The sequence below is a fragment of the Plantactinospora sp. BB1 genome (assembly GCF_003030385.1).
Lineage (GTDB): Bacteria > Actinomycetota > Actinomycetes > Mycobacteriales > Micromonosporaceae > Plantactinospora.
The window spans coordinates 3,153,095-3,382,708 of record NZ_CP028159.1 but is presented as its reverse complement, the minus strand read 5'-3'; the positions used below and the strand labels follow the sequence as shown (position 1 = coordinate 3,382,708).

The following is a 229,614-nucleotide window of genomic DNA, read 5'->3' as shown; positions in this document are numbered from 1 at the left end:
CCGCTGCGCGATCGGCCGGCGGGCCAGCACCAGGGTCAGCGCGGCGCCGAGCAGCGGTACGACCACCGGCAGCGGTACCAGGTGGGTCATGCCCGGTCCGCCCCGTCGTCGAGCCGGCGCGGCGGCGGCTCGGGATCGACCTGCTCCGGATCGGTACCCGTCGTCCCGCCGGCCGGGTGCCACGGTCCCTCGCCGACGTTGTCGTCCGGGCCGGCGAGTTCGCCTCGCTCGGCACGGCGCACGATCCGGCGGTCCTCCGGGTCGTCGCGTACCTCGTCGTGCCCGGTCAACTGCCAGCTCCGGTACGCCATCGCCATCAGGAACGCGGTCAGGCCCAGCGTGATCACGATGGCGGTCAGCACCATCGCCTGGGCCAGCGGGTCGCTCATCTCCGCCTCCGGCGTGACCCCCAGGATCGGCGCCTCACCGGACCGGCCGCCGAGCAGGAGCAGCAGGTTGGTGCCGTTGGTGAGCAGGATGGCGCCGATCAGCACCTGGCTGAGGCTCCGCTCCAGGAGCAGGACGACCCCGCTGCCGAAGAGCACCCCGACGACCAGCGCCAGTACCAGGTTCGAGGTCATCGCGGGCCGTCCGTACCCGTCGCCCGCCGCCCCGCGCCCGCCGGCCGGTCCGTACCCGCCGGCCGGTCCGGTCCCGCCGGCCGGTCCGGTCCCGCCGGCCGGTCCGGTCCCGCCGGCCGGTCCGTACGCAGCCCGGTGCCCGACTCGTCCTCCACCTCGATCTGCCGGTCCACCTCGGCGCCGAGGCTGCGCAGGATGTCCAGCACCAGGCCGACCACGACCAGGTAGACGCCGATGTCGAAGAAGATCGAGGTGACCAGGTGCAGGTCGCCGACGAGCGGCAACTCCGGCTCCAGCAGCGTGCTGCGCAGCACCTCCCCACCCGTGGTCATCGCGAGCAGGCCCGTGCCGACCGAGACGAAGAGGCCGACCCCGAGGACGACTCCGGCGTCGACCGGGGCCGCCTGGTCGAGCTCGTGCCGGCCCCCGGCGAGGTAGCGGACCGCGAGAGCCAGCCCGGCCACCAGGCCACCGGCGAAGCCGCCGCCGGGGGCGTTGTGGCCGGAGAAGAGGAGGAAGAGCGAGAAGAGCACCACCGTGTGGAAGATCAGCCGGACGACCACCTCGAAGACGATCGAGCGGCGCCGGGTCCGCAGCGTCGGCCCGGCCCGCAGCCAGACCCGCTCGGCTCCGGACGGCGGCGCGATGTCGTCCCGCCGGGGCCGGTCCGGGCCGCGTCGCCGCTGGAAGATCAGGCTCGCCACCCCGGTCGCCGCCACCACGAGTACGGCGATCTCGCCCATGGTGTCCCAGGCGCGGATGTCGACCAGGGTCACGTTGACGACGTTGCGGCCGTACCCGAAGGAGAGGGCCGGCCCGGGATACTCGGCCGCGATCGGCGGCGCCCGCCGCGCCCCGGTCGCGGCCACCGCCATCGCGGTGACCACGGCCCCGACCGCCGCCCCGAGGGCGAGCCGGGTCCACCGACTGCGGCGCAGCGGTCGCACCGAGAACCGGGCCGGCAGCCGGCGCAGCACCAACACGAAGATCACGATGGTGACGGTCTCCGCCAGGAACTGCGCCAGCCCCAGGTCGGGGGCACCGTGCAGGACGAAGAGCATCGCGGTGCAGTAGCCGGTGACGCCGGACAGGATCACCGCGGTGAGCCGGCGGCGGGCCCGGACGGTGAGCACCGCGGCGACCCCGAGCACCACCCCGACGACGGCCTGGAGCGGGTTGGCCGAGGCCCCGATCCGGTCCGGCCACGGACCGCGCAGCAGCGCGCCGCCCAGCACGATGACCAGGGCGAGCAGGATCACCCCGAGGTACTGCGGCAGCGAACCCCGCTGCGTCGCACCGGTGAGCAGCACGGCGAACCGGTCCAGGCCCCGGCTCAGCACCTGGTAGGCGGTGTCCCCGTCGAACGGGGACCGCAGCCGGGCCTGCACCGCAGCCACCCGGGCACCCAGCACGAAGAGCAGCACGCCGCTGACCAGCACCAGCAGCGACAGGCCCATGGCGAGCCCCGGCGGCGGTACGAAGGTGAGCGGATGCTTGATCGCCCCGAACAGCCGGGGATAACCGGCGAGCATCTCGCCGACCGGCCCGGCCAGCAGCCCCAGCACCAGCCCGGCGACCGCGAGCAGTGCCGCCGGGGCGAGCATGACGGTCTCGACCGGTCGGGTCGGCGTCGCCTCCCCGGCGGAGCGGCCGGCGAACGCCCCCCAGACGAACCGGGCGCTGTACGCGGTGGTCAGGACGCTGCCGAGCATCAGCGCGGCGAGCGGTACCGGGTCGCCGGTGAACGCCACCAGCACCGTCTCCTTGGCGACGAACCCCATCAGCGGCGGTATCCCGGCCATCGAGGCGGCACCGAGTACGGCGGTCGCGCAGACCAGCGGCATCCGCCGCCACAGCCCGGAGAGCACGGTCAGGTCCCGGGTTCCGGCCCGCCGGTCGACGATCCCGACCACCAGGAACAGGGCCGCCTTGAACAGGGCGTGCCCGAGCAGCATCGCGACGGCGGCGAGCGCGGCGTCCGGGGTGCCGGCACCGGCGAGTACGACCATCAGCCCGAGCTGGCTGACCGTGCCGTACGCCAGCAGCAGTTTCAGGTCCACCTGCCGCAGCGCGGCCCAGCCGCCGGCCAGCATGGTGACGATCCCGGCCACGTAGATCACCGGACGCCACGGGCCGACCTGCGCGTACGCGGGGGCGAGCAGCGCCACCAGGTAGACGCCGGCCTTCACCATCGCGGCGGCGTGCAGGTAGGCGCTGACCGGGGTCGGTGCGGCCATCGCGGCCGGCAGCCAGAAGCTGGCCGGGAAGATCGCCGACTTGCTCAGCGCACCGACCAGGATCAGCACCACCGCGATCCCGAGGTACCCGCCGGGCGGCGGCGGCCGGGCGGCGATCTCCGACCACCGGTACGTCCCGGCGTGCTGGCCGAGCATCACGAAGCCGACCAGCATGACCAGGCCACCCAGGGTGGTCACCAGCAGCGCCTGGTTCGCCGCCCGCCGGCTGGCCTGCTGCTCGGGGTGGTGCGCGATCAGCAGGTAGGAGAAGACGCTGGTCAGTTCCCAGCAGACGTAGAGCAGCAGCAGGTCGTCGGCGACCACCACCCCGAGCATGGCTCCGGCGAAGCCGACGAAGACGGCGGCGAACCGGCCGAGCCCGGGCTCGTCGGCGTCGAAGTAGCGGACGCAGTAGACCAGTACCAGCGCGCCGATCCCGCCGACCAGCAGCATCAGCAGCCAGGACAGGGTGGTGACCCGCAGCGCCAGCTGGAGACCGAGTTCCGGCACCCACGGGTACGCCTCGACGACGGCCCCGCCGTCCCGGACCGTGTCGGCGTACCCGAGCGCCCAGCCGAACGCGCTGGCCGGGGCGATCGCCAGCGGCAGGAAGGCCCACCGCCCCCACCGGCGTACCAACGCGGGCGCCAGCGCCGCAGCCACCAGGTGCAGCGCCAGCAGCATCAGCATGCGTACTCCAGGTGGGTGTCGGCACGGTCCTGCGGCGAGGACGCGGACTCAGACAGATCACACGCCAGAGTCCGGCTCGACGCGCGGAATTGCCCGAAACCACCCGAGTGAGGCGGGGTTCGGCGATCATGCGGCGCGGCCGGCCGACGCGTGGCCGGAACGGGCGGGCGGGGCTGCCGGGCGGGCGGCGGGGCCGGGCGAGTCGCGGCTACCGCTGGGTTGCCGTTACCGGGCGGGTGGGGTCGGTGGGATCCGGGGTGTCAGCCGACGGTGCACGGCGAGTCGACGCCCTGCGCCGGGGCCGGATCGAGCAGGGTCGGTCCGGTGTTCCGGGCGAGCAGGGCGCGGGCGGCGGTCTCGTCCGGCGCGTCCGGTGTGGAGGGCACCACCAGGTCGGGCCGGCCGAGTTGCCGGACCACCTGGTTGATCACCTGCTGGGCGGCGGCGAGGGAGCGCCGGGGCAGCACCCGGCCGTGTGCCTCGCGGCGCAGCACCAGGGCGTGCACCGCGGCCCGGACCCGGGCCCGGTCCGCCGCGCTGGCGGTGGCGGTGGCGGCGACCAACTGGCGCAGGCAGTCCACCAGCCGCTCGGCGAGTTCGAGGTCGGCGCCGCGCAGACCGGACCGCGCCACGGTCAGGTAGGTCTCGACCCGGCGGGTCAACACGTCCGTGGCGGCGGGGACGTCGCGCGGATCGCCGGTCATCCGTACCCCCTTGGCGCCGAGCTTGGGTTTCGGAGAAGTTACTGTAGGTCGCACATCATTCGCAAGCAGTTAAGTGAGACTTAGCCCTCATCTCAGGCGAAAACAACGATCAACCGGGCATGCGGACAACCGTTCCGGTGAACCTGTCGGACCGACCGGGCACGATGGGTCGGTGAGCGATGTGCTGGCGACCTTCGGCGCGGCGACCCGGGAGTGGTTCGACGCCGCCTTCGCCGCACCCACCGACGCCCAGGCCGGGGCGTGGCGGGCGGTCGGCGCCGGCCACAACGCCCTGGTGGTCGCCCCCACCGGCTCCGGCAAGACCCTGGCCGCGTTCCTCTGGTCGCTGGACCGGCTGACCCGCGAGCCGGCTCCGGACGATCCCCGGCAGCGCTGCCGGGTGCTCTACGTCAGCCCGCTCAAGGCACTCGCCGTCGACGTCGAACGCAACCTGCGCACCCCGCTCACCGGCATCCGGCAGGCGGCGTCCCGGTTGGGCCTGCCGCCACCCGAGATCACCGTCGGGATGCGGACCGGCGACACCCCGGCCGACGAGCGGCGGGCTTTCGCGCGTACCCCGCCGGACATCCTGATCACCACGCCGGAGTCGCTCTTCCTGCTGCTCACCTCCGCCGCCCGGGACTCGCTGCGCGGCGTGCAGACCGTGATCGTGGACGAGGTGCACGCCGTCGCCGGCACCAAGCGCGGTGCCCACCTGGCGCTCTCCCTGGAGCGGCTCGACGCGCTGCTGCCCGCCCCCGCGCAGCGGATCGGGCTCTCCGCGACCGTACGCCCGATCGACGCCACCGCGCGGTTCCTCGGCGGCGCCCGGCCGGTGACCGTGGTGCAGCCGGAGACCGCCAAGACCATCGAGGTCAGCGTGCAGGTGCCGGTCGAGGACATGACCCGGCTGGACGAGCAGGAGGCGCCGGAGGACGAGTTCGGCACCCCGCGCCGGGCGTCGATCTGGCCGGCGGTCGAGGAACGGGTCTACGACCTGGTCCGGTCGCACCGGTCGACCATCGTCTTCACCAACTCGCGGCGCGGCGCCGAGCGGCTCTGCGCCCGCCTCAACGAACTCGCCGCCGACGAGGCCGAACTGGCCGCCGACGGAGCCAAGCTCACCGGGAACGGGGCCGGGTCGGCCGTCGATCGGGCCGGGCGGGCTTTCGAGCCGACCGGTGTCGACGGGGGCGCGGCCGGCCGCCGAGCCTCCGCCGGGCGGGTCGGTGCCGACCGGCCGGGGACGCCGCCCCGGCTGCCGGCCGAGATCATGGCCCAGTCCGGTGCGGCGACCGGGGCGGCGCCGGTGATCGCCCGGGCGCACCACGGCAGCGTCTCCCGGGAGGAGCGCCGGCACATCGAGGAGGCGCTCAAGTCCGGCCAGTTGCCGGCGGTGGTCGCCACCTCCAGCCTGGAACTCGGCATCGACATGGGCGCCGTCGACCTGGTGGTGCAGATCGAGGCCCCGCCGAGCGTCGCCGCCGGCCTGCAACGGGTCGGCCGGGCCGGGCACCAGGTCGGCGCGGTCTCCCGGGGCGTGGTCTTCCCCAAGCACCGGGGCGACCTGCTCTCCTGCGCGGTGGTGGCGGAACGGATGACCGACGGCGCCATCGAGGAGCTGCACTACCCGCGCAACCCGCTGGACGTGCTCGCCCAGCAGATCGTCGCGATGGTCGCCCTCGACGAGTGGCGGGTCGCCGACCTCACCGCCCTGATCCGCCGCGCCGCACCCTTCGCCGAGCTGCCCGACTCGGCCCTGCACGCCGTACTCGACATGCTCTCCGGGCGCTATCCGTCCACCGCCTTCGCCGAACTGCGCCCCCGGCTGGTCTGGGACCGCGCCGCCGACCTGCTCACCGGCCGTCCCGGGGCGCAGCGGCTCGCGGTGACCAGCGGCGGCACCATCCCCGACCGGGGGCTCTTCGGCGTCTTCCTGGCCGGCGCCGAGCGGGCCGCCCGAGTGGGTGAGCTGGACGAGGAGATGGTCTACGAGTCCCGGGTCGGCGACGTCTTCCTGCTCGGCTCGTCGTCCTGGCGGATCGAGGACATCACCCCGGACCGGGTGCTGGTCTCGCCCGCCCCGGGACAGGCGGCCCGGATGCCGTTCTGGAAGGGCGACCAGCTCGGCCGCCCGGTCGAGCTGGGCCGGGCGCTCGGCAACCGGCTGCGCAGCCTGGTCCGGGCCGACGACGAGGCGGCCCGCACCGCGCTGCGCTCCGGCGGGCTGGACGACTGGGCCGCCGGCAACCTGGTGGCGTACCTGCGCGAGCAGCAGGCCGCCACCCGTTCCGTACCGGACGACCGGACGGTTCTCGTGGAGCGCTTCCGCGACGAGCTGGGCGACTGGCGGCTGGCCGTGCACTGTGTGCTCGGCGCCCGGGTCAACGGCCCGTGGGCGCTGGCCATCGCCCGCCGGCTCACCGAACGCTACGGCGTCGACGCCCAGGTGGTTCCCTCCGACGACGGGATCGTCGTCCGGCTGCCCGACACCGCCGACGACCCGCCCGGTGCCGAGCTGGTCGCCTTCGACCCGGACGAGATCGCCGCCCTGGTGGAGGAGTCGGTCGGCGGGTCCGCCCTCTTCGCCGCCCGGTTCCGGGAGTGTGCCGCCCGCGCCCTGCTGCTGCCCCGCCGCGATCCGCGCCGTCGCCAGCCGCTCTGGCAGCAGCGCCAGCGCGCCGCCCAGCTGCTCGACGTCGCCCGGGAGTACGCCGACTTCCCGATCACCCTGGAGGCGGCCCGGGAGTGCCTCCAGGACGTCTTCGACCTGCCCGGCCTGGTGGCGCTGATGCGGGAGGTGGCCACCCGCAAGGTACGGCTGGTCGAGGTGGAGACGCCCCGGCCGTCGCCGTTCGCCCGCTCGCTGCTCTTCGGCTATGTCGGCGCCTTCCTCTACGAGGGCGACGCCCCGCTGGCCGAACGGCGGGCCGCCGCGCTGGCGCTCGACTCGGCGCTGCTCGGCGAACTGCTCGGCAGAGTCGACCTGCGGGAGCTGCTCGACCCGACGGTGGTGGCGGAGACCGAACGGCAGTTGCGCTGGCTGACCGAGCAGCGCCGGCCCCGGGACGCCGAGGACGCGGTCGAGCTGCTCCGGCTGCTCGGTGACCTCTCCGACGCCGAGCTGGCCGAGCGCGGGGTCGCGCCGGAGTGGCTGACCGGGTTGGCGCAGGCGCGGCGGATCCTCCAGGTCCGGGTCGCCGGGCAGGAACGCTGGATCGGCGTCGAGGACGCCGGTCGCTACCGGGACGCGCTCGGGGTGGCGCTGCCGGTCGGGGTGGCGCAGGCGTACCTCGAACCGGTGGCCGACCCGCTCGGCGATCTCGTCGCGCGCTACGCCCGGACGCACGGACCCTTCGCCGCGGGCACCTGCGCGGCCCGGTTCGGGCTCGGGGTCTTCGTGGTCGAGCAGACGCTGCGCCGGCTCGGTGCCGACGGGCGGGTCGTCTCCGGCGAGTTCTCGCCGACCGGCGCCGGGCCGGAGTGGTGCGACGCCGAGGTGCTGCGCCTGCTGCGCCGCCGTTCCCTGGCCGCGTTGCGCCGGGAGATCGAACCGGTGCCGGCCCGGGCGCTGGCCACCTTCCTGCCGCGCTGGCAGCAGGTCGGCGCCGCGGCCCGGGGTGTCGAGGCGGTCGCCGCCGTGGTGGAACAGTTGCAGGGGACGGCCGTGCCGGCGTCCGCGCTGGAGAGCCTGGTCCTGCCCGCCCGGGTCGCCGACTACGCCCCCGCCTATCTCGACGAGCTCTGCGCCAGCGGCGAGGTGCTCTGGGCCGGCTCCGGAGCGATCGGCCGGGGCGACGGCTGGGTGACCCTGGCGTACGCGGACAGCGCGGCCCTGCTGCTGCCACCGCCGGACGAGGCGCTGGCGCTGACCCCGCTGCACGAGGCGGTGCTGAGCGCGCTCGGCGAGGGGCAGGCGCTGTTCTTCCGCTCGCTGGCCGAGCGGGTTGCCGTCGACGAGCGGGTCACCGGATCCGCTGCCGGGCCGGTCGACGACGCGACGCTGGTCGGGGTGGTGTGGGAGCTGGTCTGGGCCGGCTGGCTGACCAACGACACCCTCGCACCGCTGCGCGCCGTGGTCGGTGGCGGGGGTGCGCACCGGCCGCGTACCGGTGCGCCCCGGACCCGCTACCGGCGGCCGGGCCGCCCGGCGCTGCCGGCCCGGGGCGGGCCGCCGACGGCCGCCGGGCGCTGGTCCCGGCTCCCCGGGCGGGACGTCGACCCGACCCGTCGCGCCGCCGCCCTCGCCGACGTGCTGCTGGAGCGGCACGGGGTGGTGACCCGGGGAGCGGTGGTCGCCGAGGGGGTGGCCGGCGGCTTCGCCGCGGTCTATCCGGTGCTCTCCGCGCTGGAGGAGCGCGGGGCGGCCCGCCGTGGCTACTTCGTCGAGGGGCTGGGCGCGGCACAGTTCGCGGTCCCCGGTGCGGTGGACCGGCTGCGGGCGCTCGCCGAGCCGGAGGAGTTGCGCCATCGGGCCGGCGGGGCCCGGGTGCTGGCCGCCACCGACCCGGCGAACCCGTACGGGGCGGCGCTGCCCTGGCCGGCCCGGGTGGTCGACTCCGGCGACGGCACGGTCGAACCCGACCGCGGTTCCGGCGGCCCGGCGAGCGGCGGTTCGGCGACCGGCGGTTCGGTGACCAGCGGCCCGGCAGGCGGCGGTTCGGCGACCGGGCATCGGGCCGGGCGTAAGGCGGGTGCCCTGGTGGTGCTGGTCGACGGCGCGCTGGTGCTCTACGTCGAGCGCGGCGGCCGGACGCTGCTCTCGTTCAGCGACGACTCCGAGGCACTGGCCGCCGCCGCCCAGGCGCTCGGCGCGGCGGTCGGCTCCGGCGCGCTCGGCGCCCTGGCGGTGGAACGCGCGGACGGTGCCTCGGTGCACGCCTCGCCACTGCGTGACGCGCTCACCGCCGCCGGCTTCCGGACCACACCGCGCGGGCTGCGGCTGCGCGGCTGACCAGCCGTTGCCGACCAAACGTAGTCGCCCCACCCCCGCTGACAATCTCCGGAGGTTAGGCTAACCTAACGGCACGCCGCTCGCCGTACCTGTCGGCGTCGTGTACCGAGAGGTTGGCCAGATGACCGAGCTTTCCACCGCCCCGTCGCTCGTCGCCCCGTGGCGGCTCTTTCCGGCCGAGGTCGTCCGGCTGCACCGGCTGAGCCCGTCCTTCCTCCGGGTGACCTTCACCGGCGACGACTTCGACACCTTCGCCGACCCCGGCTACGACCAGCGAATCAAACTCGTCTTCCCGGTACCCGAGCACGGCTTCCGCCACCTGCCGCAGGGCACCGACTGGTACCAGCGCTGGCGGGCCCTCCCCACCGAACTGCGCAACCCGTTCCGCACCTACACCACCCGGGCCGTACGCCGGGAGGCCCGCGAGGTCGACGTCGACATCGTGCTGCACCCCGACGGCGGCCCGTACGGCGCACACGGGCCGGCGGCCCGCTGGGCGTTCGGCGCCGCGCCGGGCGACCGGATCGTCATCATGGGGCCGGACCACGGCTATCTCGGCGACCACGGTGGTCGGGAGTTCCAGCCCGCGCTCGCCTCCCGCACCCTGCTGCTGGTCGGGGACGAGACGGCGGTACCGGCGATCGCCGCGATCGTCGAACGGCTGCCCGCGCACAGCCGGGGCGAGGTACTCCTGGAGGTGCCGGAGCCGGCGGACGTGCTCGACCTGCCGGCCCCGCCGCTGGTGACGGTGAGCTGGCTGCCCCGCTCGGGCGCGGCGCACGGCAGCCTGCTGGTCCCGGCGGTCCGGGCCGCCGCCGAACGGCTCCTCCCGACGGACCGGCCGGCCCCGCGCGACGCGTCGGACGAGGCCGTCGACGACGAACTCTGGGAGGTACCGGTCGGCCTGTCGGACGGCGGGCACTACGCCTGGCTGGCCGGCGAGTCGGGGGTGATCCGGACGCTGCGCCGGTACCTCGTCTCGGAGCGCGGTCTCGACCGCGAGTCGGTGGCCTTCATGGGCTACTGGCGACTCGGCAAGGCCGACGACGCCGCCTGACCACGGTCCCTCGGGTCCCCGGCCCGGCGCCGGGCGCCGGCTCAGAGCCGGGGCGCCACCTCGGCGGCGATCAGGTCGAGGTGGTCCAGGTCGGCGATGTCGAGCACCTGGAGGAAGATCCGGCTGGCGCCGTGCTCGGCGTACGCCCGGATCTGCTCGACGACCTGCTCCGGTGTGCCGGCGACGCCGTACGAGGTGCGCATCTCGTCCGGGTCGCGGCCGATCGCCTCGGCCCGGCGGCGCACCTCGGCGTCCGACCGGCCACAGAGCACGGCGAGCGCGGCGGAGAGCACCAGCGGGGCCCGCCCGGACTCCGTCCGGCCGCTCCGCTCGGCGGCCCCGGCCACCGCCGCGTAGCTGCGGGCCACCTGGTCGGCCGAGCTGAACGGCACGTTGAACTCGTCGGCGAACCGGGCGGCCAGCATCGGGGTACGCCGCAGCCCCTTGCCACCGACGATCACCGGTACCGCCGGCGACTGCACCGGCTTCGGCAGCGCGGGCGAGCCCACCAGCCGGTAGTACTTCCCGGAGTAGTCGAAGGTGTCGCCGACCGGGGTGCCCCAGAGCCCGGTGACCACCTCCAGTTGCTCGGTGAGCCGGTCGAACCGCTCGGCGGGCGAGGGGAACGGGATGCCGTACGCCTGGTGTTCCTCCTCGAACCAGCCGGTGCCGAGACCCAGCTCGACCCGGCCACCGCTCATCTCGTCCACCTGCGCGACGCCGATCGCCAGCGGCCCCGGCAGCCGGAACGTCGCCGAGGTGACCAGCGTGCCGAGCCGGATCCGCGAGGTCTGCACCGCCAGGGCGGCCAGGGTCAGCCAGGCGTCGGTCGGCCCGGGCAGCCCGCTGCCGCCCATCGTCACGTAGTGGTCGGAGCGGAAGAAGCCGTCGAATCCACACTCCTCGGTGTGCCGGGCGATCCGGAGCAGATCCCGGTATTTCGCCCCCTGCTGGGGTTCGGTGAAGATACACAGGCGCATACAGTCACCTTGCCAGGTGCCCGGGGAGGAGCGGACAGGTGTCGCAACTGCGGGTACGCCCAGCCGGGCCGGCCGACCGGGCCACCATCGACGCGCTGCACGACCGGGAGTGGGGCGGGCCGTACGTGATCGGCCACGACGTCCGCTACGACCTGCGCGAGCTGCCCACCCTGGTCGCGGTCGACGGCGCGGGCGGGGTCTGCGGAGCCCTGGCCTGGCACCTGGACGACGCCGGGCTGGAGGTGGTCAGCGTCGTGGCCGACAAGCCCGGCAGCGGGGTCGGCACCGCGCTGCTGGCTGGGGCGGCGGAGACCGCCCGGGCGCAGGGGGCGGACCGGCTCTGGCTGATCACCAGCAACGACAACCTCCGGGCGCTCCGCTTCTATCAGCGGCGCGGCCTGCGGATCGTCGCCGTCGACCCGGGCGCGGTCGACCGGGCCCGGCTGCGCAAGCCGAGCATCCCGACGATCGGCGCCGACGGCATCCCGCTGCACGACGAGCTGCGCCTCGAACTCCGGCTGCTCCCGGCCGGATCCGACGCACCGGCCTGAGTTCCGCCTCGGCCGTCGGGGCCGGCCGGGCTAGTCTTCCGGCTGTGCCCGGTTACGCATGGCTCAGCCTGACCACCGACTACGGCCTCTCCGACGGGTTCGTGGCGGCCTGTCACGGGGTGGTCGCCCGGATCGCGCCGACGGTCCGGGTGATCGACGTCAGCCATCTGATCCCGGCCGGCGACGTCGCCCGCGGCGCCACCGTACTGGCCCAGACCGTGGGGCACCTGCCGCCGGCCGTACACGTGGCGGTGGTCGATCCGGGCGTCGGGACCGCGCGGCGCGGCGTCGCACTGGGTACCCCCGGCGGTCTGCTGGTCGGCCCGGACAACGGGCTGCTCCCCCGGGCCGCGGCCGTGCTCGGCGGGATCACCGAGGCGGTGGAGCTGACCAGCGCGGAGTGGTTCCCCGACCCGTCCCGCACCTTCCACGGCCGGGACATCTTCGCCCCGGCCGCCGCCCGGTTCGCGCTCGGCGCACCGCTGACCGACGCCGGCCCCGCCGTCGACCCGGCGACTCTGGTGCGGTTGGCCGAACCGGTGCTGGTGGAGGGGGACGGCTGGCTGGAGGCCGAGGTGCTCGCCGTCGACCACTTCGGCAACGTCCAGCTCGCCGCCCCCGGCTCGGCACTGCGCCGGTTCGGTCCGGTGGTCCGGATCGGCGCGCGGCGGGCGGTCCGGGGTGCCACCTTCGGCGACGCCCCGGCCGGCGAACCCGTCGTCTATCCGGACTCGGCCGGCCACCTCGCGGTCGCGGTCAACGGCGGCCGCGCCGACGACCTCCTCGGCGTCGCCCCGGGTGACGTGCTGCGGCTCGGCTGAAGGGGCGCGCGGACCGGCGTACCGGGCTCCGATCCGCGCCGGGACGGACCCGTGGGGTCGGCAAAACTGTCTACTGTGCCCGTGCCGGGCGGCTGTGAAATGCTTACCCGTGTGGGGAAACACACGATCGATGTCGCCGCCTGCCCATGCTGCGCGCACCGGACCGGCGGCGGCACCTGCCCGGTCTGCTTCTGGACCGACGACGGTTCCACCGACCAGAATGCCGGCACCGCCCGGGGCGGCCCCAACGGTGACCTGAGCCTGTCAGACGCCCGGCTCAACTACGCCATCTACGGCGCGAGCCACCCGCGTTACCAGGACGCGGTCCGCCAGCCCCGCCCCGAGGAGTTGCCCTGACCCCGGGTGGGCGGCGGTAGCACCCGGGCCACGCCCCGCGCCGCCGTCCACCCGAGGGCGACCCGCGACCATCGACCCCGCAGAGCCACCTCCAGCGCAGGCGCCGCCGCCCAGCCTCGGCGGTCGGACGACCCCGCGACGGCACGACCGGCGGCGACCCGGGCGTGACCGACCAGCCCACACCCGGCGGCGGCTCGGCCGTAACGCGTCCGCGCAGGTCACGACCGCCTGCCGGACCGGCGCCCACCCGACGGCGGGCGTACGGCTGAGGGAGGATGGAAGGGTGCCCGAAGGCGACACCGTGTGGAACACCGCCCGTGCGCTGCACCGTGCCCTGGCCGGCGACCGGCTGACCGCCACCGACTTCCGGGTGCCCCGACTGGCCACCACCGACCTGACCGGCGCGACCGTGCTGGAGTCCGCCGCCCGGGGCAAGCACCTGCTGCTGCGCCTGCGTACCCCGGACGACGAGGCGCAGCTCACCCTCCACTCGCACCTGCGGATGGACGGAGCCTGGCGGACGTACGCCCCGGGGGAGCGCTGGGCGGCCCGCCCCGCGCACACCATCCGGGTGGTGCTGCGTACCGCCGCCTCGGTGGCGGTCGGCTACCACCTGCACGATCTCGCCCTGGTTCCCACCGCCGAGGAGCGGTCGCTGGTCGGGCACCTCGGGCCCGACCTGCTCGGCCCGGACTGGGACCCGGCCGAGGCGGTACGCCGGCTCGCCGCCCAGCCCGGCCGGAGCATCGCCGAGGCGCTGCTCGACCAGACCAACCTGGCCGGGATCGGCAACCTCTACAAGTCCGAGCTGCTCTTCCTGCGCGGCGTGTCGCCGTGGACGCCGGTCCGGGAGGTTCCGGACCTGCCCGGCATGGTGGCCCTGGCGCACCGGCTGCTGATGGCGAACCGGGGACGGTGGACGCAGAGCACGACCGGGTCGCTGCACCGGGGCCGGACCAGTTACGTCTACGGCCGCCGGGCCGAACCGTGCCGCCGCTGCGGCTCGACGATCCGGAAGCGGGACCAGGACGACCGGGTCACCTACTGGTGCCCGGCCTGCCAACCGGAGCCGGGGCGCCGCCCCGGGCGCCCCGCGCACTGAGGACCGCCGGCACACCGGCCACCGCAGCCGGCCACGGCAACCGGGCGCCGCAGGAGGAGCCTGTCGCCCGGCCCGCCGACCGGCGGCTCGACCGCCCGCCACGTACCGAGGGTCACCCCAGAACCCGGCGCGGTCGGATGTGCCAATCCGAAGTCGAGACGCTTTCACCAGCCTGGCGACCGTATCCAACACTGGTGGTAAGCGGTTGACTGCTTACGGATCGTCAGCAGCTCACCGGGCGGGTCAGCGCGGACCGGCGCCGGATCTTCGGGCACTGGCGGACGGAGCGGTCCTGAGCTGATCTTCCCGGGGAAGGGGTGCGGTCATGTTCAAGAGGTTCGCGGCAAGCCGGGCGGCCCGGGCGGAGCAGGCCAGGCGACAGGGCGGGGAGAGCGGAGCGGCCGGCACCGGCCGGGCGGCGGGTACGGTGGTGCCGGCCGCCCGGACCAGCACCGATCCGCTGCCGGCGGTCACCCCGGACCCGACCGCCGCGCCGGGCTACTTCGGCTTCGTACCCAACTTCGCGTACAGTCCGCTGCCGGTCTGCGACCCCGGCGGGCGGGTGGTCCCCGGCACCGGGATCCGGAAGTTCGTCACCGCGCTGCCCCGGACCGGCGACACCCCCAACGAGCTGGGCAACCTGATCCCGGTCGCGGTGCCGGACACCACCACCTATCCAGGCTGCGACTACTACGAGATCGGTGTGCAGGAGTTCCACCAGCGGCTGCATCCCGACCTGCCGCCGACCCGGCTGCGCGGGTACCGGCAGCTCAACAACGGGACCGACGCCACCGGGCACAACACGGTCAGCCCGCCGGTCCGGCCGTACCATCTCGGCCCGCTGATCCTGGCCCAGCGGGACCGTCCGGTCCGGGTCAAGTACGTCAACCGGCTGCCGGTCGGCGAGGCCGGCGCGCTCTTCCTGCCGGTGGACCCGACCCTGCCCGGCGCCGGTACGGGTCCGCTCGGCGGCACCGAGCACTACCCGCAGAACCGCTCCGCCGTCCACCTGCACGGCGGGCGTACCCCGTGGATCAGCAACGGCGGCCCGACCCAGTGGACGACCCCGGCCGGCGAGCCGACCTCCTACCCGCACGGCGCCGGCCACGCCAGCGTGCCGGACATGCCCGCCCCGGGCGCCGGGGCGAGCACCGCCTACTACCCCAACCAGCAGAGCGGCCGGCTGCTCTGGTTCCACGACCAGGCGGAGGGGATCGCCCGGCTCACCGTCTATTCCGGACAGCTCGGCCTCTACCGGCTGGACGATCCGGTGCAGCGGCAACTCGTCGACGACGGCGTGCTGCCGGCCGAGGAGATCGTGCTGGTGCTCCAGGACAAGACCTTCGTACCGGACGAGGCACAGCTCGCCGCCCAGGACCCGACCTGGGACGTGGCCCGCTGGGGCGGCACCGGCAGCCTCTGGTTCCCGCACGTCTACATGCCGAGCCAGAACCCCTACAACGAGTCCGGGACGAACCCGATGGGGCGGTGGGACTACGGGCCCTGGTTCTGGCCGCCGTTCACCGGCATCACGCACGGGGCGGCGCCGAACCCGTACCACGACCCGGTCGCCCGGCCGTGGGAGCCGCCGGTCCAGCCGGGCACCCCGACACCGTCGGCGGTGCCGGACGCCTTTCTGGACACCCCGCTGGTCAACGGCGCCGCCTACCCGTACCTGCGGCTGCGCCCGGCCGCGTACCGGTTCCGGATCCTCAACGCCTGCAACGACCGCAGCCTCAACCTCCAGCTCTACTACGCGGCCTCGGACGCGCCGATGTGGCATCCGGACGGCACCCTGGCCGACGGCGACGCCGGGGAGGTGCCGATGGTGGCGGCCCGGCCGAACCCGGACTTTCCGCCCGGCTGGCCGACCGACGGCCGGTGCGGCGGGGTCCCGGACCCGAACGCGGCCGGGCCGGACTGGATCCAGGTCGGCTCCGAGGGCGGGCTGCTGCCGGCGGTGGCGGTGCTGCCGAACCAGCCGATCGACTACCAGTACAACCGGCGGGACGTGACGGTGCTCAACGTCACCGGGCACGCCCTGCTGCTCGCCCCCGGCGAGCGCGCCGACGTGGTAGTCGACTTCTCGTCGGTGCCGCCGGGGTCGAACCTGATCCTCTACAACGACGCTCCGGCGCCGATGCCGGGCTTCGACCCGCGCAACGACCACTACACCGGCGCCCCGGACCGGACCTCGTCCGGCGGGCCGCCGACCACCCGCCCCGGTTACGGCCCGAACACCCGGACGCTGATGCAGATCCAGGTGGTCGGCACCCCGGCTCCGCCGTTCGACACCGACCGGCTCCGGGTCGCGCTCCCCCGGGCGTACGGGCGGAGCCAGCCGCCGCCGATCGTGCCGCAGCAGGCGTACGACGCGGCGTTCGGCACCGCCACGCCCCGGAACACGTACGCCCCGATCGAGGACACCTCGCTCACCTTCACCCCGTACGGCGGCGACTCGCCGGTGACCCTGCCGCTGCGCCCCAAGGCGATCGTGGCCGAGTTCGACCCCGAGTACGGCCGGCTGAGCTACCTGCTCGGCACCGAGCTGCCGAAGACCAGTTCGCTGATCCAGACCACCATCCCGCTGACCCGGATCGACCCGCCGACCGAGGTGCTGCTCCCCTCCGACCCGGCCGCCCCGGTCGGCTCGCCCGGCGACAACACCCAGCTCTGGAAGATCACCCACAACGGGATGGACACCCAGTCCATCCACTTCCACCACGTCAACGTCCAGCTCGTCAACCGGGTCGGCCGGGACGGGGCGATCAAGCCGCCCGAGCCGAACGAGGTCGGCTGGAAGGAAACCCTCCGGATGAACCCGTTCGAGGCGACGGTCGTGGCGGTCCGGCCGACACTGCCCGAACCGCTGCCGTTCACCGTCCCGGACAGCGTCCGGCTGCACGACCCGACCCGACCGGCCGGTACGGCCGAGGGCTACACCCAGGTCGACCCGGAGACCGGCGAGCCGGCGGCGGTGACCAACCGGCCGCAGAACTTCGGCTGGGAGTACGTCTGGCACTGCCAACTGCTCGGCCACGCCGACGCCCAGATGACCCGGCCGATGGTGTTGCGGTTCTCCCCGGCCGCGCCGACCGGGCTCGCCGCCCGGCCGGAACCCGGCTCGGCGACCGTGCTCCCGGCGATCGTGCTGGCCTGGACGGACAACTCCCGGGGTACGGGTACGCCGGGACCGCTGGCGACCGGCTGCCTGGTGCAGCGGGCCACCGACGCAGGTTTCACCCGGGATCCGCGCAGCTTCACCGTCCCGACCGGCGACAACCGGTACGTCGACTCGACCGTCACCCCCGGACTCACCTACTACTACCGGGTCCGGGCCGAGAACGGCGTCGCCCACTCGGCGTACTCGAACACCGCCAGTGCGCTGGTGCAGTTGCGGCCACCGACCGGGCTGGTCGCCACGGTGGCGAGCGGGCCGCCGCTGCGGGTCAACCGCGGCTGGGTGAACCGTTCCTTCGCCACCACGGTGGACCTGCAACGGGCCACCAACCCGACCTTCACCAGCGGGCTGGTCACCGTCACCGTCCCGGTCACCGGGAGCTGTCCGGACCCTCGGGTCGCCCCGGACACCACCTACTACTACCGGGTGCGGACCGGCTATCTGGGCGCCTCGTCGCCGTGGTCGAACGTCTCCACAGTGGTCACCCCGGCGGTGCCGGCGACTCCGACCGAGCTGGCGGCGAGACTCGACGGCGTGCCCGGATCCGACGCTGCCACGGTGGTGCTGACCTGGGCGGTCCCGCTGACCAGCGTGGTCGGCGGCTTCAGGCTGCACCGGGCCACCAGCCCCGGCTTCACCACCGGGGTGACGACGCTCCGCGTGCCGGGCAGCGCCCGCTCGTTCGCCGACACCGGGCTGGCCCGGGACACCGTCTACCACTACCGGATCCAGGCCGGCAACGCCGCCGGCACCTCCGTGGTCAGCCGCGCGGTCTCGATCCGTACGCCGGCCTGACGACGGGCTAGGACATCGCCTGGGGGGTCGGGCCGGTACGGGAGCGCAGGTCGGCCAGGCCACCCGCCACGCCCCGGAGCAGGTCGGTCGCCTCGGTGAGCCGGATGACCGAGGAGTTGTCGTCGTACTCCCGACCCTCCTCGGCCACGAAGCCCGCCGCCGCCGCGACCAGCCGCTCGTACGCGCCGACGCCGTCGTCGAGCTGCGCCGCCAGGTGCCGCCGGGCGGCATCGAGTTCCGGGCGGGTGTCGGCGGGCGCCACCCGTACCGCCCGGTCCACACTGGCCAGTCGCTCGGCGAGATCCCGAAGGGACTGCTCCGCCACCGCTGCCTCCAGCGCCGCCGGGCCGGCGGGACCGGTCAGCCGGCCGGCGAGCCCGGCCATCGTGGTGGCGGCCCGGTCCAGCCGGGCCCACGGCTCGGCCGCCAGCGAGCCGCGCAACGCGATCCGGGCGCGCTGTCGACGTACCTCGGTGAGGGCCTGACGCCCGGCGGGCAGCCGCTCGACCGCAGCGACCAGCCGGGCACGGACCTGGTCGGTGTTCACCGGCTCGGGCGCCGGTGGCACCGGCTGCGCGGCCAACTCGCGGAGGTCCGCCCAGCGCCAGACCGCGAGCATGACCGAACCGCCGGCCGCCGCCGCCCAGGCCGCGTCCGGCAGCCCCAGCCCCTGATAGGGGGTGAGGACCGCCGCCGCGCCACCGAGGCCGCCGGCCAGCACGCTCCACCGCCGCACCGACCGACGCAGGCTGCGCAGCCGGCGCAGGTGACGGGTTCGCAGATCCGCCATCTCGACCTCACTCCCCGACGGCCGCCGGTCCGACCGGCGGCTCCGCTCCCCCTATGGTCGCCGGCCCGAGCCGGCGGCACCCCGCGTTCGCCGGATCACGCCGGCTCAGCCGGCGGCGCTGCCGCCGCCGGTCTGCTTGTCCCGACCCAGGCTCGCCCGGATCTCGTCCAGCCGGGCCACCCCGGCCGGGTCGGCGGCCGGAGCCGCCGGCTCGACCGCCGGCTTCGCCGCCCCGCCGGCCAGCTGCTCGCCGGCCATGCTGGACCGGATCTGCTCCAGCCGGGACGCGCCGGCCAGGTCGAGGGTGGACTTCTGGATCTCCAACATCCGGCCCTCGACGGAGTTGCCGGCCAGCTCGGCCCGGCCCATCGCGTTGGCGTAGCGCCGCTCGATCCGGTCCCGCACCTCGTCCAGCGAGGGGGTGTTGCCCGGGGCGGCGAGCGCGGACATCGACTCCAGCGACCTGGCCACGCTCTCCTGCATCTTGGCCTGTTCGAGCTGGCTGAGCAGCTTGGCCCGCTCGGCAAGCTTCTGCTGGAGGATCATCGAGTTGTTCTCGACCGCCCGACGCGCCTGGGCGGCGGCACCGATCGCCTGGTCGTGCAGGGACTTGAGATCCTCGGTCGACTGCTCGGCGGCGACGAGCTGGGTGGCGACCGTCTGCGCACTCTGCTCGTATTTCGTCGCCTCGGTCTCGTCACCGGCGGCCCTGGCCCGGTCGGCGAGCACCAGGGCCTGGCGGGCCATCCCCTGCAACCGCTCGACCTCGGACATCTGCCGGGACAGCCGCATCTCGAGCTGACGCTGGTTGCCGATCACCGCCGCGGCCTGCTGGACGAGCGCCTGGTGCTGGCGCTGCGCCTCCTCGATGGCCTGCTGGATCTGCACCTTGGGATCGGCATGCTCATCGATCTTCGCGCCGAACAGCGCCATCATGTAGCGCCAGCCCTTGACGAACGGGTTCGCCATCTCCCGGTATCCCCTCAGTGTCATCAGTCCGGTGGCCGTGTCGGCCGGCCCAGGAAAGGCGCCCGCGCGACAGGATCTCCATCGTCCCAGGATCGCGCCACCCCGGCGTACGACCTCAGGGGGATATCCACCGGATATGCCGCCAGGGGCCCACCGTAACGCGGTAAACCCCGGCGAGCCACACCTTCACCGGCGCCGGGATCCGGACAGCCCGGTCAGCCGGGACGACGACAGCCGGCAGGGCGCCGCCGGAGGGGGCGGAATCAGCCGACGCAGACGACGTCGCGCTCGGAACCCGCGCTCGGACGGATCCGGCGGGTGGTCCGCAGGGTCGCCTTGAGCGGCGATTCCTGCCGTACCGTCACCGAAACGGTGCCATCGGTCGCGATCTGCCGTACCGGCTCGGCACCGAGCTGGTGCACGCCGCCCTCGGCGAGGCTCCGCAGCGCCCGGTCGGCCAGCCCCGGCCCGACCAGGGACGCCTCGACCAGCGCCGACTGTGCGGCGGGCTCGGTACGGCCCGGCTCGGCCGCGGCGGCCTGCCGGGCCGGCTCGGCGGTGCCGGACTGCCGTACGGGCTCGGCGCCGACCGGCTGGCGGGCCGGCTCGGCCGCGCCGGGCTGCCGAACCGGTTCCGGGTACGTCGGAGCGGCCCGGCCGGCCTCCTCGGCCGGTCCCCCGGACTCCGGGCGCCTCGCCCCGTCCCGCCCGGAGACCGGGCTCTCCTGGACCGGCACCAGCACCGCGGGCACCCCCTCGGCCACCTCGACGGTGTCGCTGACGTCGCGGAGCAGTTCGGAGAGGCGGGCGCCGAGCGCGTCGCAGATGGCGGCCAGCAGTTCGCTCGACGCCTCCTTCTGGCCGCGCTCTATCTCGGAGAGGTAGCCGAGGCTGACGTTGGCGGCGGAGGAGACCTCGCGCAGGGTTCGGTGCTGCCCCTGCCGACGGGCCCGTAGGGCGTCACCGATCACCCGGCGTAGCAGGACCATCGCACCTCCCGTGTCGCGGGCCCGAACCCTCCCGGACGTCGGACCGGCGCCGTCATCCCGCACCTCGCCGCGATGCGGCGACACCGACCCCGCCGTGTCGCGGCGGTGTCGATCCGGCCGCGATGCGGTGGAACCGGTCCTGCCGCGATGGTGGAACCGATCTGCCGCGAGGTGGCGGTTGACCGCGACGTCGACTGCCGAGCCTTCCCGCAACCGTACCCGGTACGGCCGCCGACGACATCCCGCCCCGCCAGTGCGATCTTCCCGCCCTCCGTGGCTCCGCCGTCGGAGAGGTCAGGCCGTGCCGTCGCCGGTGCCCCCCTCGGCCTCGGCGTGCAGCCGCTCGGCGAGCAGGTGCAGGGCACCGCTGACCGCGGCGATCCGGATCCGCAGCCGGTTGCCGTCGAGGTCGAGTCGGCGTACGTCGGTGCCGGTGGGGCCGGCCGCCGCCACGTAGACGAGGCCGACCGGCTTGCCGTCCTGCGGCTCGGGGCCGGCGACCCCGGTGGTGGCGAGGCACCAGTCGGCCTCGCAGCGTTCCCGGCCTCCCTCGGCGAGCGCCACCGCCACGTCCGGGTCGACCGGGCCCCGCTCGTCCAGCAGCTTGGCCGGTACGCCCACCAGCGAGGATTTCAACTCGGTCGCGTACGCCACCAGGCCGCCCCGGAACACGCTGCTGACCCCGGCGATGTCGACGATCGTCGCGGCCAGCAGGCCACCGGTGAGCGACTCCACCACCGCCAGGGTGGCGCCCCGGTCGACGAGCGCGTGTACGACCGCCGCGGCCCCGTTGTCCGCCGCCCGTGCGGGGTCGTCCATCCCGATCCTCCTCCGGTTTCCGGCGGGGCGCTCCGTGGCGCCCGCCGATCTGTTGCTGCCCCGACCGTCCGCTCAGGGTGCCGGGCGGCGCAGTCGCAGCGCCCGGACCACGTAGTCGAGCCCCGTCACCACGGTCACCACCACGGCGACGCCGAGGATCCACGGCCCGACCCAGGTCACGCTCTCCGGCACCGGCCAGAGATACCAGACGATGGCCAGGATCTGGACGGCGGTCTTGACCTTGCCTCCCCGGCTGGCCGCGATGACGCCGTACCTGATCACCCAGAACCGCATCAGCGTGATGCCGAACTCGCGGACCAGGATGAGTACGGTGATCCACCAGGGGATTCGCTCATACCAGGACAATAAGACCAGAGCGGTGCCGGTCAGCGCCTTGTCGGCGATCGGATCGGCCACCTTGCCGAACGAGGTGACCAGCGCCCAGCGCCGGGCGATCCACCCGTCGACGAGATCCGTTGCCGAGGCGACCACGAAGGTCAGGCAGGCTGCCACCCGCCAGCCGGAATGCAGCATCTCGGAGCTGATCACCAGCCCGACGAAGACCGGTACCAGCGCCAGCCGGAGCGCGGTGAGTCCGTTCGCCGCGTTGACCACCGGAACCGGACCGACCCGCCCCGGAAGCACCGGCTCGACCGCCGCCGCGGCCCGCCCCGGCTCGGCACCCGCGCCCACCCCGGATCCGACCGCGCCGGCCGGCACCGCCGAGCCCGCCGCGGCCGGTACCGAATCCGCCGCCTCGGTCACGACGGGATCCCGCCGCCGAGGTCGGCGCAGCGCCGGTACGCCCCCGGCGTGACCGTCGTCGCCACCCCGGTCACCCGGCCCCACGCGGCGCCGCCGAGACCATCTCCTCCGGTACGGCCATCAGGTCCACGCCCTCGGTCCCGGTGACCCTGGCCCGGACCAGGTCACCGGGGCGTAACGCGGCCAGGTCGACCCCGCCGCCGACCGGGGCGACCAGGGTGGTCGAGCCGTCCACCTCCGGCGCCTGGTGGGCCGCCCGGCCCTCCACCACGCCGTCGTCCACCGAGTCGACCAGCACCTCGACGACCGCGCCGAGCCGCTCCTCCGCACGCTGTGAGCAGAGTTCGTCGGCGAGCGCGGAGAGCCGGTCGTACCGCCGCTTCACCGTGGCCGGCGAGACCTTGCCGGACAGGCCGGCGGCCTCGGTGCCGTCCTCGTCGCTGTAGTCGAAGACGCCGATCGCGTCCAGCCGGGCGGCGGTGAGGAAGCGCTCCAGCTCCGCCACGTCCGCCCGGGTCTCGCCGGGGAAGCCGACGATCACGTTGCTCCGGGCACCGGCCTCGGGGGCGAACCGGCGCACCGACGCGAGCAGTTCGAGGAACCGGTCGGTCGAGCCGAACCGGCGCATCCGGCGCAACACCGCCTCGCTGGAGTGCTGGAACGAGAGGTCGAAGTAGGGTGCCACCCCCGGCGTGGTGGCGATCACCTCGACCAGCCCGGGGCGGGTCTCGGCCGGCTGGAGGTAGCTGGCCCGGACCCGGACGATGCCGTCCACCGCGGCGAGCTGCGGCAGCAGCTTCTCCAGCAGCCGGGGGTCGCCGAGATCCTTGCCGTACGAGGTGGAGTTCTCGCTGACCAGCACCAGCTCCCGGACGCCCGAACGGGCCAGCCACTCCGCCTCGGCGAGCAGCTCGTCCGGGGTACGCGAGACGAAGGCGCCCCGGAAGGTCGGGATGGCGCAGAACGCACAGCGCCGGTCGCAGCCGCTGGCCAGCTTCAGCGAGGCGACCGGGCCGGAGTCGAGCCGGTGCCGCAGCACCGGGCGCAGGTGCGCGGGAGTGTGCGCGTCGGCCACCAGGGTGCCGCCGGCCGGGCGGGTGCCGGTCTCGCCGTGTCCGGGCAGCGAGACCGCGCCGCCGTGCCGGGCGACCGGGGTCAGCGGCAGCAGCTCGCGTCGGTCCCGGGGAGTGTGCGCGGGCAACTGCTTGCCGGCCAGCACCTCGTCGAGCCGGGCCGAGATGTCGGGATAGTCGTCGAAGCTGAGCACCGCGCCGGCCTCGGGCATGCCGTCGGCCAGCTCCCGACCGTAGCGCTCGGCCATGCAGCCCGCCGCCACGACCTTGGCCCCGGTGTCGGCGGCGGCCAGCAGCGTCTGGATCGAGTCCTGCTTGGCCTTCTCCACGAAGCCGCAGGTGTTGACCAGCACCACGTCGGCGCCCTCGCCGTCGGTGGTCACCTGCCAGCCGTCGGCGTGCAGCCGGGCGGCCAACTCCTCCGAGTCGACCTCGTTACGGGCACAGCCGAGGGTGAGCAGCGCGACCCGACGGCCGGCGGTCGAGGAGGAAGAGGAAGCGGCAGACACCATCCGAGCCTACCGGGAGGGCCGAACCGCTCCGGCACGGCGGCTGCCCGCCGCCGGGCGCGTCACCCCGGCCCGGCACCCCGACCCGGCCGCGCCGGACCGGCCGGCTCGGCCTCCGGCCGGGTCAGCCGGTCGAGCAGGAACGCCTCGCTGCCGGCCAGACCGACCGAGCAGAAGACCGTCACCTGGTCCGGCGTGGTCCGGCCAGGCTGCTCGCCGGCCAGCACCGCGCCCAGCGCCCGCAACCGCCCGGCGTACGCGCCGACGGTGCCGAGCATCGGCGGGTCGTACGCCCCGGCCTGGGCCAGCGAGTCGGTGACCAGCAGATCCGCCCGGTCCAGCAGGTCGGGGCCGAACTCCGACCGGCCCAGCTGCTTGTGGCCGATGGTGTTGAGGTGACTGCCGGGGCTCAGGTCGGCGGCCGAGATCACCGGAGTGGGGCTGGTGGTGGCGAGCACCACGACGTCACGGTCGCGTACCGCCGCCGCTGCGGTGTCGACCGCCCGGGCCGGGATGCCGAGTTCGGCCCGGACCCGGGCGGCGAACTTCTCCCGCCCGGCCGGGGTACGGCAGTGGACCGTCACCTCGCGCAGCCGGCGTACCGCCGCGACGGCCCAGACCTGCGCCCACGCCTGGCCACCGGCGCCGACCACCCCGAGCGTGGCCGCGTCCGGCCGGGCGAGCGCCCGCACCGCCACCCCGCCGAGCGCCCCGGTGCGCCGGGACCCGATCTCCGCGCCGACCGCGACCGCCCGGAGCCGCCCGTTCGCGGCGTCGTGCAGGGCCACCACCTGCTCGCCCTCGGCATGCCCGAAGGTGTCGTAGGAGCCGAATCCGTACCACTCGTCGACGAGCTGCCCGGCGGTGAGGACCAGCCGGCCACCGGCCAGCGGTGCGGCCACCCGGGGCGGGGCGACGAGCCGACCCCGGTACGCCGCCAGCAGCGCGTCCCGGATCGCCTCTACCGCCGTCGCGGCGTCCAGCCGGGCCGCCACCTCGGCGTCGGTGATGAAGTGGGTCATCAGCCGATTCTGATACTTCAACCATGGTTCAGGTCAACCGCCGGTGCCCGGCGGGTGGCCCGGATCGGGAGCCGGGATACCGGCGCCGGAGCCCGGTCACTCGTCCGGGCGGAGCGCCGCCAGCGCCTCCTCCAACTCGTCCGGCTTGACCAGCACGTCCCGCGCCTTCGAACCCTCCGACGGCCCGACGATGCCCCTGGTCTCCATCAGGTCCATCAGCCGGCCCGCCTTGGCGAAGCCGACCCGCAACTTGCGCTGGAGCATCGAGGTCGAGCCGAACTGCGAGGTGACCACCAGCTCGATCGCCTGCACCAGCAGGTCGAGGTCGTCGCCGATGTCCTCGTCGACCTTCTTCTTTGTCTCCTGCGCCGGGGTGAGCACGTCCGGCCGGAACTCCGGCTCCCGCTGGTCCTTGCAGAACTTGACGATGTCGTTGATCTCGTTTTCGGTGACCCAGGCGCCCTGGATGCGTACCGGCTTGGAGGCGCCCATCGGCAGGAAGAGGCCGTCGCCCCGGCCGATCAGCTTCTCCGCACCCGGCTGGTCGAGGATGACCCGCGAGTCGGCCAGCGACGAGGTGGCGAAGGCGAGCCGGGACGGCACGTTCGCCTTGATCAGGCCGGTCACCACGTCGACCGAGGGGCGCTGGGTGGCCAGCACGAGGTGGATGCCGGCGGCCCGGGCGAGCTGGGTGATCCGGACGACCGAATCCTCCACGTCGCGCGGCGCCACCATCATCAGGTCGGCCAACTCGTCCACGATCACCAACAGGTACGGGTACGGCCGGATCTCCCGCTCGCTGCCCGGCGGCGGCTTGATCTGACCGGCCCGTACCTTGCGGTTGTAGTCGTCGATGTGGCGTACCCCGGCGGCGGCCAGGTCGTCGTAGCGCATGTCCATCTCGCGGACCACCCAGTCCAGCGAGTCCGCCGCCTTCTTCGGGTTGGTCACGATCGGGGTGACCAGGTGCGGGATTCCCTCGTAGTTCGTCATCTCGACCCGCTTCGGGTCGATCAGCAGCAGCCGCACCTCGTCCGGAGTCGCCCGGGTCAAAATGGAGACGAGCAGGCTGTTCAGGCAGCTCGACTTGCCAGCGCCGGTGGCACCGGCGATCAGGATGTGCGGCATCTTGGCGAGGTTGGCCACCACGAAGCCGCCCTCGATGTCCTTGCCGAGCGCCACCAGCATCGGGTGGTGGTCGCTGGCCGCCGCCCGGGACCGGAGTACGTCGCCGAGCGCCACGTCCTCCCGGTCGCTGTTCGGGATCTCCACCCCGACCGCGCTCTTGCCCGGGATCGGGCTGAGGATCCGCACGTCCGGGGACTTGACCGCGTACGCGATGTTGCGGGAGAGCTGGGTGATCCGCTCGACCTTCACGCCGTGCCCGAGTTCGACCTCGTACCGGGTGACGGTCGGCCCCCGGGTGAAGCCGGTCACCGCCGCGTCCACGTCGAACTGGTCGAAGACGCCGGTCAGCGCGGCTATCACCTCGTCGTTGGCCCGGCTGCGGGTCTTCGGGGCACCGCCGGGGCGCAGCAGGTTGGCCGGCGGCAGCGTGTAGTCGCCGGCCAGCCCGGTGATCGCCAACTGCTCCGCCCGGGTCGGTGCCGGCGAGTGCTCGGGCGGCTCCGGCGCCTTCCGGGCGGCCGGTACCTTGCCCTTCGCCTTGCGCGGCAGCGGCACGTTCTCGTGCACCGGGGTGTCGATCTCATAGCCGGGCTCGTCCTCGTCGACCGGCTCCGGCAGCGGCGACGGGCGGCGGCGCGGCCGGCGGCCCTCGGTGTCGCGCGCCGGTCCGGCCTCGGCCTCCTCGTCGGACTCCGGCCGACCCAGCACCGCACCGGCCAGCAGCCCGAGCCGCTCCGGCACCTTGTTGATCGGTGTCGCCGTCACCACCAGCAGGCCGAAGAGGAGCAGCAGCACCAGCAGCGGTACGGCGACCCAGGCGCTGACCGCGCTCTCCAGCGGCCCGCCGACCCCGGCCCCGATCAGGCCACCGGCGTAGTCGCGCTCCCTGTTGTCCGCCGGACGCTGTCCGATGTGCAGCAGCGCCGCGGTGCCGACGATCAGCGCGGTCCAGCCGACCAGCCCCCGGCCGCGGTGCTCCGGCTCGGCCGGCTCCCGCATCAGCCGGACCGACCCGATCAGGAGCAGGACCGGCAGCACGATCGAGATCGCGCCGAAGAAGAGCCGGATGGTGTCGGCGAGTCGACCGCCCAGTGGACCGGCCGAGGAGAACCAGACCGCCACGGCGCTGAGGATCGCCAGGCCGAGCAGGAGCAGGCCGGCGCCGTCCCGGCGGTGCTCCGGGTCCAGGTCGCGGGCGGTCGCCGCCTGCCGACCTGCCGCCCGCATGGCCCAGCCGACGCCGTGCGCCAGCCCCATCCAGGTCGCGCCGATCGCCCGGCCGACGTACACCGCCGGGCTGGTCCGGGTCGGCCGGCGTGCCGCCGCCGCCCGCCCCCGGGCCGGCTGCCGGGCCCGGCTGTTGCCCGCGCGACTACCGCCGGAACGGGTCGTCGACCCACTCCGGCGCCGGTTCGCCTGAGAGGAGGCACGGCCCGCCATAAGTTCACACGTTAGCCGCGCGCGCTGAGGATTCCCCGCTTTTGCGCGCCGTGTCTGACCAGCTACCTCGCGGATCACACCCGGCCCGCACCGCCAGCCCCCGCCGTCGGCGGCCCGGCTGTCCCGGTACCGGTGGCCGTGGTCCTACCATCACGGGCGGAGCCGGAGCCGTCCAGGAGGGAGCGCGGATGCCCGTACCGGACTTCGTCGACGCCTCGGCCCGACCCGGCGGCGGCCGGCCGGAGCGGCTGCGACCGCTGACCGACGAGCTTCTCGGCAGCGTGCTCGGCGGCCGGGGCTACACCTGCTACACCGATCCGGACGGTGACCTGGTCGGCAGTTGGGACGGCAACCTGGTCTACTTCCTCCGGCTCGGCGAGGCCGGCGAGATACTCCAGATCCGCACGATGGCCGCGAGCCGGTTCTCCGTCGACGACGTGCCGACGCTCTACGCGTTCTGCAACGCCTGGAACCGCGACCGGCTCTGGCCGAAGGCGTTCGTGCAGGTCAACGACGACGGCAGTGTACGGGTCTGCGGCGAGGTGGTCACCGACCTGGAGCGCGGCGTCACGGTACGCCAGCTCGACCAGTTACTCGGGTGCGGCATCTCGACCGGCCGCCAGATGTGCGCAGCCGTAGCGGAGCTGCGACGCTGAGTAAACTCACCGGCGGCCGACACAGATTCCCGGACAGCCGGTTGGAACCCCTGGAAAGTGAGACCCCGCCGATGAACGCGCAATCGCCCCGCCCCCGCGCGGCGGCCGGGTGACCCGCGACGAGTTGCTCGCCGCCCTGGCCGACGCCCGGGACCGGCCGGACGACGCCGCCAAGGTCGCCGAACTGGACCGGATCGTCGCGTACGCCGACGCCGGCGGGGACGAACGGCTCGGCTTCGCGGCCCGGTTCGCGCTGGTCGAGGCGTACCAGCGGATCGAACCGTGGCGGATGCTCTCGCCGGTACGGTGGTGCCTCGGCGTCGTCGACCGCGCGCCGGAGACCGTCGATGCCACCGACAGCGCGCGGCTGCCCGACTACCACCGGCAGGCGGTGGCGGCCTTCTGCGGTACCTCCCGGGCCGGGCTGGCCCGGGTCGGGGCCGCCCTCGACGACCTGGAGCGCCGGCTCGACGCGGCCGGGCGGAGCCGGCGGCCGGCGTACGCGCTGCGCTGCCGGATCGCCGACCACGTCGGTGCCGAGTCGACGGCACGACGGTGGCTGCTGCGGTGGCGGGCGGCGCCGCAGGACGAGTGGAGCGGCTGCGCCGCCTGCGAGCCGGCCGACCAGGCGAGGCTGCTGGCCGGCTGGGGCCGGTGGACCGAGGCGGTCGAACTGGTCGAGCCGGTGCTCGCCGGCACGCTGCGCTGCCCCGACCAGCCGGAGCGGGCGCTCGGCGCGATCCAGTTGGCGTACCTGCGGCTCGGCCGCTACGACGAGGCCGCCGAGGCGCACGTACGCGCCTACCGGCGGCACCGGCGGGAGCGGGCCGGGTTTCCGCTGCTCGCCGACCACCTGCGGTTCTGTGCGCTGGCCGGTCGGCACGAGCGCGGCCTGGAGATCCTCGCCCGGCACCTGTCCGGGCTGGACCGCCCCTACGACGAGGCGTCCGCGCTGGAGTTCGCCGCCGCCGGGGCGCTGCTCTGCCGGCTGGCCGGGCGGGCCGGGTTCGCCCGCCACCCGATCCACCGCCCCGGGTACGCCGGGCGGCACGCCGCCGAGTTGACCGTCGCCGCGCTCGGCACCGAACTCACGGCCACCGCCGAGGACCTGGCGGGCCGGTTCGACGCCCGCAACGGGACCAGTCACCAGTCCGGCCGGGTCGCCTCCTGGCTGGCCGAACGCCCGCTGCCCGACCCGGTCCCCCTACCGGCGGAGTCGACGGCCGAGCCGGAGCGGTCGGTCGAGCAGGTGCGGACGGGGTGCGGGGACCGGGCGGACGGGCTCGTGCTGGTCGGGCCGCTGACGGTGGCGGCGATCGTCGACGTACTCCGGGACCGGGCGGAGCAGTTCGTGCCCGGTCCGGCGGGCCGGGTCGGTGGGCGGTGGGGCGATGCGCTGATCGAGTTCGAGCGGCTGGGTGAGCGGGGCGAGATCCTGCACGCCCGGGTGACCGCCGAGCGCCGGCTGCCGGCGGACCGCCTCGGGCAGGCGTACGAGTTCTGCAACGCCTGGAACCAGGACCGGCTGCTGCCCAAGGCGTACGTGCAGGATCCCGGCGCGGGGGAGCTGGTGCTGGCCGGCGACGTCAGTACCGACCTGGAGCACGGCGTCGCCGCCGGTCAGCTCGCCGTACTGGTCGACGCGGCCCTGGTCAGCGGAGCCGCCTTCGCGGCCGCGGTGAGCGCGCTGCCCTGACCCGCCCCCCGAAGAGACCGAACCGCCCGAAGAGACCGAACCGCCCGAAGACGCCGAGTCGTCCGAGCAGGCCGAGCCAGGAGGCCAGGATCAGCACCGCGACCAGCGCCTGGGCGAGCAGGGCGTACCGCTCGGGATAGAAGACACCCTCGACGTAGCGGTCGATGAAGCCCCGCCCGACGTCCGACTCGCCGGCCCGGCGCCGGGCCCAGTGTTCGAGGTAGGTCAGCGGGCAGACCAGTTGGGCGACGGTCACCAGCACGCCCCAGGCGGCGGCGCCGAAATGCAGCCAGATCGTCCTCGGCCAGCGCCAGGCGAGGAACCCGCCGAGCACGAGATAGCCCAGGAAGCCGAAGTGCAGCGCCAGGACCAAAACGATCAATAACCGGTAACCCATTGCCGCCTCCCGGGCAAAGGCTACCCAACCGGGCGGCCGGCGGACCGGGTACGGATACTCAGCCCGCCGGCCGGCACTCTCGACTCGCCGCGGCGCCCGGCTACCTCAGTGCAGATCGACCATTCGTCCCCTAACGCACCGAAAAGCCGAGGGTGTAGTCGCCGGAGCCGCGCCGGGACTCCACCCGGTAGCGGTAGAAGCCGGCGCTGCCGCTGTAGGTGATCTGCTCGTCCGCGGTCGGCCCGGCGGAGACGGCGACGGTACGCCAGCCGCCCCGGCTCCACTTCTGGAGTACCAGGTCGAAGTTGGCCCCGGAGGGTCCGTCCAGGCAGCCGACCTGCCGGCCGTGCCCGGCCCGGAAGTAGCGGCCGGCGGGCTGCACCTGGCGACGCCCGGCGCCCAGGGTGGCGGCCTTGCGCGCCTTGTGCCCGGTGCACTCCGCACCCGGCGGCGGGCTCGGCGGCTCGGTCGCGGCCGGCGGCTCGGTCGCGGCCGGCGGCTCCGTGGCGGCCGGCGGGTCCGTCGCGGCGGGCGGGTCGGCCGGGCCGTTCGCGGTGGTGACCAGGGTGAGCTGGTTCACCTCCAGGATCTCGGTCAGCGGCTGGAAGAACGTGATGCCGCCCACCGTGCAGTCGCCGGAGCCACCCGAGGTGACCCCCTGGGCCTGGTCGCCGGACATCCAGGAGCCGCCGGAGTCACCGGGCTCGGCACAGACGTCCGTCCGGGTCAGCCCGGTGACCGTGCCCTCCGGGTAGACGACCGTGGCGTTCAGCGCCTCGACGACCCCGCACCGGGCGCCCGTGGTGGCCCCGAAGCGGCAGATCGAGCTGCCCACCGGCGCCTCCTGGCCACCCGCCACGGCGATCGTGCCGCCGTCGAAGTCGTTGACCACCGGCTGCGGGACCCAGTCGTCGTTCGTCTCCACCACGCCCCAGTCGTCGCCGGGGAACGAGGAGGCCGACACGACGCCCTGGGCGACCCCGTCCGGGCTGCTGGTGGTGGCGCCCGGCGCTCCACAGTGCCCGGCGGTGACGAATCCGCCGACGACGGAGAAGCCGATCGAGCAGCGCGCCCGGTCGTCGATCACGTACGGGTCACCGCCGCGTACGTCGATCAGCGGCACCGGCGCCTCCGCCGAGGCGACCACCTCGACCGCGCCCGCCGGGGCGCCACTGCCCTGGACGAACCGCCGCACGGCGGACTCCGTACCGGGCTGGGCGCGTACCACGACGCGGTTGTTCGACACGTCGACGTACCAGCCGGCGACGTCCGGGGTGGCCTGGTCGGCGATCCGGTCGAGACCCGCCTTGACCGTGTCGAGCTGCCGGGCGTTCCGGGTGACCAGCTTCGGTTCGGCTCCGGCGGCGCGGGCCCGGGCGGCAGCCGCCTCGTCGGTCACCGCCACCATCAGCCGGTTGCCGTCGGCGGCCAGCCAGGTGCCGCCGTACCCGGTGCCGAGTTCGGTACGCAGCCGCTGCGTGGTACCGCGGGCCCACCGCTCCCGGTCCAGCCGGGCGCGCGCCTGCGCCTCGGTCAACGACAGGTCCCGGCGCAGCGCGTCGACGATCTGGCGGGCCGGACCGGCGGGTGTCGGCTCCGAGCGCGGCGGGTCCTCTCCGGCCAGCGCCGGCCAGGTCACCGCCGCCAGACCGGCGACGGTGGCCACCGTCACGCCGATCGCGATTCCCCGCCGCTGTGCCGTACTCCGCCGACTGACCGTGCCTCGCCGGCTCCGCGTCGCGCGTCCGCGATCCATCGATCGCCTCCTTCACCATCGGGCAGCCCGCGGGAAGGTACGGCCGACGACCGGCCGACGATGAACGGATCGGCGATGGGCAATCTCACAGCCGATCGGCTGAACCGGACGCGGCTGGCGTCCGTATCACCCCGAACGGCGGCGACTGCGCGGAAGGGCCCTTCCGCGCGTTTCCGCACGGAAGGGCCCGGCACGACGTCGGCGCTACCGCCTCGAACGGGTCAGACCTCGACCACGGTGGGGACGATCATCGGGCGGCGCCGGTACGCGTCGTTCACCCAGCGGCCGACCGTACGCCGGACGATCTGCTGCAACTGGTGCGGATCGGTGATCCCCTCGGTGGCCGCCCGGCCGAGCGCCTCGGTGATCAACGGAATGACCGGGTTGAACGCGTCCGGGTCGTCCGAGAAGCCCTTGGCGGAGACGGTGGGACCGCCGACCACCTTGCCGGTGACCGAGTCGACCACCACGGTCGCCGAGATGAAGCCGCCGTCGCCGAGGATCCGCCGCTCGGTGAGGAGCGACTCGCCGACGTCACCGACGGCGAGACCGTCGACGTAGACGTACCGGCTCTTGACGTGCCCGACCACCCGGGCGTGCCCCTCGACCAGGTCCACGACGTCGCCGTCCTCGCAGAGCACCACCCGGTCGGCGGCGACCCCGGACTCGATGCCGAGCCGGGCGTGCGCGCGCAGGTGCCGCCACTCGCCGTGCACCGGCATCAGGTTGCTCGGCCGGACCACGTTGAGCAGGTAGAGCAGTTCGCCGGCCGGGGCGTGCCCGGAGACGTGCACCTTCGCCACGTCCTTGTGGATCACGGTGGCACCGGCCCGGCAGAGCCTGTTGATCACCCGGTAGACCGAGGTCTCGTTCCCCGGCACCAGCGAGCTGGCCAGCACCACCGTGTCGCCGGGAGCGACCGTGATGTGCCGGTGGTCGCCGGTGGCCATCCGGCCCAGCGCGCTCATCGGCTCGCCCTGCGACCCGGTCGACATCAGCACGATCTGGTCCGGCGGCAGCGCGGCCGCCTCGTCCAGCCCGACGACCAGGCCGGGCTCGATGCGCAGCAGCCCCAGGTCGCGGGCGATGCCCATGTTGCGGACCATCGACCGGCCGATGAAGGCGACCTTGCGGCCGTGCTCGGCGGCGGAGTCCAGCACCTGCTGCACCCGGTGCACGTGCGAGGCGAACGAGGCCACGATGATCCGGCCGCGCGCCTTGGCGAAGATCGAGTCGAGTACCGGCCCGATCTCCCGCTCCGAGCTGACGAAGCCAGGGATCTCGGCGTTGGTCGAGTCGGAGAGGAGCAGGTCGACGCCTTCCGCACCGAGCCGGGCGAAGCCGGCCAGGTCGGTGATCCGGCCGTCCAGCGGGAGCTGGTCCATCTTGAAGTCGCCGGTGTGCAGCACCAGCCCGGCCGGGGTCCGGATCGCCACCGCGAGGGCGTCCGGGATCGAGTGGTTGACCGCGAAGAACTCGCACTCGAACGGGCCGAGCCGCTCCCGACCCCCCTCCCGGACCGTCAGCGTGTACGGCTCGATCCGCCGCTCGGCCAGCTTCGCCTCGACCAGCGCGAGGGTGAACTGCGAACCGACCAGCGGGATGTCCGGCTTGTGCGCGAGCAGGTAGGGCACGGCGCCGATGTGGTCCTCGTGCCCGTGCGTGAGCACGATCGCCTGTACGTCCGCGAGCCGGTCCAGGATCGGCGCGAAGTCAGGCAGGATCAGGTCGACACCAGGCTGTTCGACGTCGGGGAAGAGCACCCCGCAGTCGACGATCAGCAGCTTGCCGTCGTACTCGAAGACGGTCATGTTCCGCCCGATGGCGCCGAGGCCGCCCAGCGGCACGATCCGCAGCCCGCCCTCGGGCAGCGGCGGCGGCAGTTCCAGCTCAATCCCCGGCTGGCTCATGCCCGCACTCCGCATCCCCGTCCGTCGCCCCGAACCCGCTTCCCACCGCTGTTCCCGACTCCCGTCATGGCAGCTCCAGCCCGGCCGCCGCGCAGTCCGCCCGCAACTGTGCCATCTCGTCGGAGGTGACCTCGACCAGCGGTGGACGTACCGGCCCGGCGGGCAGGCCCCGGGCGGCCAGCGCCGCCTTGACCAGGATGGTGCCCTGGGTGCGGAAGATCCCGGTGAACAGCGGCAGCAGCCGCCGGTGCAGGGCCAGCGCCTCCGCAGTGTCCCCCCGGTCGTACGCCTCGATCATCTGCTTGGCGAGCGCCCCGGTCAGGTGGGTCGAGGTGCCGACCAGGCCGACCGCGCCGGTCGCCAGGGCGGGCAGCGTCAACGCGTCCTCGCCGGAGTAGTAGGCCAGATCGGTCCGGGTGGTCACCGCCGAGCTGGCGACCAGGTCGCCCTTGGCGTCCTTCACCGCGACGATCCGCTCGTGCTCGGCGAGTCGCAGCAGGGTCTCGGTGGCGATCGCCACCCCGCTGCGGTGCGGGATGTCGTAGAGCATCACCGGCAGCGTGGCGGCGTCGGCCACCTCGGTGAAGTGCCGGACCAGCCCGGCCTGCGGCGGCTTGTTGTAGTAGGGAGTGACCACCAGCAACCCGTGCGCCCCGGCCTTCTCGGCGGCACCGGCCAGCTCGATGGTGTGCCGGGTGTCGTTGGTGCCGACCCCGGCGACGACCTGTGCCCGGTCGCCCACCGCCTCGACCACCGCGCGGACCAGCCGCTCCTTCTCCGCGTCCGTGGTGGTCGGCGACTCACCCGTGGTCCCGTTCACGACCAGCGCGTCGTTGCCCTGCTCGTCCACCAGGTAGGCCGCGAGTCGGGCCGCACCGTCGAGATCCAGCGAACCGTCCGCGGTGAACGGGCTCACCATCGCGGTGAGCAGGCGCCCGAACGGGCGGGGTGCCGCCCGTTCGGCGTTGGCAGGGTGGTGGTGGGTCATGCGAACAACCTATCGGAATGCCGCCGCCCGGTCGGCGGGGAAGGGTTCAGGACAGCTGGGCGTACGGGCTGGTGGCGATCTCGGTACCGTCCGGCAGCGCGGTGATGGTGAAGTCGCCGAAGACGTTCGGCGCGACGCGCTGGAGCTGCCGCAGGCATTCGACCGCCAGCTCACGGATCTCGACGTCGGCGCCCTCGGTGGCCCGCATCGCCACGAAGTGCCGCCAGGCGCGGTAGTTGCCGGTGACCACGATCCGGGTCTCGGTGGCGTTCGGCAGGATCGCCCGGGCGGCCTGTCGGGCCTGCTTGCGGCGCAGGGTGGGGTTCTCCACGTCGGCGAAGCGCCGCTCCAGCCCCTCCAGCAGGTCGTTGTAGGCGCGCAGGCTCGCCTCGCTCGCCTCCACGAACCGCTTGTGCAGCTCCGCGTCCTCGGCGATCACCGAGGGCTCCACCATCGCGGCCTCGCGCTCGGGCACGTACCGCTGGGAGAGCTGGGAGTAGGAGAAGTGCCGGTGCCGCACCAGCTCGTGGGTGAAGGAGCGGGAGACGCCGGTGAAGTAGAAGGTGACGGTGCCGTGTTCGAGCACCGAGAGGTGCTGGCTCTCCAGGATGTGCGCCAGGTAGCCCGCGTTGGTCGCGGTGGCCGGGTTGGGCTTGCGCCACGACTGGTAGCAGGCCCGGCCGGCGAACTCGGCCAGCGCCTGGCCGCCGTCCGCGTCGGTCGACCACGGTACGTCCTCCGGTGGCTCGAAATGCGTCCACGCGATGACCTTGACCTGGGGGACCACCATCTCCGGCATTCCTCGGACTCTAGTCGCCTCCGGCGTGGTCCCGACGACCCCCCGCCCGGCTCGATGTCCGCGCCGGGTTGCCGGTCCGGCAACCCTCGAACCTCGTCTCGGAAACCCGGCGCTCCCGGTGGCGGGCTCACCGCCGACGGCACCCCGTCGGCAAGATGACGTCACAGTGCGGCTTGTATGTGACGTCAGATGGTGTCATAGTGACGTCATGGATCTGGCTCCCTATCTGGCGGCGCTCCGCCGCGATCTCACCGCCGCCGCCGCGCCCGGCGGCCCGGAGATCAGCCGGGCGGCCGAGTTGCTCGCCGGCTCGCTCGACATCTCGGCCCGGCTCTGCCTGCTGGAGGTGCTCGCCGACGCGACCGCCGAGATCACCGCCAAGCTCGACGGACCGACGGTCGAGGTGCGGCTGCGCGCCCGGGAGGCGGATCTGGTGGTGCACCGGGAGGCACCGGAGCAGCAGCCGGTGACCGCCCCGCCCGGCCCCCCTCCCCCGCCGACCGAAGCCGCCGGTGACGTCAGCCGGATCACGCTCCGGCTGCCGGAGACCCTGAAGGACGCCGTGGAACGGGCGGCCACCGCCGAGGGCATCTCGGTGAACGCCTGGCTGGTGCGGGCGGTCACCGCCGCCGTACCGGGAGCCGCCCCGCCCCCGACCGGCCGGACCGGTCGGGCGTCCAGCCGCCGGATCACCGGCTGGGCCCAGGCCTGACCAGTACCGGCGCTACCCGCCTCGCCGACCGCCAACCCGGCCCGGATCAGCCACCCGAGACCCACCCTGGAGGAGTCATGCCCGAGTTTCCCCGTACCGCACCGGTCACCGTCGTCGTCGACCTTCCGTCCGGCGCCTTCGAGATGGTCGCCGAGGAGCGCGAGTCGGCCGTCGTCGAGGTACACCCGTACGACGGCAGCGCCGAATCCCGCGAACAGGCCGCGCGCACCCAGGTCGGGCTGGACGGCGACGTGCTGTCGGTGGTCGTACCCGACCGGGCCGGCGGGCTGTTCCGGCTCCGCGCCGGCAGCGTACGTGCGCTGGTCCGGGTACCGCTGGACAGCTCCGGCCGGATCAAGGTCGCCTCCGCCGACGTACGCTGCCGGGGCCGCTACGCCGACCTGAGCGTCGGCTCGGCCTCCGGTGACGTCGAGATCGAGCACGTCACCGGCGACGCCGACGTCGACACGGCGAGCGGCGACATCGAGGTGTCCCGGGTGGACGGCCGGCTGGAGGTCAAGGGAGCCTCCGGGGCGCTCGTCGCCCGACAGGTCGGCGGAGCGCTGCGGGCCCGGCTCGCCTCCGGGGACGTCGACGTCGCCGAGGCCGGTGACGCCGTCGAGATCAAGACCGCCTCCGGCGCCGTACGCGTCGGAGCGACCCGGCAGGGACGGATCCGGATCGGGACCGCCTCCGGTGACGTGGGTGTCGGGGTACGTCCGGGCACCGGGGTCTGGCTCGACCTCAGCACCGTCTCCGGCACCACCCGCAACCGGCTCGACCCGGGCACCGCGCCCACCTCGACGGGCGGCCCCGGCCTGAGCCTGGAGGTCCGGACGGTGAGCGGCGACATCGAGGTACGCCGGGCGGCCTGACCGGCCAGCCGCAGCACCTCCGGCCCGGCGACCGGCTCACCGGTCACCGGGCCGAGGCACGCCGTGCCTGGGCACGCCGGGCCTGGGCACGCCGGGCCTGGGCACGCCGAGCCTGGGCACGCCGAGCCTCGGCACGAGCCGGGGCACGCCGAGCCGGGGCACGCCGAGCCGGAGCACGCGGGGCCGGGGATCGCCGAGCCGGGGCACGCGGGGCCGGCGGCGGTGTCGGGGCAGTGGCCGGCCGGACCGCCCGTGCCGGGTCGGACCGCCCGGCCGGGATGGTTGGCCGGCTCGCGGACGGCGTCGGCGGAGCCAGGCCCGGGCGGTCGCGGTCAGCAGGGCGGTGCCGAGGACCAGCAACCCGGTCCCCCACAGTCGGGCTCGATGAGGCATTCTGTCATCGACCTTCCACGATCAGTGATCTTCCTGACTGGTGGTCCTCCGCACCGAACCGGGCTTGCCGACCGGCCGGTACGGAGGACCACGGCCCACCCGCCAGCCGGGCTGGCCGGCGAGGAACCGCAGGTACTCTCGCCGGCCCGTCGACTGTCGGAAAAGAGCACCGCCGCCCTACCCCCGTGTTTCCGACAGGCACCGCCGCTGTCGGGTAACGCCCATCCGGCAAGGACGACCGACATGCCCCCCGGACCTCCCGGCATCCACGACGACACGATCCGCGCCCGCTGCGCCAGTCCCGAGGCGGCGGCGTACACGCTCTACGTCCGGCGCCTGGTCGGCGGGGCGAGGCTGGCCGGTGGGCAGGCGGAAGTCCTGCGTACCGCCGCCGCCCGTGGATTCCTGCCGGTCGGTTTCGGCAGGCAGACGCTCTCCGAGCACCTCTCCGGCCGGTACCGGCACGGGCCACCGTGGAGCACCACCGAGATGATCATCCGGTGCCTGCCGGAGCACGCGCCCCGGGACCGCATCCGGGCCGAGGCCGCCACCCTGCACCGGGCCGCCGCCAGAGCGGCCACCGTCCGACAGGCTGCTGTCCGACAGGCCGCCCGCAGGTCTGTTCCGGGTCCGAGCCATTCCGACAACCCGAGTCCGGACAGCCGCACCGGTCCGGACAATTCCGCCGACCGTCGCCCGGTCCGCGATCCGGCGAGCGTTCGGCCGGTACGCCGACCGAACGCCCCGGGACCCGTTCGACGCAACACACCCCGGCCCGGGCGTACCCCGAACAGCGCACCGATCGCCGAGGCCCGGCCGGACGGCAACCAGCCCCGGGGGCAGTACGGGCGCGGTGCCGGCCGGGGCTGGCCCGGGCCGGACATCGCGGTCGACATCGCGGACCTGCGGGCCGACTGTGCCCGGCTGACGGTGCAGGTGCTGCTGCTCGGGGAGCACGGCTCGTATCCGGAATGGACCGTCGACCTGTCGGCGGCCCTGGAACGGCGGCAACGCAGCCCGCTGGGGCAACTCTCCCGGCACATCGATCCGAACGCGGCACTGGCGCACCGCGCGCTCGCCGGATATCTCTGCGCGTACGCCGAACTCGGTCGCACCGGCGTCACCGAGTTGGCCATCCGGACCGGGCTGACCGCCGCCGTCGTCGCCGAGATCCTCACCGCCCGGCGGATGCCCACCGAGGCCGAGTTGCGCACCCTGGGTGCCGTGCTCGGCGTGGACGGCGTGGTCCTGCGGCAACTCGCCGCGCACGCCCGGGGCCTGCACGGTGCGGTACCGGAGAACCGCTGAACCACTGCCGTCCTCAGCCGTCGCCCTTCTCAGCCGCTGCCGTTCTCAGCCGCTGTCGCCCTCAGCGGCTGCCGTCCTCAGCCGCTGTCGTCCTCAACGGCTGCCGTCCTCAGCCGCTGCCGTCCTCAGCGGCTGCCGTTCTCGGCCGGCATCGTCGGACGGCGGGGTCCGCCGCCGCCGGGAGGGGCTGACCGCTGCCCGGTGCGCGCGAGCACGGCCACGGCACCCGCGAGCGCGACGAACGCGCCGAGCAACAGACCGCGCCGGTAACCCGCCACCAGCGCCGGGGCACCCGCCGGTTCCGGTTCACCGGCGGTCACCGCGACGGCCACGGCGACCAGCACGGCCACCCCGACCGCCAGCCCGACCTGCTGCGAGGTGTTGACCAACCCGGCGACGAGTCCCCGGTCCGCCGCCGGCACACCGGTGGTGGCCAGCACCGTCGCCGCGACGAACGCGCTGCCCAGCCCCAGTCCGAAGAGGAGCAGCCCGGCGAACAGGTCCCGCAGGTAGGAGCCGTCGACCGGAATCCGGGACAGCGACACCTGCCCGGCCGCCACCAGCGCCAGCCCGGCGGCCGCCAGTACGCGGGGCGGCCACCGCCCGGCCAGCCGGGCGACCAGGGCACTGCCGACGAACGCGGCCAGCGCCGCCGGAGCCATCGCCAGCCCGGTCCGGACCGGGTCGTGCCCGAGTACCCGTTGCAGATAGAGCACCAGGAAGAACCCCTGGCTGCCGACCACCGCCATCAGGCAGAGGATCGCCACGTTCGCGGCGGCGACCGGGCCGACCCGGAGGAACCGCGGTGGCACCAGCGGCGCGGCGGCCCGGCGCTCGACCAGTGGGAAGGCGCTGAGCAGCGCCACTGCGCCGGCCAGGGTGCCGAGCGTGCCCGGCGCGCCGAAGCCGGAGCGCTGGCCGAGTGTCACGCCGTGGATCAGCAGCCCCGGGCCGACCGTCACCGCGACGGCCCCGGGCAGGTCGAGCCCGACCGACCGGCCCCGGTGGTTCGTCGCCGGCTCCGCCGAGCGGCCCCGGCGGTTCGTCGCCGGCCCGGCCGACGAACCGGCGGTTTCCGGATCCCGGTCGCGACGCACACCCGGGCGGTCGTCGGGCAGCAGCCGGCCGGCCAGCGGCAGCGCCAGGGCGCAGACCGGCACGTTGACCAGGAAGACCAGTTGCCAACCGGCCAGTTCGGTCAGCACGCCGCCGAGGACCAGCCCGACGGCGGCGCCGGACGCGCCGAGGGCGCTCCAGACCCCGAGCGCCCGGTTCCGGGCGGGACCGTCCGGGAAGAGTCCGAGCAGCAGCGCGAAGCCGGTCGCGGAGACCAGGGCCGCCCCGACCCCCTGCACCGCCCGCGCGCCGAGCAGCGGCGCCGCCGACCCGGCCAGCCCGCAGGCCAGCGAGGCCACTCCTAACAGGCCGGTGCCGGCGACGAAGACCCGTCGCCGGCCGAGCCGGTCACCGGTACGCCCGCCGAGCACGAGCAGCCCGCCGAAGGTGACCGCGTAGAGCGAGACGACGTACTGGAGGGTACTCTCGGTGAGCACCAGGTCCAGCCGGATCGCGTCGAGCGCGACGGTGGTGACGGTGCTGTCCAGCACGACCATGAACTGCACCGCGCAGAGCAGCCCGAGCGCGCCCCCGTGCCGCGCCGAACCGCCCGCCGGCACACCGCCGACCGCCGGCACACCACCGCCACTCCGCACACCGCTGCCGCTCGGCGCACCACCGCCGCTCGGCACGCCACCGCCGGTCGTCATGCCGTGAGTCCGCCGTCGAGCGCGATGGTCACCCCGTTGAGATAGTCGGCGCCGGGACCGGCCAGGAAGAGCGTCGCCGCCGCCACGTCGGCCGCGGTGCCGAGCCGCCGGGCCGGGATCGTCGGCAGGATGTGCGCCTCGACGTCCACCGCCGCCTGCACCGGAAACGACATCGGGCCGTCCCGCACGATCCCCGGGTTGACGCCGTTGACCCGCAGTCCCTGCGGGCCGTACTCGATCGCCCAGGTACGGGTGAGGTTGTCCAGGGCCGCCTTCGAGGAGTTGTAGATCGAGGAACCGGCCCAACTCCTCGTCGTACCGATGGAACTGATGTTGACGATCCGGCCGCCCCCTCCGCGCAGCAGGTGCGGCAGCGCGGCCTGGGTCAGGAAGTACGTCGACCTGTAGTTGAGCCCGACCACCCGGTCGAACTCCTCCTCGGTGCTCTCGTGGGTCGGGCCGGCCGTGTACGCGGCGGCGTTGTTCACCAGGATGTCCAGCCCGCCGAACCGTTCGACGGTGGCCCGGAGCACCTCGCCGTGGCTCTGCCGTCGACTCAGGTCGGCCGGTACGAAGAGTCCGTCGTCCAGTTCCGCCGCCACCGCCGTACCCAGGTCGGTGCGGCGGCCGACCACCGTGACGGCGGCACCCGCTCCGGCGAGTACCCGGGCGATGGCCGCACCGATCCCACCGGTGCCGCCGGTCACCAGCGCCACCCTGCCGCTCAGTTCGCGATCACTCATGCCTCGACGCTAGGAGCCGCCCTTCATAACGGTCAAAGACTCAGTTCGCATGAGTTGATAACGTCAGTGCATGAACTTCGAGCTGCGCCAGTTGGCGGCGTTCGTCGCGGTCGCCGAGGAGCTGCACTTCGGCCGGGCCGCCGCCCGGCTGCACATCGCGCAGCCCGCGCTCTCCCAGCAGATCCTCCGGCTGGAGGCCGCGCTCGGGGCGGACCTGCTGGTCCGGCAGCGCCGCCGGACGACACTCAGCGAGGCCGGCCGGCTCTTCCTGGTCGAGGCCCGCCGGACCCTGCACCAGGCCCGGGTGGCGCAGACGGTGGCCGAGCGCGCCCAGCGCGGCGAGTTGGGCCGGCTGCGGATCGGCTACACCCCCACCGCCTCGTCCCAGCAGTTCCTCCGAATCCTCGGCGGTTTCCAGCGGGACGCCCCCGAGATCGACCTGAGCCTCACCGAGCTGCCGATCGGCTCGATCGCCGAGCCGCTGCGCGAGGACGTCGTCGACGTCGCCTTCGTGGTGACCCTCGGCGAGTTCGACTGCGCCTGGCTGGGCGAGGACATCACGCTGCGGCAGCTCTCCCGGGAGGCGTTCCTGGCGGCGGTACCGGCCGATCACCGGCTGGCCGGCAAGCCGGAGATCGATCTCACCGACCTGGCGGCGGAGTCCTTCGCCTTCCTGGCCCGCGACCTCTGTCCGCACTGGTACGACATGGTGCTGGAGGTCTGCCGGCAGGGCGGCTTCACCCCCCGGCCGGTGCACGAGGCCGGTGGCGTCGGCACCCAGTTGACCCTGGTGGCCGCCGGGGTCGGCGTCGCCCTGGTGCAGGAGTCCGCCCGGCTGCTGCGTGACGACGGGATCGCCTACCTGCCGATCCGCCAGTCGGTGCCGCAGGTCAGCTCCGGAGTCGCCTGGCGGGCCGACGACCCGTCTCCGGTGCTCCGCCGGTTCCGCACGGCGCTCGCCGCCGACTGACCATCCGCCCGTCGCGCGGGTGGTCGTCGGGGCGGCGACGGCCGATCCGTCCACCCTGGACGACCCTGTTCGCTCGGCGGGCATCTCAATCTATGGACGTCTATGTTGCCGCCTCTCCGGTGATGTGCTTCGGTCGGTGTACAGGAGTGCCGGTATGACCGGTATCCAGGGGAGGCACACGATGAATCCAGTTAAAAGGCTTACGTGGGGAGTAACGGGTCTCGCCCTGCTGCTCACGTTCGCCGTACCGGGACCGCCGGCGGGGACGGCTGCCGCGATGGCGGGACCGCCGGGCCTCGCCGGATATGCCGTACCGGCCGAATCGTCCACCCCGCCCGGTGCGCCCGGGCCCGACCCGGCGGCGGGTACCGGTGCCCGGACGGTCAGCCTGGTCACCGGTGACCAGGTCACCGTCACCACCGACTTCAAGGCGAGCGTCGAGCCGGGACCCGGCCGGATCGGCATCGAGTTCCTGACCCGCAGGGTCGCCGACCGGCTGCACGTGATTCCGACCGACGCCCTCGCCCTGGTCCGCAGCGGCCGGCTGGACGAACGGCTCTTCGACGTCACCGCCCTGCTGGAGTTCGGCTACGACCGTCGCGGGGACCTCCCGCTGCTGGTGACGTACGCCGGAGCCGACGCCCGGGTGCAGGGACAGCGGGCGCTGATCGGGGCCGGCGCGCGACTGGTCCGCGACCTGCCGCCGGTCGCCGGGCAGGCCGTCGCGGTCGACCGGGCCGGGCTGGCCCGCTTCTGGACCGACCTGACCGGGGCGGACCCGACCCGGCGCAGCATCGCCGCGACCGTGCGCACCGTCTGGCTCGACGGCCTGCGCCGACCGGCCCTCGCCGAGAGCGTCCCGCAGGTCGGCGCGCCGGCCGCCTGGGCCGCCGGCTTCGACGGCAGCGGGGTGACCGTCGCGGTGCTGGACACCGGGATCGACGAGACCCACCCGGACCTCGCCGGACAGGTGACCGGGCAGCGCAACTTCACCGACGGCGCCGAGGACGACCGGGACGTCGCCGGACACGGCACGCACGTCGCCTCCACCGTGGCCGGTACCGGTGCGGCCCGGTTCAAGGGCGTCGCGCCCGGCGCCCAACTACTGGACGGCAAGGTCTGCGCGCTCGGCGGCTGCCCCGAGTCGGCGATCATCGCCGGGATGGAGTGGGCGGCCGAGTCGGGCGCCCGGGTGGTCAACATGAGCCTGACCGGCATGGACAGCCCGGTGGTGGACCCGATCGAGCAGGCCCTCGGTGAGTTGACCGAGGAGCACGACACCCTCTTCGTCGTCGCGGCCGGCAACATCCCGGGTACCAGTACCATCGGCTCGCCGGCCACCGCCGACGCGGCGCTGGCGGTCGGCGCGGTCAGCAAGTCCGACGAGCTGGCCGGTTTCTCCAGTCAGGGCCCCCGGCTCGGCGACGGCGCGATCAAGCCCGACCTGACCGCGCCCGGCCTGGACATCGTCGCCGCCCGCAGCCGCGACTCGGCGCCGGACGTGCCCGAGGGGAGCGGGATCAGCATGTCCGGCACCTCGATGGCGGCCCCGCACGTCGCCGGCGCCGCCGCGATCCTGGTGCAGCGCCAGCCGAACCTGCCGGCCGGCAACCTGAAGGCCGCGCTGATGGCCACCGCCCGACCCAACCCCGAACTCAGCGTCTTCGCCCAGGGCGCCGGCCGGCTGGACGTCGCCCGGGCGCTCGACCAGCGGATCACCGCCGACCCGCCGAGCCTGAGCTTCGGCCGGCAGGCCTGGCCGCACGACGACGACACCCCGGTCCGGCGTACGGTCAGCTACCACAACGCGGGCACCGCGGCGGTGACGCTGCAACTCGGGGTACGGGCGGTCGCGCCGGACGGCACCGCCGTGCCGACCGGGATGTTCGCGGTGACCCCGACCAGCGTCACCGTGCCGGCCGGCGGCACCGCCCAGGCGACCGTCACCGCCGACACGTCCGGCAGCGGCGGCCCACTCGGGCAGCTCACCGGCCACCTCACCGCGACCGTGAGCGGCGGCGGGAGCGTACCCACCCCGCTGGCGGTCGACCGCGAGGTGGAGAGCTACGAGGTCAAGGTCTCGCACCTCGGCCAGGCCGGCGAACCGACCACCGGCTACCTGACCATGCTGGCCGGGCTGGACAACGCCCACGCGATCTCGGTACCGGCCACCGACGACGGCACCGCCACCCTCCGGGTGCCGAAGGGGCGTTACTCGGCGCTCAGCGCGATCACCAGCCCGCTCGACGGCGTCTATCTGACCAGCGTCCTCGGCCAGCCCGAACTGGTCGTTGACGGCGACCGGAGCATCATGCTGGACGCCCGGCTCGGTCGACCGCTCTCGGTCACCGTGCCGAACACGGGCGCCCGGCAGGTCTTCGCCGAACTGGCCACCAGCGTGCTGGCCGCCGGACGCACCGTCGAGGTCGGCACCCTCGGCGCCACCTTCGACCGGCTGCGCAGCGGCCGGGTCGGGCCGGACCAGGCGGTCGACGGCTTCGTCTCCCGGACCACCGCCACCTTCGCCCCGGCGGACGCGGCGGACCACTCGTACGCGTACCTGCTCTGCTGGCTCGACGAGGGGCGGATGGGCAGCGGCTTCACCCGACAGGTGACCGCCGCCGACCTGGCCACCGTCCGGGCCGACCACGGGCACGAGTCCTCGGACAGCAGCGGCCGGAAACTGGCCTGGGCGGTGCTGCCGGAGTCGGTGATGGGCGGGTTCGCGCACGCGATGACGTTCCCGCTGCCGTCGACCCGGATCGAGTACTACAACACCGACGGGCGGACCCAGTGGTTCCGGTCGGTCGACGAGACGACCGGCTCCGGGCCGGAGCAGGCGTACCTGACCAGCCTGGTGGCGCCGCCGATGAGCTACCGGGCCGGGCAGTCGTACCAGGAACAGTGGAGTCGCGGTGTCTTCGGGCCGACGGTGGCCGCACCACCGTACGAACACCAGTGGGTGACCCGGCTCGGCGACACCCTCACCGTGCAGGCCCCGCTCTACGGCGACGGCGTCGGCCGGGCCGGCTTCTCCTCGATCGCCACCGGCCGGATCACGCTGGAGCGCGACGGCAAGGTACTGGCCGGGTTCGACGGTCTGAACGGGACGCTCGAACTGCCGCCCGAGACCGGGGACTACCGGCTGACGATGACGGCGGAACGGGGCGGGCCGGCGACCCTCTCGACCCGGGTCAGCGTCACCTGGACCTTCCGCTCCGGACACGTCGACGGGGAGACGCCGGCCCGGCTGCCGATCTCCACGGTGCGCTTCTCGCCCCGGGTCGACAACGACAACAGCACGCCGGCCGGGCAGACCGGCACCATCCCGGTGACCGTGACGGCGCAGCCCGAGTCGGGAGCCGGCGCCAACGAGAGCCTGACCGTGGAGGTGTCGTACGACGACGGGGTCAGCTGGGCTCCGGCGGAGGTGACGGCGGGGCAGGCGGTGCTGCGGCACCCGGCCGAGCCGGGGTACGTCTCGCTGCGGGCCAGCGCCACCGACACCGCCGGGAACACGGTGACCCAGACGGTGATCCGGGCGTACAAGATCGGCTAGCCGGCGTACGGGTGCGGTGACCGGCGGGAGCCTGCCGGCCAGCGGAGATGTCAGCCGGGCGCGGTACGGTCCGAGACGTCACACCTGTCCGCGCGGCACGGACAGCGAGGCGACGACGTGGAGGATCGGATGGCCGAGGAAGTCACGTTCGACCGGGTCGCCCCGGTGCTGCCGGTACGCGACCTGGACACCGCGCTGGACCGCTACCGACGGCTGGGCTTCGCCGTGCGGGCGTACGACGGCGCTGAGCGGTACGGCTTCGTCGAACGCGGGCCCGTCTCCCTGCACCTCACGGAGTGGGCCGAGCACGACCCGGCCCGGACGGCGTCGACCGTCTACCTCTACGTCTCCGACGCCGACGCGCTGCGGGCGAGCTGGGCCGGGTCGGGGGTCGAGGGGCGGCTGGGCGAGGTGCGGGAGACCCCCTACGGCCTGCGCGAGTTCGCCTTCGTCGACCCGGACGGCACGCTGCACCGGGTCGGCTCCCCGAGCCGGGTCCGTGTCCCGCAGGCGTAGCCGGCCGGCGCCTCAGACATAGAAGATCCGGCGCCTCAGACATAGAAGATGTCGAAGGGTGCCCACGGCAGGTTGCGCAGCACCGAGAAGACTCCCCAGGCGGCGAGGAAGATGCCGATCATCTTCGGGGTGACCTCCAACTGCGGCAGTCGCCAGCCGAAGATCTGCCGCCCGGCCCAGGCGACGTAGAGGTAGAGCAGGAACGGCAGGGCGAAGACGAAGAGCAGGTGGTGCCGGGCCGCCGCCGGCAGGTCGCCGTGCAGGACGTACCAGAGGGCGCGGGTGCCGCCGCAGCCCGGGCAGTCCAGCCCGGTGATGAGCTTGGAGATGCAGGACGGTGCGGCGTCGGGGGCGCTGCGGGTCGGATCGGTGATCAGCGTGTAGCCGACCGCGCCGGCCAGGCAGCCGAGCGCTGCCACCGGGGCGAGCCAGCGGGGCGCCCGCGCCTGGATCCGGTTGACGAACCGGGTCAGCCGGTCGGGCTCGGGAGCAAGGTAGGGCGGCGCCGGATAACCCGGGTAGTCCGGGTAGTCCGGGTAGCCGGTCGGGGCGTCGGCCGGGTTCGGGCCGGACCCGCCGGACCGGTTCTCGTCAACGCTCGTCATTCCGTCCTACCCGTCGCCGATCGCGTCCGCCAGGGCGTCGCGTCGCCCGCCAGCACGCACGGCGCGTCGCCCGGCCGGTCCGGCGGTCGCCGGCCGGCTCGTCTCACCGTACCGCGAGCATGCCGGCGAGGGCGGCGCGCAGCGGCCCGGCGAGGTCTCCCCCGGCGGGGGCCGCCACCGCGGCCAGGCCGAGCCAGCCGGCCAGCCGGTGCAGCTCGGCGGCGAGCGCCCCGGCGGTCTCGACCGGATCGGTGCCGGGCTCGGCCCAGGCCGCCGGCACCAGCAGCGTGCCGGCCCTGCGGTCGGCCTTCAGGTCGACCCGGGCGACGAACCGGTCGCCGAGCAGGAACGGCAGCACGTAGTAGCCGTGCACCCGCTGCGCCGCGGGGACGTAGATCTCGATCCGGTAGCTGAACCCGAAGAGGCGCTCGGTGCGGGACCGTTCCCAGATCAGCGGGTCGAAGGGGCTGACCAGGGTGCTGGCCCGGATCCACCGGGGCAGCCGGGCCTCCCGGTGCAGATAGGCGGGGAGCCGCCAGCCCTGCACCGTGACCGGCCGCAGCTCGCCCGCCTCGACCAGCTCGGCGAGGGCGGTGCGGGCGCCCGCGACCGGCAGCCGGAAATAGTCCCGCAGCTCCGGCTCGGCCGCCACCCCGAGCGCCCGGGCGGCGACCCCGACCAGCCGGCGGTGCGCCTCCGCCGGCTCCGGGGTCGGCGCGGCCAGCACCTCCGGCGGCAGCACCCGTTCGGGTACGTCGTAGACCCGGGCGAAGGAGCTGTTCCGGGAGGCGGCGGTCAGCTCACCGGCCCAGAACAGGAACTCGCAGGCCCGCTTGACCGCCGACCAGTTCCAGCCCCAGTTGCCGGTCTCCCGGGGCGCGTCGTGCTCGATCTCGGCGGCGGTCATCGGGCCGCCGGCCCGCACCTCGTCGAGGACCCGGGCGACCAGCGCCGGCTGCTCGACGGCGATCCGGCGCATCCCGCCCCAGGCGTCGGTGTGCGCGGCGGCCATCCGCCAGCGCAGCGCCGGTTGCAGGTCGACCCGGACCAGCGACGCCTCGTGGCCCCAGTATTCGAAGAGGTCCCGCGGGCGCCGGTAGGCGGACCGGTCGAGCAGCTCGGTCGGATAGGGCCCGAGCCGGCTGTAGAGCGGCAGGTAGTGCGCCCGTTGCAGAACGTTGACCGAGTCCATCTGGAGCAGGCCGAGCCGGTCGAGCACCCGGCGCAGGTGCCGACGGGTCGGCACGGCTCCGGGCGCGGGGTCGGCGAAACCCTGGGCGGCCAGCGCGATCCGCCGGGCCTGGGCGAGCGACAACGATTCAGGTACGGCCATCGCACCGGACCCTAGCCGACCGGTCCGACACGACGCGCCGGACCTGGACCTGGCCCGCAAAACGGGATAAAACAGTGCTGATGCTAGCCGTCAGCCCCGAGTGCCCCGAGGACGCCCCGGCCATCGCCGAGGTGCACGTCCGGAGCTGGCAGACGGGGTACGCCGAGATCATGCCGCCCGAGGTGCTGGCCCGGCTGAACGTCGCCGCCTGGGCGCAGCGCCGCCGCGACCTCGGTACCGCCGAACCCGACCACCCGTTCCGGACTCTGGTGGCCCGGGCCGACGACGAGACCGTACTCGGCTTCGCCACCGTCGGGCCGTACCGCACCGACCAGGACCCGGACCGCCTCGACCACCGGTACGCCGAGATTCTCGGCCTCTACGTCCGGCCCGGGTACTGGGGCACCGGGGTGGGCCGGCGCCTGCTCGCCGCCTCGGTCGGCGAGCTGACCGCACTCGGCTGGACCGAGCTGCGGCTCTGGATCCTCGCCGACAACCGGCGGGCCCGCCGCTTCTACGAGCGGGCCGGGCTAGTCGCGGATGGTGAGCGGGCGACCTACGAACTGCAACGGTCGGGGGGACGGCCGCCGCTTGGGCTGGTCGAACTCCGCTACGCCGCCCGTCTCGGCGAGCTGGCTGGGCCCCCGGACCGGTAGCGCGAAGAGCAGCGCGACGCTGATCCAGACATAGAAGTTGCTGCCCAGGAAGCCGAGCAGGCCGTCGAAGCGGCGCTCCCAGATCCAGACCAGCCGGCTGATCAGCACCAGGTACGCGAAGACCGCGAACCGCAGCAGCCAGCGTCGGCGGGTACTGCCGGCCGGCGCGGCGTACGCGTTGTCGACCAGCAGGATCAGCGCCGGGATCAGCCAGACCAGGTGGTGCACCCAGGTGACCGGGCTGACCAGGCTCTGCACCACACCGGTCAGGGCCAGCCCGGTCGCCTCGTCGCCGACCGCCGCCGAGGTCCGGACCCGCCAGACCCAGACCCCCACGGTCACCGCGACCAGCACCAGCCAGAGCAGCGTGTTCGGATGGTCCGGGTCGAGCCGGGCGACCACGCCCTGCCACGACTGGTTCGAGATGAACGACAGCGACCCGACCCGGTCGGTGTCCCAGAGCGCCGTGGTCCAGAACTCCCGGGACGCGTCCGGGGCCACCCCGGCGGCGACGAGGGTGACCGCGGCGGCGGTGCCGCTGGCCACCAGCGCCGCCCGCCACCTCCCGGTGACCAGCAGATAGACGATGAAGATGCCCGGGGTCAGCTTGATCGCGGTGGCCAGCCCGATCCCCACCCCGGCGAAGCGGCGGTAGCGCTGCGGCAGCCGGCGCCCGAACGGGGTCACCGGGGCGACCAGCCAGAGCAGGTCGGCGCCGACCAGGAAGAGCAGCAGCATGTTCACCTGGCCGAAGTTGACCGTCTCGCGCATCGGCTCGAAGGCCGCCGCCAGGCAGAGCGCCACGGCCAGGGTGAACCACCGGGTCCAGCCCGTCCGGCGGGCGATCGGGTCGACCAGCCACCAGATCAGCAACGCGCTGGCCAGCACGGTCAGGGTGACGCTGATCACCATCGCCGCCGGCCAGCTCAGGTACGCCAGCGGCAGCATCACCAGCGCGGCGAAGGGCGGGTAGGTGAAGCCGTACTTGCTGTCCGGCTTGAGCCAGTCGTAGATCTCGCCGTCGGCGCGTACCCAGTGGTGCAGCGCGCCGTAGTACACCCGCAGGTCGAAGAAACCGTGTCGGGCCGCCGCCACCGAGAGGAACCCGGCGACCAGCACCGCCAACGCGATCACGAATAGCACCTGGTACCGGGTACGCCAACCGGCACCCTGCGCCATTGCCGCCCCCCTTGCCCTGCGTAGGCTTCCCACTCATGGCTCTCGGGTACGTCCGCCCGGCGCGTCCGTCAGACGCCGGCGAGATCGCACGCATCCAACTCGCGACCTGGCGGGTCGCCTACCGGAGGATGCTGCCCAAGCACGTGCTCGACAACCTGGACGAGGAGTGGCTCGGTCGCCGGTGGAGTGCGGCGGTCGAGGCGCCACCCTCCGAACGGCACCGCGTCCTGGTCGCCGTCGAGCAGGCCGAACAATCGTATCTGGTCGGATTTGCCGCATCCGGGCCCCCCGACGAGCAGGCACTGGCCCCGGAGGAACTGGCCGAGACGCTCGGTCCCGGCGTCGTCGCCGTGACGGACCTGCTGGTCGAGCCGAGGTGGGGCCGGCGCGGGCACGGCAGCCGGCTGCTCGCCGCCAGCGTCGACCTGTGGCGCACCGACGGCTTCGACACGGCGGTGGCCTGGGCCTTCGACGGGGACGCCGCGACCCGGAAGTTCCTCGGCGCCGCCGGCTGGGAGCCGGACGGGGCGGCCCGGGCGCTGGACGTCGACGACCTGCTCGTGCCACAGCTCCGGTTGCACGTCTCGCTCGCCGCCGAGCCCGAGCAGGGCTGACCTGCGCCGCTCCGTCCCCTCGTCACCGCCCCGGCGGCAGGGCACCCCGCGCCGCCCCGGCGGCTGACCGACCGGGGCTGACGGGCTTACCCGACTCGATCGGCCGGCGGTGCGGCTGGCCGGGTACTGGTCCCGACGAGACTGTCGAGCTGCCCCGCACACGCGCCCACCCCGCCGCGCCCCACCCGACCGACCGACCCTCCGCCGCTGCCACGCCCGCCCGCCGGACGCTGCGCCAACGGCCCGTTCGCCACACCGCAGCGCCCACGCCGTCCGCTGCGCCAACGGCCACCCCCCGCACCGCGAGCCCACGCCCGCCGTCCGGTGCCCCGCTTGTGCACCCAGCTCGACAGTGTGCGCGGGAGACTCTGCCCGCCCGGCCGCCTCGGGGCTACCGGCACCGGCCGGTGCCGCGCCGGCCTCGGTCCAACACGACCTCAGTCCAGCAGCGCGTCGATGCCGACGGTCAGCCCGGGGCGGTGCGGCACCGCCCGCACGGCCAGCAGCACGCCGGGCATGAAGGAGGCCCGGTCGTACGAGTCGTGCCGGATCGTCAACGTCTCACCGGCGGTACCGAACAGCACCTCCTGGTGCGCGACCAGGCCGGCGGCCCGGACCGCGTGCACGCGTACCCCGTCGACGTCGGCACCGCGCGCACCCGGCACCTCGTCCCTGGTGGCGTCCGGCACGGCGCCGAGACCGGCCTCGGCCCGGGCCTGCGCGACCAGCCGTGCGGTGTGCGTGGCGGTGCCGCTGGGCGCGTCGAGCTTCTTCGGATGGTGCTGCTCGATGATCTCCACCGACTCGAAGTAGCGGGCCGCCCGGGCCGCGAACTGCATCATCAGCACCGCCCCGATGCCGAAGTTCGGCGCGATCAGCACGCCCACCCCGGGCCTGTCGGACAACCAGCCACGCACCTGGTCGAGGCGCTGCTCCGTGAAGCCGCTGGTGCCGACGACCACGTGGATGCCCTGCTCGACGCACCAGCGCAGGTTGTCCATCACCACGCCGGGGTGGGTGAAGTCGACCATCACCTCGGCACCCGCGCCGGAGGCCGTGGCGAGCGTGTCGCCCTCGTCGATCGTCGCCACCAGTTCGAGGCCCTCGGCGGCGTCCACCGCCCGGCACACCTCGACACCCATCCGGCCGCGGCCGCCCAGTACGCCGACCCGCAGCGGCTCGGTCGACAGGTTCTTCCCGGGTTCACGCTCGTCGCTCACGGGCCACAACCTATCCCATGCGCATCCTGCGGACCTTCGGGTCAGAGTGCGCCGCGGTCGACCAGGCTGAAGGTCGAGCTGGGGGTGGCGTCGCCGACCCACTCGACGATCACCGCCTTGCGTTGGGTGCTCCACTGCACGAAACCGTGCGTCTCGTTGTGGAGGTAGTAGGTCGGCCTGTTCTTGTCGTCCCTGGCGCCGGTGCGGTCGAGGGAGAAGAGCGTCGCCTGCGTCGGGTTACAGGCGGCGGCGACCAGTGACGACGGCCCATCCAAGGTGATTTTCACGCCGAGGCAGGTCTCCGAGTCGTCGGCGCGACCCTCGCCGCGCAGCGACTTGATCAGATACTCCACGCCCATCGGCACCAGGGCGAACTGCGACTTCGTCCCGGTACCGTCGGACGCCTCCACCTCGTAGGAGTGGAGGTCCAGCGCCAGATCGCGGTCGATCTCCGCGATGTGGATCAGGGTGCGCCGGGTGCCCTGGAGGATCGGGGTGTCCGGGTCCGGCGCCGCCGGCACAGCCCGGCCATTCGTCGGGCTCGGGCCGGTCGGCGCGGACGTCGCCGGAGAGCCACCGGTGTCATCGCCCCGGGGACCGAGCGCCTGGAGCGCGGCGACGCCCACACCGAGCAGCACGACGAGGGTTGCGGCGGCCGCCCCGACACCCAGGAGCCGGCTGCGGCGCCTCTTCTCGGGTCGGGCCGCGCCCTGCGCCTCCCCGGGATCGCCGCCCGGCACCGGGAGGCTGTCGCGGGCGGCCAGCGCCGCCGAGGCGAGCACGGCGGTGGTACCTGCCGGCGGGGTGTTGCCGTCGAGCAACGCGTCGAGCAACGCCCGCGCCGTCGGGCGCTCGTCGGGATCCTTCACGAGGGCCCGATCCACGAGATCCCGGAGGGGGCCGGTCAGTCCGGACAGGTCGGGCGGCTGGGTCAGGATGCGCATGGCGGTGCCGGGCGCGGAGTCGGCGGCGAACGGGGTACGCCCGGTCGCCGCGTACGCCACGACCACGCCCCAGGCGAAGATGTCCGCGGCGGAGGTCACCTGCCGACCGTTGCCCGGCTCGAAGCGTTCCGGTGCCATGTAGCCGACCGTGCCGACTATCTGGTCGGTACGGGTGTGCTGGCTGGTCGCCTCGAAGGCGCGGGCGATACCAAAGTCGATCACTTTGATGCCGCCCATCGCGAACAGTACGTTGGCCGGCTTGAGATCGCGGTGGATCACCCCGGCTCCGTGGATGGCGGAGAGCGCGGTGGCGATGCCGACGGCCACGCCGTGCAGCGCGGACGGGGACAACGGCCCCTGCTCCCTGACGACGGCGGCGAGGCTGGGTCCGTCGACGTACTCGACGACGAGGTAGGGCGGGTCGTGGTCCGGGTCGGCGTCGAGGACCTCGGCGGTGGAGAACGGCGGCACCTGGCGTGCCCGGTTGACCTCGCTGCGGAACCGGCCACGGAACTCGGCGTCGTACGAGAACTCGGGCCGGACCATCTTGATGGCCACCTTGCGGCCGTCCCGGTCCCGTCCGAGGTAGACGGTGCCCATCCCGCCCTCGCCCAGACGTCCCAGCAGCTCATACCTGCCGAGCCGGGTCCGCTCCCCCGGCAGCAGCGGCACGCTCATATCGATCTCCCCCTCGCTGCGGCCCCGCCTCCGGTCGCCAGACCCTAGCCGGACGAGCTCGGCGGGACGAACCCCCCGGTGGGTCCTACTGCGGATCGATGGAGAAATCGTCGGCGTCGAACGGGCCCACCACGGCCAGCGACATAGGCCGGGCCAGCAGGTCGGCGGCGAGCGCGTTCACCTCGTCCGCGCTGACCGCGTCGACCCGGGCCAGCAGCTCGTCGACCGGCAGCAGGTCGCCGAAGAGCAGCTCGCCCTTTGCCAGCCGGCTCATCCGGGACCCGGTGTCCTCCAGGTTGAGCACGTAGGAGCCCTTCGCCATGCCCTTGCCCCGGGCCAGCTCGGCCTCGGTGACGCCGTGCGCGGCGACCTCGGCCAGCTCGGCCCGGACCAGCTCCAGCACCTCGTCGACCTTGCCCGGCGCACAGCCGGCGTAGACGGCGAAGAGGCCGGTGTCGGCGTACTGGCTGGAGTAGGAGTAGACCGAGTAGGCCAGGCCGCGCCGTTCGCGGATCTCCTGGAAGAGCCGGCTGGACATGCCGCCGCCGAGCACGTTGTTGAGTACCCCGAGCGCGAACCGCCGGTCGTCGAGCCGGCCGATGCCGGGACAGCCGAGTACGACGTGCGCCTGCTCGGTCTCCTTGTGCTCGACCACGCTGCCCGGCCGGCTGGTGCGTACCCGGGTCTCGGCCGGCCGCAGCGGGGCCGGCGGGGCCGGCTCGCCGTCCAGTACGGTGCCGTCCAGCGCCTGCCGGACCAGCTTGACCACCTCGGCGTGTTCGAGATTGCCGGCGGCGGCGATCACGATCGACGGCGCCGTGTAGCGGCGCCGGTAGAAGCTCTGGATCTGCCGCCGCGACATCGGGGAGATGGTCTCCTCGGTGCCGGAGATCAGCCGGCCCAGCGGATGGTCACCGTAGATCGCCTTGGCCAGCAGGTCGTGCACCTCGTCGCCGGGCTCGTCGTCGTGCATGGCGATCTCTTCGAGGATCACCCCGCGCTCGGTCTCCACGTCGGCGGCGGCCAGCACCGAGTCGGCGACCAGGTCGCACATCACGTCGATGGCCAGCGGCAGGTCCTGGTCGAGCACCCGGGCGTAGTAGCAGGTGTATTCCTTGGTGGTGAAGGCGTTCGTCTCGCCGCCCACCGCCTCGATCGCCGCCGAGATGTCCAGCGCGCTGCGCTTGCGGGTGCCCTTGAAGAGCAGGTGCTCCAGGAAGTGCGAGACCCCGGACTGCGGCCCGGTCTCGTCCCGGGAGCCGACCGCCACCCAGATGCCGAACGAGACACTCCGCATCGTCGGGATCGCCTCGGTGAGCACCCGCAGTCCGCTGGGGAGCACGGTGCGGCGTACGGTGCCGCCGAGCGGGTCGCTGTCCACCACCCGGGTCACCGCCCGGGCCGCCGTACCCGCCGTACCCCGAACGCCACCGGCACCCGACACTCGTTTCGCCCGACTCAAGGTACCTGGCTCCTGCCTGTACGCCGACGACGCGGCGGACGCCGCCGGTGGAAACCCCGACAGCGGACGCCGCCCCTTGAACAGTGCGGCACCCGCACCTCGTCGGGTACGGCGGTACCGCACGCGCCGCGCCGGCCCGGTGCACCCGTCAGGTGCGGCCGGGCCAGCGCGGCGCGATCGATCAGCTGTGCCGGTTGCGCCGGCGGCGCGGCTCGCCGCCACCGCCCTCGCCGCCGCCACCTTCGCCACCCTCGCGGTCGCCCCGGCTCGGGCCGCGGTCGCCGCGGTCCCGGTCGCTGCGGTCGCGCGGGCCACGGTCGCCCCGGTCCCGACCGGCCGGACGCTCGCCGCCGGCCGGCTGGGCCGGCGCCTCCTCGCCCTCGGGCCGCACCTTGTCCAGGTAGATCTTGCCCCGGGCGTCGATGTCGGCGATCGACACCTCGACCTTGTCGCCGACGTTGAGGAAGTCCTCGACCCGCTCGACCCGCTTGCCGTCGCCCACCTTGGAGATGTGCAGCAGGCCGTCCCGGCCGGGCAGCAGCGAGATGAACGCCCCGAACGCGGCGGTCTTGACCACCGTGCCGAGGAACTTGTCGCCGACCTTCGGCAGCGTCGGGTTCGCGATCGCGTTGATCCGCTCGACCGCGGCCTCGGCCGACGGGCCGTTGGTCGCGCCGACGTAGATGGTGCCGTCGTCCTCGATCGAGATCTCGGCGCCGGTCTCGTCCTGGATGGCGTTGATGGTCTGGCCCTTCGGCCCGATCACCATGCCGATCTTGTCGACCGGGATCTTCACCGTGGTCACCCGGGGCGCGTAGTCCGACATCGTGGCCGGACCCTCGATCGCCTCCTGCATCACGCCGAGGATGACCTGCCGCGCCTCGTACGCCTGCGCGAGCGCCGCCGCGAGCACGTCGGACGGGATGCCGTCGAGCTTGGTGTCGAGCTGGAGCGCGGTGACGAACTCCCTGGTGCCGGCGACCTTGAAGTCCATGTCGCCGAAGGCGTCCTCGGCACCGAGGATGTCGGTCAGCGTCACGTACTGCGTCTTGCCGTCGACCTCGTCGGAGATCAGGCCCATCGCGATGCCGGCGACCGGGGCCTTCAGCGGCACACCGGCGCTGAGCAGGGCCAGCGTGGAGGCGCAGACCGAACCCATCGAGGTGGAGCCGTTCGAGCCGAGCGCCTCGGAGACCTGGCGGATCGCGTACGGGAACTCCTCGCGGCTGGGCAGCACCGGGATCAGTGCCCGCTCGGCCAGCGCGCCGTGCCCGATCTCGCGCCGCTTCGGCGCACCGACCCGGCCGGTCTCACCGGTCGAGTACGGCGGGAAGTTGTAGTTGTGCATGTAGCGCTTGGACTTCTCCGGGGAGAGGGTGTCCAACGCCTGCTCCATCCGGAGCATGTTCAGCGTGGTGACGCCGAGGATCTGCGTCTCGCCGCGCTCGAAGAGCGCCGAGCCGTGCACCCGGGGCAGCACCGCGATCTCGGCGCTCAGCGGCCGGATGTCGCGCGGCCCACGGCCGTCCATCCGGACCTGCTCGCGGAGCACCCTGGCGCGTACCTCGGACTTGTTCAGCGAGCGGAAGGCCGCGCCGAGCTCCTTCTCCCGGCCCTCGAAGCTGCCGGCGAGCTGCTCGACGACCCGCTCCTTGATCCGGTCCAGGGCCTCTTCGCGGTCCGCCTTGCCGGCGATCTTCAGCGCCTCGGCGACCTCGCCGCGCGCCGCACCGGCGACCGCCTCGTAGACGTCGTCGGAGTAGTCGAGGAAGACCGGGAAGTCGGCGACCGGCTTGGCGGAGACCTCGGCCAGCTCGCTCTGCGCCCGGCACAGCTCCCGGATGGCCGGCTTGGCGGCCTCCAGGCCGCTCGCCACGACCTCCTCGGTCGGCGCCGGGGCGCCACCGGCGACCAGCGCCACGGTGTGCTCGGTCGCCTCGGCCTCGACCATCATGATCGCGACGTCGCCGTCCGGCAGGGTACGGCCGGCGACCACCATGTCGAAGGTGGCCCGGCCCAGTTCCTCGATGGTCGGGAAGGCGACCCACTGGCCGTCCACGTGCGCCATCCGGGTCGCCCCGATCGGGCCGGAGAACGGCAGGCCGGAGAGCTTGGTGGAGAGCGAGGCGGCGTTGATCGCCACGACGTCGTACGGGTGCTGCGGGTCGAGCGCCAGCACGGTCTCGACGACCTGTACCTCGTTGCGCAGCCCCTTGACGAAGGAGGGGCGCAGCGGCCGGTCGATCAGCCGGCAGGTGAGGATCGCGTCCTCGCTGGGCCGACCCTCACGCCGGAAGAACGAGCCGGGGATCCGACCCGCCGCGTACATCCGCTCCTCGACGTCGACGGTGAGCGGGAAGAAGTCGAACTGCTCCTTCGGCTGCCTGCTCGCGGTGGTCGCGGAGAGGACCACGGTCTCGCCGAGCTGGGCGAGGACGGAGCCGGCGGCCTGCCGGGCGAGCCGCCCGGTGGAGAAGGTGATCTCACGGGTACCGAAGGACCCGTTGTCGATCACGGCGGTGCGGTGCTGGGTGCCCAGCGTGCTGTTCGTGGGGTTGGACGTTTCGGTCATAGTGCGGTAGCACTCCTTCGATCGGGGGCCCGCGACTGCCCTCCGTGCCGGTATCCACCGGTACGAGACCGTGGCCAGAGGAGCTGCCCAGACAACCGGTCTTCGATCGAAGCGCCCGGGGCGCCGGGTGTGCCGGCCGGCCCGGGGGCCACTACCGAGGACCGGTGCGTCGACCGGCTCCCCATCGGGTGGTCGCGCTGGCCCCTGGTTACGGGTGTGGCGAGGTGGGCGGGTGGAGCGGCTGCCCGTCGGTGTCGTCGGCGATCTCGTGTCGCCGGACCGGCACCGGAGCGGCCGCTCCCCCGCTCAGCTCAGCGCCGCAGGCCGAGTCGCTCGATGAGCGACCGGTAGCGGCTGATGTCCTTCTTCTGCATGTAGTTGAGTAGCCGCCGACGGCGACCCACCAGCAGCAGCAGACCACGACGGCTGTGGTGGTCGTGCTTGTGCACCTTGAGGTGCTCGGTGAGGTCGGCGATCCGCTTGGTCAGCACCGCCACCTGCACCTCGGGCGAACCGGTGTCACCCTCGGCGGTCGCGTACTCCTGGCGGATCTTGGCCTTGCTTTCCTGGTCGAGCGCCATATCTCCCTGTTCCTGGATTGTCGTGTCCGCCCTCGGCCGGTCGGTGGACCGGGTCGGGGCGACCTCGCACCCGCGGCGTCGTGCAGGCACGCGAGGCCACGCCGGTAACCCGACGTCCCCGTCAGATTACCAGCCTGCTTCGGTACGGCCGAGTCAAGGGCACGCCCGACCTGGTCGGATCGCTCCGGTTGCACGGGTTTTGCCTGCTCAGCGCGCGCCTGACCGCAGCGGCGTCAGCGGAGCACCCGGCGGGTCTGCTCGACGTCGGCCTCGATCTGCGCGATCAGCGGCTCGATGCCGTCGTAGCTGCGCATCTCCCGCAGGTACGCCACGAAGTCCAGGGCGAGCCGCTCCCCGTAGAGATCGCCGGAGAAGTCCAGCACGTACGCCTCGACCCGGCGCTCCCGGCCGGAGAACGTCGGATTTGTGCCGATCGACACGGCGGCGGGGAGCCGCTCGGCGCCCTGGCCCGCCCGGCCGCCCCGCCGGATCAGCCAGGCCGCGTAGATCCCGTCCGCCGGCACCGCCGCATAGCGGTGGCAGAGCAGGTTGGCGGTCGGAAAGCCGATCTCCCGCCCCCGCTGGTCGCCCCGGACCACCACACCCTCCAGCCGGTGCGGGCGGCCCAGCGCCGCCGCCGCCGCGCTCACGTCACCGGCGGCGACACAGGCCCGGATGTAGGTGGACGAGAAGACCGTGTCGGCGTCGGCGACCAGCGGCGCCCCCTCCACGCCGAAGCCGAAGGTACGACCCAGCCGCTCCAGCAGGGCCACGTCACCGGCCGCCCGGTGGCCGAACCGGAAGTTCTCCCCCACCACCACGAGCGCGGCGTGCAGCTGCTCGACCAGTACGTCGTGCACGAACGCCTCCGGCGAGAGCCGGGAGAAGTCGGGGGTGAACGGCACCACGCAGAGTACGTCCACCCCGAGCGCCTCGATCAGCTCCGCCTTGCGGGCCGGCTCGGTCAGTACCGCCGGATGGGAACCGGCCCGGACCACCTCGGCCGGGTGTGGGTCGAAGGTGACCACCACCGACTGCACGCCCATGTCCCGGGCGCGCTTCACCGCGTGCCCGATGATCGCCTGGTGCCCCTGGTGTATCCCGTCGAAGACCCCGATGGTGACCACCGACCGGCCCCAGCCGACCGGCGCCCCGTGGTACCCCCGCCACCGCTGCATCCCTGATCCCTTCTCCTTCCCTGCGCCTGCCCCGCCGACTTCCCGGCGCCTGCCCGCCGACGGCCGCTCGCTCAGGCCGGGGCGAGCACGATCTCCGCCCGGGCCCGACCGTCCCGGTCGCTGACGATAGCGATCAGGCCACCCGCCGGATCGAAGACCGCGTACGGCCCGGTGATGCCGCCCGGGTCGAGTGGACCGCCGTGCGAGAGCACCTTCGCCTCGTCGGCGCTGGCCTGGCGCTGCGGGAAGAACCGCCGGGCCGCCGCCTCGACGGTCAGCCCGACCACGTCCGGCGCGCGTTGTTCCAGCTCCGGCAGGGTCGCCGCTTCGGCCAGGGTGAAGCCGCCCACGGCGGTACGCCGCAGCGCGGTCAGGTGCCCGCCGACCCCGAGCGCGGCGCCGAGGTCCCGGGCGAGTGCCCGGATGTACGTCCCCGACGAGCAGTCCACCGCCACGTCCACGTCCAGCACGGCCACCCCGTCGACCGTGTCGCGACGAAGGCCGAGCACGTCGAAGCGGGAGACGGTGACCCGACGCGCGGCCAACTCGACCGCCTCGCCGTCGCGTACCCGCTTGTAGGCCCGCTGTCCATCGATCTTGATCGCGCTGACCGCGCTCGGCACCTGGTCGATCTCGCCGGTCAGCGGCAGCACGGCGGCGCGTACCGCCTCCTCGGTGACCCCGGCGGCGTCGGCGGTGCCGACCACCTCGCCCTCGGCGTCGTCGGTCACCGTCGACTGGCCGAGCCGGATCGTCGCGGTGTAGCTCTTGCCGGCCCCGATCACGTACGTCAGCAGCCGGGTGGCCCGACCGACCCCGATGATCAGCACTCCGGTGGCCATCGGGTCCAGGGTGCCGCCGTGCCCGACCCGGCGGGTCCGGGCCAGCCGGCGGATCCGGGCCACCACGTCGTGCGATGTCATGCCGGCGGGCTTGTCGACCACGATCAGACCGTCACTGCTCACGGGATACCAGCGTGCCAGAGAGCGGCGGCACACCGGCAGGTGGCCGTACCCACCACCGTCCGGCGGGCGTCAGCGGGTGGCGCCGAGTACGGCCCAGCGGCCGGAGCGCATCCGGAGCAGCAGTCCGACCAGCCGGGCCACGATGAAGAGGGTGAGTCCGGCCCAGATGCCGCCGAGACCGAGGTCGAGGGCGAAGGTGAGCCAGATCGCCGGCAGGAAGACGCCGAAGCCGCTGACCACGGTCAGGTTGCGCAGGAAGCGGACGTCACCGGCACCGATCAGCACCCCGTCGAGGGCGAAGACCACGCCGGCCAGCGGCTGCATCCCGACGAACCACGGCCAGGCGATCATGGCCTGCTCGCGTACCTGGGGATCGTCGCTGAACCAGCTCGGCACCACCGGAGCACCGGCGCCGATGATCAGCGCGAAGGCGATGCCGCAGATGCCGCCGTAGATCGCGATCCGCCGGCCCAGCAGCCGGGCGCTGGCCGCGTCGCCGGCCCCGAGCGCCGCCCCGACCAGCGCCTGGGCCGCGATGGCGAGCGCGTCCAGCAGCAGCGCGGTGAAGAACCAGAGTTGCAGGGCGATCTGGTGCGCGCCGACGGCGGCCACCCCGAACCGGGCCGCCACGGTGGTCGCGGAGAGGAAGCTGGCCTGGAAGGCGGCGCCCCGGATCAGCAGGTCGCGGCTGAGCACGAGTTGCCGGCCGATCACCCGGGGCCGGGGCGCCAGCGGCACCCGCTCGGCGACCAGCGCGGCCGCGAAGAGCAGCCCGGAGAGGGTCTGCGCGACCGCGTTCGCGATCGCCGAGCCGGGCAGGCCGAGGCCGGCCGGATAGACCAGCAGCGGGCAGAGCAGCGCCGAGAGCAGGTTGGGCCCGAGCACGAACCAGAGCGGCCGCCGGGTGTCCTGGACGCCGCGCATCCAGCCGTTGCCGGCCGCCGCCAGCAGCAGGCCGGGGGCGCCGATCGCCGCGATCCGCAGCCAGAGTGCCGCGCCGTCGGCCACCTCGGGGGATCCGCCTCCGGCGACGGTACGCGCCAGCGGGCCGGCCGCGAACTGCATGGCGACCGCCAGCAGCAGTCCGGCGCCGAGGGCGAGCCAGGACGACTGGACTCCCTCGGCCACGGCGGCGGCCCGGTCGCCGTACCCGAACCGGCGGGCCGCCCGCCCGGTGGTGCCGTACGCGGTGACGGTGCCGATCCAGACGACCAGGGTCATCACCGGTCCGCCGACGGCGAGCGCGGCCAGCGGCACCGACCCGAGGTGCCCGAGTACGGCGGTGTCGACCAGCACGTAGAGCGGCTCGGCGGCCAGCACCAGCAGGGCGGGCAGGGCGAGTCCGAGGATCCGCCGCGCGGACGCGTCGACCGCCCTCGGCGCCGGGCCGGCGGCTTCCGGCGATGGTGGGGCGACTTCCGGGATCGGGACGCTGGGCTGGCTCATCGGGAACGATCCTGGCACGACGGTTGTAAGGAACGCAAGGCATAGCATCGCTTACCTATCCAGTCCGGGGAAGCCTCGACGGCGTACTGTCGAGCTGCCCCGGCTGTGCGTCCACCACGTGGACCCGGACGCGCCGCGACTGGCTTGCACAGCGACCAGTGCCTATGCTCCGGAACCGTGTCGAACCACGGCGGGGGGCCGGGAGCGGGCCGATCGGGGCTGGGCGCCCGACTGTTGGCGGTGCCACTGCGCTGGCTGGGGCTCGGCACCGGCGTGGCCGGGCTCGCCGCGTCCGGCCTCTTCGGCGGCCTGGACACGGTGACGAAGCCCGAGGTGCCGACGGTCGCGGTCGGCGAGGTCGTCGACGGCGGGCCGTGGAACGTCACGGTGACCGGCAGCAGGCTGGTCGGCAAGCTGCCGACGCTCTACCTGCGGGACGGCAGGCGCTGGTTCACCGTACTGGCGACGGTCGAGAACACCGCCGACGAGAGCCGTACCGACTTCCGGGACGCCGTCCGGCTGACCGGTGTCGCCGGGGTCACGGAGGAGCGGGCGAGCCAGGTCCTGCTGGTACGCGACGGCAGCAGGCCGGACTATCTCAATCCCGGCCTGCCCGAAAAGCTCGCGTTTCTCTGGCAGCAGGACGACAGCACCCCGGTGCCGAAGAGCGCGACGGTGCAGGTCTGGGGTACGACGCGGCGCCTCGACACCGTCAGCGACACCTGGGAGTGGCGCGACCCCGAGCGGCGGGCCGAGGTCGAGGTGCCGGTGCAGGACCGGAGGGCCGGATGACCGTACCCGCCGAGCACCCGGACCCCGACTCCGTCACCAGTCACCGGGCGCCGCCCGGCCCGGTGGGGCGGCTGGGCCTGCGGGCCGGCGCCGGCACCCTGATCGTCGCGGCGCTGGCCGTCGGCGGGGCCATCGCCAACTGGCGCCCGGTCAACGGCGGGGGCGCGGAGGCCCGGGAGCGGCCCTTCGTCCAGGCGGGCCGATTCGGCGAGACGGTCTCGACCCGGGTCTTCGACGCGGCGGTGCTGGACGTCCGGGGCGCCGCCAAGGTGGCGACCGGCGGCGAGGCGTACGACACCGCCGGGGTCTGGATCGTGCTGCGGGTCCGCCTCACGACCCGGGACCGGGCGACCAGCATCGGGTACGCGGCCCTGCGCGACCAGCGGGACCGGACGTTCCGGGCCACCACCCGGTTCACCCAGTCGCTGGTCGGCGCGGGCCGGGTCCTCCAGCCGGGAATACCCGTCGAGGGTGACCTGGCCTTCGAGGTGCCCCGGGACGCGGCGACCGGACTCACGGCATACCTGGGGCAGCAGCAGGTCGACATCCGGATGGACGACCTGGCCGAGGTGCCGCTGCCCACGCTCGACCGGGCGCGCGTCGACGAGTGGGCGAGCGCCCCGGCACCGGTACCGCTGGCCGGCGCACGGGCGGTGGCGCCGTGACCCAGCCACCACCGTCGATCCCGGCCGGCCGGGGCCTGGACGCGCTCGCCCCGCCGCCGCCCGCGCCGCCCCGCCGGGACCCGCTGGCTCCGCCACCGCCGTGGACCGGCCCGCCGACGGTGATCCTGCGGTACGCCGAGGTCGACACCGCCGTGCTTCCCGTGGTCGAATCCGGCCCGCCGCCGCCCGCCGCCCCGGCCGCGCCGGTCGCTTCCGGCGGCGCGGGCACCGGGCAGGTCGGCTGGTGGCGGCGTAACCGGTGGGGGCTGCTGGCCCTGCTCCCGGCCCTCGTCCTGGCGCTCGGCCCGGGGGTGAAGGACGGCTACCAGCGGTACTCCCAGGCGGAGTATCTCGAACCGGTCGGTGTCGGAGCCGACGGGTGGGCGACCTTCGCCGGTGCCCGGATCCGTCTGGTCGAACTGGTCGAGGCGCCGTCCGTACCGGGCCGGGACGACCGACCGCTCCCACTGCCGGCCGGCGTACGCCTCTGGCGGGCGAAGCTGGCGTTCGAGCTTTCCGCGCCGGAGACGCTGATCGGCTGCCTGCACTATCTGGAGGACCGGGAGGGTCGGCTGTTCAGCGCGAACCCGCCGGAGTTGAGCGGGGCCGGGCTGTCGAGCCCGGGCTGCGTCGCGGACGACCCCGCAGAGCGGACGTTGCAGGTGGAGGCGTACTTCCTGTTGCCTCGCCCGGCGACCCCGGTGGCGCTGCGGATCGTCAAGGCGACCCAGCGACCGCGCTACGCCCGGCTGCCGGTCGGCTGATCCCCCGGCCCGCCCGCTGGCTGGCCGCTCCCGGCCGGGGCGCCGGTCGCCGACGTCCCGGCGGCGAATGCCTCGGTGCCGAATGTCTCGGCGCCGAATAGCTCGCCGGCGGATGGCTCGGTAACGGACTCCTCGGTAACGGATTCCTCGGTCGCGGAGGTCGGGGGCGGTTGGATCCGCAGGACCCGGTCGACGGCGGCACCGAGCAGGCAGGCCAGCAGCACGGTGCCTACCGCGTCGTTGAGCATGGTCAGCCGCCCGGAGAGCGGCATCCAGACCGACTCCAGGTCCTGCCCGCCGATGATCAGCCGCTCCGCCTCCCACAGCCATTCTCGGGCGCTCTGGGCCAGCAGGAAGGCCAGGCAGAAGAAGAGCATCGGGGCCAGGCCGGCCCGTACCATCAGCCGCAGGCTGTGCACCATCGGCGCGAACCGCTCGCGGAGGTCGGCACCGAGGTTCGCGCCGACGACGCGTATCGGTCGGGGCAGTGCCCGCCACCGTCGGGCGGCCCGTTCCACCAGGTCGGCCTCGGACGGCGGCGGCGGGGTGAGCCGGTGGCCGTAGACGACCGCGCCGACCGCCAGCCACGCCAGCGGTACGACGACGGCCACCTGCACCGAGCCGGCCGCGTTGAGCAGGAACTCGCTCGTGGCCCGCACCGGCCCGGACAGCGGCCCGAGTCGGTCGACCAGCCCGTGCCAGGAGTCCAGCAGCCAGGCGACGACCCGGCGCTCCTGGAGCCATTGCAGCAGCGGATCCTGTGCCTGCGCGACCGTGGCGGCGACGACGGAGATCCAGATGACCTCGACGTAGGCGCCGGGAATGCCGAGCCAACCCATCCGGGACCGCTCCTGCCACCTGCCCAACAGCCAGCGCAGCACCACCGCGACGGCCACCACCGCCACGATGGTGCCGGTGATGTCGAGCGGCATACGGCGCTCCGCGTTCTCGGCGACCTGTCCGGGATCGGTGAAGATGGCGGCGTCGGAGAGGTAGATGTCGACGAAGAGTTGGTAGAAGTAGTCGGTGAAATCCTCCTGGAGATATCCCCAGGAGGCGTAGACGGCGAGGAACGGCACCAGCGCGCTGCCCAGGTGGTCGAGAAGCGTCCTGCGGCGCGGCGGCCGATGTCCCCCGTCCCCCGCCGGCTCGGCCGTGGCGGGATCCGTCGGCTCGGTCGCACCGGAAGCTTCCGGCTCGGTCGTGGCGGCCGCGAGCCAGGGCAGGGAGGGGCGGAGGGCGCGCAGCATGAGTACCAGTGCGGTCAGGGTGGCGATCGGTCCCAGGACGACGACCAGCAGACCCAGTACGCCGTTGATCTTGCTGACCTGCACCGCGCCGAGTACGACGAACTCCCGGGCCGCCGCCCCGGCGAAGTAGAGCGCGAACAGCACCGGCCAGTGCCGGAGCAGTAGGCGCAGCGAGGTGCCGAGCACGGCGAGGGCCTCCAGCAGCGCCGCGCCGCGCGTACGGCGACGGCGCGGCGCCCCGGTCCCCGTCCGTGGCGCCACCGCCGTCACGTCCGGGACGCCGATCACGGGCCACAGGGTACCGTCGAGCGGTGCGCGGCGAGGGCGACTCGACGGGTGCTGCACCTGCCCGACCATCTGAAGGGCGCGATCGTGCAGGGCTGCACACACTGTCTACCTCGGATAGTGTTCGGTCGACCACGCGGGCGTGATGGCGGGCGCTGCTTCCGCTACGCCGAGCCGGCCCTACGCCATCCCGCCCAGCCGGTAGTCGGGTGTCGGGTAGTCGGGTAGTCGGGTAGTCGGGAGGATCGCATGGCCAGCATCGAGGAAGTCAAAGCCGCGCTTGCTCAGGCTGCTGACCAGGGCAACAGCACCCTCAACCAGATTCGGTCGGCCATCGAGAACACCGAACAGGTCCTCACCCGGCTCCGGGCGGTCGCCGCCGGCACCGGCCACCCGAAGATCGCCGAAGCCATCAACCGGGCCGAGCAGACGAAGCAGCGCCTCACCGAGGCTGCGACCATGATCCAGGGCAGCGCCGTCGCAGCCCGCGAGTACGCGAACGTCCTCGGCTGACCCACATTGCCCGGCGCGACAGTTCGTCGGCTACTCCGGGCCGCTGCACGCGCCGCGCAGCCACTCGTCCGGATCGGTGCCGGCGCGCAACTGTTCGAGGTTTCCCAACAGCGCATCGAGCCGCTCCGGGTCCTGTAGGTATACCAGTACCGCGTGCTGGAAGGCGTTCGCCATCTCCGCCGGCATCACGTCCGAGGCGTCCAGACAGAGTGGGCTCGGGCTTGCCGTCAGCGTCTCCGCGATCCTCCGGGTCACCTCCGGCCGCCTGTCGACGCCGCCCGGCGCGCCCCCGTCGCCGGGCCGGACGTCCCGGTTGACCGAGAAGAAGCTGCCGGCGCTGCTCTGCTGCCAGATCCGCTGCGCCTCGTCGGTGGCCAGGAACTCGATCAGGCGGCGGGCGGCCGGCTTGTCGCTGAACAGCCCGGCGAAGTCGGCCGACGCCATCGAGCCGTCCCGCCGTCCGGCACCGTCCGGACCGGCACCGTCAGGAGCGGCACCGCCAGGAGCGGCACCGCCAGGAGCGGCACCGCCGTCGAAGGTCGGGAAGGGGAAGTAGTCCGCGCCGAGGACGTCCGCCGCCCGGATGGCGCCACTCGACTCGTCTTCGAGATAGCCGGCCCGCATGCCGATCACGAACGACGCCTGGTGTTCGAAGAGACAGCCGGGCTGGCTGGTAAACATCGGCTTGCCGGCGTCGGTGAACTCGGTCAGCAGGGCGGCGGGGCTGCCGCCCCGGACCATCCCCGGAGAGCCGACCAGCCTGCCCCAGGCGTCCCAGGCCGCCCGTACCTCCGGCGAGGTCCAACCGAGACGGCCGGCCGACCAGGCGTCGTAGGCGGCCACCCCGGAACGGTGCAGCAGGATGTCCTCTATCCAGTCCGTTCCCGGCCAGCCGGAGCCCGGGGTGGCGCTCATGCCGAGGCACCACGGCGTCCTGCCGGCCTGCGCCAGCGACTCGCTGGTCTCGACCAGCGCCTCCCAGCTTCGCGGCGGTCCCGCCGCGCCGAACGGCACCCGTCCCGGTACGTACCAGACGAGACTCTTCAGGTCGGCCTTGATCGGCACCACGTCCAGTCCGTCGCCCTCGTTGAGTTGGGCCAGCCGGCGCCACTGCGGACTCATCGACGACCTGGGGTCGCCATCCAGCGGTCGGAGTACGTCCCGTCGCAGGTAGGCCGCCATCTCGCTCAGGGTCGGCAGCACCGCGACGTCCGGCGCGGCGCCCTTCTGCACCTCGGCGAGGAGGATCTGCCGTACGGCCCGGGTGCCCCGGTAGTCGACCTCGACGTCGTACTGCTCCTCGAAGGTGTCCAGCACCTGCCGGAAGCTCGCCTCCTCGGCGCCGGTCCAGGAGGCGAGCACCGTCACCGTCTCCGCGTCACGCTGACCCAGGCAGCCGCCCAGGCCCACCCCGAGGGCGAGCACCGGCAGCAGGGCCAGGTGGGCAAGCCTGTGTCGCATGGAAAGCCTCATCTCGACCCGTACCGGTATTCCTCGATGCGCGGGCGCAGCCCCAGCCAGACCAGGAGCGCGATCGGCGAGGTCAGCAGCAGCACGACGAACGCGCCGGACGTCGCCCCGGTGGCCAGCGCCGCCTGCTCGTCGACCTCCGCCGCGTGCCGGAGTACGTCGCGGTCGGCGACCGGCGTCGCGGACGGGGACGGGGCAGCGGCCGGGGCCCCGGCGTCGGAACTGCTGCGGAACACGTCGCTGCTCACCTGGCAGCCGTCCTGCCGGGGGCAGAATTCCGCGAGGAGTGCGTCGAGCGCGACGATGCCCTCGCGGTCGGCGCCGGCGGACTGTCCCGCCGACAGCCGGCGTACCTCCGACAGTTCCGCGTGGGCGTCGGCCGACTGCTCCTTCGCGACCAGCACGAACGACGTACCGGCGGCGAGCACGACGAGCAGCAGGGTGCTGGCGGCGAGGCCCCAGTTGACCGCCCGGCGGAACCGTCGGCGCAGGAAGAGTTGCGCGCCGACGAGCAGGAGGAGCAGGAGGAGTACCGGCACCGCCCAGACCAGCGTCACCCAGGGATTGAGCCACCCGGACGAGAGCCGCGCCTCCAGCGTCGCGGTCTCCGCCGCCAGCATCGCGTCGATCTGGGCGAGGATTCCGCCGTCGGAGTGCAGCAGCCGGGAGGCGTACCAGGCGTAGGCGGTGGTGAGACCACCGGGCCCGCTCTGCCCGTAGTGCGCGTGCGCCTGCCCCATCAGGTTGATGTACGTGACCAGCAGCCCTTCGACGACCTGGATCTGCCGGCTGCTGCTGTCACCCGATCCGATGTCCTCGGCGGCCTGCGCCAGGCTCTGGCTGGCGGCGGCGATCTGGTTCTGGTACTCCTCGCCGGGTCCGACCAGTTCGGCCTGCCGGGTCTGGAAACTGGTGATCGCTGCCGTGTCGGCCCGGACCAGGGCGGTACGCACCGCCGCCAGCTCCATCACCGAGGGGAGGCTCCGGGTGCGTACCGTCTCGGCGGTGCGATGGGTGCCCCAGATCACGGCGAGCGAGCTGGTCAGCACCAGCACCGTCGCGCCGAGCAGGCAGCCGAGCAGGCGCAGCAGCGTACGCCGGGTGGTGCTCGGCCGCACCGCACCGCCGGCCGCCGTCGGTTCCACCATCAGGCCCCCTCGCCAACTGCCGCCGCCTCGCCGAACGGGCGGCGGCAGGCCTCGCACGCCGTCGCGTCGGGCGGCGAGATCCGCCCGCACGGACAGACCTGGTCGACGGCGGCCGTCCCCGGCTCCGGCGACGGCGGCCCCGGCGATCGGGGCGTGCGCGGCTGGGGAGCCTCCCACGGCGACTCGGCGCCGCCGGCCATCACCGAGCTGACCCCGAACCGCAGCAGCGCGCTGCGGGTCCAGCCCTCCTTGAGCCGTACCGGCCGGTCGGGGTCGCCGGTGACCTCCACCAGCCCGGCCAGCCGGTGCAGGACCTCGGTGTTGCCGAGCCGCTCCGCCAGCCTGAGGGCGATGCCGAGCTGCGCCTCGGCGGTTCTGCGGTCCCCCGCCTCCAGGGCGTCGCAGCCGGCGGTGACGGCGTCGCCCAACTCCTCCTGGCCGAGGTGCCGGGCGATCAACGGCTCGATCCGGGTCGGCGCCACCGGGTCGTCGGTCCAGCAGAGCACGATCGGCCGAGGGTCGGCGCACCGCTCGCCCGCCATCAGCAGGTCCACCCGGGCGGCCCGGAGTTCCTCCTCCAGCGGCGGGCGGTCATCGTTCGACCCGTAGCCGATCGCCAGTTCCACCAGGAAGTCGCGGCTCTCGTCGTCGGTCCAGGAACCGGTGTAGAACTCGGTGGTCCGGTCGTCGAGTACGGTCGCGTGCTCGGTGAGGTCGGAGAGCGTCGGCGTCTCCTGGCGTACCGACCGGACCCGTACGCCGGGGGCGGTGGTGAGCCGGATCCGCAGGTCGGGCACCTGCTTTCCCATCGTTCTGTCCATGATGGACTCGAAGTCGGCGACCAGCTCGTCGACGTTCCCGATCGCCTCGGCGGTGCCGCGCAGCACGGAGGTGATCCGCAACAGCTGGCGGTGGTCCCAGTCCTCGCCGATGCCCCGGGCGTCGCAGACGAAGTTGCCCGCGCAGCCGGTCAGCACCTCTTCGAGCTGTTCCGGTGTCTCGTGCTCGTTGCGGCCGTCGGTCAGCAGGATCACGTGTCGCACCAGGTCGGGGTGTGGTCGCAGCAGGTGGTCCGCCAGCCGCAGCCAGCCACCCATCGCGGTGCCACCGCCGGCGTAGAGGTGTCCGGTGGCCCGCCTCGCCTCCGCCCGGGTGCTGTCGCTGGCCACCGCCGTGGTCGCCCGTTCGGGATAGACCATCCGGGCGGTATCGGTGCCGGCGACGATGGCGAAGCTGCTGCCGTCCCGGATGGCGTCGATCGCGGCCCGGGTGGCCTGCTTCGCCGCCGTTATCTTGGCCTGTGGATAGCCCATCGAGCTGGAGCAGTCGATCAGCACCACCACGCCGGCCGCGGTCGGCGCCGGCATCACCGCCTGGGCCGGGGACCGCGCCGTGACCCTGAGCACGACCGCCATCCCGGTGTCCGAGGTCGACCGGTACGGGTTCTGCACGATCTCCAGCCCGAAGGCGTGTGGCGGGCCACTTCCGCCCGGTCCTGGTGTCACGCCGGCATCTCCCATCGGATCGTCACCGCCTCCCGTCCGGCCCTCGACACGGGCCGTCGGGCCGTCACCACGGGGTCCTCGGCCGCACCGCGTTGGCGAGGTCCACCAGTGCGCCGTGGTCGTCGGGCGTCCGAGCCTGCGCGGCGAGCACCCGCATCGAGCGTTCCAGCCGCCGCCGGAGGTCCTCCTCGGTCGGCTCCGGCCCGAGCACCTCACCGCCGTCGCCGAGCCCGTCCCCGGTGCCGTCGCCGTCACCGAGCCCGTCCGCGCTGCGGGTGCCGTCGCCGTCGCCGAACCCGTTCTCCGCGCGGGTGCTGCCGGTGCGGAAGAGGCCGAGCGCCGCCGCCTGGACCAGCGCGGTCAGCCGGTCCCTGGCCTCCCCGGTCTGGTTGCCGCCATCGAGGTGCAGCGCCGGCAGCCGGCGTACCGCCTCGGCGACATCGGCCCGGGTCGGGCCGCCGGTCGGCAGCCGGCCGCAGAGGATGCGGACCGCCGCGACCCGGGCCCGCTCGTAGTGCAGGGTCTCCCTCGGTACCTCGTCCAGGATCCGCACCGCCCCGGCCCGGTCGCCGTCGCGCAGCCGCAGCCGGGCCAGCCCGAACGCGGCGCTGCCCTCACTCCGGTCGCGCCGCCAGATCGCCTGGTAGCAGCGAGCCGCCCAGTCGTGTTCGGCGAGATGCTCGGCGCAGAAGCCGAGGGCGAGCTTCGGGGCGATCTCGCCGGGGCAGTCGGCGTAGACGGCGTTGAACTCGGCCTCGGCGGCCGGAACGTCGGCACGGGCCAGCCCGAGCAGGCCCCGGTGCCAGCGGATCCGCCAGTCGTGCCGGGCCCGGGCGCCGAGGTCGGAGACCGCCGCGTCCAGGGTGCCGGCCGCGCTGCCCGGATCGCCCGCTTCCAGGTACGCCCGGCAGAGGGCGAGCCGGACCTCGACCGAGCGCAGACCGGAGTTGGCCAGCTTCTCGATCAGGCCGCGCGGGTCCGCCGCCCCGGCGGTGGCGAGCAGCTCCACCGCCTCGTCGTCCGGGTCCACGATCGGCAGCGGCAGCCCGCCGGCCGCCCAGGAGGGCGAGGGCGGCGCGATGTCGAGCACGTTCGTCGCGCCCCTGATCCAGACGTCCAGCCCGGGTACGGCGCCGAGCCCGCCGTCCAGCAACACCGGGGTCGGGGCGAAGACCGTGGACCGCACCGGGTGTGGGCGGCCGGTGCGCAGCGCCAGCAGCTCCCGGAGTACCCCCTTGAGCTGCTGGGACATCTCCGCGGCGGTGGCGAACCGGCGGTCGTGCCCGGCAACGGCCCGGTTGACCAGCCGGACGAACGACTCCACGCCGAAGGCGATCCCGTCGGCGCCGGCCGGGGCCGCCCGGCGTCCCTCGTCGCTGACCTCGAAGAGCACCTGGAGGGTCCGGCCGACGGTGTGGATGTCGGACCGGACGGTCAGGCCGTGCCGGCCGATCTCGTCCGGCGGTACCTGGAAGAAGTCGGTACCGACCCTCGGGCTCCTGTCGTCGTCGATCCGGCGTACGCCGCCGATGTCGATCACCTTGATCCGGTCGGCGCAGCGGATCACGTTCGCCGGCTTCATGTCGCAGTAGAGCAGGCCCCGGCCGTGCAGGTACTCCATCGCCGCAAGGATCTCGTGCCCGTACGCGAGCACGTGCTCGATCGGCAGCGCCCCGGTACGCCGGGCGGCGGCCACCTGCACGTCCTGCAACGACTGCCCGTTGAGGTACTCCATCACGATGTAACCGGCCTGCTCGCCGGTACGCGGATCGCGGTGGGTGACGGAGTTGAAGATGCGGACGATGTTCGGGTGGTCGAGGGTGGTCAGGAAGCGGCGTTCGGCGACCGCCAGCCGGAGCGCCGCCTCGTCGTTGCTGATCAGTCCCTTGAGGACGACCGGGTTGCCGTCCAGGTGGGTGTCCCGGGCCAGGTAGACCCAGCCGAGCCCGCCCCGGGCCAGGCAGCCGTCCACCTCGTACTGGTCGGCCACCAGATCGCCCCGACGCAGCTCGGGCACGAACGAGTACGGGCTGCGGCAGTGGCCGCAGTATCCCTTCGGCAGTGCGGGCTGGCCACGGAAGCTCCGGCCGACCTGGGCCCCGCAGTTGCCGCAGAACCGGCTCGACTCCGGCACCTCGGTGTCGCCGCGCAGCCGGCTGACCGGGTCGGCGGGCTCCAGCTCCGGCAGCGGCACCAGGCCGCCGACCAGCCAGGACGAGCCGCTGGAGACCGTCGAGCCGGGGACGACGGGCGGCGGCCCGGCGTCCGGGCTCGGCAGCGGCCGGCGACCGCAGGTGTCGCAGAATCCGGTCTCGTCCACCGTCCCGGCGCAGTCCGGACGGTTGCAGTCGATCGTCACCGCGCCGCCCCCGGCCGATCGCCCCGACCACCGAGCGGTCTCCGATCGTCCCGCTCGGCGGCCCGCCGCCGGATCGTCGTGGCGTACCGGTCGACCAGCACCGCGCAGGCCGCCAGGTCGGCCGGGCCGCGCCAGAGTGCCTCGTGGGCCTCGCGGTACAGCGCGGTCAGCTCCGGGTCCTCCCGCAGCGGCGCCGGTACTCCGGCCCGGTAGCCGTCGAGCCGGTCCCGCATCCGGTCGCGTTGGTCGAGGAGTTCCCCCAGTTCCCGGCGCGCCTGCCTGGCGGCGTCGAGCGCCCGGTCGGCCTTCCGCCGGCAGGACTCGATGGCGGGCAGCAGCGGGGTGTCGCCGGGTTGCGCGGCGGCGGCCCGCAGCGCGGTCAGCCGGAGCCGCAGCCCCGGCTCGTGCGGCGTCGGGGCCCGCACCGGCCTGACCCGGGCGGCGACGTGGGCGTACCGTTCCCGGGCGGCCTGTTCCGCGACCCGCACCTCGGCGATCCGGGCGGCCAGCAGTTCGAGCGCGGCGTAGCCGAGGCTCGGCGCGCGGTCGTCGTGGAAGGCGAGCAGCAGCCGGAGGTCGCGTCCGGCCACCCGGTCGGCGATGGGTCGCACCACCTCGGCGACCAGCGCCGCCGGGTCGGCGGCCCGGTCCACGCCGTCGAGCACCAGGTTCATCGGCGGCGGCTCGCCGGCCATGCTGTCGGCCAGCGACTTCTCCGGGTCGGCCCCGACGCTCATCCAGTTGACGATCCGGCTGGCCACCTCCGCCACCGTCCGGCCCGACACGTCCAGCGCCAGGTCGATCCGGCCCGGCGGCGACTCCCCGGCGGTGGCCGGCGCCGGGACGCCCCGGTCGGTGCCGTCGGGCCGGAACTCGCGGCTGGTCCGCAGGACGACGTCGCGCAGGGCGGCGTGTGCGGCCGAACCCGGTACGGTGACGATGATCCGGGAGTCCGGCGGGGCGCCGGGGGCGAGAAAGTCGGTGAGCTGCCGGACCACGGTCTCGTCGGTGGCGACCGGCCCGATCGGCGCGGCGAAACTCGCGTCGACCGCCGAGTCGCCGCTGACCCAGTCCCGCACCCGGGGCAGGTATCTGATGATCGTCTCGACCGGGATCATCCAGGAGAGTGCCGAACCCCGGCCGGCGAGATAGCTGACCACGATCCCGAGTACCTGGTCGGTCTCCTCGTCGAAGACCGCCGTGCCGCTGAAGCCGGGCTCCACGGCGGGGCCGGCCGGCTCGGAGTCGAGTTGGATCCACTCGCCGCCGGGTCCACCGTCCCCGGCGAGCCGGGCCCGGGCCCAGACGCCGGTCGGGACCATCGACGGGAATCCGAACATCCGTACCGTGCGACGCGCCCCCGACGGCAGCCGGCGCAGTACCGGACCGGTGCCGTACGGCAGCGGCTCGGCGAGCCCGAGCAGGGCCAGGTCGGCCCGTTGGTCGTCCTGCGGCGGTTTCCAGCAGCCGTCGACCACGCGGCCCCGGGCCGGCGGGCCGGCGGGACGCCGTCCGACCAGGTCCACCTGGAAGTCCTGATCCGGCCGCCCGACCTCCGCGCCGGGGATCTGCGGCAGCAGGATGTGCGCGCAGGTGAGCACGTGGCGGTCACCGAGGACGATGCCGGCGCCACGGATCGCGGCGCGATCGTCCCGGATGCACGCCCGCCACTGTGCGCTGCCCGAATGGGACACACGGCAACGTTATTCGCATGTGTCGGATCGATGCCACCCATAACAAGGTCGGAAATCAGTCCGCACCCTCGGCCCCACGACACAGGTTGACCGTTGTCCCGGTGGGTCGACGGACGGCTGAGCCGCGCACCGCCCGGGCCGAGGGCGGCGGTCCGCCCCGGTCCGCGGAGACGGCTCGCCACGCGGAGACTGTCGAGCTGCCCCGTTCGTGAGTCCGGAGCCGAGGCGAAGCAATGTCCTGATTGTCGTGCCCCGTCCCTGCACCCAGCTCGACAGTGTGCGCGGGAGGTTATCCCTCGTCCGACGGCGTCGGTCGCGAACCAAGCGGAACCAGGGTCGACCGTCGGGTCGGTCCGCTCGCGTCAGCGGCCGGGCCGGCGACCGCCGGGGCGGTCGGCACCACCCGGTCGAGCCGGGGCGGCCGCTGCCACCGGTCGACGACCACCTCGTCACCGACACCCAGCACACCCGGCTCCGGCACGGCGTACTTGACGCCGAACGCGATCCCGCCGTCGATCCGGCGGTAGTCGGCGAGGGTACGCAGCGGCTCCGGGCCGGTCTTCCGCCCGCTGCGCTGCTCGACCGTGGTCACCACGCAGCGGCTGGCGAGCTTGGCGAAGGCCAGACCGACACTGCCCACGGAGATCCGCCCAGCCAGGTCCTCGGTGTGCGGGACGTCCCAGCCGTCGACCACGATGTTCGGCCGGAACCGGCTCATCGGCACCGGTACGGCGCCCCGGCCGAGCAGCCGTTCGTTGAGCAGATCCAACGTGGACCGGGAGAGCAGGTGCACGGCGGAACCGTCGGCGTACCCGGAGGTGCCGGCGATCTCGCCGTCGGTGACCCGGTCGTGCTCGGGCGGTACCCGCACCAGCCGGCTCGGCGCGCCGAGCACCTCCGACAGCCATCCGGCGGCCGTCTCCCCCTGGTCGATGCCCTGGTAGCGGACGCCGAAGAGCAGCACGTCGCGGCGGGCCGCGTCGAGGTCGACCGCCAGCTCCACGGAATCGGCGCCGGGGGCGCGCAGCGTCAGCCGGGTACCGTCCGGGGTGATCACCGGTCGGACCAGCGCCAGCCCGGGGTCCCGGCGCTGGCTGCGGAAGACGCCCTCCGGGTCGACGACCATGAAGCTGCGGTCGTGGGCGAGGCCGGCCGGGGTCACCTGGCTGCGGGCGACCGGCATGGCGGCGCAGCCCTTGATCGGGTACGTGATCAGTTCTCGGACGACGCCGTGCGGGGCGCGGGACGCGACACGGTCGGACATCGGCGGCTCCTCCTCGCGGAGGCGCCCTTGTCCCGATGGGATGTGGGGGCCGAGCGTGGCGGACACCGGTCCGTCGCAGCGCCTCTCGACCCGACGTCGACCAGTCTGCGCAGCACCGCCGCCCGCCGTCAAGGCCGATCCGGCCCCGGCCCCCCGGTCAGCAGCGGGGTACGCCCGGGACGAATCCGCTGTGCCCGGTGTTGACGTACGTGTCGGAGACCCAGCGAGCGGTGCCGATCCGGTTCCAGACGCTGCTCGTACCGTAGTAGCCGGTCACCGTCGTGCCGTTCGTCTGGCAGTAGACGGTGACGGCGGCGCCGCTGGCCAGCGAGCCGACGACGGCGTGGCCGGAGCCGGGGCCGGAGCGGACGTTGAGCGAGCCGCTGGAGGTGCGGACGGTGCCCGGGGCGGTCCCGGTCACCCCGTTGACCAGTTGCATGTAGTAGGTCCAGTTCCAGTTCACCCCGGGGTCGGTGTGGGTGGCGCCGGGCACCTCGGAGTGCGCGATGATGTGCGCCCGGTCCCTCGGGATGCCGTACTTGCTGGTCAGGTTCCGGGTCAGCGCCGCCGATGCCCGGTACATGCTGTCGGTGAACCAGCTCGGGTTGTCGACGTACCCCTCGTGCTCGATGCCGATCGACTCGGTGTTGTAGGTCCAGTTGCCGGCGTGCCAGCCGACGTCCTTCTCCCGGACCGACTGCGTGACGGCGCCGTCGGAGGACCGGAACGTGTAGTGGGCGCTCACCCGGGAGGCCGGGTTCTGGTACCAGCTGATCGAGCCGGCGTAGGAGCCCTGGGTGACGTGGATGACCACGTAGTTGATCCGGTACTGGGTGGGGCGGTTGGCCACCGTGTAGTTGCCGGAGTAGGCCGGCACCCAGGCGGCCGGCCCGTAGTCGGTGCTCATCGTGCCGACGTCACCGCTGGCCCGGTCGGCCGAGCCGAGCGCCGGCACCCCGGCCAGCGGCCCGCGTCGCGGTGCCACCGGTCGGCCGGCGACGACGACCCCGGCGGGTGAGTTGAAACCGGCGCCGAGCAGGTCGTAGACGGCGTCGCCGTAGAGTCGGGCGACGCGCGGGTCGGTGGCACCGCCGTACCGGACCACCGGGGCGTACCAGGAGGCGAGGTCGGCGCGCTGGGTCGCGGTCAGGCCGGCGTCGTCGGCGTACGACCGCAGCACCGCCGCCGCGCCGACGACGTTGGCGGCGGAGTCGGTACGCAGTACGGCCCGGTCGAGCCCGGTGAGCCGGGCCGCCTCGTCCAGGCTGCGTACGGTCGGGTTGCTGGTCAGGTGCATGACGCCGTAGCCGCCGGAGGCGCTGGGCGCTCCGGCGTGCCCGTCGAGACGGGTCTCGGCCTGGCCGAGGGCGGCGAGCAGGTCCCGTGGGACGTCGTAGCGGGCCGCCGCGGTGGCGAGGGCGGCGGCGAGCGGGCTGGGCTGGCCGATGGCGCTGGTCGAGGGGGCGGTGTCCGGGGCGGCGTAGCCGGGCTGGCCGGTCAGGCCGACCGCGAGTGCGAGGCTGGCGGCACCGAGCAGCGGGGCGAGTCGGCCTCGACGGATCCGAGCAGTCACGGTCACTCCTTTCCAGAGTGAGCGAAATGTCCCGGGGCGGGGTTGGTGGCCGTACGGTATCCGCCGACGATCGTCTATGTCGAGACCTTGCAAGTTAACAACGCGGATTGAAGGAAATTTTTACGCCGGGCATGGATCGGCCCTGCCGACCAGTGCCGGCGGACTCCTAGATCACTGCGGGTCGGGGGTGCCGTGCTCCCAGACACACGGCGAACTGCCGATCAGATAGATGTCGACCGAGCCCGGCGCGCGGTTGTAGACGGTGACGCTGACCCGGTAGCCGTCGGCCGGGTCCTCGACGCTCAGCCGGGGATCGCTGCGGTCCCGCAGGTCGTTGAGCACCTTGTAGTCGCGCTGCTGCCAGTAGTCGGCCAGTTTGGGCAGCGCCTGGTCGGCCGGCCAGTTCGCCGGGAAGACCACCTCGTACTGCTGCTCCACGAAGATCCGGCCGGCCGGGCCGCCGTCGGTCGGGTCGTCGCACGGCAGCGTGCCACGCTCGCCGAACGGCTTCAGCTCGGCGCCGGGCGGGAGCTGCGCATGCGCCTCCCGCAGGATCTCCTCGACCCGCTGGCCCGCCTGTACGGCGGTGACGGTGGGCTGCACGTCCTCGTCTCCTCCACATGCCGATGTCGCCAGGCCGGCCGCCAACAGGACCGCCGCGAGTATCCCGCCGCGCCAACCCCGGACGCCCATCAGCTGACCTTGCCGTTCTGCCCGGTCACGATGTACGCGATGTTCTCCCGGGCCAGGTTCCCGTCGTCCCAGTACGCCGAGTGTGTCGCGCCCTCGTCGTCCGGGTTGCCGGGATCGCTGGTGAAGACCCGCCCGCCGAAGTCCTCCCGGGTCGGGTCGTTGCCGTGCGCGAGGTCCCAGTCGGGCACCCGCCGGATGATGTCGTGTTCGGCCCGGCTCGCCCACACCTCGTTCGCGGGGACGCCCTTCAGCTCCGTCGCCGAGTTGGTGTCCACCCCGGGCGAGCCGACGAAGACCACGGCGTCGGCGTTGATCCCGGGGCCGGTGGCGGCATGACCGATCACCGTCGAACCGTAGCTGTGCCCGAGGACGACGTTGCGGGACGGCTCGCCGTCGTGGGTGGCCCGCAGGCCGTTCTGGAACTGGTTGAGTTCCGGCCCACCGCTCTCGGCGGAGCCGTCGAAGGGCGCGTTCCAGGCGATCGAGTCCGGCGCGTCGTAGCCGAGCCAGAGCAGCGAGGCCGTCTCCTGGCTCGGGTCGACCCGCTTGGCGTCCAGGGCCATCCGGTCGGCCCGGTCGATGTCACCGCCCACCTTGGACAGTTCGGCGCCGGTGCCGGGAACGTAGGTCAGGACGTTGTCGGCGGCGTCCGGGTTGCCGACCGAGACGATCGCCCGGCCGTCGTCGGCGGTGGAGAGCCCGATCAGGTACGCCCGCGGCTTGCCCGGATCCTCCAGCCGGTCGTCGATCTTGTTGAGCCCACGCAGGTTGCCGTCGATCCGCTCCCGCTCTTCCTTGATCTTCTCCAGCTCCGCCAGCGCCGCCCCGGCCGGGTTGCCGGCGTCGGGATAGAGTTCCGCGCCGCGCCCCTGCTCGACCATGGCCCGGATGTGCGCCTCCCGGGCGTCCAGGTCGGCCCGGCGCTGGGTGAGCCCGTCCAGTTCGCGGTCCAGCACGATCCGGTTGGCGATGTCCCGGCTCGCCACCGGCACCCCGTCGAGGGAGCCGATCAGCTCTGGGTACTCCGACATGACGTACCGGCGCTGGGCCGGGGAGAGCGAGTCCCACCACTTCTTCACGTCGGCCGGATCGGTGCCCTTGGCCGGCACGCTCGCCCTGTCCACCTTGGCCGACGGGGTGCCGGAGGCGGTCGCGGTGTTCTCCGCGATCGCCTTCGCGGTCCGCGCGTCCAGCTCGGCGGCCTCTTTGAGCAGCGCGTCCCGCTGCCACACCAGGCTGGACATGGAGCGCGCGGTCGACTCGTTGGCGTGTGCCGGGTCCATCGTCATCGACCCGTCCGGGTTGATGGTGACGTGCGCGGCCCGGCCCTGCTCGACCAGCTCCTCGGCCCGGACGCGCAGCTCGGCGACGTCGGTACCGTGCTGGGCGAGGGCCTGGGCGATCAGCAGGATCGGCGGGAAGGCGGAGTCGAGCTCCTTACGCAGCGCGTCGCAGTGCGCACCCGCCGCCTGGGACGCCGAGCCGGACTCCCAGACGTCCGGCAGCCGCCGCGTCGAGAGCGCCAGCGCGTCCGCGCGTTCGTCGGCCGACCTGCCGAGCCGGTCCCAGCCGGCGGCGGCCTTCCGCCACGCCTCCGGGTCGGCCTTCAGCACCATCTCGAACGTCAGCCCCGGCACGACGTCTCCTCGCCGCACCCGGCCGGAGCCGCGCGCCAGTCGGTTCGCCGGCTCATTCCGCGCGCAGCCCGCCGTGCCGCTGCCCGGCGCGCTGGTCGGAGCCCTGGTAGTTGTTGGCGGAGTCGATCAAGGACTGTCCGGCCGCCTCGGTCCGGCCGCCGAGGCCGTTGAGATAGCCCTCCCAGCCGTCCGAGGCTCTGGTCGTCGCGTCCAGAGTGGCCCAGCCGTTGACCCCGGGCCCGCCCGGGGGCACGAGCTGCCCCTCGACCGCCGTGACGTTGCGTTTGAGCTCGGCGCCGTGGCCGACGATCTCGCCACCCAACGTCCGCAACCCGGGCACGTTCACCCGAACCGGCTGCGCCATCACGCCTCCCCGTCACACCTAGGGGGCTACCACCCGGCCGACCGGGCCCCGTTGGGGAAGCAATATACCAACGTCGAGCCCTCCCGGCGGACCTTCCCGAGCGCACGCCCGGCCCCCGGCGGCGCCGCGTCAGCGGGCCTGTCCGGTGCCCAATCACGGTGTGCGGGATGTTCTCCCGGGCCCGGTTTCCCGGGTCCGAATACGCCGAGTGGGTCGCCCGTCGGTCGTCCGGGTCGCGTGGGTCGCTGCCGAACAGCCGCCCGCCGAATCCCGGCTCGATCAGCCCTTGTCGACGGTCCGCACCCGACATGCGACCGCACCGGCTGTCCCGGGCGGATCGAGGCCGTCCGGCAGACCGGTGCGGGCGGAACGGGCCGGCTCGTCGGCCGGCAGGAGGGACGATCGGAAACGGTACGCGCGGTTCCGGCCGGTGGCCGGGAGCTGGCCGCTCACGCGGCTCCGCGCTGAGTCACTGGCGGGTGTCCATCGACGTCTGGAGCGCGCGGCGAACCTGCTCGCGGGCCTCGTCGGTGCTCTCCGGCTTGGGCTTGGTCGGCTTGGCTGCCATGGCGTGGCTCCTTCCAGGGCGGGTGGCACCGCACGGCGCGGGTCCACCCCGACAGGGGTCCTGCTGATCGGCCGGGACGGCGGGTCCGGGATCTTCCGGACGAGGCGGCCGGGACGGCGTGACGCCCCGGGTCGGTTGACCCTGGGAGGCAGGCGATCTGCGACGGGTTGCCACACCCGGTCACGGGTGGGACGGGTGCGACCACAACCCTAGGTATCGTTCAGTTCCGTTACCCAAGCTATCGTTCAGGTCCACATCCTGCGCAGCATTCCCGTCATTCGGGACAGCGGGAACCGTCAGATCTCGGGTGCTCCCCTGGTCGGCACGGCTCCGGCCAGCTCGGCCGGTGCGGTGCTCGGTGGGGTCGGTGAGGGTCGGACGGCGGCGGCCGCTCAGCGGGCGGCGGCACTCGGCGGGCGGTGGTGCTCAGCGGGCGAAGAAGTGCCAGCCCATCCACCACCAGAAGCCGAACAGGGCGATCCGGCCGACCGGTACCGGACCGACCTCGTAGCGCATCACGTAGGCGCAGACGTCGCCGAAGGTGGGAATCCGGGACCCCTCCCGGCGGGCGGCCCACTCGACCACCACGAAGAGCAGCAGCGCCACGGTGAACCCGGCGATCGCGACGTACCTCATCGACGCACCAACCCCCAGAACGCGGAGAGCCACGCGAAGTAGCCGACCGAGCGGACCAGCGAGTCGTCCAGCAGCGGGTCGGCGATCTTGGAAAAGGTCGGGAAGTCGTCCCGGGAACCGAGCATGAAGGTGCTCGCCTCGAAGACCCCGAAGACGAGTACGGGGAGCAGCCACCACGCCGCACCGGAGCGCAGCCGGTGCGGTACGGGTCGCCGGGGCACCCGGTTGGAGAGCCCCAGCCACACCAGCGCACCGCCGGTGCCGATGGCGTAGATGTTCGCCTGCGTCGAGAACGACGGGAACTGACCGCCGATCAGGGACAGAACGGTGAGGGTCGGAACCGTGACGACCGGTCGGTCCCAGGCCCGGGGCACATCCGCAGAGAGCTCCGGCTGCTGTTCCATGAACCGATTGTCCCCGGGCCACCGCCCGGCGGAAAGCACGACGCCGTTCCCGTTACTCCAGATCTGGCTGCCCGGCCGGGGGTTGCGCGCCCTCGGCCGCGTCCCGGGCCAACTCGGCCCGGATCGCGTCGACCACCTCGGGCGCCGACCCGTAGCCGGTGAACCCGGCCGCCAGCCGGTGCCCGCCCCCGCCCAGCGCCACCGCCACCCGGCTCACGTCGCTGGCGCCCTTGCTGCGCATGGAGACCGCCCACTCCGCCTCGGCGACCTGCTTGAGCACGCAGCTCACGTCCGCCTCGGCGGTGCAGCGCACCGAGTCGATCAGCGGCTCCAGGGTGTACGGGCGCTGCCCGTGCCGCTCCAGGTCGTCGAGGGTCGCGTACGTCCAGACCAGCCCCAGCCCACCGGCGGCCAACGGCTCCAACCGGGTACGCCCGAGCACGTCACCGTAGAGCCGGACCGCGCCGAACGGCCGGGTGTCGAAGATCCGCCGGGAGATCTCCCCGGGGCGGATGCCGGTGGCCAGCAGCCGGGCGGCCATCTCGTGCACCGCCGGGGTGGTCATGTCGAACCGGAACGAGCCGGTGTCGGTGGCGAGCGCGATGTAGAGGCACTCGGCGATCCCGGCGTCCAGCGGCACACCGAGCCGGACCAGCAGCTTCTCCACCACCACGGAGGTGGCGGCGGCGTCCGGGTCGACCAGGTGGATCCCGCCGAACCGGGTGTTCGAGGCGTGGTGGTCCAGCACGACGGCGGTCTCGGCCCGGTCCAGCCGGTCGGCCAGGTCGCCGAGCCGGGAGACGGCGGCGACGTCGAAGCAGATCACCAGGTCCGGATCCGGGTCGGCCTCGGTCGCCGGGACGAGCAGATCGAGGCCGGGCATCGCCTGGAGCGGCTCCGGCACCTCCGGGCGCCCGGGAAAGGTGGCCTGGAGCTGCCGTACGCCGAGCCGGCGCAGCCCGAGCCCGAAGCCGAGCATGCTGCCGAGCGCGTCCCCGTCGGGGTTGACGTGGCAGATCAGCAGTATCCGGCCGTCGGCGGGGAGCCGGGTGATGGCGGAGACCGCCGCCGCCCACTCCGCCTCGGTCGGCCCTCCGGCGGCCGGCTGGGAAACGTCGGTGAGCAGTGCCCCGCTCACCGACGGTCTCCGCCGTCTCCGGCCGGCGGCCGGTCCTCGTCCTGCTCGTCGTCGTCGGAGTCGACCTCGTCGTCGTCGGAGTCGAGCTTGTACGGCTGCGGCTCGCCCGCGTACTCGGCCTGGGCGGCAAGCCGCTGCACCTCGGCGTCGGCGGTACGCGCCGCCGCCAGCAGTTCGTCGATCTGCTTGACCTGGTCCTGTACGTCGTCGAGCACGAAGGTCAGGCTCGGCGAGTGACGCAGCCCGAGGGCCTTGCCGACGGTGCTCCGCAGCAGTCCCTTGGCGCTCTCCAGCGCGGCGGCGGTGGCCGCCTGGTCGGAGGCGTCGCCGAGCACCGTGTAGAAGACCGTGGCGTCTCGCAGGTCCGGGGTGATCCGGGCGTCGGTAATGGTGATCATGCCGAGCCGGGGGTCCTTGATCTGGGTACGCACCACCGACGCCACCAGTTCCCGCACCCGCTCCGCATGCCGACGCACCTTGGCCTGGTCCGTCATCTCCGCACCTCCACGCCCATCTGCTTCCGGGCCGGACCGGCGGCGCTGGGCGCCGCGGCCGGACCGGCCGACCTGGGAAACACTACCCGCGCATCCTGCGGCCTCGCCGCCGCCGTCGCCATTGGCCGTACCGGCTGATTACCCCCTGGCCAGCGGCCAATTCAGTCGTCCGCGCCGTGCAATCGGCGCCGTACGGAGAGCAACTCGACCTCCGGTCGGCCGGCGACCAGACGCTCGCAGGCGTCCAGCACGGTGCCGACGTGCTCGGGTTCGGAGGCGACCAGGGCGACCGCGATCTGGGCCCGCCCGTGCAGGTCGAGCGCGCCGACCTCGGCGGCCGAGACCTCGAACTTGCGGAGCGCGGCGACGATGGGGCGGACATAGGACCGCTTTGCCTTCAGGGAGCGCGAGTCTCCGGGCAGCAGCAGGTCGAACAGGGCGGTTCCGGTATACACGGCGGGAAGGGTACGCCATCGCACCCCCGCCGCTCACCGCCTTTCCCGGCCGGCCCCGGACAGGCCGGTGGCCGGAACCCCACGGGTTCCGGCCACCGGTATCGAACTCGCTCAGGCGCGCGGCTTCTCGCGCATCTCGAACGTCTCGATGATGTCCCCGACCTGCACGTTGTTGAAGTTGCTCAACGTCAGACCGCACTCGAAGCCCTCGCGGACCTCGGTGGCGTCGTCCTTGAACCGCTTCAGCGAGCTGATCGAGACGTTGTCGGCCACGACCGTCCCGTCCCGCAGCAGCCGCGCCTTGGCGTTACGGCGGATGACACCGGACCGGACGATACAACCGGCGATGTTGCCGATCTTGGACGAGCGGAAGACGTCGCGGATCTCCGCGCTGCCCAGCTCGACCTCTTCGAACTCCGGCTTGAGCAGGCCCTTGAGCGCGGCGTCGATCTCCTCGATGGCCTGGTAGATCACGGTGTAGTACCGGATCTCCACGCCCTCGCGGTCGGCGATCTCCCGGACCTTGTTCGAGGCCCGGACGTTGAAGCCGATGATCGTGACCGCCTCGGACGAGGCGCTGGCCAGCATGACGTCGCTCTCCGTGATGGCACCGACGCCCCGGTGGATGATCCGCAGTTGGACCTCCGCCGGAATGTCGAGCTTGAAGAGCGCGTCCTCCAGGGCTTCCACCGAACCGGAACCGTCGCCCTTGAGCACCAGGTTGAGCGAGGTCTTCTCGCCCTCCTTGAGCTGCTCCATGATCGTTTCGAGACTCGGCCGCCGCTGCGAGTTGGCGAAGCTCGCCGCCCGCCGCCGCGCCTGCCGCTGCTCGGCGATCTGCCGGACCGTACGGTCGTCCTCGGCTGCCAGGAAGGTGTCACCCGCTCCCGGTACCGCGGTCAGACCGAGCACCATGACCGGACGCGCGGGACCGGCCTCGGTGACCGGCTTGCCGTTCTCGTCCAGCATGGCCCGGACCCGGCCGTGCGCCCCACCGGCGACGATCGAGTCGCCGGCCCGCAGGGTGCCCTTCTGCACCAGCACCGTGGCCACCGCACCGCGCCCCTTGTCCAGGTGCGCCTCGATCGCCACACCCTGGGCCGGCCCGTCGATCGGAGCGGTCAGCTCCAGCGACGCGTCGGCGGTGAGCAGGACCGCCTCGAGCAGTTCCTCGATGCCGATGCCCGGCTTGGCGGCCACGTTGACGAACATGGTGTCGCCGCCGTACTCCTCGGCGACCAGACCGTATTCGGTCAACTGCTGCCGTACCTTGTCCGGGTTCGCCTCCGGCTTGTCGATCTTGTTGACCGCCACCACGATCGGCACGTCCGCCGCCTTGGCGTGGTTGAGCGCCTCGATCGTCTGCGGCATGACGCCGTCGTCGGCGGCGACCACCAGCACCACGATGTCGGTGACCTGGGCACCACGGGCACGCATGGCGGTGAACGCCTCGTGACCCGGGGTGTCGATGACGGTCAGCGCCCGGTCCTCACCCTCGTGCGGCACGTGCACCTGGTAGGCGCCGATGTGCTGGGTGATGCCGCCGGCCTCGCCCTCGACCACGTTCGCCTTGCGGATCGCGTCGAGCAGCTTGGTCTTACCGTGGTCGACGTGACCCATGACGGTCACCACCGGCGGCCGGCTGACCAGCCGGTCCGTGGCGACCTCGGCGTCCAGGTCGATGTTGAACTGGGCGAGCAGCTCGCGGTCCTCGTCCTCCGGGCTGACGATCGAGACCTCGAAGCCGAGGTGCTCGCCGAGCAGCAGGAGCGTGTCGTCGGAGACGGACTGGGTCGCGGTGACCATCTCGCCCAGGTTGAACATCTCCTGGACCAGCGAACCGGGGTTCGCGTTGATCTTGTCCGCGAAGTCCGACAGCGACGCACCGCGAGGCAGCCGAATGACCTGACCCTGGCCGCGCGGGGCGCCCGAGCTCATGGTCGGCGCCGACAGGTTGTCGAACTCCTGTCTGCGCTGCTTCTTCGACTTGCGACCACGGGTCGGCTTGCCGCCCGGACGCCCGAAGGCACCCGCGGCACCGCCGCCACGGCCGCGACCGCCACCACCGGGGCGACCCGCACCACCGGCCGGCGCACCGCCACCGGGGCCACCGCGGTAGCCGCCACCGGCACCGCCGCCACCACCGGGACCGCCGCGGTAGCCGCCACCGGCACCGCCGCCACCGCCACCGGGGCCGCCACGGAACCCGCCGCCGCCACCGCCACCGGGGCCGCCACGGAATCCGCCGCCACCGCCACCGGGACGACCGGCACCGCCACCGCCACCGGGACGGCCGGGGCCGCCACCGGGACGACCCGGCCGCTGCGTCGGCATCGACGCCGGGCTCGGCCGGGGCGGCATCGAGGCCGGGCTCGGCCTCGGCGGCATGTTGGCCGGGTTGGGCCGGGGCCCACCCGCCGCAGCCGGACGCTGTCCGCCCGGAGTGATGCCGAACGGGTTGTTACCGCCGCTGCGCGCCGGCGGACGGCCACCGGGCCGGCCGGGGCCGGGCGTCGGAGCACCGGGCGGCGCGGGACGGGCACCCGACGGGGCACCCGGACGCGGCGGTACGGCATTCGGACCCGGCTTCGGCCTGTTCGTCGGGCCGCCGTCGGCCGGCGGTTCCCGCCGGACGGTCTCGTTGCGCTGCTGCCGAGCCGCCTGGGCGGCCTTGACGGTCGCCTCCTGCTCGGCCTTGAGCGCGGCCGCGCGCGCCTCGGCGGCGGCCAACTCGATGTCGTGCGCGCTCGCCGGCTTGGCGACCGGAGCCGCCGGCTGCGGCGGACCGGGCACCGGGCCCTTGGGCTTCGCCGGCGGCGTCGGCCGACGCGGCGGTCCGGGCTTCGCGGCGATCCTGGGTTCTCCCGGACCCGCCGCCGGAGCCGCCTTCGGAGCCGGCGGTGGCGTCGGGGCGGCGGCGGGTGCCGCCGGTTCCGGGGACGCGACGAAGGCGCCGCGCAGCCGACGGGCCACCGGGGCCTCGACGGTGCTCGACGCTGATTTGACGAACTCGCCCATTTCCTTCAACTTGGCGAGAACGGTCTTGCTTTCGACCCCGAGCTCCTTAGCCAGCTCGTGTACGCGGGCCTTGCCTGCCACTGCACTCCTCACTCCGAGGTCGTGCGGGCAGCACCCGCAGCGACCTCACTCGTGCACTTGAAGCCTGGTCATTTCTGGGACTTCATCGTGTGCTCATGTCGGTCGTCCTACCTTGCTCGGGTTCCGTCGCGTCGATCCCGCCCGGCCGGATGGCCGGTCATGGTCGTCGACGCCTTGGACGTGCTCGGCCAACTCACTCGCGTCAGGTACGCCAGCGATACGCAGCGCCCGCCCGAAGGCGCGTCGCCGCACTGCCAGCGTGAAGCAGGCCGGATCGGGATGCAGGTGTGCTCCCCTTCCCGGCAGCTTACGGGTCGGATCGGGTCGGAGGCTGTGACCAGTCTCATTGCCGACCGCGACAATCCGCAGCAGCTGGCCGGCCGGCGCCCGTTGCCGACAGCCCACACAGGTGCGCTCCGGCTCCGCGCGTCGTACCACTGGGAAAGTCTACCCCTACCCGGCCGAGATCGCTCCGTCCGCCTCGGCTGCGTGATCAGGACCGCCCTGCCGACCGGCCGACGCCTGGGTCGGCATCTGCTCCGTATCGGGCCGGATGTCGATCCGCCAACCGGTCAACCGGGCCGCCAGTCGGGCATTCTGCCCCTCTCGGCCGATCGCCAGCGAGAGCTGGAAGTCCGGCACGGTCACCCGGGCCGTCCGGGTCGCCGCGTCGACCACCTCGACCCGGAGCGCCTTGGCCGGCGAGAGGGCGTTGCCGACGAACTGGGCCGGATCGTCCGACCAGTCGATGATGTCGATCTTCTCACCGTGCAGCTCGCTCATCACCGCCCGGACCCGCTGCCCCATCGGGCCGATGCAGGCGCCCTTGGCGTTCACCCCGGGCACGGTGGACCGGACCGCGATCTTGGTCCGGTGGCCGGCCTCGCGGGCGATCGCGGCGATCTCCACGGTGCCGTCGGCGATCTCCGGGACCTCCAGGGCGAAGAGCTTCTTCACCAGGTTCGGGTGCGACCGGGAGAGGGTGATCTGCGGGCCACGGAAGCCCTTGACCACGTGTACGACGACGCAGCGGATCCGCTGACCGTGCTCGTACAGCTCGCCGGGGACCTGCTCGGCCTGCGGCAGTACCGCCTCGACCTTGCCGAGGTCGACCGAGACGATGCCCTTCTCACTGCGCGCCTCGTGCGCCTGCACCACCCCGGTGACCAGGTCGCCGTCCCGGCCCGCGTACTCGCCGAAGTGCACCTCGTCGGTGGCCTCGCGGAGCCGTTGCAGGATGACCTGCTTGGCGGTCATCGCGGCGATCCGGCCGAAGTCGTGCGGAGTGTCGTCGAACTCCCGGATCACCGTACCGTCGGCGTCCTGCTCCTGGGCGTAGACCAGGGCGGCGCCGGTCTTGCGGTCGATCTCGACCCGGGCGTGCGCCTGGGCCCCCTCGGTGTGCCGGTACGCCGTCAGCAACGCGGTCTCGATCGCCGCGAGAATCGTGTCGAACGGGATCTCCCGCTCGCGCTCCAGGGCGCGCAACGCCGCGAGGTCGATGTTCACCTCTCCTCGCCCTCCACATCTTCGTCGTCGCCGTTGTCGACGTCGTCATAGTCATCATCGCCGGCAGCGGTCAGATCGTCGTCGGCGATCTCGTCCAGCCGGCTGAACTCCACCTGGACCCGCCCCGGCCCGAGGTCGGGGTACGCCCAGCCGACCGGTCCGGCGTCGGTCTCCAGCACCACCCGCTCGTCGTCGGCGGCGACCACCCGGGCGGTCAGCTGCCGGTCCGCGGGTGCCGCCGGACGCTCCCCGGCGCCGCCGCCCCGCTCGGTGCGCTCCCCGGGGCCGCGTACGGTCACCTTCACCAGCCGGCCCACGTTGCGCCGCCAGTGCCGGGGCTGGGTCAGCGGCCGGTCCACGCCGGGCGAACTCACCTCGAGCTGGTATTCCCCGGCGACCAGGTCGCCACCGGTCTCCTCCGCCTGGTCGAGCGCCTTGGAGAGGAGCCGGGAGACGTCGGCCACGGCGTCGAGGCTGACCCCGCCGTCGCCGTCCACGATCACCCGGACGACGTACCGGCGGCCGGCCCGGGACACCGAGAGGTCCTCCAGGTCGTAGCCGGCGGTGTTCACCACGGGCTCGATCACGGCACGGAGCCGGAGCCGACGCGCGGACTGGTCCTCGCGGGGACGGTCCGGAGCCCGGTGGCCCGCCCTGGGCCGACCGGTGTTCCGGCCACGCTGCGTCATCTCCGCCCCTCTCTCGTGATCGCCGGCTGGCGCCCGGCAGCCACACCGGCGTGCCACCGGACTGAAGCGTCCGGCGGCTGCGCAGAGCGTAACGCGCTGGCCGCCCGAGAGCCCGATCGGCGCACCGACGACCGGCCGTGCTGACCGTGCCGACCCCGTCGGCCGCACCGATGGTGTTGACTTGCCGGGTGCGGACCGGCAACACGAACCAGACGATCGGCGCGGCGGGGCGGTCCCGACGCGAGATGATCCGGGCGGTCGGCCTGGCGGCACTGGTCGGTGCCGCCGGCCCCCTCACCGGCTGCGGTCTCTTCGGCGGCGAGCCCGACCCGCCGCCCGAGCCGGACCCGCTGACACCGTTGATCGGCGGCGCCCTCGACCTCGCCGCCCGGCACGAGGCCGCGTTCGCCGCCTTTCCGGAGTTGGCCGACCGGCTCCGGCCGATCGCCGAGGCGCACCGGGCGCACGCCGCCGAGCTGTCCCGGGTGACCGGCGCCGCGCTGCCGACCGCCACCGCCACCGCCCCGACCGCCGGCGCCGACCCCGGCGCCGCCAGCGCCTCGGCGGCCCTGGCCGGGCTGCGGGAGGCCGAACAGCAGGGCCGGGACGCCGCCGCGAAAGCCTGCACCGAGGCGCCCGCCGGCCGGGCCGCGCTGGTCGGTTCGATCGCCGCAGCCCGGGCGACCCATCTGGAGGTACTGCGGTGAGCGGACGCGACGGGGCGCGGGAAGGGGTGGCGTGATGTCCGAGGCACTGGCGGCGGCGCTGGCCGCCGAGCACGCGGCGGTCTACGCGTACGGGCTGATCGGGGTACGCCTCTCCGGTGCCGCCGCTGAACAGGCCCGCTCCGCCGAGGCGGCACATCGCGGCCGGCGGGACGCGCTGGTGCTGCTCCTCACCGAGCGGGGCGGCCCGGTGCCGGCGCCCGAGCCGGCGTACGCGCTGCCGTTCGCCGTCACCGACGAGGCCGGGGCGCTGCGGCTGGCGGTCGAGGTCGAGGAGCGGACCGCGGCGGTCTGGCGGGCCGCGCTGCCGGCGACCGAGGGCGCCGAGCGGAGCCGGGCGCTGGACGGGCTCACCGACGCGGCGGTCCGGGCCACCCGGTGGCGCGGGACGGCCGGGGTCAGCCCGGCCACCGTGCCGTTCCCGGGCCGCCCGGCCTGACCCGCGGGCCCGGGCCCGCCCCGGATCGCGGTGTCGGCGGACGGTGGCGACGCCACAGCCGGCACACTGTACCGATGTCCGCTCTGGGAAGACCGGTCTCCGCCCTCGGCCGGGCCGTACGCCGGCTCGGCCACGCGCGCTGGTTCGCCGCCTGCACCCCGTTGCTGGTCCCGGCCGACCGGCTGGTCGCCAGGCTGACCCGGGGCCGGGTGGTGGCGCTCGGGCTGGTGCCGTCACTGCTGATCACCACCACCGGGCGGCGGTCCGGGCGGCCACGCAGCAATCCGCTGCTCTACGTGCCGGACGGCGACGCCTTCGTGGTGACCGGCTCGAACTGGGGTCGCCCCGAGCAGCCCGCCTGGGCGCTCAACCTGCTCGCCGACCCGGCCGCCACGGTCACCGTCGACGGCACCCGGATACCGGTCCGGGCCCGGCTGGCCCAGGGCGCCGAGCGGGAGCGGCTCTGGGCGCTGTTGGTGGCCGAGTGGCCGGCGTACCGGACCTACGTTCGCCGGGCCGGCGGCCGGGACATCCGGGTCTTCCGACTCGAACGGACCTCCACCGAGGGGTAGCTCGGCTCCGGGGCGGCCGTCAGCTCACGCCGACGCCGATGAGCCGGCCGACAAGGTACGTCGCGGCGGTGGCCGCCGCGCCGAGCAGCAGTTGCCGGCCACCGCTGACCCACCACCGCCGCTTGGTGAACCGGGCGACGACCGCACCCGCGACGAAGAGGCCGAGACCGCCCACGCCGAGCGCCAGCCAGAGGCTGGAGAAGCCGAGCAGATAGGTGATCAACGGCACCACGGCACCGACGGAGAAGCAGAGGAAGGAGGAGAAGGCGGCGGTCCACGGGCTGGGCCGCTCGTCGGCGTCGACGCCCAACTCCTCCTGGACGTGCACCCGGAGCGCCTCGTCCGGGTTGTGCCGCAGCACCTCGGCGACCTGCTCGGCCAGGTGCCGGGGCAGCCCCCGCTGCACCCACGTCTCGACGAGTTCCCGGGCCTCGCCGGCCGGGTTCCGCTCCAGCTCGCGGCGCTCCTTGGCGACCTCGGCGGCCACCTGCTCGTTCTGCGACTGCACGCTGGTGTATTCGCCGAGCCCCATCGAGATCGCCCCGGCGACCAGCCCGGCGAAGCCGGTCAGCACGATGTTGCGCGGCGCGACCCCGCCACCGCCGACGCCCGCGATCAGCGCGATGTTGGTGACCAGGCCGTCCATCGCGCCGAAGACGGCGGGGCGCAGCCAGCCGCCGGAGACGTCCGCGTGGTGGTGCTCGCTGACCGGGGTGGCCGCGTCCGTCACCGGTGCCCGTCCGTCACGGCAGGGTGAGGATCTCGTGGCCGTCCTCGGTGACCACGATGGTGTGCTCGAACTGCGCCGTCCAGCGCCGGTCCTTGGTCACCACGGTCCAGCCGTCCTCCCACACGTCGTACTCGTGGGTGCCGAGGGTGATCATCGGCTCGATCGTGAACGTCATCCCCGGCTCCATCACGTCGGTCGGCCGGGGGCTGTCGTAGTGCGGCACGTAGAGCCCGCTGTGGAACGCCTCGCCGATGCCGTGCCCGGTGAAGTCCCGGACCACCCCGTAGCCGAACCGCTTGGCGTACGACTCGATCACCCGGCCGATCACGTTGATCTGCCGGCCCGGGGCGACCGCCCGGATGCCCCGCATCATCGCCTCGTGGGTCCGCTCCACCAGCAGCCGGGCCGGCTCGGCCACCTCGCCGACGCAGAAGGTGGCGTCGGTGTCCCCGTGCACCCCGTCGAGGTACGCCGTCACGTCGACGTTGATGATGTCGCCGTCCATCAGCACGGTCGAGTCCGGGATGCCGTGGCAGATCACCTCGTTGAGGCTCGTGCAGCACGACTTCGGGAAGCCCTTGTAGCCGAGGGTGGAGGGGTAGGCGTTGTGGTCGATCAGGAACTCGTGCACCACCCGGTCGATCTCGTCGGTGGTGACGCCGGGCTTGCAGTGCTCACCGGCGAGCTGGGTGGCCTGGGCGGCGATCCGGCCGGCGACCCGCATCTTCTCGATCGTCTCGGCGGACTGCACGTGTGAACCGCGCCACTCCTTCGGCCGCTTCTTGCCGACGTACTCGGGGCGGACGATGTGGGGCGGCACCTGGCGCCACGGGGAGAGCGTGCCGGGGGTCAACGGCGCACGGACGGTCATGACTTCCACCCTAACGTCGGCGCCGGCACGCACTCACGCTTCGGTGACCCGGACGACAGCCGCCCGTCGCCGCGCTCACAGCGGGGTGACGTAGGCGCCGGTGATCCCCCCGTCCACGACGAACTGGGCGGCGGTCATGAACGAGGCGTCGTCGCTGGCCAGGAAGGCGACCGCGGCGGCGATCTCCTCGGGTTCGCCGAACCGCCCCATCGGTACGTGCACCAGCCGCCGGGCGGCCCGCTCCGGGTCCTTGGCGAAGAGTTCCCGCAGCAGCGGGGTGCCGATCGGCCCGGGGCAGAGCGCGTTGACCCGGATCCCCTGCCGGGCGAACTGCACGCCGAGTTCCCGGGTCAGCGCCAGCACCCCGCCCTTGCTCGCCGTGTAGGCGATCTGTGAGGTGGCCGCCCCCATCAGCGCGACGAAGGAGGCGGTGTTGACGATCGAGCCCTTGCCCTGGCGGAGCATGTGCGGCAGCACGTACTTGCAGCAGAGGTAGACGCTGGTGGTGTTGACCCGGATCACCCGCTCCCAGGCGTCCAGGCCGGTGGTCAGGATCGAGTCGTCCTCCGGCGGGGAGATGCCGGCGTTGTTGAACGCGATGTCGATCCGGCCGCGCCGGGCCGCGACCTGGTCGAAGAGATCGCGTACCTGTGCCTCGTCGGCCACGTCGCAGGCCACGAACTCGCCGTGCACCTCGTCGGCGGCGGCCTCTCCGGCCTCGGCGGCGACGTCGACGCAGACCACGTACGCGCCCTCGGCGGCGAACCGCCGTGCCGTGGCCAGCCCGATCCCGCTGCCCGCACCGGTCACCACCGCCACCCGCCCGGCCAGTCGGTCACTCGTCACCATCGCGGCCCGTCCTTCCGTCGCTGGCCCGTTCCGGCATCCTCGCCGAACGGCGGCCCCTGGTCGAGTACCGTTCGGCCGCTAGGCTGCCCGGCAGGGGCACGGAAGCGGGGTGGTCCGGATGGACGAGGATCGGGGCGAGGTCGTCCTCTACTGGCGACCGGGGTGCCCGTACTGCATGAAGCTGCGGTTCCGGCTGCTCTTCACCCGGCTGCCGGTCAGGAAGGTGAACATCTGGCGGGATCCGGACGCGGCGGCCTTCGTCCGCTCGGTGGCGGACGGCAACGAGACCGTGCCGACGGTGACGGTTGCCGGCCACCCGATGGTCAACCCGTCCCACCGCCAGCTCCTCGCGGCGGTACGCGAGCACGCCCCGCATCTCCGCAACGACCAGGGCTGAGGTTCTGCCGGTTCCGCCGCCACTTCTGCCGGTGACACGCCGCTGCGACAGGGTTACTCTCGGCGCGGTCATTTCCGGCGGTACCCGGAGCACTGTGGAGCAAGCATGGCGAACAAGCTCATCCTCACCGCGGACCTCATCCGGACCCAGTTGCGGCTGATGCGCACCAACGCCGAACTGAGCCAGGACGAGTACGGCAAGCTGGCGCACTTCTCCGGCTCGATGGTGTCGGCGGTCGAACTCGGCCAACGTCCACTGGACGCCGACTACCTGGCGCGAGCGGACAAGATCTTCAAGACCGGAAACCTGTTCGTGTCGCTGCTGTCGCTCGCCGAGCGGGACGGCGAGCCGATCTGGTTCCGCCCCTGGCTCGACGCGGAGCGGGTGGCGAAGCAACTCCGCTGCTTCGAGCCCAACCTGATTCCCGGCCTCCTCCAGACCCCCGCCTACGCCCGCGCGATCCTTCGCGGCGCGGACGACACCCGCACCGAGGAGGAGGTGGAGACCCTCGTCAATGCCCGGATATCCCGGCAAGCGATCCTGACTCAGGAACACCCACCGCAGTTCGTCGCCGTGATCGAGGAGACGGCGTTGCGCCGGTTCGTCAATGGCTACGAGAAGGTGATGGCCGAGCAGCTCCTTCACCTGCTCAACATGGCCGAACGCCCACACATCCATGTGCACGTGCTTCCTTCCAACGCCGGCTTGCATGCGGGATTGAGCGGTCCATTCGTGCTTTCCCGGTCCGAGGAGGGCGGCTGGGTCGGGCATCTGGAGAACCAACTCGGCGGGTCCGTGGTCGACCGGACCGAGGACGTGGAAGCTCTGCTGGGAAGGTGGGAGAGTGTCCGGAACGTAGCGCTGCCGGCCGGGCAGTCGCTCGGCCTGATCAAGGAGATCGTGCGGCCATGGATCTGACGAAGGCGAACTGGCGGAAGTCCACCCGCAGCGGCGGCAGCGGCGGGAACTGCGTCGAGGTGGCCGACAACCTGCCGGGGGTCGTACTCGTGCGGGACAGCAAGGACCGGGACGCCGGCACGCTCGCCTTCGACGCCGACGCGTGGCGAGCGTTCGTCGGGTCGGCGAAGGGCCGTTGAGCACGACGACGCCGCCGTGACCGTCCGGCCCGGCGACGCCGTCGGCGTACTCCTGATCAGTCCCGTATCCGGACCGTGACGTTCGCGGTGTCGCTGCGGCCGTTCTGGCTGAGCCGGTAGCTGAAGGTGTCGGCCAGGCCGTGCGCGGCGGTGCGCTCGTAGACCAGTTCCCGGCCGGAGGCGGACCGGGTCACCCGGCCGTACCGGGGCTGCCCGGTCACCGACAGCGCCGCGTTCCAACTCGCGTAGTCGTTGGCCCGCACCGCGAGCACGTTCGGCCGGCCCCGCCACGCGTCCACCCGCTCGCCGTTGGCCAACGGTGCCTCGACGAAGGTCTGGTCCCCCCGGTTGATCCGCACCGACACGACGCTCGGGGTGCGGAGTTCCACGTCGGGTCGACCGTCCCGGTCCGCGTCGACGACCCGGAACGTCTCGTACTCGTCCTCGCCGGCCAACTGCACCTTGGTGCCGTCGCCGAAGGCCGCGACGAAGCCCTCGTAGGGCCGCTCCGCGCCCTCGATGTAGTGCAGCACCACGTCCATCCCGCCGTCGCCGTCGAAGTCGGCGATGTGGTAGCCGCGATTGTTGCCCCAGTGGCTCGGCGCTCCGGGGACCAGCCGACCGGCAGGGGTGTTCCGGTAGGTCTGGAAGCCGTCCGGATCGTCGGTGACGACGTAGATGTCGCGCAGCCCGTCGCCGTCGAAGTCGGCCGAGTGGATGCCGCCGGGACGGCACACGAACCGGTGTGTGGCGATCGGACGGTACTCCCGGAGTACCAGCGTGCAGTAGCCGAGGCTGTTCGACGGCCCGTTGAACCAGGCGAGTACGAGTTCCGGCGTGCCGTCGCCGCCGAGGTCGACGTACTCCCCGGTGTCGGGGCAGTCGATGATCCGGCCGGTGAAGCCCGGCAGCCGGTAGTAGTGGTCGGTCACCGGGCCGTACCCGCCCTGCGGCAGCCCGTGTGCCACGGAGATCCGGCACCGGTCGCCGGAGCCACCGGAGGTCACCCGGTCGACGCGGCCGTCGCCGTTCATGTCGCCGTGGATCGGCTGGAACGCGCCGGCGGCCCCGGCCGGGGCCGGGATCGCGGCGGCCAGCGTACCGGCGCAGAGCAGCACGGCGAGCCAGCCGTGCGGACGTCTTCCAGCGGTCCGCGTGCGGCGCTCCCCGAGCACCGCACCGACCGGTCTTCTCCTGCGGTCCATCCCCACCGACCCTCCCCTGTTCGCCGAGGTCAGCGACGCTGTCCACGGCTGACAGTGCTGTGTGAGCAGCAGGCTAGGAGCGGGCGACCCGGGACGGCAGGCAACTAACCGCATTCCGACAGTCACACAGCGTTGTCGACGCCTCTCGCTGACGACTACCCGTCAGTGGCCAGGAAGACGTTCTTGACGTCGGTGAACGCGTGCAGGGCGTCCGGGCCCAACTCCCGGCCCAGGCCGGAGCGTTTCATCCCGCCGAACGGCGTCCAGTAGCGCACCGACGAGTGCGAGTTGACGCTGAGGTTGCCGGACTCGACGCCCCGGGCCACCCGGATCGCCCGGCCCAGGTCGCGGGTCCAGATCGAGCCGGAGAGGCCGTACTCGGTGTCGTTGGCCAGCGCCACCGCCTCGGCCTCGTCGTCGAAGGGGAGCACCGAGACGACCGGCCCGAAGATCTCCTCCCGCCAGTGCCGCTCGGCCGGCGAGCGGGCCAGCAGGACCGTCGGGGCGTACCAGAAGCCGGGCCCCTCGGGGCAGCCACCGGTGAAGGCGACCTCGGCACCGTCGACATGGGAGGAGACGGATCGGCGCTGTCCGGCCGAGATGAGCGGGCCCATCTCCGCCGTCTCCAGCGCCGGATCCTCGACCCGGAACGCCTTGACCGCCGGCTCCAGCAACTCCAGGAAGCGGTCGTACACCTGGCGCTGCACCAGGATCCGGGACCGCGCGCAGCAGTCCTGGCCGGCGTTGTCGAAGACCGCGTACGGCGCGGTCGCCGCCGCCCGCTCCAGGTCCGCGTCGGCGAAGACCAGGTTGGCGCTCTTGCCGCCGAGTTCCAGGGTCAGCCGCTTCACCTGGGCGGCACAGCCGGCCATGATCCGGGTACCCACCTCGGTCGAGCCGGTGAAGCAGATCTTCCGGACCGCCGGATGCGCCACGAACGTCTCGCCCACCACACTCCCCCGGCCCGGCAGCACGGTGAGCACGTCCGGCGGCAGCCCGGCGTCGAGCGCCAGCTCGCCGAGGCGGAGCGCGGTCAGCGGGGTCAGCTCGGCCGGCTTGAGCAGTACCGTGTTGCCGGCGGCGAGCGCCGGGGCGAACCCCCAGCCGGCGATCGGCATCGGGAAGTTCCACGGCACGATCACCCCGACCACGCCGAGCGGCTCGTGGAAGGTGACGTCCAGCCCGCCCGGCACCGGGATCTGCGCCCCGGTCAGCCGCTCCGGCGCCCCGGCGTAGTAGTCGAGCACGTCCCGGACGTTGCCGGCCTCCCAGCGGGCGTTGCCGACGGTGTGCCCGGCGTTGCGCACCTCCAGTTCGGCCAGCTCCTCGACGTGCGCGTCGACGACGGCGGCGAACCGGCGCAGCAGCCGGGCCCGGTCGCCCGGCGACACCCGACGCCACGAATCGAACGCCCGGGCCGCCCGGTCGACCGCCGCCGCCGTCTCGGCCGCGCTCGTCTGCGGCACCGTCGCCACCACCAGCCCGGTCGCCGGGTTGACCACCTCGGTGACGTCGGAGTCCCCGGTGCCGGAACCGGTGGCGTCAGAGTCGTTCGAAGCCACGCCGCAGCTCCCAGTCCGTCACCGCCGCGTCGAAGGCGGCCAACTCCACCCGCGCCTGGTTGGCGTAGTGCGCCACCACCTCGGCCCCGAACGCGTCGGCGGCCAGCGGCGAGGCCGTCCAGCGGTCGAGGGCGTCCCGCAGCGTGCCCGGCACCCGGGGCGCGGACTCGTCGGCGTACGCGTTGCCGGCGAACTCCGGCTCCAGCTCCAACTCCGCCTCGATCCCGTGTACCGCCCCGGCGACCAGCGCCGCGATCGCCAGGTACGGGTTGACGTCCGCCCCGGGCAGCCGGTTCTCCACCCGCATCCCCTGGCCGTGCCCGACCAGCCGCAGCGCGCAGGTGCGGTTGTCGGTGCCCCAGCGCAGCGCGGTCGGGGCGAACGAGCCGGGCTGGTAGCGCTTGTACGAGTTCACGTTCGGCGCCATCAGCAGGCTGAAGTCGGGGATCGTCGCCAGCAGCCCGGCCAGCGTCCGGGTGCCGGTCGGCGACAGCCGGGCCGGGCCGTCGCCGAGCATCGCCGACCGCCCGTCGGTGCCGCGCAGCGAGAAGTGGATGTGGCAGGAGTTGCCCTCCCGTTCGTTCGGCTTCGCCATGAAGGTGATCGACATACCCTCCTGGGCGGCGATCTCCTTCGCCCCGTTCTTGTAGACGACGTGGTTGTCGGCGCAGGTCAACGCGTCGGCGTACCGGAAGGCGATCTCGTGCTGGCCGAGGTTGCACTCGCCCTTGGCGCTCTCCGGGGTCAGCCCGGCGCCGGCCATCTCGACCCGGATCCGCCGCAGCAGCGGCTCGACCCGGGCGGTACCGAGCAGCGAGTAGTCCACGTTGTAGAGGTTCGCCGGGGTCAGCTCGCGGTAGCCCCGGCGCCAGGCGTCCTCGTAGGAGTCGCGGTAGAGCACGAACTCCAGCTCGGTCCCGGCGTACGCGGTCAGCCCGTGCGCGGCGAGCCGGTCGAGCTGGCGGCGCAGGATCTGCCGGGGCGAGGCGGGGACCTCCCCGCTGCCGTCCGGCCAGCGCAGGTCGGCCAGCAGCATCGCGGTGCCGGGCTGCCAGGGGACCCGGCGCAGCGTGCCGAGGTCGGGGACCATCGCCAGGTCGCCGTAGCCGCGTTCCCAGCTCGACATCGCGTACCCGTCGACGGTGTTCATCTCCACGTCCACGGCGAGCAGGTAGTCGCAGCCCTCGCTGCCGTGCCGGAGCACCTCGGCGAGGAAGTACGGCGCGTGGAACCGCTTGCCCTGGAGCCGCCCCTGCATGTCGACCAGGGCCAGGACCACCGTGTCGATGTCGCCGCTGTCGACCGCCACCCGGAGCGCCTCCAGGCTCAGCGACGGAACCCTGGCTCTCATGCCCGGTCCCCGTCCGCCGCGCCCGCCCGGTCCGCAGCCGGGGTGCCGGGGGCCGGACCGTCCGGGGCCGGGTCGTGGATGTCCGGGTCGGGGATGTCCGGGTCGGGCTGGGCGACGGTCGGCACCACGTTCTGCCGGGGGCCGGTGAACCAGTGCCGGGCGCCGAGCAGCCACCAGAGCCCGGCCGCGCCGAGCACCACCGCGACCGCCACGATCGTGTAGTTGAAGGTCGTCGCGGTGATCGGCGCGGTGGTGGGGAGCACGAAGAGTACGCAGATCACCGCCACCCAGCCGATCGCCAGCCAGCCGACCAGCGGGCTCCACCGGCCCAGGTTCCACGGGCCGGGGCGGAAGTCCGGGCTGCGGCGGCGCAGGAAGACCGGCCCGACGTACGCGATGTAGAGGCCGATCACCGCGATCGAGGTGGCCGCCAGGTAGGCGGTGGTGTTCCAGAGCGACGGCAGCACCAGCAGGCTGGAGCAGGCCACGCAGAGCCAGATGGAGTTGGTCGGGGTGCCGGTGCGCGGGTTGACCCGGCGCCAGATCGCCGAGCCGGGCAGCGCGCCGTCCCGGCTGAAGGCGTACGCCATCCGGGAGTTGGCGGTGACCGAGGCCATCCCGCAGAAGAACTGCGCCACCACGCAGATGAAGAGCAGGAAGGTGCCCGTGGTCTGGCCGGTGGCGTCGATGAAGATCTGGGCCGGCGGGAGCCCGAGTTCGGTCTGCCGCTGGGCGTCGTAGTCCCGGATCGACCAGGTGATCGCGACCAGCAGGAAGAAGCCGGCGATCACCGAGACCACCACCGACATCACGATGCCCCGGGGTGCCGCCCGGGCGGCGTCGTGGGTCTCCTCGGCCACGTGCGCGCTCGCGTCGTAGCCGGTGTACGTGTACTGCGCCATCAGCAGCCCGATCAGTACGGCGTAGACCGCCGCGCCGGTGAAGTCGAAGCCGGTGGCGTTGCGTACCTCGAAGAAGACCTCGGAGATCGGCTTGTGCTGGTCCGGCACGATCGCCAGTACCCCGACGATGACCGCCACCCCGACCAGGTGCCACCAGGCGCTCACGTCGGAGAGCAGCCGGACCAGGTTGACGCCGAAGGTGTTCAGCAGGCCGTGCGCGACGATGATCACCAGGAAGACCACGAAGGTGCGTTCCGGGGTGACCGCCAGGTCGAAGGTGAGGCTGAGGAAGGCCGAGGTGGTGATCGCCGCGCCGAAGTCGATCGCGGCGGTGACCGCCACCTCGCCGAGGAAGTTGAACCAGCCGATGAACCAGGCCCAGGCCGCCTTGTTCCGTTTGGCCAGCGCCGCCGCCCACCAGTAGAGCGCCCCGGCGGTCGGGTAGACCGAGCAGATCTCCGCCATCGCGAGCGCGACCAGGGTCACCATGCCGCCGACGAAGAGCCAGCCGAGGGTGATCGCCAGCGGGCCGCCGGAGTTCATCGCGATGCCGTAGGACGTGATCGCGCCGGCCAGGATCGAGATGATCGAGAACGAGACCGCGAAGTTGGAGAAGCCGGAGAGTTTCCGGCGCAGTTCCTGCTGGTAGCCGAGTTCGGCGAGGCGCTGCTCGTCGAGGTCGACCCCGGGGTCCACCGGCGTACGCGGCGGCGGGACGGCTGTGCTCATCGGCGTCTCCTTGGTCCGGCTCCGGGGTGGGACGCGAAGTGTGACCGGCGTCACGCCTCTGTTCGAGATCGTGCGCCTCCCGAAGATCCACGTCAACCGATGCCGACCGAGTGACCGAGATCACGCTTCCGCCCAGGGCGTCGAGCCGACCATTTGAAGAAGTCTTCAATTGCTCATATGCCGGTTCCGCTGTACCAGGCCAAGGCCGAGTTCTTCCGGATGCTCGGGCATCCGATCCGAATCCGCGTACTCGAACTCCTCGGCGACGGTCCCCGACCGGTCCGCGAACTGCTCGCCGAGACCCAGGTGGAGGCGTCCAACCTCTCCCAGCAGCTCGCGGTGCTGCGCCGGGCCGGGATCGTGGTCTCCAGCCGGGACGGCGCGACCGTCGTCTACGCCCTCGCCGGCCCGGACGTGGCGGACCTGATGCGAGCCGCCCGGCGGATCCTCACCGAGATGTTGCAGGGCCAGGCCGAACTGCTGGCCTCCCTGACGGTGGAACCCGAGTGAGCGTCGACCGTGCGGGCCGGGAAAGGCTCCTCGGCCTGCTGCCCGGCCGGGCCGACCTGGCCGCCGTACGCCGGAATCCCCGCGCCGACCTGCTGGCCGGGCTCACCGTCGCGGTGGTCGCCCTCCCGCTGGCGCTCGGCTTCGGCGTCGCCTCCGGGCTCGGCGCCGCCGCCGGACTGGCGACCGCCATCGTGGCCGGCTCGCTCGCCGCCGTCTTCGGCGGCTCCAACCTCCAGGTCTCCGGGCCGACCGGGGCGATGACCGTCGTACTCGTGCCGATCGTCGCGCAGTACGGGCCCGGCGGGGTACTCACCGTCGGGCTGCTCGCCGGCCTGATCCTGGTCGGCCTCGCCGTCGCCCGGGCCGGGCGGTACGCCCGGTTCGTGCCCGCCCCGGTGGTGGAGGGCTTCACCGCCGGCATTGCGGTGATCATCTTCCTCCAGCAGGTTCCGTCCGCGCTCGGCGTGCCGGCACACGGTGAGCAGGTCCTCGCGGTCGCGGTACGCGCGGCGGCGGCCTTCGCCGCGCAGCCGCACTGGCCCTCGGTGGCCTTCTCGGCCGGCGTCGCGGCCCTGGTGCTGGTCGTGCTGAGGTGGCGACCCCAGGTGCCGGCCGCCCTGCTCGCCGTCGGGGCGGCGACCGTCGGCGCCCAGGTGTGGCACGTCGACGTCGCCCGGATCGGCGCGCTGCCGGCCACCCTGCCCCAGCCCTCGCTGGCCTTCCTCCGGCTCGACGCCGTCGGCCCGCTGCTCACCTCGGCGGTCGCCGTCGCGGCGCTGGCGGCCCTGGAGTCGCTGCTCTCCGCCACCGTCGCCGACGGGATGCGGCGCGGCGAGCGGCACCACCCGGACCGGGAACTCTTCGGGCAGGGCATCGCCAACATCGTCACGCCGCTCTTCGGCGGGGTACCGGCGACCGCCGCCATCGCCCGCACCGCCGTCAACGTACGGGCCGGAGCGGTCTCCCGGCTCGCCGCGCTGTCGCACGCGCTCGTCCTCGCGGTGATCATGCTCGCGGCCGCCCCGCTGGTCGCCGGCATCCCGATCGCGGCGCTCGCCGGGGTGCTGCTGGCGACCGCCGTCCGGATGGTGCACCTGGGCACCTTGCGCGCGCTGGCCAGGGCCGGCCGCTCCGACGCGCTCGTCCTGGTGCTCACCGCCGGCGCCACGGTGCTGCTCGACCTGGTGGCCGCCGTACTCCTCGGCCTGGTCGTCGCCGGGGGCCTGGCCCTGCGCAAGGTCGCCGGCTCCCTGCGGGTCGACCGGGTACCGCACGACGAACACCTGCCGCACTTCGCCGTGTACCGGCCGACCGGACCGCTCTTCTTCGCCGCCGCCCATCACCTGCGACAGGCGCTCTCCCACATCGACGGGGTCGACGTGGTGCTGTTGCGGCTCTCCCGGGTCACCGCCATCGACGCCTCCGGCGCGCTGGCGCTGCGCGAGGCGGTCGAGGACCTGCACGACCGGAACATCACCGTGCACGTCTCCGGAATCCGGCCCGAGCACCGGCGGGCCCTGGCCGCGCTGGGCGTACTGGCCCTGCTCCGGGAGCGGGTGCACGCCGACGCCCCGGCCGCGATCGCCGCCGTACGGTCGGGCTGACCCGCCGTCCGAGGCGGCCCCGCCGCCCGACACGGCCCGGCCCGGCAGCGTCCTGGCGTGTCGGTACTTGATTTCGGCAATATCATCCGGGGTTTCGGCTAGGTTTTCCCGCATGAGCTTGCTGGGTGACGCGGTGGCGGTGCTGGACGAGCGGGGCGTGCTGGACCGGCTGGGACGACTGATCCAGCAGGTCTACCGGCGCGCGGCCGACCGGCACGAGCCGGAACTCGGCGACGACGCGATGAGCTTCGGCACCACCGTGTGGCGCAACCTGACCAACCTCGGCAAGGCCGAGTTCGAGGGGCTGGACGGCATCCGGGTCCGGCTGGAGGACAACTCGCTGGAGATCCTCTGCGCCGGCTACGTCGTCCGGCTCTACTCGTTGCAGGGCGGGATCGAGTCGATCCGCTGGGAGGGCAGCGAGGCCCGGCTCGGCGGCGCGGTGGAGAACAGCCGCGACGGGCAGCTCGCCTTCGACGACGAGGGGCAGTTCCCCGAGGTCTTCGCCGAGGTGGTGCCGCCGAAACGGCACATCCGGATCGCGCACACCGGCGACATCGTCACCGGCGAGGCGGTCGCCTACATCGGGCTGCCCCGGGACAACCGGGACAGCGGCTCCCCCTGGTTCGAGGTACGCCTCTGGTTCGGTGAGCCGGCCACCACCGGGGCGCCGCTGCCGGTGGTCGAGGGGACGGTGCCGCAGCCCCGCACCGACGAGCTGCCGATCCCCGAACTCGACCTGCTCGCCCTCCAGCCCGGCGACCCGGGCAGCGGGTTCGGCGCCGCGTTCGGCCGTCCGGCCGAGCGGTCGGCGTGACGGGCCGGCTCCGACCGCCGGTACCCGCCGCCGCAGCCGCCGCAGCGTTCGCGCCGCACGCCCTCGCCCTGGCCCGCCGGTGGCGGCGGATGCGCAAGAACGAGCTGGCCCGGCAGGTCGGGGTCACCGCGGCGGCGGTCAGCCAGTACGAGCTGGGCCAGGCCCGCCCGTCGGCGGCGACGCTGGCCCGGCTGGCCCTGGCGCTCTCCATGCCGGTCGAGTTCTTCGCCGCCGGCTTCGGCGTGCCGGTCACCTCGGGACAGGCGCACTTCCGCAGCCTGCGCACCACCAGCCAGGCCGAACGGGACCAGGCGGAGGCGTTCGGCGAACTCGCCTGGCGGGTGGTGGAGGTGGTCGAGCGGCAGCTCCGGCTGCCCCGGCTCCGGTTGCCGCACCTGGAGCTGGCCGAGCCGACCGGCCCGGACGACGTACGCGCCGCCGCCGTCACCGCCCGGGACGCGTTCGGTCTGGGGGCCGCCCCGGTGCCGCACATGGTGCGGCTGCTGGAGTCGGCCGGGGTGATCGTGCTCGCCCTGCCGGACGTCTCCGAGCGGGTCGACGCCTTCTCGCACTGGTACGGCCAGCGTCCGTTCGTCTTCCTCAACCCGGGCAAGGACGACAAGGCCCGGTCCCGGATGGACGCCGCGCACGAGCTGGGCCACCTGCTGATGCACCACGACGCCGAGCCGGGCAGCCAGCTGCTGGAACGCCAGGCCACCGCCTTCGCCTCGGAGTTCCTGGCCCCGAGCACGGCACTGCGCGACGAACTGCCGCCCCGGCTCGACTTCGACCGGCTGCACGAACTCAAGCGCCGCTGGGGGATCAGCCTGAAGGCGCTGGTCTACCGGGGCCACGACCTCGGCGTCTACCGGGAGCACACCTACCGGCGCGGGATGGCGCTACTCGCCCAGTGGGGCTTTCCGGAGCCGGGCGACCTCGGCCCCCGCGAGCAGCCGTCACTGCTCGGCAAGGCCGTCGAACTCCTCGGCCGGCAGCAGGTCACCGTCGGCCGGTTGGCGACCCTGGCCGGACTGCCGGCCGGGCTCACCACGGCGGTGCTGGCCGCCGGCACCGAGCACGTCCCCGAGCTGGAGATCGCCGTCACCTGAGCTGCTCGGACCCGCCCGCACCGGGCGCGTCGACGCCGGTAATTGCCTTGCCGAGCTGCCCTTCCGGTCGCATGATTCAAGGCGTGACATGGCAGGAACCGCACACCGCACGCCGCCGCTGTCGGCGTGCCGGGTCCCTGGCCTGACCGGACGACATCGCGCGCGATCTCGGCGCGCCGGTCCGGCGACCGCCGGACCCGAGGGCCCCGCCCGGGGCCCGACGCCGGGTTCTCGGACAACCCGGCCTCCCGCGGCGGCGCGGGGCGCGGTCACCTCTCTCATCGGGTACGACGCAGGTCGTGCCAGCGCCCGCCCCGCGCCGCCGCACCGCACCCGCGCCGACCGGCCGTGACCATCCCGACCCGTCCGGCCGTCCTCAGGTGAGGACGAGGCCGACCAGCCAGACGCCGGTGATGCCGAGCGCCGCCGCCAACTCGACCAGCAGGGCGAGCCCGACCGCCGAGAGCGCGTGCCGGGTGGACGGCCACGCCTGCTTCGCGTCCCCGAGCCGGGCCAGTTCGGCGAGCCAGAGCCCGAGTACGAAGCCGAGCACCAGCCCGACCACCGGCACCACGAAGAACCCGACCAGCCCGAGTACGCCCCCGGCGAGCAGCGACATCGTCGGTACCCCGCTGCGCTTGAGGTTCCGCCCCGGCCAGAGGTACTTGATCGTGGTGCCGAGTACGGCGATCACGGTGGCAAGGCCGAGCACCACCCAGCGGCCGAACCCCTCGCCGTCGCCGAAGAACGACCAGACCACCACGCCCAGCCAGCACAGGATCAGCCCGGGGATGATCGGCACGATCACCCCGCAGACGCCGATCACGATCGTCACGCCACACAGGAGGGTCACCACGGACTCGGTGTCGGTCATGTCCACGTCCTCCAGGGTGCCCTACCGGCTCGACCCGCACCGCATCCGCCACCCCGGGTCGGACGGGCACGCTCCGTCACCGGACGGCACCCTGGCGGCGACAGACGGCACCTTCGCGGCGTCAGACGGCACCCTCGCGGCGGCGCTGTGCGCGGGCGGCCAACCACCGGGTGATCTCGTCCTCCGGGGCCGGCGCGGCGAAGTACCGGCCCTGGGCGGCGTCGCAGCCCAGCGCCCGGAGCTGGTCCGCCTGGCCGAGCGTCTCCACCGCCTCGGCGGTGACGGTCAACCCGAGCGCGTGGGCCAGCCGCACCAGCGCGTCGACGATCCGCCCGTCCACCAGGCCCTGCCGGTCGCTGGACCGGATCCCCTCGACGAACGGGCCGGCGAGCTTGAGGTTGTGGATCGGCAGCCGGCGCAGGTACGCCAGGTTGGAGTAGCCGGTGCCGAAGTCGTCGATCGCCAGCCGTACCCCCAGGGCGGCCAGCCGGCGCAGTGCCGGCAGCGGCTCCCCCGCCGTGGCCATCACGGCGCTCTCGGTCAGTTCGAGTTGCAGCAGGTCGGCCGGGAGTTCCGTCTGGCGCAGCACCTCCGAGACCGTGCCGACGATCTCCGGGTCGCGGGCCTGCCGGGCGGCCAGGTTGACGCTGACCACCAGCCGGGCGTCGGTGAACTCCCGGTGCCACCGGCTGGCCGCCTCGCAGGCCCGGGTCAGCACCCAGCGGCCGAGGTCGACGATCAGCCCGGTCTCCTCGGCCAGGCCGATGAACTCGTCCGGGCCGAGCAGCCCCAGCTCCGGATGCCGCCACCGGACCAGCGCCTCCACCGCGCAGATCGTCTCGTCGGCCAGGGTCACGATCGGCTGGTAGTCGACAGTGAACTCGCCCCGGGCCAACCCCGCCGACATGCCGGCGACCAGGGCCGACCGGGTCTGCTCCCGGGCCCGCCGCGCCGGGTCGTAGCTCACCCACCGGCTCCGGCCCTCGGCCTTGGCCCAGTAGAGCGTGACGTCCGCGGCCTTCATCAGCTCGCCGACCGAGGTGGTGGCGAGCGGCCCGGAGACCACGCCGATGCTGGCCGAGACCGACAGCCGGTGCTCGCCGATCTGCACCGGCTCGGCGACCGCCGCCAGCGCGAGGTCGGCCACCGCCTTGACCGCCCGGCAGCCGGCGTTGTGGTCGATCAGGATCACGAACTCGTCGCCGCCCATCCGGGCGACCAGGTGCCCCTGCCCGGCCACGCAGTCGGCGAGCCGCCGGGCGACGGTGACCAGCAGGTTGTCGCCGAGGTCGTGCCCGAGACTGTCGTTGACCGCCTTGAAGCCGTCGAGGTCGAGGAAGCAGATCCCGACCCGGTCGTCCGGCCCGCCGGTGGCGAAGACCTCGCCGAGCCGCTCGAAGAAGAGGGTACGGTTCGGCAGCCCGGTCAGCGGGTCGTGCGACGCCTGGTAGCGCAGCCGCTGCGCGAGCTCGTGCCGTTCGGTGATGTCCTCCACCATCGCCACGGTGAACCGGGGCCGCCCGTCGTCGTGCCGGATCAGCGACACCGCGAGATCGGTCCAGACCGCGCTGCCGTCCTTGCGGTAGTAGCGCTTCTCGACCCGTACGGCGTCCTGCTTGCCCTCGATCAGTTCCTGGTACAGCTCCCACATCCCGGCCGCGTCGTCGGGGTGGAACAGCGCGGCCACGTTGATCTCGCGCAGTTCGGCCACGGAATAGCCGAGCAGTTCGGCGAAGGCCCGGTTGACGTCGATGATCTGCCCGTCGAGGTCGGCGATGCCGATCCCGATCGCGGCGTCGACGAAGACCGCCCGGAACCGCGCCTCGCTGTCCCGCAGCGCCTGCTCGACCCTGTCCCGGGCCTCCCAGGCGGCCTGGCCGATCCGCTCCTGCTCGCGCAGTGTCCGCTGACGCAGCGCGGCGGCGAACCCGGCCGACAGGGCACCCTGGAGGGCGGCGACCCGGGGTGCGGCCGTCGACTCGGGCAGGCCGGGCAGGACGACGGAGCGGAACTGCTCGCCGAGGGCGCGTACCGACCAGTCCAGTACGCCCGGCTCGGTGAGGTGGGCGTCGACCAGGGTCCGGCCGACGTCGTACCCCGGCTGGGCGGTGAACGGTTCGGCCAGGGTCGCCTCGGCGAGTCGTACGCTCTGCGCCAGCAGCAGCCGCTCGTTCTCTGGGGTGCTCGTCGCCACGAAGCCGCAGTGGGCCACCTCCCGGGCCCAGCGTCGCGCGTACAGCCGCGCACCGGACCCGTCGTACCCCGGCTCGGCGACGGAGGCGGACACCACTAGCCCGCGCCGCGGTCGTGCCGGCCCACGCCGCCGAACGCGCCGAGCCGCTCCGGATGCTCCCCCGGGTCGGTCGGTTCGTCGGGTCGCCAGAGCGGCATGTGCACGACGCCCGGTTCGACGATGGTGAAGTCGCCGAAGAAGGCGGTGATCTCGGCCCGGGAGCGGAGGGTGATCTCGGTCGACGTCCGGGCGGAGAGCCGCTGCGCGTCGAGCATCTCCCTGGGCTGGTCCTCGTGGGTCGAGTGGGAGAGCAGCAGGTAGCTGCCGGGGACCGTGGCGGCGCGCAGGGTCGCCAGGATCTCCTGCGGATGGTCCGAGTCCGGGACGAAGTGCACCACCCCGGCCAGGAGTACGGCGACCGGGCGGCTGAAGTCGATCACCCCGAGCTTCTCGGCCTCGGCGAGGATCCGCTCCGGCTCCCGCAGGTCGGCGTGGATCACCCCGGTGTACTCGTTGCCGGCCAGGATCGACCGGCTGTGCGCCACCGCCACCGGGTCGATGTCGACGTACGCGATCCGGGCGGTCGGGTTGAGCGCCTGGGCGACCTCGTGCACGTTGCCGACGGTGGGGATGCCCGAACCGATGTCGAGGAACTGGTCGATGCCCTCGCCGACCAGCATCCGTACGCCCCGGCGCAGGAACGCCCGACCGGCCCGCATCGTCTCGGCCAGGTTCGGTGTCATCCCGGCGATCTGCTCGGCGAGCTGCCGGTCGATCTCGAAGTTGTGCGCGCCGCCGAGGAAGTAGTCGTAGACCCGGGCGGCGCTGGGCCTGGTCAGATCGATGTCCGCGGGTAGCCCGTCCGGAAGTCGCATGTCCGCCTCAGCTCGTCACTCCGGCCCGTGCAGGGGCTGGTCGGCCACGACCTGCACCCGGCAGGAAGCGCCGACGAACCCGGCGGGGTCGTGGTGATCGACCCACACTTTAGGGCCTGCCCAGCGGATCTTCTACCGGCCGTACGGTGGCGGGATAGGTTTGGCCGCATGGCGCAGGCGGCGGTCGTCCGGGAGATCGGCATCGATGGTCCGGTCGTCCGACCGGCCGGCCGGTGCGGCGACCGGATCGGCGCTCCGGCCCGGCCCCGGCCCGTCCGGAGGTGACGCGCCCCGAGGTGACCCGCCCGGAGCTGGTGGGCGCCGCTGTCACCGCGGCCCGGCGGCCCGCCGTCGCGTTCGCCTCGGCGGCCTGCACGCTGCTCGGTACGGTCGCGGTGGCTCTCGCCGTGCTCGTCGGCCCGGCCCCGGAACTCGCCGCGTACGTCAGCGAGACCGGCGCCTCGGGCGGTGCCACCGTCTGGGCGTACCGGATCGGCCTGCTGGCCGCCGCCGCCGGGCAGATACTGCTCGGCGCGGCCCTGCCCACCGTGTCGCGGCTGGCGACCGGGCTGCTGGTGGCGAGCGCGGCCGCCACGGTGCTCTCGGCCGGGGTGAGCTGTCGCGCCGCCTGCCCGCTGCCGCCCTTCGACCGGGTGACCCTGGCCGACCTGGTGCACGGCGGGGCCAGCATCGCGGCGGTGGCCGGCACCGTCTTCGCGATGCTGGCGGTGGCCGGGACGACCGGCGCGCCCCGGACGCTGCGCGGGATCTCGGCGGCCGCCGCCGCGGTCGCGCTGCCGCTGTCGGCGGTTGCCGGGCTCGCCCTGCTGCTGGTCGGCCGGAGCGTCCTGATGGGCGCGGTCGAGCGGCTCCTCCTGCTCGACCTGGCCGCCTGGGTGATCGCCACCGCGCTCACCCTCGGGCTGCCCCGGGCCGCCGCCGGGGCGGTGCCAGCGGGCGAACCTGCGGGTGCGCCGGCCCGAGGCCGGCGTGCCGGGCCGGCGGGCCGGGGAGGCACGGGCCGCCTGTAAGGCGCCTCACGACGGTCCGTCCTTTCATTACCGGCCCGGGCGTCGTATCGTCTCTTGACGATGACCAATGTCTGGTTCCTGACCGTGCGCCTGTATGTCGACCTTCGACTACAGGCCAGCGGCTGTTGTCGCGGCTGACGCGTTCTCCGCCGACCACAGACCGCCAATCCGGCGTACCCCCCGGTCACCAACCGCCCGCCGGATCCAGACCCTGGGACTTCCCTATGATTTCGGCTCTTCGCAAGATCCCCTTCTCGGCACAGATCCTCGCCGGCCTGGTCCTCGGCGTCGCGCTGGGCTACCTCGCCCGGGCCGCCGACCTCTCCTGGCTCGGCACCACCCTCGACCAGATCGGCAGCATCTTCGTCCAACTGCTGCGGCTCGCCGTACCCCCGCTGGTCTTCACCGCCCTGGTGGTCAGCGTGGTCAGCCTGCGCGGAGTGGCGAACGCCGCCCGGCTGGCGCTGAAGACCCTGCTCTGGTTCGGCATCACCGCGCTGATCGCGGTCGGCGTCGGCATCGGGCTCGGTCTGCTGGTCGACCCCGGCCGGGGCGTCACCCTGGACATCGCCGGGGCCAAGGCGCCCGAGCGGACCGGCTCGTGGACCGACTTCCTCACCGGCATCATCCCGGAGAACCCGGTCGGCGCCTTCGTCGAGAACAACGTGCTCCAGATCGTCTTCCTGGCCGTGGTCGCCGGGATCGCGTCGCTGCTGGTCGGCGCCGCCGCCGAGCCGTTCGTCAACTTCAACCGGGCACTGCTGGCGATCACCCAGAAGGCGCTCTGGTGGCTGATCCGGCTCGCCCCGATCGGCACGCTGGGCCTGATCGGCCACGCCGTCGAGGCGTACGGGTGGGACCTGCTGGCGCCGCTGGCCAAGTTCACCACCGCGGTCTACGTCGGCTGCGCGATCGTGCTGCTGGTGGTCTACCCGCTGGTGCTGATCGTCGGCGGCAAGCTGAACCCGCTGCGTTTCTACGCCGGCACCTGGCCGGCGATCGAGCTGGCCTTCGTCTCCCGCTCGTCGGTCGGCACCATGCCGGTGACCCAGCGCTCGGTGGAGCAGATCGGCGTGCCCCGCGAGTACGCCTCGTTCGCGGTGCCGTTCGGCGCGACCACGAAGATGGACGGTTGCGCGGCGATCTACCCGGCGCTCGCCGCGATCTTCGTCGCCCAGGTCTTCGGGGTCAGCCTGAGCCCGCTGGACTACCTGCTGATCGCCTTCGTCTCGGTGGTCGGTTCGGCCGCCACCGCCGGGCTGACCGGTGCGCTGGTGATGCTGACGCTGACCCTGAGCACGCTGGGGCTGCCGCTGGCCGGGGCGGGTCTGCTGCTCGCCATCGACCCGATCCTGGACATGATCCGCACCGCCACCAACGTCGCCGGGCAGGCGCTGGTGCCTACCGTGGTCGCCGCCCGGGAGGGCGTACTCGACCGGGCCGCGTACGACTCGGCCGGCCGGCGCGAGATCATCGACGAGGAGCCTCCGGCCGAACAGCCGGCCCGGGACCGCGAGCCGGCCCCGCAACCGGCCTGACGTTACCGTGACCGTGGTCTCCCGCCAGCTCCGGTAGAGCGGTGGGAGGCCACGATCCGTTTCCGGCGCCCCGGCCGGGGCAGCGAGGGAAGAGGCGAGGATGAGTGAGCTGTTCAGCCCGTTGACGCTGCGCGACGTGACGCTGCCGAACCGGATCGTGATGTCCCCGATGTGCCAGTACTCGGCGGGTCCGGACGGGCTGCCCACCGACTGGCACCGGATCCACCTCGGCTCCCGGGCGGTCGGCGGGGTCGGGCTGGTGATCAGCGAGGCGACCGCGGTCGTACCCGAGGGCCGGATCAGCCCCCGGGACACCGGGCTCTGGTCGGACGCCCATGTCGACGCCTGGCGGCCGATCACCGCGTTCGTCGCCGGGGCCGGTGCGGTGCCGGCGGTGCAGCTCGCGCACGCCGGCCGCAAGGCGTCGACCTACTGGCCCTGGTCGGAGCGGAAGGGCGGGGTGCCGGACGGGGAGGGCGGCTGGACCCCGGTCGGTCCGGGCACCGAGCCGTTCGTGCCGGCGTACCGGACACCGGCCGCCCTGGACCTCGCCGGCATCGACCGGGTGGTCGAGGCGTTCGGGCGGGCCGCCACGCGGGCCCTGGACGCCGGTTTCCGGGCGGTCGAGATCCACGCCGCGCACGGCTACCTGCTGCACGAGTTCCTCTCCCCGCTGGTCAACACCCGCGCCGACCCGTACGGCGGTGACCTGGCCGGGCGCAGCCGGTTCGCCCTGGAGGTGACCCGTACGGTCCGGGCGGCGGTCGGCGACGACGTACCGGTGCTGGTCCGGATCTCGGCCACCGACTGGGTGCCGGGCGGCTGGACCCCGGCCGACAGCGTGCTGCTGGCCAAGCTGCTCGCCGAGGCCGGCGCCGACCTGGTGGACTGCTCCTCCGGCGGCAACGTGCCCGACGCCGAGATCCCGCTCGGCCCCGGCTATCAGGTGCCGCTCGCCGCCCAGCTGCGCCGGGAGGCCGGGGTGCGGACCGGCGCGGTCGGGCTGATCAGCGAGCCGGAGCACGCCGAGGCGATCGTCGCGACCGGCGACGCCGATCTGGTGCTGCTCGGCCGGGAGCTGCTGCGCGACCCGTACTGGCCGCGCCGGGCGGCGGACCGGCTCGGCGCCGCCGTGCACACCCCGGAGCAGTACCTGCGGGCCTGGTGAGCCGGCGGCCGGCCTTCGCCGCCGCTCAGAAGAGCACGGTGGCGAAGGTGCCGACCGAACGGAACCCGCACCGCTCGTAGACCCGGCGGGCCGGGGCGTTGTAGTCGTTGACGTAGAGGCTCACCGTGGGCGCCACCCGGGCCAGCGCGTCCCGGACCACCGCCGCCATGGCGGCGACGCCGATCCCCCGCCCCCGCCAGGCCGGGTCGACCCAGACCCCCTGGATCTGCGCGGTGCGCCGGGTGACGACCGCGAGCTCGGCCTTGAAGATCACCTGGCCGTCGACGATCCGGGCGTACGCCCGGCGGGCCCGGACCAGTTCGGCCACCCGCTGCCGGTACGCCCGGCCGCCATCCTCGGCCAGCGGCGACACCCCCACCTCCTCGGTGTACATCGCCACCGCCGCCGGGAAGAGCGCGTCGATCTCGCCCGCGCGTACCGGATGCACGTCCGGGTCGGGCGCCACCGGCGGCGCCGCCCCGGTCGCCAGCAGCGGCTGGTTCGGGCGTACGTCCCGGGCCGGTCCCCACCGGCCGGAGAGCCGCTCCCAGAGCCCGAGCACCCCGTCCGCCCGGCCGACGATCGACGAGCAGGTGCGTTCCTCGGCGCCGAGCGCCTCGGCGAAGGCGGCGATCGCCGGCCGGCCGGCGCAGACCGGGGTGACCTGGCCGCCCAGCCAGCAGAGCGATTCGAGGTTGTCCCGGGTGCCGTAGCCGAGCACCCGCCCGTCCGCCCGCCACCAGGACAGGCCGTTCGCGGCGATCCGCTCGGCCACCTGCGCGGCGGCGTACGGGTCGAGGTCGAGGATCCGCTCCACCGCGCCGCGTTCGGCCTCTCCGAGCTGGCGTACCGGCACCATCAGCACGCCTACCAGCGTGCCAGATCATCGGCCGGGGGACGGGCCGGATCACCGCGCCGGCTCCGGGCGGGTCCGGACATCCCGACCGTTACGCGGACTCCCGGACGACCAGCTCGGTGGGGAGGATGACCGCCGCGTGCGAGTCGCCGGCCAGGTGTCCGAGGAGCAGCCGGACCATCTCGGCGCTGATCCGCTCCCACGGCTGCCGGATGGTGGTCAGTCGCGGTACGGAGGTGCTGGCCACCTTCGAGTCGTCGAAGCCGCCGACCGCGACGTCGTCGGGGATCCGCTTGCCGGCCTTGCGCAGCGCGGCCATCGCGCCGGTGGCCATCAGGTCGGAGCTGACGAAGACGGCGTCCAGCTCGGGCACCTGGCGCAGCAGCCGCTCCATCGCCGCCTCGCCGCTGTCGAAGGTGTAGTCGCCGGTCACCACCAGCCGGGGATCGGCCTCGCCGAGCACGTCGTGGTAGCCGGCGAGCCGGTCCACCCCGCCGGAGGTGTCCAGCGGGCCGGTGATGGTGCCGATCCTGCGGTGCCCCCGGGAGCGCAGGTAACTGACCATCTGCCGGGCGCCGCCCCGGTCGTCGGCGGCGACGTAGCTGACGTCGCGGTCCCGGCCGAGCGGGCGGCCGACGGCGACGAAGGGCAGGCCCCGCTCGTCCAGCTCGTCCAGGAGCGGGCTGCCGGCGTGGGAGGAGATCACCAGTGCGCCGTCCACGTGCCCGGCGGTGACGTACCGGCCGACCCGCTTGCGGTCCTCCTGGGTACCGGCGATGGTCAGCAGCAGCGTGATGTCGTGCTCGGCCAGCTCCTGGGTGCAGCCCCGGAGCAGGATGTTGAAGTTCGGGTCCTCGAAGAGCCGGTCCTGTGGCTCGGAGAGGATGAACGCCACCGAGTCCGAGCGCTGGGTGACCAGGCTCCGGGCGTGCTGGTTGAGCACGTACCCGGTCTTGCGGATCGCCCGCCGGACGGCCTCCAGCGCCGGGCCGCTGACGTTGTGCCCGCCGTTGAGCACCCGGGAGACGGTGCCCCGGGAGACGCCGGCCACCGCCGCCACGTCGTCCATGGTCGGGCGGGGTCTCGTCCGGCGGGTACGGCTACGGCTGCGGTCGGGCGCGGTCACGCTGTCATTGTCCCCGGGTCGGCTGCCAGCGGCGGCATCGGAGCTTGTGACACACCTCGCCTACGCCTTGACCGAGCCGGAGATCAGGTCCACCCGCCAGTACCGCTGGAGGGAGAGGAAGAGGGCCACCAGCGGAATGATCGACAGGAGTGAGCCGATGATCACCAGCCGGTAGAGCGCGGGTTCGGTCGAGCCCCGGTTGAGCAGCGTGTAGAGCCCGAGCGTGACCGGGAACCGGTCGTCGTCGGCGAGCATGATGAACGGCAGCAGGAAGTTGTTCCAGATGGCCACGAACTGGAACAGGAACACGGTGATCAGTCCGGGGACCATCATCGGCATCGCCACCCGGCGGAAGATCCCCAACTCGCTCGCGCCGTCCACCCGGGCCGCCTCGATCACCGAGTCCGGCACCGCCGAGGCGGCGTAGATCCGGGCCAGGTAGATGCCGTACGGGCTGACGATGCTGGGCAGCAGCACCGACCAGTACGTGTCGGTGAGCCCGACCTTCGCCAGCAGCAGGTACTGCGGGACGGCCAGGATGATCCCCGGCACCAGCACCCCGGCGAGCAGGACGTTGAACACCGCCGACCGGCCGGCGAACCGGTATTTGGCCAGGGTGTAGCCGGTCAGCCCGGAGACCAGCGCGGAGAGCACCCCGCCGACCCCGGCGTAGAACGCGGTGTTGAGCATCCACCGCCAGAAGATCCCGTCCGCGTACGTCGACAGGTCGGTCAGGTTCTCCAGCATCGAGGTGCTCGGGGCGAAGGTGAAGCTGGTGAAGAGCGTCGACCCGCTCTTCGTCGACGCCACCAGCACCCAGACCACCGGCAGCAGGCAGTACACCGCCCCGATCAGCAGTACGGCGGTGGGCACCACCTGTGACCAGCGGGACCGGTCCGGCCCGCCGGCCGCTCCGCTCGCGGTGCCCGGCGCCCGGTCCGGGGTGCGGATCTCGGCGGTTCTGGTCGCCATCTCAGCGCTCCTCCTGTCCGAATGCCCGGTTCTGCACCAGCCGCAGGAAGCCGAAGGAGAGCACCAGGGTGACGGCCGCGATCAGCACCGAGGTGGCCGCGGCGGCGTACGGGTCGTCGGTGGCGAAGGCGTCCCGGTAGACCTTCATCAGCGGCGTCCAGGCCGACGAGATCGAGTTGGTCAGCGGTCGGAGCGCCATCGGTTCGATGAAGACCTGAAGGGTGGCGATCATGCTGAACACCGTGGTCATCACGAGCGCCGGTACCAGCAGCGGGATCTTGATCCGCAGCGCGATCTGCACCTCGGAACAGCCGTCGAGCCGGGCCGACTCGTACAGCTCGGCGGGGATCGCCCGGAGCGCGGTGTACAGCACGATCATGTTGAAGCCGACGCCGCCCCAGAGCGCGATGTTGACCACCGCGAAGAAGACGGAGTCCCGGCCGAGCAGGTCCGGTTCGGGCAGTCCGACCCAGGCCAGCAGGTCGTTGACCGGGCTGGTCGCCGGCAGGTAGAGGAACCCCCAGAGCAGGCTGGCGATGATCGCCGGCACCGCGTACGGGAGGAAGATGGCGGTCCGGGCGAACCTGCCGTAGCGGACCCGGGGCCGGTCCAGCAGCAGGGCGAGGAGCAGGGCCAGACCCAGCATGGTCGGCACCAGCAGTGCCCCGTAGCCGAGCACCCGCAACCCGCCGGACCAGAGTTCCGGGTCACCGATCGCGTCGCGGTAGTTCTCCAGGCCGGCGAAGATCTCCCGCCGGGCGGCCCGGCCGAGCCCGAGCCCGCTCACCTGCACCTTGCGCAGGCTCAGGTATCCCGCGTAGCCGATCGGCAGGATGACGAAGAGGAGGAAGAGGATCACCGCCGGGGCGAGGAAGGCGTACGGGGCTGCCGTACGCCTTCCCCGGCGGCCGACCCGGGTGGTGGCCGTGGACATCGACGCTCCGTTCGGTCGGCCGGTTGTCGTCATTGCACCGCACCGGCCGCGACGCGCGGCCCGGTGCGCAGGGCGGCTCAGCCGGCGACGGTGAAGCCGTTCTTGCGCATGTCGGCCACCGTCGCCGCCTGCATCGCCTCGACGGCGGTGCTGAACGGCGCCCGTGCCGTGATCGCCTTGGCGAACTCGTCCTGGTAGGCCTGGTAGGTGACGTTCACGTTCGGTCCCCAGGTGACCCCGGCGGCGGTATCGGCGATCTGCTTGGCCACCGGGTAGAAGTCGGCCTGCCCGGCGAAGAAGTCCGGCGGCTGGGCCAGCGCCGGGCCGGCCTGGGCGTCCCGGGCCGCCGGGTAGACCGCGCACTCCCGGACCAGCATGGTGGTGGCGGCCGGGTCGGTGTTCAGCCAACTCGCGAACTTGACCGCCGCCGCCTTGTGCTTCGACGCGGCGGTCACCCCGGTGGAGGAGCCGCCCCAGTTGCCGGTCCTGTTCTCGCCGGCGCTCCACTGTGGCAGCGGGGCCATCGCCCACTTCCCCTTGGTCTCCGGCGCGTTGCCGCTCAGCACTCCGGGCCCCCAGACGGCTCCCGGCCAGGCCAGCAGGCTGCCGTCGTTGAGCGACTTGTTCCACTCCGGGGTGTACATCGGCTTGCCGTCGACGACGCCCTCGGCGACCAGGCCGCTCCAGTAGTCGGCGACCTTCTTCGTCGCCGCGTCGTTGACGCTCACCCGCCAGGACTCGCCGTCGATTCCCCACCAGGAGGCTCCGGCCTGCTGGGCGAGGCCGGCGAACCATCCGGGGTCGGTGGCGGAGAAGGTGGTCAGGTGGTGCTTCGTGCTCTTGCTCCGCAGCGTACGCGCGGTCTGGGCGAACTCCTCCCAGGTCTTCGGCACGGTCAGGCCGAACTGCCGGAACAGGTCGGTCCGGTAGTAGAGCATCATCGGCGCGGCGTCCTGCGGGATCGCGTAGACGGCGTCGGTGCCGAGGGTGACCTGCTGCCAGGTGCCCTCGGCGAACTTCTCCTTCAGCGGCTTGGCCTGCTCGGCGATGTCGGCGAGGACGTCGTTGCTGACCAGCGTCGGCAGGGCCTGGTATTCCACCTGGGCCAGGTCCGGCGGGTTGCCCGCCTTGGCCGCGGTGAGCAGCTTGGTGATGATGTCCGCGCCCCCGGCCTGCCGGCTCAGCGTCACCTTGATGTCCGGGTTGTCGGCGTTCCACCGGTCGACGAGCGTCTCGATCTTGGGGGCCCAGGACCAGAAGGAGAGCTCGACCGGCCCGGTGGCCTCCGGCTCGTCGTCCGAGTTCGAGGTGCAGGCGGCGAGGAGACTGGCGCCGAGCACCAACGCCAGGACCTTCGCGCCGAGCGAACGGGTCATCTCAACCTCACAGTTTTCGCTGTGTCATCTGCTGTTGATCGGACAGAAACAACTGGGAGCGCTCACAGTCTTGGACCCACGATCGATCATGTCAAGGGACTCTTTAGTGCTTGTTCTCCTTGTAGATCCGTGTGCAATCATGCGCACTACCATTGGGAGCGCGCACAGTTCGGAGATCCCGCATGAGTCAGACCCCGCATCTGGTGGTAACCGCGACGGACGCACCGGGGCAGGCCGGGCCGTTGCCCCGGCTCGACCGGCTGGCGTACGGCGGGGACTACAACCCCGAGCAGTGGCCGGAGCACGTCTGGGCCGAGGACGTCGAGTTGATGCGTACCGCCGGGGTGAACCTGGTCAGCGTCGGGATCTTCTCCTGGGCCCTGCTGGAGCCCGCCGAGGGGAGCTTCGACTTCGGCTGGCTCGACCGGCTCCTCGACCGGCTGCACGACGGCGGGATATCCGTCGACCTGGCCACCCCGACCGCCGTACCCCCGGCCTGGTTCCGCCGGCGCCACCCGGAGGCCCGGTTGGTCGACCGGCACGGCGTGGCGCTGGGCGGCGGAGCACGGCAGTCCTTCTGCCCCAGCTCACCCGCGTACGCCGAGGCCAGCGCCCGGATCACCGAGGCGCTGGCCCGGCGCTACGCCGAACACCCGGCGCTGGTGCTGTGGCACTCGCACAACGAGTACGGCGGGGTCAACGCGCTCTGCTACTGCGCCACCTCGGCGGCCGCGTTCCGGGACTGGCTGCGCGACCGGTACGGCGACCTGCCCCGCCTCAACGACGCCTGGGGCACCACCTTCTGGGGCCAGCGGTACGGCGACTGGGCCGAGATCGAGCCGCCGCTCGCCGCGCCGACCGCGGTCAACCCGGCCCAGCAGCTCGACTTCCTGCGCTTCTCCTCCGACGCGCACCTGGGCAACTTCCGCCGGGAGCGGGACATCCTGCACCGCCTCTGCCCCGGCGTACCGGTGACCACCAACTTCATGCTGGCCAACTGCAAGACCATCGACTACTGGCGCTGGGCCGACGAGGTGGACGTGGTCTCCAACGACCACTACCTGCGGGCCGAGGAGCCGGACAACCACATCGAGCTGGCGATGTGCGCCGACCTGACCCGGGCGGTCGCCGGGGGCCGGCCCTGGCTGCTGATGGAACACTCCACTTCGGCGGTGAACTGGCAGCCGCGCAACATCGCCAAGCGCCCCGGCGAACTGCGCCGCAACAGCCTGACCCACCTGGCCCGGGGCGCCGAGTCGGTGCTCTTCTTCCAGTGGCGGGCCGCCCGGTTCGGCGCGGAGAAGTTCCACAGCGCGATGCTGCCGCACGGCGGCACCGAGACCCGGATCTGGCGCGAGGTGGTGGCGCTCGGCGCCGAGCTGCCCGCCCTGGAACCGCTGCGCGGGACCCGGGTGGTCGCCGACGTCGCGGTGCTCTGGGACTGGGAGTCCTGGTGGGCCGTCGAGCTGGACTGGCGCCCCTCGGTCGACCTGGACTACCGGGAGCGGATGGCGGCGTACTACGAACGACTCTGGCGGGACCGGCTCACCGTCGACTTCGCCCACCCGGAACGGCCGCTGGACGACTACCGGCTGGTCGTGGTGCCGAGCCTGTACCTGACCACCCCGGCCGCCGCCGAGAACCTCCGCCGGTACGTCGCCGGAGGCGGCACGCTGCTGGTCTCGTACTTCTCCGGGATCGCGGACGCCGACGACGCCGTACATCCGGGGGGTTATCCGGGGGCGCTGCGGGACCTGCTCGGCCTGACCGTCGAGGAGTTCCTGCCGCTGCGCTCCGGCGAGACGCTACGCCTCGGTCCGGCCACCGGGGACACCTCGGAGACCGGGGCCGCCCCGCTGACCGGGGACGTCTGGGCCGAGGCGGTGCTGCCGCACGGGGCGGAGCCGGTGCTGCGCTATCTGGACGGTCCGGCCGCCGGTGGCCCCGCCGTCACCCGACACTCCCTCGGCGCCGGCCACGCCTGGTACGTCTCCACCCGGCTGGACGCGGCCGGGCTGGCCCCGGTGCTCCGGGCGGCGTACCGGGACGCCGGCCTGGTCTCGCCGGACGGGGTGCCGGACGGGGTCGAACTGGTCCGGCGGGCGGGTGCGGACGGGAGCCGGTTCCTGATCGCTATCAACCACGCCGACCGGGACGCGGAGCTGCCGGCCACCGGCACCGATCTGGTCGACGGCAGCGTCCACGATGGAGTCCTCCGGGTGCCGGCCGGCGGCGTACGGGTGCTGCGCACCGGCTGACCCTGAGCCGGCCGCGAACGCCAGCCGGCTCCGCCGCCCGCCGGGGTACGGGACGGCGGCGCACCCGCCCGTCGTCCCCGCCACCCCGGTCGTCCGACCGCCTCGCCGTCGTCCCGCCCGGCCGTGCCCGTGCGGCGGCGGTGTCGGCGGCGGGCGGCCTCTTGACATCGTTCGACGCGGATGGTTCTGTGAGCGCTCACAGCAACAATCGCTCACCAAACGCCTAAGTTGAGCGTTACCGCAGCTAGCATCGGTCCTCTTCGAGTTGTGAGCGCTCCCAACCCTGGCGCCGGTGGGCGAGATTGGTGCCCTGGCGGAGCCGCCTGGGCACCCTGGTCGAGTCCACCGAGGAGCGTTTGTCGATGCAGCAGAGAAGACTCGGGTTCGGGGCCGTCGCGCTGGTCGCCGCCGTCGTCGTGGCCCAGCCGACCCCGGCGGTCGCCGGGACCGGCGGCGGGGTTCCGGCGCCGACCGGCACCGTGCGGAACCCCGGTTTCGAGAGCGCCGGTCCGGACGGCTCACCCGCCGGCTGGTCCGAGCGCGGTCAGCGGTCCGCCAGCTACGTCGAGCCGGGCGGCCGGTCCGGCGGGAACCGGCTCACCCACTCGGCCGACCACTCGTACCGGGTGGCGACCGTCCAGCGGCTCACCGGGCTGCGCCCCGGCGACCACACCCTGCGGGTGGCGGTACGCGCCAGCGGCGGCCAGCGCGACGCGTACGTGGCACTCAGCGGCTGCGGCGGGCCGACCCGCCGGGTCGAACTGCCGCGCACCGGCGCACAGTGGTGGGTCGAGGTGGCGCTGACCACGAGGGTCCGCACCGGGCACTGCACGGTCGAACTGGTCTCGGACGGCAACGCCGGGGACTGGGCACACTTCGACGACCTCACGCTCCGCCCGGCCACCCGACCGGCCGGCGCCCCCGCACTGCGGATCGCCGGGGCCGACGTCTCGCACCTGACCAAGAACGAGCACCACGGCGCCGTCTACCGCGACCGCGTCGGACGGCCCGGCGACGCGCTGCGGATCCTCGCCGACAACGGCGTCAACTACGCCCGGGTGAAGGTCTGGGTGAACCCGGCCGACGGCTTCAGCGACAAGGCGGACGTACTGGCCAAGGCGCGCCGGGCGAAGGCGCTCGGCATGGGCCTGTTGATCGACTTCCACTACTCCGACACCTGGGCCGACCCGGGCAAGCAGTTCAAGCCGGCCGCCTGGGCCGACCTCCCCTTCGACCAGCTCCGGCAGGCGCTCTACGACCACACCTACGACGTGGTGTCGAGCCTGCGCCGGCAGGGCACCCCGGCCGACATGGTGCAGATCGGCAACGAGATCAACGGCGGGATGCTCTGGCCGGACGGGCGCTGGGACAACTGGGACGGGCTGGCCGCGCTGCTCACCGCCGCCAGTACCGCGGTCACCGACGCCTCGCCGCGCAGCAGGGTCGCGCTGCACCTGGCCGAGGGCGGCGACAACGACGGCCACCGGTGGTGGTTCGACAACGCGGTCAGCCGGGGCGTGCCGTTCGACCTGATCGCCGTCTCGCACTACACGTACTGGCACGGCCCGCTCGGCTCGCTCCAGGCCAACCTCCTCGACCTGACCGCCCGGTACGGCAAGCCGGTGATGGTGGTGGAGACCGGGTACGGCTTCACGCTGGCCGAACAGGACCACGAGGCCAACATCTTCAACGCCTCGCTGCAACAGGTCGCCGGCTATCCGGCCACCCCGGCGGGTCAGGCCGAGGCGATCCGCGACATGGTCACCACCGTCTCCGCCGTACCCGGTGCGCTCGGGATCTTCTACTGGGAACCGACCTGGACCGCGGTCGACGGGGCCGGTTGGGATCCGGCCGACCCGACCTCCGGGGACGGCTGGGAGAACCAGGCGCTCTTCGACTACTCCGGACGGGCCCTGCCCGGACTGCGGGTACTCGGCGACGCCGCCCGATAGCTCCAGGTAGGCCGGCGTCCCGGAGGAGGTGACGGCGGCCCGCCTGGCTGGCCGGCGTACCAGCGCGGGTACGCCGGCCACCCATCCCCTCGACGGAAGGAACCCCCATGAGCGGTCCGTCCCATCCGCTCCGTACGGCCGCCGCCGCTCTCGGCGCCGTACTGCTCGCCGCCGGCCTGGTCGCCGGCCCCGCCCCGAGTGCGGTCCGCGCCGCCGCCACCGTCACCAACCCGGGCTTCGAGTCCTCCGGCGCCGGCCAGAGCCCGACGGGCTGGTCCGAGTCGTCCAGCTCCGGACAGCAGAGTGCCAGCTTCACCGAGGCCGGCGGGCGGTCCGGCAACTACCGCCTGTCGCACTGGGCCTCCGGCGCCTACCGGGTGGAGACCCACCAGCAGCTCACCGGATTGGCCGCCGGGGCGTACACGTTGCGGGCCTGGGTCCGCTCCGGCGGCGGCCAGGTCGCCGCGTACCTGGCGCTGCGCGGCTGCGGTGGCGCCGAGCAGCGGGCCGCCATCCCGACCGCGTCGAGCTGGACGCAGGTGTCGGTGACCGCCCAGGTGACCGGCGGGCAGTGCACGGTCGCGGTGGTCTCCGACGCCCAGGCCGGCAACTGGATCAACGTCGACGACGTCGAGTTCACCGGCGGCGGTGGCACCAACCCGGGCGCGGCCGTCCCGATCCGCGGTGTCGACATCTCCACCCTGCTCAAGAGCCAGGACCGGGGCGGCGTCTACCGGGACGCGGCCGGCACCCAGCGGGACCCGTTGCAACTGCTCACCGCGAACGGGGTCAACTACGCCCGGCTGAAGGTCTGGGTCAACCCCGCCGACGGCTACAACAACCGGGCCCGGGTGCTGACCATGGCCAGTCGGATCAAGGCACAGGGGATGCGGCTGCTGGTCGACTTCCACTACTCGGACAGCTGGGCCGACCCGGGCAAGCAGAACAAGCCCGCCGCCTGGAGCGGCTACAACTTCAACCAGCTCCGGGACGCGGTCTACAACCACACGTACGACGTGCTCAACGCGCTGAAGGCGCAGGGTACGACGGCCGACATGGTGCAGGTCGGCAACGAGATCAACGACGGCATGCTCTGGCCCGACGGGCGGAGCAACAACTGGGCGAACCTGGCCGCCCTGCTCACCGCCGGCAGCAACGCGGTGAAGGCGGTGAACAGCTCCACCCAGGTGATGCTGCACCTGGCCGAGGGCGGCAACAACTCGCAGCACCGGTGGTGGTTCGACCAGGCCACCTCCCGGGGCGTGCCGTTCGACGTGATCGGGGTGTCGCACTACCTCTACTGGCACGGCTCGCTGGGCAGCCTCCAGGCGAACCTGAACGACCTCGCCGCCCGGTACGGCCGGCCGGTGGTGGTCGCCGAGACCGCGTACGGCTTCACCCTGAACGCCGACGACAGCGAGCCGAACATCTTCAACTCCTCGTTGCAGTCGGCCGGCGGCTACCCGGCCACCCCGCAGGGTCAGGCCGACGCGCTGCGGGCGGTCTTCAACGTCGTCCGGTCGGTGCCGAACGGTCGGGGCCTCGGCGTCTTCTACTGGGAGCCCACCTGGACGGCGGTGCCCGGCAACGGCTGGGACCCGACCAACCCCTCCTCGGGCAACGGCTGGGAGAACCAGGCGCTCTTCGACTACGGCGACCGGGCGCTGCCGGGCCTGGCGGTCTTCGGCTCGGTGTAAACGCGGGGCCCGACCCGTCCGGCGTGGTACGCCGGCCGGTGTGCCACTGCCGCGGCGGCCTCGGCCCGGACCCTGCGGGCCGGGGCCGTCGCCGGCTGGGCGACAGCGCGCGCATAAGATTGGCAGACGTAAATAAAACCTGTTACAAGCTGTTAGCGACAGCCACGGCTCAGGATCGATGTCCTTCAATGTAATCTGGTAGACGGCGTCCGTTTACCCACCGGCCACCGGATGTAACCAGGAGGACAGGACCCATGCCCCAACTCGCCCTCTTTGCGGCGGACATCGTCGCAGTGACCCTGCTCGTGTTCGGGCTCTACTTTCCACGCCACCGGCGTCGAGACCTCGTCGCCGCGTACCTCGGCGTCAACATCGGGGTGATGGCGGTGGCGAGTTCGCTCGGCACCAGCAGCGCCGGCACCGGCCTGGGTCTCGGTCTGGCGCTCTTCGGGGTGCTCTCCATCATCCGGCTCCGCTCCACCGAACTCGACCAGCACGAGGTGGCGTACTACTTCTCGGCGCTGGCCCTCGGCATCCTCTCCGCCCTCGGCGGCGGCCCGGCCTGGCAGGTACCGACCATGATGGCCCTGATCCTGGTGGTCATGTTCGTCGGCGACCACCCCCGGCTGTTCCGCAGCTACCAGCGGCAGAGCATGTTCCTCGACTCGGCCATCACCGACCACGTCGCACTCGTCGCCTACCTCGAACAGAAGCTCGGCGCCCGGGTGCACTCGGCCAGCGTCCAGCGCCTCGACCTGGTCAACGACACCACCCTGGTCGACGTGCGCTACTCGCACCCGTCGGTGCAGCGGGCGGTCCGCAACGTCACGGTCTCCACCGGTGGGGTGCCCCGATGACCAGCACCGCCGTCGACTGCGCCCTGCCGGGGCACCTGGACCCGATCGGGCTGGACGAACTCACCGAACGCGCCGCGTTGCAGACCCGGGTGGACCGCAAGTACGTGCTGCCGCTGCACGAGGCGCGGGCGGTCGTCGCACAGGTCGGTCCGGACACCCTGGCCCTGGAGATCGACGGACGCCGCTCCTTCGAGTACCGGTCGGTCTACTTCGACACCCCGGAACTGACCAGCTATCTGCTCACCGCCCAGCGCCGGCGGCGCCGGTTCAAGGTGCGCACCCGGACCTATCTCGACTCGGCGGAATGCTGGCTGGAGGTGAAGACGCAGGGTCCCCGGGGCAACACCGTGAAGGACCGGCTGCCGTACCGGGCGGACGACGAGACCAGCCTCTCCCCCGGGCGGCAGTTCGTCGACGGGGTACTCGCGCGGGAGTCGATCGAGATCGGCGACCGGGTCTTCGCCCCCGTCCTCGTCACCAGGTACCGGCGCAGCACCCTCTTCCTGGCCGCGACGGTGAGCCGGGTGACCATCGACACCGAGCTGACCTGGGAGGGCGACGACGGGCCGCTCCAGTTGCCGGGACTGGCCGTGGTCGAGACCAAGACCGGGTCGACCGCGTCCTGGGTGGACCGCCTGCTCTGGGCCCGGGGCCACCGGCCGACCCGGATCTCCAAGTACGCCACCGGGCTGGCCGCGCTCCGACCGGACCTGCCGTCCGCACCCTGGCGCCGCACCCTGCGCCGGCACTTCACCTTCATCGGGGCCACCGACGGCCACCGGTCCCACCTCGACGTCGACCGGTCCGGCCTCAGCCTCGTGGCGAGTGCGGTCCGTCCCGCGAACAGCTCTGGAACGGAGTAGGGAAGATGCGCACACTCGGCTACTACCTGGCGGGCGTCCTGGTCGCCGCGGCGATCGGCCCGGCGGCGGGGCCCGCTCCGGGATGGGGCGACAGCTCCGACCGTCCGGCGTCGGTCGCCCAGGAGACGGCGGCCCAGACCGGCGGCGGGGCCGCCGCCGGGGCGGCGGGCGGCAGCACCGACGCGGCGGCGGAGGCCCAGGCGGACCCGACCGGCGACATCACGTTCTCGGTGCCGAGCGGCACCTTCCAGGGCGAGGTCTCGGTCGCGCTGGGCAGCACGGTGAGCGGGGCGGAGGTCCGGTACACCACCGACGGCCAACCGCCCAGCGCCAGTTCGCCGGTCTACTCCGGCACTCCGCTGCGGTTCACCCGTACCACGCAGGTGCGGGCCCAGGCGTACCTGAGCGGGGCCCCGACCGGCGAGCCCGGCACCGCGATGTACGTCGCCCGCGCGGTGAACACCGCGCACGACCTGCCGGTACTGCTGCTCGACGCGTACGGGCGGGGCGCACCGGGGCGGGACTACATCGACACCGCCGTCATGCAGTTCTCCCCGGTGAACGGGACGACCTCGCTCTCCGCCGCTCCCAGCCTGGTCAGCCGGGGCGGCTTCCACCTGCGCGGGCAGTCCAGCGCGATGTTCCCGAAGACGCCGTACCGGCTGGAGTTGCGGGACAACGCCGACGACGACGTCGACCTGCCGCTGCTGGGCATGCCGGCCGACTCCGACTGGGTGCTGCGCGGCCCGTACAGCGACAAGGCGCTGATCCGGGACGCCTTCATGCACGGCCTGGGCCAGGACATGGGCCTGTACGCCCCGCGCTACGCCTTCGCCGAGGTGTACGTGAACACCGACGCGAACCCGGTCGCCGCGAACGACTACCTCGGGGTCTACCTGATCGTCGAGACCATCAAGAACTCGAAGAACCGGCTCGACCTGAAGCAGCTCGACGAGGACGACGTCACGCTGCCGAAGCTGACCGGCGGATACATCTTCAAGTTCGAGTGGATGGCGGCGGAGGAGCCGACCCTGCCCTGCCAGGGCGCGGACGCGACCTGCTGGCACTACCTGGAGGTGGTCGACCCGGACCCGCTGCAACCCGCGCAGGCGGAGTGGCTGCGGCAGCACATCCAACAGTTCCACGACCTGCTGCGCAGTCCCGGATTCGCCGATCCGGTGACCGGATATTCGTCCTTCATCGACGTCGACTCCTTCGTCGACCAGCTCATCATCAACGAGTTCGGTCGGGGCATGGATGCCTACCTGCGCAGCGCGTACTTCCACAAGGACCGGGACAGCAAGATCGTCGCCGGTCCGCTCTGGGACTTCGACCTGACCTTCGGGGTGGGCGGCTTCTTCCAGAACGACCAGATCGCCGGCTGGCAGCACCAGCAGACCCGTACCCCGAGCGCGAACGACTGGTTCCAGCGGCTGCTCCAGGATCCGGCCTTCGTCAACCGGGTCAAGGTCCGCTGGCAGCAGCTCCGCCAGGGGGTACTCTCCAACGCCCAGCTCCAGGCCCGGATCGACCGGTTGACCGCCCCGCTGACCGCCGCCGCGCAGCGGAACTTCCAGCGCTGGCCGAACCTCAGCACCCGGATGGTCGGCCCGTTCATCACGCCGACCTCGCCGACCTGGCAGGGACAGGTGCAGTTCATGCGGGACTGGATGTTCCAGCGGGCGGCGTGGCTGGACACCACCGGCGGCTGGGGCTCCGGCGGGACCAACCCGACCACTCCGCCGACCACCAGGCCGCCGACCCCGCCGGCCACCACCCCGCCGGCCAGCGGCCCGACGTGTACGGCCGCCTACAGCGTCACCGGTCAGTGGACCGGCGGCTTCCAGGCCAGCGTACGGGTCACCGCCGGTTCGGCCGCGATCACCGGCTGGCGGGTCAACTGGACGTACGCCAACGGGCAGACGGTCAGCCAGTCCTGGGAGGCGACCGTGACCAGCAGCGGTGCGACGGTGACCGCGACCAATGCCGCGCACAACGGGGCGCTCGGCGCCGGGGCGAGCACCACCTTCGGGTTCCTCGGCACCTGGAACGGCACGAACAGCCTGCCCACACCCACCTGTACGGCGTCCTGACCACCCGCCGCGGATAGCGGCACTCCTGCCGGCGTCGGCCTCTTGGCCGGCGCCGGCAGTGTGTTCCGGGTCACCCCGAGGAATCATCCGTGGCTGCGGACGTGTTGTCGTCGATAGTTTCCCGATATATCGTTGAGCTATCAACGACAGTCTGAAGGAGGCCCACGTGGGTTTTCACCGAGGGTTCCACGCGATGCACGAGGCCCGGATGCGCGGCTTCGGCTTCCCGCCCGGCGGCTACGGCCACGGAGGCGGCCACGGCCGGGGTGGCGGCCGGGGACGCGGCGGCGGCCGGGGACGGCGACCGAACGTCCGCGCCGCCGTACTCGCCCTGCTGACCGAGCGCCCGATGCACGGCTACGAGATGATCCAGGAGCTGGACTCGCGTACCGGCGGCGCCTGGCGGCCGAGCCCGGGGTCGATCTATCCGACCCTGCAACTCCTGGAGGACGAGGGCCTGATCGCGGCCAGCACCGAGTCGAGCGGCGGCCGACGCCGCTTCGGGCTCACCGAGGCCGGGCAGGCGGAGGCCACTCAGGCGGCCGCGCAGCCGCCGTGGGCCGAGTTCGCCCAGGACACCATCAACAGTTGGCACGACATCCGGGAAGCCGGCTTCCAGGCGATGAACGCGCTGCGTCAGGTGATGATGACCGGCACCGACGACCAGCGGGAACGGGCCGCCCAGGTGCTCGACGAGACCCGGCGCAAGCTCTACGCCATCCTCGCCGAGTCGGATTCCGAGTCGGCGGAGTGAGCCGAAGCTCGGCCGGGCCGGCGGTTCCGCGCCGCGCCCGGCCGAGCGCAACGCTCAGCGCACCGTCACGATCGGCCCGACGACGGTCAGTGCACCGTCACGATGGGCTTGGCGACCAGGTCGCGCAGCTCCTCGGGCAGTTCGGCACCCATCTCGTCGGCGAGCCGGACGGCCTCCTCGATCAGGGTCTCCACGATCTGACCCTCGGGCACGGTCTTGATGACCTGGCCCTTGACGAAGATCTGCCCCTTGCCGTTGCCGGAGGCCACCCCGAGATCCGCTTCCCGCGCCTCGCCGGGACCATTGACCACGCAGCCCATCACCGCCACCCGCAACGGCACCGGCAGCCCCTCCAGGCCGGCGGTGACCTCCTCGGCCAGCTTGTAGACGTCGACCTGGGCCCGGCCGCAGGACGGACAGGAGACGATCTCCAGGCCGCGCTCGCGCAGTCCGAGCGACTCCAGGATGGCGGCGCCGACCTTGATCTCCTCGACCGGTGGCGCGGAGAGCGAGACCCGGATGGTGTCGCCGATCCCCTCCGCGAGCAGCGCCCCGAAGGCGACCGCCGACTTGACGGTGCCCTGGAACGCCGGACCCGCCTCGGTCACCCCGAGGTGCAGCGGATAGTCGCACTGCTCGGCCAACTGCCGGTACGCCCGGATCATCACCACCGGGTCGTTGTGCTTGACCGAGATCTTGATGTCCCGGAAGCCGTGCTCCTCGAAGAGCGAGCATTCCCAGAGCGCCGACTCGACCAGCGCCTCGGCGGTGGCCTTGCCGTACTTCGCCAGCAGGCGCTTGTCCAGCGAGCCGGCGTTGACCCCGATCCGGATCGGTATCCCGGCCGCCGAGGCCGCCGCCGCGATCTCCTTGACCTTGTCGTCGAACTGCCGGATGTTGCCCGGGTTCACCCGGACCGCCGCGCAGCCGGCGTCGATCGCCGCGAAGACGTACTTCGGCTGGAAGTGGATGTCGGCGATCACCGGGATCTGCGACTTCTTCGCGATCGCCGGCAGCGCCTCCACGTCGTCCTGGGACGGCACCGCCACCCGGACGATCTGGCAGCCGGAGGCGGTCAGCTCGGCGATCTGCTGGAGCGTCGAGTTGACGTCGGCGGTCAGCGTGGTGGTCATCGACTGCACGGAGACCGGGGCGCCGCCGCCGACCAGCACGGAACCGACCTTGATCTGCCGGCTGGCCCGCCGGGTCGCCAGCGGTGGCGGCGGTACGGCGGGCATGCCGAGGCTGACGGCGGTCACTCTGTCTTCACCTCTGGATCAGGGTTATCGGATTGACCACGTCGGCGGTGATGGTGAGCAGCGTGAACGCGCCGCCGATCAGGATCAAAGCGTACGTTACGGGCATCAGTTTGAAGTAGTCGACCCGCCCCGGATCGGGCTTGCCGAGTCGGGCGAAGAGCCAGGACCGGGCCCGTTCGAACCAGGCGATGGCGATGTGTCCACCGTCCATCGGCAGCAGCGGGAGCAGGTTGAAGACGCCGATGAAGAAGTTCAGCGAGATGAAGAGGAGGACGAAGACCTCCCAGAGGCCGTGCTGCACCGCCTCGCCACCGAGCCGGCTCGCCCCGACCACGCTGATCGGGGTGTCGATGTCCCGCTCCTCGCCGGTGATCGACGCCCAGAGGGCCGGAACCTTCTGCGGGATCCGTTGCAGCGCCTTGACGGTGTTGACCGCCATCTCGCCGGTGAAGTCGGCGGTGGCGCCGAAGGCACCGATCGGGCTGTAGGTGATCGTCGGCGGGGTACCGAGCCCGACGCCGAGAGCCGAAACCGGACCGGCCGGCCCGTCCGCCTGGTCCTGCGGCGGGCGCTGCACCTCGGCCAGGTTGACCTGGGCCTTCTGGGTCGCGCCGTCCCGCAGGTAGGTCACCTCCACCGGGCCGGGCTTGGTCGCCCGCACCGCGTCCAGCATCTGACCCCAGTTGGCCACCGGGATGGTGCCGATGCCGGTGATCACGTCACCGTCGCGCAGGCTGGCCTGGCCCGCCGGGCTCGCCGGGTCGCCGGCCTGGCAGGCCCGGGCCGCGTTCTCCTTGACCACGCAGGGCGCGATCTCGATCCGGGCCGGCTCGTTGCGGATCTCGGCGGTGGTGGTCGGGTAGTCGGGGTTGGGCAGCCCCATGAAGATGGCGGCGAACCAGAGGGTGACGATGGCGAGGGTGAAGTGCGCCACCGAGCCGGCGGCCATCACCGCGGTCCGCTTCCAGAGCGGGTACCGCCACATCACCCGGGGCTCGTCCGCCGGGTCGACGTCGTCGTCCTGCGGCGTCATGCCGACGATCTTGCAGAAGCCACCCAGCGGGATCGCCTTGATGCCGTATTCGGTCTCACCTCGCCGAAACGACCAGACGGTGGGGCCGAAGCCGACGAAGTAGCGGGTGACCTTCATCCCGAACCGCTTGGCCACGAGCATGTGCCCGGCCTCGTGCAGGCTCACCGAGATCAGGATCCCCAGGGCGAACGCCACCACCCCGAGCAGATACAGCATCAGGCTCCTTCCACCGCTTCCGCGATGATCTCCTGGGCGTGCGCCCGCGCCCAGGACTCGGCGGCGAGCACCTCCTCGACGTTACCCGGTTCGGCAAAATCCGGGGCCGCCTCCAACACCCGCTCCAGCGTGTCGACGATGCCGAGGAACGGCAACCGGCCGGCGAGGAAGGCGGCGACGCACTCCTCGTTCGCCGCGTTGTAGATCGCCGGGCGGCAGCGGCCGGCCGCGCCGGCCTGCTTCGCCAGGCGTACGGCCGGGAACGCCGACTCGTCCAGCGGCTCGAAGCGCCAGCTCTGGGCCGCCGTCCAGTCGACTGCCGGAGTGGCCCCGCCGACCCGGTCCGGCCAGCCGAGGGCGAGCGCGATCGGCAGCCGCATGTCGGGCGGGCTGGCCTGGGCCAGCGTCGAGCCGTCGACGAACTCGACCATCGAGTGGATCATCGACTGCGGGTGCACCACCACGTCGATCTGGTCGTACGGCACGCCGAACAGCTCGTGGGTCTCGATTACCTCCAGCGCCTTGTTCACCAGGTTGGCGCAGTTGATCGTGACCACCGGCCCCATGTTCCAGGTCGGGTGCGCGAGCGCCTGCTCGGGGGTGACGGCGGTCAGCTCGTTCCGCGCCCGGCCCCGGAACGGCCCGCCGCTGGCGGTGAGGATCAGCCGGCGCACCTCGGCCCGGCTGCCGCCGCGCAGGCACTGGGCCAGCGCCGAGTGCTCGGAGTCGACCGGCACGATCTGGTCCGCTCGCTGGAGGGCGGCCCGGACCACCGGACCTCCGGCCACCAGCGACTCCTTGTTGGCCAGCGCGAGGGTACGCCCGGCGCGCAGCGCGGCCAGCGTCGGCGCCAGCCCGAGGGAACCGACGACACCGTTGAGCACGATGTCGCAGGGCCACTCGGCCAACTCGGTCATCGCGGCCGGACCGGCAACGATCTTGGGAAGCTTGAAGTCGCCGCTGGCCCAGCCGCGCTTGGCGGCCTCGGCGTAGAAGGCGAGTTGCAGGTCCTGCGCGGCGGATGCCTTGGCGACGCCGACCGCCTCCACCCCGAGTTCCAGGGCCTGGGCGGCGAGCTGGGCCACGTTGCCGCCACCGGCGCCGAGCGCGACCACCCGGAACCGGTCGGGGTTGCGCCGGACGATGTCGATCGCCTGGGTGCCGATCGAGCCGGTAGAACCGAGCAGGACGATCTCGCGGGGAGAACTCACCCGGCCATTCTCCCTGACCGGTCCTGGACGTCCGCTGGGAGCCTTGGCTTTCCCGGTGTCAGGTCCTCCCGGTGTCACGCCCGGTCGGCCCGACGACCGTCGACAGCGAGGGCCGGCGTCGGCCCGCCGCCCGTCTCAGCCGGGATCAGCCCCCGGTCGATCAGGAAGCGGGTCAGCTCGTCAGCCTGCCCGTCGGTCAGGCCGGCCCGTCGGATGTCCCAACACGTCAGGCCACCGGCCTGCCAGAGCACGAAGCCGAAGGGACAGCTCCGGGCCCGCGCGACCAGGTCCCAGCTCAGCGCCGTCCGCGCCTGCGCCGAGTGCCAGGCCAACTCGTCGTCGGTCAACCGGAAGGTCCGATCCGCGTACCAGGCCGCGGGCAACCGGGCCACCACCTGGCGGGCCATGACGAACGGCTTGATCAGCCAGCAGATTCCCAGCCCCCGGCCGGACAGGGACGCCGAAGGCGGTCAGCGAGCCCTGAGGGTACGCACAAATGAGCGCCAGGCCGGCGGCCCGAAGGCCAGCACCGGACCGGCCGGGTCCTTGCTGTCCCGCACCCCGACCACGCCCGGCAGGTTCCCCGCCACCTCCACGCACTCGCCGCCGTGGCCGTTGCTGCGGCTGCTCTTGCGCCAGAAAGCACCGTTCAGTTCCATGACTCCGCCACTTCCCGGATCATCTCGATCGACTGCTGATGGGACAGTGCCTCGGCCCGGACCGAGTCCCAGAGCTGCTGGACGGTCTTGACGTCCCCGGCCCGCTCGACGAACCGCCCGTCGAGCTGGTCGTCGAGGTAGGCGACATCGTCGCCGCCGGGGTGGGTCACGATCGCGCGCCGACGCTGGTCGGGACGACCTGGATCCGTACCCGGGGCTGCTCGGCGCAGAGCTTGACGATGTGCCGGAGCTGGTCGCGCATCACCTCGGCGCCGCCGACCGGCTGGTGCAGCACCCGTTCGTCCAGCACGGCGGTGAACATCGGCGGGTCGGGCCGGGTCAGGATCTCCTGCCGGGCCAGCCGCGTCGCCACCTGCTCCTCCACCTGCTCGGCGGTGAGCAGACCGCCGCTGGCCAGCAGCGCCCGAAGCTGAACCCGGCCGCACCGAGGCTGACCCCGGCCGCTCCGCACAGACCGGGGCCCGACCCGGAACCGGTCACGATCGGACCGAACCGGTCATGGGCGGCTGAGCCGAAAGGTCTCCAACTCCTCGCCGCCGTACCAGTCGGTGCGCCGGCCGACCGAGGTCATGCCGACCCGCCGGGCGACCGCCATCGACGCCTCGTTGCCGGGGGCGACCACGGCGTAGATCTCCGGCACCCCGGCGGCGAAGCCGCGCTCGACCGCTCCCCGGGCCGCCTCGGTGGCGTAGCCGTGCCCCCACGAGTCGGGGTGCAGGTGCCAGCCGACCTCGATGTCGTCGGTCAGCTTCGTCTCGTCGCGTCCGGGCAGCGGCTTTAACATCACCGTGCCGACCACCAGGCCGTCCTCCCGGCGCTGCGCCGCCCAGATGCCGTACCCCGCGCCGAAGGTGGCGTTGCGGGCGTGCCACCGGCGTACCGTCTCGGCGGCGTCGGCCGGCTCGCGGAGCGGGAAGATGGGCGCGCCGAGGAAGCGCACCACCTCCGGCCGGGAGTACGTGTCGAAGACCCGGGCCAGGTCATCGGGCTCCAGGGTCCAGTCGCGGACCACCAGCCGCTCGGTCTCGTAGATCGTCACGCGGCCGGATGCTAGTCACCCGGTACCCGGTCAGCCAGCCATTTGCGACCCAGGGCAGCCGTATCTGGCCCCACCGCAGGCTCAGCGTCAGCCCTCGTTGTTACCGAATGTAGGTGTCCGGGTGGCCTCCGTCGAAGGCGGCAGCGACGAGGGGTGACCTGCTCGTCGTGGTCGTTACGTTCCAGAGGCCATGTAGGCGGCGGGGATGTGGTTGGGGTGTCGGTCGAAAGTCCCCACCTTGCTACCGAGTGCGGGCAGCGACGATGATGTGCGCCATGTCGATCATCGCACATATCAGCGACACCCACTTCGACGGCAGTGAACGCGCATTGGCTCGCTCTCGACGGATTATGGCTTACCTGCGCGGTTGTGACGTCGACGTGATCCTGGTGACCGGTGATCTCACCGACAATGGTGATGTCAAAGAATATGAGCAGGTCAAGACCGAACTCGTGGCTGACGTCCCGGTCCTGCTGCTACCCGGCAACCATGACGACCGGGCTGCCTATCGCAAGGTTCTGCTCGACGACGACGGCACGGCGCCAATCAACCAGCTGCACCGAGCAGGCGGTATGTCATTCGCGCTATGTGACTCCACCATTCCCGGGCAGCACGAGGGCCTGCTCGCGCCCGAGACCCTCGATTGGCTGCAAGGTGTCCTCGCCGAAGCCGAGGAGCCGGTCTTCATCTGTCTCCACCACCATCCGATCCGGTTGAACCATCCACTCCTCGACAGCATTCGGCTCCGCAACCCCGAGGAACTCGCCGCGGTGGTGAGCGCATCGTCAACAGCGGCCGCGGTCCTGTGCGGACACGCGCACGCCGCCGCTTCGGGAACGTTCGCCGGCCTGCCATTGATCGCGGCACCCGGCATCTTCTCCACCACCCGCCTGCCGTGGACCACGACCGACGAGCTCACCTGGTCGAACACTTTCGACCGCGATGACGTGCTTGGCCTGGTGTTCCACGTTCTGGAGGACGGCCAACTGACAAGCCACTTCCGCAGCGTCGCCGCGTGACATCGTCGCCGTCAGATTGGCGCCCGAGGGAGGGTGCGCCACGCGGCCGCAGGATCGGTCGCACCGGCTCTCGCACGGTCACGACCAGCCGTGGTCGTAGTGTGGCCGCATGACCGGAATGAACAACGGGTCGCTCCATACGGCCGAAGCCAACGGAATCCTTCTGGCATACCGGGTCGCCGGTGACCCGGCTCGCCCGCCGATGGTGCTGCTGCATGGCCTCGGTGACGACGAGCGAGACTGGCAGGATGTACTGCCCCACCTCGCCGAGGACCACCGGGTGTACGCGCTTGACCTTCGGGGTCACGGCCGCAGTGCGCGCCCTGGCCACTATTCGTTCGAGTTGATGTGCAACGACGTGATCAGCTTCCTCGACGTCATCGGCATTGAACGCTGTGTGCTGATCGGCCACTCCATGGGAGCGGTAGTGGCGACCCTCGTGGCTCAGACCGCCGCGCACCGACTCACCCATCTCGTCCTGGAGGACGCGACGCCACCGCGCCCAGGGGATCTGGCGCGTCCTCCGCTGGCTGCGCCGGACGAGCCAACCCCCTACGACTTCGCCGCGGTCAACGCGGTACGCAAGCAACTCGACGACCCTGACCCGGCCTGGTGGGACGGCACCGCGGTCGTCAATGTCCCCACCCTGATAGTTGGCGGGGCGCACAGCAGCATCCCGCAGAGCCTGCTCGCGGCAACGGCGGATCGGATGCCCGACGCCACCCTGGTCACCATCGCTGCTGGCCATTACGTACATCAGGAGCGTCCGGCAGAGTTCCTTGCCGCCGTCGACGGCTTTCTCGCCGCCCGCCCGGTCAAATGAATCCGCACTCATGCCTGGCGTCGCATCGCCACGTCGTCGACGGTGCGCCTCGGTCGTGAGCTACGGCAGGCAACGACCTTCACCGCGATCGGTGGCAACGGCACACATTCAGCCGTGCCGCCACGGCACAGCTCGTGGCCGTGGGTCGGCCGCTCTCTCACCCGCGCTCTTCGGCATGAGCGCAGCCCCAGCCGGCAGCATCGGCAGCCGCGGCCGTTACGCACCGGCAAGCGAATCAGGCTGTGGTGGGTCGAGTCGGGGCCGTCTCGGTGGCACCCAGTTCATCCGGCACAGCCGCCGGCGAGGTCGGCCGTGACTCGCGGATGCCGTACCGGCGGTAGACCCGGGCCAGCGGAGCCGGCGCCCACCAGTTCCACCGGCCCAGCAGCCGCATCGTGGCCGGTACCAGCAGCGCCCGCACCAGCGTCGCGTCGACCACGATCGCCACGATCATCCCGATCCCGATCAGCTTGACGAAGACCACGCCACCGGTGGCGAAGCCGGCGACCACGACGATCAGCAGCAGCGCGGCGGCGGTGATGATCCGACCGGTGTGCTGGAGTCCGGTGGCCACCGAGGCGGTGTTGTCACCGGTGGCGTCCCACTCCTCGCGTACCCGGGAGAGCAGGAAGACCTCGTAGTCGGTGGCGAGTCCGAAGAGCACCGCCAGCATCAGGATCGGATTGCTCGGTTCGATGAAGCCGGTCGGGGTGAAGTCGAGCCAGTCGGCGAGGTGCCCGTCCTGGAAGATCCAGACCACCACGCCGAACGACGCGCCGATCGAGACCAGGTTCATCAGCACCGCCTTGATCGGCAGCAGCACCGACCCGAAGGCGAGGAAGAGCAGTACCAGGGTTGCCGACGCCATGATCAGGGCCATCAACGGCAGCCGCGAGGTGAGGCTCTCCAGCAGGTCCACGTCGAAGGCGGGCCGGCCGCCGACGAGTACCTCCGCGCCGGGCGGTGCCGGCATGTCCCGGACCAGCCGTACCACCCGCTCCGCCACCGGGCCGGTCGGCTCCCCGGGATAGGTCAGCGACAGCAGCGTGGAATCGCCCCGGTTCGCGGTCACCTGCACCCCGGTCACCCCGGAGACCCGGGTCAGCTCGCCGGCGAAGCGCTGCGTGTCGGCGGCGGAGGCACCGGAGACGAGTACCTCGACCGGGCCGACGCTGCCGCCCGGGAAGTCCGACTCGATCCGCTCGGCCACCATCCGGGGCACCGCGTCGGCCGGCAGTACCCGCTCGTCGAAGCCGCCGGCCTCCATCCGCACCGACGGGGCGGCGAGGACCGCGAGGACCGCGAGGACGCCGAGCAGGTAGAGCACCGGTCGACGCATCACGCTGCGGGCCAGCCGGGCCCAGGCGCCGGAGCCGCCGACGCCCGCCGCGCCGACCGGGTCACCGCCGGCCCGCCGCCGCTGCCACGGCAGGCGTACGGCCAGGGAGTTGATCCGCGGTCCGAGGACCGCGAGCAGGGCGGGCAGTACGGTCAACGCGGCGAGCATGGCGACCAGGACGGCGGCCATCCCACCCAGCCCCATCGAGCGGAGGAACGACTGCGGAAAGATCAGCAGGCTGGCCAGGGCGGTAGCGATGGTGAGGCCGGAAACCATCACCGTCCGGCCGGCGGTACTCATGGTCCGCCGGATCGCCTCCGGGCTCGAACGGCCGGCGGCGAGTTCCTCCCGGAACCGGCTGACGACGAAGAGCGCGTAGTCGACGGCCATGCCGAGGCCGATCAGCGTGATGATGTTGATGGCGAAGACGGAGACGTCGGTGACCATGCCGAGCAGCCGGACGGCCACGAAGGCGCCGAGGATGGCGAGACCGCCGACCAGCAGCGGCGTCGCGGCGGCGGCCAGGCCACGGAAGATCAGGATGAGCAGCACCAGCAGCACAGGCAGGGAGAGCGTCTCCGCCCGGGTGATGTCCTTCTTGCTCTGCTCGTTCGCCTCGGCGAGGAAGGCCACGGTGCCGCCGGCCTCGGTGGTCACCCCGGGCGCGTCCAGGGCCGGCCGCAGTTTCTGGTACGCCTCGGCCTGCTCGTCCGGGTCGGTCGCCCGCAGCCGCACCGCCGCGTAGGTGGCGTGCCGGTCCGTGGAGAGCAGGGCCGGGGCCTGCGTCTCGTACCAGCTCGTCACGGCGGCGACCTCGGGATGCTGGCGGAGCCGGTCGAGGGTGCCGGTGACCGGGTCCCGGAACGCCGGCTGGTCGACGGTGCTGGTCGGGCTGGAATAGAGGACGAGCAGGTCCGCGCCCTGGTTGCCGAGTTCGGCGGTGATCCGCTCCTGGGTACGGACCGACTCGCTGCCCGGATCCTCGAAGCCCCCGCCGGTCAGCGAGCCGAAGACCCCGGTCCCCCAGGTCGCCCCGACCGCGACCAGCACAAGGCCGGCGGCGAGCACGACCCACCGGAGTCGGACCACCGCCCTACCCCACCACGCGAACATCGCCCGCTCTCCTGTCGGCCGCCCGGGTCCCGGCTTTCCGACACCCTGATCAGGTGAACAGCATTCACTATCGCAACGGCGGTACTTCCCCAGCCTGTGGGCCTCACACCGGCACCGGCCAAGCGCGCACCGGGCCGGCCGGATCGAACTAGGCTTCCCGAGCATGACCGCCGAGCTACCCTCCCGCGCCGACGTCGTGATCGTCGGCGCCGGCCACAACGGCCTGGTTTCCGCGATCCTGCTGGCTCGGGCCGGCCTCGACGTGCTGGTGCTGGAGGGCTCCGACACGATCGGCGGAGCCGCCCGCACCGAGAACCCGTTCCCCAGGGTCCCCGAGCTGCGGCACTCCACCGGCTCCTACCTGCTCGGCCTGATGCCACCGGAGCTGATCCGGCTGCTCGACGTGAGGCTGCCGGTGCTGCGCCGGGACCCGCACTACTTCCTGCCCACCCCGGGCGGCCCCGGCTCGCCGTACCTGCTCTTCGGCGCCGACCGGGAGGTGACCCGGCAGCAGATGGAACGGTTCTTCTCCCGGGCCGACGTGGCGGCCGACGACGCGATGCAGGCCGAACTCGCCGCGCTCCGCGACGACCTGGCGCCGGCCTGGCTGGCCGAGCCGCTGCCGGTGCCGGAGACCGCCGACCGCTACATCCGGCCCGCGCTGCGCCAGGTCTTCGTCGACCTGGTACGCGGCTCGGTCGCCGACTACCTCGCCCGGTTCGACTTCCGCTCCGAGCTGCTGGTCTCGATGTACGCGGTCACCGACGGCCTCTCCGGGCTGAACGCCGGGCCGGACGACCCGGGTACCGGCCACAACTTCCTGGCGCACAACATGTGCCGGCTCCCCGGGGCGGGCGGCACCTGGATGATCGTGGCCGGCGGCATGGGCACCGTCAGCCGCACCTTCGCCGACGCCGCCCGGACCGCCGGGGCGAAGCTGTTGTCCGGTACCCCGGTCACCGCGATCACCCTGGACGGCGGCGCGGTCAGCGGCGTCGTACTCGACGACGGGCGGAGCGTCGCCACCGAGGTGGTGCTCGGCGCCGGTGACCCGTACCGGCTGATGGAGCTGGTGCCCGACGGCGCGCTGCCGGCCGCACTCACCGAGCGGATGGCGGCGGTCCGGCGCACCGGCACCACCCTCAAGGTCAACCTGGCGCTCGCCGGGCTACCGGACTTCTCCTGCCTGCCCGAGGGGGCACCGAGCCCGTTCGGCGCCACCATCCACCTGCTGCCCGGCTCGGCGGCGCTGCTGCCCGGCTCGGCCGGCTCGGCCAGCTCGGCCAGCTCGGCCGGCTCGGCCGGCTCGGTCGGTGACGCGCCGATGGCGGCGCTGCGCGGCATGTGGGCGGACGTCCAGGCCGGCCGGCTGCCGGAGGAGCCGACCATCGAGTGGTACCTGCACACCACCGTCGACCCGTCGCTGCGCGACGCGGCCGGGCACCACTCGTCGGCGCTCTTCGTGCAGTCCGTCCCGTACGCCCCGACCGGCGGCTCCTGGGACGAGCTGCTGCCCGGGTACGTGGCCCGGCTGCTGGAGATCTGCGACCGGTACGCCCCCGGCACCAGCGAGCTGGTCGCCGACGCGGTGCCGCTGACCCCGCCCGGCATCGAGGCACACTTCGGGATCACCGGCGGGCACATCCACCACGTCGACAACACCGTCTCGTTCACCGACCGGATGCCGTACGCGACCGGCGTCGACGGGCTCTACGCCGGCAGTGCGGGCTGCCACCCCGCCGGCAGTGTGATCGGCGCCGCCGGGCACAACGCGGCCCGGCGCATCCTCACCGACCTCGGTCGGGTCGGCCCGGCCGCCAGACGCCACAGCCCGGCCGCCTGACGCCACAGCCCGGCCGCCTGACGCCACAGCCCGGCCGCCTGACGGGAGCGCCCTTCCGGGCGCCTCAGCCGGCGGTCTCGGACTCGGCGGCGGGCGCCGGGGCCTCGCCGACCCGGTGCGCCCGGATCGAGTGCCCGACGCTGGTCAGGCAGCGCCCGCTGGCCAGGTCGAAGCGCCAGCCGTGCAACTGGCAGGTGAGCTGGTTCTCCTCGACGATGCCGAACCGGGTCAGATCCGCCTTCAGGTGCGGGCAGCGCCGCTGCACCACCCAGTCGCCGAGGGTGATGTCCTCGGCGTCGGTGGCCCGCTCGTGCTCGTCGTACCAGCCCTCGGCGTACTGGAGGCGCTCCTCGGAGAGGCACTTGAAGAAGGCGTAGACGAACTCGTTGTACTGACCGATCCGGGCCGCCGAGAAGCGGCAGGAGAGGAAGAGGGAGTTGACCCAGTCCACCTCCTCGATGTGCAGGAGGTGCTCGACCAGCGCCCGCTCGGTACGGAACCGGTAGCGGACCTTCTCGTCCGCGTACGGCCGGACCTCCTTGCCCGGGAAGTCCACCAGGATGGATTCGACGGTCTCCCCGTCGTAGCCGACCAGGTCGAACCGGACCGGCCCGCCGACGCCCTTGGCGAGATAGATCGACTCGTCGAGCAGCGGCTCGATCCGGCGCTTCATCTCGGCCAGTACGTCGATCTCCGGGTGCCGCCAGGACGCCTTCGCCGCCTCGATCACCGGCCGCGCCCGCTTCTGGTACTCCCGCAGGTGCTCTTCCTTGTGCTCGAAGAACTCCCGCACGTCCGGGACCGGGTGGGTGGTGTGCACGCTCTCCGTGCCGATCTCGGAGACGCTGCCGGGGAGCAGGATCACCCCGTTGTCGTAGCCGAGGCTGTTGTAGTGGTCGAGGAAGACCTGCTGGTCGGGGAAGATGTTCCCCTCGTCGCCGTGGATGTCGTTGAACTGCCACAGCTCGTCGTCGAGGAAGCAGGGCGGGCCGGCGATCGGGAAGACCCAGGAAGCCTTGAGGTCGTCGATGTAGCGGATCGTCCGGTCCATCTGCCGGTCCCGCTTCTGCTTGCCGAACGCGGTCTTCGCCGCGCTGGGCAGCTCGTAGACCATCGGGTACCAGATCGCGCCGGAGAACTGGAGCAGGTGCGCGTGCACGTGCCCCAGCTCGGCGAAGACGCCGAGATCGGTCGGGCGGGCGTCGTTCTGGTTCAGCAGCCGTACGCCGTCGTACTCCACCCAGAGCGAGGAGTCGCCGATCGGGCCGTCGGTGGGGCTGGTCAGTGCCTGGATCATCACCTTGAGGCCGCCGTCCAGCTCGACGACCTCGTCACTCCTGGTCCGCAGGAAGCTGGTGAAGCCGAGTTCCCGCAGCTCGTCCTCCAGCTCCGAGGTCGGGTACTCCGGCAGCAGCACGGTCGCCTTCTTCGAGATGAAGCGCTTGAGGTGCTCCGCGTCGAAGTGGTCCCGGTGCAGGTGGGAGACGTAGAGGTAGTCGACGTCGCCGAGGGTCTCCCAGTCGAGCTGTGAATTGTCCGGGAAAGGGAACCATGAGGCGAAGTAGGCCGGGTTGACCCACGGGTCGCACAGGATGCTGCCCGCACCGGTGTCGATCCGCATGCTCGCGTGCCCCGTACCGGTCAAACGCACCGCACAGTCCCCCTCCACATAGCCAATCCCGTCCCTCGCCACAGGCGATCAAAGGCGTACCCCCAAACGCTACCGGAGGCCCCGTACCGGCCGACCCGCGACGCCGGGTTGCGCGCCCGATCGCACCCGGGTTCGGTCTTCGGCCGCGCCCGGAGGGCGCCCCGTCGGCCGAGTGGTCCGCCCGCGCCGCCGCTGCGGCAGCACCGGCCGGAGCGCCGCCCCCGGGCGGACCGACCCGACCGTCGCCTCCGACGGGACGCGGCCCGGTCCGGGGCGGGCCGGGCTACGACCGAAGCCCCGGCCCGTGCGCCGTACCCCGGGCGGCACGTGCCAGACTTACCAGCATCCGATCGTGAGGAAGGACCGGAAAGTGGCTGGAAGCGAGCCGGTGACGTCACCCGACCAACGCAAGCCCGGCAACCGCAGGGCGGGCCAGATCGGCGCGATCATCTCCGCCGCGGCGCTGGTGCTGATGATGTTCAACAACAACGAGGTCAGCGGTACGGCGAAGATCTGGCTCGGTGCGATCGCCGCTGCGCTGGTGCTCGCCGTCGTCGGTGACGTGATCCTGCGCCGCAACGGCCTGCGCTCCTGACCCTCGCCCACAGCGTTTCCGCCCCTCGACGCGGCGCCGGGCAGCATGCCCGGCGCGCTCGGGCGTCCCGGTGTTCGAGCCCGGCGTGCCGGCCGGTAGCGGCCGAGTCGAGGATTTCGCCGGCAGGGCCGGGCCGAGGATTTGGCCGGTGGGGGCCAAGTTGGGGATCTCGCCGGCAGGGCCGGGTCGAGGACGTCGAGCCGGTCGAGATGGCAGCCGTCCGTCATCCGGCCCCGGGGTGGGGCCGGATGAGCGTCGGCGGCGGACCGGTTCGGGTCACTGGCCGAGCAGCAGGTCCTTGACCTCCTTGAGCGCGGCGTCGACCTCGGCCTCGAAGTAGCCGCCGGGGACAAGTCCGAACCGGGTGGTGTCGAGGTCGGACGGGTTGACCGGCATCGGGCCCCGCCCCGCCATGCTGCCGAGGATTCCCTCGAACAACCGGTCGACCTGGTCCGGGTCGTAGCCGCTGCCGAACCGGCGGACCTGGAACGAGCGCCGGATGTGGTCGATCCGGGCCATGTCGCTACCGGGCGGCCCCATCAACGGCGGACCGCCGAGCCCCGGGCCGCCGGGCGGTGGGCCCCCCATCGGCGGTCCACCCATCGGCGATCCACCGGCCGGGGCGGGCATCGGCGGCAGGGCGTCGCCCATACCGCGTCCGGGGCCGCGAGGGTCCCGGTCCGGCATCCGGATCTCGGCCGTCATGTCCGCCCGGCTGGGCCGGCCCGCGTCGAACCCGTCGAAGCGCTCGTTCGCCCCGAATCCCCCGGGCGGACCGCCCGGACCGCTGGGCGTACGCGGCGGAAGTGGTGCCCCCGGCCCGCGCTGCGGGTCGAACCCGCCCCGCTGGGGATCGAAGCCGCCACGCTGCGGCTCCGGCGGAGCGCCACGCTCGGGGTCGAACCCACCGCGCTGGGGCGGCTCCATCCCACCCCGTTGCGGCTCCATCCCACCGCGCTGCGGATCGAAACCACCGCGCTGAGGCTCGAAGCCACCCCGCTGCGGGTCGAAACCGCCACGCTGGGGCTCGAAGCCACCCCGCTGCGGCTCCATCCCACCCCGCTGCGGATCGAAACCACCCCGCTGAGGCTCGAAACCGCCCCGCTGCGGGTCGAAGCCACCCCGCTGCGGCTCCATCCCACCCCGCTGCGGCTCCATCCCGCCGCGCTGCGGATCGAAGCCGCCACGCTGGCCGCCGAAGCCGCCGCCGAAGGTGCCGGTGGGCTCGTCGTACTGGCCGTAGGGGTCGTTGGGCGGACCGGCCTGGGCCGGCATCGGCCGCCCGGGAAGCTGGCCGGGCGGAAGACCCCGGTCGTCCCGCATCGGCGGCCCCATCCGGTCCGGTGGCCCCATCCGGTCGGGGGGTCCCATCCGGTCCGGTGGGCCGAGCCGATCCGGCGGGCCCATCCGGTCCGGGGGTCCCATCCGGTCGGGCGGGCCCATCCGGTCCGGCGCACCCCGGTCGGACAGCCTCGGGTCCCCGCCCCGACCGCCGCCGCGTTCCTCCAGCTCGGCGATCTGCCGCTCCACCCGGTCGAGGTGCAGGTCCACCTGCCACTCGTCGTACCCGCCGAAGCGCACCCGGAAGACGACGTCGTGCACTTCCTGGGAGGCGACGGGCGCGCCCAGCGGCTCACCGGCGAGCGTGGCCTCGACACGATCCAGGAACGTGTCCACCTCATCGACCTTGTAGCCCCGCCGGAGCGCCTTGCGCCGGAAACGCTGACCCTGACTCGCCACTATGTCTCCTGGTTCGCTCGCTCGCTTCGCTCGCTCACGCCGCCGCCCCGTCACACGCGTCGGCGCCGCAAGCGGCACTACTAAGCCTGTTGACCCGGTCGCTCACCGCGTCACCGCCGCGGCGGCCAGTTGGCCGCACGCACCGTCGATTTCGCGCCCCCGGGTGTCCCGAACGGTCGTCGAGACACCGGCCGCGCGCAGCCGCCGGACGAACTCCCGCTCTACCGGCTTAGGGCTCGCGTCCCAGCGGCTCCCCGGAGTCGGGTTGAGCGGGATCAGGTTCACGTGGGTCAGTCGACCGGCCAGCAGCCGACCGAGGAGGTCGGCACGCCACGGCTGGTCGTTCACATCTCGAATCATCGCGTATTCAATGGACACGCGACGCCCCGTACGCTCCGCGTAGTGCCACGCGGCGTCCAGCACCTCGGCAACCTTCCACCGCTGGTTGACCGGAACCAGTTCGTCGCGCAGCTCATCATCGGGCGCATGCAGCGACAACGCAAGAGTCACCGAGAGTCCCTCGTCGGCCAGCCGGCGCATCGCAGGCACCAGGCCGACCGTGGAGACGGTGACGTGCCGCTGCGAGAGGCCGAGCCCCTCCGGGGCCGGAGCGGTCAGCCGCCGGACGGCGGAGACCACCCGCGCGTAGTTGGCCAGCGGCTCGCCCATGCCCATGAAGACCACGTGGGACAGCCGGGACGGGGAGCCGGCGATCGCGCCGGACGCGGCGACCCCGGCGAGGTACACGGCCTGGTCGACGATCTCGGCGGTGGAGAGGTTGCGGGTCAGCCCGGCCTGACCGGTGGCGCAGAACGGGCAGGCCATGCCGCAGCCGGCCTGGCTGGAGATGCAGACGGTGACCCGGTCCGGGTAACCCATCAGCACGCTCTCCACCAGTGACCCGTCGTGCAGTCGCCACAGCGCCTTGCGGGTCGCGCCGTCGTCGGTGGCGACCTCGCGTACCGGGGTGAGCAGGCTCGGCAGCAGCTCGGTCGCGATCCGGTCCCGGGCGGCGGCCGGCAGGTCGGTCATCCGCGCCGGATCCCTGACGAGCCGCCCGAAGTAGTGCGTGGAGACCTGTCGGGCCCGGAACGCGGGCTCACCCAGCTCGGCCACGGCCGCCTGCCGGGCGGGCAGGTCGAGGTCGGCGAGGTGTCGGGGCGGCATCGCCGCGCGACGCGACGGTGACCCGGTCGAATCGTCCGGCGTGATCTGGATCAAGGGCAGGCTCGTCATGGCCTGTCCAGTCTCCCACGTCGGCGCGACAGCGCACCTGGCCGGCGGCGCCGAGGCCCTGACCAGGCACGCGGCTCGCGGTTGTGTGGGCTCATCTCACCTCTCAGCCGGCCGGGGCGAAGATCGCCAGCAGTAGGTAGGCGGTCGGCACCGCGAAGAGGATCGAGTCGAGCCGGTCCATCAGCCCGCCGTGCCCCGGCAGCAGGTTGCTCATGTCCTTGACCTTGAGATCCCTCTTGATCATGGATTCGGCGAGGTCGCCGAGGACCGCCGCGATCGAGACCGCCACCCCGAAGAGGGCGCCCCACCACAACTCCACGTCGAGCAGGTACGCCAGCAGCAGCGAGCTGCCGACGGCGGCCGCCAGCACCGAGCCGGCAAAGCCCTCCCAGGACTTCTTCGGGCTCACCGACGGCGCCATCGGGTGCTTGCCGAAGGCCACCCCGGCGGCGTACCCGCCGGTGTCGGAGAGGACCACCGCGGCCAGGGTGGCCAGCACCCGCAGGTCACCGTCGACCGGCTCGGCGGCGAGCAGCGCCGCGAAGCCGCCGAGGAACGGCACGTAGACCGCGATCAGGGTGGCGGCGGTCATGTCCCGCTGGTAGCCGGCCGGCCCGTCTCCGAGCCGCCACACCATCGTGGCCAGCACGGTCACCAACAATCCCAGGCTGAGCGCGTCCGGCCCGGCCCACCAGGCCAGCCCGACCATCAGGAGTCCGCCGGCGACCAGCGGCACGAGCGGCGGGCGCATCCCGGCGGGGCGTACCGCCCGGGTCATCTCCCAGATGCCGACGCTGACCGCGAGCGCGACCACGAGCAGGAATGCCGGGCGGAGGAGGAAGAGCGGCACGACGATCGCCGCGCCGAGCCCGAGCCCGACGCCGATCGCGGCCGGCAGGTTCCGGCCGGCCCGGGACTGCCCGGCAGGCTTGCCGGAGCGGGTCGCCCGGCGCCGGCCCCGGCCGGGCCGGGCCGACGACGCCGGATCGGCAGCCGGTTGCGGATCCGGGTCGACGAGCGGCCAGCCGACCGGGTTGGTCGGAGCGTCCGCCGCCGGCTCGGCGCCGGGGTGGTCGGTCCGATCGCGGTACGCCGCCGCGTCCTCCTCGGGACCCGCCGGACCGCCGGCCGGCTCGGGAGAACGCCACTGTGCCGTGGAATCCGGTACGTCCCCGGCGGGCTGGCCGTTGCGTTGCCCGGTCGCCCCGCCCGGCCCCCGGTCGACGCCGGAGAAGCCGTCGGCAGCCGTACCCGGGTAGCCGTTCGGTGCGCCCCGGTACGCGTCCGCCGGGGACGGGTACGCCTCCGGGGACGGGTACGCCTCCGGAGCGGCCGGATAGGAGTCCGAGGCGACCGGGTACGAGTCCGTCGGGGCCGAATAGGCGTCGGGCGCGGCACCGCCGTGCCGCGCCCGAGCCCAGGCGTCGTCGTCGCCGGCCGGCCGCTGTCGGCCCGAGGGCCCGTCCGGGTACCCCGGGCCACGGGACCACTCCGGGCCACGCGCTTGTTCCGGCCGCTGCCGGCCACGCGGCTCCGCGGTACCGCCGTAGGGGTCGACGTGGGACATCAGACCTCGAGCAACTCGGTTTCCTTGTGTTTCACCAACTCGTCGACGTGCGAGACGTACTTGTGGGTGAGGTCGTCGAGTTCCTTCTCGGCCCGCCGGCCGTCGTCCTCGCCCGCCTCGCCGTCCTTGACGATGCGGTCGAGTTCCTCCTTGCCACGGCGACGGATGTTCCGGATCGCCACCTTGGCTTCCTCGCCCTTGTGCCGGGCCACCTTGATCATGTCCCGGCGCCGCTCCTCGGTCATCTGCGGCAGCAGGATGCGTAGCTGGTTGCCCTCGTTGTTGGGGTTGACGCCGAGATCGGAGTCGCGGATCGCCTTCTCCATGGCGTGCAGCTGCGACGCGTCGTACGGCTTGATGATCGCCATCCGCGGCTCGGGCACCCCGACGGAGGCCATCTGGGTCAGCGGGGTCGGACTGCCGTAGTAGTCGATTATGATCTTGGAGAACATCGCCGGAGTGGCCCGCCCGGTACGGATGGCGCCAAACTCCTCCTTGGCGTGCTCGACCGCGCGCTCCATCTTCTCCTCGGCCTCGAGGAGGGTGTCGTCGATCACCTGCTCCTTCGCCTCCCTCTGCTGCTACTGCTCCCGAAATACTCCACCCGGCCCCCACCCGTCGGCCCGGGACCCTGCCCGACTCACGTCGTGATCAATGTGCCGATCGGCTCGCCGGCGACCGCCCGGATGATGGTGTCGTCGCCCTCGGCGCCGAACACCAGCATCGGCAGGCCATTCTCCTCACAGAGGCTGAACGCGGCGGCGTCGGCGACCCGGAGGCCGCGACGCAGCACCTCGGAAAAAGTGATCTTGTCGAGCTTGCTGGCGTCGGGGTCGGTACGCGGATCGGCGGTGTAGACCCCGTCCACCCCGTTCTTGCTCATCAGCACCACGTCGGCGCGGATCTCCAGGGCCCGCTGCGCGGCGACGGTGTCGGTGGAGAAGTACGGCATGCCGGCACCCGCGCCGAAGATCACCACACGGCCCTTCTCCAGGTGCCGGATGGCCCGCAGCGGGATGTAGGGCTCGGCGACCTGGGCCATCGTGATCGCACTCTGCACCCGGGTCTCGATCCCCTCCTTCTCCAGGAAGTCCTGGAGCGCGAGGCAGTTCATCACGGTGCCGAGCATCCCCATGTAGTCGGCCCGGGCCCGGTCCATGCCGCGCTTCTGCAACTCGGCGCCACGGAAGAAGTTCCCGCCGCCCACCACGACCGAGACCTGCACGCCCCGGCGTACCACGGTTGCGATCTGCCGGGCGATGGCCTGGACGACGTCCGGATCGACGCCGATCGCCCCACCGCCGAAGACCTCGCCGGAGAGCTTGAGCACCACCCGGCGGGCCCGCCCGGGCGGCGGTGCTGTCGGATCGTCCGCCGCCAGGGTCCGGTCACTCACAACCTGCGTCATCCGACCCGCCTTTCCCGCGCCGGTGCGCCGGCGCCCAGTTCAGCCAACCTGCCGCTGCTGACCCTACGTGACGAGGAGGCCGCGGTGTCCGTCACGTACACCTGCGGCCTCCCGTCCGTGTCGACTCCGCCGGGGCCCGGTTCGCGGCGATCCGGGCGATGGCGACGGCTCAGGCCTGGCCGACCTCGAACCGGATGAACCGGGTCACCTCGATGCCGGCCTCGGCCAGCACCTGCTTGACCGACTTCTTGTTGTCGGCGACCGAGGCCTGCTCGATCAGGACGTAGTCCTTGAAGAACGCGTTGACCCGACCCTCGATGATCTTCGGCAGGGCGGCCTCCGGCTTGCCCTCCTCGCGGGCGGTCTGCTCGGCGATGCGCCGCTCGGAGGCGACGGTCTCGGCCGGCACCTCGTCCCGGGTCAGGTACTTCGGACGCATCGCGGCGATCTGCATGGCGACAGCGCGCGCGTCGGCGTCGCCCGCCTCGTCGGCCTTGCCGGTGTACTCCACCAGCACGCCGACCTGCGGCGGCAGGTCCTGCGCCTTGCGGTGCAGGTAGACCGCGGCGGTGCCGTCCACCGCGGCGAAGCGGTTGAGCACCAGCTTCTCGCCGATCTTGGCGGACTGCTCCTGTACGGCGTCGGCGACGGTCCGGCCGTCCGGCAGCGTGCTGCCGAGCAGCGCCTCCGCGTCGGCGACCCCGGCCTGCGCACCGTGCTCCACCAGGAGCTGCGCGAAGGCGATGAAATCGCTGTTCTTGGCGACGAAGTCCGTCTCGCAGTTGAGTTCGAGCAGGGCCTTGCCGGAGTGCGCCACCAGACCGTTGGCGGCCGTCCGGCCGGCCCGCTTGCCGACGTCCTTGACGCCCTTGACGCGCAGGACCTCGACAGCCTTGTCGAAGTCGCCCTCGGCCTCGGTGAGGGCCTTCTTGCAGTCCATCATGCCGGCGCCGGTGAGGTCCCGGAGCTTCTTGACGTCCGCGGCGGTGAAGTTGGACATGACTCTCTCTTCGGTGTGTAACGCGGCTGATTCGTGGTCTTCTGCGGACTACCCCGTCGGGGTCCGCCGTGCCTCGTACCGGATCGGGCCCGCCGGCTGTGACGACCAGCCGGCGGTACCCGACACAGCGGTCACTCGGCGGCGACGCCCGCCGGCTCGCCGGCCTTCTGCTCCGCCTCGCCGGCCGCCTTCTTCTCGGTGTCCTCGATCAGCTCGCGCTCCCACTCGGCGAGCGGCTCGTCGGCGCCGACCACACCCGGCTCGGGCTTCTCGTCGGTGCCACGGCGCTTGCCGGAACGGGCGATCAGACCGTCACCGACGGCCGCCGCGATGACCTTGGTCAGCAGCTCGGCGGAGCGGATCGCGTCGTCGTTACCCGGGATCGGGAAGTCGACCTCGTCCGGGTCACAGTTGGTGTCGAGCACGGCGATCACCGGGATGCCCAGCTTGCGGGCCTCGTCAACGGCGATGTGCTCCTTCTTGGTGTCGACCACCCAGATCGCGGCCGGGACCTTCTGCATGTCCCGCAGGCCACCGAGGGTGCGGGTCAGCTTGTCCTTCTCGCGGGAGAGCTGGAGGGTCTCCTTCTTGGTGTAGCCCTGCGCGGTGCCCGACAGGTCACCGAGGGCCTCCAGCTCCTTCATCCGCTGGAGCCGCTTGTAGACCGTCTGGAAGTTGGTCAGCATGCCACCCAGCCAGCGGTGGTTCACGAACGGCTGGCCGACCCGGGTCGCCTGCTCGGCGATCGCCTCCTGGGCCTGCTTCTTCGTACCCACGAAGAGGATGCTGCCGCCCTCGGCGACGGTCCCGCGCACGAACTCGTACGCCTTCTCGATGTAGTCGAGAGTCTGCCGCAGGTCGATGATGTAGATGCCGTTACGCTCGGTGAAGATGAAGCGCTTCATCTTCGGGTTCCAGCGCCGGGTCTGGTGCCCGAAGTGGACACCGCTCTCCAGCAGCTGACGCATGGTCACTACGGCCATGGTGGGGTGCTCCTCAGTTGTCCCTGGTTGTCACGCCGGGCCGGCGGCCTGGCGTCCTGGCGCCTGATCGCCGGCCATGACGGACCCGATGGGAATCGGGACCAGGGGGCCGTCGCTCCACGGACGGACCGTGGAGAGGGCACGCGAGGTCGACCGCGCGGGGCGGTCGCCAATCGCCAAGTGTACGCCCCGCCGCACCCAGCGGCACACAAACCCCCACCCACCACCGCCCACCGGCAGATCCGGTCAACCGGACCCGCCCCCAGCCGGGCGGTCGTCCGGTCACCGGTTGTTCTCGGCCGGCGTCCCGTCCGGGTCGGCACGTCCCGTTGCGCACCGCGTGTCCCGCTGGCCGCCGGGTGTCCGCAGCCGCGAGGTTTCGCACCGCCTGGTCCGCTGCCGCCGGGTGTCCGGCCGCCGCCGGGTGTCCGGCCGCCGCCGGGTGTCCGGCCGCCGCCAGGTGTCCGGCTGCCGCCGCCGGTCGTGAAACGCGACGGCTTGCCGAGCACGACGGGTCGCCGAGCCTGACGGGTCGTTGGGCCCGACGGGTCGCCGAGCACGACGTTGCCGAGCACGACGTTGCCGAGCACCTGTCGGCATCCCGGTGGAGTGCCGCCGGTGTGCCGTTGAGCAGGCGGTGTGCGTCAGCCGGCGGCGAGTGCCGCCGCGACGAAGAGCACGAGGCCGATGGTGAGGTAGCCGGTCGGCGGGCGCAGCCAGGCCCGGGCCGGGTCGGCCAGGGCGGCGGCGCTGGTCGCGAGGCCGTACAGGCCGGCGGCGAAGATCGGCAACCCCAACACCAGGAAGGTCCCGGAGAGCACCGCCGACGGCAGGACCGGGTCGCCGAGCGCGCCGTCGAGAAGCAGGCGTACCGCCGGCACCTCGAAGACCACCGCGAGCAGCGCCAGGACCACGGCCAGCGCGGGCCGGCGGGTCCGGTACACGCCGTCGCCGGCCGGCAGGCCGAGTCCCCCGGGCAGCCCCGCCGGCCCCGACCCCGGCTGTCCGGGCGGCGCGGCGGCGGTCGGCCGCTGCGCCGCCGTCCGATCGATCGACTCGCCGTGCTGCCCCGACGGATCAACACCCACCGGTACGCCACCCGTGCCGGCGCGCGGATCGACCTGTGGCACCAGGTTGGTCGGCTGGTCCAGCGCGCCACCCCGGTCGGTGCCGTGTCCCGGCTGCCCGACCTCAGCACCACGCCCCGACTGGACGGCCTCAGCGCCACGCCCCGACTGGACGGCCTCACCAGCGCGTCCCGGCTGGGCGGCGCCGCCAGCGCGTCCCGGCTCGCCGCCAGGTGCCGGCGGGCCGGCCTCGCCCGGATGCCCGGCCTCCGCGACCCGCGCCGGCTGGACGATCGGGTACCCGGACAGCGGCGACCGCCCCGGGTCGACGGACATGGACGGGTGCCCGGAGTCGGTGACCGTGCCAACCGGCTGTCCAGGTTCGGCCGCCGCGACGCTGTGCCGGCCCGCACCCCAGCCCTCGTCCGACCCGAGCGGGCCGGCATCATGCCGCCCGCCCAGCCGACCCTCCGCCACGGCCGACGCGGCACCGTGCCACCCGCCGGCCCGGGCCTCGTCCGGGGCCGCATCGTGCCCGGTCGGCGCGGCACCGTGCCACCCGCCGACCCGAGCCTCGTCCGAGCCGTTCGGGCCGGCCGGGGCGGCATCGTGCCCTGTCCCGACGGGAAGGCGACTCGGGCCCTCGGTGGACTGGACCGGACCGGTGGCGTCGGCGGCGCCGGTCGCTGTGACGCCGCGCTGCGTGGTCGGGTCCGTCGCCCACCCGCTCGACGGATATCCGGCTCCGGTGCCGGTCGAGGCGGCGCCGAAGCTCGGCAACGGGACCTCCAGGGAGGGCGGGGCCGGATCGGCAGTACCCGCCGGTACGAAGCCGGGGAATCCGCCGCCCGGCGGGTTCCCGCCGTGCGGGTCCGGCGGGTACGGGGCCGGTCCGGCGGAACGCTCCGGTACGCCGAACCGGGTCGGATCGGCGTACCGCCCGGTGCCGGCGTCGGCAGGCTGGCCGTACGGACGGTCAGGTGCCGGGCCGCCGAGCGGGGCCGGTGCCGCCGGCTGCTCCGTACCCGGGTAGCGGTCTTCGCCGACGCCGTGCCAGCGCTGGTCGGGGTAGCCACGGTCGTCGGGCCGCCAGCCGGACCGCTGCTCTTCCGGGAAGTTGCGTTGCTGCTCCACGGCCACGCACCGTATGTGACCTGTCCGGGTACCCGCCAGTCGAGCGCACCGCCGCCGCTCGGCAGGGGTGCCCGGCAGCGGGCCACCCGGAGGCGCCGAACGGGATGTCGACGCCACCGGTCTCGTCGTCGCCGCCGTGGCCGGGACCGCCGCGTTGCGCCCCGATTAGCGCCGCCTCCCGCCCGGCGTCCCCCTCCGAGCGCGGGCGCCGGAGTGGCTCGCATAGCAGCCGAAGGGCTTGATCGTCCGGCCGTCCACAGCGCCCCCGGATATCCACAACCGCGTCCTTCGCGGGTTGTCCCGGGCGTCGGCCGGGGGCAGGGTCCGGCCATGACAGCGGCGAGACAGGCGGTCGGGGCGTACGGGGAGCGGTGTGCCGTACGGCACCTGGTCGAGGCGGGACTGCGAGTCGTGGTCCGGAACTGGCGATGTGCCCACGGCGAGATCGACATCATCGCGTGGGAGGGGAACGTCCTCGCCTTCTGCGAGGTCAAGACCCGGCGGAGTGACGCCTTCGGCACCCCGGCCGAGGCGGTGGTCGGCCGCAAGGCGGGCCGGTTGCGCCGGTTGGCCGCCGAATGGCTGCGGACCAGCGGGGTGCATCCGGAGCAGATCCGGTTCGACGTCGTCGAGGTGTACCCGGCGCGTAACGGCCCGGCCCGCGTCGAGCACCTGCGAGCGGCATTCTGAGTACGCCCTGATCTTGTTGCCACAGATTGGCAGGAAGACCAGACTCCTTGCATGCCCTCGCCCGAGTCCCGCGCGCACCCGGCTACCGCCTCGTCGATCCGACGCTCCCTGTTCCTGCACGCACCCATCCACCGGATGCCCCGGGCGGTCCTGCACGAGATGCTCGACCAGCTCGACGACGACACCCCGCCGGGCGGACCCGATGCCCCGGTCGCCCGGCTGGAGCGGCGGACCGCCGACCTGTTCGGTACGGAGTCGGCGCTCTTCTTCCCGACCGGCACGATGGCACAGCAGGTGGCGTTGCGGATCCATGCCGAACGTCGCGGTCGGCACGCGTTCGCCGCACATCCGCAGAGCCACCTAGACGTCTGGGAGCAGCGGGGCTACCACGTCGTGCACGGGCTGCGGTTCCACCCCGTCGGGGACCGCCACGCGCTGATGACCGACGCCGCGCTGGCGGCGATCGGGGAACCGCTGGCCGCAGTGGTCTGGGAGCTGCCGCAGCGGGACATCGGCGGGCAGCTTCCCGAGTGGGACGAGCTGCGCGAGCAGGTCGCGGCCGTCCGCGCCCGAGGTGCGGCGGCACACCTGGACGGCGCCCGGATCTGGGAGGCGCAGACCTACTACCGCCGCCCGTTCGCGGAGATCGCCGGGCTGTTCGACACCGTCTACACCTCGCTCTACAAGGCCCTGCTCGGCATCCGGGGTGCCGTCCTCGCCGCCGACGCCGCGACCATCGCCGAGGCGACGGTGTGGCGGAGCCGGCTGGGCGGAGCGATTCACGATGCCTGGCCGTTGGCGCTGGCCGGCCTCGCCGGCCTGGACAGGCTACTGCCGCAGATGCCGGCGTTCCGGGAGCACGCGATCGCGATCGCCACCGCGATCAACAGCGACGGTGTGGCGCTGGCCTGGCCGAATCCGCCGCAGACGCCGATTTTCCACGTCCACCTGCCCGCGTCGAGACAGGACGTCGAACGGGCCGGCGAGGAGATGATCGCCGAACATGGCGTACAGCTGTTTCCACGGGTGCGCTCCGCGGCGGACCCGACGAGATGCAGCTTCGAGGTCACGGTGGGCGAGCAGGCCATGGCGTTCTCCCCGGACGAGGTGGTCGCGCTCCTGCACGAACTGCTCGACCGGGCGGGCGGGCGCCAGCCGTAGCCGGGACGGACCAGGCCGCGCAGCACCTGGATCGCCTCGAGCCGCGGTGTGCTGGCCTCGACCGCCGTCTCGGTGGCGACACGCTGCTTGCCCAGCCGCAGCGGGTCCAGGCTCCGGTAACCGGGGAGCTGAACCCGGGCACCGGTCCCGGTCGGAGCAGTCGACTCCATCGTCACCTGGAGCGGGCGGTCGCGGCACATAGCACGGTCATTCCTTGATCGTCCGGCTGTCCACAGGGCCCCCGGTTGTCCACAGCCGAGGGTCTCGGGCCATTCCGTCGAAGGCGTCCGGGGCACGGTCGAGACCATGCCGATGCCGCGAGACAGCTTTGCCGGGCCCCGCCGATGAGTTACGCCAAAGTGCTCTGCGTCGGACTGGTCGGGGTCACCGGGCACGTCGTCGAGGTCGAGGCCGACCTGGCCACCGGGCTGCCCACCGTCGTACTGTCCGGGCTTCCCGACACCGCCCTCAACGAGGCCCGGGATCGGGTACGTGCCGCGATCGTCAACTCCGGTCAGCGCTGGCCGAACCGCCGGATCACCGTCAACCTGTTGCCGGCGACGCTGCCGAAGCACGGCTCCGCGTTCGACCTGTCGGAGGTCAAGCTAGGACTCACCTAAATGAAGACGGGCCCGGCAGGTGCGCCAACACCTGTGATCCGGGCCCTTGACGGAGAGGTACCTCCGCCCATGCGCACCCTACCGAGCCTGCCCGGCTGCGGGCAGCCCGCGACCGTTCGTATCGAGATCTACTCCCCCGGCCCGACCGGGAACGCTCACGGCTCCCTGGACGGCGTGGCCTACGGCTGCGGCCAGCACGCCGGAGCCATCGTCCAGATGATCGCCGACGCGGGACTCACCCCGTGGCACGACCCGAAGCCGCTCGACGCCGCCGACACGTCGGTCTGCGGCCGGCTGCGCGACTTCGGCGACCCGGTGTACCCGGCCGGGCCCGCCGACCACAACGGCGAGCCGGTGAAGGTTGTGGAGAGTTCTACACAGCCTTCCGGCGACGGGAGCCCGGCGTCCGTCGCGGCCTTCATCGCCCGGAACCGGGTCCCCGAGCCCGGCCCCGTCCAGCACCCCCGGTGGTGCGCCCGGAGGGAAGCCACCGGCAACCCGCTGGCCGAGCACCTGTCGATCCCGTTCCGCGTCAACCCGGACGCCGCGGACCCGGTGGTGGTGTTCATCGTGCAGGCGTACGGTGCCGAGCGGCCGTCGATCCTGCTGGGCTTCACCGAGGGTCGGGAGCACCACGAGCACACGATCCCGCTGGACGTCGCTGCCGCGCTCGGCCAGCAGCTCCGGATCGCCGTGTCGCTGGCCGGTGTGCGGTGATGCGCCGGCTGTACCGGGGTCGGCACCGGCTCAGCGCCGTCCCCGCAGGGTTGGCGTACCGTCCGGCCGCCCGGCCCGCCGGGGCGCACCGCCGGGCGCAGGGTGGTTCGCGGTGACCGCCCGGCGAGTCGACGTGACCCGGCCGCCGTCCCGCCCGACGACCCGGACCCGGTACTGCCGGAAACCCGCCAGCAGCCGACGGATTCCGAACCTGGGTGCGGAATCACGGATTCGGAACGCGGGTGCCGAATCCGGGTGCCCGCCGTGGTGCCAGACCGACCACGCCGCGATCGCCGAGGGTGAGGCGGTAGCCGGCGGCCGGGATCACGAGGTGGAGGTGCGCCGGCTGCACCGGGACGGCGAGCTGCTGGCGACGGTGTGCGTTTCCGTCTTCGAGAACACCGACGAAGGCACCATCACGCCGCCGTGCGTGCTGGTGGAGACCAAGGACGGACTGGACGACCGGGACGCGCTGGCGCTCGCCGCTGGCATCCTGGACGCCGTCGACCTAATGCGGGGTGCGCGGTGAACCCCCCGCCCCGCGTCGCGGCGGCGCTGGCCCGGGTCCGGGCCGAGGCGCAGCCCCGGGTGAAGGCGGCAGTCTGGTCGCCGACGCTCGACCCGACGGTGATCCTGAACGCGACGGCGCGGGTACTCCAGCAGCGGCGGGTGAAGTGGTCGATGCCGGACGAAGAGCTGACCGTGCAGGTCGTGGAGGCGCTGCTGCTGACCCTCGGCATCGAGCCGTTGCGGCCGCCGGCCGGGTACCAGACGATCGAGCGGCCTGAGGAAGGGGAAGAGCTCGACCGGGCGTCGATCAAGCGGTCGCTGCGGTCGATCGAGCAGCCCGGCGGCGACGGGAAGAAGCGTCCGAGGATGCTCCGGTGACCGCGCCGTCCCTCACCACGGCGCCGCGGACCGTGGACGAGCTGCTGCCCGATGCGCGGCTGCTGGTCGACTGGCTCGGCGAGGTCCCGTCGCGGAACCGGCTGATGCGCGACCTGCGGATCGGTGCTGACAAGGCGGACGCGATCCGCAGCCGGCTACTCGCCGAGCGGCCGGCCGACCCGTGGACGCACGCCGTACCGGTCGGCGAGGTGTCCGGCCCGGACCCGGATCCGGTGGCTGCCGGGTCCGCCCCGGACCCGGGTCCGGGCACCGACACCGGGTCGGTCGGCGGCGCCGTCGTGGAGAGTTCTCCCGAACGGTCCGCCCGCCCGGCCGCCGACGTCATCGCCGCACCGGCCGCCCCGCCGGAACCCACCCCGGACCCGGGCACGGTCCGCCGGCTGATCCGGGTCCGGTGGGCAGTCCGCGCGGTGCTGCTCCTCGGCGTCGCCGCGTCGGTCGCCGGGAACGTCCTCCACGCCTGGGACAACCCGATCTCACAGGCGATCGCCGCGTGGCCGCCGCTGGCGCTGCTGCTCACCGTCGAGCTGATCTCCCGCGTGCCGGTGCACCGCCGGGCGCTGGCGTTCGCCCGGATGGCGACCACCGCCGTGATCGCCGGGATCGCCGGGTGGGTGTCGTACTGGCACCTGGTCGACGTCGCCCGCCGGTACGGCGAGACGGACGCCTCTCCGTACCTGCTGCCGCTGTCCATCGACGGGCTGATCATCGTGGCGAGCATCTGCCTGGTCGAGCTCGGCGGCCGGATCGCCGATCGCCGGTAGTACCCCACCGCACCGAGGCGGCCCGGGCCAGCGTGGTCCGGGCCGCCTCGTGCGTGCGGGGGGATCAGTCCTGCTGCAACAGCTCCAGCAGCCTCGTGTGGGCGTCGGCGGCGGTCGAGCAGCGGCCGGCCTCGTCGGTCTGCTGGCCGCACGCCCGGCACTCCCGGGTACCGACCTTGGGCCGGTGCTCCAGCAGCGTCGAGCGGAGTTCGACCCGTTCGGCCTGGTCGACGTGATCGGCGGTCGGCATGTCGTCGGAGAACACGGGGTCACCCTCTTCCGTGATGAGTCCGACCCCCGACCGGCGCACCCGTTGCAAGCGGGTACGGGGTGATCCGGCCGGGGGTCGGACCGGCGATCGCGTGTACCGCCCCCGAGCACCGCTCAACCGGCGGCACAGCGTTTCCGACCAGGGTCAACCACCGTCGGTGAATAGTCAATGCCACTAGCGTGATCCCTAGTAGCAGGGTTGCCCATGTCGATCGTGGGAATGTCCCGACGTGCCGAGACGTCGACCACTGCGCATCATGGGCGCGGCCGAGATCGCCGAGTACCTCGGTGTCTCGCGCCAGTGGGTTGAGGTGCTGTCGAAGCGACGCGACTTCCCCGAGCCGGCCGTGATCCTGAAGGCGGGCCGGATCTGGCGTACCGAGGACGTTGAGGAGTGGGCAGCGAAGCGACGCCCGGACGACACCGACGAGTCGTAGACCGCGCAGCACCGCAGGTCAACTACCCCGGGAAACGACAGTGCGGGCGGTCGAAGTGTGCTCGCACCCCAACCGCCCGCACTACTCGGCGCAGGTCGCCTCACCGGCCCCGAACGGAGAGGTAGGGGCCTCGGCGACCTTCGATCCCGACACGGCCGGAGCCCGGAAGAGAGGAACCGCACGGGTGACGTTGACGCCCTGGTAAGTCACTCCGGCCCGGCGGTCTCCCGCGCGGGTTCGCTCCGCCCCGGCTCGCCACGCCGACGCCTGACCGGCCGCCGCGCGTGCCTGTTCGGGACCAGCTGGTCCAGCACCTCGTCCGGCACCTCCAGCCGCTCCGACCGGTCCGGCACCGGCCGGCACGGATCAACCACCCGCCGGCCGCCGTCCCCGGTCACCGAACCACCCCGAGCACCGACGCACCCCACCGACGCACCCGCGCGTCGTGGTCCGGCGGCGCGACCGGCAGCTGCCCGGCCGCCATGATCAGGCTCGGTCGCCACCCGCAGCCCGCGATCACCGCGTACCACACCGGGCGCGGCAAGCTGTCCTCCACGATCTTCAACACGTCCTTCGACACGTCCTTGCCCCACCGGACGAACGACCAGCCGCACACCTCGCCCAGCATGTCCGCGACCGGCCACAACCGGTCCAGCTCGACCATCGCCGCCGTCGACGTCGCCCAGGCCGCCAACCGGTCCGGGTCGCCCTGTAGGTCGTCCATCGTCAGCGGCGGCAGCTTCGGCCCACCACCGACCCACGGGTCCGCGGTCAACGTCCCCGACACGTTCCCGCTCACCGACTGGCCACGCCGCTGCCAGATCGGCGACAACAGGCCGACCATCTTCGACACGTCCACGATCCGGCCGCCCGCCTCCACCGCCGTACCGACCGCCGCGTCGATCCGGTCGACCAACGCCTGGTGCACCGCCACCGACTCACTCACCGCCGACCGGCGGGCCGCCGCCGTCAACTCCGAGATCGCACGCTCGGCCAGCCGCAACGCCGGCCGGTCCCCGTCGATCCACGGCGCGTACTCGACGTCACGCTGCGCCGCCTCGGCCGCGCCGACGTCACCGGCCGCCAGCCGCTCGACCAACGTCGCACGCCCGTCGCGCGCCCGATGCACCTCGCCAGCGGCCCCGGTCTGTAGCTGCCGCGCCCGGTCCAGCTGTCGACGGGCTTCCGGCATGACGTCGGTGATCCCGACGCCGTCCAGCTCGTTCAGGAGCGCCACCAGCAGCCCCGACTGAGGGTCGAGACGCCGCAGACTGGCCACGGTCGGCGCGCCCTTCGACGGGTCCGCGACCTGCTCGGCGCCCTGGCGCAGGATCTCCGACACCGTGGTCCCGTTCCGGGCGGCAGCCTCCTCCAGCGCCGCCATCTGCTTACCGCTCAGCCGCACCGATCGCACCGACACTGAACCCGCCTCTCTCGATCCGCCCAAGTGGTTCCGCGTATTACGAGCGTAGTACCGGCCACCGAAGAATTGAAGGTGAGAGCAGCCTCAGACCTTCGATTCTTCGGCGCCGAGTCGACCGGAGAACGACCGAGGACAACCGAGCGCCGATAAGCCGAGATCAACCGAGATGCGTCACTCCATGTGACATTCACTCTCAGGAGAGAGAGATTTTGAACAGAGCGGGCTGTTCGGGGGTACCCCCTGCCCGGGAAAAACGCGCAGGTCAGAGGCGTTGTCGCGTTCGTCGTGCCGCGTCGTTTCGTACGTCGGGCCTCGACTTCCGGTTCACGCCGCGTGGTTAGTAGCTGTCGGTGACGGCTGGTCGGTTCGGCTGGTTCGCTGGCGGGCGCGGCGGTCGTGGTGGGTGGTGCCGCCCCAGATGCCGTGTAGCTGGTCGGTGGGTTGCTGGTGGGCCCAGGTCTCGCACTCGGGTTGGAGTGGGCAGGTGTTGCAGATGGCGCGGGCGCGGCGCGCCTTCCATCGTTCGCCGGGTTCGGGGAACCAGAGGTCGAGGTCGGTTCCTCGGCAGGCGGGTGTCTCGGTGGCGTGGTCGAGGAAGGTGGGCCAGTTGCCGTAGTCCCTCTTACTGCTGACGGTCATCGGCGGCGTCGTGCGGCTGCTTGGCGTGCGGCGTGGCGTTGGGTGAGTCCGTGTGCCCGTCGCTGGCGGAACTCGAGCTGTGCGTCGCGTCGGGTCTGCCGTCGGCGGATGGTCTGTTCTACGGCGGCCCGTAGGCGCTCCCGCAGCTCGGCGTCGAGGGCCGACCGGTCGATCACGATCGCCTCGCGGGGTGGCCGCACTCGGCACAGCAGTCGCCCCGGCCGGCGGCGGGGTTCTGCGACCAGGAACAGGCGAGCGCCTTGGTGCCGCAGCTCGGGCAGTCCTGCCGGCTCTGCGACCGGGCAACGCGGTCAGCCCACCTCTCGCTGTCCTGAAGGTCCGCGAGCGCCTCGCCGGTCAGGTCCGGCTCGCCGGGGCCGAGGACGCGGTACGCGCGGTGGGCCAGGTCGGCCGGCACCGGCTCTCCATCGCCGGAGTCGAGTATCGCGCTCACCACCCGGCGGCGGCGGTCCTCCGGCGGGCAGTCGACGTCGGGGCGCTCGACGCCCGTCTCCCAGTCCTCTCCGTCGGCTTCCTCCTGCACGAGCCAGCCCGGCATCGGTACCGCGTACCAGCCGAGCGGTTCGGCCTCGCACGGCACGATCACGCGGTAGCCGGGTGGTGCCGGGCGGAAGTCGATGGTTCGCCAGATGGTCTTAGTCATCGATCGCTCTCTCTGCTAGTTGTTCCACCAGGCGTCAGCGGCGCGCGGCTGGACGTCCTGCCGGCTGTCGTCGGTGCGCGCCCGGTCGACGTACGCGGCCACGTCGCCATCGGCGGCGAGGCGCTGTACGAACGGCACCAGGGATACCGGGTTCTTCTCCTGCTCGATCAGCGCCACGGCCGCCGCCGCTTCCGCGTCGGTTGCTCCGGTGTGCTCGGCAACGATCCGGGCGGCCCGGCGCGCTGATGCCTCGGCGATGCTCTGCTCGGCTCGACTCAGCCCGCGTCGACCGGAGGGAGGCGCGTCGACCGGAGGGAGGCTGGTCGGGGTTTCGAAGATCTTCCGAAGTTCGGAATCTGGAAGGGGGGCAGCGGGGTGCTCCTCCCTTTGATCCTTCTTAGGATCCTTCTTAGGTTCCTCGGGACCCCGCTGGGCGGGGTGCACTCGTCCACTAACCGGGGTGCTCTGTCCCGCTAACCGGGGTGCACTCGACCCACTAACCGGGGTGCTCTCGGCGCCTGAGTCACTCACTGCGGACTCAGTGAGTGCGACTGCACCCCACTGGGCGGGGTGCTCTCCGGACGACTGGACCCCGTTTACCGGGGTGCTCTTCCCGGACTGGACCCCGGTTAGTGGGGTGCTCTTCAGGTGCAACCCGTAGACCGCCTGCCGGCCGGTGTGCGGTGCCGCGATCTGCCAGATGGCGCCGAACTCCCTGAGCGCCTTCAGGTTCCGGTCGACGGCCTTGAAGGCGCGGCGACGCTCGGCCAGCTCGTCAGGGTCCTCAGTCCACCGGTCGGCGACCACCCGGCCCGTGGCGAGCGCCAGCGCCTCCCGGCCTGCCCAGAACTTCGGCGGGTCGTCTTCGTCAAGCGAGACCAGGGCCATGTACGCCAGCACCCGGAACGGGCCGTCGGGCAGGTCGCGCCACAGCGTGTAGACCAGCTTGACGTTGCTGGCGCCCATCAGTGGCGCTCCCACCGGACGACCGACCAGCCCCGGCCCCGGTCGACTTCGACCCGGCGCCAGCGGGCCGGAGTGGTCAGCGCCGGTATCGTGGTGGTCGACGTCCCGCCGGTCGTCTCCAGGGCCGCCCTGTTCGCCGCAGGGCGGCTTTCTCCGTCAGGCTGCACGCTGGCCTCCCCCGGCGACGTAGGCGCGGCGGTGGGCGGCCGTACGTCGGCTGTCACCGGCCGGGGCCAGCAGTCCGGCCAGCCGGGCGCGCTGCTCTTCGGTTAGCGGCGGCGCGCCGTCGACCAGGCGGCGGATGTACTCGGCGGTCTCCCCCGCTTCCTGCGCGGCCATCTCAGGAAGCCCGTCGAGCTGCTGCACGCGCGGCGGCGAGGTACTGCTCGACGTCCTCGCGGGCGTACAGCACGCGGCGGCCGACCTTGAAGCTGTGTGGTCCCTTGCCGTTGCTGCGCCAGAAGCGCACCGTTTCGGGCCTGGTACGGCACAGCTCTGCGACTTCCTCGGTCGTCATGTACTCCGGCATCGATCCTCCAGGGGTGGTACAGCTTCGTCAGAGCCGTACCGAGAGGTCTACCACCGGTTGATCAGTTCCGTCAACACCAACTCACGAGCCTTGACATTGCCCCTGGATTACCGTCAGCATCCAACGCATGACCACGGTGAATTCGGCCAGCAGCGGCGAGCAGATCGACATCGGCGACGGGGTGACGGTGCCCGCCGAGGTGACGGCGCGCGGCACGTTCAGCGGCGGATACCGGGCCGAGTTGGTCGCGGCCTACGACGCGGACTCGGGCCGGTACGTCACTCGCCGGGTCGTGGTGGAGGCAGACGACGGCCAGGAGGTGACCGGCGAGCGGCTACGGGAACTCCCGGTTGCGCGGCTGCTCCGGCTCGCCACTCAGGGTGCTGTGGCGCCGTACCTGGCGCAGCATCCGGCGGACATGGGTAAGGCGGGGCCGACGACGGAGACGCTGCAACAGGTCGCCCGGGTCTACCGCCTGGCGCTGCTGTCCGGTGATGCGCCGACTCAGGCTGTCGCGGAGTGGCTGGCGGTGCCGCGGTCGACGGCGGGCCGGTGGGTCACCAGGGCCCGGGATCGCGGACTGCTGACGGTGGTGGATCCACGGGCCGGCAAGGTGGAGTCGTAGCCCTCTCCGGCTACTCGCGGCCCTTCCACTCGATGCCGACCGTGGACGGGTCGAAGTAGGACCGTCCCGGCCGCCAGCCCTTCGGGCGCCCCCTTCTGGTGCGGTGGATCCGGACCGTCATCAGTGCGTCCAGCACGGCGCGGCGCCGGTCCAGATCGAGGCCCGCCCAAACCGTTGCCGGATCGGCTCCGGCGGCGCTGACGGCCATCACGACGGCCGAGAGAGCACCGTCCCGCCCGCTGCTGCTCAGCGTCGCCTCGATCTCGCTGATCCGCTTGTCGAGCGTCGGAGCCTCCCGGCGCACCTCCGCCTCGGTCAGGATCCCGTCGGCCAGCAGCCCGGCCAACGACCGGCGGCGGGTCCGGATCGCCAGCAGTTCCTGCCGGAGGTCGGCCGTACGGTCTGGCGCCGGCGTGGCGAGCAGCTCGGCGACGTCCGGCCGAGACAGTCGCTCGATCACCACGTCGGTTACGAAGGTCTCTACCTCGGCGGCGGTGCGGGCCACGCACTTCCGAGGCTTGCAGGTGTAGGACGGGGTGCCGTTCTGGCGTGTGGCCCGGATCGGCCCGCCACAGACGCCGCACAGCGCCAGTCCGGACAGCAGCCATCGGCGGGCGGCCGTGACCCAGGTCCGCCGGCCCGGGTCGGTCAGCAGCCCGACGACGGCCCGCCACTGCTCTTCGTCCACCACCGACGGCCAGGCGGCCGGCCCCACGATCTCTCCCTGATGCTCCATCAGTCCGGCGTTGCGCGGGCGTAGCAGCACCTTCCGTAGCTCCGTCGGCGTCCACAGGCGCCCGGTCGACGTCGTCGCGCCCTGGGCGTTCAGCTGGGCCGCCAGTCCGCGCAGGCTGGCACCGGCCAGGATCGCCGATGACGCCTCCCGGATCACCTCGGCCTCGGCCTCGCGGACCGTGGTCCCGTCGGCCTCGTACCCGTACGGGCGCCGGCCGCCCTTCCACTGGCCGGCGGCGGCAGCCTGTAGCTTCTGCCGGGCCACCCGCTCGGCGGTCTCCTCGGCCTCCCCCGCGTCCTGAGCGGCGAGCGTGCGAGCAATCCGGCGGCCCTGCGCGGTGCGCAGGTCGAAGCTCGGCGAGCGGACGTACTCGAACTCGACGCCGTGCCGCTCGGCCAGCTCGATCAGGTCTTCGAACTCGCGCGGCCGGCGGGTGAGCCGGCCCGTGGTGTACGCCGCGATCACGTCGAACCGGCCGGCCCGGGCGTCGCGCATCATCTGCTCGAAGTCCGGGCGCCGCTTCTTGGACCGGGTGCTGGCGCTGATGTCGTTGTCCACGTAGTCAGCGACGAAGGTCAGCCCGCGTCGCTGGCCGAGTGCGTCCAGGTCTTCGTCCTGGCGCTCGACCCCGAGTGCCTGGCCTTCCCGGTCGTCCGAGATCCGCCGGTACTTCGCTGCTCTCCGCATGGCCGTTAGTATGGCACAGCTTGACTTTCGACCTCGCCATCGCGGCGGCGTTACTCGGCGGCTCGGGCGAGATGCCGCTCGCCCCGCTGGACCGGGTCGCCGTCCTCGGCGAGTTGGGTCTCGACGGTACGGTCCGGCCGGTCCGGGGCGTACTGCCGATGGTCGTGGCGGCGGTCCGGGCCGGCATCACCCGGGTGGTCGTACCACTCGACAACGCCGCCGAGGCGTCGGTCGTACCCGGGGTCCGGGTCCGGGCGGTCGACACCCTGCACCGGCTGGTGGCCTTCATCCGGGACGGTGCGCCGCTGCTCGATCCGCCGTCCCCACCGGCGACGTCGCCCCGCCCCGGACCCGACCTCGCCGACGTCGCCGGGCAGGGGCTCGGACGGCGCGCCCTGGAGGTGGCCGCCGCCGGCGGTCACCACCTGGCCCTGTTCGGGCCCCCGGGGGCCGGCAAGACGATGCTGGCCGAGCGCCTCCCCTCGATCCTGCCCGAACTGGACGACGAGGGCGCTCTGGAGGTGACCGCGTTGCACTCGATAGCCGGTCTGCTGCCTCCGGACGGGCAACTGCTGCGCCGACCGCCGTTCCAGGCCCCGCACCATACGGCGACCATCGCCTCGCTGGTCGGAGGCGGATCGGGGCTGGCCCGGCCCGGCGCGGTCTCGTTGGCGCATCGAGGGGTGCTCTTTCTCGACGAGGCTCCCGAATTTGTCCGGGGTGCGCTGGAGGCACTGCGTCAACCGTTGGAGAGCGGCCGGATCGTGCTGGCCCGGTCCCGTGGCGGCACCGAATATCCCGCCCGGGTGCAACTGGTGGTGGCGGCGAATCCGTGCCCGTGCGCGAAACCCTCCGGGGATATCTCGTGTGAGTGCACGCCGCTGGCACGCCGCCGCTATCTCGGTCGGCTCTCCGGGCCCCTGCTGGACCGGCTGGACGTGCAGGTGCGGGTGAGCCCGCTGCGGGCGGCGGAACTGATGGCCGCCGAGCAGACCGTCGAGTCGTCCGCCGTCGTCGCCGAACGGGTCGGCAAGGCCCGAGCCGCCGCCGCTGCCCGGTGGGCTGCCGGCGGTTGGCGGGTCAACGCCGAGGTGCCGGGTCCGCAACTGCGCCATCCCCGGTGGCGGTTGCCGGCGAACGACACCCACGCACTGCGCCGGCTGCTCGACAGCGGCGTCCTGTCCGCCCGTGGCTTCGACCGGGTGATCCGGCTGGCCTGGAGCATCGCCGACCTCGACGGTCGACAGCGCCCCGACGCCGGAGACGTGGACGAAGCGACCCAACTCCGCACCGGGAGCCTCGCATGACCAGACCCGTACGCCCCGCTCCGGCCGTTCCGAGCCGTGACTCCGCACCACCGGCCACCCCGAGACGACCATCGCACCCCAGTTCGACGGCGGAGGATTCCAGCCAGCACGACACCGGCCGCACCACGCCCTCGGCCGATCCGATTCCGGGGCTGGAAGAGCCGGTGACGATAAACGAGGAGAGGTTGGCACGCATCGCCCTGACCTGGCTCTTCGAGCCCGGCACCCGAGCGGTGGTCCGCCTGGTACGGCAGTTCGGGGCGGCCGGGGCGCTGCGCCACCTGCTCACCGGCAAGGTCTCGGACCCCCGGCTACGGGCAACGGTCGAGTCCCGACTGGCCGCCGGGGACCCGTGGCAAATCGCCCTCGACGCCGCCGAGCAGACCGAACGGCTCGGTGCACGGGTGGTGATTCCCACCGACCCCGAGTGGCCGACCCGGCTACGGAGCCTGGACCAGTTGACCCTGTCCGGTACCGACCGCAGGGTCGACCAGGAGACGGCACCGCCGCTCTGCTTCTGGGTGCGCGGTGCCTGGCCACTCGGCGAGGCGTTGCAACGATCGGTGGCGGTGGTCGGGTCCCGAGCCGCCACCCCGTACGGGCTGCACGTCGCCACCGAGATCGCTTTCGGACTGGCAGAGCGTGACTGGACCGTCGTCTCCGGCGGTGCGTTCGGCATCGACGCTGCGGCGCACCGGGGCGCCCTGAATGCCGGTGGCCTGACCGTGGCAGTACTCGCCTGCGGTGTCGACCGGCCCTATCCGGTGGGAAACACCGCCCTCTTCGACCGAATCGCCGACGTCGGCCTGCTGGTCAGCGAGTGGCCACCCGGGGCGGAGCCGCTGCGGCCCCGCTTCCTGATCCGCAACCGGGTGATCGCCGCCGCCACCGCCGGCACCCTGGTGGTCGAGGCGGCGGCCCGCAGCGGTGCGACGCAGACGCTGCGGCGGGCGATCGCGATGAAGCGGCCCTCGATGGTGGTGCCCGGACCGGTCACCTCCGCCATGTCGGTCGGGGCGCACGAACTGCTCCGCGAATATCCCGAGGCCCGACTCGTCACCGGCGTACCACATGTGCTTGAGGAGGTGGGGCGGATCGGAGCCGACCTCGCACCGCCGGTTCGTGGTCCCGAGAGGCCACAGGACGGGCTCGACGACGACTCCGCGCTGATTCTGGAGTCGGTTCCGCGACGCCGCCCGGCCGGCCCGGACGTCCTCGCCGCGCGGACCGGGCTCGACCTGCGTACCGCCCTGCGCAAGCTCTCCCTGCTGGAACAGCTCGGCCTGGTGCTCCGCCGCGATGACGGGTTCCTCCTCGCTCCGGCGGCGACCCGATCCGGCCGCGCAACGTCTGCTCGCCCTGCCCGCTGACCATGGCCGCGAGCGTGCCCGAGGTGAGCCGTCGACCTCGACCGCAACGCCGGTGCCGGATAGGGCTGCGAGGAGCCGCCAACATCGGCCTGAGCGTCGGTGACGGGTAGAGCTGCGGCGAGCCGCCCGATGTCGGCCCGAGCGTCGGTGGCGGGTAGAGCTGCGGCGAGCCGCCCGATGTCGGCCCGAGCGTCGGTGGCGGGTAGAGCTGCGGCGAGCCGCCAACATCGGCCTGAGCGCCGGTGACGGGTAGAGCTGCGGCGAGTTGGCTTGACGTGATCGAGGTTCGGGGCCCACCGTCGCAGGTGATGAGCGAGCCCAGTCGCAGCACCCGCGCCCGGCACGAGGCCCTGACACCGGCCTTCCGAGAGAGCGTCGACGACTTCGCGCAGCACCTCGCCTCGGTCGAGAACCGGTCGACGCACACCGTCCGGGCGTACGTCGCGGACGTGGTGTCGCTGCTCGACCATGCCGGCCGGATGGGTTGCACCGAGCCGGGAGAGCTGGACATCACCGTGTTGCGGAGCTGGCTGGCGAAACTGCGTACCCTGGGGGCCGCCCGCGCTTCGCTGGCCCGCCGCGCCGCGTCCGCCCGTACCTTCACCGGCTGGGCGCACCGGGCCGGGCTGGTGAACACCGACATCGGTGCGCAACTCGCCAGTCCTCGGGCACACCGGGAACTGCCGGCCGTGCTCCGGCCCGACCAGGCCAGCGAACTGGTCGACGCCCCCGGCGAGGTCGGATCCCCGGAATCGTCACGGGACCGGGTGGTGCTCGAACTCCTCTACGCCACCGGCATCCGGGTCGGCGAGCTGTGCGGCCTGGACCTCGGTGACGTCGACCAGGCCCGGCGGGTGCTCCGGGTCCTCGGCAAGGGAGCCAAGGAACGCACCGTGCCCTACGGGCTGCCGGCGCAGCGGGCACTCGACGAATGGCTGCGGATCGGCCGGCCACACCTGGCCGGGCCGGAGAGCGGTACGGCCCTGCTGCTCGGGGTACGCGGCGGGCGGCTCCAGCCCACAGTGGTACGCCGGATCGTCGCCGACTACGCCCGGGCCACGGGGCTGCCCCGGATCAGCCCGCACGGGCTGCGGCACTCGGCGGCCACCCATCTGCTGGAGGGCGGTGCCGACCTGCGTACGGTGCAGGAGCTTCTCGGGCATGCCACGCTGTCGAGCACACAGATCTACACCCATGTCTCGGTGGAACGGCTGCGAGCGGCGTACCGCCAGGCACATCCTCGGGCCGACTCGCCGAGCTGACGTCCAGCGGCTGGCGCAGGGACCAGCGGCCAACGGCCAACGGCCAACGGCCAACGGCCAACGGCCAGCGGCCAGCGGTCGCGGCCAACGGCCGGATCACACGTTCCCGGCGGTACCCGATCGACGCCGGGCTACGATCACCGAATGAGCACCGCGGGGCCGCAGCCGCCCGTGCCGATCCCCGGCGCCCGACTGCTGTTCTCGCTGGACCCCGGCGTCGCCCACCTCAACCACGGCTCGTACGGGGCGGTGCCGATCGGCGTGCAGCGCGCCCAGCAGCGGCTGCGCGACGAGACCGAGGCCAACCCGATGCGGTTCTTCAACCGGGGACTCGTCGACCGGATCACGCACGCCCGTCGACACCTGGCCGGCTTTCTCGGTGCCGATCCGGACGGGACGGCCCTGGTCGGCAACGTCACTCTCGGCGCCGCCGTCGTGCTCCAGTCGCTGCGGCTCGAACCCGGCGACGAGGTGGTCGACACCGACCACGGGTACGGCTCCTTCGCCCTCTCCATCCAGCGGGAGGCACGCCGGACCGGTGCCGTCCGGCGCACCCTGAGGGTTCCGCTGACCGCCACGGACGAGGAGATCGTCGAGATCGTGCGGGCCGGGATCCGGCCTGGCCGTACCAAGCTGCTCATCGTCGACCAGCTCACCTCCGCCACCGCCCGGTTGTTCCCAGCGGCGGCGATCGCGGCGGTCGCCCGGGAACGCGATGTCCCGGTACTGGTCGACGGCGCACACGCGCCCGGAATGCTGTCGACTCCGGTGCAGAGCATCGGCGCCGACTTCTGGATCGGCAACCTGCACAAGTGGGGGTACGCCCCTCGGGGTACCGCCGCGCTGGTGGTCGCGCCCCGCTGGCGCAACCGGATCGAGCCGTTGGCCGTCTCCTGGGAGCAGGAGACCGGCTTTCCCACCCGGGTCGAATGGCAGGCGACGCTCGACTACACCCCCTGGCTCGCCGCACCGGTGGGCGTGTTCACGCTTCGTACCCTCGGGCTGGAGCGGGTCCGGGCGCACAACGCGGAACTGGCCGCGTACGGGCAGCGGGTGGTCGGGGCGGCTCTCGGGGTCGCGCCGGCCGATCTGGTCGACCCCGGCGGGCCGACGGTGTCCATGCGGATCCTTCCGCTGCCGCCCGGCGTCGCGACCACCTTTCCCGACGCGGTAGCGCTGCGGCAGCGGATCAGCGACGAGCTGGGCGCCGAGGTCAACGTCAACCCGTGGCGCGACCGGGGCTGGCTGCGGTTGTCCGGCCAGGTCTACAACCGGGCGGAGGAGTACGACCGGCTCGCCGAGCGCCTGCCGGGCCTGCTCGGCACGCTCACCTGACCGCCGGTCCGGACGCTGTCATCGACCGGCGGCACCGGCCGGAAAGGGGGCCGCCACCGGTAGCAGGCGGACCCGGCCGAGGCCGAGCAGCAGCAGGGGATCGAGGTATTCGTCGCCGCGGCGCAGGCCCCAGTGCAGGCAGGCCGATCCGGCGGACAGGCAGCCCCGGTGGCCCGGCAGGAGCACACCGAGCGGGTCTCCGGCCCGCACCGCGTCCCCGACCGTCAGCCCGGAACGCACCGGCTCGTAGGTCGTGCGAAGTCCGTTGGCGTGGGCGACGCTGACCAGCGGGCGGCCGGCCACCATTCCGGCGAAGAACACCACCCCCGGCCCGGCGGCCCGCACGGTGGCGCCGGGCGGGGCGGCCAGGTCGACGCCCCGATGTCCGGCCGCCCACGGTCGCGGCGGCGGGTCGAACCGCCGCACGACCGGCGGCACCCCGTCGAGCGGCCACCGGAACCTTCCGGGCACCGGCACCGGTACCGACACAGACGCCGATACCACGGCAGACACCGACACCGACACCGGCCCTGACACTGGCGCTGCCGCCGCAGGCGCTACCGCCGCAGGCGCAGACGCAGCCGCAGCCGCAGACGCAGACGCAGCCGCCACCGCAGCCGCAGACCAGCGGGACAGACCGGCGGTCCGAACCTGCGACCTCGCCCAAACCAGGCTCGGGCCTGTCGACGGCTGGTCCGCGCCGGTGATCGGGGCCGGGGTGCCGGCGCCCCGGATAGACCCGCCGGCCGGGGCGGCCCCGGCCGGCGGTGGCGGTGCCAGTGCCAGCAGCAACACCGAGAGCAGGATCGCCGGTCCCGCGCCGTGCCATCTCCTCGTCATGGTCGTGCAGCGTCGCGCCCCGCGTGCCCCCTCGCAACACCCGGAGCCATGCGCTGTGCACAACCAGCACCCCTGTGGAAAACGCCCACGACCCTCGATAATCTGCTACGCCCTTCCCGGCGCCCTTCCCGGCGCCCTTCCCGACGCCCTTCCCGGCGCCCGACCCGACGACCTGATGGTCGACGATTTCGGAACCCAGGCGGCTGCGCCGAGCGTCGGAACGAGCGGCAACGTCGTGCCGGGTACGGAATCGGACATCCTGCGGCGCCGTCGAGGCCCGCCGTTCACCCCTGAGCTGGGCGGCTCCGTCTCCGTTCAGCCGGCTCGCCTAGGCTGGACGGCCGGAGGCGGGGTCCCACCCACCGCCGGAACCACGAAGGAGCGGCGATGACCACAGTGGACGACGTGAGCCGGCCTTCCCGGTTGGCCGATCCCGACGAGGGCATCAGCATCGAGGAGCTGGGACTCGCCGCGCGTAACCACGCGCTGCCGCTGGAAGCGCTCCGCTACGACGTCACCCCGGTGGGCCTGCACTACCTGCTCATCCACTACGACATCCCGGACCTGGACCCGGGCCGGCACCTGCTGACCGTCGACGGCCGGGTCGACCGCCCGCTGACCCTCGATCTCGCCGCTCTGCGGGAGCGGCCCAGGGTCACCCGGCGGGTCACCCTGGAGTGCGCCGGCAACGGCCGGGCCCTGTTGACGCCCCGGCCGGTCAGCCAGCCATGGCTCTCCGAGGCGATCGGCACCGCCGAATGGACCGGCACGCCACTCGCTCCGCTGCTGCGGGAGGCGGGGCTCGGCGCGGACGCCGTCGACGTGGTCTTCACCGGCGCCGACCACGGGGTGGAGCGCGGCATCGAGCAGGACTACCAGCGCGGCCTGCCGGTGGCCGAGGCACTGCGCGAGGAGGTGCTGCTGGCGTACGAGATGAACGGCCTCCCGCTGCTCCCCCAGCATGGCGCGCCGCTGCGCCTGGTGGTGCCCGGCTGGTACGGCATGGCACACGTCAAGTGGCTCACCCGGATCACGGTGCTGGACCGGGAGTTCGACGGCTACCAGAACGCGGTGGCCTACCGGCTGCGTACCTCGGCCGACGACCCGGGCGTCCCGGTCACCCGGATCGAGCCCCGGGCGCTGGTCCAGCCGCCCGGCTTTCCGGACTTCATGTCGCGGACCCGGGTGCTACGTCCCGGATTGTGCACGGTGGAGGGCCGGGCCTGGTCCGGGCACGCTCCGGTGACCGCCGTCGAGGTGACCACCGACGGCGGTCTCAGCTGGGCGCCCGCCACCCTCGAACCGGCCACCGGGGCGGCGGAGTTGGTCAACGGAGCGGACCCGGATTCGGCGGGACAGCGGGAGTCGGCGGGACAGCGGGAGTCGGCGGCGCGGGGACCGGCCGTGGACGAGCGCTGGGCGTGGCGCCGCTGGCGGTACGAGTGGCCGGCAACTCCCGGCCGGTACACGCTCGGTGCCCGGGCGACCGACGCGTCCGGGCGTACCCAGCCGATCGAGCAGCCGTGGAACCGGGGTGGGTTCGCGAACAATCTGGTGCAGCGGGTGGAGGTCGTGGTCACCGAGGACCACTAGGCCATCGGGCTCCGCCGGGTACCCCCGGGCGTGCGCTGCGGTGCCGCTGGCGCGCGCTGCGGTAGCCCCGGCCTCGGCCTGCGCTGCCGTATCCCCGGCGTGCGCTGCGGTGCCGCTGGCGTGCGCTGCGGCGCGGCTACCGGAGGATCGGCCGCCGGGCGTACCAGTGTTCGGCGGCCGCCGGCCTGCCCGGCGTCCCCGGCTCAGGCGGAGACCCGGCCGACGACGCGACCAGGAGAGCAGCGGATCTTGCTAGTTGCAGCGGGGCGGCGGTCAGCCTCCGCGACGGGGGCCGGTGGTCAGCCGTCGACTCCGGGAGCCGTCGGAATGCTGATGATCATCAACCGCCGAATCCAGAATCAGCGGGAAGGGAGATGTCCGGCTTTTCGAGTTCTTCGACGTTGACATCCTTGAAGGTCATTACTCGGACATTTTTCACGAAGCGCGCCGGCCTGTACATATCCCAGACCCAGGCGTCGTGCATTTCCACCTCGAAGTAGACCTCGCCGTCGGAGTTGCGGACGTGCAGATCAACCTGGTTCGCCAGATAGAACCGCCGCTCGGTCTCCACGACGTAGGAGAACTGGCGAACGATGTCGCGGTACTCCCGATAGAGCTGCAGCTCCATCTCGGTCTCGTACTTCTCGAGATCTTCCGCGCTCATCCCACTCCGCCTTCCATGGCCACATCTTCCCCCACCAACGTTGACGGCCGTAGCCGCTCGCCCAACGCCACGCCGACGGTACCCCCTGCCCGGCCCCCGTGCGCCATCGACTCGATCCCACCCAGCTGCGCCGGGCGCCGGGAGCGCGGCGGCCGACCGACCCGGCCGGAGACGGTCGCGACGTTGACGTACGAGAAGCGATGTTCCGGACACGGACCGTGACGCTCCAGTGCGGCGCTGTGCTCGGCGGTGATGTATCCCTTGTGCTCGGCGAAGCCGTACCCGGGGTACTGGTCGTGCAACTCCACCATGATCCGGTCCCGGGTGACCTTGGCCAGCACGCTCGCCGCCGCCACGCAGGCGGCGACCTGATCGCCCTTCCAGACCGCCAGCCCCGGCACGCCCAGCCCGTCCACCCCGAACCCGTCGGTCAGCACGTAGTCCGGCAGCACGGCGAGGGAGGCGAGCGCCCGGCGCATCGCCGCCAGGTTGCACACGTGCAGCCCCCGGGCGTCCACTTCCGCCGCCGGGATGACCACCACGGCGTACGCCAGCGCCCGGGCCACCACCTCGGCGTAGATCCGCTCCCGGGTGGCCGGGGTGAGCAGCTTCGAGTCGGCCAGTCCCTCGATCTCGCCGCGCCGGCCGTCCGGCAGCACCGCCGCGGCGGCCACCAGCGGGCCGGCGCAGGCCCCCCGGCCGGCCTCGTCGGCCCCGGCGACCTGCGGAAATCCGCGTCGCCGCAGCGCGCGTTCCATGGCGTAGATGCCGCCCTCGCGGCGGATCACGGTACGGGGTGGGGTCAGCACCGCTACTCGCTCTCCAGCACCCGGCGCAACAGCTCGGGCAGGTCGGTCGGATAGAACCGTTCCGTCGTCCGCTCCAGCTCGTCGATCGACCACCAGCGGTGGGTGTCGATCGTCTCCTGTTCGACCGCGTCGAACCCGGCCGTGTCCACCGCCCAGGCGGCGACCCGGACGAGGAAGAAGTGCTGTTCCTGGCGGAACCACCGGCCACCGAAACTGAACTCGGTGGTCTCCTGCCAGACCGGCTCGCCGAACTCGGCCGGGCCGAGCCGCAGGCCGGTCTCCTCGGCCAGCTCGCGGGCGGCACCGGCCGCCGGCGTCTCGTCGGGATCCAGGCCGCCGCCGGGGGTGAACCAGTAGCGGTGCTCGGGGCGGGCCGGATCCCAACCGTGGAACAGCAGCACCCGACTGTCGGCGTCGACCAGGAGCACCCGGGCGGCCTGGCGGGGGCTGAACACGGTCACCCGGTCAGCCTAGCCGCGTCCGCGCCCGGCCCGCCGCCGGCCGCGCGCCGTCGGTCAGCCCTGCGGCTCCGGGATCGCGCCGTAGGAATCGGGTACGGAGAGCCAGGTGGCCCGGCCGACCGGCCAGAAGACGGTGAAGGCCCGTCCCACCACAGACTTCTCCGGAATCGTCGCCACCTGAATGTCCTTGCGGCTCTGCTGGTAGTGCTCCAGCGAGTCGCCGGAGGCGGAGCGGTGGTCGCCCATCACCCAGAGTCGCCCCTCCGGGACGGTGATGTCGAACTCCTCGTCGGCCGCCGGATCCCGTACCCCGTTCTCGGTGAAGATGTACGGCTCGTCCAGCGACTGACCGTTGATCATCAGTCGGTCCTGCGGGTCGCAGCAGACGATTCGGTCGCCGCCGACGCCGATCACCCGCTTGATGAAGTCCTCACCCTTCGGATTGCCGGTCCACTGGGTGGGCGCCTTGAATACGATGATCTCGCCCCGGTGCGGTGACCGGAAGTCGTAGACCAGCTTGTTGACGAGCACCCGGTCGTAGATGTCGAGGGTGTGCTCCATCGACGGCGACGGGATGTAGAAGGTCTGCAGCACGAACGCCCGGACCAGCACCGCGACCAGGATGGCCACGCCCACCAGGATGGGCAGCTCCCGCCAGAACGAACTGCGGGGCTTGGACTTGTCGGTCTGCTCGTCAATCACGGGTGGAGCCTACGGTGCCGAGTCCCGCGAAAGCGCCGGGAACGCGCGGTAGCGAGCAGAGAGCCCAAGATTGGCATAGCAATTGCTATTTCTCCCGTGTCTGCGCTGTTTTGCGGACTGTCGGCGGGCGCTTCACCGGGAGCGGATGCCGCCGCCGGTTTCGGCAGTTTGTCGAAGCCGTCCGGCACCGGCAGCGAACTCCAGTGTCCGAACGGCCAGACGACCACGAAGGCCCGGCCGATCACGTTCTCGATCGGTACCGGACCCTGGCAGCGCGCGTCCTGCGACACCAGTCGGTGGTCGCCCATCACGAAGATCTGGCCCGCCGGGACCACCACCTCGTCGAACCGCCGCGACCGGCATTCCTGGCGGTTGGGCGGGAGGTCCAGTGGGGAGTTCTCCAGCACGTACGGCTCGTCGATCGGGGCACCGTTGACCGTCACCCGACCCTGGTCGTCGCAGCACTGCACCCGGTCGCCGGGCAGCCCCACCACGCGCTTGATGAAGTCCTTCTCGCCGGGCCGGCTCACTCCGACCAGGTCTCCGATGGTGCGGCCGAGCTTGGCCACGAACCCGGGATCGGCCGCCTCGCGGACCTCGGGCGCCCAGGCCGCCGTACCCCGGAACACCACGATCTCGCCGCGGGCCGGGTCGCGCACGTCGTAGACGATTTTGTTGACCAGGACCCGGTCGCCGATCAGCAGGGTGTCCTCCATGGACCCCGAGGGGATGAAGAACGCCTGGAGCAGGAAGGTCCGGATCAGGACCGCCAGGCAGAACGCCACGATCAGCAGTAGCGGAAGCTCCTGCCACAGTGGCATCTGCTTACGGGTACGGCGGGATCGTCGGGGCCGACGACGCCACGGTTCGACATCGTCCTCGTCGTCCACCCTACGCACCACGCAACTCCCCGGTCCCGAGATACAGCGCCATCACCCACTGGCTGGTGACGGGCACCGCGAGCCGAAGCGCGGGGTGAACGGGCGACCCCGGCAGTCGCCGGGGTCGCCGCGTCTCGCGTCTGCCCGTGCGGCCAGCGTAGTCGGCGTTCGCCGGCTCGGCACCCCGCGATCGGCGTCGCTCGCGGTCAGCGGGAGGTCAGCCGACCCGCTTCTCGCGCTTCTCCTTGATCTTGGCCTTCTTGCCGCGCAGCTCGCGGAGGTAGTAGAGCTTGGCCCGGCGCACGTCACCACGGACCATGACCTCGATCCGGTCGATACCCGGGCTGTTGATCGGGTACGTCCGCTCCACCCCGACCCCGAAGCTGATCTTGCGTACGGTGAAGGTCTCCCGCAGGCCCGCTCCGTGGCGCCGGATGACGACACCCTCGAAGACCTGGACCCGGGACCGGCTGCCCTCGATGACTCGGGCGTGCACCTTGACGGTGTCACCGGCTCGGAAGTCGGGCACGTCGGTCCGCTGCGACTGGGCGTCGAGGGCGTCCAGGGTGTTCATCGCTGCATCCTTGAAGACTCACGGCGCACCGGGCGTCGGCGCGCGGATGGGTGATTCTGATCTCCACGGCGGGGCCCGGCACGCAACCCCGGCGGAGATCCTCGCAGCCGTCCGTGGCACGGGCGACTGCGGCAACCCCCCTACTTTGCCATATCGTCGGCCGGAGGCTGAAATCCGGCCCCGGCCAGGGCGGCCACGTCCCGTTTGTCCAACTGCTCCGCCGGCAGCGCGGCGAGCATGTCCGGCCGGCGCCGGGCCGTCCGGACCAGCGCCTGGTCGCGGCGCCACCGGGCGATCCGGCCGTGGTCACCCGAGCGCAGGATTTCGGGTACGTCGTGTCCGCGCCAGCTCGGCGGCTTGGTGTAGACCGGCGCCTCCAGCAGACCGTGCGCGTGCGACTCCTCGGCGAGCGAGTCGGCGTTGCCGAGCACCCCGGGGAGCAGGCGGGTCACCGCCTCCATGATCACTAGGACCGCGACCTCGCCGCCGAAGAGCACGTAGTCGCCGAGCGAGATCTCGGTCACCGGCATCCGGGTGGCGGCGTGTTCGAGTACCCGCTGGTCGATCCCCTCGTACCGGCCGCAGGCGAAGACGAGGTGGGACTCGGCGGCCAGCTCGTGCGCCACCGCCTGGCTGAACCGCGCACCGGCCGGGCTGGGCACCACCAGCCGGGCGCCTGACTCCTCGCCGGCCGGCACCAGGGCGTCCAGCGCCTCGCCCCAGGGCTCGGGCCGCATCACCATGCCGGGCCCGCCGCCGTACGGGGTGTCGTCGACCGTACGGTGCACGTCGTGGGTCCAGGTCCGCAGGTCGTGCACGGCGACGTCGAGTACGCCGGCCGCCCGGGCCCGCCCGATCAGGGAGAGCCCCAGCGGAGCCAGGTACTCGGGAAAGATCGACACCACGTCGACGCGCATCTGTGGAAGGGCCCTCTCGACGGCTCCCGGTCAGCGGAGCCGGGTCGGACGACGGACGTGAACCGGACTCAGAGGTCCAGCAGGCCCGGCGGCGCGTCCACCACCACCCGGCCGGCGGCCAGGTCCACCTCGGGGACGATCGCCTTGACGAACGGGATCAGCGCGGTCCGCCCTTCGGGGCGGCGCAGCACCAGCAGCTCCGAGGCGGGGGCATGGTCGATCCGGGCCACCTCGCCGAGCGGCTCGCCGGCCGGTGTGACCACCGTCAGACCGACCAGCTGGTGGTCGTTGAACTCGTCCGGGTCGGCCGGGGCCGGCAGCTCGGCGCTGTCGACCCAGAGCAGGGTGCCGCGCAGCGCCTCGGCGACGTCGCGGTCGTAGACGCCGTCGAAGGTGACCAGCAGCTTGCCCTGGTGCCAGCGGGTGGCCTCGACGGTGAGCTGCTCCGGCACCCGGACCAGCTCGCCGTGCTCGGTGACCGTGGGCGGCGTCGCGGGGCCGGTGCCGGAGGCCGCCGCCGGGTCGGTGCGCAACACCGTCCCGGCGGCGAACCGTGCCTCGGGATCGTCGGTCCGCACCTCCACGGTCACCTCACCGCGGATGCCGTGCGGACGGCCGATCCGGCCGACGATCAGGAGCATCGGGATCCGCGGATCAGTACGAGTCGACGATGTCGACGCGTACTCCACGGCCACCGATCGACCCGATCACCTGGCGCAGCGCCTTCGCGGTACGGCCGGAGCGACCGATCACCGTACCCAGGTCCTCGGGGTGCACCCGCACCTCCAGGCGCTTGCCGCGCCGGGAGTCGACCATTCGGACCCGTACGTCGTCCGGGTGGTCGACGATGCCCTTGACCAGGTGTTCGAGCGCCGGCCGGAGCGCCACGTCAGGCCTGCTCGCCGGAGTCCGCACCGGCCTGCTCCTCGGTCTTGGGGGCCTCGGCCGGTGCCGCCTTCGCCTCGGCGGGTGCCGCCTTGGCCTCGGCCGGTGCCGCCTTGGCCTCGGCCGGTGCCGCCTTGACCGCCTTCTTCGCCGGCTTGGCCGACTCGGTCAGCCCGGCCGCCGCCTTCGCCTCGGCCTCGTAGGCCGCGGTGCGGTCGGCCCGCTCCGGCGCCACCAGCAGCGGCGGCGGGGCCGGCAGGCCCTTGAACTTCTGCCAGTCGCCGGTCTTCTCCAGCAGGCGCTGGACGGCCTCACTCGGCTGCGCGCCGACAGAGAGCCAGTACTGCACCCGGTCCGACTTGACCTCGATCACCGAAGGGTGCTCCTTCGGCTGGTAGATCCCGACGAACTCGATCGCCCGACCGTCACGCTTGGTGCGCGAGTCGGCGACGACGATGCGGTATTGCGGGTTGCGGATCTTACCCATCCGCAGGAGCCGGATCTTTACGGCCACAGTGTGTTCGCTCCTGTTGCGATTCTCACCGTCCCGGACTCGGGCGGTGCGCGGGTGAGAGCCGACCGGCACAGTGGGGTTGAGCCGGGGACTGCTCGATGGACTGGCGACACGCCCGGGTTAGAGGGCGCCGGACGCGCGCCGGATACCAGCGACCCATTCTGCCAGACCCGGCCCGGGAACCTCACACCGGCCGGCGAACTCGCCGGCAAGCTCGCGGCAGGGCCCGCCCCCGGGCGATCATGGCGGCCCACGGCCCTGGTCAGGGGTGGTGGCCCTCCTCGCCCGCCCGGGGCGTGCCCAGCGGACCTCGCTCAGCCCTTGACCGCACCCTGGAGGCCGCCGACGATCTGCTTCTCGGCGAAGGTGAAGAAGAGCAGTGCCGGCAACATCGCCAGCGAGGTGAAGGCGAGAATTCCCGCCGTGTCGGAGGTGTACTGGCTTGAGAAGTTCTGCACACCGAGTGGCAGGGTGTGCAGATTGACGTCGCCGAGTACGAGCAGCGGCAGCAGGAACGCGTTCCAGCTCGCCACGAACGCGAGGATTCCGACCGTGACGAGCGCGGGCCGCGACAGCGGCAGCACGATCAGCCAGAGGAAGCCGAGCCGGCCCGTACCGTCGATCGCGGCGGCGTCCTCCAACTCGCGCGGGATGGCGGCGAGGAAGGGACGCAGGATCACGATCGTGAGCGGCAGCGCGAAGGCGATCTGCGGCAGGATCACCGCGTAGTAGGAATTGATCAGGTTCAGGTCGCGCAGCATCAGGTAGAGCGGCAGGATCGCCGCCCCGGCCGGGAAGAGCAGGCCGAGGGTGAAGAAGGTGTAGAGCGCCTCGCGCCCGCGGAAGGTGTAGCGGGCGAGCACGAACGCGGCGCAGACGCCGAGCACCACGACGCCGAGGGTCGTACCCAGGGCGATCACCGCGCTGTTGAAGGCCTGGCCCCAGAAGTCGCTCTGGGTCAGCACCCTGGCGTAGTTGTCGAAGACCCACGGGTCGGGCAGTCCGGCCGGGTTCGCGACGATCTGCGGGGTGGTGCGGAAACCGCCGACGATCACGTAGACGACCGGGGCGATCGACACGGCCGCGACCGCGAGCGCCAGCGCGTAGGTGAGCGGGTTGCCCCAGGACACCGGTCGGCGCTTGGACGGTGGGGGCAGGACAGCGTTCGCGGCCACGGTCAGTTCACCCTTCTGGTGATGGCGCCCTGGATGTCACGGCGCAGGAGGAAACGCTGGAACAGCAGCGCCGCGACGAAGGAGATGACGAAGAGGATCACGGCCACCGCGTTGCCGTAACCCCAGAGCCGGGCGAAGAAGCCGTTGTCGACCATGTAGGTCGCCATCGTTGCCGACGCGCCGAGCGACCGCACGGAGGAGACCGAGGTCACCCAGATCACGTCGAAGACCTGCAACGAGCCGATCATCGACAGGAACATCCAGATCCGGATCGTCGGGCCGAGCAGCGGGAGCGTGATGTGGCGCTGCACCTGCCACCAGCTCGCACCGTCGATCGCGGCGGCCTCGGTCAGCTCGTGCGGCACGTTCGACAGGCCGGCGAGCAGCAGGATGATGGCGAAGCCGACGTACTTCCAGGTGAGGACGAAGAGCAGCGTCCAGATCACGACGTCGAGGTCGGCGAGCCACGCCTGCACCAGGCCGCCCAGTCCCAGCGACCGCATCAGCGCGTCGACCGTCCCGCCGTCGGTGAGGATCAGCTTCCACATGATGCCGACGGTGACCTCGGCGAGCACGTAGGGGACGAAGACCAGCAGGCGGAAGACGGTACGGCCGCGGAAGCGACGGTTGAGCAGCAGCGCCACGCCGAGCGCGATGGGACCCTGGATCAGCAGCGACCCGACCACGATGATGGCGTTGTTGCGCAGCGCGTCGAGGAAGATCGGGTCCTCGAAGGCGAGGACGTAGTTGTCGAAGCCGACGAAGTCGGTGGGCGGTCCGACGCCGCGCCAGCGGAAGAGGCTGTAGTAGACCGCGAAGCCCATCGGCACCAGCACGAACATCACGTAGACGATGACCGCCGGGGTGGTGAGCCCGATGATCTCGTACCACTTGCGTCGGTTCTCGGCCCCGCGCGAGGACGGCCGCCTCCGGGCGGGCCGGAGACCCGCCGGTGGCGCGGAGGCGCCACCGGCGGGGTTCAGGGTTGAGTTGGTGGAGGTCACTTTCGTGCGGCCGCCTTCATAGCCTCGACGACCTTCTCAGGGGTGCCGCTGCCAGCGAAGATGGCGACGATCGCGTCGTTCATCGCGTTGCCGACGGTGCTGCCGAAGGCCGTGTCCAGCCAGAGCTGCACGTAGGTCGCGCTGGTGGTGGCTTCGAGGATGGACTTCAGGGCGGGGTCCGCGACGCCGCCCTCGGCGCCCTTGGCGACGGGCAGGCCGACGCCGGTCTCGGCGTAGCCCTTCTGCACCTCGGGGCTGACGATGTACTTGAGGAACTCGACGCACTCGGCCGGAGCGTTCTTGGCGCAGGAGAACCCGTCACCACCGCCGAGGGCGGCCTTCGGGTCGCCGGCCGAACCGGTGATCGCCGGTACCGGGAACCAGCCGAGGAACTTGGCCAGCGCCGCCTTGTCCTCCGCGACGGTCTCCAGGGTGCCCTTGTTCCAGTCACCCATGAGTTCCATCGCGGCCTTGCCGTTGGCGAGCAGGCCGTTGGCGCTGGTCGGGTCGTTCTGGCCCGGGGTGGCGATGAAGTTGGGCTGGAACGGGTTGGTACCGATGAAGGTCTTCAGGTCCGCGCCGGCCTTCACGAAGCACGGGTCGTCGAAGACGGCTTCGTTGGAGGCCTTCTTCAGGGTGTCGACCGAGCAGGCGCGCATCGCGAAGTTGTACCACCAGTGCGCGGCGGGCCACTTGTCACCGGCGCCGAGGGCGATCGGGACGACGTTGATCGCCTTGAGCTTGGTGACGGCGTCGTTGAGCTCGTCGAACGTGGTCGGCGGGGCGGAGATGCCCGCCCGCTGGAACATGTCCTTGTTGTACCAGATGCCCTCGATGCCCATCCGGTACGGCAGGCCGTACTGCTTGCCGTCCACGGCCCAGATCTCGGCCGCGCTGCCGATGTTCTCGATCTCCGCCTTGGCCTCGTCGGTGATGTCCTTGAGGTAGTCGGCCTCCACCTGCTCGCGCATCTCGCCGCCGCCCCACGCGTTGAAGATGTCCGGCGGGTCGGCGGTCAGCAGGGCGGCGGGGAGCCGGGTGCGCTGGAGCTGGTTGGTCTCGATCGCCTCGATCTCGATCGTGACGGTCGGGTGCAGCGCGGAGAAGTCCTTGGCGACCTTCTCCCAGTAAGTCTTGCCGGGACCGTCCTGGGAGGCGTTGTGCCACCAGGTCAGGGTCACCGGGTTCTTGTAGAGTTCCTCTTCAGCGGGCTCTTCGCTCTCGCCGCCGCCACATCCGGCAGCAAGGAGTGCGCTGGTCGTAAGCAGCGCCAGGACGGTGCCCGCGCGGCCTTTCATCGCCATCGAATGTCTCCTCGACTAGTCAGTCGCGGTACTCAACCTGAACGGGGAGTTTTACAGCCGCGTAACGCGGTGTCAACCGTTGTCGATAACGTTTTCGACTCCCCTGTCATGGGGCGCTGGCAGCCCTCTATCATCGTCGGCGTGGCGTTTCCGCAGCGCGTCAAGATGTCGGACGTGGCCCGTACGGCCGGCGTCTCCGTCGCGACGGTATCCAAGGTGGTCAATGGCAGGTACGGCGTGGCGCAGGCGACCGTGGAACGCGTCCAGCAGGTCATCCACCAGCTCGGGTACGAAGCCAGCCTCGGTGCGCAGAGCCTGCGCAGTCACCGCACCAACGTGTTGGGCATCCTGGTCGCCGAGTTCGAGCCCTTCTCGACCGAGCTGCTCAAGGGGGCGTCCCGGGAGGTCGCCGGCACCGGCTACCAGCTGCTGGCCTACTCCGGCGGCGACGGCGACCACACGGCCATCGGCTGGGAGCGGCGGTCACTGGCCCGGCTCTCCGGAACGCTCATCGACGGGGCCGTGATCGTCACCCCGACCGTGGTCGAGACCAACCAGGGCTTCCACGTCGTGGCCGTCGACCCGCACACCGGCCCCTCCGGCCTGCCCACCGTCGACTCCGACAACTTCGCCGGCGCCGTACTCGCGACCAACTACCTGCTCTCGCTCGGCCACCGCCGGATCGGGCACATCAGCGGACGCTACGACCTCGAATCCGCCCGGCTGCGCGAGGCCGGATTCCGCAAGGCGATGGCCGACGCCGACGTCCCGGTCGACGAGCGGTTGGTGCGGGTCGGCGGGTTCCGGATCGAGAGCGCCGCCGGTACGGCCGCGGAGCTGCTCGCCCTCCCCGACCGGCCGACCGCGGTCTTCGCCGGAAACGACCTCTCCGCGATCTCCACCCTCGACGTCGCCCAGAGCATGGGCCTGCGGGTACCCGAGGACCTCTCGGTGATCGGTTTCGACAACGTTCCGGAGTCGGCGCTGGTCAACCCGCCGCTGACGACCATCATGCAACCGCTGCAACGGATGGGCGCCGAGGCGTTGCGCCTGCTCATCGACCTGATCGGCGGCGTCGAACGGGACACGCACATCCGGCTCCCCACCGAGCTGGTCGTCCGGGCGTCCTGTCGCCCCTACGCCGCCGACCGGCTGCCGCAACTGCCGCTGCCCGCCAGCATCACCCCCACCGGCGGCTGACCCCGGCACGGATCGGCGCCACCCGGCACGCCCCGGCTCCCCGGCACGCCCCGACCCCCCCGGCTCCCCGGCGCGGGGCGGCGGCGCCCGGCACGCCCTCGGCTCGTCGCCGGGTCAGCGCACCGGCGGGCGGTCCCAGCCGGGTGGCAGATCCGGCGCGGTCCAGGCCGGGTCGGGGACGAAGTCGCACCAGGTGCCGTCGAACGGGAACTGCGCCGCCTCGGCGATCTTGATCACCCGCTCCCCCTCGGCCCGTACCGCCGCCGCGTCCGGCACCCAGTAGTGCTCGGGGAGGGCGAGCCGCTCGGCGAACTCCTCCTCGTCCTTCCACTCCCAGGTGTGATCGGGCCAGACCACCACGTCGAGGTCCTGGTCCACCATGTCGACCCCGGCCAGGTCGCCGTCGTCCCAGCGGACGCCGTGCTCCTCCAGGTTGACGTACCAGCTCGCGAACCGCTCCGAGGCGTCCCGGAAGAACCAGACCGAATGGTCAGCGCCGGACGGCAGGAACTTCAGCACCGGCGGGCCGTTCCAGGTCCCGACGTGCAGCCGGTGGTCCGAGGTGACCCACTCACGGAACGGCAGCGCCCGCATGCCCCGGCCGTCCGCGGTGACCTCGCTCGCCACCCGGGTGCCCCGGGCGACCCAGAGCAGCAGCCCACGGTCGTCGTCGCTGACCACCCTGGCCGGACGGACCCAACCGATCCGGCCCCGCCGCACGTTGCGGTGCACGATGACGCGGCCCGGTGCGAAGCGCATCCTGATCCCGGTCCGGCCGGCTCAGTAGGAGCGGGCGAGGATGGCGGTCAGCTCCGGCTCGTCCTCCGAGTCCGGCACCGAGCCGTCGGCCCGACGCAGGCAGCGGACGGTCACGCCCTGGGCGTTCGCCTCCGCCTCCCCCTCGGCGCCGACGGCCGACCACGGCACCCGGGCGAAGCCGGTGCCGGCCGCCTCGATCGCCTCGGCCAGCGACTCCACCGAGACGGTGTGCGACTCGCGCCGGGCCAGCGCCTCGTCGTAGAGCGCCTTCTGGTCGGCGTCGAGCGCGGCGAGCACCCCGGCCACCACGTCCGGCACCGGGACCGGAGTCTTGGCGCCGGTGGTCCGGCGGACCAGCACCGCGTTGCCGGCGGCCAGGTCGCGGGGACCGAGCTCGACGCGTACCGGATAGCCCTTGAGCTCGGCGTCGACGGCCCGGCGGCCGAACGGGGTCTCCACCCGGTCGTCGAGCGCGACCCGGACCCCGGCGTCGCGCAGCGCGTCGCAGAGCTTCGCGGCGGCCTCGGCGACGCCGTCGCCGGCCTTCACCACCATCACGTACGCCTGCACCGGCGCCAGCCTCGGCGGCACCCGCAGCCCGTTGTCGTCGCCGTGGCACATGATCAACCCGCCGAGCATCCGGGTCGAGCTGCCCCACGAGGTGGTCCAGGCGTGCTCGACGCTGCGCTCGGCCGAGGTGTAGGTGATGTCGAAGGCGCGGGCGAAATTCTGCCCCAGCTCGTGCGAGGTGCCCATCTGGAGCGCCTTGCCGTCGCCCATCATGCCTTCGAGCGTGTAGGTGCGGGTGGCACCGGCGAACCGCTCCCGGGCGGTCTTCAGCCCGACCAGCACCGGGATGCCGAGCACCCCGACCATGAAGTCCTCGTAGACCTCGTGCAGGATCTTCCGGGCGTACGCCCGCGCGTCGGCCTCGTCGGCGTGCGCGGTGTGCCCCTCCTGCCAGAGGAACTCGCTGGTCCGCAGGAAGACCCGGGGCCGCAGCTCCCAGCGCACCACGTTGGCCCACTGGTTGAGCAGCAGCGGCAGGTCGCGGTAGGAGTCGACCCACTTCGCCATGAACTCGCCGATCACCGTCTCGCTGGTCGGCCGGACCACCACCGGCTCGGCGAGCTGCTTGCCGCCACCGTGGGTGACCACCGCCAGCTCGGGCGAGAAGCCCTCGACGTGCTGTGCCTCGCGGCGCAGGTAGCTCTCCGGGATGAAGAGCGGGAAGTACGCGTTCTCGGCGCCGGCCAGCTTGATCCGGGCGTCCATCTCGGCCTGCATGCGCTCCCAGATGGCGTAGCCGGCCGGTCGGATGACCATGGTCCCCCGCACCGGGCCGTTGTCGGCGAGCTGCGCCTTGGCGATCAGGTCCTGGTACCAGCGGGGGAAGTCCTCCGCACGGGGAGTGAGCACGCGTGCCATGAGGGCACATCCTATGCGCCGACGCCCGAGCCGACGCGCCCGGCCCGCTGCTGCCCGTACCCGCCCGGCGGGGGGCCGGTCAGCGCACCACCCGGCCGCGCAGCACGATGCGCTCCGGCGCGCGTACGACCCGCAGGTCGGTCCGGGGGTCGGTGGGGTACACCACCAGGTCGGCGAGGCCCCCCTCGACCAGGCCGGGGAAGCCGAGCCAGTCCCGGGCCCGCCAGGAGGCGGCGGCCAGTACGTCGACCCGGGACATGCCGGCCCGCTCGTGCAGCAGCAGCATCTCCTCGGCGGCCAGCCCGTGGTCGATCCCGCCGCCCGCGTCGGTGCCGACGTAGATCGGCACCCCGGCCTCGTACGCCGCGCCGACCACGGTGGGAAAGTTGTCGCGGAGCGCGAGCATGTGCTTGGCGTACCCGGGGAACTTCGCGGCGGCCCGCTCCGCGATCTCGCCGAAGGTGTCGATGTTGATCATCGTGGGCACCAGGGCGGTGCCGCGCCGGGCCATCTCGTCGATCAGGTCGAGGCTGACCCCGGTGCCGTGCTCGACCGAGTCGACCCCGGCCCGGACCATCACCTCGACCGCCGACTCCGAGAAGGTGTGCACGGCGGCCCGCGCGCCGGCCGCGTGCGCGGCGGCCACCGCGGCGGCCACGGTCTCCGGATCCCAGGAGGGTGCCAGGTCGCCGACGTTCCGGTCGATCCAGTCGCCGACCAGCTTGACCCAGCCGTTGCCGGCCCGGGCCTGCTCGGTCACCGCCGCCGGCACGTCGGCCGCCTCGACCTCCACCGCGATGCCCCGCAGGTACCGCCTCGGCGGCGCGACGTGCCGCCCGGCGCGGGCCAGTCGGGGCAGGTCCGGCTCGTCCTCCAACTCCGGGTACGGGAACGGCGAGCCGGCGTCCCGGATCGCCAGCACCCCGGCGTCCCGGTCGATCCGGGCCAGCTCGCGGGCCTGGTCGAGCGAGGTGATCGGCACCGCGCCGGGGGCGATGCCCGGGTGACAGTGCGCGTCGACCAGCCCCGGCAACACGAAGCCGCGATCGGCCACCGTCACCGCTCCGGGGACCGGGGTGAAGGTGACCCGGTCGCCGACCAGCCACAGGTCGCGGACCTCGTCGTCCGGGAGCACGACCCCTCGTACGTGCAGCGCCATGCGCACATTCCTACCCGATCGGGGTCGGCCCACCCGTCGCACCCCGGCCCGCCCCGCCGAGGAACACCCCTGGATCCGGAACTATGCCTCGGCGCGCCCGCGCAGGCCGGCCCAGCGGGTGGTCAGGGCCGGCAGGTCGATGGTCACCTTCCACGGCCGCTCGGTGCTGAAGACGTCGTCGGTGTGCACGGCCGGCTCGTATTCGCCGGACGGGCCGAGCACGAACTCGGTGAGCGTCATCCGCTCGTGCAGCGGGTCGACAACCCAGTAGGTCGGCACCCCGGCGTGGGCGTAGACCCGGGCCTTGGCGTACATGTCCCGGAAGGTGGAGTCGGGGGAGATCACCTCGACCGCGAGGATCGCGTCCTGCACCGGGACCGGGCTGCGGGTGACGTGCTCGGGGCGCAGCGCCACCACGTCGGGCCGGGGCTCGTTGCGCCGGTCGACCCGCATCGACAGGTCGATGCTGACCACGTACTCCGGCGGGCAGTTCGCTTCGAGTGCGAGCAGGATGCGGACACAGAGGTCCTGGTGCAGGTGGGTGGGGGACGGCACGATCAACCTTCCGTTGACCAGTTCGTACGGAAGGTCCTTCGGCAGCTCGCCGAGGTCGTCGACCGTCCACTCCTGCCGCTCCGGCAGCATCGGCGCCGCGGACATGACCACTCCTTCCCGGTGTCGCCGTCACCCTACGCGGTCAGGTTATCGCCCGCTGTCCCCGACGACGGACATTGTGTCCGTCGTCGTCACTTCTCGTCCGGACGCTTGCCGAGCTTGTTGAAGTCGATCTTCGGCAGCTTGAAGCCGGGCGGGAGGCCCTGGCCGCCCTGCAACGCGTTCGGGTCCAGCCCCGGCGGCAACTGCGGCATGCCGCCCGGGAAGCCACCGGCCGGGCCGCCGACCCGGGGCCGGCCGCCGCCCTTGGTGCCCTTGCGCTTGTTCTTCGGCGACTTGGTCGCCTTGCGCCGGCCGCCGGGCAGACCCATCATGCCGCCCATCTGCTTCATCATCTTCTGCGCCTCGGCGAAGCGGTTGAGCAGCTGGTTCACGTCCATCACGGTGACGCCGGAGCCGTTCGCGATCCGGGCCCGCCGCGAGCCGTTGATGATCTTCGGGTTGGTCCGCTCGCCGGGGGTCATCGACCGGATGATCGCGGTGACCTTGTCGAAGTGCTTGTCGTCGACCTCGGCCAGCTGGTCCTTCATCTGCCCCATCCCGGGCATCATGGCCAGGACGTTGGCGATCGGGCCCATCCGGCGTACCGCGATGAGCTGGTCGAGGAAGTCCTCCAGGGTGAACTGCTCGCCGCCCATCAGCTTGGCGGTCATCTTCTCTTTCTGATCGGCGTCGAAGGCCTGCTCGGCCTGCTCGATCAGTGTGAGCACGTCACCCATGCCGAGGATCCGGCTGGCCATCCGGTCCGGGTGGAAGACGTCGAAGTCGGTCAGCTTCTCGCCGGTGGAGGCGAAGAGGATCGGCTGACCGGTGACCTGCCGTACCGAGAGCGCGGCACCACCGCGCGCGTCACCGTCGAGCTTGGAGAGGACCACGCCGGTGATCCCGACGCCGTCCCGGAACGCCTCGGCGGTGCGTACGGCGTCCTGACCGACCATCGCGTCGATCACGAAGATGATCTCGTCCGGTTCGACCGCGTCCCGGATCGCGGCGGCCTGCGCCATCATCTCGGCGTCGATGCCGAGCCGGCCGGCGGTGTCGACGATGACGATGTCCCGGGCGGCCCGCCGGGCGTGCTCGATCGACGCCTTGGCGACCTGGACCGGGTCGCCGACCCCGTTGCCGGGCTCCGGCGCGAAGACCTCGACCCCGGCCCTGCCGCCGAGCACCTGCAACTGGTTGACCGCGTTGGGCCGCTGGAGGTCGGCGGCGACCAGCAGCGGCTGGTGTCCCTGCCCCTTCAGCCAGCCGGACAGCTTGCCGGCCAGGGTCGTCTTACCGGAGCCCTGGAGGCCGGCGAGCATGATCACCGTCGGGGGCTGCTTGGCGAACTGCAACCGGCGGCCCTCGCCGCCGAGCACCGCGACGAGTTCCTCGTGGACGATCTTGATTACCTGCTGGGCCGGGTTGAGCGCCTGGGAGACCTCGGCACCCCGGGCCCGCTCCTTCACGCTGGCGATGAAGGACTTGACCACGGGCAGCGCGACGTCCGCCTCCAGCAGCGCCAGCCGGATCTCCCGGGCGGTGGCGTCGATGTCGGCGTCGGTGAGGCGACCCTTGCCACGCAGCTTGGTGAAGATCCCGGACAGGCGGTCACTCAAAGTGTCAAACACGGCGCAGCATCCCGTTTGTCGTATTTACCCGAGCATGGCATGGCCGAGGCACGGGTGCCCGGCCACCGCAAGGGTAGCCGCCCGCATCTCCCGCCGCCTCGACCCCGCCCCGGCCGGGCCGGGCGGAGCGGGCCGGGCGGAGCGGGCGGGTGGTGGGCGGAGCGGGCGGGTGGTGGGCGGAGCGGGCGGGTGGTGGGCGGGCGCACAGGCGGGGCAGCTCGACAGTCTCGCGGTCAACCTACCCCCGGCCGGGCGCCGAGGGCCCGGCGTCAGGGCTCGACCAGGCCGGACTGGTAGGCGTACACCACCAACTGGGCCCGGTCCCGGGCGCCGAGCTTGACCATGGCCCGGCTGACATGGGTACGCGCCGTCGCCGGACTGACCAGCAGCCGGCTGCCGATCTCGTCGTTGCTCAATCCCTCGCCGACCAGCCCGACCACCTGCCGCTCCCGCTCGGTCAGCGTCTCCAGCCGGGGATGCGGCCGGAGCACCCGGGACGGCCGGGTGGCGAACTCCCGGACCACCCGCCGGGTCACCGACGGGGAGAGCAGCGCCTCGCCGCCAGCCACCAGCCGGATCGCCCGAAGCAGCTCGACCGGCTTGGTGTCCTTGGTCAGGAAGCCGCTGGCACCGTGCCGCAGCGCCTCGAAGACGTACGAGTCGAGTTCGAAGGTGGTCAGCACCACCACCCGGGTACCGGCCAGCTCCGGGTCGGCGACGATCCGCCGGGTCGCCTCGATGCCGTCGATCCCGGGCATCCGCACGTCCATCAGCACCACGTCGGGGCGCTCCCGCCGGGCCACCGCCAGCGCGGCCAGCCCGTCGGCCGCCTCACCGACCACCCGCAGGTCGGACTCGCTCTCCACCAGGGCGCGCAGCCCCAGCCGGACCAGGTCCTGGTCGTCCGCGATCAGCACCCCGATCGGCCCGCTCCGCCCGGTCATCCCACCGTCCTCCCCGGTCATCGCCGCTCTCCGGTCATCGCCGCTCCCCCGTCAGTCCCGTGCCCGCGCGGGCAGCCGGGCGAAGACCCGGAACCCGCCGCCGGGACGCGGCCCGACCTCCAGCGCACCGCCGAGCGCGTCGATCCGCTCCCGCATCCCGGTCAGCCCGTGCCCCTCGCCCGGACCGGCCGCCCCCGAGCCGCCGTGCCCGGTGTCGACCACCTCCACCGTCACCTCGTCCGGCAGGTACCCGATCCGCACCGTCGCGGCGGCGGTGCCGGCGTGCCGCAGCACGTTGGTCAGCGACTCCTGCACCACCCGGTACGCGGCCAGGTCGACCGCCACCGGCAGCGGCCGGCGGTCGCCCTCGCACTCCAGGGTGACCGTCAGCCCGGTCTGGCGCAGCCGGGCGGTCAGCGCCGCCACCTGGTCCAGTCCGGGCACCGGCGCGCGGTCGACGGCGGCGTCCCGGCGGACCACCGAGAGGGTGACCCGAAGCTCGTCCAGCGCCTCCCGGCTGGTCCGGCTGATCGCCGTCAACGCCGTCTCCGCCTGCTCCGGGCGCTTCGCCAGCAGGTGCAGGGCGATCTCGGCCTGCATGTTGATCGCGGCCAGCCCGTGCCCGACCACGTCGTGCACCTCCTGGGCGATCCGCAGCCGCTCGTCGTCGGCGAGCCGGCGGGCCTGCTCGATCCGGTCCCGGGCGGCGGCCTCCCGGTTGTTGCGCACCGTGACCCCCACCGCGAACGGTACGACGATCCACGCCGCGCCCGGCAGCAGACCGGACAGCCCCACCGGTTCGCGCAGGGAGACGAAGACGTGCACCAGTACCGCCGCCAGGGCCGGGGTGCAGCCGAGCACCGCCCGGCGGATCGGCAGGTGCCGGGCGACGGTGTAGACGGCGACGAAGAACGAGAACAGGATCGGCCCGTACGGATATCCGGCCACCAGGTACGCCGAGGCGGCCACGGTGCCGAACGCCAACGTGACCAGCGGCCAGCGGCGGCGTACCACCAGCGCCAGCGCCGCCACCGTGACCAGCAGGTCGGCCCAGCCGTCGACCGGGGCGGCGTGCGGGAAGTTCTGCGCCGCGGCGCGGGTGCCGACGTACCCGACGAGCAGCAGCACCAGCGCGAGCGCGGCGTCGGCCAGCAGGCTGCTCCACCGCCCGTCGGCCCGGCGCAGCCCGCCGTCCGCCTCCCGTCCCCGCGTCGCCATCTGTGCCGAGGATGTCATGCCGGCACCCCTGTCTGGCGGCCGTGCAACCGTCGGCGCGCCCGTCGAATGCTCAGAGGATGTCCCGGCGGTGCAGGTACGCCCCGGCCAACAGGACGAAGCCGAGCAGGTACCCGGCGAGGACGACCGCCGCCTGGCCACCGCCGACGACGGCGGCGACACCGGGCGTCTCCGGGCCGGCACCGAGCGCCGCCGCCAACGCCCCCGCGTTCGGCCCGGGCAGCCCCTTCTGGAGCTCCGCCACCCAGGCCAGGATCGGCGCGGCGACGCCGGCCAGCAGGTTCTGCACGGCGAGCAGCCAGACCAGGCCGAGCCCGATCGGCAGCGCCACCCCGCGCAGCAGCACCGCCAGCAGCACCCCGAAGCCGGCCCAGACCATGCTGATCAGCCAGCCGGCGCCGATCCCGACCGCGACGTCACCGACCGCCGGCCAGTGCACCGGCTGCGCCTGCGCCCCCGCGATCAGCAGGCTGGTCAGCGCGCCGACCGCGAAGAGGGTCAGCACCAGCACCAGGGTCGCGGCGGCCAGCACCAGCAGCTTGCCCAGATAGACCGACAGCCGGGACGGCCCCTGGGTGAGCAGGGTCTTCCAGGTTCCCCAGGCGTACTCGCTGCCGACGGTGAGCACCGCCAGGATCAGGCAGATCGCGCCGAGGAAGACCGGCAGTCCGCCGATCGAGTTGCCGACCAGCCGGGCCGGCAGCAGCGCGTCGAGCGCCCGGTCGCTGCGCACCCCGGCGGAACCGTCGGCGTAGGCGGCGTACGGGACGAGATAGGTGAAGACCAGGCTGAGTACGACCGCCACGGCGAGCAGCAGCCAGGTCCCCGGTCGGCGGAGCAGCTTGACCGCCTCCGCCGCACAGCTAGCCCACATGGTCGGTCCCTCCGGTCAGTTCGAAGAACACCTGCTCCAGGTCGCGTTCCAGCGGACGCAGTTCGCGTACCGCCACTCCGGCGCCGACCAGCTCGGTGTTGAGCCAGGCGGCCCGGTCCGGGTCGACCGACAGGTCCAGCCCGCCGTCGACCACCCGCACCCGGTCGGGGCCGAGCAGTGCCCGTACCCGCTCCTCGGCACCGCCCAGCGGCTCGGCCAGGACCCGCAGGCCGGCCGTACCGCGCAGCTGCGCGACCGTGCTCTCGGCGACCAGCCGGCCCCGGGACACCACGCCGACCCGGTCGCAGACCTGCTGCACCTCGCCGAGCAGATGGCTGGAGAGCAGTACGGTGCAGCCGGCCGCCGCGAGCCGGCGGATCAGGGCCCGCATGTCCGCCATCCCGGCCGGGTCGAGCCCGTTCGTCGGCTCGTCCAGGATCAGCAGCCGGGGATCCTTCAGCAGCGCGGCGGCGACGCCGAGCCGCTGCTTCATCCCGAGCGAGTAGCTGGCGTACCGGTCGCCGGCCCGGTCGGCCAGGTCGACGAGTTCCAGCACGGTCCGGATCCGGATCGGCGGGGTACCGGTGAGCCGGGCCAGCACCCGCAGGTTGTCCCGGCCGGAGAGGTGGGGGTAGCAGGCCGGTCCCTCGATCAGCGCGCCGACCCGGGCGAGTTGGCCGGGGGCGCCGGGCGGCCCGCCGAAGAGCCGGACCGTGCCGGCGGTGGGCCGGACGAGGCCGAGCAGCATCCGCAGGGTACTGGTCTTGCCGGCGCCGTTCGGGCCGAGGAACCCGTACACCTCGCCGCTGAACACGGTGAGGTCGAGCGCGTCGACGGCGACGAGGTCGCCGTACCGCTTGGTCAGCCCGCTGGTCCGCACCGGATGCGGCGGCCCGGCCGGGCTGGGTGGTGTTTCCGTCATGCCCCCGACGGTCCCGCCCGGCGGGACCGGCGGCGTCGCCCGCCGGGCGGCCTTCCGGCTACGCCCGCTGACGTAGTCGGCCGGCCCGGCGCCGGTCAGCCGGCGGCGGCGAGCACGGCTGCCTCGACCCGGTCCCGCTCGGCCTGGTCGGGCCAGCTCCCGACCAGGTAGAAGGCGTCGACGACGTCACCGCCGAGGGTGGAGATCCGGGCCGCCCGCACCTGGGCGCCGGCCTCGTCGAGCGCGCTGCTGACCCGGTAGAGCAGCCCGCCGGCGTCGGCGGCCCGCAGCTCCAGCACCACGGCGTCGGTGGCGGCGGCCCGGTGCCAGACCACCCGGGGTGGCGACCCGCCGCCCCGGGCCGCCAGCGCGCGCCCGCGCAGCCGCTGGGTCACCGAGACGTCCCCGGTGACCGCCCGCCGCAGGTCGGCGGCGAGCGCGACCGGGTCGGGCGGAGTGCCGTAGCGCGGCTGGACCAGGAACTCGACCAGGGCGGTCTCGCCGACCATGCTGGCGTCGGCGGCGAGCACCTCCAGCCGGTGCAGGGCCAGGCAGCCGGCGACCGCGGTGAGCAGGCCCCGCCGGTCCGCCGCGGCCACCGCCACCCGCTCCCCTTCCAGGTGTACGGCCGGCAGCGGCCCCGCCACCAGCGCCGGGTCCGGGGTCGGCGGCTCGGGAAGCCGGCCGGTGTCGAGCCTGGTATGCACCCGGCGGACCAGTTCGGCGATCAGCCGGGCCTTCCAGTCCGACCAGGCGGCCGGCCCGGTCGCGCGCGCGTCGGCCCGGGCCAGCGCGTGCAGCAGGCTCAGCGTGCCGGTGTCCCGGACCGCCTCGGCCACCCGGGCGATGGTGACCGGATCGGCGAGGTCCCGCCGGGTCGCCACCTCGGGCAGCAGCAGGTGCAGCCGTACCAGCCGCTCGATCAGGTCGACCTCGGCCGGCGGCAGCCCGATCCGGGCGGCGATCCGGGCCGCGATCGGCGCCCCGACCACGCTGTGGTCCCCGCCGAGCCCCTTGCCGACGTCGTGCAGGAAGGCGGCGAGCAGCAGCAGGTCGGGCCGGTCCACCTCGCGGGCGTACCCGGTCGCCTCGGCGGCGGCCTGCACCAGGTGCCGGTCCAGCGTGTAGCGGTGTACCGGGTTGTGCTGCGGCAGGCTGCGCATCCGGGGCCACTCCGGCAGCCACCCGTCGACCAGGCCGTACCGGTCGCAGGTCTCCCAGGTGCCGACCAGCCCCGGGCCGGCACCGAGCAGGGTGATCAGCGCCGTCCGGGCGGCCGGCGGCCAGGGCGTCGGCAGCGGTGGACAGTACGCGGCGAGCCACTCGCAGGTGGCCCGGGCGATCGGCAGTCGGGCGCTGGCCGCGGCGGCGGCGACCCGCAGTGACAGGCTGGGGTCGGGGCGGGCCCCTATGGCGGTCCGGGCGAGGACCAGTTCGCCGTCCTGCTCCACCACGTCCCGGGCGACCGGGCGGCGCAGCGGCCGGCCGTCGGCGCCCCGGCGCCGCCCGGAGCGGAGCCGGTCGGCGGCCCGCCAGGCGTCGTCCAGGGCGTGGCTGATGGTCCGGGCGTCCCCGGCGACCTGGCGCAGCAGCGCGTCGCCGGGCTCGGCGACGGCCCGCGCCGCCTCTTCGCCGTCTCCGGCAGCCTCCCAGGCGACGTCCCCGCCGTCGGCCGGACCGTCGCCGTCGGGGGGAAGCTGTCGAGGGGCGGGGCCGACGGTGCCGGGCCGGAGTTGGCGCAGCCCGAGCAGGCCGGCCACGGCGGCCCGCTCCTGGGCGAGCAGCCGGTCGACGCGGCGGCCGACCGAGGTGTGCAGGGCGTCCCGGGTGTCCAGCATCCGCAGGTGCGCGGCCCGGACCGCCGGGCGGAGCGCGTCGCTGATCCCGGCGAAGGCGATGGCCCGGAGCAGCGCCACGTCCCGCAGGCCGCCGGCCGCCTCCTTCAGGTCGCCCTCCAGCAGGAACGCCAGTTCGCCGTGCGCCTGCCAGCGGGTCGCGGTGATCTCGCGCAGCGCCGGCAGCGCGCGTACGGCGGTCCGCCGCCACTGGTCGGCGGCGGCCTCGACCAGCCGGGCGGCGAGTTCCCGGTCCCCGGCGACGTGCCGGGCGTCGAGCAGGCCGAGTGCGACCTTGACGTCGTCGTGTGCGACAGAGAGCGCCTCGGGGATGGTCCGTACCGAGTGGTCGAGGCCGAGCCGGGCGTCCCAGATCGGATACCAGAGCGCGGCGGCCAGCTCGTCCATCCCGGGCACCCCGGAGTGCAGCAGGACCAGGTCGAGGTCGCCGCAGGGTGCGCACTGCCGGCGGCCGAGTCCGCCGACCGCGACCAGGGCGACCCCCTCGACGGTGGTCGGATCCGCGCCGCCCCGACCGCCGGTGGTCGTCTCCCGTAGCCCGGCGGCGAGCAGCCCGGTCAGCCAGGCGTCCAGCGCCGCCGCCCGCTGCTCGCGGGCGGCGGCGCCGATGCCGGAGACGACCAGGGGCCTCGGGTCGAGCTGACCGGTGGTCGTCGGCACGGGTCCCCTGGTCATCGTGACGGTCGCCTAGAGCGCGTCGAGGCCGCGCTCGCCGGTACGGACCCGGATGACGTCCTCGACGCCGGTCACCCAGACCTTCCCGTCACCGATCTTGCCGGTCCGGGCGGCGGTGACCACCGCGTCGACCACCTTGTCGACGTCGATCTCGTCGGTCAGCACCTCGACCCTGATCTTCGGCAGGAACTCGACGGTGTACTCGGCACCCCGGTACACCTCCGTGTGGCCCTTCTGCCGTCCGTACCCCTGGACCTCGCTGACGGTCAGGCCGGCCACGCCCAGGGCGTGCAGCGCCTCCTTCACCGCGTCCAGCTGGTACGGCTTGATGACCGCGGTCACCAGCTTCATATCCAACCCCTCCATCGCAGAAACGTTAGCCGGCGACCTTCTCGCTGACCGGGGCGGCGGGCTCGGCCGCCGGGGTGCTGCTGTTCGGCGTCCCGATTCCGGCCATCGCGAAGGCGCCGCCGCCGCTGCCGGAGGCCGTGGAGAGGTCGTACCCGCTCTCCGCGTGCTCCGCGATGTCGATGCTGTCGACCTCGGCCTCCTGGGAGACCCGGAAGCCGATGGTCTTCTCGATCGCGAAGGCCAGCAGCCAGGCGATGCCGAAGGACCAGACGGTGACGATCAGACCGGCCAGGGCCTGCCGGCCGAGCTGGGTCGCCCCGCCGCCGTAGAAGAGGCCGTCGGAGGCACCCACCACGTCGGTGATCGCGCCGTTGACGCTGTTGGTGGCGAAGAGGCCGAGCCAGAGCGAGCCGATCCAGCCGCCGACGAAGTGCACGCCGACCACGTCGAGGGAGTCGTCGTAGCCGAGCCGGTACTTCAGGCTGACCGCGAGCGCGCAGACCGCACCGGCGACCAGGCCGAGCAGTACCGCCGCCCAGGGCGCGATGAAACCACAGGCCGGGGTGATCGCCACCAGGCCGGCGATGGCGCCGGAGGAGGCACCGACCAGGGTCGGCTTCCCACCCTTGATCCACTCGACCACGATCCAGCCGAGTACGGCGGCGGCGGTGGCGAGTTGGGTGTTGATGAAGGCCAGGCCGGCGACCGAGTCGACGGTCAGCTCCGAGCCGGCGTTGAAGCCGAACCAGCCGAACCAGAGCAGGCCGGCGCCGAGGGCCACCAGCGGGATGTTGTGCGGCTTCATGACCTCCCGGGGCCAGCCGAGCCGCTTGCCGAGCACCAGCGCGACACCGAGCGCGGCCGCACCGGCGTTGATGTGCACCGCCGTGCCACCGGCGAAGTCCAGCGCGTGGATGTCACCGCCGATGATGCCGCCGCCCCAGACCCAGTGCGCGACCGGGAAGTACACCAGGGTCGCCCAGCCGAACGCGAAGAGCAGCCAGCCGGCGAACCTGGCCCGGTCGGAGATGGCGCCGCTGATCAGCGCGACGGTGATCACCGCGAAGACCATCTGGAACGCCATGAAGACGTAGAGCGGGACACCGATGCCGCTCGGGTTCTCGGCCGTCGCACCCCACAGGTCCGTCTCGGCGAGGAAGGTCTTGGTGCCGAGATACTGCGCCGGGTCGCCCCAGAAGCCGTTCACGTCGGTGCCGAACGCCACGCTGAAACCGTAGAACCACCACAGAACAGAGATGAGCCCGATCGCGGAGAAGCTCATCATCATCATGTTGAGCACGCCCTTGGACCGGTTCAGGCCGCCGTAGAACAGCGCCAGACCGGGCGTCATGAGCAACACGAGCGCCGTCGACACCAGCAGCCACACGGTGTTGCCGGAGTCGATCGTCGGTGCTTCAGGCACGCTGGCCTCCTAAAGTTGGTTACCCTCCTTCCCGGCCCACGAAAGGCAGCATCGCCCGTACGCCGGTTGCGCGGAAGCTTCCTGGCTGGAGGTTTCACGCGTGGTGCCCGCCCGGTTTCCACGGCGTCACGGGTTGTTTCCAACGTGTGAAGAAGCTCGCACTATCGATGGAACGGACAGGGGCATACCAGCCGAATAGCCCACCGTCGATGTACGGACAGCGACAACCGCTACCGGAGCGCGTACTCCAGGGTGTGCCGTTCGTAGTCGAGCAGCCGCAGATCGCGCATCGGGCGCCGCAGGTGCCCCTTGTGCACGATCCGGACGAACGCCGGGTCACCGGCCGCCGCCATCCGGCGGATCCCCTCGACGTGGTCCACGATCCGCTTCCGGATGGTCCGGACCAGCCGGTGCCGGTCCCGGGGGATCAGCCCGTACGCGTCGGCGAAGAGCCGCAGCCGGCGCGGCCGGTTGGGCCGCTGCCAGCCGAGGGTGTAGGAGTCCCGGTCGGAGAAGAGCGGCACCCAGGTCCAGGCCGCGTACGCCACGTCGTAGATCCGGGCGCCCGGCGAGGCGAGGTCGAAGTCGATCAAGGCCAGGGTGCCGTCCGGCCGCCAGATCACGTTGTGCGGGGCGGCGTCGTGGTGGCAGATCACCTCGGTGTCCGGGGGCGGCGGCCCGAACGACCGCCAGACCGCGTTCGGCGGCGGCTGGAAGCCGTACTGCGCGTCGTGGAACATCCGCAGCATGGTGGCGACGGTGACCAGCGCCTCGTCGGTGACCCAGTGCGGGGCGAGCGGGTACTCCCCGCACTCCCCCTCCAGGTACGACAGCACCTCGCGGTTGCGCGAGTCCATCCCGAGGGCCCGGGGCGAGCCGGTGAAGCCGACGTATTCCAGGTGCCGGAGCAGGGCGTGCACCGACGGGGTCCACGGCCCGGCGTTGCGCCGGACCGTGTCGCCCACCCGCACGACGGTGCTGACGTTCCCGCCGTGCAGCGGGATCTCCTGCGAAGTCACGTACGTCTCTCCTGAAGGAGCGGCGCTGGAACAGCGTCACCAGGCCCGCGCCCGGGAGCGGGGCGGGGTTTGCGATCAGTCCCCCGAGATTACGCGTCCACGCCAAGTGGCTCGGTGCCGAGGAGCGCGTCGACGAACTGCGCCGGATCGAACGGCGCAAGATCGTCGGGGCCCTCGCCGAGCCCCACCAGCTTCACCGGGATGCCGAGCTTGCGCTGTACCGCGATCACGATGCCGCCCTTGGCGGTGCCGTCGAGCTTGGTCAGCACCACGCCGGTGACGTCCACCACCTCGGTGAAGACCCGGGCCTGCTCCAGGCCGTTCTGCCCGGTGGTGGCGTCGAGCACCAGCAGGGTCTCGTCCACCGGGCCGTGCCGGGAGACCACCCGCTTGATCTTGCCCAGCTCGTCCATCAGGCCGACCTTGTTCTGCAACCGGCCGGCGGTGTCGATCAGCACGGTGTCGACGGAGGACTCGATGCCGCGCTGCACGGCGTCGAAGGCGACGCTGGCCGGATCCGCCCCCTCGGGGCCCCGGACCACCTCGGCGCCGACCCGGCCGGCCCAGGTGGTGAGCTGCTCGGCGGCGGCGGCCCGGAACGTGTCGGCGGCACCGAGCAGCACCGTACGGCCGTCGGCGATCAGCACCCGGGCCACCTTGCCGCAGGTGGTGGTCTTGCCGGCGCCGTTCACCCCGACCACCAGCAGTACCGCCGGGGTGGCACCGTCCCGGGTCGCCCGCAGCGACCGGTCCAGCGTCGGGTCGAGTACCCCCACCAGCTCGGCGGCGAGCAGCGCCCGCAGCTCGGTCGCGCTGCGGGTGCCCAGCACCGCGGTCCGCTCCCGCAGCCGGTCGACGATCTCCCGGGTCGCCTCGACCCCGACGTCGGCGCCGATCAGGCTGTCCTCGATCTCCTCCCAGGCCTCCTCGTCCAGATGGTCCCGGGCGAGGAGGCTGAGCAGGCCCTTGCCGAAGACGTTCTGCGACCGGGAGAGCCGGGCCCGCAACCGGACCATCCGCCCGGCGGTCGGCTCCGGCCGCTCCACCACCACCGGCGCCTCGACCTCGGTCGGTGCCGGCGGCGCCTCGGCGGGTGGGGTCAGCACGTCTGTCGGCGGTGCCGCCGTGGGGCTGGGTGGCACCGGTGGCACCGGCGGGGCGGGCGGGATCGGCGGCAGCGGCGGGGCGGCCCGGCCACCTCGGCGGGTCACCACCAGACCGACCATCAGGCCCACCGCGAGGAGCACCAGCACGCCGGCCACGACCAGCATGACGACGAGGTTGTCCATACCGGCGATCCTGTCAGACGCCGGACGGGTTGGCGCGGGCGCCGCACCTGTGCCCGGGTGTTACACCCGAGTAGGCTCGCCGCGAAGCTCCGGTAAGCACCGCGGGCAACCGGGTGTCCACCACCCCCTACCCTCGCTCGGAGGTCGTCGCATGCCCACCGCCCGGCTCCTGATCGGCCCGGTCCTGCGCCGGGTGGTCGGCTCCAGGGCCACCGTCTGGGTGGAGACCAGCGCTCCGGCCCTGGTCCGGGTCGAGACTGCGGACGGCGCGGCCGGCGAGGCGGTCACCTTCAGCGCCTTCGACCACCACTACGCGCTGGTCGTGGTGGAGGGGCTGGAGCCGGGCCGGGCCGCGCCCTACCAGGTCTCGCTGGACGGCGAGCAGGTCTGGCCGGAGCCCGGGGCGAAGTTCCCGCCGAGCGTGATCCGGACCCGTCCGGCCGACGACCTCGGGGCGCGGCTGGTCTTCGGCTCGTGCCGGGAGACCACCCAGCACTCCACCGCCCGGAAGCTGCCGCCGGACGCGCTCGACGCGTACGCCCGGCGGTTGATGGCGTCGGTCGCGGCCGGGCGGCCGGGCGAGCGGAGCGGGCCCGCGGACGCCGCCGACGACTGGCCGGACCTGCTGGTGCTGCTCGGCGACCAGGTCTACGCCGACCAGACCTCCCCGACGGTACGCAAGCTGCTGCGCCGCCGCCGTGACCGCAGTGCCGGCGCTCCCGCCGACCAGGTGGTCAGCTTCGACGAGTACACGAAGCTCTATCTGGAGTCGTGGCGGGATCCGGAGATCCGCTGGCTCTTCTCCACCGTGCCCAGCGTGATGATCTTCGACGACCACGAGATCATCGACGACTGGAACACCTCGAACCCGTGGCGGACCGAGACGCACCGCGAGCCGTGGTGGTCGGAGCGGATCTCCAGCGGGCTCGCGTCGTACTGGGTCTACCAGCACCTCGGCAACCTCGAACCGGACGAGATCGCGGCCGACCCCGTCTACGCCAAGGTCGTCGCCGCCGAGGACGCGACCTCGGTACTGCGCGAGTTCGGCACCCGGGTCGACGCGGAGGCGACCGGCTACGACGCCGCGCTGGGCCGGGGCGAGACCCCGGCCGAGGCCGCCCCGCCCGGCCGCTACCAGTGGAGCTACTCCCTGGACGTCGGCCGTACCCGGCTGGTGGTGCTGGACAACCGGTGCAGTCGGGTACTCGACCCGACACACCGGGCGATGCTGCCGCCGACCGAGTGGGCCTGGTTCACCGACCAGGTGCACGGCGAGTACGACCATCTGGTGGTCGGTTCGTCGCTGCCCTGGCTGCTGCCGCCCGGCATCCACCACCTGGAGTCCTGGAACGAGCGGCTGGCCGACTCGGGCCGGCCCCGGGTGGCGGCGTTCGCCGAAGGGCTGCGCCGGGCGCTCGACCTGGAGCACTGGGCGGCGTTCCGGCGGTCGTTCGACGCGCTCGCCCAGGTCTTCGCCCGGCTCGGCAGCGGGCCCACCGGGCAGCCGGGCGACCGGGTGGGTGCCGGACCGGCGTACCCGCCACCGGCGTCGATCAGCGTCCTCTCCGGCGACGTGCACCACTCCTACGTCGCCCGGGCGCGGTTCCCGGGCGGTCCGACCACCACCCCGATACACCAGTTGACCTGCTCGCCGATCCACAACCAGATCCCCGGGCCGATGCGCCCGCTGCTCCGGCTCGGCTGGTGGCGCGGCCCGTCGGTGGCGGCCCGGGCGCTGGCCCGGACGGCCGGGGTCAGGCGCCCGCCGGTGCGCTGGCGCAAGCTCGACGGCCCGTACTTCGGCAACGCGGTCAGCACGCTGCGGCACGAGGGCCGCTCCGCCGAGGTGACCATCGAGGGCACCGCGCCGGACGGCACCCTGCGCACGGTGGCCCGGCGCCCGCTCACCCGCTGACCACCCCCATGCGATCATGTGCCGATGACCTGGACCGCACCCCACGTCGACCGGCAGCAGGCACCACTGGTCGCGGACGAGCGCACCATGCTCGACGGCTGGCTCGACTTCCACCGGCAGACCCTGCTGACCAAGTGCGCCGGGCTGACCGCCGAGCAGCTCCGCACCGCCAGCGTCGAACCCTCCGGACTGACCCTGCTCGGCCTGGTCCGGCACTGCGCCGACAACGAGCGGTACTGGTTCCGCCAACAGTTCGCCAAGCTCGACGTACCGTGGCTGTACTACACCCCGGAGCAGCCGGACCGTGACCTCCAGGACGTCGCCGAGGCGGACCCGGCGACCGAACTCGACACCCTGCGGGACGAGATCGAGCTGGCCCGGCAGACCGTCGCCGGCCGCGCCCTGGACGAGACCTTCGTCAGCTCGCGCGGCAACGACATCAACCTGCGCTGGGTCTACCTGCACATGATCGAGGAGTACGCCCGGCACAACGGCCACGCCGACCTGATCCGGGAACGCCTCGACGGCACTACCGGCGAGTGATCCCCGCTCAGTACGCCAGCGCGGCGCGCAGGTAGCGCAGATCCGCCGGCCCGTTCCACCGGTACGCCGACAGCCCGGCCACCCGGGCCCCCCGCACCGACCGGTCCGAGTCGTCGACGAAGAGCACCTGGGCCGGCGGGGCGCCGATGGCCAGACACGCCTGCTGGAAGTACTCCTTGGCCGGCTTGGGCACGCCCAGCTTCGAGGAGTTGACCACCACGTCGACCTCGTCGGTCAGGCCGAGCAGTGCCAGGTCGGCGTCGAGCAGGTCGGTGGCGTTGGTGGCCAGCCCGACCCGGATCCCGGCGGCCCGCACCTGGCGGACGAAGTCGAGGACCTCCTGGTCCACCGTGCCCCGGTCGGCCTGCCACTCGTCCACCGCCGCCCGCGCCCGGTCCGGCCCACCGGCCGGCTCGGCGAGCGCGTCGACGATCCCGGCCAGCCACTCGGCGTGACTGAGCTGCCCGGTCACCGCCGGTTGCAGCAGCGACCACCGCATCGCGGTGTCGTAGAGCGCACCGGCCGGCAGCCCGTACCGGCGCTCGACGGCGGCACTGGTCTCCGGATCCCACCGCCGCAACACCCCGTCGAGGTCCACCAGCAGGGCGGTCGCCCGTTCCCGGGGCATCAGTCCTCCTCGTTGCTGAGCCGCTGGCTGATCACCTGGGTCACGCCGCTGCGCATGGTCACGCCGTACAAGGCGTCGGCCACCTCCATCGTCCGCTTCTGGTGGGTGACGACGATCAACTGGCTCTTCTCCCGCAGCTGCGCCATCAGGGTGATCAGCCGGCCGAGGTTGACGTCGTCCAGCGCCGCCTCGACCTCGTCCATGATGTAGAACGGGCTGGGCCGGGCCCGGAAGATCGCCACCAGCATGGCGACGGCGGTCAGCGACCGCTCGCCGCCGGAGAGCAGCGAGAGCCGCTTGATCTTCTTGCCCGGCGGCCGGGCCTCGACCTCGACGCCGGTGGTGAGCAGGTCCTCCGGGTCGGTGAGCACCAACCGCCCCTCGCCGCCGGGGAAGAGCACCGTGAAGACCTGCTCGAACTCCCGGGCGGTGTCGTGGTAGGCGCTGGCGAAGACCTCCAGGATCCGGTCGTCCACGTCCTTGACCACGGTGAGCAGGTCCTTGCGGGTCGCCTTGAGGTCTTCGAGCTGCTCGGAGAGGAACTTGTAGCGCTCCTCCAGCGCGGCGAACTCCTCCAGGGCCAGCGGGTTGACCTTGCCGAGCAGGGCCAGCTCGCGTTCCGCCTTGGCGGCCCGCTTCTCCTGCACCGGCCGCTCGAACGGTACCGGCTCCGGCACCGGCCGGTCGTCGCGTTCGGCGGCGGCGATCTCGGCCTGGCTGGGCGGGACCGGCTGCTGCGGGCCGTACTCGGCGACCAGCGTCTCCACGTCCAGCCCGAAGTCCTCGGCCGCCTTCGCCTCCAACTGCTCGATCCGGAGCCGCTGCTCGGCCCGGGCCACCTCGTCCCGGTGCACCGCACTGGTCAGCCGCTCCAGGTCGGCGCCGAGCCGCTTCGCCGCGCCGCGTACCTCCTGGAGCTCGGCCTCCCGGGCGGACCGGGCCGCCGCGACCTCGTCCCGGGTCTGCTCGGCGGCGGCCAGCGAGACGGCGAGCCGGGTCAGCGCCTCCCGGGCGCCGAACTCGACGGCCCGGGCGATGCCGGCACCCCGGGCCCGGGCGGCCCGCCGGGCGGCGGCCCGCTCCCGGGCGGCCCGTTCGGCGGCGGCCTGCCGGGCCAGCGAGTCGGCCCGGCCGGCGATCGAGGCGACCCGCTCCTCGGCGGTACGCACCGCGAGCCGGACCTCCATCTCGTTCTGCCGGGCCTGCGGCAGGTACGCCGCCAGCTCGTCCCGCTCCTCGGTGGACGGGTCGGCGTCGATCGGGGTCGCCTCGGCGAGCCGGAGCCGCTCCTCCAGCTCGGCCAGGCCGGCGAGGTCCCGTTCCCGGGCCTGCTCGGCGCGGCTGCGCGACTCGGCGAGCCGCTCCATCTCGGCCTTGGCGGAGCGGGCGGCGGCGCCCAGCTCGGCGAGCCGGCGGGCGGCGGCGTTGCGCTGCCCCTCCGCGTCCCGCTTCACCGCGGCGGCGGCGGCCACCTCCTGCTTGCGCTCCGCCACCTCCTCGCGGGCCTCGCCGAGCTGTTCGCGCAGCTCGGCGATGGTCTGCTCGGCGGCGACCCGGTTGGCTCGGGCCTCCTCGACCGCGGCCTGCACCTCCAGGAAGCTCGGCGCCTTGGCCGAGCCGCCGGCCGCCGCGTAGCCGCCGACCACGTCGCCGTCGGCGGTCACCGCCCGCAGTTCGGGGTTGCCGGCCACCAGCTTGGTCGCGGCGTCGAGGGTGTCGACGAGTACGACGTCGCGCAGCGCCCGGTGCACCGCCGGTCGTACCCCGTCGGGGCAGCCGACCAGGTCCGGCGCCCAGCGTGCCCCGTCCGGCAGCGCGGGGCGGAGCGCGTCCGGCGAGCCGATCATGCCCGGTCCGGCCTGCCCGCCGACCAACAGCTCGGCCCGGCCGGCGTCCTGGATCTTCAGCCACCGCATCGCCTCGGCCGCCTCGTCGACCCCGGCCACCGCGACCGCGTCGGCGAGCGAGCCGAGCGCGGCGGCGAGCGCGGCCTCGTGTCCGGGCGCGACGGTCAGCAGCCCGGCCAGGCTGCCCAGCAACCCCGGCACCTGGTCGGCGCGGGCCAGCAGCGCCCCGGCGCCGTCCTTGCGGCGCAGCCCCATCGCCAGCGCCTCTTCCCGGGCCTTCCAGCTCGCCGCGTCCTTCTCCGCCGCCCGTTCGGCGTCGGAGAGGGTACGCACCCGGGCCGCCGCCTCCTCCTGGGCGGCGACCGCCTCGGCGTGCCGGGTGTCCAGCTCGGCGTTGTCCCGGTCCGCCTCGGAGGACTGCTCGGCGACGGCGTCCAGCTCGGCCTGGGTCGCCTCGGCCCGCAGTTGGGCGTCGGCGTGCGCGGCGGCGAGCCGTTCGATCTCCTCGGCCGCCGATCCGGTACGCGCCCGAGCCGAGTTGACCTGTCCGGTCAGCTTGGCCAGTCCCTCCCGCCGGTCGGCGATCGCCTTCGCCGCCGCGACGAGTGCGCGTTCCGCCTCGGCGAGCTGGCGTTCGAGCTGCTGGCGGCTCTCCACCGCCTCGGCCAGCCGGATCTGGTCCTCGGTGAGGGCGGCGCGCAACTCCTCCTCGTGCGCGCGGACCTCCTCGGCCTCGGCTTCGAGTCGGTCGGGGTCCCGGCCGGGGCGCTCGTCGTCCGGGGTGGTACTCAGGTGCCGCAGCCGCTCCCGGGCCAGCTGCTCGGTGGAGCGGAACCGCTCGGTGAGGGCGGAGAGCTTGTACCAGGTCTCCTGGGCCCTGGCCAGCAGCGGAGCGTCCTCGGCGAGCGCCTCCTCCAGCTCCGCGAGCCGGGACTGCACCTCGGCGTGCTCCGCCTCGACCTGCTCGCGCCGCTGCCGCAGGGCCGCCTCGTCGGCGATCTCCTTGTCCAGGGTCGAGCGGAGCGTGGCCAGGTCGTCGGCGAGCAGCCGCAGCCGGGCGTCCCGCAGGTCGGCCTGGATCCCCTGCGCCCGCCGGGCCACCTCGGCCTGTCGGCCCAGCGGCTTAAGCTGGCGGCGCAGTTCGGCGGTGAGGTCGGTCAGCCGATTCAGGTTGACCTGCATCGCGTCGAGCTTGCGCAGCGCCTTCTCCTTGCGCTTGCGATGCTTGAGTACCCCGGCCGCCTCCTCGATGAAGGCCCGCCGGTCCTCCGGCTTCGCGTGCAGTACGGCGTCGAGCTGGCCCTGCCCGACGATGACGTGCATCTCCCGGCCGATCCCGGAGTCGGAGAGGAGTTCCTGGATGTCGAGGAGCCGACAGGAGTCGCCGTTGATCTCGTATTCGCTCTCGCCGGAGCGGAACATCCGGCGGGTGATCGACACCTCCGTGTAGTCGATCGGCAGCGCGCCGTCGGTGTTGTCGATCGTCAGGGTGACCTCGGCCCGTCCCAGTGGCGCCCGGCCGGCGGTACCGGCAAAGATCACGTCCTCCATCTTGCCGCCACGCAGCGCCTTCGCGCTGTGCTCGCCGAGCACCCAGGCGATCGCGTCGACGACGTTCGACTTGCCCGAGCCGTTCGGACCCACCACGCAGGTGATCCCCGGCTCCAGCTTGAAGGTCGTGCTGGAGGCGAAGGACTTGAAGCCCTTCACCGTCAGGCTCTTGAGATACACGTTTCCGATCCTCGTCCGGCGCGACCGCCGGGCAGACTCAGCGCTTCCCGGTCCGTCCCGCTCCCGGTCCGGCACCGCCGGTGACCGGGTCGTCGGCCGCTCGGCCGCGCCCCCGGACTCGGGCGGAGACTGCTTGCCCCCGGCGGTGGGAGCCTGGTCAACCCGCAGGGTAACCCGGAGGCGGTCGTCCTGCGCGACGCGGCACGCGCCGACCAGCGTATCGGATCACCGGAGCCCACCGGCCGGGCAGCGCACCGACGGCCCCGGAGCCGGGCTCCGCGGCGTGCCCGGGAACAGACGGGCCGGAACAGACGGGCCCGGGAACAGAACTGCGCGCCGCCACAAGATGTGTCGGCGCGCTTTTTCTGGTGCGATTCAGTTGTCAGGCGGGGCGCCGGTTGCCCGACGCCCTGAGCTCAGGTCAGCGCGGGCTCGGCCAGCCGCAGCAGGTCGTCTGCCTCGGCGACCGCCGCAGCGAGCCGATCGTTCTCGGCACGCAACCGCGTCGTCTCGAACTCCAGTGCCTGAACCCTGGCACGCAGTCGGGTGACCTCGTCGAGGAGGCGCCGGTCAGGCGCCGCACCAACGTGGCCGTAGAGGGCCTTCGCCATATCGTCTCCTTGTAATGCGCTGCCGGAAAGGCCGGCCAACGCGCGCCCAACTCGTACGCGACTACCTGCCCGCAGGAAAACGCAGGCATGGTCGGGCGCGACTGGCGACACTTACATAGTGTGCCGATGTCCCGGCTGAGTCAAGTTTCCCCGGGCACACGGCAGCTGTGCTGTCAACCACTCGCTCGGCGAGGGCTTGCCGCGCAGGCGCGAACCAGGTCGCTGTCCGGACGACGGCAGTCTATATCTCGTCGATGTCCCGGTGGGCGTCGGCCCTGGCCAACCGCACGATCCCACCGGCGGGTCCCCCCTTATATCTTCCTTAGCCACGTTGCCCCCCGCTGGCGGGCCCGCGTAGCGTCCGCACGGTCAGCGACCAGGCGATAACCGGAATCCGGCAGCAATGGAGGCGCAGCGTGCAGGGGTGGAACGAGCAGACCGACTGGGAGGACGGCGGCGGCTGGCCCGCCCGGCCCGACAACGGTGCTGCCGACCCGGCCGTCCGCGCCGGTCATCCGGACGACCGGTACCGGTCGTCCCGGCATCCCGCAGAGGCTGGCCGGGTCGACGACCCGGACGATCAGCACGGCGACGCCCGCTGGGCCGACGAGCCGGAGGACCAGCGCGGCGACGTCCGCTGGGCCGACGAGCCGGACGATCCGGCGCCCTCGGCCGGAGCCGACTGGAGCGAGGAGCCGACCCGGGGCACCGGCTGGAGCGAAGAGCCGACCCGGAGCACCGGCTGGGGCGACGAACCGGCCCGCGACAACGCCTGGAGCGAAGCGGCGGCCCGTGACACGGGCTGGAACGAAGCGGCAGCACACGACACCGGCTGGGGCGACGGGCCGGTCCGGGGGCCGGAGCCCGGCGAAGCGGGCTGGGTGGACGGGGTCACCGAACGCTGGCGACGGGCCGGGCTCGACCGGGTGGACGAACCGACCGGGCGGCGGCAGCAGGCCGCGGCGCGCTGGGCGGACGAGCCGGCCGACCTCGGCGCGTTCGAGCTGGGCCGGAACGCCGACGCCGTCCCGGGCCGCCCGGCGCGCTCCGGCGACCGCCAGCTCGACGGCGGACCCTCCGAGCGGCACGACGCCGACTGGGGAAGCGCCGACTGGGGAAGCGCCGACCGGGGAGGCGCCGACCGGGGCAGTTCCGGCCGGCACCGCCGGCCGACCCCGCTGCGTGGCCCGGTCGGCCTGGGCGTCGCGGTGACCGCGCTGCTCGGCGTCTTCGGCGTCGGTGCGGCCCTGCTGCCGCCGAGCCTGGCCGACGCGCCGGCCGGCAACCGGGGCGGCCAGCCGGCGGTCGAGGCCGCCGGCCCCGAGGAGGCCACGGATCCGGCGACACCGGACCCGACCGGAACCGCCGAGCCGACCGGCGTTCCGGCGCCGACCGCGACCGCCACCCGGCCGCCGGCCCCGAAGCCCAGGGCCACCACGACCAAGCCGAAGCCGCCCAGGACGACCAGCCCGGCCGCGCGGCGTACGCCGGCCCGGTCGGGATCCGGCGCCGGCGCCGCCGGCAGCAGCCAGGAGGCGCAGGTACTCGCGATCGTCAACCAGGAGCGCACGTCCAACGGCTGCGGCACGGTGGTGATCAACAACGACCTGGCCGAGGCGGCTCGGCTGCACAGCCAGGACCAGGGCGAGCACACCAACATGTCGCACACCGGCAGCGACGGCAGCGACTTCGTCGAACGTGCCCGCCGAGCCGGCTACGACCGACCGATCGGTGAGAACGTCGCCATGGGTTACCAGAACGCCGCCGCCGTGATGGACGGCTGGATGAACAGCTCCGGGCACCGGGCGAACATCCTCAACTGCGACGCGAAGGCGATGGGGGTCGGGGTGGCCACCGGGGCCGACGGCCGGCTCTACTGGACCCAGGTGTTCGGCGCGGTCGCCTGAGCCGTTCGCCCCGACGGGAGGGCTGCCGCGCCCGACTGCCTGAGCCGACGGCTCCGCCGACACCTCCCGACCGCTGCCGTGCCCGACCCGCCGGCTGGCTCGTTGGCCGGTACGAGGGGGTGCGCAGCCGTGTTCCGCGCTGCTCGATGAGGTGCCCGGGGTACGCCGGCTCGCCGGCCTGATCCTCGCGGTCGCGCTGCTGACGCCGGTACCGGGATGTCGGCTCCCACCGGACCGGTCCGCTCCGGTGCCACCGTGGCCGGGTGGACCCACGCCGAGCTGGCAGTGGCAGGTCAGCGGTCAGCTCGATCCCACCGTCGACGCCCAGGTGTACGTGCTCGACGGCTTCCGGATGTCGTTGGAGGCCACCCGACGGCTGCGGGCGGAGGGGCGGCGCCTGGTCTGCCACGTCGAGGTCGGGATCTACCAGGAGTCCCGGCCCGACGCGGGGAGGTTTCCGGCCACCCTGCTCGGTGCGCCGGCCCGGCTGCCCGGCCAGCCCTCGGGTGCTCCGCGCGGCCGGTGGCTGGACATCCGGCAGTGGTCGGCTCTCGAACCGGTACTCGCCGACCGGTTCCGGCTCTGCCGGGGCAAGGGCTTCGTCGGCGTACTGCCGGTCGGGATGGACGGCTACGCGCACCGGTCCGGCTTTCCGCTGACCTTCGACGACCAGCTCGGCTTCAACCGGCGGGTCGCCGAGCTGGCCCGGCGGGCGCACCTCGCCCCGGGGCTCGCCGGCGACATCGACCAGGTACTCGCGCTGGAGCCGTACTTCGACTTCGCGGTCAACGAGGAGTGCGTCCGGCGTACCGAGTGTGCCCGGCTGGTGCCGTTCACCGAGGCCGGCAAGCCGGTGTTCCACGTCGAGTACCAGGGCTCGACCGCCGAGTTCTGCGCCACCTCGGTCGGCTACGGGCTCACCTCGATCCGCAAGGACCGCGACCTCGGGGTACGCCGGGACGTCTGCCCGCCCTGACCGCCCGCCCGGCTCTGGCACCACGCCCGGCGGCGGACCGGCCGAACCTCAGCGGGTCGGCCGCGCTGCCGCCCGGGGCCGGGTCTGGCAGCGGGGGCAACTGAAGGACGACCGGTTCATGAACGCCTCGCGGCGGATCGGCGTGCCGCAGCGGCGGCAGGGCAGCCCCTCCCGGCCGTACACGTTCAGTTCGCGGTCGAAGTAGCCACTCTCGCCGTTGACGTTGACGTAGAGCGCGTCGAAGCTGGTGCCGCCCTCTTTGATCGCCTCGCCGAGCACGTCCCGGACGTGGCCGAGCAGCCGGGTGACCGCCGGCCCGGTGAGCGTCTCCGTGGGGCGGGCGCCGTGCAGGCCGGCCCGCCACAGCGCCTCGTCGGCGTAGATGTTGCCGACCCCCGAGATCAGGGTCTGGTCGAGCAGCGCCCGTTTTACCTCGGTCCGCCGTCGCCGCAACGCGGCCACGAAGTCGGTGTCGGAGAACTCCGGATCCATCGGGTCCCGGGCGATGTGCGCGATCTCGGCCGGCAGGGTGGCCCCGCCCTCCGAGACCGCGAGCCCGCCGAAGGTGCGCTGGTCGACGAAGCGCAGGTCGGTGCCGCCGTCGTCGAAGGTGAACCGGATCCGCAGGTGGATCTCGTCGGCCGCCTCGGTGGGCCGGACCAGGAGCTGGCCGGACATCCCGAGGTGTCCCACGACCGCGTCACCGCTGTCCAGCGGCAGCCACAGGTATTTGCCACGCCGCCGGGCCGCCAGGATCGTCCGTCCGACGAGTACCGCGGCGAAGTGCGCGGCGCCGGGCAGATGCCGGCGTACGGCGCGCGGATGGCGTACCTCGACGGCCGCGATCCGTCGACCGGTGACCCAGCGGGACAGTCCCTCCCGGACCGTCTCCACCTCGGGCAGCTCAGGCATGTACCACCCCTTCAGTTCCCGACGGCGTCGGCCCCGACGACCGGCCCGGCTCCGTCGGCCGTCGATCCGGCCCCGTCGGCAGTCCTCCCGGCCCCGTCGGCCGTCGACCCGGCCCCGTCGACCGCCGGTCCGGCCCCGTCGACCCTCGGTCCGGTGCCGTCGACCGCGGGGACGACAGGGGCGGCGGGGGCTTCGGGAGCGGTGGCAGTGGCGGGTTCGTTCTGCTGTTCGGAGAGGGTCCGCCAGGCGGCCTCGGCGGCCCGCTGCTCGGCCTCCTTCTTGCTGCGGCCGTCGGCCCCGCCGTACTTGCGGCCGGCCACCACCACCCAGGCGGTGAAGGTCTTGGCGTGGTCCGGACCGGCCTCGTCGATCCGGTACTCCGGGACGCCCAGCCCGAGCGCGGCGGTCAACTCCTGGAGGCTGGTCTTCCAGTCCAGCGCGGCACCCCGGCCGGCCGACTCCGCCATCAGCGGGTCGAAGAGCCGGTGGATGACGATGGCGACCGTGTCCAGGCCGTACTGGAGGTAGATCGCGCCGAGCAGCGCCTCCAGGGTGTCGGCGAGGATGCTCGCCTTGTCCCGGCCGCCGGTGCTCTCCTCGCCCTTGCCCAGCAGCAGGTACGGCCCCAGACCGCCCGGGCCGAGCCGCCGGGCGACGTCGGCCAGCGCCCGCATGTTGACCACGCTGGCCCGCAGCTTCGCCAACTGCCCCTCGGGCAGGTCCGGATGGTTGTGGAACAGCGCCGTGGTGATCACCACGCCGAGCACCGAGTCGCCGAGGAACTCCAGCCGCTCGTTGGTGGGCAGGCCGCCGTTCTCGTAGGCGAACGACCGGTGGGTGAGGGCCCGCTCCAGCAGTTCCGGGTCGAGGGCGACCCCGAACGCCGCCTCCAGATGCGTGGTCGGTGGCCGCCGCCGCTTGTCCTTCGTCATGCCGTCTCCTCGCTTCGCCCGCCACCGCCACGACCCGGGCGGCTGGGCTGGCTGATTCGCTCGTTGCGCTCGTTGCGCTCGCCCGCGCCGTCTGCCCCGCCCCGCCGGTGGACGTGCCGGGGCCCGGCGGTGCGCTGGCTGGCGGTGCGCTGGCTGATGTGTGCGCGCTGGCTGAGGTCTGCGCTCATGCCGTCACCTCGGCGTCGGTGACCCGACCGGTCGCGGTGGACTCGGCCAGCAGCGCGGAGACCGCCGGGATGGTCCGGCGGCGGTGCAGGTGGGCGGCGAGTGCGATGCCCGAGGCGACGTCGTCGTCCCGGGCGGCACCGTGGCAGACCACCACGGCACCGGAGACCCCGAGCAGGGTGGCCGCCCGGGGCGGGCCGCCGTTGGCGGGCGGGCCGCCGGCCATCGCGTACGCGCCCTCGATGCCCTTGAGCAGGATGTTTCCGGTGAACCCGTCGGTGACGACGACGTCGGCGCGGTTGCCGAACGCCACGTCGTACCCCTCGACCAGCCCGACGTAGCGGGCGCCGGCCGGCAGGTCCTGTTCGGCCAGGACGGGGTCGGCCGCCCGGCGGATCCGGTCGCCCTTGCCCGGCTCGGTACCGATCGAGAGCAGTCCCACCCGGGGCTGCGGTACCCCGTGGGTGACCGCCGCATAGGCCGCGCCGAGTACGGCGTGCCGGGCCAGGGTGGCCGCCCGGGCCTCCAGGGAGCCGCCGACGTCGAGCAGCACCACCGGACCGTCCAGGGCGGGCAGGGTGGCGACCAGCGCCGGTCTGCGTACGCCGGGCCAGCGGCCGAAGCCGAGCACGGCGGCGGTGACGGTCGCCCCGGTCGACCCGGCCGAGACGACCGCGTCGGCGGCGCCGGAGACCACGGCCGCCACCGCGGCCTTGATGGTGTTGTCGGAGCGGACGATCGCGGTGACGTCCCCGTTCATCGCGACGGCGTCGCGGACCTGCCGGACGGCGACCCGGTCCCGGTCGGCCGGGTCGAGCGCGGCGATCAGCTCGTCGGCCACCTCGACGGGGCCGACGAGCAGGAGACGCAGGTCGGGATCAGCGCGGAACGCCCGCAGAGCGCCGTCAACCACGACGGCGGGAGCTTCGTCCCCGCCGAGGAGGTCGACGGCGATCCGCACGGTGCCCGGCTCCACGGGAACGCCGGCCGTCCATTCTCGGTCGGCGTCGGCGGGAGCCGGTGCACCGGGCTGTCGCCAGGGCGGGTGCGCCGTCCGACCGGAGGTCGGTGGCGTCACTCGGTGTCCAGGAGGTCAGACCTCGATGACCTGGCGGCCGTTGTAGGTGCCGCAGACGCTGCAGGCCGCGTGCGGCAGCTTCGGCGACTTGCACTGCGGGCAGGCCACGGTCGCGACCGCCGTGGTCTTCCACTGCGCCCGGCGGGACCGGGTGTTGCTGCGCGACATCTTGCGCTTGGGGACGGCCACGGTTCTTCCTACTCCTCTTGACGGGTCAGTTGCGACAGGCCCGCCCAGCGCGGGTCGACCTGCTGGTGGCTGTGCTCAGCCGGCAGCTCGTCCCAATGCACCCCACACTCGGGGCACAGTCCTGGGCAGTCCTCCCGGCACACCGGGTTGGTCGGCAGTGCGAGCACCACCGCGTCCCGCAGTGCCGGTTCCAGGTCGATCAGGTCGCCCTGCATCCGGCCGACCTCGTCCTCGTCGGTCGTCTCGTCCGTGGTGCTGTGCTCGTAGGCGTACAGCTCCTGGATCGTGACGACCAGCGAGTCCGTGATCGGGCGCAGGCAACGGCCGCACTCGCCCTTGATCGGACCGGTGACGGTCCCGGAGACGAGCACGCCCTCGGACACCGACTCGAGCCTCAGATCGAGGTTCAGGTCCGCGCCCTCCGGCACGCCGATCAGCTCCACGCCGAGGTCCGCCGGTGCCGCCACCGTCCGACTGACCGCACGCAACACTCCAGGTCGGCGCGGCAGCTCCCTCGTGTCGAGGACCAGCGGCGACCTGGGGTTGAGATGGGTCGGCAGATGTTTGGGCATAATCAGACTCCGGCCTGTGCGGGGCCGACGAAACAGGTTACCTGAGCAGGGGGCTTAGCGTCGAACCGGGGCGAGCCGACCGACCCGCGAGGGTACGGCAGCCCGCCCCGACGATCCGGACACTACGCTCAGAACGGCAGCGGCCGCTCGTTTTCCTCCCCCACGAACGTGCCGATCTCGCGCAGCGCGTGCATCTTGTCCCGGCCGCGCTCGATCGAGGCGAGTGCCCGGGTCAGGAACTGCTCGAAGTTGGCCAGCGCGGTGTCGACGTAGTCGTCGACCTCCTCGCGTAGCCGCTGGGCCTCGGCCCTGGCCTCGGCGATGATCCGGGCGCCCTCGTGCTCGGCGGAGACGGTGATCTCGTTGACCGAGACCAGCCGGGCGTGCTCCGCCTCACCCTCGCTGATGATCCGGTCCGCCTCGCGCTTGCCGGCGTCCATGATCTTGTCGCGCTCTTCCAGCAGCGCCGCCGCCCGGCGCAGTTCGACAGGCAGCTCGACACGCAGTTCCTCAAGGGCGCCGATCATCTCGGCGCGGTCGACCATGGCGTTGTTGCGGGACATCGGGACGGATCGCGCCGTCTCCACCATGCCGATGATCTCGTCTATGCGATCGAGCGGGTCCACCGGTACCTCACTCCCGTCGTTACTTCGGTCGACATACATGATGGGGCGTCGGACCGGATTACTGCTCAACCAATGATGCGGTGCGGTCCGTACCCGACCGGCGATCGACCCGGGACCGGCGCGTCGCAGGGCTTGCGGAGCTGGGCCGGAGCGCGGTCGTCGCCGGTTTTCCCACCGGCGGCGGCTTCTCCACCGGCGGGCCTTCTCACCGGCGGGGCCGGTGTCGGCCGGCGCCCGGGACGGGCGCGGCCGCGCGGACGCCGGCCGGTCAGGAGCCGGGGCGGACCAGCCGCTCCCGCAGCCGCTCGCGGACCACGTCCGGTACGTGCGGCGAGACGTCGCCGCCCCACTTCGCCACGTCCTTGACCAGACTCGACGAGAGAAACGAGTGCAGCGGGCTGGTGGGCATGAAGAGGGTCTCGACGCCGGCCAGCCCGATGTTCATCTGGGCCATCTGCAACTCGTAGTCGAAGTCGCTGACCGCGCGCAGGCCGCGCACCACCACGCCGGCCTGCTGGGTCCGGCAGAAGTCGACCAGCAGCCCCTGGAACGACTCCACCCGGACGTTGCCGTAGGAGCCGGTCACCTCGCGGAGCATCTCGATCCGCTCTTCGACGGTGAACAGCCCGCGCTTGGACTCGTTGATCAGCACGCCGACGATCACCTCGTCGAAGAGCCGGCTGGCCCGGCCGATGATGTCGAGGTGACCGTTGGTGACCGGATCGAAGGAGCCGGGACAGACCGCACGTCTCACGATCGGCGACCGTACCAAAGAGTGGTCTCGCCGTAACGGCGGCTGCGCTGCGCAGTGATTCCCTGCACCCAGTCGACCTCGCCGGTCCGGGTGGACCGCTCGATCACCAGCAGGGCGTCCGGGGCCAGCCAGCCCTGGTCGCGCAGCGCGGCCTGGACGACCGCCAGCTCCGCATCGGGTACGGCGTAGGGCGGGTCGGCGAAGACGACGTCGTAGGGGCCACCCTCGGGCGGAGTACCGAGCACCTGGGCGACCTTGCCGGTCACCAGCCGGGCGGTGCCGGCCACCGGGCTGGCCGGGGTCGAGCGCAGCGCGGCCAGGTTCTCCCGGATGGTCCGGGCGGCCCGGGGATCGGACTCGACCAGCAGCACCTGGGCGGCGCCCCGGGAGAGCGCCTCCAGGCCGACCGCGCCCGAGCCGGCGTAGAGGTCGGCGAAGCGGGCGCCGGTCAGCTCGATGGTCGCCTCGATGGCGCTGAACAACGCCTCCCGGACCCGGTCGCTGGTCGGCCGGGTCCGATCGCCCGGCGGGGCGGCGATGCGGCGCCCGCCGAGTACGCCCGCCACGATCCGGGTCATCCCGATGTCTCCGGCATGGACGTCTGCTCCATGACAGCGACGCTACGCGACCCGGCGGTCCTGCCGGTTCGGGCGGGCGGCAACACCCTTGGGATGAAACGGCAACACCCTTGCGATGAACCGCAACACCCTTGGGATGAACGGAAACAGACAAACAGGCACGGCGCACACACCGAGTGAAATAGGTTCACTACCGCCCGTGGATCAATAATCTCGAATTGACAACATCATCGTTAGAGGACCCTGAAGGCTGTTTCTGTACCACGCCAATCGCTAAGGTCGTGCGCTGTGCCGGCTGCGTCTTGCCGGTGCCTACGACGTCGGGGAGGCGGTTCTCGCAGGTCGAGCGCCACCCCATGGCGCCCCCGCTCGCCTCCCACCCGCGTCGTACCATGACGCCCTCATCTCTCAGGAGTACGCGTGATCCGTCCTAAGCTGTCGCTCCGGCGATCGGCTGCCGTCCTCGGGGCCGCCTTCCTCGGCCTCGGCGCGGCAGTCGCGATTGCGGCACCGGCCAGCGCCCACCACCCCGAGATCTACGGCAAGTACTGCAAGGTCGAGGGGAGCAACAACTACGAGTTCCAGTGGACGGTCGGCAACAGCGAGAACATCAAGGGTGAGGTCATCCGGGTCGAGCCCGGCCCGGTCGGTGACATCAAGGTCGGCGCCGAGATGAACCCGAAGGGTGGCGCACCACTCACCGGCACCGAGACCCGTACCCGGTCGAACGGAAAGCTCGACAAGAGCCTGCTCGTCGAGGCCAAGTGGAAGCGCCCCGACCGCGTTCTCAAGGAGCACCGCAAGGTCGACGCCCAGGACATGGGCAAGTGCAAGACCCCGCCCACCACGCCGCCGACCACCCCGCCGACGACTCCGCCGGCCACCCCGACCCCGGAGCCGACGCCGTCCGCGACGCCGACCCCGGAGCCGACCCCGTCGACCACCCCCACCCCGGAGCCGACCCCGTCGGTCACCCCGGAGCCGGTCGAGCCGGTGGGCACCTACGAGTCCACCTGTGACGAGCTGATCATCACGCTCGAGAACACCACCGACGCGGAGATCAGCGTCGTCCTCACCCCGAACGAGGGCGAGGCCAAGACCCTGACCGTGGCCCCGGGCGAGACCGGCAGCGTCAAGTTCCCGGCCGAGGAGGGCCTGACCGTCACCCCCAGTGGTGAGGGCCTGGAGGGCGAGCCGATCGTCTACGAGAAGCCGGAGGACTGCGGTGGCGGCGGCGGTGGCGAACTGCCGCTGACCGGTGCCGCTGCCGGTGGCATCGCGGGTGGCGCGGTGCTGCTGCTCGCCGCCGGTGTGGTGCTCTACATCGTGGCCCGCCGCCGTCGGGTGACCTTCACCGCCTGATCGGTAGCGACCGCACCAACTGAACCAACCGCCTGAGGGCGCGTCGACCGGAAACGGTCGGCGCGCCCTCAGCGTTTTTCGCAGGTCAGGGGGCGCGGTTGCGGGGTACCCAGTAGACGATGCGACCGGCCAACAGCGCCGGGTGTACGTCGGGTAGGTCTTGAATCGCCCTCGTGAGTTGGGCAGCGAGATAGATGAGCAAGCCCGTCCGGTCGTTCCGGTAGACGTGCAGAAGCATCCGGCGGGCGATGGAGCACGGCCACTCGGCCCCACAGGCACGGCACCGGAACGACGGCCGCATTGGCGTATGGGGTCGGCGCGGGGCGTGCGGCCGGGTCATACCCGCTCGACGCCTTGGGCCGGCTCGACGTATCCACTGCGGCGCGCCTGACCGTGCGTCAGCCCGCTCACCCGGCCGATCTCCCGGCAGCCGGTCGGGGAATTCCAGAGCGGGTGGCTGTTTCTCGGGCGGCGGTGGACCGGCGGGGACGGGACGTCCGAGGCCACGGCCGCAGGCACCCGAACTGCCTCGCGGTACGCGGTTCGGGTCAGTGGCGACACCTTCGGCGCGTACGGCATCGGAACCTGCCCGATGGCGTCCGGGCAGGTCCACCGGAATCCGCAGCGGCAGTAACGCCAGAAGCGGCGCCAGTCTCGACGGTGCGGCGGCCTGGGTCGTCGAAGACAATTCATGTCCCCTCCTCTACTGAAAGATGGAGGCGGGACGGCGCCCAGACGCAGATACTTCGAGCGCCACCCCGCCGGCAACCCCCGCCCGTCCGTGCAGGTTGCGGGTCGGGTCCGAGCAGGGGTGCTTGCTACCACTCTGTATCTGCACCGTCTACGCTCGGGAGCCATACCTGTGCCGCAACAAAGGTGCGGCAACCGGAGTGGAGATGAGAACCGGACCGGAACTACGGCAGGCACGGCGCGCAGCCGACCTCACACTCGCCCAGGTCGCGGGTCTCGGTGGCCTGTCCACAAGCCATCTGTCCCGGATCGAGTCCGGTGAGCGGCCCGTCACGCCAGCCACGATCGAGCTGTACCAACGGGCGATACGGCGGACGCTGACGGAGTCACCGTCGCCTACCGTTGACGACGTGAGACGCAAGGACTTTCTCGCGCTGACGGGCGCTACCGTCGCTGGCGCCGTCGCTGGCGCCCCACCGGTCGTTGACCTGGACGAGTGCGCCCAGTGGATCGCGTGGGAGATCTGGCGCGGAGACGGACGCGAGCTACCCGAGAGCTTGATACCGGCTGCCCTGCGACCTGCCACGGCTCAGCTCGTACAGCGTCGCCAACTCGTCCGAACCCCCGCCGGAGTCGTACGCTTCCCTCACCCGGGCCTACTCGATTTTCACCTGGCCTGCCGGGTCTTCGACGGCATCGCCACGGGCACGAGCGGACAGCTTGAGACCGCGCAAACCAGCCATGCGACCGACCTCGTGATCCGCGAGTTCGTCGAGCAGGACCCGGCCAGCGAAGCGACCCTCAGCCGCTGGATGAGCGGTGGCGCGACAGAGATACTGCGAGTGAACGCGGCCGGCATCCTGGCCAAGGTCGACGCGCCCGAGACGGCCGATCGGGTCATAGCGGCTCTGCGGACTGACGAGGCGATGCGCACGCTGTACCTGACCGCCGTCGCGAGCCGGGTACTCGGGCTGTCCTGGGCACTCGCGATCCAACTTGCCCAGGGGTCGAGCGTCGTCGGGCCAGAAGCTGCACTGAAGCTCGCGGAAGAGCTACGCAATCCACGGGACGCGGCGGCCCGATGGTGTAGCGCGGTGCTCCTGCACGCGGCCAACGCGACCAGCCGGGAGGCGGTGAAGGCTGCCGTCACCGATGCCCTGCGGACCGAGAGAGCAGCCGAGAACCTACGCACCATGGCGGCGCTCCTGGCGGGTGCGGACCCGATCACGACGACAGCAGAGAGGTCCCGATGATCCTCGTTTCCGTGCAGCCCGGCCAGGAAGTCATGGCGACGCTGAAGGCCGAGCTTCAGGCACGTGGCGTCACGAACGGCGCGATCGTGTCGCTGATCGGGGCCGTCGAGGGCTGTGCGATCTCGACGATGGCGGCCGATGACTACTCCAAGGACATCGTCACGGAGTACGAGGAGCCGATGGAGCTGACCGGGACCGGTGAGGTCAAGGACGGCGAGGTGCACGTACACGTCGTACTCGGCCGGCAGGGCGACGAGGCGAAGGCCGGTCATCTGCACTGGGGCAGGGTCGAACACTTCTTCGTCAACGCCTACGTATTGGCGCTGTGACGCTGGCTGACCGTCAGCCCTTCTCCAGGTATTCGGCGCGTTCCTCGTCGACCAGGGCAGCCACCGAGGCGGCCAGCGCCGGATGCCGGTCCAGCTCCGGATCCTCCTCGACCAGCGCGATCGCCTCGACCCGAGCGTCCCGGATCAGTTCCGCGTCACGCAGCAGCGAGAGCAGCCGCAGGTGCGAGCGCCGTCCGGACTGGGTCGCCCCGAGTACGTCGCCCTCCCGCCGCTGCTCCAGGTCGAGTTCGGCCAGCCGGAACCCGTCGGTGGTGGAGGCGACCGCGTCCAGCCGCTCCCGGGCCGGCGACTCCTCGACGGCCTCGGTGACCAGCAGGCAGAGCCCGGCCGCCGAACCCCGGCCCACCCGACCCCGCAACTGGTGCAGTTGGGAGACGCCGAACCGGTCCGCGTCGAGCACGATCATCACGGTCGCGTTCGGCACGTCGACCCCGACCTCGATCACCGTCGTCGCCACCAGCACGTCCAGCTCGCCGGCCGCGAAGGTGCGCATCACCGAGTCCTTCTCGTCGGCCGGCAGCCGGCCGTGCAGTACGCCGATCCGCAGCCCGTGCAGTGGGCCCTCGGCGAGCAGTGGGGCCACCTCGGCCACCGCCAGCGGGGGACGTCGGCCGTCCTCGCCGACCGCGCCGACCTCCTCGGCGGTCGCCGCCTGGTCGCCGATGCGCGGGCAGACGACGTACGCCTGGTGTCCGGCGGCGACCTCCTCGCGCAGCCGGCGCCAGGCCCGGTCCAGATAGGCCGGCTTCTCCGCCGCCGGTACGACGTGCGAGGCGATCGGCGACCGGCCGCGCGGCAACTGGGAGAGGGTGGAGATCTCCAGGTCGCCGTAGACGGTCATCGCCACGGTGCGCGGGATCGGTGTCGCCGTCATCACCAGTACGTGTGGCGGCTGCTCGGCCTTGGCGCGCAGCGCGTCCCGCTGTTCGACACCGAACCGGTGCTGCTCGTCGACCACCACCAGTCCGAGGTCGGCGAAGTCGACGCCCTCGTAGAGCAGGGCGTGCGTGCCGACCACGATTCCGGCCTCCCCGGCGGCGACGGTCTCCAGGGCACGTCGCCGGGCCGCCGCGCCGAGCGAGCCGGTGACCAGGGTCAGCCGGGTACCGTCCGGGTCGCCGTCCAGCTCGCCCCGTCGACCGAGCGGGCCGAGCAGGTCGAGCATGCCCCGGTAGTGCTGCGCGGCGAGTACCTCGGTCGGGGCCAGCAGCGCGGCCTGGCCGCCCGCGTCGACCACCTGGAGCATCGCGCGCAGCGCGCAGACCGTCTTGCCGGAGCCCACCTCGCCCTGGAGCAGCCGGTGCATCGGATGGGCGGTACCGAGATCGGCCGCGACCTCCTCGCCGACCGCGCGCTGCCCGGCGGTCAGCTCGTACGGCAACCGGGCGTCGAAGGCGGTCAGCAGCCCGCCCTCGCGGCGCGGCCGGGGCTTCGCCGGCCAGGCCGCCGCCCGGTGCTTGCGCTGCACCAGCGTCAGTTGCAGGGCGAACGCCTCGTCCCACTTCAACCGGTGCCGGGCCCGGTACAGCTCCTCCTTGCTCGCCGGCCGGTGGATCTCGCGCAGCGCGGTGGCGAGCCCGACCAGGTTCCGGGTGGCCCGCAGCGTCGCCGGCAGCGGGTCCTCCGGTGGGGTGACGGTGTCCAGCACCACCCGGACGCAGCGGGCGATCACCCAGGTCGGCACCGCCGCCGCGGCCGGGTAGACCGGGATCAGCGCGCCGGCGAACTCCTCGATCTCCTCGCCCAGCTCGCCACCGGCGCCGGGCTCGCCACCGCCGGAGCCGTCGCCGAGCAGGACGTACTCCGGGCCGTTGAGCTGGCGCTTGCCCCGGAACTCGGTGACCTTGCCGGCGAACATGCCCCAGCGGCCGGGTTTGAGGTCCCGTTCCCGCCACGCCTGGTTGCCGAAGAAGGTGAGCGTCAGCACGCCGCCGGAGCCGTCCCCGACGGTCACCTCCAGCAGGTTTCCCCGGCGCTGGCGCATCGGCCGGACCGCCGTACGCTGCACCTGGCCGAGCACGGTGACCTGCTCCCCCACCTCCAGGGAGCGGATGTCGGTGTGCTCGCCCCGCTCGTCGTAGCGGCGGGGGAAGTGGTAGAGCAGGTCGCCGGCCGTGTGCAGGTCGAGGTGGCTGGCGAGCGCCTTCGCCGTCTTCTCGCCGACCAGCTTGCGCAGCGGCGTCTCCAGGTCGGCCGAGGTCGCTTCGGTGCCGGCCGAGGTCGGTCGGTTCGCAGTCATCGGCCCCCCACGAGCGCTCTCATCCAGCTCTCCACCAGCACCGTCATCCGACTTCCCCGGCACCCTCGGGCGGCTTCCCCGGCAGCGTCATTCGACTCCCACCAGCAGGGGATAGAACGGCTGGCCGCCGGAGTAGTGGTGCACCTCGACGAAGGGCCAGCGCCGGGCCAGGTGGGCCCGGAGGACCTCGGCCAGCTCCTCCGGGGCGTCGGCGCCGAGCAGCAGGGTGACCAGCTCACCGCCGCCGCCGAGCATCCGGTCGAGCAGAGCCGCGCAGGTCTGCACCAGGTCACCGCCGATCAGGTGCACCTCGCCGTCCACCAGCCCGAGCACGTCGCCGGGCTGGCACCGCCCGGCCACCGTGAGCGCCTCCCGGGAGGCGTGGCAGACCTCGGCGTACCGGCAGGCACCGGCCGCCTCGGCCATCGCGATCACGTCGTCGGCGAACCGGCGGGCCGGGTCCCGGACCGCGAGGGCGGCCAGCGCCTGCACCGGAGAGCGGGTCGGCACCACGCTCACCGATATCCCGAGCTGCTGCGCCTCCTCCGCCGCCACCCGGGCCACCGCCTGGGCGTTCGGGTCGTTCGGCAGCACCACCACCCGGGACGCGCCGGTCGACCGGACCGCCGCGAGCAGCTCTCCGGCGGACGGGTTGCCGTCCACCACGGTCGCACCCTCCGCGGCGAAGATCGCGGCCAGGCCGGGACCGGACGCGACCACCACCGCCGCCCGTTCCGGCGCGTCCGGCTCGGGCTGCTCCGCCGGGGCCGCCGCCGGGAGCTGGTCGGAGAAGCGGGTGACCGAGATCTGGTACGGCCGGCCGGCCAGCACGCCGGCCTCGATGGCCGCCCCGACGTCGTTGACGTGTACGTGCACGTTCCAGGTCGACGGGCCGGTGGGCCCCGCCTCGTCCCCGACGACCACCAGCGAGTCGCCCAGCCGGGCGAGTTCGGCCCGGAGCCGGCGTACGGCCGCAAGGTCGGCGTCGAGCAGGAACTGCACCTCGTAGGCGTACTCGGTCGAGCCGGTCTCCCGGGCGGCCGCCAGCGGCCGGCGCGGCGGTGCCGGTGCGGCTTCCGGCCGCTCCGGCGCGGCGCCGGTGACCACCTCGACCAGCGCGTCCAACAGGACGCAGAAGCCGCGTCCGCCCGCGTCCACCACACCGGCCCGGGCCAGCGCCGGCAACTGCTCCGGGGTACGCGCCAGCGCCTCGTCGGCGGCCGTTGCGGCGGCCCGGGTCACCGCCGCGAGATCGTCGGTGCCGGCCCGTTCGGCGGCGGTCGCGGCGGCGGCGGCCACGGTGAGCAGGGTCCCCTCGACCGGCTCGGCGACCGCGCCGTACGCCGCCGTGCTGGCCGCCCGCAGCGCCGTCGCGAGCGCCCGGCCCCGGACCTCCGGGGTGCCGGCGAGGGCGTCGGCCAGGCCGCGCAGGATCTGCGAGACGATCACTCCCGAGTTGCCCCGGGCGCCGAGCAGCGCGCCCCGGGCCAGCAGCCGCAGCACCCTGACGTGCGCCGGCTGTCCCGCAACGTCCGGATCGTCCCGCTCCATCCGCAGCGCCTGCTCGGCCGAGGTCATCGTGAGCACCAGGTTGGTGCCGGTGTCGCCGTCGGGAACCGGATAGACGTTGAGCTGGTTGATCTCGTCCTGGTGCCGCCTGAGCGCGGCCAACCCGCCCGCACACCACCGGCGCAGGGCCACGGCGTCGAGGGTCTCCAGCACGGCCAGAAGCCTACTGGCGTACCCTGACGCCCCGCTGGCACCGCCGCACCACGAGTGGGCACCGGGCAGGCGTCTCCGCCGCGCTCCTCCGGCATCTCCGGGCGTCTTCGGGCGTCTCCCGGGCGTCCGTCTCCCGGGCGTCTTCGGGCGGCGCGGCGGCCGGTCCGGACCGGCGGGAGCCGATTCGCACGGCGACCGGCGCATCGGGTACCCTGGCCAGGTTGCCCGGGCAGCACCCTGCCGGCAACCTGACGACGATCAATCCCAGGAGTATCCCGTGGCTAGCGTGTGCGACATCTGTGGCAAGGGGCCTGGCTTCGGCCACAACGTGTCCCACTCGCACCGGCGGACCAACCGTCGCTGGAACCCCAACATCCAGTCGGTGCGTACCCCGGCGGGTGGCGGCACGACCCGCAAGCTCAAGGTCTGCACCTCGTGCATCAAGGCCGGCAAGGTCGCCCGCGCCTGACCCACCCCTGGGCAGACCCTGAAGCACGGACAGCCGCCGGAGCACCGCTCCGGCGGCTGTCGCTGTCTGTACCAGCCCGGCCCCTGCCGGCCCCGGTCGGCGTCAGAGTCGGCGTCAGAGCGCCCGGCCGAACGAGAGGACGCCCGGCTCGTTCCGGTAGTAGCCGAAGTCCGGAATCCGCTGGTAACCGCTGCCCTGGTAGAGGGCGATCGCCTCGGGCTGCCGGTCGCCACACTCCAGGATCAGCCGGCGCCGCCCGTACTCCCGGGCGGAGTCCTCGACCGCCGACAGCACCTGGCGGGCTACGCCGCGACCGCGAGCCACCGGTGAGACGTACATCCGCTTGAGTTCGGCGACGTCGCCGGCCCCGTCGTGGGTACGCCAGCCGGCGCAGCCGACCGGCACCTCGTCCAGGTACGCCACCAGGAACGCCCCGGCGGGCGGCTCGAACTCGGTCGCCGCCACGGGTGTCTCGTCGCCCCCGCCGCCGTAGCGCTGCGCCAGGTCGGCCAGTGCGGCATCGACCAGCTCCCGGGCCACCGGGGAATCGTAGGGAACGACGCGAATGTCCAGCTCACTCACCCGGTGAAGGGTACGACCCGCACCCGGCCCCCACCGATCTGCCCCGTGCGTGATCACCGACACAGAAGCCGGCACACCGGACGGCGCGACGGACGGCGCACCGGACGGCGCGACCGGCGCCGGTCAGCGGAAGTGGTCCCAGCCACCCGATCCCTTGTAGTCCCGCCCGTCCACGGTCACCCCGGCACCGTGCACGACGTGCCCGATCAGCCGGAAACCGCCCGGCAGCGGCAGGTCCTCCGGGAACGTCGCCACCAGCGCGTGGTCGTCGCCACCGCCGAGGACCCAGGCCAGCGGGTCCACCCCGAGCGCGTGCGCGGCGTCCCGCATCTGCTCCGGCACCTCGAACGCGCCGCCGAGCAGGTCGATGCCGACCCGGCTGGCCGTCGCCACGTGACCGAGGTCGGCCAGCAGCCCGTCCGAGACGTCGATCATGGCCGTGGCGCCGAACCGGGCCGCCGACGGTCCCGCCGCGTACGGCACCTCCGGCCGCCGGTACGCCTCGACCAGTACCTTCGGGGTGCGGAACCCGCGCGACAGCACGGTGTAGCCGGCGGCGGCGTAGCCGAGCCGGCCGGCGAGCGCGACGACGTCGCCGGCCCGCGCCCCGCTGCGTACCACCGGAGCCTGCCCCGCCAGGTCGCCGAGGGCGGTCACCGCGATGGTCAGGGTGGGGCTGGCCGACATGTCCCCGCCGACCACACTCGCCCCGACCTTGGCCGCCTCCGCCGCCAGGCCGTCGGCCAGCTCCTCCGCCCACTGCACCTCCAGGTCGGGCGGCATGCAGAGCGCGACGAGCAGCGCGGTCGGCACCGCGCCCATCGCCGCCACGTCGGCCAGGTTCGCCGCGGCGGCCCGATGCCCGATGTCCACCGCGCTCGCCCAGTCGCGGCGGAAGTGCCGACCCTCGACCAGTACGTCCGTGGAGGCGACCACCCGGCCGTCGGGTGCGTGCACCACCGCCGCGTCGTCGCCGGGCCCGAGCAGCGTGGCGTGTCCGCTGCCCAGCCGGGCGGTGACCCGGGCGATCAGACCGAACTCGCCGGCCCGCGCGACGCTCACACCGACCCCCGGGCACGCTCGGCAGCCGGACCTGCCGGGCCGGTCGCCGGTCGCGGCCGCCGGTTTCCGGGTACCTCCGGAGCCGGCACCGCACCCGCACCCGGCCGGCCGATTCGATCGCTCATCGTGTCTCCTCCGACCACCGATCGGGATCCGCCCTGCTCCGTACGGTATTTTCACGGTCTAGCCGCTCGGCGGCGGACGGGAGGCGGGTCGTGGTCCAGGCGTACATCCTCATCCAGACTGAGGTCGGAAGGGCACGTGACGTGGCCGCGCACATCTCGGATATTCCCGGAGTCGTCCGCGTCGACGCCGTCACCGGCCCGTACGACGTGGTCGTGCTCACCGAGGCACACACCGTCGACGAGCTGGGCAAGATGATCGTCAGCAAGGTGCAGTTGGTGCCCGGCATCACCCGCACGCTGACCTGCTCCGTGGTCCGGTTGTAGATGGCGCGGAGCACCAGGCCCAGCCAGCCGGAGGCGGCGACCACCGGGCCGGCGGACCGGCCGGCCGAGGCCGGACCGGACCGGACCACCCGGCAGGCGGCGCTCTGGGCGACCGTGGTCGCCCTGCCGCTGACCGCTCTCGTCGCGGTGCTGGTCTTCGGCCAGCTCAGCCCGGATCCGGTCGCAAAGCCCGCTCCGACGCCGACCTCGGCCGCGCCGCAGGCGAGCACGCCGGTGCAGATGGCGGCCCCGACCCTGGCCGAACGGCCGGCCACGGTCTGCCGGGCCCTGCTGTCACGGCTGCCGGCCACCCTCCGCAGCCTCGGCCAGCGACCGGTCACCGCCGGCCCGGAGCAGAACGCCGCGTACGGCGACCCGGCCATCACCCTCGCCTGCGGCGTTGCCCCGCCGGCCGTTCCGGACGTACCCGACCTGTGGATGGTCAACAACGTCTGCTGGCTCACCGAGCATCGCGACGGCGGCCTGGTGCTGACCACTGTGGACCGTGAGGTGCCGGTCCGGCTCAGCGTGCCGGCCGGGCAGGAGCAGACGGTGCAGTGGGCGGCACCGGTGTCGGAGTCCCTGGTCGCCTCCGTGCCGTCGTTGCCGCAGATTCCCAGCGGCTGCACCGGGGGCTGACCACCGCCACGAGCCGGCGGCACCCGGAGGGGCAGCGCCGGCCGCGCCCGGACGGGCAGCGAACGGACGCTGGTCAATGCAGACCGGTGCCTCGACGCAGCGCGGTCCGGATCAGCCGGTTCACCAGCTTCGGGTACTCCAGCCCGGTCGCCGCCCACATCTGCGGGAACATCGAGGTGGGTGTGAAGCCCGGCATGGTGTTGATCTCGTTGAGATAGACGTCCAGTTCCGGTGTGACGAAGAAGTCGACCCGGGCCAGACCGGCGCAGTCCAGCGCGCTGAACGTGCGGCAGGCGTACTCCTGCACCTGCCGGGTCACCCGGTCCGGCAACTCGGCCGGGATGTCGTAGTCGCTGGCGTCGAGGTATTTCGCCTCGAAGTCGTAGAAGTCGTGCTCGACCACCCGGATCTCGGCCAGCAGCGACGCCTCCGGGCCACCGCCGGCCTCGGCCTCCAGCACCCCGCACTCGATCTCCCGGCCGATGATCGCGGCCTCGACCAGCACCTTCGGGTCGACCTGTCGGGCCAGCGCGACGGCCTCGTCGAGGTCCGCCCAGTCGGAGACCTTGCTGATCCCGACCGACGAACCCGCCCGGGACGGCTTGACGAAGACGGGCAGCCCGAGCCGCTCCTTGTCCTCCTCGGTGAGGCTGACCCCGCTGCGCAGCACCGCGTACGGCCCCACCGGGATGCCCTCGGCGATCGCCAGCTTCTTGGTGAACTCCTTGTCCATCGCCGCCGCCGAGGCGAAGACGTTCGCGCCGACGTACGGGATGCCGGCCATCTCCAGCAGTCCCTGGATGGTGCCGTCCTCGCCGTACGCGCCGTGCAGCGCCGGAAAGACCACGTCGACCCCGGCGAGTGCCTGGGGCCCCTGGGCCGGGTCCAGCACCATCAGGCCGTCGCCGGTCGGGTCGGCCGGCAACACCACGGTCGATCCGGCGGCGGCGGTGATCTCCGGTAGTCGCCGGTCGGTGATGGCGAACTGGGCCGGATCACCGTCGGTCAGCACCCACTGACCCGCCCGGGTGATGCCCACCGGGACCACGTCGAATTCGTCGGGGTCGAGGGCGGCCAGGATGCTGCCGGCGCTGACGCAGGAGATGGCGTGTTCCGTGCTGCGGCCGCCGAAGACGAGGGCCACACGGGTCTTGCCTGGGGTGGTCACTCCGGTCACCTTTCGTTCGCGTCACCGCTGTGCGCTCATGTCACCGCTGGTCGCTGTCGTCGCTGGTCGCGGTCACACCGGGCGGGCACCGTCATTGGCAGACCCAACGGTGTTGCCGTCGCTCCTCGTGCGCTCACCGGGTGACCCTACTCTGCGTGGCCAACTCCCGGGTCCACACCCCTTTTCACCGTCGGGAAACCTCCGCCGCCGTGAGCGTGCCGAGCACAACGGGTAACCGGTGGCGTACCGATCCGCGAGGGTTCGCCGAGACCGGAGTTGCGGGTGTGTCGCCCCGGTGACGGGCGCCGTCTAGGCTGCTCGTCTTGTGACTTCCGATTCGGTTATCGACAGCCTGAGCGCGGCGGTCGGCGCGAGCCCGGACGACGTCCCGCTGCGGCTGCATCTCGCCGGGCTGCTCCTCGACGCCGGACGTCCCGCCGAGGCGATCGCGCACGTCGGGCAGGCCCTCGCCCGTAACCCCGCCGATCCCCAGGCACAGGCCCTGATGCAGCGGGCCCTGGGCGGCGGCACACCCGCGCCCGCCGCCGGCCGGCCGGTCTCCGGTACGCCAACCTCCGGTACGCCGGTCTCCGATGCGGCCTCGCCGGGCGCGGCGGCCGGTGCGGACGCCTCCGCCGGAGCGGTCGGCGGCACCGGGCCGGCAGCCGACCCACCACGCCCCGGCCAGCCGGGCGCACCGGGCCAGCCGGGTGACGATCCGCTCGCCGCCTACGAGCAGGAACTCGCCGACGTCGTACCGCCGCGCTTCTCACCGGCCGGAGACCAGCCCGAGCCGGTGACCGGGGACGCCGACCGGATGTTCGACGTCGAGGTCTCCACGATCCGGCTCGGTGACGTCGGCGGGATGACCGAGGTCAAGGAGCGGTTGGAGCTGGCCTTCCTCGGCCCGCTGCGCAACCCGGAACTGCGCAAGCTCTACGGCAAGAGCCTGCGCGGCGGCCTGATGCTGTACGGCCCGCCCGGCTGCGGCAAGACGTTCCTGGCCAAGGCGATCGCGGGCGAGATGGGGGCCAAGTTCATCTCGCTCTCCATCGTGGACGTGCTGGACATGTGGATCGGCAACTCCGAGCGCAACCTGCACGAGCTGTTCCAGACGGCCCGGCGCAGCGCGCCGTGCGTACTCTTCCTCGACGAGGTCGACGCGCTCGGACACAAGCGCTCCAAGGTCACCTCCAGCGGGATGCGGACGATCGGCAACCAACTGCTCGCCGAACTCGACGGCGTGGAGGGCAACAACGAGGGCGTCTTCGTGCTGGCCGCCACCAACACGCCCTGGGACGTGGACCCCGCGCTGCGCCGCCCCGGCCGCCTCGACCGGGTGGTGCTGGTACTCCCGCCGGACGCGCCGGCCCGGACCTCGATCCTCGAGTACCACCTGCGGGAGCGGCCGATCGCCAACATCGACGTACGCCGGATCGTCGCCGCCACCGACGACTTCTCCGGCGCCGACCTGGCGCACCTGTGCGAGTCGGCCGCCGAGTACGCGATGGCCGACTCGATCCGGCGCGGCGAGGTACGGATGATCGAGCAGCGCGACTTCGACCGGGCGCTCAAGGACATCCGCCCCTCCACCAAGCCGTGGTTCGCCACCGCCCGCAACGTGGCGATGTTCGCCAACGAGGGCGGCATGTACGACGACCTCGTCGGCTATCTGAAGCGGCGGAAGCTGCTCTGATGACCGCCGGGGTCGACACCGGAGGGGGTGGGCCCAGCGACGGTGCGGCCGGGGACGGGACCGCACCGTCGGCCGGGGGCGGCTCGGGCGCGGACCCCGGGACGGCACTGCTGGAGCGGGCGTTGCAGCTCGCCCAGGTCGGCCGGGTGAAGGCGGCGTACCCGCTGATCAACGAGGCGCTCCGGGCCGACCCGGGCGACAGCTACGCGCTCCAGGTGCTCGGCTACTGCTACCAGCGGGAGGGCCGCTGGGCGGACATGCTGACCGTGCTCGACATGGCGGCCCGGAGCCTCCCCGCCAGTCCGCAGGTGCAGCGGAACCGCTCCCTGGCGCTCCGCCAGCTGGGCCGGATCCCCGAGGCGCTCGCCGCCGCCGAGCTGGCCCGTACCCTCGATCCGGACGACGCCCGCAGCGAACTCGCCCGGGCCGAGGCGCTGCTCTGCGGTCGGGGTACCCGCACGGTGCTCGCCGCGCTGGCCGCGACCCGACGGGCCAGGGAACTCGACCCGGAGAGTGTCTGGGCGCACGTCACCGAGGGCAGGGTGCAGCGCCGGATGGCCGAGTTCGGTCGAGCCCGGGCGGCGTACCTGGAGGCGCTGCGGCTTGCCCCCGACGACCCGCAGGCCCTGTATCAGTTGGCCACCTTGGACAGTGATCGGGGCCGGGCGGTGCGCGCCTCGCCGGTGATGGCCGGGATGCTCCAGACGGTACCCACCGATCCGGTCGCGATCCGGGCCGCCACCGGGAACGCCCGCCGGGCGCTCTGGCTGCTGACCGATCTCGGCTGCGTCGTACTCCTGCTCGTGACGCTCCTGGTGGGGACGTTGCAGGATGTGGTCGACTCCCGGCCGCTCGCCGCGGCCAGCGGGTTGCTGGTGGTGCTGGCCGGCGCGGCCGGCGTCTTCGCGCTGCTGCGCTGGCGGTTCAACCGGCTCTCCGGGCCGACCCGCACGCTGGTCCTGGTCAACCGTTACCGGTTCTCCTTCGTCACCGCGCCGCTGCGGCTCGTCGCCCTGCTGCTCGGCATGCTGCTGATCACGCTCGACCCGCATCCGCCGACCGCTGTCGAGGTCGTCGGCGGGGCGTCGCTGATCGTGCCGCTGGTGACGCTGATCATCCGGTGGCGCAGCCGGGCCGCCGTCGAGGTGGGTCTGCTGGTCCGCCGCTGCTGGTTCCGGCTCCGCCGCCTCAACTCCGGCACCCGAACGCCGACCTGACCGGGCCCGAACGACGATCCGAACGACGGCCCG

At 72.9% G+C, this 229,614-nt stretch carries 205 protein-coding genes and 8 pseudogenes (1 of these 213 running past the window's edge); 73 read left to right on the top strand and 140 right to left on the bottom strand.

Translation table 11 applies throughout. From position 1 onward, the window contains the following. The 4 genes and pseudogenes from C6W10_RS14755 to C6W10_RS14740 all read right to left on the bottom strand — a co-directional run. A protein-coding gene (locus tag C6W10_RS14755) for a Na+/H+ antiporter subunit D (RefSeq protein ID WP_107258577.1) crosses the window boundary here: on the bottom strand, positions 1-90 show its beginning. The gene continues 1,416 nt to the left of window position 1, outside the view; only the first 90 of its 1,506 coding nucleotides appear in the window; it begins with the start codon at positions 88-90; the stop codon falls past the left edge of the window. After that, positions 87-581: a Na(+)/H(+) antiporter subunit C gene (locus C6W10_RS14750; RefSeq protein WP_107258576.1), complete on the bottom strand. Its 495-nt coding sequence runs from the start codon at positions 579-581 to the stop codon at positions 87-89. Before C6W10_RS14750 ends, C6W10_RS14755 begins: the two co-directional genes overlap by 4 nt. Then, positions 578-3,508 (bottom strand): Na+/H+ antiporter subunit A, encoded by a 2,931-nt coding sequence (locus C6W10_RS14745; RefSeq protein ID WP_107258575.1) that lies wholly within the window; start codon positions 3,506-3,508, stop codon positions 578-580. Before C6W10_RS14745 ends, C6W10_RS14750 begins: the two co-directional genes overlap by 4 nt. 368 nt (positions 3,509-3,876) lie before the next feature. Beyond that, positions 3,877-4,212 (bottom strand): annotated as a pseudogene (locus C6W10_RS14740) (hypothetical protein); the annotation flags it as partial. A gap of 181 nt (positions 4,213-4,393) precedes the next feature. Between C6W10_RS14740 and C6W10_RS14735 the strand changes: the two are divergent. Continuing rightward, on the top strand, positions 4,394-9,166 hold the full coding sequence (locus tag C6W10_RS14735) for a DEAD/DEAH box helicase (RefSeq protein WP_234361906.1): 4,773 nt from the start codon (positions 4,394-4,396) through the stop codon (positions 9,164-9,166). A gap of 121 nt (positions 9,167-9,287) precedes the next feature. Next, positions 9,288-10,223 carry a siderophore-interacting protein gene (locus C6W10_RS14730; protein ID WP_107258573.1) on the top strand — a complete coding sequence of 312 codons (936 nt, stop codon included), beginning with the start codon at positions 9,288-9,290 and terminating at the stop codon, positions 10,221-10,223. A gap of 41 nt (positions 10,224-10,264) precedes the next feature. Here the strand turns inward: C6W10_RS14730 and C6W10_RS14725 are convergent, their stop codons facing one another. Continuing rightward, a complete protein-coding gene (locus C6W10_RS14725) occupies positions 10,265-11,203 on the bottom strand; it encodes an LLM class F420-dependent oxidoreductase (RefSeq protein WP_107258572.1) in 939 nt (312 codons plus the stop codon). 38 nt (positions 11,204-11,241) lie between these two features. Here C6W10_RS14725 and C6W10_RS14720 point away from each other — a divergent pair, with 38 nt between their 5' ends. The 5 genes from C6W10_RS14720 to C6W10_RS14700 all read left to right on the top strand — a co-directional run bounded on the left by C6W10_RS14720 (position 11,242) and on the right by C6W10_RS14700 (position 18,010). Then, the gene (locus C6W10_RS14720; protein WP_107258571.1) at positions 11,242-11,754 is read left to right on the top strand and encodes an N-acetyltransferase; all 513 of its coding nucleotides are present in this window, start codon (positions 11,242-11,244) and stop codon (positions 11,752-11,754) included. A 44-nt stretch (positions 11,755-11,798) separates the two neighbouring features. Continuing rightward, positions 11,799-12,575, top strand: a complete 777-nt coding sequence (locus tag C6W10_RS14715; protein WP_107258570.1) for an S-adenosyl-l-methionine hydroxide adenosyltransferase family protein — start codon at positions 11,799-11,801, stop codon at positions 12,573-12,575. Positions 12,576-12,686: 111 nt separating this feature from the next. Further along, the gene (locus C6W10_RS14710) at positions 12,687-12,932 is read left to right on the top strand and encodes a CPCC family cysteine-rich protein (RefSeq protein ID WP_234359515.1); all 246 of its coding nucleotides are present in this window, start codon (positions 12,687-12,689) and stop codon (positions 12,930-12,932) included. 283 nt (positions 12,933-13,215) lie between these two features. Continuing rightward, complete coding sequence (locus C6W10_RS14705) at positions 13,216-14,034, top strand: DNA-formamidopyrimidine glycosylase family protein (RefSeq protein WP_107258568.1); 819 nt, start codon at positions 13,216-13,218, stop codon at positions 14,032-14,034. A 325-nt stretch (positions 14,035-14,359) separates the two neighbouring features. Then, positions 14,360-18,010, top strand: a complete 3,651-nt coding sequence (locus tag C6W10_RS14700) for a hypothetical protein (protein ID WP_107258567.1) — start codon at positions 14,360-14,362, stop codon at positions 18,008-18,010. A 7-nt stretch (positions 18,011-18,017) separates the two neighbouring features. Here C6W10_RS14700 and C6W10_RS14695 read toward each other — a convergent pair whose 3' ends face one another. From C6W10_RS14695 to C6W10_RS14655, 8 genes and pseudogenes are all read right to left on the bottom strand, one after another. Next, the gene (locus tag C6W10_RS14695; protein WP_107258566.1) at positions 18,018-18,800 is read right to left on the bottom strand and encodes a hypothetical protein; all 783 of its coding nucleotides are present in this window, start codon (positions 18,798-18,800) and stop codon (positions 18,018-18,020) included. A gap of 105 nt (positions 18,801-18,905) precedes the next feature. After that, positions 18,906-19,769: a PspA/IM30 family protein gene (locus tag C6W10_RS14690; protein ID WP_107258565.1), complete on the bottom strand. Its 864-nt coding sequence runs from the start codon at positions 19,767-19,769 to the stop codon at positions 18,906-18,908. A gap of 647 nt (positions 19,770-20,416) precedes the next feature. After that, positions 20,417-20,758, bottom strand: a pseudogene (locus tag C6W10_RS14680) (helix-turn-helix domain-containing protein); the annotation flags it as partial. Positions 20,759-21,052: 294 nt separating this feature from the next. Further along, complete coding sequence (locus C6W10_RS14675; protein ID WP_369931430.1) at positions 21,053-21,583, bottom strand: CinA family protein; 531 nt, start codon at positions 21,581-21,583, stop codon at positions 21,053-21,055. A gap of 66 nt (positions 21,584-21,649) precedes the next feature. Then, positions 21,650-22,222, bottom strand: coding sequence for a CDP-diacylglycerol--glycerol-3-phosphate 3-phosphatidyltransferase (gene pgsA / locus C6W10_RS14670; protein ID WP_234359613.1), 573 nt, complete (start codon positions 22,220-22,222; stop codon positions 21,650-21,652). Between the two features lie 190 nt (positions 22,223-22,412). Then, the gene (rimO, locus tag C6W10_RS14665) at positions 22,413-23,927 is read right to left on the bottom strand and encodes a 30S ribosomal protein S12 methylthiotransferase RimO (protein WP_107258563.1); all 1,515 of its coding nucleotides are present in this window, start codon (positions 23,925-23,927) and stop codon (positions 22,413-22,415) included. Positions 23,928-23,986: 59 nt separating this feature from the next. Continuing rightward, positions 23,987-24,946, bottom strand: a complete 960-nt coding sequence (locus C6W10_RS14660; RefSeq protein ID WP_107258562.1) for an ornithine cyclodeaminase family protein — start codon at positions 24,944-24,946, stop codon at positions 23,987-23,989. A gap of 96 nt (positions 24,947-25,042) precedes the next feature. Beyond that, positions 25,043-27,514, bottom strand: a complete 2,472-nt coding sequence (locus C6W10_RS14655; RefSeq protein WP_107258561.1) for a DNA translocase FtsK — start codon at positions 27,512-27,514, stop codon at positions 25,043-25,045. Positions 27,515-27,702: 188 nt separating this feature from the next. Here C6W10_RS14655 and C6W10_RS14650 point away from each other — a divergent pair, with 188 nt between their 5' ends. Together C6W10_RS14650 and C6W10_RS14645 are read left to right on the top strand one after the other, a co-directional pair. Further along, positions 27,703-28,170 (top strand): YbjN domain-containing protein, encoded by a 468-nt coding sequence (locus C6W10_RS14650; RefSeq protein WP_107258560.1) that lies wholly within the window; start codon positions 27,703-27,705, stop codon positions 28,168-28,170. A 109-nt stretch (positions 28,171-28,279) separates the two neighbouring features. Continuing rightward, complete coding sequence (locus C6W10_RS14645) at positions 28,280-29,866, top strand: YbjN domain-containing protein (RefSeq protein ID WP_107258559.1); 1,587 nt, start codon at positions 28,280-28,282, stop codon at positions 29,864-29,866. Here the strand turns inward: C6W10_RS14645 and C6W10_RS14640 are convergent. The 5 genes from C6W10_RS14640 to thyX form a co-directional block, all read right to left on the bottom strand. Next, positions 29,823-30,263 (bottom strand): DUF2784 domain-containing protein, encoded by a 441-nt coding sequence (locus C6W10_RS14640; protein WP_199853933.1) that lies wholly within the window; start codon positions 30,261-30,263, stop codon positions 29,823-29,825. The two genes, C6W10_RS14645 and C6W10_RS14640, sit on opposite strands and share 44 nt — an antisense overlap. A 130-nt stretch (positions 30,264-30,393) precedes the next feature. Continuing rightward, the gene (locus C6W10_RS14635; RefSeq protein WP_107258558.1) at positions 30,394-32,019 is read right to left on the bottom strand and encodes a S1 family peptidase; all 1,626 of its coding nucleotides are present in this window, start codon (positions 32,017-32,019) and stop codon (positions 30,394-30,396) included. A 221-nt stretch (positions 32,020-32,240) separates the two neighbouring features. Further along, entirely contained in the window at positions 32,241-33,929 is a 1,689-nt protein-coding gene (locus C6W10_RS14630; protein WP_107258557.1) for a ribonuclease J, read from the bottom strand. Between the two features lie 64 nt (positions 33,930-33,993). Further along, positions 33,994-34,917 carry a 4-hydroxy-tetrahydrodipicolinate synthase gene (dapA, locus tag C6W10_RS14625; protein ID WP_107258556.1) on the bottom strand — a complete coding sequence of 308 codons (924 nt, stop codon included), beginning with the start codon at positions 34,915-34,917 and terminating at the stop codon, positions 33,994-33,996. Positions 34,918-34,963: 46 nt separating this feature from the next. After that, a complete protein-coding gene (thyX, locus tag C6W10_RS14620; protein WP_107263947.1) occupies positions 34,964-35,707 on the bottom strand; it encodes an FAD-dependent thymidylate synthase in 744 nt (247 codons plus the stop codon). 217 nt (positions 35,708-35,924) lie between these two features. Between thyX and C6W10_RS14615 the strand changes: the two genes are divergently transcribed. The 3 genes from C6W10_RS14615 (at position 35,925) to C6W10_RS14605 (ending at position 39,004) form a co-directional block, all read left to right on the top strand. After that, positions 35,925-36,428 carry a toxin-antitoxin system HicB family antitoxin gene (locus C6W10_RS14615; protein ID WP_107258555.1) on the top strand — a complete coding sequence of 168 codons (504 nt, stop codon included), beginning with the start codon at positions 35,925-35,927 and terminating at the stop codon, positions 36,426-36,428. Positions 36,429-36,505: 77 nt separating this feature from the next. Then, positions 36,506-37,303, top strand: a complete 798-nt coding sequence (locus C6W10_RS14610) for a DUF4097 family beta strand repeat-containing protein (RefSeq protein WP_107258554.1) — start codon at positions 36,506-36,508, stop codon at positions 37,301-37,303. A 636-nt stretch (positions 37,304-37,939) separates the two neighbouring features. After that, positions 37,940-39,004, top strand: coding sequence for a hypothetical protein (locus tag C6W10_RS14605; protein WP_107258553.1), 1,065 nt, complete (start codon positions 37,940-37,942; stop codon positions 39,002-39,004). Positions 39,005-39,129: 125 nt separating this feature from the next. Here C6W10_RS14605 and C6W10_RS14600 read toward each other — a convergent pair whose 3' ends face one another. Together C6W10_RS14600 and C6W10_RS14595 are read right to left on the bottom strand one after the other, a co-directional pair. After that, positions 39,130-40,770, bottom strand: a complete 1,641-nt coding sequence (locus C6W10_RS14600) for an MFS transporter (RefSeq protein ID WP_107258552.1) — start codon at positions 40,768-40,770, stop codon at positions 39,130-39,132. Further along, positions 40,767-41,513 carry an SDR family NAD(P)-dependent oxidoreductase gene (locus C6W10_RS14595; RefSeq protein ID WP_107258551.1) on the bottom strand — a complete coding sequence of 249 codons (747 nt, stop codon included), beginning with the start codon at positions 41,511-41,513 and terminating at the stop codon, positions 40,767-40,769. The genes C6W10_RS14600 and C6W10_RS14595 overlap by 4 nt, the downstream gene beginning before the upstream one ends. Positions 41,514-41,583: 70 nt before the next feature. On the opposite strand from C6W10_RS14595, the gene C6W10_RS14590 reads away from it, so the two are divergent. The 3 genes from C6W10_RS14590 to C6W10_RS14580 all read left to right on the top strand — a co-directional run bounded on the left by C6W10_RS14590 (position 41,584) and on the right by C6W10_RS14580 (position 46,558). Continuing rightward, on the top strand, positions 41,584-42,483 hold the full coding sequence (locus C6W10_RS14590; RefSeq protein WP_107258550.1) for a LysR family transcriptional regulator: 900 nt from the start codon (positions 41,584-41,586) through the stop codon (positions 42,481-42,483). Positions 42,484-42,760: 277 nt separating this feature from the next. Next, entirely contained in the window at positions 42,761-46,042 is a 3,282-nt protein-coding gene (locus C6W10_RS14585; RefSeq protein ID WP_159104588.1) for a S8 family serine peptidase, read from the top strand. Between the two features lie 129 nt (positions 46,043-46,171). Beyond that, positions 46,172-46,558, top strand: a complete 387-nt coding sequence (locus C6W10_RS14580; RefSeq protein ID WP_107263946.1) for a VOC family protein — start codon at positions 46,172-46,174, stop codon at positions 46,556-46,558. A 35-nt stretch (positions 46,559-46,593) separates the two neighbouring features. Here C6W10_RS14580 and C6W10_RS14575 read toward each other — a convergent pair whose 3' ends face one another. Both C6W10_RS14575 and C6W10_RS14570 read right to left on the bottom strand, forming a co-directional pair. After that, positions 46,594-47,163, bottom strand: a complete 570-nt coding sequence (locus tag C6W10_RS14575; protein ID WP_107258548.1) for a DUF2752 domain-containing protein — start codon at positions 47,161-47,163, stop codon at positions 46,594-46,596. 103 nt (positions 47,164-47,266) lie between these two features. Next, a complete protein-coding gene (locus tag C6W10_RS14570; protein WP_107258547.1) occupies positions 47,267-48,496 on the bottom strand; it encodes a winged helix-turn-helix domain-containing protein in 1,230 nt (409 codons plus the stop codon). 80 nt (positions 48,497-48,576) lie between these two features. Here C6W10_RS14570 and C6W10_RS14565 point away from each other — a divergent pair. Further along, a pseudogene (locus tag C6W10_RS14565) lies at positions 48,577-49,017 on the top strand (N-acetyltransferase family protein); the annotation flags it as partial. A 9-nt stretch (positions 49,018-49,026) separates the two neighbouring features. Here the strand turns inward: C6W10_RS14565 and C6W10_RS14560 are convergent. Beyond that, positions 49,027-50,331, bottom strand: coding sequence for a glycosyltransferase 87 family protein (locus tag C6W10_RS14560; protein ID WP_234361754.1), 1,305 nt, complete (start codon positions 50,329-50,331; stop codon positions 49,027-49,029). A gap of 35 nt (positions 50,332-50,366) precedes the next feature. Here C6W10_RS14560 and C6W10_RS14555 point away from each other — a divergent pair, with 35 nt between their 5' ends. Next, positions 50,367-50,945, top strand: coding sequence for a GNAT family N-acetyltransferase (locus tag C6W10_RS14555; RefSeq protein ID WP_107258546.1), 579 nt, complete (start codon positions 50,367-50,369; stop codon positions 50,943-50,945). Between the two features lie 437 nt (positions 50,946-51,382). Here the strand turns inward: C6W10_RS14555 and dapB are convergent, their stop codons facing one another. From dapB to C6W10_RS14515, 8 genes are all read right to left on the bottom strand, one after another. Further along, the gene (gene dapB, locus C6W10_RS14550; protein WP_369938421.1) at positions 51,383-52,174 is read right to left on the bottom strand and encodes a 4-hydroxy-tetrahydrodipicolinate reductase; all 792 of its coding nucleotides are present in this window, start codon (positions 52,172-52,174) and stop codon (positions 51,383-51,385) included. Between the two features lie 32 nt (positions 52,175-52,206). Then, positions 52,207-53,787: a serine/threonine-protein kinase gene (locus C6W10_RS14545; protein ID WP_107258544.1), complete on the bottom strand. Its 1,581-nt coding sequence runs from the start codon at positions 53,785-53,787 to the stop codon at positions 52,207-52,209. A gap of 85 nt (positions 53,788-53,872) precedes the next feature. Continuing rightward, positions 53,873-55,249 (bottom strand): pitrilysin family protein, encoded by a 1,377-nt coding sequence (locus tag C6W10_RS14540; RefSeq protein ID WP_107263944.1) that lies wholly within the window; start codon positions 55,247-55,249, stop codon positions 53,873-53,875. Positions 55,250-55,430: 181 nt separating this feature from the next. Then, entirely contained in the window at positions 55,431-57,821 is a 2,391-nt protein-coding gene (locus C6W10_RS14535) for a polyribonucleotide nucleotidyltransferase (protein ID WP_107258543.1), read from the bottom strand. A gap of 311 nt (positions 57,822-58,132) precedes the next feature. Then, positions 58,133-58,402: a 30S ribosomal protein S15 gene (rpsO, locus tag C6W10_RS14530; RefSeq protein ID WP_101370399.1), complete on the bottom strand. Its 270-nt coding sequence runs from the start codon at positions 58,400-58,402 to the stop codon at positions 58,133-58,135. A gap of 233 nt (positions 58,403-58,635) precedes the next feature. Further along, on the bottom strand, positions 58,636-59,580 hold the full coding sequence (locus C6W10_RS14525) for a bifunctional riboflavin kinase/FAD synthetase (protein WP_107258542.1): 945 nt from the start codon (positions 59,578-59,580) through the stop codon (positions 58,636-58,638). 71 nt (positions 59,581-59,651) lie between these two features. Next, the gene (gene truB, locus C6W10_RS14520) at positions 59,652-60,545 is read right to left on the bottom strand and encodes a tRNA pseudouridine(55) synthase TruB (protein WP_107258541.1); all 894 of its coding nucleotides are present in this window, start codon (positions 60,543-60,545) and stop codon (positions 59,652-59,654) included. 69 nt (positions 60,546-60,614) lie between these two features. Then, complete coding sequence (locus C6W10_RS14515; RefSeq protein WP_107258540.1) at positions 60,615-61,991, bottom strand: MATE family efflux transporter; 1,377 nt, start codon at positions 61,989-61,991, stop codon at positions 60,615-60,617. Positions 61,992-62,168: 177 nt separating this feature from the next. Here C6W10_RS14515 and C6W10_RS14510 point away from each other — a divergent pair, with 177 nt between their 5' ends. Genes C6W10_RS14510 through C6W10_RS39455 form a run of 3 tightly spaced genes read left to right on the top strand, consistent with a single transcriptional unit; the run spans position 62,169 to position 64,212 of the window. Continuing rightward, a complete protein-coding gene (locus tag C6W10_RS14510) occupies positions 62,169-62,783 on the top strand; it encodes a hypothetical protein (protein WP_159104587.1) in 615 nt (204 codons plus the stop codon). Then, complete coding sequence (locus C6W10_RS14505) at positions 62,780-63,448, top strand: hypothetical protein (RefSeq protein ID WP_107258538.1); 669 nt, start codon at positions 62,780-62,782, stop codon at positions 63,446-63,448. Before C6W10_RS14510 ends, C6W10_RS14505 begins: the two co-directional genes overlap by 4 nt. Next, positions 63,445-64,212, top strand: coding sequence for a hypothetical protein (locus tag C6W10_RS39455; RefSeq protein ID WP_159104586.1), 768 nt, complete (start codon positions 63,445-63,447; stop codon positions 64,210-64,212). The genes C6W10_RS14505 and C6W10_RS39455 overlap by 4 nt, the downstream gene beginning before the upstream one ends. On the opposite strand, the gene C6W10_RS14495 is transcribed toward C6W10_RS39455, so the two are convergent. Continuing rightward, positions 64,188-65,750 carry a hypothetical protein gene (locus C6W10_RS14495; protein ID WP_107258536.1) on the bottom strand — a complete coding sequence of 521 codons (1,563 nt, stop codon included), beginning with the start codon at positions 65,748-65,750 and terminating at the stop codon, positions 64,188-64,190. The genes C6W10_RS39455 and C6W10_RS14495 overlap by 25 nt on opposite strands. A 246-nt stretch (positions 65,751-65,996) precedes the next feature. Here C6W10_RS14495 and C6W10_RS14490 point away from each other — a divergent pair, with 246 nt between their 5' ends. Then, positions 65,997-66,260, top strand: coding sequence for a hypothetical protein (locus C6W10_RS14490; RefSeq protein WP_107258535.1), 264 nt, complete (start codon positions 65,997-65,999; stop codon positions 66,258-66,260). Positions 66,261-66,290: 30 nt separating this feature from the next. Here C6W10_RS14490 and C6W10_RS14485 read toward each other — a convergent pair whose 3' ends face one another. From C6W10_RS14485 to rimP, 19 genes are all read right to left on the bottom strand, one after another. Then, the gene (locus C6W10_RS14485; protein WP_107258534.1) at positions 66,291-67,721 is read right to left on the bottom strand and encodes an ABC transporter substrate-binding protein; all 1,431 of its coding nucleotides are present in this window, start codon (positions 67,719-67,721) and stop codon (positions 66,291-66,293) included. A gap of 8 nt (positions 67,722-67,729) precedes the next feature. After that, on the bottom strand, positions 67,730-68,878 hold the full coding sequence (locus C6W10_RS14480) for a hypothetical protein (protein ID WP_107258533.1): 1,149 nt from the start codon (positions 68,876-68,878) through the stop codon (positions 67,730-67,732). After that, positions 68,878-70,383 carry a VWA domain-containing protein gene (locus C6W10_RS14475; RefSeq protein ID WP_159104585.1) on the bottom strand — a complete coding sequence of 502 codons (1,506 nt, stop codon included), beginning with the start codon at positions 70,381-70,383 and terminating at the stop codon, positions 68,878-68,880. The genes C6W10_RS14480 and C6W10_RS14475 overlap by 1 nt, the downstream gene beginning before the upstream one ends. A 64-nt stretch (positions 70,384-70,447) precedes the next feature. Next, a complete protein-coding gene (locus C6W10_RS14470; protein ID WP_199853932.1) occupies positions 70,448-72,742 on the bottom strand; it encodes a serine/threonine-protein kinase in 2,295 nt (764 codons plus the stop codon). Then, positions 72,739-74,436, bottom strand: coding sequence for a serine protease (locus C6W10_RS14465; RefSeq protein WP_107258531.1), 1,698 nt, complete (start codon positions 74,434-74,436; stop codon positions 72,739-72,741). The genes C6W10_RS14470 and C6W10_RS14465 overlap by 4 nt, the downstream gene beginning before the upstream one ends. 289 nt (positions 74,437-74,725) lie before the next feature. Continuing rightward, on the bottom strand, positions 74,726-75,700 hold the full coding sequence (locus C6W10_RS14460) for an MOSC domain-containing protein (protein ID WP_107258530.1): 975 nt from the start codon (positions 75,698-75,700) through the stop codon (positions 74,726-74,728). A 157-nt stretch (positions 75,701-75,857) separates the two neighbouring features. Further along, a complete protein-coding gene (locus tag C6W10_RS38515) occupies positions 75,858-77,273 on the bottom strand; it encodes a peptidoglycan recognition family protein (protein WP_159104584.1) in 1,416 nt (471 codons plus the stop codon). 171 nt (positions 77,274-77,444) lie between these two features. Further along, positions 77,445-77,966 (bottom strand): hypothetical protein, encoded by a 522-nt coding sequence (locus tag C6W10_RS14450; RefSeq protein WP_159079344.1) that lies wholly within the window; start codon positions 77,964-77,966, stop codon positions 77,445-77,447. Next, positions 77,966-79,603 (bottom strand): alpha/beta hydrolase, encoded by a 1,638-nt coding sequence (locus C6W10_RS14445; RefSeq protein ID WP_234361753.1) that lies wholly within the window; start codon positions 79,601-79,603, stop codon positions 77,966-77,968. Before C6W10_RS14445 ends, C6W10_RS14450 begins: the two co-directional genes overlap by 1 nt. Positions 79,604-79,655: 52 nt before the next feature. After that, the gene (locus C6W10_RS14440; protein ID WP_159104583.1) at positions 79,656-79,967 is read right to left on the bottom strand and encodes a hypothetical protein; all 312 of its coding nucleotides are present in this window, start codon (positions 79,965-79,967) and stop codon (positions 79,656-79,658) included. A gap of 994 nt (positions 79,968-80,961) precedes the next feature. Further along, a complete protein-coding gene (locus C6W10_RS14435; protein ID WP_101370376.1) occupies positions 80,962-81,171 on the bottom strand; it encodes a DUF6186 family protein in 210 nt (69 codons plus the stop codon). Continuing rightward, positions 81,168-81,575: a hypothetical protein gene (locus C6W10_RS14430; protein WP_107258527.1), complete on the bottom strand. Its 408-nt coding sequence runs from the start codon at positions 81,573-81,575 to the stop codon at positions 81,168-81,170. The genes C6W10_RS14435 and C6W10_RS14430 overlap by 4 nt, the downstream gene beginning before the upstream one ends. 52 nt (positions 81,576-81,627) lie before the next feature. Further along, a complete protein-coding gene (locus C6W10_RS14425; protein WP_234361752.1) occupies positions 81,628-82,713 on the bottom strand; it encodes a bifunctional oligoribonuclease/PAP phosphatase NrnA in 1,086 nt (361 codons plus the stop codon). Then, entirely contained in the window at positions 82,710-83,207 is a 498-nt protein-coding gene (gene rbfA, locus C6W10_RS14420; RefSeq protein WP_107258526.1) for a 30S ribosome-binding factor RbfA, read from the bottom strand. Before rbfA ends, C6W10_RS14425 begins: the two co-directional genes overlap by 4 nt. 161 nt (positions 83,208-83,368) lie before the next feature. Further along, positions 83,369-83,662, bottom strand: a complete 294-nt coding sequence (locus C6W10_RS14415; protein ID WP_101370373.1) for a DUF503 domain-containing protein — start codon at positions 83,660-83,662, stop codon at positions 83,369-83,371. A 111-nt stretch (positions 83,663-83,773) separates the two neighbouring features. Further along, positions 83,774-86,761 carry a translation initiation factor IF-2 gene (gene infB, locus C6W10_RS14410; protein WP_107258525.1) on the bottom strand — a complete coding sequence of 996 codons (2,988 nt, stop codon included), beginning with the start codon at positions 86,759-86,761 and terminating at the stop codon, positions 83,774-83,776. A gap of 93 nt (positions 86,762-86,854) precedes the next feature. After that, on the bottom strand, positions 86,855-87,199 hold the full coding sequence (locus tag C6W10_RS14405; protein ID WP_107258524.1) for a YlxR family protein: 345 nt from the start codon (positions 87,197-87,199) through the stop codon (positions 86,855-86,857). A 15-nt stretch (positions 87,200-87,214) separates the two neighbouring features. Then, the gene (nusA, locus tag C6W10_RS14400) at positions 87,215-88,270 is read right to left on the bottom strand and encodes a transcription termination factor NusA (RefSeq protein ID WP_107258523.1); all 1,056 of its coding nucleotides are present in this window, start codon (positions 88,268-88,270) and stop codon (positions 87,215-87,217) included. After that, entirely contained in the window at positions 88,267-88,959 is a 693-nt protein-coding gene (gene rimP / locus C6W10_RS14395; RefSeq protein WP_107258522.1) for a ribosome maturation factor RimP, read from the bottom strand. The genes nusA and rimP overlap by 4 nt, the downstream gene beginning before the upstream one ends. 245 nt (positions 88,960-89,204) lie before the next feature. Between rimP and C6W10_RS14390 the strand changes: the two genes are divergently transcribed. The 3 genes from C6W10_RS14390 (at position 89,205) to C6W10_RS14380 (ending at position 90,695) form a co-directional block, all read left to right on the top strand. Continuing rightward, a complete protein-coding gene (locus C6W10_RS14390) occupies positions 89,205-89,666 on the top strand; it encodes a hypothetical protein (RefSeq protein ID WP_107263940.1) in 462 nt (153 codons plus the stop codon). Between the two features lie 34 nt (positions 89,667-89,700). After that, positions 89,701-90,123 (top strand): ferritin-like domain-containing protein, encoded by a 423-nt coding sequence (locus C6W10_RS14385; protein ID WP_107258521.1) that lies wholly within the window; start codon positions 89,701-89,703, stop codon positions 90,121-90,123. 74 nt (positions 90,124-90,197) lie between these two features. After that, a complete protein-coding gene (locus C6W10_RS14380) occupies positions 90,198-90,695 on the top strand; it encodes a nitroreductase/quinone reductase family protein (RefSeq protein WP_107258520.1) in 498 nt (165 codons plus the stop codon). A 19-nt stretch (positions 90,696-90,714) separates the two neighbouring features. On the opposite strand, the gene C6W10_RS14375 is transcribed toward C6W10_RS14380, so the two are convergent. The 3 genes from C6W10_RS14375 to C6W10_RS14365 form a co-directional block, all read right to left on the bottom strand. Next, positions 90,715-91,425, bottom strand: coding sequence for a VIT1/CCC1 transporter family protein (locus tag C6W10_RS14375; protein WP_107258519.1), 711 nt, complete (start codon positions 91,423-91,425; stop codon positions 90,715-90,717). A 13-nt stretch (positions 91,426-91,438) separates the two neighbouring features. After that, entirely contained in the window at positions 91,439-92,296 is an 858-nt protein-coding gene (gene map / locus C6W10_RS14370) for a type I methionyl aminopeptidase (RefSeq protein WP_107258518.1), read from the bottom strand. A 75-nt stretch (positions 92,297-92,371) separates the two neighbouring features. Next, a complete protein-coding gene (locus tag C6W10_RS14365; RefSeq protein ID WP_107258517.1) occupies positions 92,372-93,145 on the bottom strand; it encodes a 3-oxoacyl-ACP reductase in 774 nt (257 codons plus the stop codon). A gap of 118 nt (positions 93,146-93,263) precedes the next feature. Here C6W10_RS14365 and C6W10_RS14360 point away from each other — a divergent pair, with 118 nt between their 5' ends. The 3 genes from C6W10_RS14360 to C6W10_RS14350 all read left to right on the top strand — a co-directional run bounded on the left by C6W10_RS14360 (position 93,264) and on the right by C6W10_RS14350 (position 94,639). Next, positions 93,264-93,542, top strand: a complete 279-nt coding sequence (locus C6W10_RS14360) for a glutaredoxin domain-containing protein (RefSeq protein ID WP_107263939.1) — start codon at positions 93,264-93,266, stop codon at positions 93,540-93,542. A gap of 105 nt (positions 93,543-93,647) precedes the next feature. Continuing rightward, the gene (locus C6W10_RS14355) at positions 93,648-94,460 is read left to right on the top strand and encodes a DUF5753 domain-containing protein (RefSeq protein ID WP_107258516.1); all 813 of its coding nucleotides are present in this window, start codon (positions 93,648-93,650) and stop codon (positions 94,458-94,460) included. Continuing rightward, positions 94,451-94,639: a DUF397 domain-containing protein gene (locus C6W10_RS14350; protein WP_107258515.1), complete on the top strand. Its 189-nt coding sequence runs from the start codon at positions 94,451-94,453 to the stop codon at positions 94,637-94,639. The genes C6W10_RS14355 and C6W10_RS14350 overlap by 10 nt, the downstream gene beginning before the upstream one ends. A 56-nt stretch (positions 94,640-94,695) precedes the next feature. Here C6W10_RS14350 and C6W10_RS14345 read toward each other — a convergent pair whose 3' ends face one another. From C6W10_RS14345 to C6W10_RS14330, 4 genes are all read right to left on the bottom strand, one after another. Continuing rightward, complete coding sequence (locus C6W10_RS14345; protein ID WP_234361904.1) at positions 94,696-95,844, bottom strand: VCBS repeat-containing protein; 1,149 nt, start codon at positions 95,842-95,844, stop codon at positions 94,696-94,698. A 155-nt stretch (positions 95,845-95,999) separates the two neighbouring features. Next, a complete protein-coding gene (locus C6W10_RS14340) occupies positions 96,000-97,406 on the bottom strand; it encodes an aldehyde dehydrogenase (RefSeq protein WP_304598540.1) in 1,407 nt (468 codons plus the stop codon). After that, positions 97,387-98,757: a glutamine synthetase family protein gene (locus tag C6W10_RS14335; RefSeq protein ID WP_199853367.1), complete on the bottom strand. Its 1,371-nt coding sequence runs from the start codon at positions 98,755-98,757 to the stop codon at positions 97,387-97,389. The genes C6W10_RS14340 and C6W10_RS14335 overlap by 20 nt, the downstream gene beginning before the upstream one ends. Beyond that, complete coding sequence (locus tag C6W10_RS14330) at positions 98,754-100,388, bottom strand: amino acid permease (RefSeq protein ID WP_107258513.1); 1,635 nt, start codon at positions 100,386-100,388, stop codon at positions 98,754-98,756. The genes C6W10_RS14335 and C6W10_RS14330 overlap by 4 nt, the downstream gene beginning before the upstream one ends. 177 nt (positions 100,389-100,565) lie before the next feature. On the opposite strand from C6W10_RS14330, the gene C6W10_RS14325 reads away from it, so the two are divergent. From C6W10_RS14325 to C6W10_RS14310, 4 genes are all read left to right on the top strand, one after another. Next, positions 100,566-100,898, top strand: coding sequence for a helix-turn-helix transcriptional regulator (locus tag C6W10_RS14325; RefSeq protein ID WP_107258512.1), 333 nt, complete (start codon positions 100,566-100,568; stop codon positions 100,896-100,898). Next, complete coding sequence (locus C6W10_RS14320; RefSeq protein WP_107258511.1) at positions 100,895-102,502, top strand: SulP family inorganic anion transporter; 1,608 nt, start codon at positions 100,895-100,897, stop codon at positions 102,500-102,502. Before C6W10_RS14325 ends, C6W10_RS14320 begins: the two co-directional genes overlap by 4 nt. A 112-nt stretch (positions 102,503-102,614) precedes the next feature. Beyond that, positions 102,615-103,319 carry a hypothetical protein gene (locus tag C6W10_RS14315; RefSeq protein ID WP_107258510.1) on the top strand — a complete coding sequence of 235 codons (705 nt, stop codon included), beginning with the start codon at positions 102,615-102,617 and terminating at the stop codon, positions 103,317-103,319. Further along, positions 103,316-104,428 carry an XRE family transcriptional regulator gene (locus C6W10_RS14310; protein ID WP_199853931.1) on the top strand — a complete coding sequence of 371 codons (1,113 nt, stop codon included), beginning with the start codon at positions 103,316-103,318 and terminating at the stop codon, positions 104,426-104,428. The genes C6W10_RS14315 and C6W10_RS14310 overlap by 4 nt, the downstream gene beginning before the upstream one ends. Positions 104,429-104,804: 376 nt before the next feature. Here the strand turns inward: C6W10_RS14310 and C6W10_RS14305 are convergent, their stop codons facing one another. The 3 genes from C6W10_RS14305 to C6W10_RS14295 form a co-directional block, all read right to left on the bottom strand. Then, positions 104,805-105,308: a DUF456 domain-containing protein gene (locus C6W10_RS14305; RefSeq protein WP_107258509.1), complete on the bottom strand. Its 504-nt coding sequence runs from the start codon at positions 105,306-105,308 to the stop codon at positions 104,805-104,807. Between the two features lie 115 nt (positions 105,309-105,423). Then, complete coding sequence (locus C6W10_RS14300) at positions 105,424-107,589, bottom strand: bifunctional diguanylate cyclase/phosphodiesterase (protein WP_234361751.1); 2,166 nt, start codon at positions 107,587-107,589, stop codon at positions 105,424-105,426. Positions 107,590-107,591: 2 nt separating this feature from the next. Continuing rightward, entirely contained in the window at positions 107,592-108,410 is an 819-nt protein-coding gene (locus C6W10_RS14295; protein ID WP_107258507.1) for an SAM-dependent methyltransferase, read from the bottom strand. Positions 108,411-108,691: 281 nt separating this feature from the next. Here C6W10_RS14295 and C6W10_RS14290 point away from each other — a divergent pair, with 281 nt between their 5' ends. From C6W10_RS14290 to C6W10_RS14280, 3 genes are all read left to right on the top strand, one after another. Beyond that, positions 108,692-109,441: a DUF998 domain-containing protein gene (locus C6W10_RS14290; protein WP_159104581.1), complete on the top strand. Its 750-nt coding sequence runs from the start codon at positions 108,692-108,694 to the stop codon at positions 109,439-109,441. A gap of 224 nt (positions 109,442-109,665) precedes the next feature. Continuing rightward, the gene (locus C6W10_RS14285; RefSeq protein WP_107258505.1) at positions 109,666-110,979 is read left to right on the top strand and encodes a dicarboxylate/amino acid:cation symporter; all 1,314 of its coding nucleotides are present in this window, start codon (positions 109,666-109,668) and stop codon (positions 110,977-110,979) included. A gap of 100 nt (positions 110,980-111,079) precedes the next feature. Next, positions 111,080-112,147: an NADH:flavin oxidoreductase/NADH oxidase gene (locus tag C6W10_RS14280; RefSeq protein WP_107258504.1), complete on the top strand. Its 1,068-nt coding sequence runs from the start codon at positions 111,080-111,082 to the stop codon at positions 112,145-112,147. Positions 112,148-112,172: 25 nt separating this feature from the next. Here C6W10_RS14280 and C6W10_RS14275 read toward each other — a convergent pair whose 3' ends face one another. From C6W10_RS14275 to C6W10_RS14255, 5 genes are all read right to left on the bottom strand, one after another. Next, positions 112,173-113,012: a DUF4081 domain-containing GNAT family N-acetyltransferase gene (locus C6W10_RS14275; RefSeq protein WP_107258503.1), complete on the bottom strand. Its 840-nt coding sequence runs from the start codon at positions 113,010-113,012 to the stop codon at positions 112,173-112,175. Positions 113,013-113,094: 82 nt separating this feature from the next. Next, positions 113,095-114,129 (bottom strand): LacI family DNA-binding transcriptional regulator, encoded by a 1,035-nt coding sequence (locus C6W10_RS14270; RefSeq protein ID WP_199853369.1) that lies wholly within the window; start codon positions 114,127-114,129, stop codon positions 113,095-113,097. Positions 114,130-114,189: 60 nt separating this feature from the next. After that, complete coding sequence (locus C6W10_RS14265) at positions 114,190-115,101, bottom strand: carbohydrate ABC transporter permease (RefSeq protein WP_107258501.1); 912 nt, start codon at positions 115,099-115,101, stop codon at positions 114,190-114,192. A gap of 1 nt (position 115,102) precedes the next feature. Continuing rightward, positions 115,103-116,035, bottom strand: coding sequence for a carbohydrate ABC transporter permease (locus tag C6W10_RS14260; RefSeq protein ID WP_107258500.1), 933 nt, complete (start codon positions 116,033-116,035; stop codon positions 115,103-115,105). 77 nt (positions 116,036-116,112) lie between these two features. Then, complete coding sequence (locus C6W10_RS14255) at positions 116,113-117,411, bottom strand: ABC transporter substrate-binding protein (RefSeq protein WP_107258499.1); 1,299 nt, start codon at positions 117,409-117,411, stop codon at positions 116,113-116,115. A 182-nt stretch (positions 117,412-117,593) separates the two neighbouring features. Here C6W10_RS14255 and C6W10_RS14250 point away from each other — a divergent pair, with 182 nt between their 5' ends. The 7 genes from C6W10_RS14250 to C6W10_RS14220 all read left to right on the top strand — a co-directional run bounded on the left by C6W10_RS14250 (position 117,594) and on the right by C6W10_RS14220 (position 127,885). Continuing rightward, positions 117,594-119,669 carry a beta-galactosidase gene (locus C6W10_RS14250; RefSeq protein WP_107258498.1) on the top strand — a complete coding sequence of 692 codons (2,076 nt, stop codon included), beginning with the start codon at positions 117,594-117,596 and terminating at the stop codon, positions 119,667-119,669. A 362-nt stretch (positions 119,670-120,031) separates the two neighbouring features. Then, positions 120,032-121,621 (top strand): arabinogalactan endo-1,4-beta-galactosidase, encoded by a 1,590-nt coding sequence (locus C6W10_RS14245; RefSeq protein WP_107263935.1) that lies wholly within the window; start codon positions 120,032-120,034, stop codon positions 121,619-121,621. Between the two features lie 107 nt (positions 121,622-121,728). After that, on the top strand, positions 121,729-123,318 hold the full coding sequence (locus C6W10_RS14240; protein ID WP_107258497.1) for an arabinogalactan endo-1,4-beta-galactosidase: 1,590 nt from the start codon (positions 121,729-121,731) through the stop codon (positions 123,316-123,318). 254 nt (positions 123,319-123,572) lie between these two features. After that, on the top strand, positions 123,573-124,175 hold the full coding sequence (locus C6W10_RS14235) for a DUF4956 domain-containing protein (protein ID WP_107258496.1): 603 nt from the start codon (positions 123,573-123,575) through the stop codon (positions 124,173-124,175). After that, the gene (locus tag C6W10_RS14230; protein WP_107258495.1) at positions 124,172-125,038 is read left to right on the top strand and encodes a polyphosphate polymerase domain-containing protein; all 867 of its coding nucleotides are present in this window, start codon (positions 124,172-124,174) and stop codon (positions 125,036-125,038) included. Before C6W10_RS14235 ends, C6W10_RS14230 begins: the two co-directional genes overlap by 4 nt. Before the next feature lie 5 nt (positions 125,039-125,043). Further along, positions 125,044-127,131 (top strand): CotH kinase family protein, encoded by a 2,088-nt coding sequence (locus C6W10_RS14225; RefSeq protein WP_107258494.1) that lies wholly within the window; start codon positions 125,044-125,046, stop codon positions 127,129-127,131. A gap of 166 nt (positions 127,132-127,297) precedes the next feature. Beyond that, positions 127,298-127,885 (top strand): PadR family transcriptional regulator, encoded by a 588-nt coding sequence (locus C6W10_RS14220; RefSeq protein ID WP_107258493.1) that lies wholly within the window; start codon positions 127,298-127,300, stop codon positions 127,883-127,885. A gap of 86 nt (positions 127,886-127,971) precedes the next feature. On the opposite strand, the gene ispG is transcribed toward C6W10_RS14220, so the two are convergent. From ispG to C6W10_RS14180, 8 genes are all read right to left on the bottom strand, one after another. After that, the gene (gene ispG, locus C6W10_RS14215) at positions 127,972-129,144 is read right to left on the bottom strand and encodes a flavodoxin-dependent (E)-4-hydroxy-3-methylbut-2-enyl-diphosphate synthase (RefSeq protein ID WP_107258492.1); all 1,173 of its coding nucleotides are present in this window, start codon (positions 129,142-129,144) and stop codon (positions 127,972-127,974) included. A gap of 7 nt (positions 129,145-129,151) precedes the next feature. Further along, positions 129,152-130,393, bottom strand: a complete 1,242-nt coding sequence (locus tag C6W10_RS14210) for an RIP metalloprotease (protein ID WP_107258491.1) — start codon at positions 130,391-130,393, stop codon at positions 129,152-129,154. Then, positions 130,393-131,604 (bottom strand): 1-deoxy-D-xylulose-5-phosphate reductoisomerase, encoded by a 1,212-nt coding sequence (gene dxr / locus C6W10_RS14205; protein WP_107258490.1) that lies wholly within the window; start codon positions 131,602-131,604, stop codon positions 130,393-130,395. Before dxr ends, C6W10_RS14210 begins: the two co-directional genes overlap by 1 nt. A gap of 74 nt (positions 131,605-131,678) precedes the next feature. Continuing rightward, a complete protein-coding gene (locus C6W10_RS14200) occupies positions 131,679-132,011 on the bottom strand; it encodes a hypothetical protein (RefSeq protein ID WP_107258489.1) in 333 nt (110 codons plus the stop codon). Positions 132,012-132,074: 63 nt separating this feature from the next. Continuing rightward, positions 132,075-132,263 carry a DUF397 domain-containing protein gene (locus C6W10_RS14195; protein WP_107258488.1) on the bottom strand — a complete coding sequence of 63 codons (189 nt, stop codon included), beginning with the start codon at positions 132,261-132,263 and terminating at the stop codon, positions 132,075-132,077. After that, positions 132,254-132,433, bottom strand: coding sequence for a Scr1 family TA system antitoxin-like transcriptional regulator (locus C6W10_RS39205; protein WP_107258487.1), 180 nt, complete (start codon positions 132,431-132,433; stop codon positions 132,254-132,256). The genes C6W10_RS14195 and C6W10_RS39205 overlap by 10 nt, the downstream gene beginning before the upstream one ends. Further along, a complete protein-coding gene (locus C6W10_RS39200; protein ID WP_107258486.1) occupies positions 132,430-132,735 on the bottom strand; it encodes a DUF5753 domain-containing protein in 306 nt (101 codons plus the stop codon). The genes C6W10_RS39205 and C6W10_RS39200 overlap by 4 nt, the downstream gene beginning before the upstream one ends. Before the next feature lie 45 nt (positions 132,736-132,780). After that, on the bottom strand, positions 132,781-133,323 hold the full coding sequence (locus C6W10_RS14180) for a GNAT family N-acetyltransferase (RefSeq protein WP_107258485.1): 543 nt from the start codon (positions 133,321-133,323) through the stop codon (positions 132,781-132,783). Between the two features lie 275 nt (positions 133,324-133,598). Between C6W10_RS14180 and C6W10_RS14175 the strand changes: the two genes are divergently transcribed. Both C6W10_RS14175 and C6W10_RS14170 read left to right on the top strand, forming a co-directional pair. Beyond that, positions 133,599-134,342: a metallophosphoesterase gene (locus C6W10_RS14175; protein WP_107263934.1), complete on the top strand. Its 744-nt coding sequence runs from the start codon at positions 133,599-133,601 to the stop codon at positions 134,340-134,342. Positions 134,343-134,451: 109 nt separating this feature from the next. Continuing rightward, complete coding sequence (locus tag C6W10_RS14170) at positions 134,452-135,165, top strand: alpha/beta fold hydrolase (protein WP_234359523.1); 714 nt, start codon at positions 134,452-134,454, stop codon at positions 135,163-135,165. Positions 135,166-135,400: 235 nt separating this feature from the next. On the opposite strand, the gene C6W10_RS14165 is transcribed toward C6W10_RS14170, so the two are convergent. Next, entirely contained in the window at positions 135,401-137,617 is a 2,217-nt protein-coding gene (locus tag C6W10_RS14165; RefSeq protein ID WP_107258483.1) for an efflux RND transporter permease subunit, read from the bottom strand. Positions 137,618-137,780: 163 nt separating this feature from the next. On the opposite strand from C6W10_RS14165, the gene C6W10_RS14160 reads away from it, so the two are divergent. Continuing rightward, a complete protein-coding gene (locus C6W10_RS14160) occupies positions 137,781-139,460 on the top strand; it encodes an NAD(P)/FAD-dependent oxidoreductase (RefSeq protein ID WP_107258482.1) in 1,680 nt (559 codons plus the stop codon). 64 nt (positions 139,461-139,524) lie between these two features. Here the strand turns inward: C6W10_RS14160 and C6W10_RS14155 are convergent, their stop codons facing one another. Next, entirely contained in the window at positions 139,525-141,111 is a 1,587-nt protein-coding gene (locus C6W10_RS14155; protein WP_107258481.1) for a Rieske 2Fe-2S domain-containing protein, read from the bottom strand. Between the two features lie 370 nt (positions 141,112-141,481). Here C6W10_RS14155 and C6W10_RS14150 point away from each other — a divergent pair, with 370 nt between their 5' ends. Further along, the gene (locus tag C6W10_RS14150) at positions 141,482-141,706 is read left to right on the top strand and encodes a hypothetical protein (RefSeq protein WP_107258480.1); all 225 of its coding nucleotides are present in this window, start codon (positions 141,482-141,484) and stop codon (positions 141,704-141,706) included. 276 nt (positions 141,707-141,982) lie between these two features. On the opposite strand, the gene C6W10_RS14145 is transcribed toward C6W10_RS14150, so the two are convergent. The 8 genes from C6W10_RS14145 to C6W10_RS14110 all read right to left on the bottom strand — a co-directional run bounded on the left by C6W10_RS14145 (position 141,983) and on the right by C6W10_RS14110 (position 151,841). Further along, a complete protein-coding gene (locus tag C6W10_RS14145; protein ID WP_107258479.1) occupies positions 141,983-143,446 on the bottom strand; it encodes a DivIVA domain-containing protein in 1,464 nt (487 codons plus the stop codon). Between the two features lie 102 nt (positions 143,447-143,548). Beyond that, a complete protein-coding gene (rlmN, locus tag C6W10_RS14140; RefSeq protein WP_107258478.1) occupies positions 143,549-144,682 on the bottom strand; it encodes a 23S rRNA (adenine(2503)-C(2))-methyltransferase RlmN in 1,134 nt (377 codons plus the stop codon). A 103-nt stretch (positions 144,683-144,785) separates the two neighbouring features. Continuing rightward, entirely contained in the window at positions 144,786-146,249 is a 1,464-nt protein-coding gene (locus C6W10_RS14135) for a phosphatidate cytidylyltransferase (protein WP_107258477.1), read from the bottom strand. After that, a complete protein-coding gene (frr, locus tag C6W10_RS14130) occupies positions 146,249-146,806 on the bottom strand; it encodes a ribosome recycling factor (RefSeq protein WP_107258476.1) in 558 nt (185 codons plus the stop codon). Before frr ends, C6W10_RS14135 begins: the two co-directional genes overlap by 1 nt. Before the next feature lie 83 nt (positions 146,807-146,889). Continuing rightward, positions 146,890-147,657, bottom strand: a complete 768-nt coding sequence (gene pyrH / locus C6W10_RS14125; RefSeq protein ID WP_107258475.1) for a UMP kinase — start codon at positions 147,655-147,657, stop codon at positions 146,890-146,892. Positions 147,658-147,826: 169 nt separating this feature from the next. Continuing rightward, positions 147,827-148,657, bottom strand: a complete 831-nt coding sequence (gene tsf / locus C6W10_RS14120; protein WP_107258474.1) for a translation elongation factor Ts — start codon at positions 148,655-148,657, stop codon at positions 147,827-147,829. A 131-nt stretch (positions 148,658-148,788) separates the two neighbouring features. After that, positions 148,789-149,640 carry a 30S ribosomal protein S2 gene (gene rpsB / locus C6W10_RS14115; protein ID WP_107258473.1) on the bottom strand — a complete coding sequence of 284 codons (852 nt, stop codon included), beginning with the start codon at positions 149,638-149,640 and terminating at the stop codon, positions 148,789-148,791. Positions 149,641-150,284: 644 nt separating this feature from the next. Further along, a complete protein-coding gene (locus C6W10_RS14110) occupies positions 150,285-151,841 on the bottom strand; it encodes a hypothetical protein (protein WP_159104580.1) in 1,557 nt (518 codons plus the stop codon). A gap of 330 nt (positions 151,842-152,171) precedes the next feature. On the opposite strand from C6W10_RS14110, the gene C6W10_RS14105 reads away from it, so the two are divergent. Next, a complete protein-coding gene (locus C6W10_RS14105; RefSeq protein ID WP_107258471.1) occupies positions 152,172-152,531 on the top strand; it encodes a YraN family protein in 360 nt (119 codons plus the stop codon). A 51-nt stretch (positions 152,532-152,582) separates the two neighbouring features. Beyond that, on the top strand, positions 152,583-153,692 hold the full coding sequence (locus tag C6W10_RS14100; protein WP_107258470.1) for a low specificity L-threonine aldolase: 1,110 nt from the start codon (positions 152,583-152,585) through the stop codon (positions 153,690-153,692). Here the strand turns inward: C6W10_RS14100 and C6W10_RS39710 are convergent. Further along, positions 153,614-153,862: pseudogene (locus C6W10_RS39710) on the bottom strand (hypothetical protein); the annotation flags it as partial. The gene C6W10_RS14100 and the pseudogene C6W10_RS39710 overlap by 79 nt on opposite strands. Before the next feature lie 174 nt (positions 153,863-154,036). Between C6W10_RS39710 and C6W10_RS14095 the strand changes: the two are divergent. The 5 genes and pseudogenes from C6W10_RS14095 to C6W10_RS14075 all read left to right on the top strand — a co-directional run. Beyond that, positions 154,037-154,288 (top strand): annotated as a pseudogene (locus C6W10_RS14095) (magnesium chelatase domain-containing protein); the annotation flags it as partial. A gap of 93 nt (positions 154,289-154,381) precedes the next feature. Next, a complete protein-coding gene (locus C6W10_RS14090) occupies positions 154,382-155,029 on the top strand; it encodes a hypothetical protein (protein WP_107258469.1) in 648 nt (215 codons plus the stop codon). 112 nt (positions 155,030-155,141) lie between these two features. After that, entirely contained in the window at positions 155,142-155,558 is a 417-nt protein-coding gene (locus tag C6W10_RS14085) for a hypothetical protein (protein ID WP_159104579.1), read from the top strand. After that, the gene (locus C6W10_RS14080; protein WP_107258467.1) at positions 155,555-155,917 is read left to right on the top strand and encodes a hypothetical protein; all 363 of its coding nucleotides are present in this window, start codon (positions 155,555-155,557) and stop codon (positions 155,915-155,917) included. The genes C6W10_RS14085 and C6W10_RS14080 overlap by 4 nt, the downstream gene beginning before the upstream one ends. Continuing rightward, a complete protein-coding gene (locus tag C6W10_RS14075; protein ID WP_107258466.1) occupies positions 155,914-156,702 on the top strand; it encodes a DUF2637 domain-containing protein in 789 nt (262 codons plus the stop codon). Before C6W10_RS14080 ends, C6W10_RS14075 begins: the two co-directional genes overlap by 4 nt. A gap of 64 nt (positions 156,703-156,766) precedes the next feature. On the opposite strand, the gene C6W10_RS14070 is transcribed toward C6W10_RS14075, so the two are convergent. Then, a complete protein-coding gene (locus C6W10_RS14070; RefSeq protein ID WP_107258465.1) occupies positions 156,767-156,967 on the bottom strand; it encodes a hypothetical protein in 201 nt (66 codons plus the stop codon). A gap of 235 nt (positions 156,968-157,202) precedes the next feature. Between C6W10_RS14070 and C6W10_RS14065 the strand changes: the two genes are divergently transcribed. Next, positions 157,203-157,409: an AlpA family transcriptional regulator gene (locus C6W10_RS14065; RefSeq protein ID WP_234361750.1), complete on the top strand. Its 207-nt coding sequence runs from the start codon at positions 157,203-157,205 to the stop codon at positions 157,407-157,409. Positions 157,410-157,615: 206 nt separating this feature from the next. Here C6W10_RS14065 and C6W10_RS14060 read toward each other — a convergent pair whose 3' ends face one another. The 8 genes from C6W10_RS14060 to C6W10_RS14030 form a co-directional block, all read right to left on the bottom strand. Next, positions 157,616-157,807, bottom strand: a complete 192-nt coding sequence (locus C6W10_RS14060; RefSeq protein WP_107258463.1) for a hypothetical protein — start codon at positions 157,805-157,807, stop codon at positions 157,616-157,618. Continuing rightward, the gene (locus C6W10_RS14055) at positions 157,804-158,814 is read right to left on the bottom strand and encodes a hypothetical protein (RefSeq protein WP_159104578.1); all 1,011 of its coding nucleotides are present in this window, start codon (positions 158,812-158,814) and stop codon (positions 157,804-157,806) included. The genes C6W10_RS14060 and C6W10_RS14055 overlap by 4 nt, the downstream gene beginning before the upstream one ends. Before the next feature lie 342 nt (positions 158,815-159,156). Further along, positions 159,157-159,471, bottom strand: a complete 315-nt coding sequence (locus C6W10_RS14050; RefSeq protein WP_107258461.1) for a WhiB family transcriptional regulator — start codon at positions 159,469-159,471, stop codon at positions 159,157-159,159. Positions 159,472-159,643: 172 nt separating this feature from the next. Continuing rightward, complete coding sequence (locus C6W10_RS14045) at positions 159,644-160,135, bottom strand: hypothetical protein (protein WP_159104577.1); 492 nt, start codon at positions 160,133-160,135, stop codon at positions 159,644-159,646. 15 nt (positions 160,136-160,150) lie between these two features. Then, positions 160,151-161,101: a hypothetical protein gene (locus C6W10_RS14040; protein WP_107258459.1), complete on the bottom strand. Its 951-nt coding sequence runs from the start codon at positions 161,099-161,101 to the stop codon at positions 160,151-160,153. Continuing rightward, entirely contained in the window at positions 161,101-161,268 is a 168-nt protein-coding gene (locus tag C6W10_RS37270) for a hypothetical protein (RefSeq protein WP_159104576.1), read from the bottom strand. The genes C6W10_RS14040 and C6W10_RS37270 overlap by 1 nt, the downstream gene beginning before the upstream one ends. Beyond that, the gene (locus tag C6W10_RS14035; RefSeq protein ID WP_159104575.1) at positions 161,258-161,467 is read right to left on the bottom strand and encodes a hypothetical protein; all 210 of its coding nucleotides are present in this window, start codon (positions 161,465-161,467) and stop codon (positions 161,258-161,260) included. The genes C6W10_RS37270 and C6W10_RS14035 overlap by 11 nt, the downstream gene beginning before the upstream one ends. Then, positions 161,442-161,630 (bottom strand): helix-turn-helix domain-containing protein, encoded by a 189-nt coding sequence (locus C6W10_RS14030; RefSeq protein WP_107258457.1) that lies wholly within the window; start codon positions 161,628-161,630, stop codon positions 161,442-161,444. Before C6W10_RS14030 ends, C6W10_RS14035 begins: the two co-directional genes overlap by 26 nt. 127 nt (positions 161,631-161,757) lie before the next feature. On the opposite strand from C6W10_RS14030, the gene C6W10_RS14025 reads away from it, so the two are divergent. Continuing rightward, positions 161,758-162,255, top strand: coding sequence for a hypothetical protein (locus tag C6W10_RS14025; RefSeq protein WP_107258456.1), 498 nt, complete (start codon positions 161,758-161,760; stop codon positions 162,253-162,255). Positions 162,256-162,265: 10 nt separating this feature from the next. On the opposite strand, the gene C6W10_RS14020 is transcribed toward C6W10_RS14025, so the two are convergent. Then, positions 162,266-163,678: a recombinase family protein gene (locus tag C6W10_RS14020; RefSeq protein ID WP_107258455.1), complete on the bottom strand. Its 1,413-nt coding sequence runs from the start codon at positions 163,676-163,678 to the stop codon at positions 162,266-162,268. Positions 163,679-163,704: 26 nt separating this feature from the next. Here C6W10_RS14020 and C6W10_RS14015 point away from each other — a divergent pair. The 4 genes and pseudogenes from C6W10_RS14015 to C6W10_RS14000 all read left to right on the top strand — a co-directional run. Further along, positions 163,705-164,985: pseudogene (locus tag C6W10_RS14015) on the top strand (YifB family Mg chelatase-like AAA ATPase); the annotation flags it as partial. Positions 164,986-165,128: 143 nt separating this feature from the next. Next, a complete protein-coding gene (locus C6W10_RS14010) occupies positions 165,129-166,355 on the top strand; it encodes a DNA-processing protein DprA (RefSeq protein WP_369938686.1) in 1,227 nt (408 codons plus the stop codon). A gap of 308 nt (positions 166,356-166,663) precedes the next feature. After that, positions 166,664-167,617: a tyrosine recombinase XerC gene (locus tag C6W10_RS14005; protein ID WP_107263932.1), complete on the top strand. Its 954-nt coding sequence runs from the start codon at positions 166,664-166,666 to the stop codon at positions 167,615-167,617. Positions 167,618-167,761: 144 nt separating this feature from the next. After that, on the top strand, positions 167,762-168,952 hold the full coding sequence (locus C6W10_RS14000; protein ID WP_107258453.1) for an aminotransferase class V-fold PLP-dependent enzyme: 1,191 nt from the start codon (positions 167,762-167,764) through the stop codon (positions 168,950-168,952). A gap of 18 nt (positions 168,953-168,970) precedes the next feature. Here C6W10_RS14000 and C6W10_RS13995 read toward each other — a convergent pair whose 3' ends face one another. Continuing rightward, positions 168,971-169,564 (bottom strand): murein hydrolase activator EnvC, encoded by a 594-nt coding sequence (locus C6W10_RS13995; RefSeq protein WP_369938684.1) that lies wholly within the window; start codon positions 169,562-169,564, stop codon positions 168,971-168,973. Between the two features lie 615 nt (positions 169,565-170,179). On the opposite strand from C6W10_RS13995, the gene C6W10_RS13990 reads away from it, so the two are divergent. Further along, a complete protein-coding gene (locus tag C6W10_RS13990; protein WP_107258451.1) occupies positions 170,180-171,385 on the top strand; it encodes a sulfite oxidase in 1,206 nt (401 codons plus the stop codon). A 340-nt stretch (positions 171,386-171,725) separates the two neighbouring features. Here the strand turns inward: C6W10_RS13990 and C6W10_RS13985 are convergent, their stop codons facing one another. The 13 genes from C6W10_RS13985 to C6W10_RS13925 form a co-directional block, all read right to left on the bottom strand. Beyond that, on the bottom strand, positions 171,726-172,049 hold the full coding sequence (locus C6W10_RS13985) for a DUF2469 domain-containing protein (RefSeq protein ID WP_007075222.1): 324 nt from the start codon (positions 172,047-172,049) through the stop codon (positions 171,726-171,728). After that, positions 172,046-172,858: a ribonuclease HII gene (locus C6W10_RS13980; RefSeq protein WP_107258450.1), complete on the bottom strand. Its 813-nt coding sequence runs from the start codon at positions 172,856-172,858 to the stop codon at positions 172,046-172,048. Before C6W10_RS13980 ends, C6W10_RS13985 begins: the two co-directional genes overlap by 4 nt. 2 nt (positions 172,859-172,860) lie before the next feature. Next, positions 172,861-173,319 carry an NUDIX hydrolase gene (locus C6W10_RS13975; RefSeq protein ID WP_107258449.1) on the bottom strand — a complete coding sequence of 153 codons (459 nt, stop codon included), beginning with the start codon at positions 173,317-173,319 and terminating at the stop codon, positions 172,861-172,863. Positions 173,320-173,373: 54 nt separating this feature from the next. Further along, positions 173,374-174,021, bottom strand: a complete 648-nt coding sequence (lepB, locus tag C6W10_RS13970; RefSeq protein WP_107258448.1) for a signal peptidase I — start codon at positions 174,019-174,021, stop codon at positions 173,374-173,376. Continuing rightward, on the bottom strand, positions 174,018-174,923 hold the full coding sequence (gene lepB, locus C6W10_RS13965) for a signal peptidase I (protein WP_107258447.1): 906 nt from the start codon (positions 174,921-174,923) through the stop codon (positions 174,018-174,020). The genes lepB (C6W10_RS13970) and lepB (C6W10_RS13965) overlap by 4 nt, the downstream gene beginning before the upstream one ends. Positions 174,924-175,119: 196 nt before the next feature. Then, entirely contained in the window at positions 175,120-175,476 is a 357-nt protein-coding gene (rplS, locus tag C6W10_RS13960; RefSeq protein WP_107258446.1) for a 50S ribosomal protein L19, read from the bottom strand. Between the two features lie 140 nt (positions 175,477-175,616). Then, positions 175,617-176,393 (bottom strand): tRNA (guanosine(37)-N1)-methyltransferase TrmD, encoded by a 777-nt coding sequence (gene trmD / locus C6W10_RS13955; RefSeq protein ID WP_107258445.1) that lies wholly within the window; start codon positions 176,391-176,393, stop codon positions 175,617-175,619. 68 nt (positions 176,394-176,461) lie between these two features. Beyond that, on the bottom strand, positions 176,462-177,034 hold the full coding sequence (gene rimM / locus C6W10_RS13950) for a ribosome maturation factor RimM (protein ID WP_107258444.1): 573 nt from the start codon (positions 177,032-177,034) through the stop codon (positions 176,462-176,464). Between the two features lie 13 nt (positions 177,035-177,047). Next, a complete protein-coding gene (locus C6W10_RS13945; RefSeq protein WP_199853371.1) occupies positions 177,048-177,308 on the bottom strand; it encodes an RNA-binding protein in 261 nt (86 codons plus the stop codon). Beyond that, complete coding sequence (gene rpsP, locus C6W10_RS13940; RefSeq protein WP_107258443.1) at positions 177,283-177,792, bottom strand: 30S ribosomal protein S16; 510 nt, start codon at positions 177,790-177,792, stop codon at positions 177,283-177,285. The genes C6W10_RS13945 and rpsP overlap by 26 nt, the downstream gene beginning before the upstream one ends. Before the next feature lie 314 nt (positions 177,793-178,106). After that, on the bottom strand, positions 178,107-178,973 hold the full coding sequence (locus C6W10_RS13935; RefSeq protein WP_107258442.1) for a carbohydrate ABC transporter permease: 867 nt from the start codon (positions 178,971-178,973) through the stop codon (positions 178,107-178,109). Next, the gene (locus tag C6W10_RS13930) at positions 178,970-179,971 is read right to left on the bottom strand and encodes a carbohydrate ABC transporter permease (protein ID WP_107258441.1); all 1,002 of its coding nucleotides are present in this window, start codon (positions 179,969-179,971) and stop codon (positions 178,970-178,972) included. The genes C6W10_RS13935 and C6W10_RS13930 overlap by 4 nt, the downstream gene beginning before the upstream one ends. Beyond that, on the bottom strand, positions 179,968-181,275 hold the full coding sequence (locus C6W10_RS13925) for an extracellular solute-binding protein (protein ID WP_107258440.1): 1,308 nt from the start codon (positions 181,273-181,275) through the stop codon (positions 179,968-179,970). The genes C6W10_RS13930 and C6W10_RS13925 overlap by 4 nt, the downstream gene beginning before the upstream one ends. Before the next feature lie 141 nt (positions 181,276-181,416). Between C6W10_RS13925 and C6W10_RS13920 the strand changes: the two genes are divergently transcribed. After that, on the top strand, positions 181,417-182,475 hold the full coding sequence (locus C6W10_RS13920) for a LacI family DNA-binding transcriptional regulator (RefSeq protein WP_234361748.1): 1,059 nt from the start codon (positions 181,417-181,419) through the stop codon (positions 182,473-182,475). A gap of 114 nt (positions 182,476-182,589) precedes the next feature. Here C6W10_RS13920 and C6W10_RS13915 read toward each other — a convergent pair whose 3' ends face one another. The 14 genes from C6W10_RS13915 to ftsY form a co-directional block, all read right to left on the bottom strand. Next, the gene (locus tag C6W10_RS13915; protein ID WP_107258438.1) at positions 182,590-183,234 is read right to left on the bottom strand and encodes a DUF402 domain-containing protein; all 645 of its coding nucleotides are present in this window, start codon (positions 183,232-183,234) and stop codon (positions 182,590-182,592) included. 21 nt (positions 183,235-183,255) lie between these two features. Continuing rightward, complete coding sequence (gene proS / locus C6W10_RS13910; RefSeq protein ID WP_107258437.1) at positions 183,256-184,662, bottom strand: proline--tRNA ligase; 1,407 nt, start codon at positions 184,660-184,662, stop codon at positions 183,256-183,258. Between the two features lie 79 nt (positions 184,663-184,741). Beyond that, the gene (locus C6W10_RS13905; RefSeq protein WP_107258436.1) at positions 184,742-185,821 is read right to left on the bottom strand and encodes an amidohydrolase family protein; all 1,080 of its coding nucleotides are present in this window, start codon (positions 185,819-185,821) and stop codon (positions 184,742-184,744) included. A gap of 81 nt (positions 185,822-185,902) precedes the next feature. Then, positions 185,903-186,481: a Uma2 family endonuclease gene (locus C6W10_RS13900; RefSeq protein WP_107258435.1), complete on the bottom strand. Its 579-nt coding sequence runs from the start codon at positions 186,479-186,481 to the stop codon at positions 185,903-185,905. A gap of 86 nt (positions 186,482-186,567) precedes the next feature. Further along, complete coding sequence (gene ffh, locus C6W10_RS13895) at positions 186,568-188,109, bottom strand: signal recognition particle protein (protein ID WP_107258434.1); 1,542 nt, start codon at positions 188,107-188,109, stop codon at positions 186,568-186,570. Positions 188,110-188,378: 269 nt separating this feature from the next. After that, positions 188,379-189,074: a response regulator transcription factor gene (locus C6W10_RS13890; RefSeq protein ID WP_234361747.1), complete on the bottom strand. Its 696-nt coding sequence runs from the start codon at positions 189,072-189,074 to the stop codon at positions 188,379-188,381. Positions 189,075-189,104: 30 nt separating this feature from the next. Beyond that, positions 189,105-190,271 (bottom strand): sensor histidine kinase, encoded by a 1,167-nt coding sequence (locus C6W10_RS13885; protein WP_107258433.1) that lies wholly within the window; start codon positions 190,269-190,271, stop codon positions 189,105-189,107. Positions 190,272-190,341: 70 nt separating this feature from the next. Beyond that, positions 190,342-191,163: an ABC transporter permease gene (locus C6W10_RS13880; RefSeq protein ID WP_107258432.1), complete on the bottom strand. Its 822-nt coding sequence runs from the start codon at positions 191,161-191,163 to the stop codon at positions 190,342-190,344. Next, complete coding sequence (locus C6W10_RS13875; protein ID WP_107258431.1) at positions 191,153-192,085, bottom strand: ABC transporter ATP-binding protein; 933 nt, start codon at positions 192,083-192,085, stop codon at positions 191,153-191,155. Before C6W10_RS13875 ends, C6W10_RS13880 begins: the two co-directional genes overlap by 11 nt. Before the next feature lie 95 nt (positions 192,086-192,180). Continuing rightward, positions 192,181-194,616: a [protein-PII] uridylyltransferase gene (locus C6W10_RS13870; protein WP_107258430.1), complete on the bottom strand. Its 2,436-nt coding sequence runs from the start codon at positions 194,614-194,616 to the stop codon at positions 192,181-192,183. 12 nt (positions 194,617-194,628) lie between these two features. Continuing rightward, complete coding sequence (locus C6W10_RS13865; RefSeq protein WP_196205300.1) at positions 194,629-194,967, bottom strand: P-II family nitrogen regulator; 339 nt, start codon at positions 194,965-194,967, stop codon at positions 194,629-194,631. A 25-nt stretch (positions 194,968-194,992) separates the two neighbouring features. Continuing rightward, the gene (locus tag C6W10_RS13860; protein ID WP_107258429.1) at positions 194,993-196,390 is read right to left on the bottom strand and encodes an ammonium transporter; all 1,398 of its coding nucleotides are present in this window, start codon (positions 196,388-196,390) and stop codon (positions 194,993-194,995) included. 230 nt (positions 196,391-196,620) lie between these two features. Continuing rightward, the gene (locus tag C6W10_RS13855) at positions 196,621-197,409 is read right to left on the bottom strand and encodes an aminoglycoside phosphotransferase family protein (protein ID WP_101370291.1); all 789 of its coding nucleotides are present in this window, start codon (positions 197,407-197,409) and stop codon (positions 196,621-196,623) included. Between the two features lie 89 nt (positions 197,410-197,498). Further along, positions 197,499-198,698 (bottom strand): signal recognition particle-docking protein FtsY, encoded by a 1,200-nt coding sequence (gene ftsY, locus C6W10_RS13850; protein WP_107258428.1) that lies wholly within the window; start codon positions 198,696-198,698, stop codon positions 197,499-197,501. 151 nt (positions 198,699-198,849) lie between these two features. On the opposite strand from ftsY, the gene C6W10_RS13845 reads away from it, so the two are divergent. Both C6W10_RS13845 and C6W10_RS13840 read left to right on the top strand, forming a co-directional pair. Beyond that, the gene (locus C6W10_RS13845) at positions 198,850-200,613 is read left to right on the top strand and encodes an alkaline phosphatase D family protein (RefSeq protein WP_107258427.1); all 1,764 of its coding nucleotides are present in this window, start codon (positions 198,850-198,852) and stop codon (positions 200,611-200,613) included. 24 nt (positions 200,614-200,637) lie between these two features. After that, positions 200,638-201,156: a DinB family protein gene (locus C6W10_RS13840; RefSeq protein ID WP_107263930.1), complete on the top strand. Its 519-nt coding sequence runs from the start codon at positions 200,638-200,640 to the stop codon at positions 201,154-201,156. 7 nt (positions 201,157-201,163) lie between these two features. On the opposite strand, the gene C6W10_RS13835 is transcribed toward C6W10_RS13840, so the two are convergent. The 3 genes from C6W10_RS13835 to C6W10_RS13825 form a co-directional block, all read right to left on the bottom strand. Further along, on the bottom strand, positions 201,164-201,784 hold the full coding sequence (locus C6W10_RS13835) for an HAD-IA family hydrolase (RefSeq protein WP_107258426.1): 621 nt from the start codon (positions 201,782-201,784) through the stop codon (positions 201,164-201,166). Beyond that, a complete protein-coding gene (smc, locus tag C6W10_RS13830; protein ID WP_107258425.1) occupies positions 201,784-205,362 on the bottom strand; it encodes a chromosome segregation protein SMC in 3,579 nt (1,192 codons plus the stop codon). The genes C6W10_RS13835 and smc overlap by 1 nt, the downstream gene beginning before the upstream one ends. Before the next feature lie 416 nt (positions 205,363-205,778). Continuing rightward, positions 205,779-205,973, bottom strand: a complete 195-nt coding sequence (locus C6W10_RS13825; protein WP_101370286.1) for a hypothetical protein — start codon at positions 205,971-205,973, stop codon at positions 205,779-205,781. 416 nt (positions 205,974-206,389) lie between these two features. On the opposite strand from C6W10_RS13825, the gene C6W10_RS13820 reads away from it, so the two are divergent. Beyond that, positions 206,390-207,880: a CAP domain-containing protein gene (locus C6W10_RS13820; protein WP_107258424.1), complete on the top strand. Its 1,491-nt coding sequence runs from the start codon at positions 206,390-206,392 to the stop codon at positions 207,878-207,880. 151 nt (positions 207,881-208,031) lie between these two features. After that, complete coding sequence (locus tag C6W10_RS13815; RefSeq protein WP_234361746.1) at positions 208,032-208,856, top strand: endo alpha-1,4 polygalactosaminidase; 825 nt, start codon at positions 208,032-208,034, stop codon at positions 208,854-208,856. 48 nt (positions 208,857-208,904) lie between these two features. On the opposite strand, the gene mutM is transcribed toward C6W10_RS13815, so the two are convergent. The 9 genes and pseudogenes from mutM to rsmD all read right to left on the bottom strand — a co-directional run bounded on the left by mutM (position 208,905) and on the right by rsmD (position 214,683). Then, complete coding sequence (gene mutM, locus C6W10_RS13810; protein ID WP_107258422.1) at positions 208,905-209,768, bottom strand: bifunctional DNA-formamidopyrimidine glycosylase/DNA-(apurinic or apyrimidinic site) lyase; 864 nt, start codon at positions 209,766-209,768, stop codon at positions 208,905-208,907. Between the two features lie 179 nt (positions 209,769-209,947). Then, positions 209,948-210,700, bottom strand: a pseudogene (rnc, locus tag C6W10_RS13805) (ribonuclease III); the annotation flags it as partial. Next, a complete protein-coding gene (locus C6W10_RS37265; RefSeq protein ID WP_159104574.1) occupies positions 210,697-210,888 on the bottom strand; it encodes a hypothetical protein in 192 nt (63 codons plus the stop codon). The pseudogene rnc and the gene C6W10_RS37265, both read right to left, overlap by 4 nt. Next, positions 210,885-211,862, bottom strand: a complete 978-nt coding sequence (locus C6W10_RS13800) for a phosphate acyltransferase PlsX (protein ID WP_107258421.1) — start codon at positions 211,860-211,862, stop codon at positions 210,885-210,887. The genes C6W10_RS37265 and C6W10_RS13800 overlap by 4 nt, the downstream gene beginning before the upstream one ends. Positions 211,863-211,979: 117 nt before the next feature. Next, complete coding sequence (gene rpmF / locus C6W10_RS13795) at positions 211,980-212,153, bottom strand: 50S ribosomal protein L32 (RefSeq protein WP_089254967.1); 174 nt, start codon at positions 212,151-212,153, stop codon at positions 211,980-211,982. 8 nt (positions 212,154-212,161) lie between these two features. Beyond that, positions 212,162-212,725: a DUF177 domain-containing protein gene (locus C6W10_RS13790; protein WP_107258420.1), complete on the bottom strand. Its 564-nt coding sequence runs from the start codon at positions 212,723-212,725 to the stop codon at positions 212,162-212,164. A gap of 128 nt (positions 212,726-212,853) precedes the next feature. Further along, positions 212,854-213,351 carry a hypothetical protein gene (locus tag C6W10_RS13785; RefSeq protein ID WP_107258419.1) on the bottom strand — a complete coding sequence of 166 codons (498 nt, stop codon included), beginning with the start codon at positions 213,349-213,351 and terminating at the stop codon, positions 212,854-212,856. 268 nt (positions 213,352-213,619) lie between these two features. Next, entirely contained in the window at positions 213,620-214,105 is a 486-nt protein-coding gene (gene coaD, locus C6W10_RS13780; protein WP_107258418.1) for a pantetheine-phosphate adenylyltransferase, read from the bottom strand. After that, the gene (gene rsmD, locus C6W10_RS13775) at positions 214,102-214,683 is read right to left on the bottom strand and encodes a 16S rRNA (guanine(966)-N(2))-methyltransferase RsmD (RefSeq protein ID WP_107258417.1); all 582 of its coding nucleotides are present in this window, start codon (positions 214,681-214,683) and stop codon (positions 214,102-214,104) included. The genes coaD and rsmD overlap by 4 nt, the downstream gene beginning before the upstream one ends. A 420-nt stretch (positions 214,684-215,103) precedes the next feature. Here rsmD and C6W10_RS13770 point away from each other — a divergent pair, with 420 nt between their 5' ends. The 4 genes and pseudogenes from C6W10_RS13770 to C6W10_RS13755 all read left to right on the top strand — a co-directional run bounded on the left by C6W10_RS13770 (position 215,104) and on the right by C6W10_RS13755 (position 218,317). Then, positions 215,104-216,045, top strand: a complete 942-nt coding sequence (locus tag C6W10_RS13770; protein ID WP_107258416.1) for a cell wall anchor protein — start codon at positions 215,104-215,106, stop codon at positions 216,043-216,045. 713 nt (positions 216,046-216,758) lie between these two features. Further along, positions 216,759-217,109, top strand: a pseudogene (locus C6W10_RS39705) (helix-turn-helix domain-containing protein); the annotation flags it as partial. Positions 217,110-217,145: 36 nt separating this feature from the next. Then, entirely contained in the window at positions 217,146-217,988 is an 843-nt protein-coding gene (locus C6W10_RS13760) for a hypothetical protein (RefSeq protein WP_234361744.1), read from the top strand. Then, a complete protein-coding gene (locus tag C6W10_RS13755) occupies positions 217,985-218,317 on the top strand; it encodes a PCC domain-containing protein (protein ID WP_107258413.1) in 333 nt (110 codons plus the stop codon). Before C6W10_RS13760 ends, C6W10_RS13755 begins: the two co-directional genes overlap by 4 nt. A gap of 13 nt (positions 218,318-218,330) precedes the next feature. Here C6W10_RS13755 and recG read toward each other — a convergent pair whose 3' ends face one another. Together recG and C6W10_RS13745 are read right to left on the bottom strand one after the other, a co-directional pair. Then, entirely contained in the window at positions 218,331-220,577 is a 2,247-nt protein-coding gene (gene recG, locus C6W10_RS13750; protein ID WP_107258412.1) for an ATP-dependent DNA helicase RecG, read from the bottom strand. A gap of 87 nt (positions 220,578-220,664) precedes the next feature. Beyond that, positions 220,665-222,299: a DAK2 domain-containing protein gene (locus C6W10_RS13745; RefSeq protein WP_107258411.1), complete on the bottom strand. Its 1,635-nt coding sequence runs from the start codon at positions 222,297-222,299 to the stop codon at positions 220,665-220,667. Between the two features lie 277 nt (positions 222,300-222,576). On the opposite strand from C6W10_RS13745, the gene rpmB reads away from it, so the two are divergent. Continuing rightward, complete coding sequence (rpmB, locus tag C6W10_RS13740; RefSeq protein ID WP_101370273.1) at positions 222,577-222,768, top strand: 50S ribosomal protein L28; 192 nt, start codon at positions 222,577-222,579, stop codon at positions 222,766-222,768. A gap of 114 nt (positions 222,769-222,882) precedes the next feature. Here the strand turns inward: rpmB and C6W10_RS13735 are convergent, their stop codons facing one another. Continuing rightward, complete coding sequence (locus C6W10_RS13735; RefSeq protein ID WP_107258410.1) at positions 222,883-223,350, bottom strand: GNAT family N-acetyltransferase; 468 nt, start codon at positions 223,348-223,350, stop codon at positions 222,883-222,885. 123 nt (positions 223,351-223,473) lie between these two features. Further along, complete coding sequence (locus C6W10_RS13730; RefSeq protein ID WP_107258409.1) at positions 223,474-224,412, bottom strand: thiamine-phosphate kinase; 939 nt, start codon at positions 224,410-224,412, stop codon at positions 223,474-223,476. A gap of 215 nt (positions 224,413-224,627) precedes the next feature. On the opposite strand from C6W10_RS13730, the gene C6W10_RS13725 reads away from it, so the two are divergent. Further along, positions 224,628-224,861: an Lrp/AsnC ligand binding domain-containing protein gene (locus C6W10_RS13725; protein ID WP_101370271.1), complete on the top strand. Its 234-nt coding sequence runs from the start codon at positions 224,628-224,630 to the stop codon at positions 224,859-224,861. Continuing rightward, the gene (locus tag C6W10_RS13720; RefSeq protein WP_107258408.1) at positions 224,862-225,500 is read left to right on the top strand and encodes a DUF3515 family protein; all 639 of its coding nucleotides are present in this window, start codon (positions 224,862-224,864) and stop codon (positions 225,498-225,500) included. Positions 225,501-225,573: 73 nt separating this feature from the next. Here C6W10_RS13720 and C6W10_RS13715 read toward each other — a convergent pair whose 3' ends face one another. Further along, on the bottom strand, positions 225,574-226,668 hold the full coding sequence (locus C6W10_RS13715; RefSeq protein ID WP_107258407.1) for a D-alanine--D-alanine ligase family protein: 1,095 nt from the start codon (positions 226,666-226,668) through the stop codon (positions 225,574-225,576). A 325-nt stretch (positions 226,669-226,993) separates the two neighbouring features. On the opposite strand from C6W10_RS13715, the gene C6W10_RS13710 reads away from it, so the two are divergent. Both C6W10_RS13710 and C6W10_RS13705 read left to right on the top strand, forming a co-directional pair. After that, entirely contained in the window at positions 226,994-228,364 is a 1,371-nt protein-coding gene (locus tag C6W10_RS13710; protein ID WP_107258406.1) for an ATP-binding protein, read from the top strand. Then, positions 228,364-229,581, top strand: a complete 1,218-nt coding sequence (locus C6W10_RS13705) for a lipopolysaccharide assembly protein LapB (protein ID WP_107258405.1) — start codon at positions 228,364-228,366, stop codon at positions 229,579-229,581. Before C6W10_RS13710 ends, C6W10_RS13705 begins: the two co-directional genes overlap by 1 nt. Positions 229,582-229,614 lie beyond the last annotated feature (33 nt).

Coding starts and splice junctions, on each gene's coding strand:
- C6W10_RS14750 (WP_107258576.1), bottom strand. CDS start 581: ATGACCTCGAACCTGGTACTGGCGCTGGTCGTCGGGGTGCTCTTCGGC.
- C6W10_RS14745 (WP_107258575.1), bottom strand. CDS start 3,508: ATGCTGATGCTGCTGGCGCTGCACCTGGTGGCTGCGGCGCTGGCGCCC.
- C6W10_RS14730 (WP_107258573.1), top strand. CDS start 9,288: ATGACCGAGCTTTCCACCGCCCCGTCGCTCGTCGCCCCGTGGCGGCTC.
- C6W10_RS14725 (WP_107258572.1), bottom strand. CDS start 11,203: ATGCGCCTGTGTATCTTCACCGAACCCCAGCAGGGGGCGAAATACCGG.
- C6W10_RS14700 (WP_107258567.1), top strand. CDS start 14,360: ATGTTCAAGAGGTTCGCGGCAAGCCGGGCGGCCCGGGCGGAGCAGGCC.
- C6W10_RS14695 (WP_107258566.1), bottom strand. CDS start 18,800: ATGGCGGATCTGCGAACCCGTCACCTGCGCCGGCTGCGCAGCCTGCGT.
- C6W10_RS14690 (WP_107258565.1), bottom strand. CDS start 19,769: ATGGCGAACCCGTTCGTCAAGGGCTGGCGCTACATGATGGCGCTGTTC.
- rimO (WP_107258563.1), bottom strand. CDS start 23,927: ATGGTGTCTGCCGCTTCCTCTTCCTCCTCGACCGCCGGCCGTCGGGTC.
- C6W10_RS14660 (WP_107258562.1), bottom strand. CDS start 24,946: ATGACCCACTTCATCACCGACGCCGAGGTGGCGGCCCGGCTGGACGCC.
- C6W10_RS14655 (WP_107258561.1), bottom strand. CDS start 27,514: ATGGCGGGCCGTGCCTCCTCTCAGGCGAACCGGCGCCGGAGTGGGTCG.
- C6W10_RS14650 (WP_107258560.1), top strand. CDS start 27,703: ATGCCCGTACCGGACTTCGTCGACGCCTCGGCCCGACCCGGCGGCGGC.
- C6W10_RS14640 (WP_199853933.1), bottom strand. CDS start 30,263: ATGGGTTACCGGTTATTGATCGTTTTGGTCCTGGCGCTGCACTTCGGC.
- C6W10_RS14635 (WP_107258558.1), bottom strand. CDS start 32,019: ATGGATCGCGGACGCGCGACGCGGAGCCGGCGAGGCACGGTCAGTCGG.
- C6W10_RS14630 (WP_107258557.1), bottom strand. CDS start 33,929: ATGAGCCAGCCGGGGATTGAGCTGGAACTGCCGCCGCCGCTGCCCGAG.
- dapA (WP_107258556.1), bottom strand. CDS start 34,917: ATGACCCACCACCACCCTGCCAACGCCGAACGGGCGGCACCCCGCCCG.
- thyX (WP_107263947.1), bottom strand. CDS start 35,707: ATGGTGGTCCCCCAGGTCAAGGTCATCGCGTGGACGCATTTCGAGCCA.
- C6W10_RS14615 (WP_107258555.1), top strand. CDS start 35,925: ATGGATCTGGCTCCCTATCTGGCGGCGCTCCGCCGCGATCTCACCGCC.
- C6W10_RS14610 (WP_107258554.1), top strand. CDS start 36,506: ATGCCCGAGTTTCCCCGTACCGCACCGGTCACCGTCGTCGTCGACCTT.
- C6W10_RS14605 (WP_107258553.1), top strand. CDS start 37,940: ATGCCCCCCGGACCTCCCGGCATCCACGACGACACGATCCGCGCCCGC.
- C6W10_RS14600 (WP_107258552.1), bottom strand. CDS start 40,770: ATGACGACCGGCGGTGGCGTGCCGAGCGGCGGTGGTGCGCCGAGCGGC.
- C6W10_RS14595 (WP_107258551.1), bottom strand. CDS start 41,513: ATGAGTGATCGCGAACTGAGCGGCAGGGTGGCGCTGGTGACCGGCGGC.
- C6W10_RS14590 (WP_107258550.1), top strand. CDS start 41,584: ATGAACTTCGAGCTGCGCCAGTTGGCGGCGTTCGTCGCGGTCGCCGAG.
- C6W10_RS14585 (WP_159104588.1), top strand. CDS start 42,761: ATGGCGGGACCGCCGGGCCTCGCCGGATATGCCGTACCGGCCGAATCG.
- C6W10_RS14580 (WP_107263946.1), top strand. CDS start 46,172: ATGGCCGAGGAAGTCACGTTCGACCGGGTCGCCCCGGTGCTGCCGGTA.
- C6W10_RS14575 (WP_107258548.1), bottom strand. CDS start 47,163: ATGACGAGCGTTGACGAGAACCGGTCCGGCGGGTCCGGCCCGAACCCG.
- C6W10_RS14570 (WP_107258547.1), bottom strand. CDS start 48,496: ATGGCCGTACCTGAATCGTTGTCGCTCGCCCAGGCCCGGCGGATCGCG.
- C6W10_RS14560 (WP_234361754.1), bottom strand. CDS start 50,331: ATGGCGCAGGGTGCCGGTTGGCGTACCCGGTACCAGGTGCTATTCGTG.
- C6W10_RS14555 (WP_107258546.1), top strand. CDS start 50,367: ATGGCTCTCGGGTACGTCCGCCCGGCGCGTCCGTCAGACGCCGGCGAG.
- C6W10_RS14545 (WP_107258544.1), bottom strand. CDS start 53,787: ATGAGCGTGCCGCTGCTGCCGGGGGAGCGGACCCGGCTCGGCAGGTAT.
- C6W10_RS14535 (WP_107258543.1), bottom strand. CDS start 57,821: ATGACCGAAACGTCCAACCCCACGAACAGCACGCTGGGCACCCAGCAC.
- rpsO (WP_101370399.1), bottom strand. CDS start 58,402: ATGGCGCTCGACCAGGAAAGCAAGGCCAAGATCCGCCAGGAGTACGCG.
- C6W10_RS14525 (WP_107258542.1), bottom strand. CDS start 59,580: ATGCAGCGGTGGCGGGGGTACCACGGGGCGCCGGTCGGCTGGGGCCGG.
- C6W10_RS14515 (WP_107258540.1), bottom strand. CDS start 61,991: ATGAGCCAGCCCAGCGTCCCGATCCCGGAAGTCGCCCCACCATCGCCG.
- C6W10_RS14505 (WP_107258538.1), top strand. CDS start 62,780: ATGACCGTACCCGCCGAGCACCCGGACCCCGACTCCGTCACCAGTCAC.
- C6W10_RS14490 (WP_107258535.1), top strand. CDS start 65,997: ATGGCCAGCATCGAGGAAGTCAAAGCCGCGCTTGCTCAGGCTGCTGAC.
- C6W10_RS14485 (WP_107258534.1), bottom strand. CDS start 67,721: ATGCGACACAGGCTTGCCCACCTGGCCCTGCTGCCGGTGCTCGCCCTC.
- C6W10_RS14480 (WP_107258533.1), bottom strand. CDS start 68,878: ATGGTGGAACCGACGGCGGCCGGCGGTGCGGTGCGGCCGAGCACCACC.
- C6W10_RS14460 (WP_107258530.1), bottom strand. CDS start 75,700: ATGTCCGACCGTGTCGCGTCCCGCGCCCCGCACGGCGTCGTCCGAGAA.
- C6W10_RS14450 (WP_159079344.1), bottom strand. CDS start 77,966: ATGGGCGTCCGGGGTTGGCGCGGCGGGATACTCGCGGCGGTCCTGTTG.
- C6W10_RS14440 (WP_159104583.1), bottom strand. CDS start 79,967: ATGGCGCAGCCGGTTCGGGTGAACGTGCCCGGGTTGCGGACGTTGGGT.
- C6W10_RS14435 (WP_101370376.1), bottom strand. CDS start 81,171: ATGAGGTACGTCGCGATCGCCGGGTTCACCGTGGCGCTGCTGCTCTTC.
- C6W10_RS14430 (WP_107258527.1), bottom strand. CDS start 81,575: ATGGAACAGCAGCCGGAGCTCTCTGCGGATGTGCCCCGGGCCTGGGAC.
- rbfA (WP_107258526.1), bottom strand. CDS start 83,207: ATGACGGACCAGGCCAAGGTGCGTCGGCATGCGGAGCGGGTGCGGGAA.
- rimP (WP_107258522.1), bottom strand. CDS start 88,959: ATGACGCAGCGTGGCCGGAACACCGGTCGGCCCAGGGCGGGCCACCGG.
- C6W10_RS14390 (WP_107263940.1), top strand. CDS start 89,205: ATGATCCGGGCGGTCGGCCTGGCGGCACTGGTCGGTGCCGCCGGCCCC.
- C6W10_RS14385 (WP_107258521.1), top strand. CDS start 89,701: ATGTCCGAGGCACTGGCGGCGGCGCTGGCCGCCGAGCACGCGGCGGTC.
- C6W10_RS14380 (WP_107258520.1), top strand. CDS start 90,198: ATGTCCGCTCTGGGAAGACCGGTCTCCGCCCTCGGCCGGGCCGTACGC.
- map (WP_107258518.1), bottom strand. CDS start 92,296: ATGACCGTCCGTGCGCCGTTGACCCCCGGCACGCTCTCCCCGTGGCGC.
- C6W10_RS14365 (WP_107258517.1), bottom strand. CDS start 93,145: ATGGTGACGAGTGACCGACTGGCCGGGCGGGTGGCGGTGGTGACCGGT.
- C6W10_RS14360 (WP_107263939.1), top strand. CDS start 93,264: ATGGACGAGGATCGGGGCGAGGTCGTCCTCTACTGGCGACCGGGGTGC.
- C6W10_RS14355 (WP_107258516.1), top strand. CDS start 93,648: ATGGCGAACAAGCTCATCCTCACCGCGGACCTCATCCGGACCCAGTTG.
- C6W10_RS14350 (WP_107258515.1), top strand. CDS start 94,451: ATGGATCTGACGAAGGCGAACTGGCGGAAGTCCACCCGCAGCGGCGGC.
- C6W10_RS14345 (WP_234361904.1), bottom strand. CDS start 95,844: ATGGACCGCAGGAGAAGACCGGTCGGTGCGGTGCTCGGGGAGCGCCGC.
- C6W10_RS14335 (WP_199853367.1), bottom strand. CDS start 98,757: ATGAGAGCCAGGGTTCCGTCGCTGAGCCTGGAGGCGCTCCGGGTGGCG.
- C6W10_RS14330 (WP_107258513.1), bottom strand. CDS start 100,388: ATGAGCACAGCCGTCCCGCCGCCGCGTACGCCGGTGGACCCCGGGGTC.
- C6W10_RS14325 (WP_107258512.1), top strand. CDS start 100,566: ATGCCGGTTCCGCTGTACCAGGCCAAGGCCGAGTTCTTCCGGATGCTC.
- C6W10_RS14315 (WP_107258510.1), top strand. CDS start 102,615: ATGAGCTTGCTGGGTGACGCGGTGGCGGTGCTGGACGAGCGGGGCGTG.
- C6W10_RS14295 (WP_107258507.1), bottom strand. CDS start 108,410: ATGCGACTTCCGGACGGGCTACCCGCGGACATCGATCTGACCAGGCCC.
- C6W10_RS14285 (WP_107258505.1), top strand. CDS start 109,666: ATGATTTCGGCTCTTCGCAAGATCCCCTTCTCGGCACAGATCCTCGCC.
- C6W10_RS14280 (WP_107258504.1), top strand. CDS start 111,080: ATGAGTGAGCTGTTCAGCCCGTTGACGCTGCGCGACGTGACGCTGCCG.
- C6W10_RS14265 (WP_107258501.1), bottom strand. CDS start 115,101: ATGGCGACCAGAACCGCCGAGATCCGCACCCCGGACCGGGCGCCGGGC.
- C6W10_RS14260 (WP_107258500.1), bottom strand. CDS start 116,035: ATGTCCACGGCCACCACCCGGGTCGGCCGCCGGGGAAGGCGTACGGCA.
- C6W10_RS14255 (WP_107258499.1), bottom strand. CDS start 117,411: ATGACCCGTTCGCTCGGCGCGAAGGTCCTGGCGTTGGTGCTCGGCGCC.
- C6W10_RS14250 (WP_107258498.1), top strand. CDS start 117,594: ATGAGTCAGACCCCGCATCTGGTGGTAACCGCGACGGACGCACCGGGG.
- C6W10_RS14245 (WP_107263935.1), top strand. CDS start 120,032: ATGCAGCAGAGAAGACTCGGGTTCGGGGCCGTCGCGCTGGTCGCCGCC.
- C6W10_RS14240 (WP_107258497.1), top strand. CDS start 121,729: ATGAGCGGTCCGTCCCATCCGCTCCGTACGGCCGCCGCCGCTCTCGGC.
- C6W10_RS14235 (WP_107258496.1), top strand. CDS start 123,573: ATGCCCCAACTCGCCCTCTTTGCGGCGGACATCGTCGCAGTGACCCTG.
- C6W10_RS14230 (WP_107258495.1), top strand. CDS start 124,172: ATGACCAGCACCGCCGTCGACTGCGCCCTGCCGGGGCACCTGGACCCG.
- C6W10_RS14225 (WP_107258494.1), top strand. CDS start 125,044: ATGCGCACACTCGGCTACTACCTGGCGGGCGTCCTGGTCGCCGCGGCG.
- C6W10_RS14210 (WP_107258491.1), bottom strand. CDS start 130,393: ATGCTGTATCTGCTCGGGGTGGTGGCGTTCGCCCTGGGGATCCTGATC.
- C6W10_RS14200 (WP_107258489.1), bottom strand. CDS start 132,011: ATGGCCCGCCAGGTGGTGGCCCGGTTGCCCGCGGCCTGGTACGCGGAT.
- C6W10_RS14195 (WP_107258488.1), bottom strand. CDS start 132,263: ATGGAACTGAACGGTGCTTTCTGGCGCAAGAGCAGCCGCAGCAACGGC.
- C6W10_RS14175 (WP_107263934.1), top strand. CDS start 133,599: ATGTCGATCATCGCACATATCAGCGACACCCACTTCGACGGCAGTGAA.
- C6W10_RS14170 (WP_234359523.1), top strand. CDS start 134,452: ATGACCGGAATGAACAACGGGTCGCTCCATACGGCCGAAGCCAACGGA.
- C6W10_RS14165 (WP_107258483.1), bottom strand. CDS start 137,617: ATGTTCGCGTGGTGGGGTAGGGCGGTGGTCCGACTCCGGTGGGTCGTG.
- C6W10_RS14160 (WP_107258482.1), top strand. CDS start 137,781: ATGACCGCCGAGCTACCCTCCCGCGCCGACGTCGTGATCGTCGGCGCC.
- rlmN (WP_107258478.1), bottom strand. CDS start 144,682: ATGACGAGCCTGCCCTTGATCCAGATCACGCCGGACGATTCGACCGGG.
- C6W10_RS14135 (WP_107258477.1), bottom strand. CDS start 146,249: ATGTCCCACGTCGACCCCTACGGCGGTACCGCGGAGCCGCGTGGCCGG.
- pyrH (WP_107258475.1), bottom strand. CDS start 147,657: ATGACGCAGGTTGTGAGTGACCGGACCCTGGCGGCGGACGATCCGACA.
- tsf (WP_107258474.1), bottom strand. CDS start 148,657: ATGTCCAACTTCACCGCCGCGGACGTCAAGAAGCTCCGGGACCTCACC.
- rpsB (WP_107258473.1), bottom strand. CDS start 149,640: ATGGCCGTAGTGACCATGCGTCAGCTGCTGGAGAGCGGTGTCCACTTC.
- C6W10_RS14105 (WP_107258471.1), top strand. CDS start 152,172: ATGACAGCGGCGAGACAGGCGGTCGGGGCGTACGGGGAGCGGTGTGCC.
- C6W10_RS14100 (WP_107258470.1), top strand. CDS start 152,583: ATGCCCTCGCCCGAGTCCCGCGCGCACCCGGCTACCGCCTCGTCGATC.
- C6W10_RS14090 (WP_107258469.1), top strand. CDS start 154,382: ATGCGCACCCTACCGAGCCTGCCCGGCTGCGGGCAGCCCGCGACCGTT.
- C6W10_RS14050 (WP_107258461.1), bottom strand. CDS start 159,471: ATGACCGTCAGCAGTAAGAGGGACTACGGCAACTGGCCCACCTTCCTC.
- C6W10_RS14045 (WP_159104577.1), bottom strand. CDS start 160,135: ATGACTAAGACCATCTGGCGAACCATCGACTTCCGCCCGGCACCACCC.
- C6W10_RS14040 (WP_107258459.1), bottom strand. CDS start 161,101: ATGGGCGCCAGCAACGTCAAGCTGGTCTACACGCTGTGGCGCGACCTG.
- C6W10_RS14030 (WP_107258457.1), bottom strand. CDS start 161,630: ATGCCGGAGTACATGACGACCGAGGAAGTCGCAGAGCTGTGCCGTACC.
- C6W10_RS14025 (WP_107258456.1), top strand. CDS start 161,758: ATGACCACGGTGAATTCGGCCAGCAGCGGCGAGCAGATCGACATCGGC.
- C6W10_RS14020 (WP_107258455.1), bottom strand. CDS start 163,678: ATGCGGAGAGCAGCGAAGTACCGGCGGATCTCGGACGACCGGGAAGGC.
- C6W10_RS14005 (WP_107263932.1), top strand. CDS start 166,664: ATGAGCGAGCCCAGTCGCAGCACCCGCGCCCGGCACGAGGCCCTGACA.
- C6W10_RS14000 (WP_107258453.1), top strand. CDS start 167,762: ATGAGCACCGCGGGGCCGCAGCCGCCCGTGCCGATCCCCGGCGCCCGA.
- C6W10_RS13990 (WP_107258451.1), top strand. CDS start 170,180: ATGACCACAGTGGACGACGTGAGCCGGCCTTCCCGGTTGGCCGATCCC.
- C6W10_RS13985 (WP_007075222.1), bottom strand. CDS start 172,049: ATGAGCGCGGAAGATCTCGAGAAGTACGAGACCGAGATGGAGCTGCAG.
- rplS (WP_107258446.1), bottom strand. CDS start 175,476: ATGAACACCCTGGACGCCCTCGACGCCCAGTCGCAGCGGACCGACGTG.
- trmD (WP_107258445.1), bottom strand. CDS start 176,393: ATGCGCGTCGACGTGGTGTCGATCTTTCCCGAGTACCTGGCTCCGCTG.
- rimM (WP_107258444.1), bottom strand. CDS start 177,034: ATGCTCCTGATCGTCGGCCGGATCGGCCGTCCGCACGGCATCCGCGGT.
- C6W10_RS13925 (WP_107258440.1), bottom strand. CDS start 181,275: ATGGCGATGAAAGGCCGCGCGGGCACCGTCCTGGCGCTGCTTACGACC.
- C6W10_RS13915 (WP_107258438.1), bottom strand. CDS start 183,234: ATGCGCTTCGCACCGGGCCGCGTCATCGTGCACCGCAACGTGCGGCGG.
- proS (WP_107258437.1), bottom strand. CDS start 184,662: ATGGCACGCGTGCTCACTCCCCGTGCGGAGGACTTCCCCCGCTGGTAC.
- C6W10_RS13905 (WP_107258436.1), bottom strand. CDS start 185,821: ATGGCGCTGCACGTACGAGGGGTCGTGCTCCCGGACGACGAGGTCCGC.
- C6W10_RS13900 (WP_107258435.1), bottom strand. CDS start 186,481: ATGTCCGCGGCGCCGATGCTGCCGGAGCGGCAGGAGTGGACGGTCGAC.
- C6W10_RS13890 (WP_234361747.1), bottom strand. CDS start 189,074: ATGACCGGGGAGGACGGTGGGATGACCGGGCGGAGCGGGCCGATCGGG.
- C6W10_RS13885 (WP_107258433.1), bottom strand. CDS start 190,271: ATGGCGACGCGGGGACGGGAGGCGGACGGCGGGCTGCGCCGGGCCGAC.
- C6W10_RS13880 (WP_107258432.1), bottom strand. CDS start 191,163: ATGTGGGCTAGCTGTGCGGCGGAGGCGGTCAAGCTGCTCCGCCGACCG.
- C6W10_RS13875 (WP_107258431.1), bottom strand. CDS start 192,085: ATGACGGAAACACCACCCAGCCCGGCCGGGCCGCCGCATCCGGTGCGG.
- C6W10_RS13870 (WP_107258430.1), bottom strand. CDS start 194,616: ATGACCAGGGGACCCGTGCCGACGACCACCGGTCAGCTCGACCCGAGG.
- C6W10_RS13865 (WP_196205300.1), bottom strand. CDS start 194,967: ATGAAGCTGGTGACCGCGGTCATCAAGCCGTACCAGCTGGACGCGGTG.
- ftsY (WP_107258428.1), bottom strand. CDS start 198,698: ATGGACAACCTCGTCGTCATGCTGGTCGTGGCCGGCGTGCTGGTGCTC.
- C6W10_RS13845 (WP_107258427.1), top strand. CDS start 198,850: ATGCCCACCGCCCGGCTCCTGATCGGCCCGGTCCTGCGCCGGGTGGTC.
- C6W10_RS13840 (WP_107263930.1), top strand. CDS start 200,638: ATGACCTGGACCGCACCCCACGTCGACCGGCAGCAGGCACCACTGGTC.
- C6W10_RS13835 (WP_107258426.1), bottom strand. CDS start 201,784: ATGCCCCGGGAACGGGCGACCGCCCTGCTGGTGGACCTCGACGGGGTG.
- C6W10_RS13825 (WP_101370286.1), bottom strand. CDS start 205,973: ATGGCGAAGGCCCTCTACGGCCACGTTGGTGCGGCGCCTGACCGGCGC.
- mutM (WP_107258422.1), bottom strand. CDS start 209,768: ATGCCTGAGCTGCCCGAGGTGGAGACGGTCCGGGAGGGACTGTCCCGC.
- C6W10_RS37265 (WP_159104574.1), bottom strand. CDS start 210,888: ATGAGCGCAGACCTCAGCCAGCGCGCACACATCAGCCAGCGCACCGCC.
- C6W10_RS13790 (WP_107258420.1), bottom strand. CDS start 212,725: ATGCCCAAACATCTGCCGACCCATCTCAACCCCAGGTCGCCGCTGGTC.
- rsmD (WP_107258417.1), bottom strand. CDS start 214,683: ATGACCCGGATCGTGGCGGGCGTACTCGGCGGGCGCCGCATCGCCGCC.
- C6W10_RS13755 (WP_107258413.1), top strand. CDS start 217,985: ATGATCCTCGTTTCCGTGCAGCCCGGCCAGGAAGTCATGGCGACGCTG.
- recG (WP_107258412.1), bottom strand. CDS start 220,577: ATGACTGCGAACCGACCGACCTCGGCCGGCACCGAAGCGACCTCGGCC.
- C6W10_RS13720 (WP_107258408.1), top strand. CDS start 224,862: ATGGCGCGGAGCACCAGGCCCAGCCAGCCGGAGGCGGCGACCACCGGG.
- C6W10_RS13705 (WP_107258405.1), top strand. CDS start 228,364: ATGACCGCCGGGGTCGACACCGGAGGGGGTGGGCCCAGCGACGGTGCG.